The following is a 228,452-nucleotide window of genomic DNA, read 5'->3' as shown; positions in this document are numbered from 1 at the left end:
CGGCCGAGCGGGTAGGCCGCCGCCGCCTCCTGCTCCCGGCCCTCGTAGAGCGCCTGCGCGAACTTCGTCTTGACCACCGCGGGGGCGATCGCGTTGACCCGGACTCCGGGCGCCATCTCGTGCGCGAGCTGGAGGGTGAGGTTGACCATGGCGGCCTTGCTCATCCCGTAGGCGCCGATGAAGGGCGAGGCGGAGATGCCGGCGATCGAGGCGATGTTCACGATCGCACCGCCGTTGTCCTTCTGCCAGGCGTGCCAGGTCCGCTGGGCGAAGCCGAGCGCCGAGATCACATTGGTCTCGAACACCTTCCGCGCGACCCCGAGGTCCAGGTCCGCGATGGGCCCGAAGACCGGATTCGTGCCGGCGTTGTTCACCAGGAAGTCGACGCGGCCGAAGGCCTCCATCGTGCGCTCGACGGCGACGGCCTGGTGGGCCTCGTCGTGCGCCTTGCCGGCGACACCGATGACCCGGTCCGCGCCGAGCCGCTCGACGGCCTCCTTGAGGGCTTCCTCGCTGCGCCCGGTGATGCAGAGCCGGTCGCCCCGGGCGACCAGCGCCTCCGCCACGCCGTAGCCGATGCCCCGGCTCGCCCCGGTGATCAGAGCGACCTTGCCGCTGTCGATACCGCTGTACGTCATGTCGTACGCCCTGTCTCTGGTGGACTCGTCAGTTGAGCGGGCCGCCGGCCACGTACATGACCTGGCCGGAGACGAAGCCCGCGGCGTCGCCCGTGAAGAAGGCGATGGCGTTGGCGATGTCGTCCGGGCGGCCGACGCGCTGGACGGGGATCTGGGTGGCGGCGGCGGCCTGGAAGTCCTCGAAGCCCATGCCGACACGGGCGGCCGTCTGGGCGGTCATCTCGGTGACGATGAACCCGGGGGCGACGGCGTTGGCGGTGACGCCGAACTTGCCGAGCTCGATGGCCAGCGTCTTGGTGAAGCCCTGCAGACCGGCCTTGGCCGCGGAGTAGTTGACCTGGCCGCGGTTGCCGAGCGCCGAGCTGCTGGAGAGGTTCACGATGCGGCCGAACTGGGCCTCCACCATGTACTTCTGACAGGCCTTGGACATCAGGAAGGCACCGCGCAGGTGCACGTTCATGACCGTGTCCCAGTCGGTCTCGCTCATCTTGAAGAGCAGGTTGTCGCGGAGCACGCCCGCGTTGTTGACCAGGATGGTCGGGGCGCCCAGCTCGCTCGCGACGCGCGCGACGGCCGCCTCCACCTGCGCGCCGTCGGAGACGTCGCAGCCGACCGCCAGGGCCTTGCCGCCGGCCGCCGTGATGGCCTCGACGGCGTCCTTGCAGGCCGCCTCGTCGAGGTCGAGTACGGCGACGGCCCGACCCTCGGCGGCCAGGCGTACGGCGGTGGCCGCGCCGATGCCCCGGGCCGCCCCGGTCACGATCGCGACGCGCTGCTCGGTGGTGGACATGCTGGATCTCCTCGCCCTTGAGAGGCGGCCGCCCAGAGGTGAGCAACCGCTTAGTAGCTTCAGCTGAGGAGACGCTAGGAGCCCTGGCACCCGGTGTCAACGCCGCTCGACCGGCCCCGTCGGCGTTTGTGGCGCGGGGGGTTCGGGGGCGGGGCCCCCGAACCCCCTCAGCGGACCAGCAGGTCCAGGAGCCGCTCCACCTCCGCGGCCGGGTCGGCCGTGAGGCCGGTGTGCACCGGCCCCGGCTGCACCACGGTGCTGCGCGGCGCGATCAGCCAGCGGAACCGCCGCCCCGCGTCGTCCCCCGCCGCCTGCCCCGCCTCGGCCCCGCCGCTGCACACGCCCTCGACCCCGCGCAGGGCGGCCCGTACCCCGGCCACGTCGGCCCCGGGATCCAGCGCGAGGAGCTTCGCCTCGTCGAGGTGGATGCGCGCGGCGACGTACGTGTGCGCCCGGCAGTAGACGATCACGCCGGCGTTGAAGCACTCGCCCCGTTCCATCCGGGGCACCACGCGCACCAGCGCGTACTCGAACACGTCCCGCTTGGTCACTCGCTGTCGCTCTTCTTCTGGTGGGTCTTGTGGGGCCATTCCGGCAGGTGGTCGGTGAGCCAGCCGGGAGGTCCGGCGGGTGCCTTCACCTCGGCCTCCATGGAGATCCTCTCGTGGATCGTGGCCGCACGCGGGAGCAACGCCTCCACATAGGCGCGGCGCAGCGCGTCGGTGGAGTCGAAGCCGGGCTCGTCGACCAGCCACTCGTCGGGGACGTCGGCCGCGACCTCCATGAGCAGTTCCTCGGTCACCAGCGGCGCGAGCGCGGCGGCCGCGGCGGCGATGTCCGGGCCCACGGGGGCCAGTACGTGGTCGGAGGCGTTGTAGGGCTTGGCGGCAGCGGCCGCGGCGGTGGGCCAGTTGTGGTGCCAGATCATGGTGGCACCGTGGTCGATGAGCCAGACGTCCCCGTGCCAGACGAGCATGTTCGGGTTGCGCCAGGACCGGTCGACGTTGTTGATGAGGGCGTCGAACCAGACCACGCGCCCCGCCTCGACCGGGTCCACCTGGTACGCCAGCGGGTCGAAGCCGATCGAGCCGGGCAGGTAGTCCATACCGAGGTTGAGCCCGCCGCTGGCCTTGAGCAGCTCCTGGACCTCCTGGTCGGGCTCGCCGAGCCCGATGACGGGGTCGAGCTGCATCTGCACCAACCGCGGGACCCTCAGCCCCAGCCGCTGGGCCAGGCGGCCGCAGATGACCTCGGCGACCAGGGTCTTGCGGCCCTGGCCGGCTCCGGTGAATTTCATGACGTAGGTACCGAGGTCGTCGGCCTCGACGATTCCCGGGAGCGAGCCGCCCTCACGCAGGGGCGTGACATAACGGGTCGCGATCACTTCGGACAGCATCCGCCCAGGTTACGGGGGTCAGGTCGCGGGAGCCCACTGCATAAGCAGTTCCTCGGCGGTGGTGACGGACGCCACCAGCGCGAGGGAGTTGCGGATCACCTCGGCGGCGCAGGAGGCGGGCACCCCGGCGATGGCATCGGCGGGGACCACCACCCGGTAGCCGAGGTTGACGGCGTCGAAGACGGTGTTCGGGATGGCGATGTTCGAGGAGACCCCGGTGACGACGAGGGTGCGGATGCCGAGATTGCGCAGCAGGGCGTCCAGGTCGGTGCCGGCCATCGGGGAGAGGCCGTGCAGCCGGCGCACCACCAGGTCCTGCTCGGCCACCGTGATGGGGGCGGCGACCTCCACCGCGGGGCTCCCGGTCAGCTGGCGCACCGGCAGCCTGCCGGCGGCCCGGAACAGCCGTGCGTTGGCGTTCGCCCCGCGTCCGTCCGGCCGCCGTTCGGCGACGGCGTGCAGCACCTGTACGCCGGCCCCGCGTGCGGCGTCGACCAGCGCGGCCACCCGCGCCAGCATCCCGGAGTCCCGGGCCTCCTTGGCGAGCTCGGGCAGCGCGCTCTCCTCGCCCACCACACCGTTCTGGCACTCGACGGTGAGCAGCGCGGTGGTGGCGGGATCGAGATCCGGCATGGCTCCCCCTGGCGTGGCGACGGAAGAGCCCTCATGATTCCTGACACACAGTCAGATGTGAAGGGGCGCGGGACGGATGGACGAGACTCAGCGGCGGGGCCGCCGCATCATGATGAGCGACACGGAAGTGGACGCGTTCCTGCGCGAGCAGCGGACCTGCCGGGTGGCGACGGTCTCCCCCGACGGGCGCCCGCACGTGGGCGCCCTGTGGTTCGCATGGGACGGCAGCTCGCTGTGGCTGTACTCGATCACGCGCAGCCGGCGCTGGTCCGACCTGCGGGGGGACCCGCGGATCTCGGTGGTCGTGGACGCGGGCGAGTCCTACGACGAGCTGCGCGGCGTGGAGCTGTCCGGCAGCGCCGTCTTCGTGGGCGAGGCCCCGCGCACGGGCGAGCCGTGCCCCGAACTGGCCGAGGCCGAACGGATCTTCCCGGTCAAGAACTTCGGGATCGAGGAGATGCCGCACGACGGTCGGCACGCCTGGATCCGCCTCACGCCCGAGTCGGTGGTCTCCTGGGACTTCCGCAAGCTGTAGGGCGCGAGAGCCCGACGGGGAGGGGTACAGGTACGGGGACGGAGGGGTACGGGAACGGGGGGGTACGGGCCGTCAGCGGAGCCCTGCGGCCGCCTGCTGCAGGCTGTCGACGGCGGCCCGGATGGAGGGCCGCCGGTCGGCGTCCGCGCGCCAGACCGCGTACACGTGGCGGCGCACGCTGTCGCAGACGGGCAGCAGCCGCACCCCCGACGGCACCGGGCCGCGGCCCAGCTTCGGCGCCACGCACACGCCGAGTCCGGCCTCCACGAAGGCCAGCTGGGTGTGGTGCTCCTCGGCGATGTGGGCGATGCGCGGCTCGATGCCCGTGCCGCGCAGGGTGAAGACCAGCCACTCGTGGCAGAACTGCCCCTCGTTCCAGGAGATCCAGTCGTCCTCGCCGAACTCGGCGAGGGAGATTCCGGAGGGAGCGGCGCTCCCCGTCCGGTCGGCCAGCCGATGGCCGGCCGGGACCGCGATGTCGACGGTGTCGTCCAGCAGATGGGTCCGGGTGAGCTCGGCGGGTACCGGCATCCGCTTGTTGTGCCAGTCGATCGCCAGCGCCAGGTCGAGGTCCCCGCGCACGACGGCCGCCATGCTCTCCTCGGGCTCCTGCTCGCGCACCCGGACCCGCAGCTCCGGATGTGCGGTGCGGAGCGCCGCCAGGGCCTGCGGCAGCAGGCCGCGCATGGCGGTCGGGAAGGCGCCGATCCGCAACTCGCCCACGGCGCAGCCCCGCTGGGCCTCGACGTCGGCCTGGGCGAGCTCCACCTGGGAGATGATCCGGGCGGCGTGATCGGCGAGCAGCCGCCCGGCGTCGGTGAGCCTGACCCCGCGCCCGTTCCTGGCCAGCAGCGGCTGGCCGACCTCGCGCTCCAGCTTGGCCATCTGCTGGGACACGGCGGAGGTGGTGACGTGGAGACCGTCGGCCGCGCCGCTGACCGAGCCGTGCCGTGCGAGGGCGTCGAGGGTGCGCAGGCGCTCCAGGTTCAACATGTAAGCAATGCTACGGCTTCACCGAGAGAAACTCTCGCTTGTCCTACGAAGTTGATACGAGCACAGTAAGGGGCATGAGCGTACCGACCACCCCCGGGCCGGCCCTCCCGGGCTCCGCCCCGACCACACCCCCGACCGCCACCGCCACGACGGCGACCGCCACCGCCGCCCCGACCCGGCCCCGCCGGGGCGGCCTCCTCGACTGGCGGGTCCGGTTCGCGATCCTCTCCGTCATCTGGGGCTTCAGCTTCCTCCTGATCAAGGTCGGCACGGAGGCCTACGCGCCCTTCCAGGTGGCACTGGGCCGGGTCCTGTTCGGCGCGCTCGCCCTGCTCACCGTGCTGCTGGTCCGCCGCGAGCCGCTCCCCCGGGGGCTGCACACCTGGGGCCACCTGAGCGTGGCGGCGCTCCTGCTCAACACCGCCCCCTTCTCGCTCTTCGCGTACGCGGAGCTGAGCATCCCCTCCAGCCTGGCCGGCATCTGCAACGCCACCTCGCCTCTGTGGGGCATGGCGCTGTCGCTGGTCGCCCTGTCCGAGGACCGCCCCACCCGTCGCCGCTTCGCCGGACTGGGCCTGGGCTTCCTCGGCGTGCTCACCGTGCTCGGCGCCTGGCAGGGCTTCTCCGGTGTCGACGCCAAGGGCACCGCCTTCGCCCTGCTGGCCTCGCTCTGCTACCCCATCGGCTGGATCTACGTCCGCCGCACGCTGGCCGGGACCCCGGGCTCGCCGGTGGCCCTGACCGGCGGCCAGCTCATGATCTCCACGCTCCAGCTCGCGCTCGTCAGCGCCCTGTTCACCTCGGCGCCGAGCTCCTTCCCGCTCTGGCCGACCCTGTCGGTGATCGCGCTGGGCGCCCTCGGCACGGGCATGGCGCTGCAGATGCAGTACGGGCTGGTGACGGAGGTCGGACCGACCACCGCCCAGATGGTCACCTACTTCATCCCGGTGATCGCCACCACGGCGGGCGTCCTGGTCCTCGGCGAGCAGCTCCACTGGAACACCCCCGTCGGCGCCGCGATCGTGCTGGCGGGCGCGGCCCTCACCCAGACCCGCCCCGGGGCCCGCAGACCCGCCTGAACCGTCCTGACGACCTCCGGGCGATCACCCTGCCGGATCCCGCGGCCCGGCCGACCCGACCCGCCCCGGATCGGCCCCCAGGTCCTGTCGCCAGGACGGGACCGGGCCGCACGAGCCGGGTCGGCCCTGCCGAGCCGCGTGGGCCGACCCGGCCCCCGCGCCCGGCCCGGCCCCGAGGTCCGGCTCAGTCGTAGCGCACGCCCGCCGCCCCCACACTGGCCGCCGCGGCCACCGCGTCCGCCAGGCCGGGCACCTCGGCGACCGACAGCTGCGAGACCGTCAGCCGTACCCCCGGCCCCGCCTCGACCCGGAAGACGGCCCCGGGGGACACCGCCCATCCGGCGGCGAGCAGCCGGGTCACCACCACCGTCTCGTCGACCACCGGCACCCAGACGTTCAGGCCGCTGCGCCCGTGCGCCGCGACCCCCCGCTCCCGCAGCGCCTCGACCAGCGCGTCGCGCCGCTGTGCGTACGAGCGGGCCACCGCCGTCCGGTCCACCGCGCCCGAGGTCCACAGCTCCACCACCGCGTATTGGATGATCCGGCTCACCCAGCCCGGCCCCAGCCGCTGACGGCCCCGCAGCCGGTCCAGCGTGACCGCGTCGCCGGTCAGCACCGCGAGCCGCAGGTCCGGCCCGTACGCCTTCGCGGTGGACCGCACCAGCACCCAGTGCCGGGTGACCCCGCCCAGCGGGTGCAACGGCAGGTCGACGATCCCGTGGCCGTGGTCGTCCTCGATCAGCAGGACCTCGGGGTGCTGCGCCAGCAGGGCCCGCAGCTCCCGCGCCCGCTCGGCACCGACCGCGGCCCCGGTCGGGTTCTGCGCCCGCGCGGTCACGATCAGGGCCCGCGCACCGGCGGCCAGCGCCCGGGCCACGGCGTCGACCCGCGGCCCGTCGTCGTCCACGGCCACCGGCAGCACGCGCAGCCCGAGCGCCGGGACCAGGTCCAGCGCCCCGCCCCACCCCGGGTCCTCCACGGCCACCGCGTCGCCCGCCCGCAGGTGGGCGGCGAGTACCCGTTCGATCCCGTCCAACGCACCCGAGGTGACCGCCACCGGCCCCGGCGGCACCCCGTCGGAGTCGAAGTCGGCCCGGGCCAGCCCGGCGAGCTCAGGGGCGACCGGGCCGGCTCCGTAGAGGGTCGGCGCCTGCGCGTACCGCCGTGCGGCCGCCGCCAGCGGTCCGTCGAGCGCGGGAAGCAGCGACACGTCCGGATTGCCCTCGGCGAGGTCCCGTACGCCCTCCGGAACCACCATCCGCAGCGCGTCGCGCGGCGTGCTCGACGGGCGGGACCGCACCCTGCTGCCGCGTCGCCCGTCGGTTTCGATGACCCCGCGCTCGCGCAGGGTCCGGTAGGCGGCGGCCACGGTGTTGGGGTTCACCCCCAGATCGCCCGCCAGCTCCCGCATGGGCGGCAGCAATGAACCGGGCGGGAGCGCGCCCGAAGCCACGCCCGCCTCCACTCCGGCGGCGATATCCGCTGCGCGGCGCCCCGTGATCCGATAGTCTCCTAGCACAAACAACAGTATGCACTAGTGCAATGGAGTCGGCACTATGACCGCCACGCCTGCCACGGAAACGCCCGGGACGACGGAAGGGACCGAGAGGCCCGAGTCCACCGGAAGCTACGAGCCCACCGCCCTCACCGTCCCCAGCCGCTCCCGCGACCGGGCGCGCTACGACCGCGAGACGGTGCACTCGATACTCGACGAGGCCTACATCTGCCACCTCGGCTTCGTCCGCGACGGCGCACCCGTGGTCCTGCCCACGCTGTTCGCCCGGGTCGGTGAATCGCTCTACATGCACGGCTCCACCGGCTCCCGCCCGCTGCTCGCGGCCGGCCGTACGGACCCGGGGCTCCCCGTCTGCGTGACCGTGACCCACGTCGACGGACTGGTTCTGGCCCGCTCGGCCTTCCACCACTCGCTCAACTACCGCTCGGTGGTCGTGCACGGCACCGCCCACCAGGTCACCGACGAGGCCGAGTGCCGGACGGCGCTGGACGCCATGGTCGACTCCGTCGCCCCGGGCCGCTCCGGGGACATCCGGCCCGCCAACGCCAAGGAGCTCGCCGCCACCGCGGTGATCCGGGTGGACCTGACCGAGGTGTCCGCGAAGCTCCGCACCGGCCCGACCAACGACGACGCCGAGGACCTGGGCCTGCCGCACTGGGCGGGTGTGATCCCGGTGGCCCCGGTGTACGGAACCCCGGTGCCCGCCGCGGACCTGGACCCCGGCATCGCCCTCCCGGACTACCTCGCCGCGCTCTGAGGGGTCCGCCGCACGGAGGTGGGCGCCGCGCTGACCGGCTGCCGGGACTCCGCCGCGATGAGCGCGCCCACCGCCGTCAGCAGCAGTACGGTGCCCAGCACCACGGCGCCGGTCAGCCGCTCCCCGAGGACCAGGACGGCGATGACCGCCGCACTCACCGGCTCGATCAGCATGATCACCGACACGGTCGCGGCCCGCACGGCGGCGGCTCCGGTGAAGTAGAGGGCGTACGCCAGCGCCGTCGGCACGGTGGCCACGTACACCAGCAGCCACAGCACCCGGCCGAGATCGGCGGTGTGCGGCAGCAGCCCCTCCACCGCGGCGAGCGGCAGCAGGCACACCGCGCCCACCGCGACCGACCAGGCGGTGGTCACCAGCGGGTCACCGCCGGCTCCGCGCTGCCCGAGCCACCGGGCCCGCAGGGTCATCCCCGCGTACCCCGCGGCCGACAGCAGCGCCCAGCCGACACCGAGCGGGCGCACCTCACCGCCGCCGCTGCCCAGCACGAGTACCGCCAGGCCCGCCAGCGCGCCGACGACGGCGAGCCCGCCGCCGAGGCCGAGCCGCTCGCCCATCCAGGAGCGGGCGCCCAGCGCGATGATCACGGGCCCGGCGCCGAGGGTGACCACGGTGCCCACGGCGAGACCGGTGTCCCGCACGGCGGCGAAGTACGCGGCCTGGAAGACGGTGAACAGCAGCCCGGTCACGATCAGCGAACCCGTCGAGGGCCGCACCCGGGACGGGCCGGGGCGGGACCGCAAGCGGGACCGCGACCGCGACCCGCGTACGGCGAGCACGGCGAGCAGCACCGCGAGCCCGCCCGCGCACCGCCAGAAGGACAGGGCGAGCGGGCCGAGGTCACTGGCCAGGAAGAGCAGGGAGGCGGCCGCCCCGGCGGTGCCCCAGGCGGCTCCGGCGACGACGAGGTACAGCAGACTGCGCCCGGCAGCGGGCGAATGGTTCGACACGAGATGTCTCCGCGCATGCGTGAAGGATGAAAGAAGCAGGTCATCGCTTCGCGGGCAGCACGGACCCGCCGGGGGCTCCCCGGCCGGGTACCTGACGTGGTGGCGCCGCCCGCGCTAGGCGGCGGGAGGCGGAAGCACGGTCGAATGCATGATCGCCACCCTAGGCCGTGGTCGTCTCGCGGTCCAGCACGGCCGGCTGGAGCTCGGCCGGCGGGGCCGGCCGGGAGGACTGGGCGATGAAGGCGCCGCCGAGCACCAGACCGCCGCCGACGATCTGCCAGGTCGAGAGGTGCTCGCCGAGCAGGATCCAGGCGAACACGGTGGCGACGACCGCCTCCAGGAAGGCCACCACTCCCGCGACCTGGGGCGAGAGCCTGCGCACCGAGACCACACCGGTCAGGTAGGCGAAGACGGTCGCGACCAGCACCACCCACGCGAGCAGGAAGGGCGCGGGCACCGAGGTGGCGCCCACCAGGGCCTGACCGCCCAGCACCTGCCAGTCCATCTCCCACGGCCGGGCGATCACCGTCATCACCAGGGCGCCGACGAGCATGCCGTACGCGATGACCCCCAGCGGGTCGGGGGCGTCGTCCCCGTCGGCGCCCTGGTCGGCGAAGACGAAGTAGAAGGCCTGGCAGCAGGCGGCGGCGAGGCCGAAGAGCACACCGAGCAGGTCCAGGCTCAGCCCGGCCCAGATCTCGACCACGCAGGCCAGGCCGACGACGGCGACGGCCGCGCCCGCGGCGGCGCCGCGCGTCACGGGCTTGCGCTGCACGAAGCGGATGTAGCCGAGCAGCAGCGCCGGGCCCAGGTACTCCAGGAGCAGGGCCACGCCGACCGGGATCCGGGACAGGGAGGCGAAGTAGAAGGCCTGTACACCCGCGACGGCGATCAGCCCGAAGCCGGCGAGCAGTGCGGGCCTGCGCAGGACGAGGTCGCGGTGGCGCCAGGCCAGCGGTGACAGCACGAGCGCTGCCCCGGCCACCCTGAGCCAGACCATGTGGAGGGGGTCCAGACCCGCCTCGATCAGCGGCTTCGCCGCTACACCGGAACCACCGAACGCGAACGCCGAGACGAGGGCGAGGCCCAGTCCGGCATTTCTCCCTGACGCTTGCATCCGGCCATCATGACAGGGCCGGTCAGCACCGTCACGGGGATGACACCTGTTGAGACGGAGTCGAGATCACGCCCCGCCGGCCCCCATCATTTCTGACAGGTCGTCAGTATTGAATGTTCCGCCCGCCGGGGCTACCTTCCGCCGCACGTACCCGACGAGAAGGGGTGGTCGCATGGCAGAAGTCACCGCGGAATCACGCATCGAGGCGTCCGCCGCGCAGCTCTGGTCCCAGCTGACGGACTGGGACGCGTACGGGCAGTGGAGCATGACCCACACGAACTTCCCCGCGGGCGGACCCGAGACCCTCGCGGTCGGGGCCACCTTCGCGGAGAACATGAAGATGATGGGCTTCCCGGCCGAGGTCCTCTGGACGGTCTCGGAGCTGGAGGCCGAGCGGCTCTTCGCCATCACCGGCAAGGGGCCGATGGGCGTGGCCGTCCTGACCCGGTACACCCTGGTCCCGGACGGCGAGGCCACCACGGTCCGCATCGACGGCGAGTTCACCGGGGCCGCCGTCTCCCTGATGGCGGGCAAGCTCAAGGACTCGGCCACCGCCGCGCTCAACGAGTCGCTGCGCAAACTGGCCGGCCTGGTCATCTGACCCTCCCGCCACCCGGTACGCGCGCCACCCACGCCGTACGCGAGGACGCGCCCCGCGAGAGGAACTCGCGGGGCGCGTCGCCGCCCGTCGGGCCGACCGGGCTCAGTGCTCGTCGGCCAGGATCAGGTAGAGCTTCTTGCGGGCGTCATTGATGACGACGAGCGCCTTCTCGCGCTGCTCGGGCGAGCCGGTCTTGAAGACCTGCCCGAAGGCCTCCATCAGGCCGACGCCGGCCGTCCGGACCTCCTGCATCGCCTCGAAGTCGAAGCCGCGCCCGGCATCCGCCCAGGGGGCGTCCGGACCCGACTCGGCCTCGGCGCGGCCCGTGTCGGTCAGCGTGAACAGCTTCTTGCCGCCCTCGCTCGCGTTGGTGATGAGCCCCTCGTCCTCGAGCAGCTGCAGGGTCGGGTACACCGACCCCGGGCTGGGCTTCCAGGCCCCGCCGCTGCGCTCGCCGATCTCCTGGATCATCTCGTAGCCGTGCATCGGCCGGTCGGCGAGCAGCGCCAGGATCGAGGCGCGCACATCGCCGCGCCGGGCCCGGCCGCGCGGTCCGCCGCGTCCGCCGCGGCCACCGAAGGGGCCTCCGCCGAAGGGCGGCCCGAACGGGCCGAAGGCGGCGCGCCGCCCCTTGAAACCCTCCCGACGATCGGGCCCGCAGTGGTCGTGGCCCCGTCCGTGGTCATGTCCGTGGTCGTGTCCGTGCTGTCCGTGTGAACGCATGACTGCGCTCCTTTCGTCACGTTGTGGTTGCTTCATCGGTTGTCCGATGACTCCACTATCGGCGACTGCTCGCGACCTGTCAACGATATATCGGAACGCATCGCCGACAGTCGAATGATCCGAGCTCGACCCGTCCCCGGCCCGACCGGCGGCACACCGAACCGACCGGGCCAGTCATCCCGGATTGGCCTTTGTCGATGATCAAGAAACCGCCCTACGGTCGTGCCATGCGCATCCGAATCGTCGACGCCTTCACCGACCGCCCGTTCCACGGGAACCCCGCGGCAGTCCTGCTCCTCGACGCCGCGTTCCCCCCGGACGCCTGGCTCCAGCAGGTCGCCTGCGAGATGAACCTCTCCGAGACCGCCTTCGCCCATCCCCTGCCGCCCGGCGGGGACGCCGACTGGGCGCTGCGCTGGTTCACCCCGGCCGCCGAGGTCGACATGTGCGGACACGCCACCCTGGCCACCGCCCACGTACTGGCCACCGGCGGACTCGCCACCGGACTCATCCGCTTCTCCGCGCGCTGCGGCATCCTCACCGCCGAGGCGGCCGAGGACGGCACGATCACGATGGACTTCCCGACGTCCTCACTGAACCCGGTGCCGGCACCGGCCGCCGTGGACCACGCCCTCGGTGGGCCGCCGATCCTCTCCGTGCACGACACCGCCGACCACATCGGCGACCTCGTCGTCGAGCTCGCCGACGAGAAGACCGTCCGCGAGCTGGAGCCGGACCACGCCGCCCTGCGCGCCTTCGCCCGGCGCGGGGTGATCGTCACCGCACCGGCCGAGGATCCCTCGCTCGGGTACGACTTCGTCTCCCGCGGCTTCTTCCCGGCCTTCGGGATCGACGAGGACCCGGTCACCGGGAGCGCCCACACCGCGCTCGCCCCGTTCTGGGCGCAGCGCCTGGGACGCACCGAGCTGACCGGCCTCCAGGGCGGCGCGCGGCGCGGTCTCGTACGGGTGACCCTGGCGGGCGACCGGACCCTGCTGACGGGCCGGGCCGTCACCGTCGTCGACGGTGAGCTCCTCGCACCGGCGCCCACGGCCGCCCCCGGACAGTGAGCACGGACGGACGGGCCGACGAGGTCGCGCCCGGTCAGCCCGTATCCGGGCCCTCGCGTTCCTCCTCGTCGTGCCGCCGCTGCCGCTCCGTGGCCGCCCACGCGGCCGAGTCGATCCGCGAGGGGCGACCCGCCTCGGGTTCGGACACGTCCAGGTAGACCGCCCACGCCCACAGGCCGACCGCCAGCACGAGGAAACTGAACGTCACGCCGAGCAGGGCCTCGACGTCATCGGGCTGGGCCGTCTCGTCCTCCGCCCCGAAGAATTCCGGAGGACCGCCGACGAGGATGCTCACCCACCACGCGAAGGCCGCGTTGAAGGCGAGGAAGGAGATCCAGTACAGAACGCGTACGGCCTTGGCCGGGCGACCGCGGAGCGTGCGCAGCAGGAGCAGGCGCCGCAGCGTCCCCGGCCGCCCCTCGCCCCGCGCGGCCGCCTCCGCCTCGTAGCTGCGTACCGACGCGTAGCACTCGTCCAGCCAGCGTCCCGGCTCCGGGTCGGGGGTGACGTCGGTCGGTGCCAGCTTCTTGGCCTCGATCCAGCCGGTGATGAACTGGACCTCCATCTGGGCCTTCTCCAGGCGCCGACGGAAGTGGTGGTCGGCGCTCCGCTTCTCGCGGCGGTCCTTGACGATGAGGGTGGCCCCGCCCACCAGGCCGGAGACCACGGGCACGAGCAGCGGCGCGAAGGACACCAGCGACTCCGCACCAGCCACCCTGAACGCCTCCTCGCCCGATTCCGACGAAGCCTTCCCTCCAGCGTCGCACCACCCGTGGCGGCCGCCACCGCTCCGCGCGGCCGATCGGGTGACCCCGCGCCGGATCACGGCGTGGGCAGCCAGCCCACCTTGCCCGCGAGCAGGGCGTACCCGCCGAAGGCCACGAGGTCGAGCAGCGCATGCGCGGCGACGAGCGGTCCCACCCGGCCCCAGCGCCGGTAGGCGAGGACGAAGACGACGCCCATCACCATGTTGCCGATGAAGCCGCCGATCCCCTGGTAGAGGTGATAGGAGCCGCGCAGCACCGAGCTGGCCAGCAGGGCGGACGTCGGCGACCAGCCCAGCCGGCCGAGCCGGCGCAGCAGGTAGGCCAGCACGATGACCTCCTCCACCACGGCGTTCTGCAGCGCGGAGAGGATCAGTACGGGGAACTTCCACCACACGTCGGGCAGCGCCTCGGGCACCACCGTGAGGTTGAATCCGGCAGCGCGTGCCCCCAGGTAGAAGGCCAGCCCGGCGCTGCCGATCCCGGCCGCGACGAGAGCGCCCCGGCCCAGGTCCCACCAGGGCCGGGTGCGGTCGAAGCCCAGCACCCGCAGGCCGGGGGCGCCCTCACGGGTCAGCAGGTGCGCCACCAGGAGTACGGGCACCAGGGCGCTCGCGATGCCGAACAGCTGCCAGGCCAGGTCCAGCCAGGGCCGGCCCGGCGCGTACGAGCCGTTGAGCGTGGCCGCCTGGTCCTTGAGGCCGCCCGGCTTGGTGAGCGAGCCGAGGAAGCTGATCAGCGCCGAGACCCCGCTCGCCCCCAGCGACAGCGCGAGGACGAGCAGTGTCTCGGTGCGCAGGAGCCCCCGCCGCCCGTCCTCGCTCAGCCCCACGAACACCGGCTCCGGCTCCGCCCGCACGCCCGACTCCGTCCTGCCATCCCATTGCGACCACCCCCATACTGCCCCCTCGGGGGACCGGGGGGATCACTGCGGGGGCGTCACCGGGACGACCGGTCGTCGCCGGGCACGCGGCGGACGGGTTCCGGAGCGGATCAGCGCACGACCGGCACCGAGGCGGCCACCTCCTCCGTCGGCCCGACCGGCCAGGTGTGCACGGGATCGCCCTTGTGCATCAGCTCGGTGTACCTGCGGGTCGTCGCGGCCAGTGCCTCGTCCCGCTCCAGCCCGCCCGCGAGCGCCCGGTGGTAGGTGTCCACCTGCCAGGTCGCCCCGTTCACCCGGCGCCGGCAGCGCTCCTCGATGATGCCGAGGTAGTGGTCCCGGTCCGCGGGCTCGATGCCCCAGGCATCCAGCCCGGCCGCCGCCATCGGCAGCAGCTCGTCCAGGACCAGCCGCACGGCGGGCACACTGGCCAGCCCCCCGGCCCGGCCCCGGCGCGGCCACCGCAGCCGCGCGTCGATCCCGTACCGGCAGGCGGCGTCGAAGTTCGCCTCCGCCTCGGCGAAGGGCAGCCGGGTCCACACCGGGCGCGGTTCGTCCGCGAGGGTGCGTACCAGCCCGTAGTAGAAGGCGGCGTTGGCGACGACGTCGGCGACCGTCGGCCCGGCCGGCAGCACCCGGTTCTCCACCCGCAGGTGCGGCACCCCGTCAGCGACCCCGTAGACGGGCCGGTTCCACCGGTAGACGGTGCCGTTGTGCAGGACCAGCTCCTGCAGCCGCGGGACCCCGCCCTCGGCGAGCACCCGCAGCGGTTCCTCCTCGTCGCATATCGGCAACAGGGCGGGGAAGTAGCGGACGTTCTCGGCGAAGAGCTCGTACGCCGAGTCCACCCACCGCTCCCCGAACCAGGTGCGCGGCCGTACGCCCTGCGCCTGGAGCTCGGGCGGCCGGGTGTCGGTGGCCTGCGTGAACAGCGGCGGGCGCGACTCCCGCCACAGCTCACGCCCGAACAGGAAGGGCGAGTTGGCGCCGACGGCTATCTGTGCGGCGGCCACCACCTGCGCCGCGTTCCACACTGCCGGGAACCGGGCCGGGGTCACCTGCAGATGCAGTTGTACGGAGGTGCAGGCGGCCTCCGGAACGATCGACCCGGAGGTCCAGATGAGCCGTTCGACGCCGTCGATGTCGAGCGTGAAGTCCTCCCCGCGCATCATCAGGATCTGCTCGTTGAGCAGGGAGTAGCGGTCCACCGCCGAGAGGTTGGCGGTGACCAGGTCCGCGCGGGAGATCGTCGGCAGGATGCCGATCATCACCACTCCGGCGTCGATCTCCGCGGCCTGCCGGTGGGCATAGCCCAGTCCGGCGCTGAGTTCCTCGGCGAGCTGGTCGAATACCCGTCCGCCGAGCCGGTGCGGAAGGACGTTCACCTCCAGATTGAACATTCCCAGTTCGGTCTGAAAATCCGGGCTCGCAATCCGCTCCAGCACCTGGGCATTCACCATTCTCGGCAACCCGTCGGCACCCGCGAGATTCAGCTCGATCTCCAGTCCCATCATGTTCTTCGGGCGATCGAACCTCTTCTCCGCCAAGAGCCGCTCCAGTCCCTCCAGACACTCGTGGAGCTTCCTTCGATACCGCTGCCGATCGGACAGGTCGAATCCGCCTGCCACGACCTTCTCCCCCATCGAAGCGTCCCTCCTCGAGTGGGCCTGGCCCGTGACACCCAGGCGCGCGTTACGGTCGATGATGCCCCGGCAGCGTGATCCATAACGCGCGGGGGGCGTGCGTGGCGAGGAGCGCGCGCCGGTTTGGCCGAAGGGCGCTTCGGCACATTCACCTGGCAAGTCGCGTGATGCAAATTCCGCTCCGACTTTGCCTTGTTCGGATAACCGATGCTTTCCAGCCGAGCCCCCGTCCGGTAACCTCCGAGGTCAGCGCGACATGTTCGCGCGCATCCGGCATGAATGCCATGTCAGCGGGTCCGGTAGTCGCCTTGTCGGCAATAGGCGGGACAGCTAGCCGAAACACTGCGTGAACACATGTCGTATAAACTCCGCAAACGAGGCAGAGAGTTGGCGCGCGGCCATTGCCCCTCGGCCCCCCTCTGGCCCCAGAATGCGAGTCCGCACCTGCCCCCGTTCCACCGGTCTCCCAAGTGAGAGGCGACCCACCATGCCGCTGCATGTCCCTCCGGCTCCCGCGCCCGCCCTGCGCAGCGTCCTCGCGGCACTCGGTTCCCCCACCGCCGTCCACGAGGCGCACACCCCGGCCCTGCGCGCGATCCAGGGGCCGCTGACCGCCGAACTCCCCCTCCCGGTCCACGTCCTCGACCGGCTGGGCATGTCCAACCTCGCGGCCGGCGGCAGGCCGCCCCGCACGCGGCTCACCGGCTGGCGGTTCCTGATCCGCAGCGGGGACCGCTACGTCGCGGCGGCCGACACCCGGCTGACCGCCGACGGCTGGGTCTTCTCCCACTTCTTCGAGGGACCCTACGTCACCGCCACCGAACGCGCCCTGCGCCAGGCGGAGTCCCTCACCACCGGCTACCAGCCGCGCCTGCTGTCGGTCCCGGAGCTCTACATGCTGACCCTGTGGCTGCACGGGGCGGTGGGTGCCGACGCCGCCGCCGGGCTGCCGGCCGGCGAGGACCTGCTGGTGCCGCTCGCCCCGGCCCCGCCCGGCATCGCCCCGTACCGGCCGCACCCGGTCTCCGAGCTGCTGCCCGTACTGACCCGCCGGCTGACCCCGGCGCCGGCACCCACCCCTCCCACACTGGCCGCACCCGCCGCCTGACCCGAATCACCCATCCGGCCTAGTCCACCCGGGTCACTTGCGAACCATCCGAAATGACAGGGGAGTTGGCCTGAACCGCCCGCACGAGTGATGCGTCATCAATCTGTGAGGACAGCTGCCGGGAAATCCCTGCGAAGCGGCTGTCATGGGGGAACACTGATGACACGCTCCCCGCGGGTGCGGGGATGACCCAGGGGGACGGCCATGAACCACGCTTCGAGCCGTAGCACACAGACCACGACGCAGCGAAAGAACGCATCCATGTGCCAGCACCAGCCAGCCTGCCCGTCAGCCGAATCCGCCGACCGGGAGGCCGCGCGCCCGGTGGCCAACCACCCGGAGCAGGGCTGGAGCCTGCTGTGCAATGGCGTCCTGCTCTTCGAGGACACCGGTGAACTTCTGCCGGACGGCCAGATCATCGCCCCGCACCGACCGCTCGCGGCGGCGTAGGCGATCAGGCGGCCGGTGCGGCCGACCGACGCGGCAACGACGAAGGGGCCGGTCCGGGAGAGACTCCCGGACCGGCCCCTTGTTCATGTCAGGCGTCCTTCATGTCAGGCGTCGTACTCGTCCAGCGGCGGGCAGGAGCACACCAGGTTCCGGTCGCCGAACGCACCGTCGATGCGGCGCACCGGCGGCCAGTACTTCTCGGCGGCCGTGACCCCGCCCGGGAAGACGGCCTCGTCCCGGGTGTAGGCGTGGTTCCACTCGCCGCCCAGCGCCGCCGCGGTGTGCGGGGCGTTGGCGAGCGGGTTGTCGTCCGCCGGCCACTCACCGCCCGCGACCCGCTCGATCTCGCCGCGAATGGCGATCATCGCATCGCAGAAGCGGTCGATCTCGGCGAGGTCCTCGGACTCCGTCGGCTCGATCATCAGCGTGCCGGCGACCGGGAAGGACATGGTCGGCGCGTGGAAGCCGTAGTCGATCAGACGCTTGGCGATGTCGTCCACGCTCACGCCCGTGGCCTTCGACAGCGGGCGCAGGTCGATGATGCACTCGTGCGCGACCAGGTTGCCCGGGCCGGTGTAGAGCACCGGGTAGTGCGGCTCCAGGCGCTTGGCGATGTAGTTGGCGCCGAGCACCGCCACCTGGGTGGCGCGCTTGAGGCCCTCGCCGCCCATGAGGCGCACGTACGACCACGAGATCGGCAGGATGCCCGCCGAACCCCACGGAGCGGCCGAGATCGGACCGACGCCCGTCTCCGGGCCCGCGGTCGGCTGGAGCGGGTGGTTCGGCAGGTACGGGGCCAGGTGGGCCCGGACACCGACCGGGCCCACGCCCGGACCGCCGCCGCCGTGCGGGATGCAGAAGGTCTTGTGCAGGTTCAGGTGCGAGACGTCGCCGCCGAAGTGACCCGGCTTGGCGAGGCCCACCAGGGCGTTGAGGTTGGCGCCGTCGACGTAGACCTGGCCGCCGGCCTCGTGCACCTGGGCGCAGATGTCGGCGACGTGCTCCTCGAACACACCGTGCGTGGAGGGGTACGTGATCATCAGCACGGCGAGCTCGTCACGGTGCTGCTCGATCTTGGCGCGCAGGTCGGCCGCGTCCACCTCGCCGTCGTCGGCGGTCTTGACGACGACGACCTTCATGCCGGCCATCACGGCGCTGGCGGCGTTGGTGCCGTGCGCGGAGGACGGGATCAGGCAGACGGTGCGCTGCTCGTCGCCGTTGGCCCGGTGGTAGGCGCGCACGGCCAGCAGGCCGGCGAGCTCACCCTGGGAGCCGGCGTTCGGCTGGATGGAGACCTTGTCGTAGCCGGTCACCTCGCAGAGACGTTCCTCCAGCTCGTTGATGAGCGTGAGGTAGCCCTCGGCCTGCTCCACCGGGGCGAAGGGGTGCAGCTGACCGAATTCGGGCCAGGTCACCGGCTCCATCTCGGTGGTCGCGTTGAGCTTCATGGTGCAGGAGCCGAGCGGGATCATGCCGCGGTCCAGCGCGTAGTCCTTGTCCGAGAGCTTGCGCAGGTAGCGCAGCATCGCGGTCTCGGAGCGGTGCTGGTGGAAGACCGGGTGCGTCAGGTACGCGTCCGAGCGCAGCAGGCCCTCGGGCAGCGTGTCCGCCGTGGTCGCGTCGAGCGCCTCGATGTCGGCGGTGACACCGAAGGCGGCCCAGACGGCCTCGATGTCGGCGCGCAGGGTGGTCTCGTCACAGGCGACGGAGACGAGGTCGGCGTCCACCTGGAACAGGTTGACCCCGCCCTCGCGGGCGGCGGCGGCGACCTGGGCCGCACGGCCCGGGACGCGGGCGGTGATCGTGTCGAAGTACGAGCCGTGCACGATCTCGACCCCGCCGGCCGTCAGACCCGCGGCGAGCAGGGCGGCGTAGCGGTGGGTGCGGTTCGCGATCGTGCGCAGGCCGTCCGGGCCGTGGTAGACGGCGTACATGCCGGCCATGACGGCGAGCAGCACCTGCGCGGTACAGATGTTGCTGGTGGCCTTCTCACGGCGGATGTGCTGCTCACGGGTCTGCAGCGCCAGGCGGTACGCCTTGTTGCCGTCCGCGTCCACGGAGACGCCGACGAGGCGGCCGGGCAGCGAGCGGGCGTGCTTGTCCTGGACGGCCATGTAGCCGGCGTGCGGTCCGCCGAAGCCCATCGGGACGCCGAAGCGCTGGGTGGTGCCGACGGCGATGTCCGCGCCCAGGGCGCCCGGGGAGGTCAGCAGGGTCAGCGCGAGCAGGTCCGCGGACACGGCGACGATCGCGCCGAGGGCGTGCGCCTGGTCGATGACCGGCTTGATGTCCCGTACGGCACCGGAGGCGCCCGGGTACTGGACCAGCACGCCGTAGACGCCGCGCTCGGCGATCTCGGCCGGGAGGCCCTCGGACAGGTCGGCGACGACGACCTCGATGCCGATCGGCTCGGCGCGGGTCTCGATGACGGCGATGGTCTGCGGCAGGGCGTCGGCGTCGACCAGGAAGACGTTGCCCTTGGCCTTGCCCACGCGGCGGGCCAGCGTCATGGCCTCGGCGGCCGCGGTGCCCTCGTCGAGCAGCGAGGCGCCCGAGGTCGGCAGCCCGGTCAGGTCGGCGACGACCGTCTGGAAGTTCAGGAGGGCCTCGAGGCGGCCCTGGGAGATCTCCGGCTGGTACGGCGTGTACGCCGTGTACCAGGCCGGGTTCTCCATGACGTTGCGGAGGATCACCGGCGGCGTGAAGGTCCCGTAGTAGCCGAGACCGATCATCGGGGAGAGGACCTGGTTGCGGTCGGCGAGCGAGCGCAGCTCGGCCAGCACCTCGGCCTCGGTACGCGCCTCGGGCAGGTCGAGCGCCTCGGCGGTCTTGATCACATCCGGTACCGCGGCAGCGGTCAGTTCGTCCAGGGAGCCGTAGCCCACCTGGGCGAGCATCTTCGCCTGCGCCTCGGCATCCGGGCCGATGTGGCGCTGTTCGAAGGGGATGCCTCGCTCCAGCTGGGAGAGCGGAATGCGGTTGGCGGTCATGTACGGAGGCCTCCTGGTCGTATGACCTGCGAGGGGCACCACGGCGCTGGCACCCGGACGGCCTCCCCCTCTGTCATCTGCACCTGAGAGTTTCACCGGAGTCACGGGGGTCGCCCGATACGTCCGGCTTTCACCGTCGGTGAGGAGTGGGACCGGCACTGCGTACCCGGTACCCGCTCCTGCTTTCCAGAGTGGCCTCGTCCGTGCGGTACGTATGCCTGAGAGATTCCGGGGAGGATTTGCTCCTTCGGCGCCTCCGTCTCGTTCACTCGGAGGACTCTCCCGCACAGGGTCGACAGCCACTCACCAGCGTACCAGCGAGGTTCTGGCCCCTCCCCGAGTGGCCTCCGCTGCGGATATGCACTTCTGTAGTCATTACGGACCAGTTGCGACCTTTTGGAGGGACCGTGCAGACCGACATCGATCCGCGCAGCCTGATCGGCCGCAAGGCGTTCGACCGCAATGGCACCAAGATCGGCACGATCGACGAGGTCTACCTCGACGATGCCACAGGTGTGCCGGAATGGGCCGCGGTCCGGACCGGGCTCTTCAGCCGGGACGCCTTCGTCCCGCTGGAGCCGAGCGAGCTGGTGGGCGACACCCTCCGGGTGCCCTTCGAACGTGCCCTCATCAGGGACGCCCCGGACTTCGGCGTCGGGCGCCACCTCTCCCCCGAACAGGAGCTGCAGCTCTACCACCACTACGGCCTGGACACGACCCTCCCGTCCGACTTCCACCGCGACTTCGGCCACCTGGCGGGCGACGAGACCTAGGCCGTCTCTTTCGGATCTTGTCGGCCGAGCCCGCGGCGTCCGGTGCCGTGCATCGCAAGGCGGAGGGTCGTCCTTGTACTGGACGTACCGGGGCGGGCCCGACAACGCGGCGAGGTGCGGTGCCGGGCGTCGCGGGCCCGGCAAGATCCGAAAGAGACGGCCTAGGCCGTCTCCCCCACCAGCGGGAGCGGATCGGACGGCTCCAGTTCGGGGTCGTCCACCCGGAAGGTCCGCACCCGGCCGGGCTCCGATCCGGGCTGCTCGAACCGTACGGTCACCCGCCCGACCCCGCTGCCCTGCACCCATCCGGGCCCGTACACGGCATGCCGTACGTCGCTCCCGGCCGCCCAGCGCCGCTCGGGGGACGGCTCCGGCTCCCCGGGCGTCTCCGCGGCCTCCCGGGCCCCGGTGGCGCCCCCGGCCTCCGCCTCGGCGCCACCGGCCTCCGCGGCCGCCCCCTCCGCCCCCTCCGCCCCCTCCACCCGCTCCGCCCCGTCCGGCTCAGCGGCGAGCGACTGCGCGAACAGATCCTCCTGGGTGTAGTCCGCCAGCCCGGTCACCCCCACCCCCAGCAGTCGCACGCCGCCCGTGGTGTCCACGCCCTCCAGCAGCCGCGCCGCGGCCTCCCGCACCACCGCCGGGTCGTCCGTGGGCCCCCGCAGCGTCTCGGACCGCGTCAGCGTGGAGAAGTCGTACCGCCGCACCTTGAGCACGATCGTGCGCCCCGAGTGCCCCGAGCCCCGCAGCCGCTGCACGCACCGGTCGGCGAGCCGCTGCACCTCGCCGCGGATCCGGACCCGGTCGTGCAGGTCCACGTCGAAGGTGTCCTCGACCGACACCGACTTCGCGTCCCGCTCCGCGACGACCGGCCGGTCGTCCAGCCCCAGCGCCATCCGGTGCAGCCCGGCCCCGGCGGAGCGGCCGACCATCCGGACCAGCTCGTCCTCCCCCGCCTCCGCCAGCTCCCCCACGGTGGTGATCCCGGCCCGGCGCAGGTGCTCGCCCGTGGCCGGCCCCACGCCGGGCAGGGTACGTACCGACATCGGCGCGAGCAGCTCGCGCTCCGTCCCCGGCTCGATCAGCAGCAGTCCGGCCGGCTTGGCCTCCTCGGAGGCCACCTTGGCCAGCATCTTCGACCCGGCCAGCCCCACCGACCCGCTGAGCCCCGTGGCGGCCCGGATGTCGGCCCGCAGCCGCTCCCCCGTCTCCCGGGCGGTCCGCGAGTCGAAGGCGACCCCGCCCGCCTCCAGGTCCACGAAGGCCTCGTCCAGGCTCAACGGCTCCACCAGCGGCGACAGCTCCCGCAGCATGGCCATCACCACGTCGCTGACCTGCCGGTAGAGGCTGAAGCGGGGGATCAGGTACGCGCCGTTCGGGCACAGCCGTCTCGCCTGCCCCATCGGCATCGCCGAGTGCACGCCGAACCGCCTGGCCTCGTACGAGGCGGTGGCGACGACCCCGCGAGGCCCGAGCCCGCCGACAATGACGGCCTTCCCCTGCAGGCTGGGCTTCGACGCCTGCTCGACGGAGGCGTAGAAGGCATCCATGTCCAGATGCAGAATGGTCGGCGCGGCTCTCACAGCCCGATGCTGCCCTACGCCACTGACAACGCCCGGACCGGTTTCAGACGGCCCGGTTGCGGCGGGCGGCCAGCTCGTCCGTCGGGTTGTGCCGCACCAGGGTCTCGCCGGTGTCCACGCGCTCGCCGTGCAGCTGCGACAGGGCGCTCTCGACGTCGCGCCAGACCACGCCCACGGCGATGCCGAAGACGCCCTGCCCACCCTGGAGCAGGCTCACGACCTGGTCCGGCGAGGTGCACTCGTAGACGGTGGCGCCGTCACTCATCAGCGTCATCCGTTCGAGGTCCGCGATCGCGCGGTCCTGCAGGTGCTGCACCGCCGTGCGGATGTTCTGCAGCGCCACACCGGTGTCCAGGAAACGCTTGACGATCTTGAGGACCACGACGTCGCGGAAGCTGTAGAGCCGCTGGGTGCCCGACCCGTAGGCGGCCCGCACGCTGGGCTCCACCAGCCCGGTCCGGGCCCAGTAGTCGAGCTGCCGGTACGTGATGCCGGCGGCGGCACACGCCGTCGGCCCGCGGTATCCGACCTGCTCGGGCTCCGGGTCACCGCTCACCGGTTGGACCGGCGTCGACTCCGGCTGACGGCGCGCGGTGCCGACCGCACCACCGTGCAGCGGGTACGCCCCGGCCTCACTCCGTGCGGGGGTGCCCCCGGTCGTACCGTCGCCCGTGATCCTCACGCCGACCCTCCGTCCTTGACCTGCCCACCTTGAAGGTAGGCAGTCACCAGGGGTGCGTCAACGATCGCCACACTCGGCACGCCGAGTGATAATCACCCTGAGAGTGGTTTCCCGTATCCCTTTGCGGGGAAAGGCTAATCGAATGGGCTCAGGTTCCCCGAGGACGACGCGGCCGATACCTCACTGCGGGCCGGTACCGAAGTCCTCCGGCGAGATCTGGTCGAGGAACTCGCGGAACTTCTCCACCTCGTCCTCCTGCTCGTCCGGAATGGCGATTCCGGCGTCGTCCAGCACGCCGTCACTGCCGTAGATCGGCGTCCCCGTCCGCAGGGCGAGGGCTATGGCGTCGGAAGGCCGCGCACTCACCTCGACCCCGCTGGCGAAGACAAGCTCCGCGTAGAAGACGCCCTCCCGCAGATCCGTGATCCGGACCTCGGTGAGCTCCTCGCCGATCGCCTCCAGCACGTCCTTGAACAGGTCGTGCGTCAGCGGTCGGGCAGGGGCCATTCCCTGCTGCGCGAAGGCAATGGCGGTCGCCTCCCCTGGACCGATCCAGATGGGGAGGTACCGATCGCCTCCCACTTCACGCAGGAGCACGATCGGTTGGTTGGAGGGCATTTCCACCCGGACACCCACAACGTCGAGCTCGTTCACACAGCAACCCTAGGACCTGCTCGGCAGGTTTGGGTAGTCGGGCCCCCCGGCTCGGGGCAGCCGGACCCCCAGAGCGGTCTGTACGAGCGCCTCGTGGAGCCGTACGGAAAGCCCCGCGAGCTCCTTCAGGGTGGCCTCCGCATGCGCTCTGGTCTGCGGGTTGCGGTGCCGGCGCAGCGGTGCCACGACCTGCTCCACCAGCCCCGCCTCGCGGTCCGCGGCGGCCTTCATGGCGCGCAGGTGCCGTGGCTCCAGGCCGAAACGCCCCAGATCGGCCACGAGCCGGGCCACGGTGACGGCCTCGGCGTCGAATCCGCCGTCCGGGCCCTCGGCGAGCAGCCCGTACGACTCCCACTCGACCAGCTGCACCTCGTCCACCCCGGCGGCCGCGAGCAGCTCGGCGCGGCCCACCCGGGCCACGGTGGGCCGCTCCCGCCCCACTTCGCCGTAGACGGCCGCGGGCCCGGTGGGATCGGTGGAATCCCCGTGCGCCGTGGGCCCCGGGATGCGGATCTGCTCACCGCGGGCGAGTGCGTCGAGCTGCTCGCGGATGACCTTCAGCGGCAGGTAGTGATCACGCTGGAGGCGCAGGATGCGAGCGAGGCGCTCCACGTCGTCGGTGCTGAACTTGCGGTACCCCGAAGGTGTGCGCCGCGGCTCGACGAGTCCCTCCGCCTCCAGGAAACGGATCTTCGAGATGGTGACTTCGGGGAACTCGTCACGCAGCGTGGTGAGCACCGTGCCGATGCTCACCAGCCGCCCTGCCTGGCCGGCGGTGCCGGCGGCGCCGTTTCTCGGAGCGCCGCCGGTCGGGGTACGCAGCATGGAACCTTCCCTCTGGGGGTACCCCCGGACGGAGTCCGGAGGAGGGTCAGATGCCCCGCAGGCTCGCGTAGAAGACCAGCCGGTACTTGCCGATCTGCACCTCGTCCCCGTTGTGCAGGGCGACGGAGTCGATCGGTTCACGGTTCACGTACGTGCCGTTGAGGCTGCCGACATCGCCGACGGTGAATCCGCCGTCCTGGTTCCTGCGGAATTCGACGTGCCGCCGGGAGACGGTGACGTCGTCCAGGAAGATGTCGCTCTGCGGGTGGCGGCCGGCCGTGGTCAGCTCGCCGTCCAGCAGGAAGCGGCTACCGGAGTTGGGGCCGCGCCGCACGATGAGCAGAGCGGAACCGGGAGGCAGTGCTTCCACCGCGGCCTGGGCCTCGGGGGACAGCGACGAGGCCGACACGTGCGGCTGTCCCGACACCTCGGCCTCATAGGCCTCGAGGCCCGAGATCGAGATCGTGGACGTGGTCTCCGAGGCGCGCTCCGGCGTCAGACCCGCCCGCAGCGGCGCACCGCAGTTCGAGCAGAACCGGCTGGCCGCATCGCTGCGGTGTCCGCACCTGCTGCAAATCTGCTCGGCCGACATGGACGGCTCCTCGTGCCGCGGCTGCCCCGCGGATGCATTGGTGGCATACGGGTCGGGGGCAAACCCTCCACCCGCACTTGAGGTTGATGGTTCACCGAAACCTATGCGTCCGGTACCAGCAGGGTCAACAGCCGACGCGCCGGGGGCACCCGGAACTTCGCCCGGACCGGCGACCTCGTCCCGGAAGAGCGGCCGGTCACCCTGTGCCTCCGCGTCCCCGTGCCCGGCGCGGTGCCGTGCCGCGCCGCCTTCCTCGCGGTTCTTCTTGCCGAACAACTTCTCAAACAACTTCACGGGCGATTCCCCTTGACCGAAACAGACCCGCCCGTGGGGCAGGACGAACTCCGAATGCAGACACCTGCCGACCCGGACATTCTCACAACGTCCGTAACCACCAGACAGTTTCCACCACGCACCGCGACTTCGGTGCGTCGACCCCCCGCAGGCATCCACCCGCGTGGGCCGCTCCACTCTCCACTCCGCATCATCACGATGACGACCGAGCGTAGTCAGGCTGCTTCGCAGCCCGCAAGGCATCCACAACGATCTTCGCCGACCGTGTGACGGCGACGGTGGCCTGCTCCTTCTCCAGCGTCTGGACGACACCGCCGGGAATGTTCAGCGCGGGCTCCAGATCCTGCGGCTTACCGATCACCTTGAACTCATACGGCTGTGTGATCTTCTTACCGTCGATGGCGACCCCGCCGTTCTCGTCCGAGAAGTACGAGCCCGCCACGACGCGCACCCCGTTGATCTGGATCGCCTCGGCGCCGGCCGCCCGCAGCTCCTGGAGCGTGTCCAGCAGCTGGTCGGACTCCACCTGACCCGTGGGATCGGTGATCTTCAGCGTGATCCCCGGCCCCTGGGCTGCCACGGTACCGGCCAGGATGCCGAGTTGGCGCTCCTTCTCCACGGTCTGCTTGCGGGCCTCCTCGGCCTGGTTGGAGCTGCTCTCCAGCTCCCTGCGCTGGTCCTCCAGCCGCTGCTTCTCGTCCTCCAGCCGCTTGGTCCGCCCGTCGAGCTCGTCGAGGATCCGTACGAGGTCCTCCTGGCGGGCCCCGCGCAGCGCGCTGGAGTCGCTGTTGGAGCGGACCTGGATCGCCAGACCCAGGCCCAGGACGAACAGCAGCAACGCCACGATCAGTTGGGCCCGGCTCACGCGCGGCGGCCACAGCCCGGCCGCGAGCCGCTGCCTACCGGTCTCCTCGGGCTGCGCGGGCGCCTCGTCCGCCGGCGGTTCCACGGGCTCCGGCGCCCGCGGGGGCTCGGGGGACTGCGGCGGCCCCGCCGGCCGAGAGGGCTTCGAAGGCTCTGAGGGCTGCGAGGGCTGGGGCGGCCGGCCCGCGCCGCCCGGCTCCTCGGGGCTGTCGTTCGTACTCATCGGCCTCACGCCCGGAAAACGTGCCGGCGGATGGCCGCGGCGTTGGAGAAGATGCGGATGCCGAGCACGACGACCACACCCGTCGACAGCTGCGCGCCGACCCCGAGCTTGTCACCGAGGAAGACGATCAGCGCGGCCACGACCACGTTCGACAGGAACGACACCACGAAGACCTTGTCCACGAAGATGCCGTCCAGCATCGCGCGGAGACCGCCGAACACCGCGTCCAGCGCCGCCACCACGGCGATCGGCAGATAAGGCTCCACCACGGCCGGTACCTCGGGCCGGACCAGAAGTCCGACCACCACTCCGGCCAAGAGGCCCAGTACCGCGATCACGATGCACCCTTCTGCTGCTCTGCTGGTGTGGCTGTACGTACGGTCAGGCTCGACGCGGCCGGCAACCGCAGGTCGTCAGCCTGGGACAGGCTGTAACGGATCCCGTAGCTCTCCTGCAGCACGTGCAGGTACTGTCCGTCCGCCGAGTCCTGGAAGGCCGTACCGAGCCGCTTCTTGTCCCCCACCGCCAGCACCTCGTACGGCGGCACCAGCGGCCTGTTGTCGACCAGTATCGCGTCACCCGCGGCTCTGATCGCCGACAGTTCCGTCAGCCGCTGTCCATTGATGGAGATCGCTTCCGCCCCGGACTGCCACAGCCCGTTGACGATCTTCTGCATGTCACGGTCGCGGAGGCGTCCGGTGTCCGAGAAACCCGAGCTCTCACGCGGCTTTCCGCCACCGCCCGAGGACGCGCCCTTCGCGTCGTCCACCACCAGCTTGACCCCGGGCCCGTGGACCTCCGTGGCCCCGGCCAGCAGCGCCACGAGCTCGCCCTGGCCACCGCCGGGCTGCTTCAGCGCCGCGCGCTGGCGCGCCGCCACATCGGTCCTGAGCCGGTCGATGTCGCGCTCCAGGCCGTGCGTCCGGTCGTCGGCCCGCTCCACCCGGTCGATCAGTTCCTGACGTTCCTTGGCCAGCACCGGCGCGGCTATCCGCGCCTCGGCCGCGCCGAGCGTGACGACCATGGCGGTGACGACGAGCCCGGCCGCGAGCCCCAGCTTGGCCTTGAGGGTGCGGGGCAGACCCGCCGTACCCTCCGCCTCGCGCCGGGCCGCGGCCTCCGCGTAGCCCTCGTCGAGGCTGTGGTCCATCACGTGCGTCAGCAGCGACATGGAAGCGTCCGGGCGCGCGGGCACAGGAGACGCCGAAGTCCGGTTGTGGGGCGGCTGCGACATGCCGCACATCGTCGCATGTCGGCACGGCACACACCCAATGCGTCCATCCGGTGGGCCGGGCCCGCACTCCCCGCACCGGCCCACCGGACGTCCGCCCTACGTCACCGCCCGCCCGGCATCACCGCCCGCCCGGCATCACTGCCCGGCGCCGTCCACCACGGCCGCCCACTCGTCGAGCAGGGCCTGCGCGGAGGCGTCGTCGGGCCCCTCAGCCCACAGGTGCGTGACCGCTTCCGCCGGGTCCGGCAGGACCAGCGCCCACCGTCCGTCGGTCTCGACCACCCGCACCCCGTCGGTGGTGTCCACCTGCCGGTCGCCGGCCACCTCGACGACCCGCCGCATGACGAGCCCCTTCACCGCCCACGGCGTCGGAACGTCCCGCCGCAGGACATGGGCCCGCGGAATCCGGGCGTCGATCTGGCTCAGCGTGAGCTGCGTGCGCGCCACCAGTCCGAGCAGCTGCACGAAGGCGGCCGAGCCGTCGAAGACGCTGCTGAACTCCGGAACGATGAAACCGCCCCGGCCGTCGCCGCCGAAGATGGTGTTCTCCGCACGCCCCACCCGCGTCAGATCGTCGGGCGAGGTCGTCGTCCACTCCACCTGCGTACCGTGGTAGGCGGCGACCTGCTCGGCCACCCGCGTCGTGGTCACCGGCAGCGCGACCTTGCCGCTGCGCTTCTCCGCGGCCACCAGGTCGAGCATCACGAGCAGAGCCCGGTCGTCCTCAATGATCCGCCCGCGCTCGTCCACGAGGGAGATGCGCTCGCCCACCGGGTCGAAGCGCACTCCGAAGGCCGCCCGCGCCGAGGCCACGATCTCGCCCAGCCGCACCAGCCCGGCCCGCCGGGACTCCCTGGTCTCCGTCGGCCGGGACTCGTCGAGCCCGGGATTGATCGTCAGGGCATCCACGCCGAGCCGGCCCAGCAGGCTGGGCAGGACGAGCCCGGCACTTCCGTTGGAGGCGTCCACGACCACCTTGAGTCCGGCATCGCCGATCCCGGTGGTGTCCACCCGGCGCAGCAGTGAGCCGGTGTAGGCGTCGAAGACACTGCCCGGGAACTGCAGGTCGCCGATCTCACCGGGGAAGGCCCGCCGGTACTCCTGGCGCGCGTACACCCGGTCCAGCTTGCGCTGCCCCTGGAGCGAGAGGTCCGCCCCCCGCTCGTCGAGGAACATGATGTCCACGGAGTCCGGTACGCCCGGCGAGGTCCGCAGGACGATCCCGCCGGCGCTGCCGCGCGCGGTCTGCTGCCGCGCCACCGGCAGCGGTACGTTCTCCAGGTCCCGTACGTTGATGGCGCTGGCCTGGAGCGCGGAGATCACGGCCCGCTTGAGCGCTCTCGCACCACGGGAGTGGTCACGGGCCGTGGTGACGATCGCCCCCTTCTTCAGGGTGGTGGCGTACGCGCCGGCGAGCCGGACCACCACCTCGGGCGTGATCTCGACGTTCAGGATCCCGGAGACTCCCCGCGCACCGAACAGATGCGCCTGTCCGCGGGACTCCCAGATCACCGATTCGTTGACGAAGGCGCCGGCCTCGATCGTCTTGAAGGGGTAGACGCGCACGTTCCCCTGAACGATCGATTCCTCACCGATGAGGCACTCGTCACCGATGACGGCGCCGTCCTCGATCCGCGCGGCCCGCATGATGTCGGTGTTCTTGCCGATGACGCAGCCGCGGAGATTGCTGTGGGGCCCGATGTACACGTTGTCGTGGATGACGGCCCGGTGCAGGAAGGCCCCGCCCTTGACGACGACGTTCGACCCGATGACGGTGTGCTCACGGATCTCGGCGCCGGCCTCGACCTTGGCGTAGTCGCCGATGTACAGCGGGCCGCGCAGCACCGCGTCGGGGCTCACCTCGGCCCCTTCGGCGATCCACACGCCGGGCGAGATCTCGAAGCCGTCCATCTCGACCTGGACCTTGCCCTCGAGCACGTCGGCCTGCGCCTTGACGTAGCTCTCGTGCGTGCCGACGTCCTCCCAGTAGCCCTCGGCCACGTAGCCGTAGATGGGCTTGCCTTCCTTCATCAGCTGGGGGAAGACGTCGCCGGACCAGTCGACGGAGACATCCGGATCGACGTAGTCGAAGACCTCGGGCTCCATGACGTAGATGCCGGTGTTGACGGTGTCCGAGAACACCTGTCCCCACGTCGGCTTCTCCAGGAAGCGCTCGACTTTGCCTTCCTCGTCCACGATCGTGATGCCGAATTCCAGCGGGTTCGGCACCCGGGTCAGGCACACCGTGACAAGGGCGCCCTTCTCCTTGTGGAAGCGGATCAGATCGGTGAGGTCGAAGTCGGTGAGCGCATCGCCGGAAATGACGACGAAGGCGTCGTCCTTCAGTGCTTCCTCGGCATTCTTCACGCTGCCGGCTGTGCCGAGTGGCTTCTCCTCGTGGGCATAGGTGAGCTCCATTCCGAGCTCTTCGCCATCCCCGAAATAGTTCTTGACGAGTGACGCCAGGAACTGCACGGTGACCACGGTCTCAGTGAGCCCATGCCGCTTGAGCAGCCTGAGCACATGCTCCATGATCGGCCGGTTGGCCACCGGCAGGAGCGGCTTGGGCATGCTCGAGGTCATAGGGCGAAGACGCGTGCCCTCGCCACCGGCCATCACGACGGCCTTCATGTCGGAAGAGTCCTCCTTGGGAGACGACAGTCGTACCGACCCTCGCCCGTCTCGGTCGGTGACTCCGCAACTCCTCCGCGTCATCCGGCGCCGGGCGGGCTCAATCGGCCGTGGTGTCCGCCTTCACCAGACGGCGGACTTGAACCACGTAAAGGATTCCTGCCCACCAGTAGAGGGTTGTACCCCATACAGCGAACGCCCATCCGAAAACTGCCGCCAACCAGGCCAACCAGCCGCTTCCGTCGCTGAGCAGCAGCAAGGGAAACGCATACATCAGGTTGAAGGTGGCGGCCTTGCCGAGGAAGTTGACCTGAGGCGGCGGATATCCGTGGCGGCGCAGGATCCACACCATCACCAGCAACATCAGCTCGCGCGCGATGAGGGCGCCGGTGAGCCACAGCGGCAGGATCTCGCGATAAGTCAGACCGAAGAGCGTCGACAGGATGTAGAGGCGGTCCGCGGCCGGGTCCAGCAGCCTGCCGAGCTTGCTGATCTGATTCCAGCGCCGCGCCAGCTTGCCGTCGAGGTAGTCGCTGATCCCGCTGAGCATGAGGACGGCAAGGGCCCACCCGTCGTACTCCGCCAGGATCAGCCACAAGAACAGGGGCACGCCGGCCAGGCGAGCCATGCTCAGGATGTTCGGAATGGTGAAAATTCGGTCGGTCTGAACCCGAGTCTCCTGGACCTCCACCCGGGGGCCTCCACTGTGACTGTAGAAATGGTCGTTCGATGCCCCCTGACCCTACAGGAGACCGCACACGTGCCCCGAACGCAGAAAAAGCCCCGCACCGAACCCGTAAGGGCTGGTGCGGGGCTTTCCCACAATGATTGTTCGGCGGCGTCCTACTCTCCCACAGGGTCCCCCCTGCAGTACCATCGGCGCTGAAAGGCTTAGCTTCCGGGTTCGGAATGTAACCGGGCGTTTCCCTAACGCTATGACCACCGAAACACTATGAAATTTGAACGCTGGCATGGACACAGCTGTTCGTTATTTCAGAACTAACACAGTGGACGCGAGCAACTGAGGACAAGCCCTCGGCCTATTAGTACCAGTCAGCTTCACCCGTTACCGGGCTTCCACATCTGGCCTATCAACCCAGTCGTCTACTGGGAGCCTTACCCTCTCAAGGAGGTGGGAATACTCATCTTGAAGCAGGCTTCCCGCTTAGATGCTTTCAGCGGTTATCCCTCCCGAACGTAGCCAACCAGCCATGCCCTTGGCAGGACAACTGGCACACCAGAGGTTCGTCCGTCCCGGTCCTCTCGTACTAGGGACAGCCCTTCTCAATATTCCTACGCGCACAGCGGATAGGGACCGAACTGTCTCACGACGTTCTAAACCCAGCTCGCGTACCGCTTTAATGGGCGAACAGCCCAACCCTTGGGACCGACTCCAGCCCCAGGATGCGACGAGCCGACATCGAGGTGCCAAACCATCCCGTCGATATGGACTCTTGGGGAAGATCAGCCTGTTATCCCCGGGGTACCTTTTATCCGTTGAGCGACGGCGCTTCCACAAGCCACCGCCGGATCACTAGTCCCGACTTTCGTCCCTGCTCGACCCGTCGGTCTCACAGTCAAGCTCCCTTGTGCACTTACACTCAACACCTGATTGCCAACCAGGCTGAGGGAACCTTTGGGCGCCTCCGTTACCCTTTGGGAGGCAACCGCCCCAGTTAAACTACCCATCAGACACTGTCCCTGATCCGGATCACGGACCGAGGTTAGACATCCAGCACGACCAGAGTGGTATTTCAACGGCGACTCCACAACCACTGGCGTGGCTGCTTCAAAGTCTCCCACCTATCCTACACAAGCCGAACCGAACACCAATATCAAACTATAGTAAAGGTCCCGGGGTCTTTCCGTCCTGCTGCGCGAAACGAGCATCTTTACTCGTAGTGCAATTTCACCGGGCCTATGGTTGAGACAGTCGAGAAGTCGTTACGCCATTCGTGCAGGTCGGAACTTACCCGACAAGGAATTTCGCTACCTTAGGATGGTTATAGTTACCACCGCCGTTTACTGGCGCTTAAGTTCTCAGCTTCGCAACCCCGAAAGGTCACTAACCGGTCCCCTTAACGTTCCAGCACCGGGCAGGCGTCAGTCCGTATACATCGCCTTACGGCTTCGCACGGACCTGTGTTTTTAGTAAACAGTCGCTTCTCGCTGGTCTCTGCGGCCACCCCCAGCTCAAGCAGCAAGTGCTATCACCAGTGATGGCCCCCCTTCTCCCGAAGTTACGGGGGCATTTTGCCGAGTTCCTTAACCATAGTTCACCCGAACGCCTCGGTATTCTCTACCTGACCACCTGAGTCGGTTTAGGGTACGGGCCGCCATGAAACTCGCTAGAGGCTTTTCTCGACAGCATAGGATCATCCACTTCACCACAATCGGCTCGGCATCAGGTCTCAGCCTTAATGAGGGACGGATTTGCCTACCCCTCGGCCTACACCCTTACCCCGGGACTACCACCGCCCGGGCTGGACTACCTTCCTGCGTCACCCCATCGCTTACCTACTACAAGTCTGGTTCGTCGGCTCCACCACTTTCCTTTCCCCGAAGGGTCCGGAACGGCTTCACGGACTTAGCATCGCCTGATTCGATATTGGGTGTTTCAAAGCGGGTACCGGAATATCAACCGGTTGTCCATCGACTACGCCTGTCGGCCTCGCCTTAGGTCCCGACTTACCCTGGGCAGATCAGCTTGACCCAGGAACCCTTAGTCAATCGGCGCACACGTTTCTCACGTGTGTATCGCTACTCATGCCTGCATTCTCACTCGTGAACCGTCCACAACTAGCTTCCGCTGCTGCTTCACCCGGCACACGACGCTCCCCTACCCATCACAGCGGGCGTTGGCCCTATTGCTGCAATGACACGACTTCGGCGGTACGCTTGAGCCCCGCTACATTGTCGGCGCGGAATCACTTGACCAGTGAGCTATTACGCACTCTTTCAAGGGTGGCTGCTTCTAAGCCAACCTCCTGGTTGTCTCTGCGACTCCACATCCTTTCCCACTTAGCGTACGCTTAGGGGCCTTAGTCGATGCTCTGGGCTGTTTCCCTCTCGACCATGGAGCTTATCCCCCACAGTCTCACTGCCGTGCTCTCACTTACCGGCATTCGGAGTTTGGCTAAGGTCAGTAACCCGGTAGGGCCCATCGCCTATCCAGTGCTCTACCTCCGGCAAGAAACACACGACGCTGCACCTAAATGCATTTCGGGGAGAACCAGCTATCACGGAGTTTGATTGGCCTTTCACCCCTAACCACAGGTCATCCCCCAGGTTTTCAACCCTGGTGGGTTCGGTCCTCCACGAAGTCTTACCTCCGCTTCAACCTGCCCATGGCTAGATCACTCCGCTTCGGGTCTAGAGCGTGCAACTCAATCGCCCTATTCGGACTCGCTTTCGCTACGGCTTCCCCACACGGGTTAACCTCGCTACACACCGCTAACTCGCAGGCTCATTCTTCAAAAGGCACGCAGTCACGACCGTTGTTCCGAAGAACAACGGCGACGCTCCCACGGCTTGTAGGCACACGGTTTCAGGTACTATTTCACTCCGCTCCCGCGGTACTTTTCACCATTCCCTCACGGTACTATCCGCTATCGGTCACCAGGGAATATTTAGGCTTAGCGGGTGGTCCCGCCAGATTCACACGGGATTTCTCGGGCCCCGTGCTACTTGGGAGATTCTTAAGCAAGCCGCTGATGTTTCGTCTACGGGGGTCTTACCCTCTACGCCGGACCTTTCGCATGTCCTTCGACTACATCAACGGTTTCTGACTCGCCGACCGGCCGGCAGACCGATCAAAAGAATTCCCACAACCCCGCATGCGCAACCCCTGCCGGGTATCACACGCATACGGTTTGGCCTCATCCGGTTTCGCTCGCCACTACTCCCGGAATCACGGTTGTTTTCTCTTCCTGAGGGTACTGAGATGTTTCACTTCCCCTCGTTCCCTCCACACTGCCTATGTGTTCAGCAGTGGGTGACAGCCCATGACGACTGCCGGGTTTCCCCATTCGGACACCCCCGGATCAAAGCTCAGTTGGCAGCTCCCCGGGGCCTATCGCGGCCTCTCACGTCCTTCATCGGTTCCTGGTGCCAAGGCATCCACCGTGCGCCCTTAAAAACTTGGCCACAGATGCTCGCGTCCACTGTGTAGTTCTCAAACAACGACCAGCCACCCATCACCCTGACCCATACGGATCAAGTTCACTGGGGCCGGCACTGAAGACATGACCTCACGGCCGTACCTTCAGGACCCAACAACGTGCCAAGCACGATCCCTCATCAGTGAGTCACTTTCCACGCCGAAGCAGTACTTGTGATCCATCAGAAGAACCGTGCCAACTAATCAACGTTCCACCCATGAGCTGACCGTGCAGAACATTTGTCTGCAATCGGTACTGTGCTCCTTAGAAAGGAGGTGATCCAGCCGCACCTTCCGGTACGGCTACCTTGTTACGACTTCGTCCCAATCGCCAGTCCCACCTTCGACAGCTCCCTCCCTTACGGGTTGGGCCACCGGCTTCGGGTGTTACCGACTTTCGTGACGTGACGGGCGGTGTGTACAAGGCCCGGGAACGTATTCACCGCAGCAATGCTGATCTGCGATTACTAGCAACTCCGACTTCATGGGGTCGAGTTGCAGACCCCAATCCGAACTGAGACCGGCTTTTTGAGATTCGCTCCACCTTGCGGTATCGCAGCTCATTGTACCGGCCATTGTAGCACGTGTGCAGCCCAAGACATAAGGGGCATGATGACTTGACGTCGTCCCCACCTTCCTCCGAGTTGACCCCGGCGGTCTCCTGTGAGTCCCCATCACCCCGAAGGGCATGCTGGCAACACAGGACAAGGGTTGCGCTCGTTGCGGGACTTAACCCAACATCTCACGACACGAGCTGACGACAGCCATGCACCACCTGTATACCGACCACAAGGGGGGCACTATCTCTAATGCTTTCCGGTATATGTCAAGCCTTGGTAAGGTTCTTCGCGTTGCGTCGAATTAAGCCACATGCTCCGCTGCTTGTGCGGGCCCCCGTCAATTCCTTTGAGTTTTAGCCTTGCGGCCGTACTCCCCAGGCGGGGAACTTAATGCGTTAGCTGCGGCACCGACGACGTGGAATGTCGCCAACACCTAGTTCCCAACGTTTACGGCGTGGACTACCAGGGTATCTAATCCTGTTCGCTCCCCACGCTTTCGCTCCTCAGCGTCAGTAATGGCCCAGAGATCCGCCTTCGCCACCGGTGTTCCTCCTGATATCTGCGCATTTCACCGCTACACCAGGAATTCCGATCTCCCCTACCACACTCTAGCTAGCCCGTATCGAATGCAGACCCGAGGTTAAGCCTCGGGCTTTCACATCCGACGTGACAAGCCGCCTACGAGCTCTTTACGCCCAATAATTCCGGACAACGCTTGCGCCCTACGTATTACCGCGGCTGCTGGCACGTAGTTAGCCGGCGCTTCTTCTGCAGGTACCGTCACTTTCGCTTCTTCCCTGCTGAAAGAGGTTTACAACCCGAAGGCCGTCATCCCTCACGCGGCGTCGCTGCATCAGGCTTTCGCCCATTGTGCAATATTCCCCACTGCTGCCTCCCGTAGGAGTCTGGGCCGTGTCTCAGTCCCAGTGTGGCCGGTCGCCCTCTCAGGCCGGCTACCCGTCGTCGCCTTGGTGGGCCATTACCCCACCAACAAGCTGATAGGCCGCGGGCTCATCCTTCACCGCCGGAGCTTTCAACCCCCGCCCATGCAGGCAGGAGTGGTATCCGGTATTAGACCCCGTTTCCAGGGCTTGTCCCAGAGTGAAGGGCAGATTGCCCACGTGTTACTCACCCGTTCGCCACTAATCCACCCCGAAGGGCTTCATCGTTCGACTTGCATGTGTTAAGCACGCCGCCAGCGTTCGTCCTGAGCCAGGATCAAACTCTCCATGAATGTTTACCCGTAATCGGGTGCACACATCACTTAGAGCGGGCACGTCATGTCGGAATAAGACCGACGCGCCACAACGTCCTCGCTGTGTTGTTGCCTGCCAGTGCCCGAAGGCCCGACAGGTCTTTTTCAAAGGAACCTCATCCACCGAAGTGGACGGGGTATCAACTTCTGGCGTTGATTTTTGGCACGCTGTTGAGTTCTCAAGGAACGGACGCTTCCTTTGTACTCACCCGCAGCAACTTCGGCTGGGGCTTTCCTCCGGGCTTTCGTTCTGTTCTTGCGTTTCCGACTCTATCAGACTCTTTCGTGTCCGACTTCCTCGGCGCTTTCCAGGTTTCCGCTTTCGCGTTTCCCTTTCCGGCGGTCCCGACTCTATCAGCGGTTTTCCTTCTCCCTGACCACTCGCCGTATTACCGAAAAGGCGTACGAAAAGAGGGGTGGGTTCAAGATCGATACTGAAGAGGAGGGTTCCCGTCCTTCGGCCGTTCGCGAAAAGTTCACACGAGGCGTCCTGGCGGGAGTCACGACAGTACAGCTCTGGGGGTGCCCAAGCAAATCGATTCAGGCGTATGGTCTAGTCCACCGGTCTAGTCCACTAGTCTCCGTGCCGAAGGGCCAGCCCGGATCGGGATCAACATCGGGCGAACCCGAACATCTTGTGCCATATCCTTCTGAAGAGTACGCCGTTCGCGACAGGTAGTGACGGCGACACGAAGAGCCCCACCCCTGGGAGGCCCCCATGACCAGCGTGACGTCCCCACTTGCCGGGCGCGCCATCGGACTCGCGGCAGTGCCCGATCCGGTGTTCTCCGGCGCAATGGTGGGACCGGGCACCGCCATCGATCCCGTGCGTGAGCCTTCGGAGGCGGTGTCCCCCGTCGACGGTGTGATCGTCTCCCTGCACCCGCACGCGTACGTCGTCGTGGACAGCGAGGGCCACGGTGTACTCACGCACCTCGGGATCGACACGGTTCAGCTCAACGGCGAGGGCTTCGAGCTCCTCGTGAACAAGGGCGACACCGTGACCCGCGGCCAGGCCGTCATCCGCTGGAACCCCGCTGCGGTCGAGGAGGCCGGTAAGTCGCCGGTCTGCCCCGTCGTGGCGCTCGAGGCGACGGCCGACTCCCTCTCCGACGTCGTCGAGTCCGGCGACGTAAAGGCTGACGACGCTCTCTTCAGCTGGCAGTGACGCGTCCGCCTGTACTGGCGAGTCGGACATCCACCGCGGCGGGCTCGGCCCGCCGCTCAATCGGAGACGGGTGAAATGGAGACAACGCTGCGAGGCGTCGGCGTGAGCCACGGGGTGGCGATCGGCGAGGTGCGGCACATGGGCACGGCGGTTCTGGAACCGCCGGCCAGGCAGATCACCGCGGACGAGGCGGCGCGCGAACAGGGGCGCGCCCGTCAGGCCGTGAGTGCCGTGGCGGCCGATCTGATCGCTCGTGGCCAGCTGGCCGGTGGCGAGGCCCAGCACGTGCTCGAGGCCCAGGCGATGATCGCCGAGGACCCCGAGCTGATGGCGGATGTCGACCGGCGGATCGCCGTCGGCAGCACCGCCGAGCGCGGTGTGTACGACGCGTTCGCCGCGTACCGCGACCTGCTCGCGGGGGCCGGCGAGTACATGGCCGGCCGCGTGGCCGACCTGGACGATGTGCGCAACCGCATCGTGGCGCGGCTGCTGGGTGTGCCGATGCCGGGTGTGCCCGACAGTGACGAGCCGTACGTACTGATCGCGCGGGACCTGGCTCCCGCCGATACGGCTCTGCTCGACCCCGCGCTCGTCCTCGGCTTCGTGACCGAGGAGGGCGGGCCGACCAGCCACAGCGCGATTCTCGCGCGGGCGCTGGGCGTGCCGGCGATCGTGGCGCTGCCGGGTGCCGGTGAGATCGCCGAGGGCACGATGATCGCGGTGGACGGCAGCACGGGTGACCTGTTCGTGGACCCCTCGCCGGAGAAGCGGGCCGAGCTGGAGGCCGCGGCCGCCGAGCGCAGGGCGGCTCTGGCCGCCTCGTCCGGTCCGGGTGCGACGTCCGACGGTCACAAGGTGCCGCTGCTGGCCAATGTGGGCGGTCCTGCGGACGTGCCGGCCGCCGTCGAGGCCGGGGCGGAGGGTGTGGGTCTGTTCCGCACCGAGTTCCTCTTCCTGGACGACAGCAAGAAGGCGCCGTCCGAGGAGAAGCAGGTCGACTCGTACCGCAAGGTGCTCGAAGCCTTCCCCGAGGGCCGGGTGGTCGTGCGGGTGCTGGATGCCGGCGCGGACAAGCCGCTGGACTTCCTGACCCCGGGCGACGAGCCCAACCCGGCACTGGGTGTGCGCGGGCTGCGCTCGCTGCTGGACCACCCGGAGGTGCTGCGTACGCAGCTCACCGCCCTGGCCAAGGCTGCCGAGGGGCTGCCGGTCCACCTCGAGGTCATGGCTCCGATGGTCGCCGACCGCATCGACGCCAAGGCGTTCGCGGACGCCTGCCGGGAGGCGGGGCTGAAGGCGAAGTTCGGCGCGATGGTGGAGATCCCCTCCGCCGCGCTGCGGGCACGTTCGATCCTCCAGGAAGTCGAGTTCCTGTCGCTGGGCACGAATGATCTGGCCCAGTACGCCTTCGCCGCCGACCGCCAGGTCGGCGCCGTGTCCCGGCTCCAGGACCCGTGGCAGCCGGCGCTGCTCGACCTGGTCGCCCTGTCGGCGGATGCCGCCAGGGCGGAGGGCAAGAGCTGTGGTGTCTGTGGCGAGGCTGCCTCCGACCCGCTGCTGGCCTGTGTGCTGACCGGTCTGGGTGTCACCTCTCTTTCGATGGGTGCCGCTTCGATTCCTTATGTGCGGGCGACGCTCGCCAAGTACACGCTGGCCCAGTGCGAGCGGGCGGCCGCGGCCGCCCGTGCGGCGGACACGGCCGAAGAGGCCCGTGTGGCCGCGCAGGCGGTGCTGTCCGGCGAGTAGCCGGAGGGCGTGGTGTTGTTCCGAGGGGCCTTCGCCGGTGGCGAGGGCCCCTCGGTCCGTCCCGGACCGGTCAGTGGTGGGGTCCTGGTGCGTCGACCTCGTACCCCGGGCAGTACTCGACGCCCGATTCGGGGGCGACGGGGTCCCCGGTGTCGGCGTCGGTGCAGTAGGCGTTGAAGACGGCCGCGGCCGAGAGGGCGGTGAGCCGGCCGCGGTCCAGGCGCCAGCCGTGGACCCGGTCCCCCCGGCCCTCGGCGCTACTGCGCACCACCAGTCCCCCGGGGCCGCCGAGGGCGAGCCCGGCGGCGAGGACCGTCACGAAGTCGAGGCCCTCCCGGCCCTCGACCCGCGGCGGGGTGTCCGGGTCGTCGGTGGTGTCGGCGTGCAGGACGGCGACGAGCTGCTGTGCCTCGGTCGGGACGCTGCAGACGAAGTGGTGGTGGCCCGGTCCGGCGCCGGCCACGAGCCGTTTGAGCGCGTCGGTGGCGCGCTCGAAAGAGGCCCGGCCGATGTCCTCGCCGCAGTCCGCGCAGCGGCCGACCTCGGCGAGGAGGCCGGTGGCGTATTCCCAGGTGGCCTGGCGGACGGCCTCGTCGACGAGAAGCGGGACGAGCTCGTCGATGGGCTGGCCGCTGTACGGGAGGACAGCGCCGCTGCCGGCCAGCTCGGCGGTGAAGCGGGCGCGGGTTTCGGCGGTGTCCGGGTCGAGGCCGTTCTCCCCGCAGTACTCGGCGTACTCGTCCGGGTCGAAGAGGGCCACAGTGGTGTGAATGCCCTGGGCCGCGAGGGACCGGAGCAGGCCGTCCACGTGGTGAAGGTAGTCCCGGTGGTCGTCGAAGGTGAAGCTGCGGTAGCCGCGCATGGCCGCGAAGTCTCCGGCGTCGGCCAGCAGGCCGACGGTGCCGGGGACCTCGCGGCGCAGCGTGCGGCGCCGGTCGGTGGTGCGGGTCCGGTGCGTACCGGTGTCGTTCGTCCTGCGTGGCATGGCTCCCCCTGAGTGCCGCAATCACTTGCTCACTCAGAGTAATCAACGCCACTGACAATGACCTCAGCCGCGGGTGCGGGCCAGCTCCTCGTAGAAGTGGAGGAGCTCGATGTTGTCGACGGAGCCCGCGTTGACCGCCTTGGCCAGGGGGGCACCCTGCAGGAGGCGCTTGACCGGGACCTCGATGCGCTTGCCGGTGAGGGTGTGCGGGATGGCCGGGACCTCGATGATCTCGTCTGGGACATGGCGCGGGGAGAGTTCCTCGCGGATCGTCGCCTTGATCCGGGCGCGCAGGTCGTCGTCGAGGGCCGCGCCGGGGGCGAGGTGGACGAAGAGCGGCATCCAGTAGCCGCCGTTCGGCTCCTCCAGGCCGATGACGAGGGATTCCTTGATCTCGGGGAGCCGTTCGACGGCCTCGTAGATGTCGGCGGAGCCCATCCGGACGCCCTGCCGGTTGAGCGTGGAGTCGGATCGGCCGTGGATGATCACCGAGCCGTGGTCGGTGAGGGTGATCCAGTCCCCGTGGCGCCAGACGCCGGGGAACATCTCGAAGTAGCTGTCGCGGTAGCGGCTGCCGTCGGGGTCGTTCCAGAAGTGGATCGGCATCGACGGCATGGGGTTGGCGACGACGAGCTCGCCGACCTCGCCGGTGACCGGCTTGCCGGAGGGGTCCCAGGCCTGGAGGTCGGTACCGAGGCAGGCGGCCTGGAGTTCGCCGATGTGCACGGGGAGGGTGGGGACGGCGCCGGCGAAGCAGCTGCACACGTCGGTGCCGCCGCTGACGGAGGCGATCCAGAGGTCCTCGGCCACCTCGTCGTGGAGCCAGCGGAAGCCGTCGGGCGGGAGCGGGGAGCCGGTGGTGGCCACGCACTTCACGGCGGAGAGGTCGAAGTCTCGGCCCGGGTGGACCTCGGCCTTGCGGCAGGCCATGACGTAGGCGGCGGAGGTGCCGTAGAGGGTGGCGCCGGTGCGCTCGGCGATGCGCCACTGGGCGCCCGTGTCGGGGTAGCCGGGGCTGCCGTCGTAGAGCACGACGGTCGTGCCCGTGAGCAGTCCGGAGACGAGGAAGTTCCACATCATCCAGCCCGTGGAGGTGTACCAGAAGAACCGGTCCTCCGGGCCGAGGTCGCAGTGCAGGCCGAGCTGCTTGAGGTGTTCGAGGAGGATGCCGCCCTGCGACTGGACGATGGCCTTGGGGAGACCGGTGGTACCGGAGGAGTACAGCACCCAGAGCGGGTGGTCGAAGGGGACCGCCTCGAAGACGGGCTCGTTGTCGCCCGAGGTCAGGGCGGACCAGTCGAGGGCGCCTTCGGGGGCGGGGGTGCCGAGGAGCGGGATGTGGACGACGGCGCGCAGGGAGGGGAGCTCCGCACGGAGCTCGGCGACGGTGTCGCGGCGGTCGTGCTCCTTGCCGCCGTACCGGTAGCCGTCGACGGTGAACAGGACGACGGGCTCGACCTGCTGGAAGCGGTCGAGGACGCTGCGGGCTCCGAAGTCGGGGGCGCAGGAGGTCCAGACACCGCCGACGGCGGCGGTGGCGAGGAGCGCGACGGCGGCCTCTGGGATGTTGGGGAGGTAGCCGCTGATCCGGTCGCCCGGGCGCACGCCCAGGGCGCGCAGCTCGGCCGCGAGCGACCCGACCTGGCGGCGGAGCTCGGCCCAGGTGACGGGGACGGGCTCGTGGGTCTCGTCCACGTACAGCAGGGCGGGGTCACCGGCGCGCGCCGGGTCCTCGGCGGCGCGCAGCGCGTGCTCGGCGTAGTTGAGGGTGGCTCCGGTGAACCACTGGGCCCCGGGCATGGAGCGGTCGGCGAGGACGGCCTCGTACGGGGTGGTGAAGCGGACGTCGAACCATTCGGCGACGGCCTGCCAGAAGGTGTCGAGCTCGTCGACGGACCAGCGGTGCAGGGCGGGGTAGCCGCCCTCGGCGGGGGCCCCGAAGCGCGTTGCGGCCCATGCCTGGAAGGCGGTGATACGGGCCGCGGCGATCCGGTCGGGGCCCGGCGCCCAGAGGGGTTCCGGCTGCGTGGCTGAGGTCATGGGTCGGCTCCCGGTCAAGTCTGCGGCTCGCGCTTCGTGTGCGTACGGTGCCACCGCGCGGGGGTGGTGGGCGCGGCGGCTCACAGGGACCATGCCATGTGATCGCCCCCTGCACCAGGGTCGACCTGGCGGGTCGGGTGATCGGCACGGGGTGCCGCTGCCGGGTGAACGGAAGTTGAACGCCGTCCCCTCGGCCGGGGGCCGGTGGCAGGGTGAGCGGCATGGACGGTCGTGATCTGGTACGTGCGGTGAAGGACTTGGGTACGGAGCGCGGTCGGCGCGCCTGGCGCGCGGCCTGGCGCCATCGGCGCGCGGATGCGGTGGGGCTCCCGCGCCGGGGCGCGGAGCGGGCGCGCGTGCCGGGTCTGCTGACCGGCACGGAGGCCCGGCCGGGCGGGGGCGTGCTGCGGTTCGCGCGTTCGGAGCTGCTGGTACGCGTCATGGTGGGCGGCGCGGTGTTCTGGAGCTGGGACGGGGCCGGGCCGACGCCCTCGTACGCGGTGGTGGGCGACGGCCCCGAGCCGGATCCGCGGGCGGTGCTGGAGGCGGACACCGAGGGCGGCTGGCGGGTGGTGTCGGAGCGGGTGACGGTGGCGGTGTCCCGGCACGGGGCGGTGGAGGTGCGCACGCCGGGCGGGGCGGTGCTGCGGCGCGAGTCGCCGCCGCGGTGGTGGGAGCCGGTGGATCCGCGGATGGGCGGGGCGCGGTGGCTGCAACGCAGCGAGGTGCCGGCGGACGCGCGGTTCTTCGGGCTGGGCGGGCGGGCCTCGGGGCCGCGGCTGCGGGACGGCGCGTACCGGCTGTGGAACACGGATCCGAAGGGGGGCTTCGGCCCGGGGGTCGATCCGCTGTACCTGACGATGCCGGTGCAGATGGTGGTCTCGGACGCGGGGACGCATCTGGCGTTCCACGACAATCCGTGGGACGGCCGGGTGGTGCTGCGCGAGGGCGAGGAGGGCGCCGGCTCGGGGGTGGACCGGCCGGGGGCGAGTGAGCTGCGGATGGAGGGCGGGCCGCTGCGGTGCTGGGTGCTGGTGGGGACGCCGGCGCGGGTGCTGCAGGGGTGGTCGGGGCTGACGGGGGCGGCCGCGGTGCCGCCGGAGTGGGCGCTCGGGTACCAGCACGCGCGGTGGGGGTTCGGGAGCGCGGAGGAGGTACGGCGGGTGGTCGCGGGGTACGCGTCGCGCGGGCTCGCGCTGTCGGCCGTGCACCTGGACATCGACCACTACGACGGGCACCGGGTGTTCACGGTGGACGAGGAGCGGTTCCCCGATCTGCCCGGACTGGCGCGGGAGTTGCGGGAGCTCGGGGTGCGGCTGGTGTCGATCGTGGACCCGGCGGTGAAGGTGGGCGACGGGGTGCACGCGTCGGGGCTGGCGGTGGGGACGGGCGGCGCCTTCGTGCGGGACGCGCGGGGCGAGGAGGTGCGCGGCGAGGTGTGGCCGGGTGAGTGCGCGTACCCGGACTTCACGGATCCGGCGGTGCGCGCGTGGTGGGGCGGGCTGTACGAGGAGCGGCTCGCGCAGGGCTTCGCCGGTTTCTGGCACGACATGAACGAGCCGGTGTCCTTCGCACCGTTCGGGGACAACACCTTGCCGAGGTCGGCGCGGCACGCATTGGACGGGGCGGGCGGTGACCACCGTGAGGGGCACAACGTGTACGCGCTGGGGATGGCGCGGGCGGGGTGGGAGGGACTGGTGCGACTGCGGCCGGCCGAGCGGCCGTTCCTGTTCTCCCGGTCGGGGTGGGCGGGGATGCAGCGGTACGGGGGCACGTGGTCGGGGGACGTGGAGTCCAGCTGGGAGGGGCTGCGGGCCTCGCTGGCGCTGGTGTTGGGGCTCGGGCTGTGCGGGGTGCCGTACTCGGGCCCGGACGTCGGCGGGTTCGGGGGTTCCCCGTCGCCGGAGTTGTACGTGCGGTGGCTGCAATTGGGGGCCTACCTGCCGCTGTTCCGGACCCACTCGGCGATCTGGGCGGGGCGGCGGGAGCCGTGGGAGTTCGGGCCGGAGGTGGCGGAGCAGGCCGCGGCGGTGATGGCGGAACGGGAGCGGCTGCGGCCCTACTTCGTGACGCTGGCCCATCTGGCGCGGCGGACGGGCGCCCCGTACGTGCGGCCGGTGTGGTGGGGGACGCCGGAGGAGCGGAAGCTGCGGGACTGCGAGGACGCGTTTCTGCTGGGCGACGCGCTGCTGGTGGCGCCGGTGCTGGAGTGCGGGGCGGACCGGCGGGCGGTGCGGCTGCCGCGGGGCCGGTGGTACGACACCGCGACCGGGGTGGCGTACGAGGGTCCGGGCCAGATCCTGCTGGACGCTCCGCAGGGCCGGATCCCGGTGCTGGCACGGGCGGGGTCCGTGCTGCCGGTGCGCTCCGCCTCCGGCGACGGCCCTGAGCTGGAGGTGTGGGCGCCGGCGCGGGGGCGTACGGGGGGCGGGGTGGTGATCCGGGATCCGGGGCCGGGCTTCGCGGCGGGCGAGGTGGAGCGGTACACGGTGCGGTGGGCGGGGGACGCGGTGGTGGTGGAGGACGAGGCGGGAAGGCCGGTGGAGGGGATCACCGTACGGGGGATGTAGCCCCGACCCATTAATGCAACCATCGGTTGCACATGAGCCGGAGGTGGGCTAGCGTTATACGCAACCAAAGGTTGCGAAAGATGGAGACGGCCATGGAGTACGGGAGCATCGAGCGCGAGCTGCACATCGACGCATCGCCCGAGGTGGTGTTCGAGGTACTCAGCAGCCCCGAGCACATCCGGGACTGGTGGAGCGCCGAGACCGCCTTCGAGCCGACCGCCGGTGCGACGGGCCGCCTCACGTGGACGGACGAAGACACCGGCCGGCACGACTCCGCCCCGTTCACGGTGGTGGCGGCCGACCCGCCACGGCTGTTCTCGTTCCGCTGGACCTACGACGAGAAGGAAACGGATCCGGAGGCGGCGGGTCCGGGCAACTCGCTCCTGGTGACCTTCGAACTCGTTCCCGAGGGCGCGGGAACCACGGTCCGCTTCGTCGAGAGCGGCTACCGCGAGCGGGGCTGGGAGGCCGCCGTGCTCGAAGCCCACTACAACGACCACCGGCAGGGCTGGGACTTCTACCTGCCGCGCCTGGTCGCGACCGCCGACCGGCTGGCGGCAACGCGATGAACACCGCCGTCGACGACGACCTCTGGTCCGCGATGGGCGACCCGACCCGGCGCCGCATGATCGACCTGCTGCTGGCCGACGGCCAGGGGACCGCGACGACGCTCAGTGCGCACCTGCCGGTGACCCGGCAGGCCGTGACCAAGCACCTGGCCGTGCTCGACCGGGTGGGACTCGTACGGTCGGCACCGTCGGGGCGGGAGAAGCACTACCGGGTGGACGAGGCGCAGCTGGCCCGCGCCGTGGCCCAGCTGAACTCCGTCGGCGAGATGTGGGATGCCCGCCTGCGGCGCATCAAGAGCCTCGCCGAGGCGATCCAACGAGACAGGAACACGGACAAGCGACCCGAGAAGCAAACCGGGAAGCAACCGGAGAAGTAGGGAGAGCGAGATGGTGGACATCCTGCACCGGGTGGGAATCAGGACAACCCCGGAGAAGGTCTACGAGGCGCTCACCACGGTCGAGGGTCTGGCCGCGTGGTGGACGACCGACACGAGCGGGAGCGGCGACGACGTCCTCGAGTTCCGCTTCGGCGACGTCGGCGGCTTCGACATGAAGGTTCTCGACCTGCGGCCGAACGCGCGGGTGCGGTGGGAGGTGATCGACGGTCCGGCCGAGTGGATCGGGACCACGGTGGACTTCGAACTGTCCCAGGACGGCGAGTGGGCGATCCTCCTGTTCACGCACGCGGGCTGGCGCGAACCGGTCGAGTTCATGAACCACTGCAGCACCAAGTGGGCGATCTTCCTGATGAGCCTGAAGTCCCTGGTCGAGACGGGTGCCGGTGCTCCGCACCCGCACGACGTACAGATCAGCAACTGGCACTGAGCACCCGGGAGGCCGGACGCCGCGAGTCCGGCACACCGCGCCCGGGCCGGCACCAGCCGGCCCGGGCATGCGGCGACGGGCTCACGCGTACGCGCCCGCGAACCAGGACGCCGCCGCCCGGGTGTGGAGGGGGAAGGCCAGGTCCGACGGGGTGCGCAGGATGTGCCAGCCCGTGGTCTCGTCCGTCGGCTTCGACGCGGGCAGGTCGGCGGCCGGGCGGGCCGGGAGGAGGCCGAAGAGGAGGAGGTGGCCCGCCGGGGAGCTGAGGGCGTCGGCCAGCGTGACCTCCGAGGCCGGGGCGTCGATGCCGGTCTCCTCGCGGAGTTCGCGCACGACGGCGTCGTGCCAGTCCTCGCCGAAGTCGATGAACCCGCCCGGCAGGGCGATGCCGCCGAGGGCCGGTTCGATGGTGCGGGTGATGACGACGAGGCCGGTGCCGTCCGCGTCCTCGACGGGGAGGAGGGTGACGGCCACCGGCAGCGGATTGCGGTAGGCGGTCGCTCCGCAGGCCGCGCAGGTGCGGGGCCAGGCGGGGGTGGAGTACGGCGCTCCGCAGGTGGAGCAGTGCGAGTCCTTCAGGTGTGCCGGCATCCGGCGATGGTATGCCAAGGGGTGTGCGGGTGACGGCTGTTGCCGGACCACCCCGGGGCCGCCGCGGGACGGCCCCGGACGGCCCGGGGCTGCCCCGCGGCTCTGTCGTCTCCGTGCGGCCGTGAGTACCGTGCCCGCATGACATTCAGCTCGTACGAGGAGTTCTGGCCGTACTACGTCGCGATGCATTCGCGCGCCGCCACCCGCTGGATCCATCTCACCGGCACGCTCACCGGTCTGGCCCTGACGGTGTACGGGGTGGCGCGCGGCCGCAGGCGCTACCTCGCCGCCCTTCCCCTGATCGGGTACGGGACCGCCTGGCCGGCGCACTTCCTGATCGAGGGGAACAACCCGGCCACCTTCGGACATCCGGCGTGGTCGCTGCGCGGGGACGCGCAGATGATCGGGATGATGCTGGCCGGGCGCGACGCGGAGTTGGCGGAGATCGCGCAGAAGTGGCTTGCCGAGAACCCGTGCCAGGGCTGCCCGCCCGTGGGAGACTCCTGAGGTCCAGATACCTGACGATCCGTCAGGTCACTGACCAGGGAGGGGCATCGTGGCACGCACACGCACACCCGTCGTGAGCGGGTGGTTCACCGAGGACGGGCCGGACGGCGGTGGATTCCGGCTGCTCGGCACCCGGTGCTCGGCCTGCACCGCCGTGTTCTTCCCGCGCGCGGACGCCTACTGCCGCAATCCGCACTGCCCCGGTGGCGGCGAACTCGCCGAGGTTCCCCTCTCCCCCCGCGGCCGGGTCTGGTCCTACACCGACGGGCGCTACCGGCCGCCGGCTCCGTACGTGTCCGACCCGGCCGCGCCCTGGGATCCGTACACGCTGGTCGCGGTGGAGCTGGAGGCCGAGGGGATGGTGGTGCTGGGGCAGGCCGCACCCGGGGTGCGGGTGGCCGATCTCGCGGTCGGGATGGAGGTCGAGGTGGTCGGGGGCGTGCTGAACGAGGACGCCGGGACCGCCTGGACCACCTGGCACTTCCGGCCGGTGGGGGGCGCGGAGTGAGCGCCTCCAGCGCGGACATCGCCGTCCTCGGGGCCGGCATGCACCCCTGGGGCAAATGGGGCCGCAGCTTCGTCGAGTACGGACGGACCGCCGCGCGCGCGGCGCTGGCCGACGCCGGCCTGGACTGGACGGACGTGCAGTCGATCGTCGGCGCCGACACCGTCCGCTCCGGGTACCCGGGTTACGTGGCCGGTGCCACCTTCGCCCAGGCCCTCGGCTGGCAGGGCGCGCGGGTGACCAGCGTGTACGCCGCCTGTGCGTCCGGCGCCCAGGCCATCGGGGCGGCCCGCGCGCAGATCCTTGCGGGCCTGGCCGACGTGGTCCTCGTGGTCGGGGCGGACGCCGCGCCCAAGGGGTTCTTCGCACCGGCGGGCGGGGACCGGCCCGACGATCCGGACTGGCTGCGGTTCCGCGTGCTGGGCGCCACCAACCCGGCGTACTTCGCGCTCTACGCCCGGCGCCGGATGGCCCTGCACGGGGACACCCTGGAGGACTTCGCCCGGGTCAAGGTGAAGAACGCGGCGGCCGGGCTGCTAAATCCGCACGCCCGCTACCGCAAGGAGGTCACGGCGGAAGAGGTCGCGGCCTCGGCGGTGGTCGCCGATCCGCTCCGGCTGCTCGACATCTGCGCCACCTCCGACGGGGGCGCGGCCCTGGTGCTCACCAGCATGGACTTCGCGCGGGCGCGCGGGGTGGCCGATCCGGTGCGGATCCGGGCCGTCTCGACGGTGACGCCCACGTATCCGCGGACGGTGCTGGACCTGCCCGACATCGCCACCGACTCGTCGGCGGCCGTCGCGCCGGCGGCCGGGTCCTTCCGGTCCTCGATCGCCCGCGCCGCCTACGAGGAGGCGGGGCTCGGCCCGGACGACCTCTCGCTCGCCGAGGTGTACGACCTGTCCACCGCGCTCGAACTGGAGTGGTACGAGGACATCGGGCTGTGCGGGGAGGGCGAGGGCGCGAAACTCCTCCGGGAGGGAGCGACGGCTCTGGGCGGCCGCATCCCGGTCAACACCAGTGGCGGGCTGGCCTCCTTCGGGGAGGCGGTGCCGGCGCAGGCCATCGCGCAGGTGTGTGAGCTGACCTGGCAGTTGCGCGGTACGGCCGGGGACCGGCAGGTGGCCGGCGCGCGCGCCGGGATCACCGCCAATCAGGGGCTGTTCGGCCATGGCTCGGCCGTCGTCGCCGTGCGCTGAACAGCTCGTGTTGTCCGAACGCTTGACGGCCCCCGGCAGCAGGTTCACACTCGCTCCACAGTCCCGCGCCGCGACCGGGACCCGAGACCCCCCGTGAGAGCTGCGGCCCGTACCCCAGTCGGCGGGGGTACGGGCCGCCTCCATGCCGGCGGCCGCTGACGGGCCCCGTATCGGCGGCCCGGTGGCGACGGCCGGTCTGTCAGGGCCCGGCGGCAGGAACCCGGTGTCGGGCGCCCGGTGTCAGGCGCCCGCCGAGAGGCTCCGGCGCCGCTCGCGCGCCAGGGACATCGCGTGCTCCACGACCCCCACCAGCACGTCCTTCACGGACTCCCGGTCCCGGGCGTCGCACAGCAGCACCGGGACCCCGGGATCGAGGTCGAGCGCCGTCCGTACGGTCACCACGGGGTGCCGGTCGGCTCCGTCGAAGCAGTTGACCGCGACCACGAAGGGAATCGCGCGCCGTTCGAAGTAGTCGATGGCGGCGAAGCAGTCCGCGAGCCGGCGGGTGTCCGCGAGGACGACCGCGCCGAGCGAACCCTGCGCCAGCTCGTCCCACAGGAACCAGAACCGGTCCTGCCCGGGCGTGCCGAACAGGTACAGGACCAGGTCCTCGCGGAGCGTGATGCGCCCGAAGTCCATGGCCACGGTGGTGGTGCTCTTGCCCTCCACTCCCCCGGTGTCGTCGACACCGACGCCCGGCTCGGAGAGCCGTTCCTCGGTGCGCAGGGGTCTGATTTCGCTCACCGCGCTGACCAGGGTGGTTTTGCCCACCCCGAAGCCGCCCGCGACCAGGATCTTCAAGGTCAGCGGCTCGACCGGCGACACCGCGTGCATGGCACCGGTGCGGCTAAAGCGCCCGAAGGCCATCGATCACCTCACGCAGAATGGATTCATCGGGCAGTTCGGCCGGCGGTACCGGCCTGGTCACGTGGACCAGTTCCTCGTCGACCAGGTCACCGATCAGGACGCGGACGACCCCGACCGCGAGGTCGAGATCGGCTGCCAGTTCGGCGACCGACTGCGGTCGGCCCCGGCACAGCCCGAGGATGTGGGCGTGTTCCGGGGAGAGGGTCATGTCCCAGACCGGATCGTCGGCCGCCGGTTCGGCGACGACGAGCGCGATCAGGTCGAGGCGGTGCTGGCCCGCGTGGCTGGTCCGGCCGCGGGTCATGGCGTACGGACGGACGACGGGACCCGCGTCGTCGTCGAACCAGTGCGCGTGGTCGGGGTCCGGGTAGGACGCGTCGTCGTAGGACGGGTCGTCCGAGAAGCCGGCGGTAAGGTCGGCGGGGTGGTCCTGGCCTGAATCGCTCATGCCCTACGACTCACCCTCCGGCTGGCAGCCCGGTGCGCGGGGCGGTCGCCAGGTGGTCGCCGACGCGCTTGACCATCAGCGTCATCTCGTACGCCACCTGCCCGACGTCGGAGTCCGCGTCGGCCAGCACGGCCAGGCAGCTGCCGTCGCCCGCGGCCATGACGAAGAGGAACGCCTCGTCGAGCTCGACCACGGTCTGGCGGACCCGGCCGGAGTCGAAGTGCCGGCCGACGCCTTTGGCCAGGCTGTGGAAGCCGGAGGCGACCGCCGCCAGGTGCTCGCTGTCCTCGCGGGTCAGGTCCTTGGAGCTGCCCGTGGGCAGGCCGTCGCCGGAGAGGACCACCGCCTTGCGGATGGAGCCGACCCGGTCGACGAGCTCGTCGAGGAGCCAGTTGAGCGGGCCGGAGCCGCGGCCCCTGGTGTCGTTGCCGGTCTGCGGTGCGGTCATCGACCGTCCCCTTCGTTCTCGTTCGCGGGACCGCCGGCGGCGGATGTGCCTGCCTCGGTCTCGGACTTCTGCTGTGCGTGCTGGTTGCGGCCCGCCGTCCAGCCACGCTGGAGTGCGGACATGCGCGTACGTACGTCATCCGCGTCGCGGTCGGCCACCTGGTCGGGTGCGGCTTCGGCGGGTGCGGCGGACGTGGACTTCTTGAGCTGGGGCGCCAGGCTGGCCTGACGGACCCGGCGGGGCAGCCCGCCGATGCCGGGGGCGGGTGCGGCGGCCCCGGCATCGGAGCCGGCGGTGGAGGCCGGGTCGGGCTGCGGGACCACGGACGACGGGCGGGGCTCCACCCGGCGGCCGTGTTCGGCGACCAGAGTCGGGGTCGGGCGGCGGCGCGGCAGCGGTACGGCGCCCTGGGTGCGGGAACCGTCCGGACGCGAGGCCTCCACGCGCTGGGTGTCGAGCCGGACCGGGCCGGTGGGGCCGAGCGGCTCCCGGTCGCGGTCGCCCTTGCGGGAGCCTCCTCGCTCCGCGTGCCGGTCGGTGTGCGGCCGGTCGGCCGGGCGCAGGCCCAGGAGGGCGCTGCGCGGAGTGCCGTTCGGCGGGGTCTCGTCGTCGAGGGTCGCCATGACCGGGCGGCCGGCGGTGCCGGTGCGGCTCGTGATCGCCGTGGGGGCGTCGTCGAGCACCGCGGGGTCGTCCAGGCCGTCGAGGCGGTCCAGGCCGTTCAGACCGCCGCCCACGAGCGGGGCCTCCAGCTCGACCGGGCCGCGCAGTTCGGCCGGGGGCAGCGGGCGGCCCGAGGGCGCGCGCTCCATGACGGCGGGTGCGGACCGCTCGGCGGCGCCCCTGCCGAGGTGGCCGGCCTTCTCGGACCTGCCGGGCTTGGCGGCGGCCCGGGCGCCGTCGAACCGCGCGCCGGCGCCGTTGGTCTCGGGGGCCTCGGTCAGCAGGCCCACGGGCAGGAAGACCACCGCGGTGGTGCCTCCGTACGGGCTGGGCTGGAGGACGACCTTGACGTTGTGGCGCTGCGCGAGGCGGCTGACGACGAAGAGGCCGAGGCGGTCGGTGTCGGAGAGTTCGAACTCGGGGGTCTCGGCGAGCCGGAGGTTCGCGTCGAGCAGCGCCTCCGGGGTCATGCCGAGGCCGCGGTCGTGGATCTCCAGGGTGAAGCCGTTGGCGACGCGCTCGCCGTGCACCTGGACCGCCGTGTGCGGCGGCGAGAACACGGTTGCGTTCTCCAGGAGTTCGGCGATGAGGTGGGTGATGTCGGCGACGGCCGGGCCGACGATGCCCAGGCGGGTGAGCCTGCGGACCTCGATGCGCTCGTAGTCCTCGACCTCGGCGACGGCGGCCCGTACGACGTCCATCAGCTGGACGGGCTTGCGCCACTGGCGGGAGGGTGCGGCGCCGGAGAGGATCACCAGGCCCTCGGCGTGGCGGCGCATGCGGGTGGTCATGTGGTCGAGGCGGAAGAGGTCGGCGAGCTCCTCGGTGTCCTCGGTACGGCGTTCCATGGTGTCGAGGAGGGTCAACTGGCGGTGCAGCAGCACCTGGTTGCGGCGGGCCAGGTTGACGAACACCTCGGAGACGCCGCGGCGCAGGTCGGCCTGCTTGACGGCGGCCTCGACGGCGGCGCGCTGGAGGGTGTTGAGGGCCTGGCCGACCTGGCCGACCTCGTCCTTCTCGTACTCGAGGTGGGGCGACTCGGTCTCCACGTCCACCTGCTCACCGGCGGCGAGGCGGCGCATCACGCTGGGCAGCCGGACGCCGGAGGCCTCGTGGGCCTCCTTGCGGAGCCGGGAGAGGTCGCGGACCAGGTCGCGGCCGATGCGCACGGAGAGGATCAGGGACACGATCAGGGCGAGGAAGCCGAGGATGCCGGCCGCGGCGGCCTGGACCATGACGTCCCTGGCGACGGGCTCGATGCGCTGCTGGTAGCGGTCGCCGGCGGCGGTGTTCATGGCCGCCAGGTCGTCCAGGACCTTGGCCGCGGCCTCGTCCCACTGGGCGGCGGTGATGTTGCGCGGCTTGTTGACCGCGCCGCCGGCTATGAAGCGCTCCTCGGCATCGCGCAGGGGCTTGGTCGCGGGGTCCTTCCAGTACTGCTCGAAGTGCTCACGGTCGTCGGCGGTGAGGGTCACGAGGTTGAACTCGTAGAGCAGGGTGCGATTGGCTACGAAGTCGGTGACGTGGCGCACGTCGGGGGCGGTCACGTTGCGCGCGGCGAGGGCGGAGGCGATGACGGCGTCCTCGCGGGAGAGCAGTTCGCGGGCGCGGCTGATGCCGACGAGGGCGCGGCCTTCCTTGTCCACCTCCACGTTGTCCAGACCGTGGAGGTTCATGAGGAAGTCGTAGCAGGGGTCGACCAGCCGGTTGTAGAGCTCCAGGGCCTGGGTGGGGTCCAGGGCGTTCTGGTCGACGGAGCGGCGCATGGAGCCGATGCCCTGGAAGGCGGAGACGATCGAGCGCAGGCGCTGGGCGCTCTGCGAGCTCAGCTCGTCGATGACCTTGGGGTCGCGGGCGCTGACGCTGATCGCCTCGACGGCTTCGTCGGTCTCGGCGCGGCGCTTGGTGAGTTCGGCCGTGGCGGTGGCGGCCCGGGGGTCGCCGAGGACGACGAGGGTCTGGCGCCGTTCCTTCTGGATGACGCGGGCGACGTCCTCGATCGGGTAGCCGACCTTGTCGATGACGTAGGCCACGTCGAAGAGTTGAATGGCTTCACGGCCGGTGATGACCGTGGCAAAGCCCCAGAGCGCGGTCAGGGAGACGAGCGGCACAAGGAGCAACGCCACGATCTTCCGGCGGATGGACTTCCCGCGAAAGCGCATGGCCTCCCCAGCCTCCCCCAGGTCAACCCCGTTACCGGGGGTCGGTGTTCCGTCATTTAAACGGCGTGAGCCTACTACTGCTGCGGGGCAGCTTCGAAGGCGTGTCCGGACGTTTTCGGCCTGCCTCCGGTACGAAGATCACCAGTTGTCCGACACTTCCGGTCAAGTGCGGCCCGATATGTGGCAGATGACACTTGGTGAGGCGTCCCTTCCCGCAACCCGATGGATGGCTGGAATTGTTCGTTCCGCGATCATTCCGGCCCGTGAAGGCATCCGCGATGCGGGAATCTCTCGGCAGCGCCGAACGTCTCTCTGTTCGAGGGGGCACGTCGGATCCGAGGTTGTGGGTAGACGTGATGGGTGGACGTGGTGAGCGGACGCGGCGAGTCGGCCGCGGCGAGTGGATGTGACGCAAGGGCATGGCGGACCGCGCGGTGGGGAGTGAGCGGACCATGAGCAGGTACGAAGGCGGCGGCGAGGGTGCGGGAGCGGGGGCAGGCACGGGGGCGGGCGCGACCGGGCGGGGCCTGTGGGTCGAGGAGCCGGCCCTGCGGCACCGGATGCCGGATCCGGTACGGACCTCGGCGGTGCGGGCGGTGCTGATCGTGGCCGTGACGCTGACCGAGGCAACGATCACGTTCTTCCTGACCCTGACCGGGTCGTGGCTGGCCCTCCCGATGGCGCTCGGCGCGATAGCGGGGACGATCGTGGCCACCTGGGGGGTGCTGGACGTGTGGATCACCCGGCAGATGTGGAACCAGCGGTACGGAGTCCTCTCGGAGCCGAGCAGCACGGCGCGCCGGCTCCGCCGTGAGGCCCGCCGGGCCTCACGGGCGACCCGGAAGGCCGGGAAGGCCCGGGAGGCCCGGGAGGCCCGGGAGGCCCGGGAGGCCGCCGCGGGCCGAATACCCCGCGAGGACGGCCCCCTGGCGGCCTCCGGGCGCTAGTCCGCGCGCTGGCGCCCCGGCGGCGGTGCCCGCGGGCGCCGGCGTCAGGAAACGCCGCTGCGGCGGAACATCCGGGTGGCCGTGATCTCGCCGTGGATGGTCTCCTCCTCGGGGGACTGCTGCGGCAGACCCGGGCGCAGGTGTTCCTCGACGCTGATGTACTTCAGCCCTGCCCGCAGGTCCGCGTCATTGCGCAGCCGGATCACCAGCGGGAACTCGGCGAGCGCCGTGGTGTCGAACAGTCCGGTCGTGTAGAGCAGCTGGACGCCGAGCGCGTCGGAGACCGCCCGCTGGAGCTCCAGCAGGTACGTGGCGTTCGCGCGGCCGATCGGGTTGTCCAGGAACAGCGTGCCCGCGTGCCGGTGCTTGTCGCGGCCGCGGTCGTTGCTGCGCAGGGCCGCCATCGTGCAGTACAGCGCGATCGCGGCGGTCAGCAGCTGCCCGCCGGAGAACACGTCGCCCATCTGGCCGACCGGCACCCGCTCGGCGCGCAGCACCGCGTCCGGCTTGAGGATCTCCACCGAGATGCCCTTGGGCTCCAGGGCCGCCTGGACGCCGCGCAGCAGCAGGGACATGCCGTCACGGCGGCCCTCCCCGAAGGAGGCGGTGCTGTTCTTCTTCACGGCCGCGCGGGTCGCCTCGTCGATGACCTCGCCGAGCCGCTCGGTGAGGGTGGCCTGGTCGGGCTCCTCGAAGCGGATCCGCAGGAACTCCTGGCCCGACCATTCGCCGAGCCCCTCCGGCAGCTGCGAGAGCCGCTGCGCGGAGCGGAGCGTGGCCAGCGCCGACTCGACGAGGCCGCGCAGCCGGTCGACGATGCTGTCGCGGTTGCGCTCCAGCTGCGCCAGCTCGTCGGTCAGGACGCGCAGCCGGGGCGCGAAGGCCGCCGCCCAGGCCGCCGCGTGCTCGGGCAGCGCGGAGGCGGGCAGTTCGCGGATCTGCTGGCGCGCGGGGGTGCGTACCTGCTCGTAGCGGGTGGCGTTGGCGTGCCGGACCAGGATGTCGCTCGCCTCGCGCACCGCGGAGTCGGCGGCGGAGAGATCGGCCGAGCAGCCGCGCAGGGAGCGGCGGGCCTCGGTGGCCGACTGGCGGGCCTCCTCCAGGGTGCCCTGGTGGGGCACCGGCTCCTGCTCGTCGTCCTGGTGCGTGTGGTCGCGCAGCAGGTCCCGCAGCAGCGCCGCGGTCTCGTCGAAGCCGCCGGCGCCGTCCTCGGCGGTGCGGTGGGAGCGCAGCAGGTCCGCGTGGGCGGCCCGGGCGCTCTCCACGGCCGCGGTGTGGGCGGCGAGCTGGGCGGTGGCCGTACGCAGCAGGGCCTGGGCCTGTTCGACGTCCTCGGGGACGAGTTCCTCGGGGAGTTCGGTGTGCGCCTCCCCCTCGGCGGGGGCGTGCCGTTCGGCCTCGCCGCGCAGTCGGCCGAGCTGCTCGCTCGCGGTGGAGGCGCGGGTCTCCAGCATCTGCACGAGTGCCTCGGCGCGGGCGGCCGCGGCCTGCCGGGAGGGGCCGTCGGCGCCGTCGGTGCTTTCGAGGAGCTGGGCGGCCCGGGTGCGGACCTTGTTGGTGAGGCGGTCGAGTTCGGCCAGGGCGGCGCTCTCGTCGCTCTCGGCGCGGGCCTGTTCGGCGCGCAGGTCGGCGCCGACGCCGACCTTCTCGTAGAGCTGGGAGGCGGCGCGGTAGGCCTCGCGCAGGTCGGGCAGCGGGGCGCGCGGGCCGTCGCCGTCGGGCAGCCGGTCGGGGGCGCCGGCGATCTCGGCGCGTTCGGCGCGCAGGGCGCGGGCGGTGCGGCGGGCGTCGTCGGCGGCGCGCTGGGCGGCCCGGCGGTCCTCGTCGGCCGCGCGGGCCCGGTCCAGGCACACCTCGGCGCGGGCCTCGAACTCGGCTGCGTCGTCGGCGAGTTCGCGGAGCTTGGCCTGCCAGCCCGCGCGCTCGCGCAGCCGGAAGGCGAGACCCGCGAGGGCGTCGGCGACGCGGCGTGCGCGCTGGGCGGTGTCCTGGCGCTCCTCGCGGACGCGGGCCGCGTCGGCGGCGGCTTCGTCGGCCTCGGCGCGTACGGTACGGGCCTCCGCGAGCTCGGCGTCGGTCTCCTCGGCGAACATCCGGGCGGCGGCGGCCGCCTCCGCGAGCTCGGTGAGGCGGCCGGGCGGGCAGCCGGTGCGCCAGGAGGCGAGGCGGGCGGCGAGCTCGCGGTCACCGCCGAGGCGGGCGGCCAGGTCGCGGATCTCGGTGTCGCGGGCAGCGGCGCGGGCACGCAGCGCCTGGCGCTCCTCGTCGGCGGCGTGCTCGTCGTGCATGGCCGGGTTCGGCGGTACGAGAAACACACCGGAGTCGGCGTCGTCGCCGGCCGGCGGCAGCGGGGCCAGCAGCGCGGCGGCCGTACCGACGGCGACGGTGGAGCGGGGCAGCAGGGCGGCGCCGGAGAGGACCTCGCGGGCCCGGCCGTGCGTGTCGGGGTCGGTGATGACGACGCCGTCGACGAGTTCGGGACGGGCGGCGAGGACAGCGGCGTGGTCGGCGGGGTCCACGGACTGGGCGAGGTAGCGCCAGCCGGGCAGGGCGGGAATGCCGTGCTCGCCGAGGTACTCGACGGTGGCGAGGACGTCAGGGCCGGGCGGCAGCAGGCCGCCGTCACCGAGCGCGCCGAGGATGCGGGCGTCGTCGGCGGCGGCGGTGCGGAGCTCGAAGAGCTGGCGTTCGGCCGAGGCGACCCGGTCGGTGAGCAGGGTGCGCAGGTCGTCGGCGTTCCGGTCGAGGTCGGCGACCGTGAGACCGCCGCCTCCGGCGGCTTCGGGTCGCCCGCCGGGCCCGGCCTGGGCCGGACCGTGCCCGCCGGAGCCGTGCGCGGCCCCGGCCGACGCGGCCTGGCCGGCCTGGGCGGCCTGGGCGCCGGATCCCGCGTAGGGCCCGGAGGCGCCGCTCTGCGTGCGCGGGTGGGGAAGGAAGGAGGCCGGCACCGAGGGGAGGCCCAGCAGCTCCGCCAGGCGCGGGGCGGCGGCGAGGGAAGCCGCGGCCCGGTGCTCGGCGTCGTGGGCGGCCTCGGCCGCGTCGGCGGCGTCCGCCGCACGGGCGGCGGTGAGTTCTGCGCGGGATTCCGCGGCGGCGGCCTCGCGGGCGGCCTCGGCCGCGGCACGGGCGGCTTCCCGGGACTCGTCCCAGGCGGCCACGGCGGTCTTCTCGGCGTCGGTGGCGGCGAGGGCCGCGCGGGCCGGGTCGGCGTCGGGGGCGGTGTCGTCGAGCCAGCCGGCGCGCACGGCCTCGGCGGTCTCCTGCTGGACCTCGGCGAGCCGCGAGCGCAGGTGCTCGGCCTCGCTGCGGGCCCGCTGGGCGGCCGTGGCGGCGGCGGTGGCGTCGCGGTGGGCGTCCTCGCCGGTGACCTGGAGGGCGGCGGAACGCTCCTCCTCCTCGTTGGCGAGCCGCTCGCCGTGCTCGGCAGCGGTGTGCAGGGCGCGGACGAGCTCGCCGGCGGCGGTGGCGCGGGCCGCCAGGGCCGGGGCGGCGTCGCGCTCGGCCTCCAGGATCGCGGCGGCCACGCGGGCGGAGCGGTCGGCGGCGGCGCGGTGGCGCAGCACGTTCTCGGCGGCCTGCCAGGCCGAGTGCAGCGTGCGGGCTTCGAGGAGCTCGCGGCGCTGCGCGGTGGCGGCCTTGTCGGCGACGGTCAGGGCCAGCGAGGCGTGCCGGTAGGCGAGTTCGGCGGAGACGGCGGCGCTGCGGGTGCGGGCTGACTCGGCGGCGGTGACCTGGTGGGCGGCGCCGGTGACCTGCTGGGCGAGGTCGGCGGCCCGGCCGCGCTCCTCGGCGGCGCGGGCGGACAGCCGCCGGGCGAGGGTGCGCGTACGGCGTTCCGCGCCCGCGTGGACGTCGCGCAGCCGGGAGCGGGCCTGGGCGGCCTCGACGATGCGGGTGAGCAGGTCCACCGAGCCGGCGGTGAAGTCCCGTTCGGCCATCAGCTCGGCGCGGCGGCCGAGCTTGTTTCCGAAACCGTGGACGAGGTCGGCGAGGCCGTCCGTGTCGCGGGTGTCGGTGACGGCGCGCAGCAGGAGGTCGGTGAAGTCGGAGTCCTTCTTGACCGCGAAGAGGCCGGCGGCCTCGCCCTCGTCGGCGTTCATCTCGCGCTGGTAGCGGAAGAGTTCGGGGTCGAGGCCGACTTCGGTGAGGTGCTCGTTCCAGCGGTCGTGGATCTCCTCGAAGTACACCTCCAGGTGCGGGTACACCTTGCCGGCCTCGGTGAGGGCGTCGCGGAAGCCCTTCATCGTGCGGCGGCGGCCCTGGGCACCGGAGGCGCCTTCGACGGGCGGGCGTACGGAGGTGGCCTCGGCGACGGGCAGGCTGTCGAGGCTCAGGCCGGGGCCGGGGCGGAAGGAGTACCAGGCCTCGGCGAACTTGCGCGGGTCGTTCGAGACCTGGCGGCCGCGCCATTCGCTGACCTTGCCGACGACCACGCACTCGCCGGTCTGGGTGTGCTGCCACTCCAGGGCGACGTGGCCGCAGTCGTCGGCGAGCAGGAACTTGCGCAGGACGCCGGAGCTGGCGCCGCCGAGGGTGTTGCGGTGGCCCGGGAGCATCACCGAGAAGATCAGCTTGAGGAGGACGGACTTGCCGCCGCCGTTCTCCAGGAAGAGCACGCCGGCGGGCGCGGGGCGGCGCGGCGGTCCGGCGGGCTCGTCCTCGAAGAACTCCGCCTGCGTCGGCGCCGGGTGGGGCACCGGCTCGCCGACTCCGCGCAGGTCGAGCACGGTGTCGGCGTAGCGCGCACCGGCGGGCCCGATGGAGTAGAGGCGGATCCGGGACAGCTCGTACATGGCGGCGGACTCTCGTGGTGTCTGGGTGAGGCAGGGCGTACGGGGATCGGAGCGCGGGGCGCGGCCGGGGGGGCTCAGGCGTGGAACGGGAGCCCGGCGTCGGCGGCCAGGTCCAGGTCGTCGCCCTCGGGCGGCGGCAGCAGGGTGGCGGAGCCGTCGCTGACGGGGACCACGCCGAGCTCCAGGAGCTCGGCCATCGCCGCGCTGCCCGCCATGTCACGGACCTGGAGCTGGTAGCGGGGGGTGGTGCGGTAGGTGCCGCCGGCCTCGTCGCCGGTGCGCTGGAGGAAACCGGAGTCGGTGAGGAAGGCGGCCGCCTTGCCGACGATGCCGGTGGTGGAGCCCGCGAGGCGGCGGGCGTCCTTGGTGGCGCCGGTCGCGCTGCGGCGGGCGTAGACGCGCCAGGCGGCCTCCAGGCCGGGGGCGTCGGAGGCCGGGTCGGTGTTCTCGCCGAGCTCCTCGGCGCGCTCCTCCAGGCGACGGCAGGTCTGCCGGACGAAGGCGTCGACGCCGTTGACGGTGATGCGGCCGATGTAGCCGTCGTCGGCGAGGTCCTCGGGGCGCGGGAAGGCGAGGGCGGCGACGGCGAGATGGGCGAGGCCGTGCAGGAAGCGGTCGGCGGAGTCGGCGGCGGTGCGGCGGGCGTAGTCGCCCATCCGGACGGCGAAGACGGAGTCCTCGTCGGCGGCCACGGCCATGCCGGCGCGTGCGGACACCTCCAGGACGACCAGGCCGAGGCCGGTGGCGACGGCGTCGGCGAGGCGGCCGAAGGCGGGGTCCTCGCGGTAGCGGCGGAGCAGCTCCGCGTACTCGGCGTCACGGGCGGGGAGCAGCTTGGGCTGCAGCCCGAAGGCGACGAGCCGGGCCGCGTCGGCGGCGTCGGCGGGGGTCACCGCGGCGACGGTGGAGGGCACGGCGGGAGCCGACGGCGCGTCGGGCTCGCTCCACGCGGGGTGCTCGGCGTGGTGGTCGCTCACGGGTACGTCTCCTCGGCGGTGCGGGTCGTTCGGGCGGTACGGGTGCACGGTGGTGCGGCGGCTCCGGCGGTGGTCGGGTTCTGTCCGGCGGGGACAGGACCCGGCGGCGCCCATTTCAGCCTCGCCGGCGTTCGAGGCGCGGGGTCTGGGGCGGAGTCCCAGGAATCCCGGCTCCGCCGGGCACCGGGCTCCGCCCGGACCCTCCCCCAGCTACCGCTGGGAGGTGCCCCCTGCTCGAACGCCGGCGGGGCCGGATGTGGCGCCTTTGGGGCCGGATGTGCGAGGCCGGTCATGGCGAGGGCCGTCATGCCGCCTCCGCGCGGTCCGCCGCCATGCCGGCGGCGTCGAGCAGCGCGGTGCCGACGATGAGGTCGGCTCCGCCGAACTCGGGGTCGTCGAGCTGCGTGCCGTCGTCGACGGCGAACAGCAGCCGCTCCTCCCCCTGCCGGTAGGCCGTGCCGACGGCCGGGCTCGCCGCGTGGACGGCCAGCAGCGCCACCAGGTACGGCAGGTCCGGATCGCTGCGGCGGGCCTCCGCGAGCAGGCCGGACAGCCGGCGCGGCGCGTCGTGCGGAAGGTCCAGGAGCTCCATCGCGACGGCGAGCTGCTCCTCGCTGAAGCGGCTGTCGTCCGGGGTGGCGATGAGGTCCGGCTCGGGCATCTCCGCGCCGAGGTGCTCGCGCTCCACCGGCGGGGTCAGCAGGATCTCGACCAGGTCCGCCACCCGCACCGAGACGGGCGTGCGCAGCCCCGCGCCGGAGGCGAAGAACGCGGCGGTCACCCGGCCCGCCTGTTCCAGTGGGAGCGGCAGCAGCGGCGCGACGAGCTGCCCGTAGAGGTCGATGCCGGAGCGCGGCGCCGGGGCGGCGAAGGCCTGGCGGTCCTGTTCGGCGCGGAACAGCGGGCCGGCGTCCAGCAGTCGGGACTGCAGCTGGGTGTGCCGGCGGATGCAGTCCTTGACGATGTCGACGAGCTCGGCGGCGCGGCGCTTGTTCTCCGGCTCCTCCGCCTCGTCGCGCGCCTTGCGGATGTTGGTCAGGATCGCGTTCTCGTGGCGGTACCGGTCGGCGACGTGGTCCAGGGCCTCGGCGATCATGTCGGGCACGGCCTGGAGCCAGTCCACCGCCCGGACGTTGCGGCGCGTGGCGTCCAGCGTCCGGCGCAGGGTCTCGGCGTACTGGACGGTCCGGTAGCGGGCCTGCTCGGCGGCGAGCTGGGCGTCCGCCAGCCGGCCGCGGCTGATCAGGACCTCCAGCTTGACCTCGGCGGCGATCTGGGCGCTGGTGACGTCGGTGTCGAGGGCGCCGACCAGTACGTTGACGGCCTCGTCGGTGGTGCGCAGGTAGACGACGCCGCCGTAGCCGGGGACCTCTTCGATCAGCTTGAAGTCGTAGTCCCGGCGCACGTACACGCCGTCGGGGCCGAACGTGCCGTAGATCGCGCGGAAACCGCGGTCCACGCTGCCGACGTTGATCAGGTTCTCCAGCACCCAGCGGGCCACCCGCTCGTGCTCCGCCGCCGGGCGGGACGGTGCCTGGGCCGCGACGCGCGGCAGCAGCCTGGCCACTATCTGCTCGTGGTCGGCGCCCGTGTCGAAGTCCATGTTGAGCGTGACCAGGTCGATCGCGGCCAGCGCGACCTCCGCCATCGCGTAGACCCCGTACTCGCCGGCCAGATTGGCCTTGCGGACGTCGAGGTCGTGCAGCGGGGCGGTGCAGGCGAGGGCGCGCAGCCGACGGGCCAGGCCCTCGTCGGCGGCCGGGCCCGGCGCCGGGGACGGAAGGGTCTTCGCCGGGGCAGGGAGAGTCACGGACAAAGACTAGGTCCTGTTACTGACAACATCCCAAACGGCATGGTTCGGCCGGATCGTCCCCGGCATCCGTTCCGGCCGCCTGCTCTACGCTCGGCGCATGGCTTCCATGATCGCATCCGCTCCCGTGATCGACCTCAACGCCGACCTCGGCGAAGGCTTCGGACGCTGGACCCTCACCGACGACGAGGCTCTGCTCTCCGTGGTGACGAGCGCCAATGTGGCGTGCGGCTTCCATGCCGGGGACCCGTCGATCATGCGCCGCGTCTGCGAGCTGGCCGCGGAGCGGGGGGTACGGATCGGCGCGCAGGTGTCCTACCGCGACCTGGCCGGCTTCGGGCGGCGCTCCATGGATGTGCCGCCCGGCGAACTCGCCGACGAGGTGGCCTACCAGATCGGGGCGCTGGAGGTGTTCGCCCGGGCGGCCGGCTCCCGGGTGTCGTACGTCAAACCGCACGGCGCGCTCTACAACCGCACGGTGCACGACGCCGACCAGGCCGCCGCCGTGGTCGCGGGCGTCCGGCTGGCGGCCGGGGCCGGTGCCACCGGGGGCCTGCCCGTGCTCGGACTGCCCGGGTCGCTGTTGCTCGCCGCCGCCGGGGAGGCCGGGCTGGCACCCGTACCGGAGGCCTTCGCCGACCGTGCCTACACGCCCGCCGCGACGCTGGTGCCGCGCGGCGAGCCGGGCGCCGTGCTGCACGACCCGGACGCGGTCGTCGCGCGGGCCGTCCGGATGGCCGCCGAGGGCACGGTGACGGCCGCCGACGGCTCCCCGGTGAGCGTGGCCGCGCGCTCGCTGTGCCTGCACGGGGACACCCCGGGGGCGGCCGGGCTGGCCCGCCGCGTCCGCGAGGCACTGGGCGCGGCCGGGGTCCGGGTGGAGGCCTTCGCATGAGGACCCTGGTGGTGGGCGGCGAGGCGCTGCTGATCGAGCTGGACTCGGCGCAGGAGGTCGCCGCGCTCCACGCCGAGCTGCTGCGCCGCCGGGACGCGGGCGAGCTGGGGCCCGTACGGGACCTCGTGCCGGCCGCGCGGACCGTACTGCTGGACGGCGTACGGGACCCGGCCGCGCTCGGTGCCCGGATCGCGCGGTGGGAGGTGCCGCCGCTCGCGCCGACGCAGGGGCCGCAGGTCACCGTCCCGGTGCGCTACGACGGGCCGGACCTGGCGGAGGTGGCCCGGCTGTGGGGGGTGGCCCCCGGGGAGGTGCCGGGCATCGTCGGCGCCACCGAGTTCCGGGTGGCGTTCTGCGGGTTCGCTCCGGGCTTCGGCTATCTGACGGGGCTGCCGGAGCGCCTCCACGTGCCGCGCCGGGACACTCCGCGCACGGCCGTCCCGGCGGGCTCGCTGGCGCTGGCCGGGGAGTACGCCGGGGTGTACCCCCGCTCCTCGCCCGGAGGCTGGCAGCTGATCGGCTCCACGGACGCGGTGCTCTGGGACGCGGATCGGGAACCGGCGGCGCTCTTCGCGCCCGGGGTCCGGGTCCGGTTCACGGAGGGCGACGGCCGTGACTGAGGGGCTGCTGGTGGTACGGCCGGGGGCGCTGACCACGGTCCAGGACCGGGGCCGCCCGGGGTACGCGCACCTGGGGGTCCCGCGCTCGGGAGCGCTCGACACGGCGGCGTACGCGCTGGCCAACCGACTGGTCGGCAACGCGCCGGACACGGCGGCGCTGGAGACGACCCTGGACGGGGTCGGGCTACGGGCCCTGGCTGCGACGGTCGTGGCGGTCACGGGCGCGCCCTGTCCGGTACGGATCTCCGGGCGCCCGGTGGCCTGGGGAGCGCCGGTCCGGCTCCCGGCCGGGGCGGAGCTGGAGGTGGGCCGGGCGGAGTCGGGAGTGCGCAGCTACGTCGCGGTGCGGGGAGGCCTGCCCGTCCCGCCGGTCCTGGGCAGTCGCTCGACGGACCTGCTGTCGGGGCTGGGGCCGCCGGTCCTGTCGGCCGGGATGACACTGCCGGTGGGCCCCGCGGGACCGGACCCGGTGCCCGGGGCGGACGCGTACGGGCTGCCCGCGGCGCCGTCGGAACTGCTGCTCCCGCTCCGGCTCGGGCCGCGGGCGCACTGGTTCACCGGGGCGTCCCTCGCCGGGTTGTGGCGCTCGGAGTTCCGCGTCTCGCCGGCGTCCAACCGGATCGGGCTGCGCACGGAGGGGGGCTCCGCGCTGGTCCGCGCCCGGCCGGGCGAGCTGCCGAGCGAGGGCATGGTGCTGGGCGCGGTCCAGGTACCGCCGGACGGGCTGCCGGTGGTGTTCCTGGCCGACCACCCCGTGACGGGCGGCTACCCGGTGGTGGGCGTGGTCCCGCCGGGCCCGGCCCTGGACGCGGCGGCCCAGGCCAGGCCGGGCGTCCCGGTCCGGTTCGTACAGGCCCGATGAAACGCTTTCGGGGGCTGCGGCCAAGAACGGGGTGAGGGGGCCGACCGGGCCCCCGAGGCAGGGGAGGAACCGGGTGCGCAGCCCACGACAGGAAACCGGGCCGCCGGATCTCACCACGCACGAGGGGTTCGGTGCGTTCTACGAGGAGCACATCGACGCGGTCCTCGGCTTCGTCACCCGCCGGGTCGCCGACCCGCACTTGGCGGCGGACCTGACCGCGGACATCTTCCTGGCGGCGATGGGATCGGCCAAGGGCTACCGGAACGACAGGGGGGTGCCGGTCGCCTGGCTGTTCGGAATCGCCCGCAACATCCTGGCGGGCCACGCCCGCGGGCAGGCCCGGGAGAGCGGGGCAATGGCCCGCCTCAGCGGCCGCCGACTGCTGGAGGACGAGGACGTGGCGGCGCTGGAGGAGCGGATCGACGCCCAGCGCGCGTTCAGGGAGCTCGCGGAGCGCCACGCCGCCCTGTCCGAGCCGCTGCGCGCCGCCCTCGATCTGGTCGTGCTCGACCAGCTCACCCCGGCCGAAGCCGCCCAAGCCCTCGGCGTCACCCAGGCGACGGTCCGGGTCCGCCTGCACCGGGCCCGGCGCGCCCTGGGTGCCCCGGGCTCCATGACCGCGCGCCAGATGGAGGCAGCCCGATGAACAGCAGGCCCAGTGGCTTCGAGGAGCGGCTGAAGGCCGCGCTCCTGGCCCGTCTCCCGGAGGCCGTGCCCACGCCCCCCGCCCGGTCCTTCGCCCGGCGGTACGGCATTCCGCTCGCGGTGGGCGCCGCCACGGCCACCGTGGTCGCCGTCATGACCCTCACGGGCGGCAACCGCACCGGGTCCCTGCCGGCCGGCACGCCGAGCCGTTCGGCCTCGGACGCGCCCGAGATCAGGAGGGAGCCGGACGGGTCGCTGCGGTTCGATCCGCCCCAGCAGGCTCAGCTCCCGGCTCTGGCCGACCGGCTGAAGGAACTGGGGGTCCAGGCCGTCGCGGTCCCGCCGCTGCCGGAACTCGAGTGCAAGGCGATCAGGGGCTGGGAGCGCGGCCCGAAGGCCGATCCCGCGGCCGGTGTGTCGCGCGGCGATGACGGACGCACCCTCAAGGTCAACCCGAAGGCGGTCCCCCCAGGACACACGCTCGTCCTCGCGTGGGCGTACTTCCAGCCGTGGTGGGAGGGGAAGCAAGGACTCGCCTTCGGAGTCCTGCCGAACGACTGGGTCCCGCACTGCTCGGCCGACTACCGGGAGGACTTCCTGGAGGCGCTGCGGTCGGGGCCCCCCACCCCACCCCCCGGCGTACCGGCCACCATTTCGCCCTGATTGCGCTCCGCGACCGCACGCCGTCACAGCACTCGGCCCGGCCCCCTCTTGTCAGGGGGCCGGGCCGAGTGGTGTCGGTGGGGCTGCCGGGGGCGCTACACGGCCGACTCCGGGGTGATGCGGCTGCGGACGGCCGACTGGACGTCCTCCTCCTCGGCCGGGTCGGTGGCCAGGCGGCGCAGTCGGGGTGCCACGCGGGCGTCGGCCGTTTCGGCGTGGCGGGCCGCCACCTCTCGGGTGGTCTCCTCGCAGTCCCAGAGGCATTCGACGGCGAAGCCCGCCGCGAAGGTGGGGTCGGTGCTGGCCAGGGCCCGGGCGGCCCGGCCGCGCAGGTGGGACGAGGCCGTCTCGCGGTAGATGTGGCGCAGCACGGGGGCCGCGCAGCTGATGGCGAGCCGGCCGGCTCCGTCCACCAGGGCGAACAGCCGCCGGGTGTCCGGGCCCGCGCCGCGAACCGTGGAGCGCAGGGCGCCCAGGACCAGGACGGCGTCCTCGGCTCCGCCGCGCGCGGCGAGGGTGGCCGCGGCGGCCTCTCCGAGGGCGTCGGGTCGGTGGACCCAGCGTCGGGCCCGATCGACGGCCCCGGGGCCGCACATCCGCTCGTAGGCGGCCACGGCGGGCTCGTCGGCGGCGGCTTCGATGAGGTCCAGTACGGCCGGGTTGTCCGGTTCGGCGAGGACCAGGTGGTGCAGGGCGGTGGCCCGGGCGGCCTCGCCGTCGGCGCCGGCGGCGGCCGCGAGGATCGCGGAGCGGTCCTCCGGCTGGGCCACGGCGGCCAGGCAGCGGGCTGCGGGGACGTGCAGCGGGGTACCGCGGCGCAGGCCGTCGGCGGCCCAGTCGAAGACGGCCTGGACGCCCCAGCCGGGCCGGGGCCCGCTCGGGCTCATCTGCCGCTGCCAGCGGTCGAAGGAGCCCTGCTGACGGGCGGCGCGCAGGCGCTCCCCGTACTGGGGGGTCGCCTCCCACAGGCACCACGGGCGGGGCTCGTAGGCATCGCGGACGGCGGCGGCCAGCCGCGCCTCGCCCTCCGCCGTGGCGGGGAAGCGGGCGAGGACGGCCGCGGCCAGGGACCGCAGGCCTTCGTCGTCGTCGCGCAGGGCCAGCTCGTCGAGCGCCCAGGCCCAATTCGCCCCGGAGGCCGCGTACCGGCGCAGCACAATGAGCGCGTCGTCGCGGCCGTACGAGGCCAGGTGGCCCAGGACGGACAGGGCGAGGCCCGTGCGGTGGTCCTCCTCGTCGACGAGGTCGTCGGCGCTGAAGAGGTGGGCCTCGATCTCACCCAGCGGACCGGCGAGGTCCAGGTAGAGCCGGGCGTAGTACAAGGAGCGGTTCTCGACCTGCCAGTCCTGGCGCGGGTCGCGGAGCACGCAGTGGTTGAGGGCCTCGAGGGCCTCCGCCCTGGGTGCCGCGAGTGCGTGCAGCGTGCCGTCGCCGCGGCCCCGCTGGAGGAGCCCGAGCAGGGTACCGCTCGGCGCTATGACTGGTTCGAACATGGGAATGGCCTCAAATCAAGCTGGGGACGCAACCGGGAATCGGGATTCACAGGGCCGCGTAACAGCATGTGAGGACGTCCGCCGTCATGTTCCGCTCGATGTAGACCATTGCCTTCTCACTCTCGTCGGTGCTTCGTGACCATGGAGGCCGGGCCGGCCGGCACACCCTTCGTGTCTCGCCCGCTTCTGCCCGTCCCCCGTGCTCGCGAATCGAATCCGACGCCATGATGACCCAGCCGGTTTGTGCGCCGCGACCACATTTATGGCCGCCGTGACCAACCTGTGAGGTCGGGCTGTGCCCGGGCCGGGCCAGATCCCCGGCAAAACCGGACTACTTGGCTCCGAAAAGTTCCAGCAGGTCGGCCTTGGCGAACATGCGCGCCGTGTCCACGGCGGAGGGGGTTCCGGCGTTCGGGTCGGCCCCTCCGGCGAGCAGGGCCCGGATGACGGCCTCCTCGCCCTTGAAGACCGCACCGGCGAGCGGGGTCTGACCTCGGTCGTTGGCACGGTCGGCCTCGGCGCCGCGGGCCAGCAGGGCCGACACGGCGTCGGCGTGGCCGTGGTAGGCGGCGAGCATGACCAGGGTGTCCCCGCGGTCGTTGGTGAGGTTCGCCGGGACGCCGGCGTCCAGGTACGCGGTGAGCGTCTCGGTCTCACCCTGGCGGGCGAGGTCGAAGATCTTGGTGGCCAGCTCGATGACGTCCTCGTCGGGGACGCCCTGGGAGCCGGGGCCCTCCGCGGCGTGCTCGCTCATGGTTCGTACCGCCTTTCACTCGTTGCTGACATGGTCCACCCGCCCGTCGCGGCAGCGAGGACCCGGCCGGGCCGGGCGGGCAGGGGGGTGCACGGCACTGCGTCCGTACGGGTGAATCGCCAGAGTAGCGCCCTGGCCTGCACATGTCCGGGTCGGGCCGAGGCAATGATCAGCCTCGACCCACCCCGGGCCGGGCACGCCAGCCGGGCTGAGCCGGTCAAGTGAAAAACCCGGAGATTCACCCGTATGCACCTTTTGTCGCATTGATACTTCCTGTGAGCCTGGAAGAACTGATGGTGACTGTCCCCACCCACCAGGAGAAGACCTCATGGTTCTGTCCATCTCAGGCGTGGTCCTGCTCGGCATCATCTGCTTCCTCTTCTTCAAGAAGGACGGGATGAAGCTGACGCACGCGTTCGTCTGCTCGCTCTTCGGCTTCTTCCTCGCCGGCTCCGCCATCGCCCCGAGCATCACGGCGAGCACCGCGAGCCTCGCGAGCCTGCTCGGCGGGATCAAGCTCTAGCCCGGCCATCACGCGGCTCCGCCAGCGACACCCGAATCACCGTCACACCCACAACTCCAGGAGACGCCCGTGGCCCGGCGCCCACTTCCCCGCATCCTCAGCAGCGGCACCGTGTCGCTGTCCCGGGGCCGCGACCTCGCTCGCACGGCCGCCGACAGCGCCACGGACGTCCTCCATCCGCTCCTCGTCATCGGACGCGGCCTGCGCATCCTGGCCGCGGCCGGGCGGCGCCGGTGGTCCGAGACCCCCAAGGACAAGCGTGGTCCCGCGCTCTTCCTGGGGGCCGCCTGCGTCCTCGTGGTCGCGCTCGTCCCCTACGGCCCGCTCCTCGCCATGATCACCCTCATGGCGGCGGCGGCCTGGCACGGACGCGACCGCACCCCGGCGAAGACCGGGCCCAGCGATGCCGAGACCGAACGGCTCGGCTCCCTCTACGAAGCCCTCGTGCCGTACTTCTCCATCCCGGAGGACCCGAGCCCGCTCTTCGCCCACGGCGGGGACTGGGACCAGGCCTTCAGCGGCTACGAGTTCGACGAGGCGGGCCGCATCACCCGGCTCCACATCCGCTACCCGGCCTACTTCACCGACGGCGAGGCCACCTCACGGGCCCGGATCGAGGCACTGCTGCACGCCAAGTCCGGGCGCGGACGGGAGTATCTCTTCGACTGGGACGAGGAGGGCAACCAGCTCGACCTGAGGGTGCTGGCGGCGCTGCCGACGGGCATCGCCGCCCAGCCGTTCGTCACCTCGCCCGGCGAGACCGTACTGGGCTTCACCGACGCCGGCAGCGTGCAGCGCACCCTGCCCGTCCTGGAGGGCGACGAGCCCCGCGACGTGCCGCCGGTGATCTGGCGCACCGGGCCCCGCTCCACCGAGCCCCACCTGCTGGCCGTCGGCCAGCCCGGCAGCGGCACCTCCACCCTGCTGCGCTCCGTCGCCCTGCAGGCCCTGCGGCACGGGGGCGACGTACTGATCGTCGACGGCGGGGGCAGCGGCGAGTACGCGTGCCTGGCCGGCCGCAGCGGCGTCCTCGCCGTGGAGTGCGGGCCGACCGGAGCGCAGGCCACGCTCGAATGGGCCGCGCAGGAGACCGAGCGGCGGCTGATCGCCACCCACCGGGCCCGTGAGGTCGGTCGGCCGGCGCCCGAGAACACCCGGCGGCCCCTGTGGATCCTGCTGGACCAGCCGACCGTGCTGGCCCACCTCGCCGTCGCCGAGGGCGGACCCGATCCACTGGCCCAGTTGCAGGTGCCGCTGCGGCACGGACGGCCCGCGCACGTGACCGTGGTGGTGGCCGAGCAGTTCGGGCACCTGGAGCTGCTGAACGACTCCGTCTGGCAGCACACCCGCGCCCGCGTCGTCCTCGGGCCCGCCGCCGTCCAGCAGATCGCGGACGTTCTGGGACTGCCGCCGCACACCACCCCGACGGCTCAGGTGCCGCCGGGACGCGGGTACGCCCGGCTCGGCACCGGGCCCGTGCACCGCCTGCAGGTGCCCGCCACCCCGGACCCGTACGACGAGGGCACCCAGCCGGCGTACCGCCAGGCCGTGCTGGAGCTGCTGCCGGACCGGCTCGTGAAGCCGGTGCAGCCGCCCGCCCAGGGTTCGGCGGTCGACGCGTCGGAGATGCCCGAGGTGCCGGCCGAGACTCCGTAGCCCGGCGGGGCGCGGTGTCCCTGCGGCCCGGACGGCGCCGCGCCCCGCCCCGGGCCGGGCTACGCCACGAAGGTGCGGGGCGGTTCCGCCCCGCTGCCGCCGGCGCCCGTCCCGACCAGCCGGGCCGCCGCCGCCAGGCGGGAGGCGGCCTCCTCGGCCACCGGCCCGCCCACGGTGAACGGCAGCCGGACGTACCCCTCGAAGGCGCCGTCCACGCCGAACCGCGGCCCCGAGGGGACCCGTACGCCGACCCGCTCCCCCACCTCGGCCAGCCGGGAGCCGGAGAGCCCGCCCGCGCGGGCCCACAGCGTCAGCCCGCCCTGCGGGACCTCGAACTCCCAGTCGGGCAGTTCCCGGCGCACCGCCGCGACCAGCGCGTCGCGGTTCTCCCGGGCCTGCCGGCGGCGGATCCGGACGGCCTCCTGCCAGCCCCCGGTCCGCATCAGCCAGTTCACCGCGAGCTGTTCCAGCACCGGGGTGCCCAGGTCCGCGTAGGCGCGGGCGGCGACCAGGCTGCGGATGACGTCGGGGGCGGCGCGGACCCAGCCGATCCGCATGCCCGCCCAGAAGGCCTTGCTGGCGGAGCCGACGGTGATGACGGTGCTGCCGGCCGGGTCGAAGGAGCACACCGGGCGGGGCATCTCCAGGTCCGGGTCCAGCTGGAGCTCCAGCATGGTCTCGTCGGCCACCAGGACGGTGCCGGCCGACCGGGCGGCCTCCACCATGGCGCGGCGCTGGTCCTCGGAGGCCAGGGCCCCGGTCGGGTTGTGGAAATCGGCGACCACGTAGGCGAGGCGCGGTGCCGAATCGCGCAGCACCTGCCGCCAGACGTCCATGTCCCAGCCGCTGAGGCCGTCGGCCATGGCGACGGGGACGAGGCGGACCCCGGCGGCGCGCATGAGCTGGAGGATGTTGGCGTAGGAGGGGGACTCGACGGCGATCCGCTCCCCGCGCCCGGCGAACAGACTGCAGATCGCGTCGATGGCGCCCATCGCGCCGGTGGTGACCATGATCTGCTCGGGCATGGTGGGAATGCCCTGCTCGGTGTAGCGGTCGGCGAGCATCCGGCGCAGCGCGGGCAGGCCCGCCGGGTAGTCCCCGTGGGTGTGCGCGTACGGCGGCAGCTCCTCCAGGGCGCCCTGGACGGCCTTGGTGAGCCAGGGTTCGGGAGCCGGGAGCGCGGCGCAGCCGAGGTCGATCATCGAACCGAGGGACTCGGGCGGCAGCGGCTCCAGACCGCGGGCGGGAAGCGGGTTCCCGGCCGGGACGGAGGTCCAGCTGCCGGCGCCCCGGCGGGACTCCAGGAACCCCTCGCCTCGCAGGGCCTCGTACGCGGCGGCGACGGTGGTGCGGCTGAGCGAGAGGGCGACGGCCAGCTCGCGCTCGGCGGGCAGCCGGGCGGCAACCGGAATGCGGCCTTCGAGGACGAGGAGCCGGATGCCGTCGGCGAGGGTCCGGTAGGCGGGCAGCTTGCGCGCGCCGGGAGCGCTGGGCCGCTCCTGCTGGGAGGTGATGAGACGGGCGAGCTGTGCGGCACCGACCGCTGAGGTCCATTCGGCCATGCTGTCCGGTCCACCTTCGTCGAATTGGCCTCGCCCGACCGGGGGCGGCGCCGGTATTGGATTCCTTCCGCGCCCACAGCCTGTCACGCCGGGGGCCACCCGGGCCAGAGCGGGGTGGCACGTGGGCCCGGCGGCGCGGGCCGCACGGCCGCGGAGACGCGCCGTTCACCACGCAGCCATGCGGCCGCACCCGTCCCACGGGTAACAAGAGGCATACTGCCGCCGTGACGCACGTACGCCTTCGCCATCCCTATCTGGACCACCCGGCTCCGATCCCCTTCGCACACCGGGGAGGCGCCGCGGACGGTCTGGAGAACACCGCCGCCGCCTTCCGCCGGGCCGCCGAGGCGGGCTATCGGTACTTCGAGACCGATGTGCACGCCACGGTCGACGGGAAACTGGTCGCCTTCCACGACTCCACGCTGGACCGGGTCACCGACGGCCGGGGCCGGATCGCCGAGCTGACCTGGAAGCAGGTAAGCGAGGCCAAGGTGGCGGGCTCCGAGCCGCTGCCGCTCTTCGAGGAGCTGCTGGAGGAGTTCCCGGACGCCCGCTGGAACATCGACATCAAGGCCGAGTCGGCGCTCCACCCGCTGGTCAACCTGATCGCACGGGCCGGGATCTGGGACCGGGTCTGCGTCGGCTCGTTCTCGGAGAGCCGGGTGGCCCGAGCCCAGAGGATCGCCGGCCCGCGGCTGGCGACTTCCTACGGTGTACGCGGGGTGGTCGGTCTGCGGCTGCGCTCGTACGCCATTCCCGCGGCGCTGCGCGTGGGCGCCGTGGCGGCGCAGGTTCCGGAGACGCAGGCCGGCATCCGCGTGGTCGACCGCCGCTTCGTACGCACCGCGCACGAGCGGGGACTCCAGGTGCACGTCTGGACCGTGAACGAACCGGAACGTATGGAGGCTCTCCTCGACCTGGGTGTCGATGGCATCATGACCGACCGGATCGACATCTTGCGCACGGTGCTGGACCGACGCGGGGCCTGGGCCTGACTCGCCCTTCGTCCCCCGCGCGGACCAGGCGGCCGCTGCGGTACGGGACGAGCGAGGGGGACACCGCATGAGTGCGGAAGACAGCAGCAGGAGCGAAGAAGCGGAACCCGGGGCGGAGGACGGCAGAGCAGCGGCCGCCGCGACGGCGAAGCCCCCGCCCGCAACCGAGGCGGCGACGGCGACAGCGACTGCGACGGCCCAGCGCAAGCGCGAGCAGCGGGGCTGGTACTTCTACGACTTCGCCGTCTCCGTCTACTCGGCGAGCGTGCTGACCGTCTTCCTCGGCCCCTACCTGACCGCGGTGGCCAAGGCCGCCGCGGACTCCGAGGGGTTCGTGCACCCGCTGGGCATCCCGGTGCGGGCCGGGTCCTTCTTCGCCTACTCGGTCTCGGCCTCGGTGATCCTGGCCGTCCTGCTGATGCCGCTGGTGGGCGCCGTCGCCGACCGGACCGGACGCAAGAAGCCGCTGCTGGCGGCGGCCGCGTACACGGGCGCCGTGGCGACCGGCGGAATGTTCTTCCTGGGCGGTGAGCGCTACCTCCTGGGCGGCCTGCTGCTGGTCGTGGCCAACGCCTCCCTGTCCGTCTCGATGGTGCTCTACAACGCCTACCTGCCGCAGATCTCCACCCCCGACGAGCGGGACACCGTCTCCTCGCGGGGCTGGGCCTTCGGCTACACCGCGGGCTCCCTGATGCTGGTGGTGAACCTGGTCCTCTTCCAGGGGCACGACTCCTTCGGCCTCACGGAGGGCGAGGCGGTACGGATCTGCCTGGCCTCCGCGGGCCTGTGGTGGGGAGCCTTCGCGCTGATCCCGCTGCGCCGGCTGCGCGACCGCGCCGTGGTCCGGGAACCGGGGGCGGCTCCGGCCGTCAGCGGCTGGAAGCAGCTCATCGCCACTCTGAAGGACATGCGGCGCTACCCGCTGACCCTGTCCTTCCTGCTGGCGTACCTGATCTACAACGACGGCGTGCAGACGGTGATCTCCCAGGCCTCCATCTACGGCTCGGAGGAGCTGGAGCTGGAGCAGTCCACCCTGATCGGGGCGGTACTGCTGGTGCAGGTCCTGGCGGTGGCCGGCGCGCTGGGCATGGGCCGCCTCGCCCGCGTATACGGAGCCAAGCGGACGATCCTGGGCTCGCTGGCGGCCTGGGCGGTGACGCTGGCGATGGGCTACTTCCTGCCGGCCCGGACCCCGGTGTGGTTCTTCGCGCTCGCCGCGATGATCGGACTGGTGCTGGGAGGCAGCCAGGCGCTGTCGCGCTCGCTGTTCTCGCACCTGGTTCCGGCGGGCAAGGAGGCCGAGTACTTCTCGGCGTACGAGATGAGCGACCGCGGCCTGAGCTGGGTGGGGCCGCTGGTGTTCGGCCTGACGTACCAGCTCACGGGGAGCTACCGGGACGCGATCATCTCGCTGGTGGTCTTCTTCGCACTGGGATTCGTGCTCCTGGCGCGAGTGCCGGTGCGGCGCGCGGTGGAGGCGGCAGGCAATCCTGTACCGGAGCGGATCTGAACGAGGGTCCGCGAGTGCGCACCACCCGGATCCACGAACGAATTCCGAACGAATTTAGACGTTCAAGCAAAGGGCCGGTAGTGTACGCCTTTGGCCTGCCAGGCGGACCGTTACTGCGCGCTCGAGAAGCGTGGACGTTGGGTGACATCTGCTGCCAGATGTGACAAAACGGGCATTGGTGGGTACAACAAGGGGCGGCACGACGGGCGACGCACGACCCGGAGCGGGAATCTATACCGCCGACCGGACGTTGACCGGATGACGACGACAGCGACACCTGTCCTGTGGGCGACAAGCCCGGGAGGCACGATTCATGAGTGAGCGAGCTCTCCGCGGTACGCGCCTCGTGGTTACCAGCTACGAGACGGACCGCGGCATCGATCTGGCCCCGCGCCAGGCGGTGGAGTACGCATGCCAGAACGGACATCGATTTGAGATGCCGTTCTCGGTTGAGGCAGAAATTCCGCCGGAGTGGGAGTGCAAGGCGTGCGGCGCCATGGCACTCCTGGTGGACGGGGATGGGCCCGAAGAGAAGAAGGGCAAGCCTGCGCGAACGCACTGGGACATGCTCATGGAGCGACGCACCCGCGAGGAGCTGGAGGAAGTGCTGGCCGAAAGGCTTGCAGTCCTGCGTTCCGGCGCCATGAACATTGCCGTGCATCCGCGGGACAGCCGCAAGTCCGCCTGACAGCCGGACGGATACACAAGCCGAGGGGCCCCGCCACACACTGTGTGGCGGGGCCCCTCGGTTTTCTGCGGCTTTCCGCGGGCCTTGTGCGTCCGCAGGCCTTGTGCGTCCCGGCCCTACGGGGCCAGCGGCGGGCGGTACCCCGCGTCCGGGCCGTCCTGCTGCCCCGGCCCGTCCTCGCGGATGACCTCACCCTGGACGATCTTGCCGTCGGGGTAGTGGATCCGGGCCTGCTGGAAGGCGTCACCGAAGCTGCCGGCCTGGGCCGAGGCCATCTTGCGCTCCAGCGAGCGTGCGGCCCTGCGGCCGATCCAGGCCCGGACGGGAGGCAGCAGCAGAACCAGGCCCGCCGCGTCGGAGATCAGGCCTGGCATCATCAGCAGCAGCCCCGCCAGCATCGTGAGGCCGTTGCCCTGGCCGGACTGCTGCGCGGTGGGCTGCTGGCCCTGCTGGGCCTGCTGGAAGGTGCTCGCCAGGTTCTTGAAGGCACGCCGCCCCGCCCGCTTGATGACCACCGCGCCCAGGACGATGCCGCCCACGAGCAGCGCGGCCACGGCGAGCCCGCCGGCCACGTCCGCGACCACGGTGAGCAGCCAGATCTCGAGGATCAGCCAGGCAGCGATGGCCAGGGGGAGGAAGGCACGGGCGGGCGAGCGCCGCCGGGGGGCCGTGGAAATGCCGGTCGTCATACCACCCAGTGTGCATGGGGCCGGGTAAAAGCGACCTCAGCCGGAGGTACCGGGCACCCCCTAGGGGGTGCCCGACGACCGGACCGGAACAGGACCTGCCTTCCGGCTGCCCCTGCCGGCCTGCCCTACGACTTGCCCTCCGGCCTGCCGGTCGCCTTGCCCAGCAGCTTCGACGCCTGGGCCTTGAGGCCCCACTGGGTGACCCGCCACAGGGCCTCCACCACGATGTCCTTGCTCATCTTGCTGTCGCCGAACTCGCGCTCGACGAAGGTGATGGGCACCTCCACCACGCGGAAACCCTTCTGCACGGCCCTGCGGGCCAGGTCGACCTGGAAGCAGTAGCCCGCGGAGGCCACCTCGTCCAGGCCCAGGCCCTCCAGGGTCTCGCGGCGGAAGGCGCGGTAGCCGCCCGTCACGTCCCGGATCGGGACGTCCAGCATCAGCCGCGAGTAGGTCGAACCGCCGCGCGAGAGGAACTCCCGGCTCTTGGGCCAGTTGACGACGCGGCCGCCCGGCACCCACCGGGAGCCCAGCACCAGGTCGGCGCCGGCCAGCGCGGTGAGCAGCCGGGGCAGCTCCTCGGGCTGGTGGGAACCGTCGGCGTCCATCTCGACGATCACGCCGTAGCCCGCCTCCAGGCCCCAGACGAAGCCCGCCAGGTAGGCGGCGCCGAGCCCTTCCTTGCCCTTGCGGTGCAGCACGTGGACGTGGTCGTCGCCGACCGCGAGCTCGTCGGCGAGCTTGCCGGTGCCGTCGGGGCTGTTGTCGTCCGCGACCAGGATGTGGGCCTCGGGCACCGCCGCGCGGACGCGCCCGACGATCAGCCCGATGTTCTCCGCCTCGTTGTAGGTCGGAATGATCACCAAGGCTGTACCGAGCGGCCCGTAGGTCCGCTGTCCGCCGTCGCTCACTGAGTCCCCTTTTGTGCGCTTGCACGTCCTGTACGTCTGGTCGCAGAGGATGACTTTAGAACAGGGAGTACAGGGATCGGGGCCCGCGGTCCTTCGGGCCGGTCGGACTCCCGCTGGCTGCGGGCCGCCGTGACCGTTGTCTACTGGACCGCCGGACCCCGATCCGGGGCCACCCGCCGCCCGGCGAAACCTTCCCTCGCCCCCGAGGCGCGGGCGCGCTGCGCAGACGGAGTCGTCCGGCACGGACTTCCTGTGGTGGACCCGGCCGAACTTATCCGGGTCCGACCGCCCGTACCGAACCGAGGCCCACCGGATCACCCCTGTGGGCGTACGAATACCTCCCGCCCGCCGACGACGGTGGCGAGGCACACCGGCAGTTCGGAACCGGGGGTCAGGTCGGGCAGTCCGGGCGTGCCCGAGCGGGGGTCGGTCGACCAGCGCGCGACGCGGTCGTCGGGGGCCTGGACGATCAGGTCGCCCGTCTGCCAGACCGCGTAGTCGGCGGGTGCGCCGGGGACGAGGACGCCCGCGTCGTCGCGGCCCAGCGCCCGCCAGCCGCCCCGCGTGTGGGCGGTGAAGGCCGCCCGTACGGAGATCCGGTGCTCGGGGGTCCGGTGGAAGGCGGCCGCGCGGACGGTGCCCCACGGGTCGAGCGGGGTGACCGGGGCGTCCGAGCCGAAGGCCAGCGGGACACCGGCCTTCAGCATGGCCGCGTACGGGTTGAGGGTGCGGGCGCGCTCGGCGCCGAGCCGGTCGGCGTACATGCCGTCCTCGCCGCCCCAGGCCGCGTCGAAGGCGGGCTGAACGGAGGCGGTGAGCCCCAGCTCCGCGAACGCGGCGATGGTGGCGGGGGTCATCATCTCGGCGTGCTCCACCCGGTGCCGGGCGGCGCGGACGCGGGCCAGGCCGACCTTCTCGGCGGCCGCCCGGACCCCCTCCACCACCGCGGTGACCGCGGCGTCCCCGATGGCGTGGAAACCGGCCTGGAGCCCCTCCTCGGTGCAGGCGGCCACGTGCTCGGTGACGGCGTGCACGTCGAGGTACTCGGTGCCGGTGTGCGCGGCGTCGGCGTACGGGGCGTGCAGGCAGGCGGTGTGCGAACCGAGGGCTCCGTCGACGAACAGGTCGCCGGCCGCTCCGACGGCTCCGAGCTCCCTGGCCAGTTCGAGATCCCGGTCGGCCCAGTACCCGAACACGCGCGGCCCGGGCCGCTCGGCGGCCAGGGCGAGCAGGCCGGTGAAGTCCTCGGCGGAGGAGATCTCGGGCCCGCCGCACTCGTGGACGGAGCCGATCCCGAGGGAGGCTGCACGGTCGAGGGCGGCCCGCTGGGCCTCGGCACGCTGGGCAGGGGTGACGGCGGCCAGCGCGGCCCTCCGTACGGCGTGGTGGTCGTCGGCGGTCAGCGGCCGGTCGCCGTCGGCCCGTACGCCCGGGACGAGGGCGAGCAGGGCCGTGGTGACCACCGCCGAGTGCACGTCGACGCGGCTGAGGTAGAGCGGGCGGCCGCCGGTGGCCTCGTCGAGCTCGGCGCGGTACGGGGCCCGGCGCTCGGGCCAGCGGGCGGCGTCCCAGCCGTGCCCGAGGAGCACCCGGTCGGCCGGACGGCTCGCGGCGTACGCGCGTACGAGGTCCAGCGCGGCGGACAGGGAGCGCGCGCCGGTGAGGTCCAGGCCGGTCAGGGCCAGGCCCGCGGAGGTGGTGTGGACGTGGGCGTCGGTGAAGGCGGGCGTGACGAGCGCGCCGCCCAGGTCGACGACCTCGTCCACGCCCTGCGCGAAGGCGTCGGCCGCGCCCTCGGAACCGACCCAGGCGATACGGCCGCGCTCGACGACCATCGCGGTGGCGAAGGGGTCGGCGGGGCTGTGGACCTCGCCCCCGCGGAGGAGGACGGTCCTGGTCGGTGCTCCGGCGGCATCGGCGGAGTGGGCGGTGCGGTCAGTCATGCCGACCAGTGTCCCGCGTCGCCCACCCCGGCCCGACCACCGGGTCCCCACCGGGACACGGGCCGGACGCAGGTCGGGCGTGGGGCCGGAGGGAGGTCGGAGGTGGGCCGGGCGCGGGCCCGAGGCGGATCAGACGCGGGGCGGGCGGGCCTCGTAGGGGGTGGAGAGGACGACCGTCGTGCGCGTCGCGACGTGGGCGAGCGCGCGCAGCCGGCCCAGGAGGTCCTCCAGCTCCAGGGGGGTGGCGACGCGCACCTTCAGGATGTAGTTCTCGTCGCCCGCGACGCTGTGGCAGGCCTCGATCTCGGGGACCCCGGACAGCCGGTCGGCGATGTCGTCCGGGGCGCTCGGGTCGAAGGGCTTGACCGAGATGAACGCGGTCAGCGGCAGGCCGACGGCCTCCGGATCGACCACGGCCGCATAGCCGCGGATCACTCCGCGCTGCTCCAGACGTCGTACTCGCTGATGGACTGCCGACGTGGACAGTCCCGTGGCCTTGCCCAGATCCGTGTAGCTCATCCGCCCGTCCCGCACGAGCAGATCAACGATCTGGCGGTCCAGCTCCTCCATTGCGCTCATAGCCGCTCAACTTACGGCCCAAGGGCGCTCCAGGCCCAGTGCTGTCCGCCCACTGGAGGCATCTGCGGCAGGCATGTGACGAAGGCCACAGGGGTATGCAGGTGGAGGCCTGTCTGTTGTGGTTACTCGTGACGCTCGACGGGAATTGGTTGCTGTGGCCGAGGCCGAAGAACCTGCCCGCCCGGCCCACCCAAGGGGGAGTACATCCATGCTGAATACCAAGCGCGCCGGTCGCACCGAACCGGAGCCCCTGGAACTGCTCGATTCCGCGGACGGCACCTACCCGGACGACGGCGCGGAGGGCGAGTACCTCGACGAGATCGAGGGGTTCGAGATCCACCACGCCATCTGCCCCGACTGCGGCCAGTCGATCGCCCTCGTCGCGGACGAGGAGTACCTGCCCCAGCACGCCCTCTGCCTGTCCCCCTGGAACCCCTTCGGCCTCACCGTGTGCGCGGGCACCGGGCGGCCCGCGAGCGACGCGCTGCCCACCGTGGGCATGATCCAGCCGGTGGAGGCGCCGGAACTCGAATCCGTCGTCCTGTCGGCCCTGCCCCAGGGGCTGGACTGGCGGACGCAGCCCTTCTCGCACGTCGGCGGTCCGGGCTCGCGTCCGGTCCGTGTCGTGAGCCCCGTACTGCCGCGCCAGCAGGCACAGACGCGGCAGCAGCACGCCCAGGCGGCCTGAGGCGGCCCGGGCGGCCTGACGGCCGCCGGGCACCCTTCCCCCACCCTGCTCCCCCACGCGCCGGCTCCCCTGCTCCGCGCGCCTGTCTACCAGTAGGTTCCCTGCACCATGGCGGCCAGGCTTGCGTGGTGCAGGATCAGACTGTCGGGATCCGTCGGGACCTCGACCTCGCCGAAGTGGGCCTGCCGGTAGGCGATGCGGAGCATCACGATCCCGTGCCGCAGGGCCGCGTACAGCGTGTGGAACTCCATGTCCCGCGGCGTGTGCCCGGTGAGCTCGGCGTACCTGCGCTCCAGGTCCTCGCGGCGCAGGAAGTCCGGCAGGCCGGGCTGGCCGAAGCCGACGGTGAGGTCCTGGAAGAACCGGTGCAGGTAGACCGTCCAGCCGAGGTCCACCTCGCGCGGGGCATAGGCGGCCATCTCCCAGTCCAGGACGGCCACCGGCGCGAATCCGTCGTAGATGACGTTGCCGATGCGGGCGTCGCCCCAGTTGAGGACTGCGGGGCCCTCGTCCTGCGGCCACAGCTCCTCCAGTCGTGCGAACGCCCGCTCGATGAGCGGCGACGGGGCGAGTCCGCCCACCACCCAGGAGTAGTAGGCGCGTTGGGCGTCCACGTGCCGGCGCAGGGGCGTGCCCTCGCCCTCGGGGAGGAGGAACTCGGCCTCCTTGGACGGAAACTGGTCGTGCAGACGGGCCAGCAGCCCGATGCTCGCCTCCTGGAGGGCGGCGCGCTGGGCATCGGTGGCGGCGTGCAGCCAGTTGCCCTCGTAGGTGTACGGCATCACATCGGGCGGTACCCGCCCCTCCGCACGGGCCATCACGAAGAACGGCGCCCCCAGCGGCCCCGGATCCTCCTCCAGCCACTGCACCCGAGGGACGGGCAGGTCCGTGTGCCGGGCGACCAGGCTCATCACGCGGTGCTGGCGCGGCATGTCGTAGGTCGGGAACACCGTGTAGGCGGCCGGGTCGGCGGCGAGCCGCAGCGCGCAGGCGCGCAGCGGTGTGTCCGGGTGCTCTATGTCGAAGAGCAGGGTCTCGCTGGACATCCCGTTCGACCCGGGGACGGAGACGTTGGTGACCTTCGCGCCGGGGAGCCGGGTGTCCAGCCAGGCGGCGAGACGGCGGCCGAGCTCCTCGGGCTCCCGGGTCGAGGTACGCGGACGTGGTGCGGTGGCCATGGTCGATCCCCTTTTCCTGCTGCTCGTACCGGACCTACTGGGCGACGGAGGAGTAGTCGGCGAATCCGCTCGGGTCGTGGCGCCCGAAGCTGCCGTGCTCGAAGATGCCGTGCCCGATCCGGCCGTCGAGGGTGAACCGGGCCGAGTGGTCGGTCACCCCGAAGGCGGCCATCGGGTGTGCCGCGGGGTCGGAGAGGTCGTAGACGCGGCGGTCGCTCCAGCCGCGGCCCTGCCAGGTGCCGTGCTGCCAGTCACCGGCGGGGGGGTAACCGGCACCGACGGCGAGCGGGGAGGAGTTCAGGATCTCCACGCCCAGCTCCAGGGGCTTGCGGGAGGGGTCGGTGAGGTGGATGACGGCCCGCTCGGGGTGCCGGCTGCCGGGCCGGTAGCGGATCTCGGTGTGCGGCCAGCCGAGTTGGACGTCGCGGCGCCCACTGCTCTCGGGGAAGACCTGCACGGCTTCGTTCAGGGTGCGGTGGCCGTCGGCGTCCTCCTGGGCGACGACCATGACGAAGCGGTCCTCGAAGCGGACCGGGATCCACAGCCAGTGGAAGCCCTCGGGCCGGTACTCCTCAGCCGCGCGGCCTCCCTCCTCCCCGGGAATCGGCCGCACGCCCCAACTCCGGTCCCGGGTACCGGTCCACTCCCCGGGCGTCAGGACGAACTCCTCGCCCTTGGCCCGGATCGAGCCGGTGACCTGGCCGGCCTGGACGAAGCGGCGACCCTCCAGCATGAGGCGGTCACCGCGCCGCTGGACGTGGTGCGGCTCCCAGACGGCAGGGAACTCGGCGGTCCAGGTGATGTCGTACGAAAGCCCGTGCGGGTCTGCCGGATCGGGAGCGCAGCGCAGCGTGAGCTGCCTGAGCGGCACGTCGACGGTGATGGACAGGGGTCCCACCGAGAGGCTCATCCGGTCGTCGGTGAGGGCGTCGGAGGCCCGGACGGCGAGGAGCTCGTCGCCGATGCGGAGGGTGGCGTAGGCATCGATGACCCCGGCGTTGGGGTAGACGCCGAGGCCGAGTATCAGGACGGCGCGGCCGGCGTGGTCGAAGACGTGGAAGATGCAGCGGTCGTAGGCGTTCCGGTCACCGCTGACAACGTGCTTCATCGACAAGGGAGCCTGGTGGATGGGGTATTCGTCGAGCGCGACGGGCCGGTCGGCGGGCATGGCGAACCTCCTGGACGGGCAGCTTCAGGGCGCGATGGGACGGCTTCGGGACGGCTTCGAGGGGCGGTTCAAGCGGATATGACGGTACGTCAGAAACCAGCCCCGGGGCCACCCTTCTGGCACGGTGTGACAGAACGGCGCGCTACGCCGGGGTCCGCCGGGCGGGGGCGGGGCGGGGAGGGCGCGGCGGCTGGAGGGGCGCGGGGCGACTCCGGCAGCGGGGGCCGGGCAGACCGGACCGGGGGGATGCGGGGGGACTTCGGTATGCGGGTCCACTCGGGCGGCAGTCAGAGACGTGTATGGGGGTTTCCCGCCAGTCTTCGACTTTCCGGGGCGGGACGGTCGGTCAAGGGTGGAGCGCAGCGACACGACGACGAAGGAGGAGCGCCCTTGAGGGACCGGCACGACACGGAGAGACGAAGAGACTGGCGGGAAACCCCCATACACGTCTCTGACCACCGCCCTAGTGGACCCCGCCCACCGAAGCCGCCCCGAACGTCACCGCCCCCGCCCGACCGCACCCCGCCCCCGAAGCCCCGCCGCACCCCCGCCCCCGGCGACACCTCGAACGGATAGGCGCACCCCGGCGGCGATTACCCGGGCCTTCGGTTCCGCGTTGGCCGGGTATGACCATGCTTCAGTCTTCAACGGGCCGAAGGCGTCGCCCGGTGCCACCGGGTTTCGAAGAATCGGTTCAGCGTCCGCGCGAGCAACCGCAGCAGGCTCCGGATCCGCCGATCTACCGGGATCTGCTGGCGCGGTGGGCCGACGCCGGCCGGACTCTGCCCGGCCGGCGTGATCCGGAGTGGTCGCGGCTCACGTCCTCCCCGGTCTGGCCCACCACGAGCAGCGGGCTGTACTGACCGCGGTCAGCGCGTCTCCGGGCCCGCCAGGTGGCGGGCGATGACCATGCGCTGGATCTGGTTGGTGCCCTCCACGATCTGGAGCACCTTCGCCTCCCGCATCAGCCGCTCGACGGGGAAGTCCGCCGTGTAGCCGTATCCGCCGAGGACCTGCACCGCGTCCGTGGTGACGGACATCGCGGCGTCCGTGCAGAACAGCTTGGCCATGGCCGCCTGGCGGGAGAACGGCTTGCCCGCGTCGCGCAGCCGCGCCGCCGCGAGGTACAGCGCCCGGCCCGCCTCGATCTTGGTGGCCATGTCCGCCAGCATGAAGCGCAGCCCCTGGAAGTCCGCGATCGGGTGCCCGAACTGCTTGCGGTCCAGTGCGTACGCCAGTGCCTCGTCCAGTGCGGCCTGGGCCACGCCGATGGCGCAGGCGGCGATGCCCAGGCGCCCCGCGTCGAGCGCGGCCAGGGCGATGGTGAAGCCCTGCCCCTCCTCGCCGATGCGGCGGGCGTCGGGGATCCGTACGCCGTCGAAGTGCAGCTGGGCGGTGGGCGAGCCCTTCATGCCCATCTTCTTCTCGGGCACGGCCGCGGTCAGGCCCTCGGCGTCCCCGGGGACGAGGAAGGCCGTGATGCCCTTGGGGCCCTGGGCGCCGGTGCGCGCGAGGACGGTGTAGAAGTCGGCGACCCCGCCGTGGGTGATCCAGGCCTTGGTGCCGGTGATGATCCAGTCGTCGCCGTCGCGCACCGCCTTGGTGGTGAGGGAGGCGGCGTCGGAGCCGGCGGCCGGCTCGGAGAGGCAGTAGGCGCCCAGCAGGCCGCCGCCGAGCATCTCGGGCAGGTGGGCGCTCTGCTGCTCCTTGGTGCCGTAGCCGGCGAGTCCGTGGCAGGCCAGGGAGTGCACGCTGACGCCGAGCCCGACGGTGAGGCGGGCCGCGGCCAGCTCCTCGAGGACCTGGAGGTAGACCTCGTACGGCTGCTCGCCGCCGCCGAATTCCCCGGGGTACGGAAGGCCGAGCAGGCCGGCCTCGGAGAGCAGGGTGAAGACCTCGCGCGGGAACCGGCCGGAGTCCTCCTCCTCGGCTGCCCTGGGGCGGATCTCGCGCTGCGCGATCTCGCGTACGAGGGCGAGGAGGTCCCGGGACTCCTCGGTGGGCAGCTGTCGGTCCACCGGCTGCGGGGCGCGGTCTGTCATGGCGGCGCTCTCCTCCCTGGTCGGGCACGGCGGCGTCGCGTGAGGTGTGGGACGCGGCGCCGGGTCTCGGTATTCCCACAGCCGATGTTGCCCTCCCGGATCACGGAAGGGGCTGTTCAGTGGCTGCGGCGGGTTGAGTATGCCCGATCAGGGGCTTCCCGTCACCGGTGCAAGATCACTGCGCTGATCGGAGGGCTCCTCGAGAGCGGGAGGTGCCGGACACTCCGGGACGAACTCCTCGATCACCGTCAGTGTCGCGCGCAGCTGGCGTACCAGCAGGGCTCCGAGCTCGGCGCGGTCGGGCTGGTCCGGGGCGCCCAGTGCACCGATCCAGGCCAGGGTGGTTCCCTCGACCCCGGAGAGCCAGCCCACGAGGGCGAGCCGGGCGATCGGGGGGAGGGTGCGGCGTCCGTACGCGCCTTCGGCGATGGTGGCGACGAGCTCCTCGCGGACGGAGTCGCGGATGGCGAGCACCTCGGCGTCGGATCCGACGCCGCCGGTGACGATGGTGCGGTAGGCGGCGCGGTGGTGCTCGGCGTAGTACAGGTAGCCGTCGATGGTGCGGCGGACGCGCTCCACGCCCGGGAGGTCGGTGTCGCCGCCGGCGCGGGCGACGAGTTCGGCGACGGAGTCCTCGACGATGGCGAGGTAGTAGCCGCGCTTGCTGGTGAAGTAGTAGTAGATCAAGCCCTTGGCGACGCCCGCCTGTTTGGCGATGTCGTCCATGGAGAGCGCGTCGTACGAGGTGTCGGCGAACAACTTGCGCCCGGTCGCTATGAGTTCGGCCCTGCGCACCTGGGATCGCCCGGTCGTTCCGCGCTGTTGACTATTATTCAAATTCAGCCCTGGTCTCGAACTGCCACAGAATGCCCGCAGTATGGCAGACCCGGCTTCGCCCTCACGGGGCGAGCGCGAAGCAGGTGCTCGCGACCCCGGATGCGGTCGTCACCGAAGGGCCGCGGCCGGCGGCGTCGTGATCCCGGGCGTCCGGGAGGGGCTCAGAGCCAGCCGATCTGGGTGACGAACATGGCGACGACGACCACGAGGGTCCAGCCGAGCACGTGCTCCAGCCAGGAGGAGTCGTCCTTGGGACCTCCGGTACGGACGAGGTTCCGGGGGGCGGCGGTGGGGGCGGCGCTGTCGGCAGTCATGGCGTCCAATGTGCCAGCGTTCGCGGCTTTCACGGTAGATACGCCCTGGGTGGCATGCGTCACGCGAAATCCGACAGATCCGGACAGGGCGAACAGGGGCGGACAGCCGGCCATGCGGCCCGGACGGCAGACGGCCGGGCCCCGGCCTGCTCGGTCGGGACCCGGCACGCTCACACATCCGGCTTCCGGCGCCTTGCTCCGGCGCCCCGGTCAGACGCGGGACTCGCGGTTGCGGCCGGCCATGGCCGCCATCGCGAGGCCGAGGCACAGCGCGACACCTCCGGCGATCACATTGCTGACCACCGTTCGCGTCGTGTCCATCTCGCCGGCGATGGCCCACGGGGCGATGATCGTCCACGCGCCGAGGGCGACCGCCGTCCACGCCATCGCGTGGGTGCGCTCGTAGGCGGAACCCAGACCGCCCATGCACAGGCAGAAGGCCAGGCCGGCGATCAGGTTGTTGATGGCCAGCGGGGTGAGGCCGCTGAATCCTGCGATCCACGGCGAGGCGGCCAGGTACAGGCCCGTGATCAGGGCCAGCGCTTCGACGGCCTGCGCGCGGGGGGTGCTGGTCACCCGCTCGAACCGGGTACGCATCTCGGCGAGGTCGGGGTGGTGCTCGATGCTGGGATGGGTGGTCATGGCGGGCCGCCTCCTACTGAGAAGCCTTTATGTGCCATTTACCCCACTATGTTCCGCTTACCCGTGCCGCTTGGTCAACGGGGAAATTCGTGGCCCCTCACAGCACCCCCACCGCCCGCAGCGCGCGGATCTGTGCCCGGTTCGGGAGGGCCGGGGCGTAGAGGTAACAGATGCCACCGGAACCCGAGGTGACCTTGCCGGAGACGCCCGTGCGCTTGGTGCGCAGCCAGATGTTCTCCCACTCGGCGCGGCGGTAGACGCGGCGCACCGCGGGGTTGTCGGGCGAGTTGGGGTCGTTGGCGATCACGTCCCCGGCGGCGGTGAAGCCGATGACGGTCATCAGGTGGCCGGCGGTCCCGTAGCCCGCGCCCGTGAGCTCCTCCGGGCGGAACGACTGGGAGGTGATGGCCGGGATGCCGGCCCGGACCAGGGTCTCCAGGTCGGTCAGGGAGGTGAGGCGGGTGACGACTCCGGCGAGCCCGTGGTAGGTGGCGGCGTAGGCGGCGTTGAAGGGCCAGTTCCCGCAGCCCTTGTAGGCGGCGTCGTAGGTGGAGCGGGCCGCGTGGCAGATCTGCGGGTCGGCGTACCCCGGATTGACCCAGGTCAGGGCGGAGGGGGCGGGCTTGCCGCCCCAGTACTCGATGATCATCTGGGAGGAGGTGGGGCTGCACCAGGCCTCGCCGCCGTTGTCGTACTCGGGGTACTGGCCGGCGTGGACCTCCTGCGAGTAGCGCGGGACCTTCAGCTCGTGGGCGCTGCGGGCGGCGGGCGCGGAGGCGGCGACGGTGAAGCGGTCCGGCACGTCGGAGACCATGGCGCCGGCGAGCCGTACGGTGGGGCCGCGCTCGGCGCCCGGCTGCCGGTGGAGGGTGAGCCGGAGCTGCCAGGCCGCGATCCGCAGGCCGGCGGTCGCGGCCGGGGTGTCGAGGGCCAGGGTGTCGGTCCAGACGGTGGACCTTCCGTCGGTCTGGCCGTCCACCGAGGTGCGGCGGATGTCGCCGTCGCCCGAGGCCCAGCGGCCCATCACGTACCAGGGGGTGGGGGTGCCGTCGGTGTAGGTGCCGCGCAGTTCGATCTGGATCCAGGTACCGGCCGGGGTCCGGGCGTTCCAGGAGGCGATGGCCTCGGTGGCGGGCACCGTGGAGCGGTGCACCGGAGAGGTCCAGGTGGCGTACTCCCAGGTGGTCTTGCGCCCGGTGTGCGGGTCGGCGTACTCGGTGCGGCCGACGGCCGCCGCGATCTCCAGGCCGGGGCGGGAGCCGCCGACGGCGGTGGTGCCCCGGTGGGTGCCGGCGAGCCAGTGGGCGTAGGAGTACCAGAAGCGGTTGTCGACGGTGGGGCCCGGCAGCCGCGGGGCCGCGGGGGTGGCCGCCGAGGCGCTGCCCCCGGGGACGGTGGCGGCGGTGGCCGCGGCGGCCACCGCCAGTGCGGCGACGAGTACGGCCCTGCGCGGCGTGGGTTCGGTCATCGCGGGTTCCCCCAGGGTGGGTCGGCGTTCCGGCGGCACTTCGGCGGCTCGTGGCTGGCGCGTGGCTGGCACGTGGGTGGCATCACCCTTCCAGTTCCCGGCCTCGGCGGCCCGAAGCCACGGCTCGTGTCGGGCTTGTCTACGCTGGTCGGGTGGAGCCACAGCAGTCACTTGAGTCACTCGCACGGGAGCTCGCGGCCTCGGCGCCCTCGCTCGGCCCGGTGCGCCTGATCGGCATCGACGGGCACGCGGGATCGGGGAAGAGCACCTTCGCGCGGCGGCTCGCCGAGCTGCTGGGGGCGCCCGTGCTGCACCTGGACGACGTGGCCACCCATGCGGAGCTGTTCGGCTGGGAGGAGCGGCTGCGCGCGCAGGTGCTGGAGCCGCTCGCCGCCGGACGGCCCGCGCGCTGGGCCCCGTACGACTGGGTGGAGCGCCGCTTCGGGCCGGAGCGGGTGCTGGAGCCCGTTCCGGTACTGCTGGTCGAGGGGGTCGGAGCCGGGCGGCGGGCGTTGCGCCCGCGTCTGGCGCGGCTCCTGTGGATGGAGACGCCCCGCGAGGAGTCCTGGCAGCGGGGGCGAAACCGGGACGGGCGTGAACTTTCCGACTTCTGGGACGGATGGGAGCGCGCGGAGCGCGCGCACTTCTCCAACGACCCTTCGCGCTCCTTCGCCGACACCCTGGTACGCCAGAGCGGTACGGGATACGAGTGGTCTTCCGGGACCCGAGCGACGGCGGGAACCGCCACTTCCGTCACCGGGCGTGACGACCTCCCCCGGGCCTGAACGGACCCGGAATTCAACGCCGCCGGGCCCGGGCCGACCCGCTTGACCCGGGGCCCGCACCGGCCTTACGTTCTCAATGCGAGGCCTTCACAGGCCGGCGCGGACACGAAGCCCCCGATTGTTCCCCCGTGATCGGGGGCTTCGTTCTGCCCGCGGACCCCTCGCCGGCGGTGCCGCACCGGCCGATCCCGCCCCGATCATTCACCCTGAGTCACCGGACGCCCGAGGGGGCGCACGCCGGAACCGGGCCCGTCGCGCCCTACGTAAGGTGCGTGACCGCGGGTACGATGCAGCCCTGATTTCATCGGCGCAGTGGGCAACTCATGTGCTCGTCACAGGGGTTGCCGCGCACCACGGGGGCAGGCTTGTGGGGGACGTGATGGATTTCGGCACGCCGGGCAGCATGCACGCCCCGGCCGAACTGGCCTGGCTGCGCGGGGTCGACGCCTGCACGATGGGCGCCTATCCGCAGGCCGAGGAGGAGTTCCGGGCGGCCGTACGACTCGATCCCTCCATGGCCGACGCATGGCTGGGCCTGCACGCGCTCCGGGTCGACACCGGCAACGCGTTACTTCGCATGTACGCCCACCGGGACCGGTTCGGCGAGCAGCGCGCCCGGCACCGGCGGACGCTGAACTCCTGGTACTGGCTGGGCTGGTGGGTACAGCCGGTGCTGGAGAGCCGGCGGGACCTGCTCCTCGCGCATGCCTCGCACTGGCTGGACGGCCGCCACGTGCCGGAGCTGGACCAGGCGCTGGCCGCGCTGCCGCCGGTGGACACCGACGCGCAGGTGCGGTTCCTGCACGCCTGTCGCGCCTATCTGGTCAAGGACTGGGAGCAGCTGGTCCGGCACACCGAGCCGCTGGTGCACGATCCGCTGCTGGGCATCGAGGCCGGGCTGTTCGGCGGGATGGCGCGGGTCCGGCTCGAGATGTACGGGCAGGCGGAGCCGATGCTGGCGGCGGCGCTGATGCGTTGCCGCAGCGAGCAACCCCAGCGCAAGGAACTGCGGTACTGGCTGGCGCGGGCGCGGGAGGGCACCGGGCGCACGGCGGCGGCACTGCCGCTGTACCGGGCGGTGCACCGGGTGGATCCCTCGTTCATGGACACCGCGGCCCGACTGACGGCCATCGAGGACGGCGACGACACGGACGGTGTGGCCGATCTGGCGGGACTTGCGGGATACGCCGGGTACGGGGGATACGCCGGGCACGGCCCGTCCCCGGCCGGCGGGGACCTCGCGGCGGTCGCGCTGGGCGGCGGGCCCGTCCAGGACATCGCGGCGGACGGCCAGGTGGAACCGGATCCGCTGGCTCCGCCCACTCCCCCGACGGGTCGGGTGGAGGGGGCGCGGCGCAAGGCGCCCGTCCCGCCGCAGGGCACGCCCGAGGGGCTGCCGGCCGGGCCGGCGGACCCGGCGGCGCTCGCCGAGGCTCTGGCGGAGCTGGAGCGGATGGTGGGCCTGGAGCCGGTCAAACGGCAGGTGAAGGCGCTCTCCGCCCAGCTGCACATGGCGCGGCTGAGGGCGGGGCAGGGGCTGCCGGTGCAGCCGCCGAAGCGGCATTTCGTGTTCTCCGGCCCCTCCGGTACGGGCAAGACGACGGTCGCCAGGATCCTGGGCCGGGTGTTCTACGCACTGGGCCTGCTCGGCGGTGATCATCTGGTGGAGGCGCAGCGGGCAGATCTGGTGGGCGAGTTCCTCGGGCAGACCGCGGTGAAGGCGAACGAGCTGATCGATTCGGCGATCGGCGGGGTGCTGTTCGTCGACGAGGCGTACTCGCTGTCGAACTCGGGCTACAGCAAGGGCGACGCATACGGCGACGAGGCCCTGCAGGTGCTCCTGAAACGGGCCGAGGACAACCGCGACCACCTGGTGGTGATCCTGGCGGGCTACCCGGCCGGGATGGACCGGCTGCTCGCCGCCAATCCGGGGCTGTCCTCGCGCTTCACCACCCGGGTGGACTTCCCCAGCTACCGGCCGCTGGAACTGACCGCGATCGGCGGGGTGCTGGCGGACGCGAACGGAGACCACTGGGACGAGGAGGCGCTGGAGGAGCTGCGCAGCATCAGCGGGCACGTGGTGGAGCAGGGCTGGATCGACGAGCTCGGCAACGGCCGGTTCCTGCGGACCCTGTACGAGAAGAGCTGCGCGTACCGGGACCTGCGGCTGGCGGGCTTCGCGGGTGAGCCGTCGCGGGACGACCTGGCCACGCTCCGGCTGCCGGACCTGATGCAGGCGTACGGGGAGGTCCTGTCGGGCCGCGGCCCTCAGGAGCGGCCCGATCCCCCGGCGTTGTAGGGGCCGCGGGCGTGCTGCACGGGCGGTTCCGGGGGCTCGGCCCCGGACCCCGCGCTCGAACGCCGAAGGGGCCGCAATGGCCGCTGCGCGGCGACTCCGGCCCCTTCGTACTCGCGTACTCGCGTACTCGCGTACTGGACTACATGCGGCCCGCCGGGACCCGGTGGGACGGGTCGCGGACCTCGCCGACCAGCATTTCCAGGACGTCCTCCAGGGCGACCAGGCCCAGGACCCGGCCGGTCTGGTCCGCGACCTGCGCGAGGTGGGTGGCGTCCCGGCGCATGACGCCGAGGGCGTCGTCCAGCGGGACGGTGGCGCACAGCGTGGTCATCCGGCGCCAGACCCGCTGGGGCACGGCCTGCTCCCGGTCCTCCAGGTCCAGTACGTCCTTGACGTGCAGGTAGCCCATGAAGGCGCCGCTCTCCGCGCGGACGGGGAAACGGGAGTACCCGGTGCGCACGGTGAGCTGCTCGATCTGGCGCGGGGTCACCGCCGGGCCGACCGTGACCAGCCGGTCCGGGCCGAGGAGGACGTCGGTGACGGGGCGGCTGCCCAGTTCCAGTGCGTCCTCCAACCGCTCCTGCTCGACCGGCTCCAGGAGCCCGGCCTGCCGGGAGTCCTTGAGGAGCCGGCCCAGCTGGGCGGAGGTGTAGACGGCCTCGACCTCGTCCTTGGGCTCCACCTTGAAGAGCTTCAGGACCAGCTTGGCGCAGGCGCCGAGCGCGGTGGTGACCGGCCCGCACAGGCGGGCGAAGGCGACCAGGCCGGGGCTGAACCACAGGGCGGTCTTCTCGGGGGCGGCCATGGCCAGGTTCTTCGGCACCATCTCGCCGATCACCAGGTGCAGGAAGACCACGGCGCTGAGCGCGAACGCGTAGCCGAGGGGGTGGATCAGGCCCTGCGGTACGTGGACGGCGTGGAAGACGGGCTCCAGCAGCCGGGCCACGGTCGGCTCGGCGACCGCGCCGAGGGTGAGCGAGCAGATGGTGATGCCGAACTGCGCCGCAGCCATCATGCGGGGCAGGTTCTCCAGGCCGTGGAGCACCTGGCGGGCCCGCTTGGACTCGGCCGCGAGGGGCTCGATCTGGCTGCGCCGTACGGAGACGAGTGCGAACTCGGCGCCGACGAAGAAGCCGTTGGCGAGGACCAGCAGCAGGGCGAACAGGAGCTGGAGCGCGTTCATCGGGCGGCGCCTTCCAGCTCGGCCCGCTCGGGTTCGAACGCGGCCGCGCCGTCGGCCGCGGAGGCCGGGCGGTACGTACCGGCCGCGGGTACCGCCGCCAGCCGGACCAGCCGGACGCGCTCGGCGCGGTTGCGGCCGACGCGGCGGACGGACAGCTTCCAGCCGGGGAGCTCGGCACGGTCCCCGGGGGCGGGGATCCGGCCGAGGAGGTCGGCGACGAGCCCGGCGACGGTCTCGTACGGTCCCTCGGGCACTTCGAGGCCTATCCGGCGCAGGGTCTGCACCCGGCAGCTGCCGTCGGCCTCCCAGGAGGGGCGGCCGTCCTCCGCCGGTACGGCGGCCAGTTCGGGGCCGTCGTCCTCGGCGGAGTCGTGCTCGTCGCGGACCTCGCCGACGAGTTCCTCCACGATGTCCTCCAGCGTGACGACTCCGGCGGTGCCGCCGTACTCGTCGACGACGACGGCCATCGGCTGCTCGCTGCGCAGCCGCTCCAGCAGCGGCTGCACCGGCAGGGAGCCGGGCACCAGCAGCGGGGCGACGCAGATCCGGCTCACGCTCGTGCGGTCGCGCTCCGACTCGGGCACGGCGAGGGCGTCCTTGAGGTGGACCACGCCGGTGACCTCGTCGATGCGGTCGCGGTAGACCGGGAACCGGGACAGGCCCGTGGCACGGGTCAGGTTGAGCACGTCGGCCGCGGTGGCCGTGTGCATCAGGGCGCTGACCTTCACCCGGGGGGTCATGACGTGCTGGGCCGTGAGCTCGCCCAGCGAGAGGGTCCGTACGAAGAGGTCGGCGGTGTCCTGTTCCAGGGCGCCGGCCTGGGCCGAATGGCGGACCAGGGAGAGCAGTTCGCCGGGGGTCCGCGCGGAGGCCATCTCCTCGGTCGGTTCCACGCCGAGCAGGCGCACGAGGCGGTTGGCCACGGCGTTGAGACCGGCGATCACGGGCCGGAAGGCCCGGGAGAAGGCGTGCTGGGGGCCGGCGACGAAGCGGGCCACCTGGAGCGGCCGGGAGACCGCCCAGTTCTTCGGGACGAGCTCGCCGACGACCATCTGGACGGCGGAGGCGAGCAGCATGCCGATGACGACGGCGACGCCGGAGACGGCTCCCCCGGTGAGGCCGGTCGCGGCGAGCGGCCCGGCCAGCAGTGCGGCGAGGGCGGGCTCGGCGAGCATGCCGACCACGAGGGAGGTGATGGTGATGCCGAGCTGGGTGCCGGAGAGCTGGAAGGACAGCTCCCGAAGGGCTTTGACCACCGTACGGGCACGGCGGTCACCGTCGGCTGCGGCGCGTTCGGCCTCGGCCCGCTCCACGGTGACGAGGCCGAATTCGGCGGCCACGAAGAAACCGTTGGCGAGGATGAGGGCGAAGGCCGCCGCGAGCAGAAGTAGCGGGATGGTCATGCCGCCGCCTCCGGGGGGAGGGCGGCGCGGGTACTACCGGACGATCCGTCCATTGCTGGAGGGAGTCACTCCTCGAGTCGCAGGTGCCCACGGGCCACGAGGTCCCGGGGCCGGTGGGAGGGCGCACAGCTGCGCCCCGCCACCAGGGTAGTCATTGAGCTCCCGGCCGCAACGGTACGCAGCCACGAGGATGGTCCGACTCAGTGGTCGTTCGGGCCCGTTCCGCGCGCCTCGGCCAGTGTGCGCAGGGCGCGTGCGTCGCCGATCGCCTGCTGCTTGGCGACCCCGGGCTGGATGCCGAGGGCGGGCAGGCTGGTGCCGTCGCTGAGGTCGAGGAAGACCCACGGGTCGCCGGGGCGGAGGTTGACCCGCAGGATCTGGGCCCACTCCAGGCGCCGGGTGGTGGTGAGGTTGACGACGGTGACGCCGGCCTCGTCCGCGACCACCTTGGGGCGGCTGAGCAGGACGAGTACGGAGCTCAGCAGGACGGCGGTGAAGACGAAGCTGATCCGCTCGCCGGGGCTGAGGTTCTCCAGCAGCACGGCGATCGCCGTGATGGTGGTGAACATGGCGAGGCCGACGCCCAGCAGGACGACCCGGGTGCGGGTCGGCCGGAAGGTGACCGGCAGGGCGGGCGTGACGGGCTGGGCGGCGGACTCGGCCATTGGTGCGTTGCCTTCTGGAGGTGACGTGCGGGTCGGGCGGTCGGCGGCCCGGCGTGCGGCACGCCGCCGGGCTCCCGCCTGGGGTGCCGGGCTAGAGGCGGCAGGCGTGGATCGAGGTGGTGAGGATCGCGCGCGCGCCGAGCTCGTACAGGTCGTCCATGATCCGCTGGGCTTCCTTGGCGGGGACCATCGCGCGGACGGCGACCCAGCCCTCGTTGTGCAGCGGGGAGACGGTCGGCGACTCCAGGCCGGGGGTGAGGGCGACCGCGCGCTCCAGGTGCTCGGCGCGGCAGTCGTAGTCCATCATCACGTAGCTGCGGGCCACCAGGACGCCCTGCAGGCGGCGCAGGAACTGCTGGACCTGCGGGTCGTCGGCGTCGGCGCCGTTGCCGCGGATGACGACGGCCTCGGAGGTGAGGATCGGCTCGCCGATGACCTCCAGGCCGGCGTTGCGCAGGCTGGTGCCGGTCTCGACGACGTCCGCGATGATCTGGGCGACGCCGAGCTGGATGGCGGTCTCGACGGCTCCGTCGAGGTGGACGACGGAGGCGTCGATGCCCTGCTCGGCGAGGTGCTTGGCGACGATTCCCTCGTACGAGGTCGCGATCGTCATCCCGTTGAAGTCCTCGGGGCCCTTCGCCGTGCCGGGGGTGGTGGCGTAGCGGAAGGTGGAGCGGCCGAAGTTCAGCGGCAGGATCTCCTCGGCGCTGGCGCCGGAGTCGAGCAGCAGGTCGCGGCCGGTGATGCCGATGTCGAGGCGGCCCGAGGAGACGTAGATCGCGATGTCCTTGGGGCGGAGGTAGAAGAACTCCACCTCGTTCTCGGGGTCGACGACCACGAGCTCCTTGGACTCCTTGCGCATCCGGTAGCCGGCCTCATGGAGCATCGCCGACGCCGGTCCGGAGAGTGAACCCTTGTTGGGGACGGCGATGCGCAGCATGGGGCTTCCTTTGGGGCGTGGATGTACGGATTGCGTGCGGGGTGTGCGTGCCTGGCTCAGAGGTGCGCGTAGACGTCGTCGAGGGAGATCCCGCGCGCCACCATCATCACCTGGACGTGGTAGAGCAGCTGGGAGATCTCCTCGGCGGCGGCTTCCTTGCCCTCGTACTCGGCGGCCATCCAGACCTCGGCGGCCTCCTCGACGACCTTCTTGCCGATGGCATGGACGCCCTTGCCCACGAGCTCGGCGGTGCGGGAGGTGCTGGGGTCGCCGTTGGCCTTGGCCTGGAGCTCGGTGAAGAGCTCTTCGAAGGTCTTGGAGGATTCGTTCGCCATGATGGTCCTCAGAATACGGGGTTCCCCTACGCCACTCAGCGCCAGGGTTCGCTGACGGTCCGCAGGGTCATGGCGGTGGAGACGGCGGCGGTGACCGCTTCGTGCCCCTTGTCCTCATTCGACCCTTCGAGCCCGGCGCGGTCCAGCGCCTGCTCGTCGTTGTCGCAGGTCAGTACACCGAAGCCGACGGGGACTCCGGTGTCGATCGACACCTGTACCAGGCCCTGGGTGACGCCCTGGCAGACGTAGTCGAAGTGCGGGGTGCCGCCGCGGATGACCACTCCGAGGGCGACGATGGCATCGTAACCGCGACCGGCCAGTACCTTCGCCACGACCGGGAGCTCGAAGCTGCCGGGGACCCGGAGCAGGGTGGGCTCGTCGATGCCCAGCTCGTGCAGGGCCCGCAGGGCTCCGTCGACCAGTCCGTCCATGACCTTCTCGTGCCACTGGGCCGCGATCACGGCGACTCGGAGGTCTCCGCAGTTCTTCACGCTCAGTTCGGGTGCGCCCTTGCCGCTCACAGCTCTGCTCCTCGGTGGTTCGTGTCGGTGGTTGGCCGGTGGTGAAACCGGTGGTGGACATGCGTACGGGTGGTGGTGCGTGCCTACTGGTTGCCGCAGGCGGAGGTGGTGACGGGTCCGTCCAGCCAGGGCAGGTCGTGGCCCATCCGGTCCCGCTTGGTGCGCAGGTACCGCAGGTTGTGCTCGCCGGCCTCGATCGGCATCGGCTCCCGGCTGGTGACCGTGATGCCGTGCCGGACGAGGGCGTCGGACTTCTCGGGGTTGTTGGTCATCAGGCGGACGCCGTGCACGCCGAGGTCGGCGAGGATCTGGGCGCCTGCGCCGTAGTCGCGGGCGTCGGCGGGCAGGCCGAGTTCCAGGTTGGCGTCGAGGGTGTCGCGGCCGCGCTCCTGGAGCTCGTACGCGCGCAGCTTGGACAGGAGTCCGATGCCGCGGCCCTCGTGGCCTCGCAGGTAGACGACGATGCCGCGGCCCTCGGCCTTGATGCGTTCCATGGAGGCATGCAGCTGGGGGCCGCAGTCGCAGCGCTGGGAGGCGAAGATGTCGCCGGTCAGGCATTCGGAGTGCATCCGGACGAGGATGTCGGAACCGTCGCCGATCTCGCCGTGGACGAGGGCGACGTGCTCGACGCCGTCGACGGTGGAGCGGTAGCCGTACGCCGTGAACTCGCCGAAGGCGGTCGGCAGGCTGACCTCGGCCTCGCGGCGCACGGTCGGCTCGGCGGAGCGGCGGTAGGCGATCAGGTCCTCGATGGAGATGATCGTCAGGCCGTGCTTGCGGGCGAAGGGGATCAGCTCGGGCAGGCGCAGCATGACGCCGTCCTCGCCGGCGATCTCCACGATGGCACCGGCCGGGCGCAGGCCCGCGAGGCGGGCCAGGTCGACGGCGGCCTCGGTGTGGCCGTTGCGGACCAGGACGCCGCCGGGCTTGGCGCGCAGCGGGAAGACGTGGCCGGGGCGGACGAAGTCGCCGGGCTCGGAGACTCCGTCGGCGAGGAGGCGCAGGGTGGTGGCGCGGTCGGCGGCCGAGATGCCGGTGGAGACGCCGTGGGCGGCGCTCGCGTCGACGGAGACGGTGAAGGCGGTCTTCATCGACTCGGTGTTGTTCTGGACCATCTGGGGGAGTTCGAGCCGGTCCAGCTCGGCGCCCTCCATGGGGGCGCAGATCAGGCCGCGGCACTCGCTCATCATGAACGCGATGATCTCGGGGGTGGCCTTCTCGGCGGCGATGACGAGGTCACCCTCGTTCTCGCGGTCCTCGTCGTCGACGACGACGACGGGGCGGCCCGCCGCGATGTCGCGGATGGCCTGCTCGACGGGGTCGAGGCGGAAGGTCTCTTCGGGGATGTCGGGCACGGGCTTGAGGCTGGTCATGCCGTTGCTCCTTCCAGGGCCGGGGCGGGGGTGGTGCGGGAGCGCTGGTACCAGTCGTAGGCGCCCCACAGCACGAGGGCGAAGTAGACGACGTAGACGAGGCCCGAGAAGGCCAGTCCGTTGTTGAAGGCGAGGGGTACGCCGACCAGGTCGACGAGGAGCCAGGCGAACCAGAACTCGACGAGGCCGCGGGCCTGGGCGACCATCGCGACGATGGTGCCGACGAAGATGTACGCGTCGGCCCACGGGCTCCACGAGAGGTTCGGGAAGAGCGTGAAGAGGCCGCCGACGGCGAGGGTGCCGAGCGCCGCACCGGCCAGGAGCAGACCGCGCTCCTTCCAGGTGGCGGTGCGCACGGCGATCGAGCCGTCCTGGGCCTTCTGGCGCCCGAGCTGCCAGGCGCGCCAGCCCCACACGGCCACACCGATGACGAGGAGCTGCTTGCCGACGCCGCCGGCGAGGTGCGCGGAGGCGTAGGCGGCGATGAGGATCAGGCCGGAGAGGAGCTGGGCGGGCCAGGTCCATATGGAGCGGCGCCAGCCGAGGGCGAGTGCGGCGAGGCCCATCAGGTTGCCGATCATGTCGGACCAGATGACCTTCTGCCCGAAGACGGTGAAGGCCTCCGCGTTGAGCCAGGTCAGGGCGCTCACCGGGTTTCTCCCGTCGCGTGCAGCGGGTTCACGCCGGCGGCCAGGAGGCGCTCGACGTACTTCGCGAGGACGTCGACCTCCAGGTTGACGGGGTCGCCGCTCTGCTTGTGGCCGAGGGTGGTCAGCGCCAGGGTGGTGGGGATGAGGCTGATGGTGAACCAGTCGGCGGCGGCCTCGACGACGGTGAGGCTGACGCCGTCGACCGTGATGGAGCCCTTCTCGACCACGTAGCGGGAGAGGTTCGCGGGGAGGGCGACCTTGACGATCTCCCAGTGCTCCGAGGGGGTCCGGGAGAGGATCTCGCCGGTGCCGTCCACGTGTCCCTGGACCAGGTGGCCGCCGAGCCGTCCGCCGAGGGCCATGGGACGCTCCAGGTTGACCCGGGAGCCCTTGGTCAGGGCGCCGAGGCTGGAGCGGTTCAGGGTCTCCTGCATGACGTCGGCGGTGAACTCGCCGTCCGCGGTCTCCACGACGGTCAGGCAGACGCCGTTGACCGCGATGGAGTCGCCGTGCTTGGCGCCCTCGGTGACGAGTGGGCCGCGGAGCCGGAAGCGGGAGGCTTCCTGGAGCTGCTCGACAGCGGTGACCTCGCCCAGTTCTTCGACGATTCCGGTGAACACTCAGTGCTCCTTGGTGGCGGGGGTGGCGGGGACGGGGACTGCGGTGATGCGGAGATCGGGGCCGATGCGGACGGCCTCGGTGATGTCGAGGCGCAACGCACCGGAGATGTTCTTGATTCCGGCGTCGGCGAGGGCCGCGGGGCCCGCACCGAGCAGGGCCGGCGCGAGGTAGCCGATGACGCGGTCGACGGCGCCGCACTCCAGGAAGGCGCCGGCCAGCGTGGGGCCGCCTTCCAGCAGGACGGAGCGCACACCGCGCAGGAACAGGCGGGTGAGGAGGTCATGAACGCCGATGCGGCCGTCGTGCAGGGGCAGCCGGAGCAGTTCGACGCCGGTCAGGTGCCGGGTGTCGGCGTCCTCGCCGACGACGAGCAGGGTGGGCGCGGCGTCGTCGAGGATGCGGGCGGTCGCCGCGATCGTGGCGCGGGTGTCGAGGGCGATCCGCAGGGGTTGCGTGGCGCCTTCGACGCCGCGCACCGCGAGGTGCGGGTCGTCGGCGCGCAGGGTGCCGCCGCCCACGAGGACGGCGTCGCTGCCGGCCCGCAGCCGGTGGACGTCGGCGCGGGATTCGGCGGAGGTGATCCAGCGGCTGCTGCCGTCGGCTGCGGCGCTGCGGCCGTCGAGGGTGGCGGCGTACTTCCAGGTGACGTGCGGCCGGCCGAGGCGTACGGAGGTCAGCCAGGCGGCGTTGCCCGCCTCGGCCTCGTCCGCGAGGAGTCCGGCCGCGGTGTCGATCCCGGCTGCGCGCAGGGTGGTGGCGCCGCCGCTGGCCTGCGGGTTCGGGTCGGAGACGGCGTAGACCACGCGGGTGATGCCGGCGTCGGCGAGGGCCTGGGCGCAGGGCCCCGTACGGCCGGTGTGGTTGCAGGGTTCGAGGGTGACGTAGGCGGTGCCGCCGCGGGCGGCCGTGCCTGCCGTGCGCAGGGCGTGGACCTCGGCGTGCGGGCCGCCGGCCCGCTCGTGCCAGCCCTCGCCGACGACGGCGCCCGCGGCGTCGGTGATGACGCAGCCGACGACGGGGTTGGGGCTGGTGGAGCCGAGTCCGCGGGCGGCGAGCTCGATGGCCCGTCGCATGGCACGGGTGTCCGCGTCGGGTGCTGCGTGCGCGGCGTGTGTCGCCACCGGGTCCTCCTGCCTCATCGGGCACGGACTCCGGGGCCTGTCGGGATACGACAGATGAAGCGGTACAGCACACGGGGGACGCCGAGGCCGGAAAAACGGCTCGACCCGGCATATCCACAGGGATATGCCGACGAACCGCCGACGGCGGCGTACCGGTGACTGGCCCGCCGCGCACTGCCTCCCATCCGGACTTTAACCGTCGGTCCAGGAATCTCACCTGGTCAACCGGCCGCTGGCTGCGGACGGGTCGCGGACTATAACCGCCGGTTCGGAATTACACCGACCCCGGAGTGCGCTGCTACTGGTACTGGTACTCCAGCCAGTCTGCCACGCGCGATCGCCTGCCATGCAGGCGATGCGGTGTGGCCTGGCTCACAGCGAGTCGCCGCCCATGCGGACTTTGCCAACTGGGACAGGGTTGGTCCAGACCTATTGACTGGGTGGTCTAGTCCTCTTAACGTTCCCTTCATCTTCCCGGGAACGGCCCGTCAGATGTGCGCACGTCACGGGCCAACACGCTTGCGCACCACCCCTGTTGCTTCATGTTGTGTCCACTTGTGTCCTGCATCCTCCCCTCCCCAGGAGGCACAATGCTGTCCCCCACACGTACGAGAGCGATGCTCCTGGCATCCGGCGCAGCAATCGCCGGACTCCTGGTGGGCGGGCTCTCGGCGGGCGTCTCGCACGCGGCCGACAACGAGACCTGTCGCCCCGACGGGCTCTACAGAACCGCCGGCGTCGACGTCCCGTACTGCTCGGTCTACGACTCCGAAGGCCGCGAGAAGATGGGCGCCGACCACCAGCGTCGCGTCATCGGCTACTTCACCGGCTGGCGCACCGGCAAGGACGGCACCCCCGCCTACCTCGCCAACAACATCCCGTGGTCCAAGGTCACCCACCTGAATTACGCCTTCGCCCACGTGGGCGCCGACAACAAGATCTCCGTCGGCTCGGACAGCGTGAACAACGCCGCCACCGGAATGACCTGGCCCGGCGTCGCGGGCGCCGAGATGGACCCGGCCCTCCCCTACAAGGGCCACTTCAACCAGCTGACGAAGTTCAAGAAGCAGTACCCGAACGTCAAGACGCTGATTTCGGTCGGCGGCTGGGCCGAGACCGGCGGCTACTTCGGCGACGACGGCAACCGGGTCGCCTCCGGCGGCTTCTACTCGATGGCCACGAACGCCGACGGCTCGGTCAACCAGGCCGGCATCGACACCTTCGCCGACTCCTCCGTCGAGTTCATCCGCACGTACGGGTTCAACGGCGTCGACATCGACTACGAGTACCCGACCACCATGAAGGACGCCGGCAACCCGCTGGACTGGCAGCTGGCCAACGCCCGCCGCGCCGGTCTGGTCCAGGGCTACGCGGCCCTGATGAAGTCGCTGCGCGAGAAGCTCGACCGTGCGGGCGCCGCCGACGGCAAGCACTACCTGCTCTCCGTCGCCGCCCCCTCCTCCGGCTACCTGCTGCGCGGCATGGAGACCTTCCAGGTCCAGAAGTACCTGGACTACGTCAACATCATGTCCTACGACCTGCACGGCGCCTGGAACGAGTACGTCGGGCCCAACGCCTCACTCTTCGACGACGGCAAGGACGGCGAACTCGCCGCCGCCGGCGTCTACTCCACCTCCCAGTACGGCGGCATCGGCTACCTCAACACCGACTGGGCCTACCACTACTTCCGCGGCTCGATGCCGGGCGGCCGCATCAACATCGGTCTGCCGTACTACACCCGCGGCTTCAAGAACGTGCAGGGCGGCACCGACGGCCTGTGGGGCAAGGCTCCCGCGACCACCTGCCCGGCCGGAGCGGGCCTGACCAAGTGCGGCGACGGCGCGGTCGGCATCGACAACCTGTGGCACGACAAGGACACCAACGGGGTCGAGTCCCCGGCGGGCTCCAACCCGATGTGGCACGCCAAGAACCTGGAGAAGGGCGTCGTCGGCGACTACGTCACCAAGTACGGCTTCCCGGCGAACACCGCGCTGAGCGGCACCTACGCCCGCAAGTACGACTCCACCCTGGTGGCGCCGTGGCTGTGGAACGCGCAGAAGAAGGTCTTCCTCTCGACGGAGGACGAGCAGTCGGTGGCCGCCAAGGCCGACTACGTGGTCAACAAGGGCATCGGCGGCACGATGGTCTGGGAGCTCGCGGGCGACTACGCGTACAACGCGGCCAAGGGCCAGTACGAGATGGGTGACACGCTCACCGACACGATGTACCAGAAGTTCAAGTCGGCCTCCCCCTACGGGGCGAAGAAGGCGGGCGCCACCGCCCTGCCGACCCAGGCCGTGGACATCAAGACGGAGTTCACCGAGTTCAAGCTGGGCGACTCCAACTACCCGCTCACCCCGAAGCTGAAGATCACCAACAACACGAACGCCACGCTGCCCGGCGGCACCGAGTTCCGGTTCGACTACGGCACCTCGGCCCCGAACAACGCCTCCGACCAGTCCGGCTTCGGCACCACGGTGATCAGCAGTGGCCACACCGGCAACAACGTCGGCGGCCTGAAGGGCGACTTCCAGCGGGTCTCCCTGAAGCTCCCGGCCTGGCAGACCCTGGCCCCGGGCGCCTCCGTCGACCTGGCGTTCAACTACTACCTGCCGGTGTCCACCCCGTCGAACTGGACGGTGACCGTCTCCGGCACCACCTACGCCCTCGCGGGGGACCTGGCGCGCGGTACGACGCCGGTGCAGCCCGGCTCCACCCAGCCGCCCACCAATCCCCCGACCACTCCTCCCACCACCCCGCCGACCACTCCCCCCACGACTCCGCCGACCACGCCTCCGGGCGGGACCTGCACCAACCCGGCGTACGTGGCGGGCACGGTCTACAACAGCGGCAACCTCGTCTCCCACAAGGGCCGCAACTGGAAGGCCCAGTGGTGGACGCAGAACGAGGAGCCCGGTACCACCGGTGAGTGGGGCGTCTGGAAGGACCAGGGCGCCTGCTGACCCCCTGCGCCGATCCTCCGCTCCCGTGATCCGGTGATCCCGTGATCCCGTGATCCCGGATCCCTGAGTGAACGTGAGGACCCGGTGGCCCGGCGGCCACCGGGTCCTCGCACGTTCCGCCGGACCCGGCCTCGTACGCTGCTCGGGTGATCACACACGTCACCGCGTCCGACGCGGACTTCGAGGAAAACCGTCCCCGGATGTTCGGCATCGCCTACCGCATGCTCGGCTCCGCCGCGGAGGCCGAGGACGCCGTGCAGGACGCGTACCTGCGCTGGGCGTCCGCGGACCGCGAGGCCATCGAGCACCCGGGCGCCTGGCTCGCCAAGGTCGTCACGAACCTCTGCCTCAACACCCTCACCTCGGCACGGGTCCGGCGCGAGGAGTACGTCGGCCCCTGGCTGCCGGAGCCCGTCCTCACCGACGACGGCACCCTCGGCCCGCTGGACTCCGCGGAGCAGCGGGACAGCGTGTCCATGGCCCTGCTGGTGCTGCTGGAGCAGCTCACCCCGGTCGAGCGGGCCGTCTACGTCCTGCGCGAGGGCTTCGCCTACAGCCACCGGGAGATCGCCGCCGTCCTGGACCTCACCGAGGCCAACTGCCGGCAGCTCTACCGGCGGGCCGCGGGCCGGGTGGCCACGGACCGGGCTGCCACTGCGGAGGCCCGCTTCACGCCGGACCCCGAACGGTGGCAGAGCCTCGTGGAGACCTTCATGACGGCGGCGCGCGGCGGGGACCTGGCCCGGCTGGAGGGGCTGCTCACGGCCGACGTCCGGTTCGTCTCGGACGGCGGAGGCGTGGTCAGCGCGGCGCTGCGGCCGATCCTGGGCCGGGAGAAGGTGGCCCGGTTCGCGGTCGGGGTGCTCAAGAAGTACGCCGGGGGCCTGCCGGTCAGCGTTGCGGAGATCAACGGATCGCCGGCGCTGCTCTTCGGCGAGAGTGCCGTTCTTCTGGTGGAATTCGAGAACGGGCTGGTCAGCGGTCTCAGCACGGTGCTCAACCCGGAGAAGCTGGAATTCCTCCGGCGGCAGCTGTCACGTTCCTGAGGGCTGTCCGGTCTCCGCTGGTGAAGGCACCGCATCGGCGAAAGGCGAACGCATGAGCACCATCCTCGTCACCGGAGGCACCGGCACCCTGGGCGCACCGGTCGTCGCGCGGCTCCGGGACGCGGGCCACGAGGTCCGCGTCCTGAGCCGGCGCTCCCCCGAATACCCGGTCGACCTGATGGACGGCAGCGGGCTGGACGCGGCGACGGCCGGAGCGGAGGTGATCGTCCACTGCGCGAGCAACACGCGTGGCGGGGGCAAGAACGACGAGGTCGCCACCCGGCACCTCATCGACGCGGCCCGGCGGGCGGGAAGCGTCACCAACATCGTCTACATCTCGATCGTCGGGGTGGACGTGGTGCCGTTCGGCTACTACCGCACGAAGCTGAAGGTGGAGCAGCTGCTGGAGCGTTCCGGGCTCGGTGTGACCATCCTGCGCACGACGCAGTTCCACGACCTGGTGGCGCAGGTGGTGGACATGGCGGCGAAGCTGCCGCTCGTGCCGGTGCCGGTGCCCGGCGGGGTGCGGGTGCAGCCGATCGCCGTCGGGGAGGTCGCGGAGCGCCTGGCCGGGCTGGCGGTCCCGACCCCGGCGGGCCGGGTCACGGACATGGGAGGCCCGGAGATCCACACCCTGCCGGAGCTGGCCCGCACCTACCTGGCGGCGACGGGTCGTCGCCGCCGGGTGCTCCCGATCCCCCTGGCGGGCAAGGCCTACGCCGCCTTCAGGCGGGGCGGCAACCTGGCCCCGTCGCACGCGGTGGGCCGGGGCACCTTCGCGCAGTTCGCGGCAGCGGCGGGGGCTGCGGCGGGGCGGGACTGACGGGTGCGGGGTGGCTCCGGGGCCGGGGCCACCCCGCACCGGGCGATCCCCTATCCGCCGAACAGCACGGCCTGCGCGGCCTCCCGCGCCGCCAGTTCGGCTCCCGCCAGGACCGCCGGGTCGCCCAGCGTCGTCGCGCGGACCTCCGTCGGCACCGGGGTCAGTTTCGCCAGGCTGTGGGCGACCCTCGCGGCCAGGGCGGGGCCGCCCGCCCGGCCCAGTTCGCCCGCCAGGACCACGCAGCCCGGGTCCAGGATCGCCGCGGCCGCCGCCGCGCCCAGTGCGAGGCGTTCGGCCAGGGCTTCGAGGAACGCCTCCCCCGCCGCCCCGGCCACGGCCTCCTCCGCGGTCCCTGCGAATCCGTGCGTGCGCGCCAGCGCGGTCACCGCTTCGCGGCCCACCAGGGCGTGGAACCCGCCCCCGCAGTCCGCGGCGGAGGGCAGGCCGCCGGTGCCGGGCACCGGGAGGAAGCCGATCTCGCCCGCCCCGCCGGAGGCGCCCCGGCGCAGCCGGCCGTCCAGGACCACGGCTGCGCCGACGCCCGCACCGAGCCACAGCAGGACGAAGGAGTCCAGGTCGCGGGCGACGCCCAGGCGCTGCTCGGCGAGGGCGGCCAGGTTGGTCTCGTTCTCGACGACGACCACGGCGGGCAGGCTCCGCTGCAGGGCAGTGACCAGGTCCCGGTGCCAGGCCGGCAGGCCGGAGGTGTCGCGGAGTTCGCCGGTGGCCGGGGCGACCAGGCCCGGGGCGCCTACGACCACGGTGTGCAGTTCGGCGGCCCCGGCCTCGCGCGCGGTGCGCAGCAGGGCCGCCACCGCGTCCTCGGGGGCGCCGACGGGCAGGGCGGCCTGGGCGAGGGGGCGGCCGAGGAGGTCGGTGACGACGGCGGTGACGCGGTCGGTGCGCACGTCGAGGGCGGCGAGGTGGGCGCGGTCGGCGACGATCCCGTACAGCTTGGCGTTGGGGCCGCGGCGCTGTGCGCCGGATTCGCCGGCGACCTCGATGAGTCCGGCTTCGGTGAGCCGGTCGACCAGGTCGGCGACGGAGGGGCGGGAGAGGCCGGTCATGGTCTTGAGCTGGGTGGCCGTCAGTGGCCCGGACTCCTGGAGGAGTTGCAGGGCGAGGCGGTCGTTGATGGCCCGGGCCGTGCTGGGCGAGGCGGGGGCCGGTACCTGGGTGCTGGCGGGGGCAGGAATCACGGCGCCCATCCTAGGGAGTCGGGCCCGTTATCTATCAGGCAGGGTCCCTGATAGTTTAATCCTCATGACCGGGGACACCGACCTCAGCCCGGCGCGCCTGCGCCATGCCCGCTACGCCATCGCCGCCGTCTTCTGCATCCACGGCGCCGTCACCGGCTCCTTCGCCACCCGTATCCCCTGGATCCAGGAGCACGCCCAGCTCAGCGCGGGCACCCTGGGTCTGGCCCTCGCCGCGCCCGCGGTGGGCGCGGCCCTCGCGATGCCGCTGGCGGGCCGGATCAACCACCGGCTCGGCGCGCGTACCGCGCTGCGGGTGCTGCTCTCGCTGTGGACCCTCTCGCTGATCCTGCCGAGCCTCGCCCCGAACCTGCCGACCCTGTGTCTCGTGCTCTTCGTCTACGGAGCCACCGCCGGAATGTCGGACGTGGCGATGAACGCGCTGGGCGTGGAGACGGAGAACCGGCTGGGCCGCTCGATCATGTCCTCGCTGCACGGCATGTGGAGCGTGGGCGCCCTGCTCGGCTCGGCCGCGGGTACGGTCGCCGCGCACACCGGGGCGGACGCCCGGCTGCACCACCTGGTCGCCGCGCTGGCCCTCACGGCGGCCGGCCTGTTCGCCGCAGGGGGCGTGCTGGACCTGAGGAGCGACCAGGAGGCGCCGGCGCCGCCGCACTTCGCACTGCCTCCCAAGTCGGCGTTCCTGATCGGGGCCGTCGGCTTCTGCGCGGTGTTCGCCGAGGGCGCGAGCCTGGACTGGTCTGCGGTCTACCTGCGGGACGTCCTGCACACGGACGCCGGCCTGGCCGCCGCCTCCACCACCGCCTTCGCGCTGACCATGGCCGTGGCCCGGCTGGTCGGCGACCGTGTGGTGGACCGGTTCGGGGCGGTGCGCACGGTCCGGGCCGGCGGTGTGCTGGCCACCCTGGGCGGGCTGCTCGTGGTCGGGGTCCGGCATCCTGCCGGCGCGCTGGCCGGGTTCGGGCTGATCGGGCTCGGCATCGCGGTGGTGGTCCCGCTGGCCTTCGCGGCGGCGGGGCGCAGCGGGCCGGCGCCGGCCCAGGCCATCGCGGGTGTGGCGACGATCACCTACACCTCGGGGCTGATCGCGCCGTCGGCGATCGGCGCGGTGGCGGACGCGACCTCGCTGGTGGTGTCCTTCGGGCTGGTCACCCTGCTGGCGTTCGCGCTGATCGCGGGCGCGACGGTACTGCGCCAGGGGCCGCCGGTCGGGCAGGCTGGGGGCGGTCCCGGCGGGGCCACGGCAGGGTCCGGGGCCACCGACCTCGACGAACCTGCCCAAACCCGGCCGTAATATGTCGACCGGCCGCAGCGGCACGCACTCCGTGCGCTGCGGCCTCGATGTGTGAGCAGCAGCCGGAGAAACGGAGTGGAACATGGGCCTCGGCGTGGGCTGGACCCTGCACGGAGACGGGCGGACTCCCGCCCCCGGCGCGGTGGTCCGGCCGGAGGAGCGGCTGTCGTGGCCGCGGACCGCCGGGCTGGGTGCCCAGCACGTCGTGGCGATGTTCGGAGCGAGTTTCGTCGCTCCGGTCCTGATGGGCCTGGACCCGAACCTGGCCATCATGATGTCCGGCGTGGCGACGGTGATCTTCCTCCTCGCCACGCGCGGCCGGGTCCCGTCGTACCTGGGCTGTTCGCTGTCGTTCGTCGGTGTCGCGGCGGCGATCCGGGCCTCGGGCGGCGACAGCGCGGTGGTCACGGGCGCCGTCTTCACCGTCGGTGTGGCGCTGTTCCTGGCGGGTCTGGCGGTCCAGCGGTTCGGTGCCCGGATCATCCACGTGGCGATGCCGCCGGTGGTGACGGGCGCGGTGGTGATGCTGATCGGCTTCAACCTGGCGCCGGTGACGGCGAGTACGTACTGGCCGCAGGACCAGTGGACGGCGCTGTTGACCATGCTGTTCACCGGGGCGGCCGTGGTCTGCCTGCGCGGGTTCTGGTCGCGCATCGCGATCTTCCTCGGTCTGCTCTTCGGGTACGGCATCTCCTGGATCTTCGACCTGCTCTTCGGCAGGATCCACTCGACGGTGGGCGGGGAAGCGGCCGTCGACCACTGGCGGCTCGACCTCTCCGCGGTCGGCAAGGCCGACTGGATCGGGCTGCCGTCCTTCCACGCGCCCGCCTTCGAGTGGTCGGCGATCCTGATCGCCCTGCCCGTGGTCATCGCGCTGATCGCCGAGAACGCCGGGCACATCAAGGCCGTCGGGGAGATGACCGGCGACCCGCTCGACGACAAGCTGGGCACGGCCATCGCGGCGGACGGTGCCGCGTCGATGCTGTCCACGGCGGTCGGCGGCCCGCCGAACACCACCTACTCCGAGAACATCGGCGTCATGGCGGCCACCCGGGTCTACTCCACGGCGGCCTACTGGGCGGCCGCCGGCTTCGCGCTGCTCTTCGGCCTGTGCCCCAAGTTCGGTGCGATCGTCGCCGCGATCCCGGGCGGGGTGCTCGGCGGCATCACCGTCATCCTCTACGGAATGATCGGCCTGCTCGGCGCCCAGATCTGGATCACCGGCCGGGTGGACCTGCGCAACCCGCTGAACCTGGTGCCGGCCGCGGCGGGCATCATCATCGGCATCGGCGGAGTGAAGCTCCAGATCACCGACACCTTCGAGCTGGGCGGCATCGCCCTGGGCACGATCGTGGTCATCACCGGCTACCACGCACTGCGATACCTCGCGCCCGCGCACCTCAAGCACGAGCCCCTGCTCGACGAGGGCACCTCCGCCTACGACGACGACTCCGGGGACGGCCAGGACAAGCCCCGTTGACGGTGTTTCGCCCGAACCGGGGAAGCGTACGGCCAAGTTCCCCGGATCCGCGTCGGCGCCTGCGACTCTGCCCCCATGGATGCGGTGCTGGCGCGGATGCGCGCCCTGGAGGAGCGGCTCCCGCCGCAGGACGGCGTCGCCGTCTTCAACCGGGTCTACCTGACGGTGACGGAGACCCTGCACCGGCGGATCGAGCACGGCGGGTTCCCGGCGCCCCGGCGGGCGCAGACCCTCAGCGTGCGGTTCGCGGAGCGGTACCTGACGGCGGTGGAGGCGGAGCGGGCCCCGGCCTGCTGGCGCCCGCTGCTCCAGTACCGCCGCCATCCCGGGATCCGGCCGCTCCAGCACGCGTTGGCCGGGATCAACGCGCACATCGGCCACGACCTGGCCCTCGCCGTGGTGGCCACCTGCGGTGAGCTGGGCTGCGAACCACGGGCCCTGGAGGCGGACTTCGACCGGGTCGGCGACACCCTGGTCTCCCTGGAGGAGCACATCCGGGAGGACCTGATGCCGGGCCCGGACCTCCTGCAGGTCGCCGACCCCCTGACCCACCTGGTCGGCTCGTGGAGCCTGGAGCGCGCCCGCACCGGCGCCTGGTCGGCGGCCCGGCTCCTGTGGACGCTGCGCCGGGTACCGGAACTGGCCGAGGAGTTCACGGACTCCCTCGACGCGGGCGTGGGGCTGGTCGGCCGCTGCCTGCTGACCCCGCGGGGCTGACACGCCGTCGGTGGGCAGGGAAACACGACGGGGCCGTCTCCCCCACCTGTCGTGGGAGGGACGGCCCCGCTGTTCGAAACGCCCGGTCCGGCGGTGCCGTTACGGCTGGTAGATGTCCTTCCAGCCGTTCCAGTGGCCGTTGGCCGTGCGGGTGGTCTGGCTGATGGTGCCGTTGGCGATGGCGGTCAGCCGGAAACCGTCCCCCACGGGGGTGGCGAGGAGCTTGCGGGTGTAGCCGGGATCGCCCACGAGCGCGGTCACGTCTCCCCACGCGGTCCAGCTGCCGTCGGCCCTGCGGGTGGTGTGGTGGATGCGGCCCTCGGAGGCCGCGCCGAGCTGGAACTCCCCACCGGTGCCGGCGGCTGCCGATGCGTCGATCGAGGTCAGCGGCTTCGTGAGGGGAAGCTGCGTGAAAGCGGACCAGTTTCCGGGGCTCCCCTGACCCCCGTGGTAGGCCAGGCCGGCCGAGAGGATAGCCAGCTGCGGCTGGCCGTTCACCGAGGCGAGGGCGATCTGGTCGAGCTGTGCGGGGGTACCCGGGACGAGCCGCCAGGGGTCCCAGCGGTCGGGATAGCGCGTCGTCAGGTAGACCTTGCCGTCCGCAACGGCTGCGACGACCATGTTCCAGCCGTCCTGGGCCGCCGCGATCTGTGTCACCCTCGGCAGCCCGCCGGCAGCGGCGGTGGCATCACCCCAGGCCTGCCAGGAACCAGGGAGCCGCACGGCGTGGTGGATCTTGCCGTCGGCCAGTGCCAGCACGTGGAGCTGGCTGTCGGCGCCGATGGTGGCCACCTGTTCGACGTTCGGGAGCGCGCCCGCGACAGGTGTCGTGTCTTCGACACTGCCTCCGGTGAACCCGTGCCACACGCGGCCCTCGACGACCGCGACCATGTGGCCGCCCTGGGTGGTGGTGGCATCGGCGAGGGAGGTGGCCGTGTTGTTGTCGTCCCACTGGAGGCCGCTGTTGAGAGTGGCCTCGGAGTCGTTGCCCGCCTTGTCGGTGGCATAGGCCTTGATCTCGTAGCGCCCCTCACCCATCTTGGGCAGCAGTACCGCGGCCTTCCCGTGCCAGGCCTCCACCCGTCGGGTGGGCTGATCCGTGTTGATGCCGAACCGGTAGGTCTGGACGTGCTCCCCGCCCGTGGCGCCTTCCGCGGTGAGGGTGGCGATGCCCTTGACGGGATCGATCTCGATCTTCGGGGCAGGCGGAGTGGTCCGCTTCACGGTGAACCGGCCGCCGCCCTGCCACGCGGACGCGCTCGTACCGTCGTCGGCCTGCACTTCCCAGGCGTACGACTCGTCCCAGGGCAACCACGTGTCGGGGATGCGGAAGTCGGCGATACCACCACTGGGAACATTGACCGTGGCTTCGTTGAACCAGCCGCCGCGGTCGACGTAGTGCACGCGGAAGCGGGCGGTGACGTTCCCGCTGTCGGGGTCGGAGACCCGTGCCCGCAGGTGTACACCGGTTGCGAGGTTGGTCTTGCCGATGTAGCCCTGGGCGGTGGGCTGCGGAGTCATCTGCAGCTCGCCGGGGGCATTCGGCGTCTGGTTGTACTCGACGGAGAGGGTGGCGCTGTTGAGGAACTTCTTCCAGCCGAAGGTGTCGGACTCGTTCTCCGCCTTCAGCCCCAGGGTGACGTCGGACCAGCCTGCCGCGGCCACTTCCTTCATCTTGTTGGTGACGTCGAACTCCACACCGCCGGCCGGGCAGTTGGGCCCCCAGCCCTTGGCCGTGTTCACCGTGGCAAGGTGCTGGGTCCAGCCCGGCTGGTTCCGCCACGTGGTGCTGGAGCTGATCGCTCCGGTGAACCAGAGCTGTACCGGTCGGGCCTCGCAGGACCAGGACCATTCGAGCTGGGTGGAGAACGTGCCCCGGATGACGTTCTTACCGGCCATCCCGGCCGTGTCCATCCGGTACAGCGACCGGGAGAGACCGTTGGACTCGTTCTCGTAGCCGACGCGGGCCAGTTCGTTCTTGTTCCAGTACGCGGTGTCCTGGAACTTCTTGTACACCCGGGTCCAGGCGATCCGGCCGCCGCTCATCCACGGGTCGATGAAGACCGGGTAGACGGTGTCCTTGCCCTTGAGGATCTTCTGGTCCGGAACCACCTTCAGGGTGGTGCCGTCCACCTTGGTGGCCATCGGGGCCTGCTTGGCGTTCAGACCCGGCTCCCAGGCGGTGGAGGCGCTGCCGTCCTTCGCCGCGGGGGCGCTGCCGTCCTGCGCAGCGGGGGCGCTCCGGGCCAGCAAGGCGACCTTCTGCTGCCCGGCGGTCGGCGTCGACTCCCACATGGTCGGGGTCGGCCCACCGAAGACGATTCTCCCGGCGGCGTCCTTGGCGGTCAGGTTGCCATGGCCGTCGGCGGCCACGGCGAGGTTCTTGGCCTTGAGGCCGAAACCGATCTCGGTGAGCTTCGGATTCGCGGCCGCCTCGGCCGACTTGACCTCGAGGACCTGGGAGAAGCCCTCGATACCGGCGCGGACCTTCAGGTCCACTCCCGGGAGCACCTCGGGGTAGGTGGCAGTGTCTCCGCTGATCCGCGGCTTCGGCAGAGCCTGGGGCCAGGTCAGGGATATCTCCTTGTCCCCGTCGGTGAGGCTGACCAGTGGTCCCGTCCCGCCACCGGACAGCGAGAGGGGAAGGAGCGAGGCCTTCGGGGTCAGGACTCCCTTGGCAGAGACCTGGAGGGAGGCGTCGAGGTCCACCCACTTACCGGCCTTCTTGACCCACTTGGGGCTGGTGTGGCGCTCCAGGGTGAAGGTTCCGGAAGGGTTCGCGAGGGTACGGGTGTCCTCCGTCCGCTGCTCCAGGATCTCCACCGGCTTCCCGCTGGAGCGAGCGCTGTTCTGCGCCTTCTGCTCCGGCGTCATGCCCTTCACGTCCACGGTCGGCAAAGCCGTGGGGGCGGAAGTCGCGTGGGCGGGCGTCAGGCTGACGCACAGACCGGTGAGCGCGAGCACGGCCAGGGCGTTCGGCCAGGCCTGTGGTCGTCGTGGGCTCCTCGAGGGAGGGGCGGAGTGCATGGCGAAACCATCCAAGGGTGACGGCGATCGGATTGGCGACCGCCTCGTCGGCGGCACGCGTGAAGAGTTCAGGGGCTCCGCGTCCTAGCGGGTGGATGACCGAGGGCGAGCCGAAGATCACACGCACCCAGAACCTTACGGAACTAGATCATACTTATACTCATTCTTGACCTTCCCCTGGGTTTACAGACCCATCGGAAGGGGTTCGTCCGGTTCCACTTTGGGACTACCTTGACTTATACATGACCGTGACGGGATTGATCGTTTACTGTGTGCGTGATAGGAGCGTTGATCGTCAACGCGCCTCAATCTGCATAGAGGAACTGCGTGAGTCCGTCGCAAATACCCCGGAGAACCGAGCCCCATTGGAGCTCCGACAACGTATGGAACTGGCCCAAATACATTCGCCGTTCCGCCCAGGCCATTGCCATTACGGTCAGCTCCGCCCTGCTGGTCTCGGCAGGCGTGAGCACCGCGGCCGCGGCCACCGAGAAGTTCAAGGTCCGCGCCACCCAGAGCGAACCGGTACTCGCCGGCGCCTCGGTCCCGCTGAAGTCCGCGCCGAAGAACGAAGCGGCGCAGAACGCCCAGAAGAAGGCTCCCAAGGTCACCTGGCCCAAGGGCGGCGATGCACTCCTGGAGCCCGGCTCCACCGTGGCTGCGCGAGCGCAGACCGCTGCTCCCGCCCGCAGTGACGTCGGCGGCCTTCCCGTCGGAATCCGTTCCACGGCAGTCCCGTTCACCCGAGCGGGAACGGCGGCCGCTCCGGCCGCCCCGGCCAATGTGAAGGTCTCGGTCAAGAACCAGGCCCACGCCGAGAAGGCCGGCATCAACGGTGTGCTGATGGCCGTGGAAGCGGGCGCGGGTGCACCTTCGCCCGGCAAGGTCGAACTCGCCCTCGACTACTCCGCGTTCGCGGGAGCGTTCGGCGCGAATTTCGCGGGCCGCATGCGCGTCGTGCAGTACCCGGCCTGTGTGCTGACCACGCCGGAGAAGGCCGAGTGCAAAACCGCGGCCCCGGTCGACAGCGGAAATGACGTCAAGAACAAGACGCTGACCGCCCGGATCGCCCTGCCGGGTACCGGTACCGGTTCTGGCACCAAATCACCTCAGCAGCTCTCCGCGATGAGCGCCGCCGCCGCGGCTCCTATGGTCCTGGCCGCCGAGGGAGGTGCCTCCGGCACCGGCGGGGACTTCAAGGCGACACCCCTCGCCCCCACATCGAGCTGGCAGTCCGGCGGGGCCTCCGGTGACTTCAACTGGACCTACCCCATGTCCACCCCGGAGGCTCCCGGAGATCTCTCTCCCGAGCTCGGGCTGAACTACTCCGCGCAGAGCGTGGACGGCCGCATGGCCGCCGGCAACACCCAGCCCTCGCAGGCGGGCGACGGGTTCGAGCTCACCTCCGGCGGCTTCATCGAGCGGCGCTTCCAGCCCTGCTCGGACGTCCCCGGCTCCGGAGTGGCCTACAAGGACGGCAAGGGCGACCTGTGCTTCGCCTCCGAGAACGCCATGCTCTCCCTCAACGGCTCGGGCACCGAGCTGGTCAGGGATGATGCCACCGGCACCTGGAAGGGCGTCAAGGACGACGGCTCCAGGATCGAGTACCTCACCGGTGCCAGCAACGGGGACGCCGAAGGCGGCTACTTCCGGCTGACCACCGTCTCCGGCACGGTCTTCACCTTCGGTCTCAACCGGCCGGGCAACTGGAAGGCCGGTGACCAGGAGACCAACTCCGCGTTCACCGTCCCGCTGTACGGCAAGGACGGCGGCAAGCAGCGCGCCTGGCGGTACAACCTCGACCACGTCTCCGACGTGAGCGGGAACGCCATGGTCTACTACTACGCCAAGGAGACCAACCGGTACGGCGCGGACAAGAAGCTCCAGGGCGTCGAGTACACCCGCGGCGGCCACCTCAGCCGTGTCGAGTACGGCCTGCGGACCGGCGCCGAGTACGGCACCAAGGCCCCGGCCAAGGTACTGATCGAGACCGGCGAGCGCTGCCTGCCCGGCGCGGACTGCTCGGACGCCAAGTTCACCAAGGAGAACGCCAAGAACTGGCCCGACGTACCCGTCGACCAGTACTGCGCGCCCGGCAAGGAGTGCAAGAACCAGCACTCCCCGACCTTCTGGACCCGCAAGCGGTTCTCGGCCATCAGCACCCAGGTGCTCACCCGGGGTGCGTACAAGGACGTCGACCGCTGGGACCTGACCCACTCCTTCCCCCAGACCGGCGACGGCACGAGCAACGGCCTGTGGCTGGCCTCGGTCAAGCACACCGGCAAGACCAACGGTGACCTCAGCACCCCGGAGATCACCTTCTCCGGCCAGCAGCTGGCCAACCGCGTGGACGGCCTGGAGGGCCTGCCGCCCTTCATCCGCTACCGGATCAACGCCATCAGCACCGAATCCGGTGGTCTGATCGGCGTCACCTACTCCGCGCCCGAGTGCAACCGCGACGGCACCCTGCCGGCTTCGGACGCCGACAACACCCTGCGCTGCTATCCGGTCAACTGGTCCGCTCCGGGGCAGCCCATCGGCCCGGACGGGCGGCCCAAGCCGTACAAGGACTACTTCCACAAGTACGTCGCCACCCAGATCATCGAGAACGACCTCGTCGGCGGATCCCCGTCGACCGTCACCCGGTACGAGTACTCCGGTGCCCCGGCCTGGGCGTACGACACCTCCGAGTTCCTCCGCGACACCGAGCGCACCTGGAACCAGTGGCGCGGCTACGGCAAGGTCATCACCCGCACGGGCGACGGCGCCGACCAGCGCACGCGTTCGGAGAACGTCTACTTCCGGGGCCTGGACGGCGACCGCACCGCTTCCGGCGGCACGCGCACCGTCAAGGTCGCCGACTCCGAGGGCAACCAGACCACCGACCACCTCTCGCAGGCCGGTGGTACCCGGGAGACCCTCAGCTACAACGGTGACGGCGGCCCGCTGATCGCGGCGACCTCGTACGAGCCGTTCATCAGCGCCGCGACCGCGACGCGCAACCGCACCGGCACGACTCCGCTGACCGCGCACCGGTTCAACAACGGCGCGCAGCGCACCCGCACCGCCGTCGAGGGCGGCTTCCGGCGCACCGCCGTGGAGAAGACCTACGACGAGCACGGCCTGATCACCAAGGTCAACGACCTCGGCGACACCTCCACCGCCGGCGACGACCGCTGCGTCCGCTCCGAGTACGCCCGCAACGCGGGCAAGCACCTGCTCGACCTGGTCTCCCGTCAGGAGACCGTCTCGGTCGCCTGCGGCGCCACCGTCCAGCGGCCCGCGCACGTCATCTCCGACGAGCGCACCCACTACGACGGCAAGGGCTTCGGCGGAACTCCGGAGCGGGGCGACGCCACGGCTGCGGAGGAGCTGGCCGAGTACGTCGGCGGGCAGCCGCGCTACGTGGTCACCGGAACGGAGAAGTTCGACCAGTACGGCCGCTCCGTGGAGACCACGGACGTCCTGGGCAACACGTCCGGCACCGCGTACACCCCGGCCACCGGCGAGATGCCGCACCAGGTGGTCACGACCAACGCGCTCGGGCACACCGAGACCGAGATCATCGACCCCACCCGGGGCCGGACCCTGACCGAGATCGACGCTGACGGCCGCCGCGAGGAGTCCGAGTACGACGCCCTCGGCCGCCTGGCCAAGGGCTGGTCGGCGGGACGGACCCGGGACCAGAAGCCCGACGTCGAGGTCTCGTACCTGACGCGCAAGGACGGCCCCTCCGCCGTCACCACCCGCACCCGCCTCGCGGACGACACGTACACCGTCAGCCACGAGCTGTACGACGGTCTGATGCGCCCGCGTCAGACCCAGGCCACGCGCGCCGATCTCAACCAGAACGACGAGGCGCGCTCCGGCCGCGTCGTCACCGACACGGTGTACGACTCCCGTGGCCTGCAGGTCAAGGCATCGGGTCCCTACCTGGAGAAGAGCAACCCCGCCACCACCCTGGTCTCCGTCCCGGACAACCAGATCATCCGCCAGACCGGATACCTGTACGACGGTGCCGGGCGCAAGACCGCCGAGCTGTTCTACAGCCTCGGCACGGAGAAGTGGCGCAGCACGACCGTCTACGGCGGTGACCGTCAGCACGTCGTCCCGCCCCAGGGCGCGACCGTCACCACCACCATCGGCGATGCCCGCGGCAACACCGTCGAACTGCGCCAGTACAAGGGCCGCGAGGCCGGCGGCGCGTACGACAGCACCCGTTACGAGCACGGCCCCGGTGGTGAGCTGCTCAAGGTCGTCGACCCGGTCGGCAACACCTGGACGCACGAGTACGACCTGCGCGGTCGCAAGACCAAGGACACCGACCCCGATCGCGGCGTCACCACGTACACCTTCGACGACGGTGACCAGCCCGTCTCGACGACCGACGCCCGCGGCAACACCGTGCACGCCTCCTACGACAAACTCGGCCGCCGCCTCGCGGTGCGCGACGGGGGACCTTCGGGACAGAAGCTCTCCGAGTGGACCTACGACACCCTGTCCAAGGGCCGACCGACGTCCTCGACCCGCCACGTCGACGGCAAGGCGTACACCACTTCGGTCCTCGGCTACGACGACAGCGGAACTGCAACCGGATCCAGGACCACGGTTCCGGAGGGGCTGGGCAAGCTCTCCGGAAGCTACGAGTCCAAGGTCGACTACGACAGCGTCGGCAAGCCTGTCTCCGCGCACCTGCCCGCCGTGGGCGGACTCGCCGCTGAGAAGGTGGACTTCGGCTACAACGCCGCAGGGGTGCCCAGCACCCTCAAGGGCGCGGCCGAGTACGTCAGCAGCAGCCGCTACACCCCCTTCGGCGAGCTCATGCAGTACATGCAGGGCGCCAAGGGCAAGCGCATGATCCATACCAACTACCTGGACGACTCGACCCGCCGGGTCACCAAGTCGTTCGCGGACCGTGAGGTCGCACCGTCCGCTCTGTCCGAGGTCGACTACGCCTACGACCCCGCGGGCAACATCACTTCTCTCAGCGAACTGCGCGAGGGGACCACCCGCGACACGCAGTGCTTCTCCTACGACTACCTGCGTCGTATGACCGAGGGTTGGACCGCGAAGACGACCTGCGCGGGCGGACCGTCCGCGGCCACCGTCGGCGGTGTGTCGCCGTACTGGCACTCGTACACGTTCGACCCGACGGGCAACCGCACCAGCGAGACCAAGCACGACGTCGGCAACGGCGAGACCCGCCGCACCTACACCTACCCGGCCGCCAAGGGCAACCAGCCGCACGCCCTGAGCGGCGTCGACGTCGTCGAGCCCACCGGGACCCGCAAGGACTCCTACGCCTACGACGCCACCGGCAACACCACCCTCCGCAAGGTCGGAAACTCCGAGCAGAAGCTGGAGTGGGACACCGAGGGGCAGCTCACCAAGGTCACCGAGGGCACCAAGGTCACCGAGTACGTCTACGACGCCGAGGGCAACCGCCTGCTGCGCAAGGACCCTTCGGGCACCACGCTCTACCTGGGCACCACCGAGGTGGCCTTGGCTCCGGACGGCAGCACGAAGGCCACCCGCGGGTACGGGTTCAGCGGCTCGACAGTTGCCGTCCGCTCCTCGGACGGGAAGGTCTCCTACCTTTCCGCCGACCACCACAACACCGCGACCATCTCGGTGGACGCCGCGGGTTCGATGACCGCCACCCGGCGGGACATGACCCCCTACGGTGAGACACGGGGCGCCGCGCCGCAGGCGTGGCCGGACCAGAAGGGCTTCGTCGGCGGCACAGTCGACGCCTCCACCGGTCTGACCCAGCTGGGCGTCCGCTCCTACGAGCCGGCCACCGGGCGCTTCCTGTCGGTCGACCCCTTGATCGACATCGACGACCCGCAGCAGATGAACGGGTACGCGTACGCGAACAACAACCCGGTGTCCATCTCGGACCCCGACGGCAAGATCATCCCCATCCTCGTCGGCATAGCCATCCGCATCGCCGCCCAGCGCATCGCGATGGAGATCGCCCGCCGCGCCGCTATCGAGGCCGCCAAGAGGGCAGCAGCCGAGCTCGCGAAGCGTCTCGCTGTAGAAGCCGCCAAGAAGGCTGCTGCCGAAGCCGCCAAGAAGGCAGCGGAGGAAGCGGCGAAGAAGGCAGCGATCGAGGCTGCGAAGAAGGTGGCACTGGAAGCCGCCAAGAAGCAGGCGGCGAAGGAAGCCGCCAAGCAGGCGGCCAAGAAGCAGGCGGCGAAGCAGGTCGCCAAGAAGCCGCAGGCAAAGGCGGCGCCGAAGCAGCAGGCGGCCGCGAAGAAGGCCCCGAAGGCCAATCAGAAACCGCCGAAGCAGCAGCAGAACGCCCCGAAGAAGGGACCGAACGACGAACTCAAGAAAGAGCTGATGGACATTGGAAAGGATCACATCACTGAGATGCTGGCCGAGCATGCCAGAGGGGAGCGAAGTCACGCGCCCGGTGCATTCAGCGTTGGTCGGGACTCCACCACCGGCAAGACGTATCTCGGCGCAAGCGGCTCTCCGGACAACCTTCACCCGACCGTGCGGAACCTTCTCCCGAGGACTTCCCAGCACCCCAAGGGGCGACCGCCACAGGTTTGCGCGGAGGCACGCATGTGCACCAATGCCCTCAACGACGGAGCGAAACTGAAGAACCTGGACATAGTCACCGTAAACACCAAGGGAAAAAAGTTCGGCGCATGTGAAAATTGCTCGACATGGATCTTCTCAGTAGTGAGGAACGTACTGACCGGATGAACATCGAGAACGAGCGTCCGAACCTGGACGAGGTCGTAGAAGCCCTTCCCGGGGCGACGGCCGTGGAGTACGGGGACCTGGACGTCGAGACGATCTGCGACCAGTACCGGGAAGAGGGATACGAGGTCACTCCCCGCCTGCTCGACTTCCTGGAACAGTATCGAGAGATCACCATCTCGTGGCTGCACCAGGGTAGATCCGAGACTGAACTGGAGATCAGTATCGAGGGTGCCCTGAACGAGCACATCATCCGCATCGGGTACTACGTGAAGATCGCCGGCAAGGGATTGCTCCCTGTCGGAACGGCTTTCGGTGACAGCACGGTCCTCCTGTCGGATGACGGCGACATCTACTTCGGCGACGTCGCGGGCGTCCAGCGGGTCGGCCACGGGTTCCTCCCGTCGATGACCGCACTGATCTCGGACAACTGGGACAAGGCGTACCTCATAGAACCCTGACGGATCTCCGTCCACGGAAGCCCTGCCGGATTCTCCGGCAGGGCTTCTGCCGTTCCGGGCCGTGGAGTCCGGCAGCGGATATGGAAAACGGGCCGTCCCCGCGCTGCTCGCGCGGGGACGGCCCGTGGCCCTTGGACCCGGAGGGGTCAGTCCTCGGGGAGTTCGACCGGGGCGATGTCGTCGTAGACGTCGCCCGGGCCCGGGTTGGTGGAGTCCGTGGAGCCGCCGAGGTGGTGCATGACGCCCCAGACGGCGTTGAGGGCGGTCTGGACCGCGCCCTCGGCCCAGCCGGCCGTCCAGGAGATGTCGTCGCCCGCGAGGAAGATGCCGCGCTTGTCCTCGGGGAGGCGGTCCTGCATGAAGTGGGTGAAGAGGCGGCGCTGGTAGCGGTAGTGGCCCGGGAGGTTGGCCTTGAACGCGCCCATGAAGTAGGGCTCGTCCTCCCAGGAGACGGTGACCGGGTTGCCGATGATGTGGCGGCGGATGTCGACCTTCGGGTAGATCTCGCCGAGGGACTTCAGCATGACCTCCATCCGCTCGTTCGCGGACAGCGGCAGCCACTTGAGGCTGTCGTCGCACCAGGTGTACGAGAGGCAGATGACGGCGGGCTTGTCAGGGCCGTTGTCCAGCAGGTACGTGCCGCGGGTCATCCGGTCCGTCAGGGTCATCGACATGACGTCGCGGCCGGTCTCCTCGTCCTTGTCCAGCCAGAACGGCCGGTCGACGGGGACGAACAGCTTGGACGACTCCATGTAGTGGGTGCGCTCGATCGCCGTCCAGTGGTCGATCGGGAACAGCGTGTCGTCGCACTCGATCTTCGACAGGAGCATCCAGGACTGGGCCGTGAAGATCGCGGCGCGGTACGTGCGGATGTCGCCGGAGGAGTCGGTGACCGTGATGCGGTTGCCGGCCGTGCGGTGCAGGCGGGTGACCGCCGGGCGCGGCGTGCCGCCGTGCAGGGAGGACAGCGAGGTGCCCCGGTCCCAGTGCACGATCTTCTCCGGCTCGCGCTCCCACAGGCGCAGCGGCAGCTGCTGGGAGCCGCCCACGATGCCGCGGTGGTGGTCGTCGGCCTCGGTGTAGACGACGCGCAGGATCTCCAGGATGGAGTTCGGGAAGTCGGTGTCCCAGCCGCCCGTGCCGAAGCCGACCTGGCCGAAGATCTCGCGCTTGCGGAAGGACTTGAAGGCCTCGGACTTGCAGAGGAAGCCGTAGAAGGTCTCGTCGTCGAGCTTCTCGACGAGCTTGGCCCAGATCTCGCGGATGCGCGGGACGTCCCGCTCGCGCATCGCGGTGTTCATGTCGGAGAAGTCGGCGCCCTCGTCGAGGCAGGCGTTCCAGGCGGCGGACACGTCGCGGTAGATCTGCGGGAGGTCCGCGATCGTCTCGGCGTAGTGCGACTCGCCCTTGAGGTCGACGACCGTGGAGGGGGTGGACTCGGCGAGCGGGTTCGGGAAGGGCTCGGTGACCAGGCCGACGAGGTCGATGTAGTGCTGCAGGGCCGTGGAGGACGGCGGGAAGCGCATGGCGCCCATCTCCGCGGTGAGGCCCTCGGTCTCGGCGCCCTCGAAGCCGACGGTGCGCAGGCGGCCGCCGATCTGGTCGGCCTCGTAGACGACGGGCTTGAGGCCCATCTTCATCAGCTCGTACGCCGAGATGATGCCGGACAGCCCGCCGCCGATGACGGCGACCTCGGTGCCGAGCTCGGTCGCCGGTATCTGGCCGAGGCCCGCCGGGTGGGCGAGGAAGTCGTCGTACGCGTACGGGAAGTCCGGGCCGAACATGGTGATCGGCGGCTGTCCGTCGCTGTGCGGGACGGCGGTGGTGGGCACCGTGGACGTCATGGGGGTACGTCTCCTTGCGGCAGGGCTGGGGGAAGAGAGGTCTTAGACGAGGGAGGCGTAGAGCCCGGGTCGGCGGTCGCGCAGGTACGGGTTGTTCTCGCGCGAGGCCGACAGCAGCTCGGGATCGGCCTCGCCGAACACCAGCTCCTCGCCACGGCCGGCCCGGGTCCGGGTGACCCCGTCGGGGCTCGCCAGGCAGCTGAGTCCGACGAACTCGAACTCGCCTTCCGGGCCGGTGCGGTTGACGTACGCGATGTACATCTGGTTCTCGAAGGCCCTTACGGGCACCAGCTGTTCGGCGACGAACTGGAACGGGTGCATCTGCGCCGTCGGCACCAGGAGGAGGTCGGTGCCGGCGAGCGCGTGCGCCCGGACGTTCTCGGGGAACTCCACGTCGTAGCAGATCATGATGCCGATGCGGAGACCGTTCAGGTCCGCCTGGACGACGGGGGTGTCGCCGGGGGTGAAGGCGTCCTGTTCGAAGCAGCCGAAGAGGTGGGTCTTGCGGTAGTTCGCCAGCGCCGCGCCGTCGGGGCCGATGAGCTGGGCGGCGTTGTGGACGACGCCGTCCGCGCTCTCCGGGTAGCCGTAGAGGACGGCGACCTTGTGGCGGCGGGCGATCTCGCCGATGGCCCGTGCGGAGGCACCGTCGGCCGGTTCGGCGAGGCCGGGGATGTCCTGGAGGTCCAGCGCGTAGCCGGTCAGGAACATCTCCGAGGTCACGAGCAGCCCGGCCCCGCTCTGTGCGGCGCGCGCCGCTGCCTCGTCGAGCGCCTTGAGGTTCTCGGCGGTGTCGCCGAGAACGCCGGAGCTCTGGAGGAGGGCGGTGCGCAGCGGGGGCATGGGCTACCTCTGTGACAGGCGGGGTGGGGGTCATAAAACGGTACGTTCGCGCGTTCGACCCCGGCAAGCCGTGAGCGTTGCGCTCCGCGCATCGATTCGTTGCGTGTTCTACGGCTGCCGCGGCGATTCGTTGCGCGGGCGCCTCGCGCGCCCCGTCATGGCCCCCGAGCGACCCCGGAGCGGCCCCCGCTACGCGCCCGCGCGGAAGGCCGGGTGGCGGGCCAGGAAGCGCAGGTCGTCGAGGATATCGGGGGTGTGGTCGGAGACGACGCGGCCGCTCCAGGTGTCGACGAGGGCGGGGACGGTGAGGGCACCGTCGAAGTGGTGGCCGGTGGCCTCGTAGGCCAGGCGCAGCGCGGTGTACTCGGCCCTGCGGGGGTCCGTACCGAGGACGGTGGCGGTGATCGAGTCCGCCAGGCCCAGCGCCGCGAGGGCGGCGGTGACCTGCTGCGAGCGGGGACAGTCGGCGCAGAGGTAGAGGTGGTAGCGGTGCGGGACGGGTGAGAAGCCGGCTCCGATGCGGCCGCGCGGGGCGGGGGCCGGGCCGGTGCGGGGCAGGACGGTGCGGGTGCGGGGCAGGACGGTGTGCGACATGGCTCTCCCGGGGTGGAGGACTGCACGGCTGGGCTCCGGGCGGCGCGGTGCGCGCACCCGGTCCGGGTCACTCGTCTTGGAGGGGTCAGCCGCGCGGGCCGAATGCGCTGCACACCCGCAGGAGGTCGATGTGCAGGCGCCGGGTGAGCCACCGGCTCCGCAGGGCCCGGGGGTGCGTGTGCGTGTGCGGATGCGGGTGCCTGTGCGGGTCCGCCGTTCCGGCCGTGTCCACGTCCGCCCACCCCCGTCCTGTCCTCGGCCGCCCCCGACCGGTGCTGGTTAGGCTTCCGGTGGCGGGCCTGTCCGTCGTGGCCGTCCCCCGCAGTCTCGTGGCGGCGCCCGGGGCCGTCAAGAAGGCGGCCGTGACCGGTCGCCGTCGCCTTCCGGAAGGAGTCCCGCGCCCATGTCCCCCGAGACCGGCACGCTGTGCGGCAGTGAAGTACTCGACAATCCGGTCTGGGCCGCGCTGACGGGCACGCACCGCGGATTCGCCGAGTTCGGGCCCGCGGGTCTGGCGGCCCGCTACGCGCCGGACGCGGCCCCTTTCTCGGCCCTCGCCGATCCGGAGGACCCGCGGGCGTGGGCGGACCTGGCCGCGCTGGCCGGCCCCGGGGAGGAGGTCTGGCTGACCGGGCTGCCGACCCCGCCGCCGGGGTGGCAGACGCTGGTGACGCTTGCGGGTGTGCAGCTGGACGGCCGGGCGGTACGGGGCGGTGCCGCGCCGGAGGCGGTGCCGCTGGGGCGCGGTGACGTACCGGAGATGCTGGAGCTGGTGGGGCTGACCAGGCCGGGCCCGTTCCTGGACCGGACGGTCGAGCTGGGCACCTACCTCGGGATCCGTCACGAGGGCCGGCTGGTCGCGATGGCCGGGGAACGGATGCGGCCGGCGGGCTGGTCGGAGATCAGCGCGGTGTGCACCCACCCGGACCACCGGGGCCGGGGTCTGGCGAGCCGCCTGATCCGCACGGTCGCGGCGGCGGCCCGCGAGCGCGGGGACCACCCGTTCCTGCACGCGGCTGCGTCGAACACGGGGGCGGTCCGGCTCTACGAGTCGATGGGCTTCACCCTGCGCCGCAGCCCGCTCTTCCTGGGCCTGCGCACCCCACGGGCGTGACCGCCCCGACCCGCCCCCGCCCCGCCCCGCCCCGCCCCGCCGGGAGGCGTTACGCGGGTGCGCCCGAGGTGAAGCGGCGCAGGAGCGGGGAGAGGACGAGCACCGACTTGGTGCGTTCCACGAAGGGTTCGCCCGCGATGCGTTCCAGGACCCGCTCGAAGTGGCGCATGTCGGAGGCGAAGACCTGGACGAGGGCGTCCGCGTCACCGGTGACGGTCGACGCGGCCACTACCTCGGGATACCGCTCCAACCCTCGCCGGATGTCGTCCGGCGAGGTGTTGTGGCGGCAGTAGATCTCGATGAAGCCCTCGGTCTCCCAGCCCATGGCGGCCGGGTCCACCCGGACGGTGAAGCCGGTGATGGCGCCTTCGGCGCGCAGCCGGTCCACGCGCCGCTTGACGGCGGGGGCGGAGAGCCCGACCTCGGAGCCGATGTCCGCGTAGGAGCGGCGGGCGTCCTCGGCGAGGGCGTGCACGATGCGTTCGTCAAGATCGTTCAGTCGCACGGGGGGTGAATCACTTCTGTTCAGCGACCTCCTCGGCCGTGGCGGCCAGGGCGGCCACAGTGGCCAGGCTGGAGCGGCGCATGCCGTAGAAGAAGTAGATCACGAGCCCGACGGCCATCCAGCCACCGAAGACCAGCCAGGTGATTCCCGGCAGCTCGGTCATCAGGTAGCCGCAGAGCAGGAAGCCCACGATCGGGGTGACCGGGAAGAGCGCGACCCGGAAGGTGCGGTTCATCTCCGGGCGGGTGTAGCGCAGGATGACGACGGCCACGTTGACCAGGGCGAAGGCGAAGAGCGTGCCGATGCTGGTGGCGTTCGCCAGCTCGCCCAGCGGGATGAAGGCGGCGAGCAGTCCGCAGAAGAGGCAGACGATGATCGTGTTGACGCGGGGCGTGCCGGACTTCGGGTCGACCTTGGCGAAGGCCTTCGGCATCAGACCGTCGCGGGACATCGCGAAGAGGATGCGGGTCTGGCCGTAGAGGACGGCGAAGACGACGCTGGCGATGGCGACGACGGCGCCCGCGGCGAGGATGACGCTCCAGAAGGAGTGTCCGGTGACGTTCTCCATGATCTGGGCCAGGGCGGCCTCGCTGCCCTCGAACTCCTGCCACGGCATGGCGCCGACGGCGACCAGGGCGACGAGGCAGTAGATCGCGGTGACGATGGCGAGCGACAGCATGATCGCGCGCGGCAGGTCCTTCTTCGGGTTCTTGGCTTCCTCACCGGCGGTGGAGGCGGCGTCGAAGCCGATGTACGAGAAGAAGAGCATGGAGGCGGCGGTGCTGATGGCGGTGACGCCGAGCGGGGCCAGCGGGGTGTAGTTGCCGGCCTTGATGCCCATGAAGCCGATGACGCAGAAGAGGACCAGCGTCACGATCTTGACGGCAACCATGATCGAGTTGATCCGGGCGCTCTCCTTGGCCCCGCGGAGCAGGAAGACCATGCAGAGCAGGACCACGACCAGGGCGGGCATGTTGATGTAGCCGCCCTCGCCCAGCGGGGCGGAGAAGCCCTCGGGGATGGTGATGCCGAGGGTCCCGTCGAGCAGCTCGTTGAGGTACTGGCCCCAGCCGACGGCGACGGCCGCGACCGAGACGCCGTACTCAAGGATCAGGCACCAGCCGCAGACCCAGGCTATGAGCTCGCCCATGGTGGCGTAGGCGTAGGAGTACGAGGAGCCCGAGACGGGGATGGAGCCCGCGAGCTCGGCGTAGGAGAGCGCCGAGAACAGCGCGGTCAGGCCCGCGACGATGAAGGCGATGAAGACGGCCGGGCCGGCGATCGGGGTGGCTTCGCCGAGGACGACGAAGATGCCGGTGCCCAGGGTCGCGCCGATGCTGATCATGGTCAGCTGCCACATGGTGAGCGACCGCTTGAGCGCGCCGCCCTCACCCTGGCCGCCTTCGGAGACCAGCTGCTCCACCGGCTTGCGGCGGAGCAGCGGGTTGACGGGCCTGCGGGCCTCGGAGGCGAGCGGTGGCGCCTGGCCGTGGTCGAGCACGAGGGGACTCCTTGTCACTGCGGATCGGGGAGGTCAGGGGAGGCGTCGACCGCGACGATCCGGAGCAGGGCAGGGCCCGTCGAAAGAAGGGTCTGCGCCAAGGGGGACCGCCGAGCAGGCGATCCGCGCCACTCCACGTACAGCGAGTGAGCCTACGAGCTGAGTGATACCGCCCGTAATGCACCATCCTTGCACATTGGCGCACGATCGTTGCGCGGATCCGTCACTGACAGTCGTTTGTTGCGTAGGGATGATCGATCGCTGCGCAGGTCGTCCCGGACCCCATTTATTGACACTTCGTCAGATCTGCCGCAGCGTGCCGCCATGGATGTGGACGGCATCGGACGCCAGAGCGCCCACGCGCTCGCCGCCGGCGGCGCCCGCGTGCTGTGCGTGGACCTCGACGGGTACCGGGCCGCGGCCGTCGCCGCCGAGACCGGGGGCCTCCCGTACCGCTGCGACGTGACCCGCCGCGACGCCGTGCGCGACCTCTTCCGGGAGGCTCCGGGGCTGCTGGGCGGCCCGGTGGGCGGGGTGGTCGACATCGTCGGCATGGCCCGGTACGCGGGGCTGCCCGAACTGGACGACGCCGGCTGGGACTGGCACTTCGACGTCGTCCTGCGGCACGCCTGGCTCGCCGCCCAGTACGGCGGCGAGGCCGTCGCGGCCGGCGGGGGCGGCCCGCTGGTCTTCGTGGCCTCCCTCTCCGGGCTGACCGCCGCCCCCCGGCACGCGGCGTACGGGGCGGCGAAGGCCGCCCTGATGGCATTGGTGCGCTCCGCGGCGGTGGAACTGGGTCCGCACGGGGTACGGGTGAACGCGGTGGCACCGGGGGTGGTGTGGACCCCGCGGGTCGCCGCGCTGCTGGGTACCGAAGGGCGGCGGCGCAACGCGGAGAACGCCCCGCTGGGCCGGGTCGCCGAGACCGCGGACATCGCGGCCGCCCTGTACTTCCTGGCCTCGCCGCTGTCCTCGTACGTGACGGGGCAGACGCTCGTGGTGGACGGTGGGGTCGGCGTGAAGTTCCCGTACCCGACGATCGGAGGCGACCTGTGAGACCACCGGGACCCGTGGGCGGCCCTGACGAGCCATCGCCGTGGCAGGACGCGCGGCCCTTCCTGCGCGGGGTCGCCTGGCTGGACCGGGGCCGCCCGGTGCGCGCCGACCCGGCCGACACCATGCGGCTGCCCTGGGACACCGGCGAGCGCTCCACCCTGCCCATCGGGGTCCGGCTGGAGTTCACCACCGAGACCGCGCGGGCCGTGGAGATCCGCTACCGGGCGACCCTGCCCGGCCCCACCGACGCGCTGCGCGACCTGGCGCACGGCTTCGCGCTGTGGGACCGGCACGGGGTGGTCACCGAGGTGTTCACCGAACCGGCCGCGGAGGCCGTCGTACGGATCGACCTGGGCGGCGGAAGCGGCCCGTTCACCGTCCACCCGCCCGAGACCCAGTCCCCGCTGATCCTCGGCCTGCGCGGGATCGGCGGCCCGCTCGCCCCGGCGCCGCCCGCCCCGCGCTGGGTGGTGCACGGCGACTCCATCACCGAGGGCTGGTGGTCCACCCGCCCCGCGCACGGCTGGCCCGCGGTCACCGGCCGGGCGCTCGGCTGGGACACCGTCAACCTCGGCTACGCGGGCGCCGCGCGCGGTGAACTGACCACCGCAGAGCAGCTCGCGGGCCTGCCCGCGGACGTCCTCACCCTCGCCTTCGGCACCAACTGCTGGTCCCGGGTGCCCTTTTCGGCGCCCCTGCTGTACGAGACCACGCGCGCCTTCCTCGAACTGGTCCGCCAGGGCCACCCGCGGACCCCGATCCTGCTGGTCTCCCCCGTCCTGCGACCGGACGCCGAGCGCACCCCCAACAAACTCGGCGCCACCCTGGGCGCCCTGCGCGATGCGATGGAGCGCGCCACCCGGGACCGGATGGCCGCCGGGGACGACCGGCTGGCCGTTCTCCCGGGCCGTGACCTGCTCGGTCCCGAGCATCTGGCGGACGGGCTGCACCCCAACGACAGCGGACACCAGGTGCTCGGCCTCGCTGTGGCCACGGCCCTGCGGCGCACCGGGTTCGGCGTGGGGTGAGTGAAACAGCCCACACCGAACGGGTTGAACAGATCTCGCCCACCGCGGCGTGTCCTGGGCAGAGTTGACGCCACCTGGGTGGCGGACACGAAGGACACCGAAGTGGGAGAGATCAAGATGGGCATCAAGCGCGGAACCACCCTGGCCACGGCCGCGATCGTCGTCGTCCTGGCGGCGACGGCCTGCGGCCCGACGGACGACAAGGCCGCAGACACGACGAAGCCGGTCGGGGCGGCCGCCGCCGCCCAGGACTACGGGCAGGCCCCGGCCGCCGCCGACGGCGCCGCGGGCGCCAAGCCGGCCGGGCAGCTGACCGCCGCCCCCAACGACCAGCTCGGCCAGGTCCTCACCGACAGCGCCGGTCTCACCCTCTACCGCTTCGACAAGGACACGGCCAAGCCGCCGAAGTCGAACTGCGACGGGGACTGCGCGAAGACCTGGCCGGTCGTCGCCGCCGGCGATGTCACCGCCGCCGCCGGCATGGACCCGGCGCTGCTGGGCGAGGTCGTGCGCACCGACGGCAGCAAGCAGCTGACGGTGGCCGGCTGGCCCGCGTACCGCTACAACAAGGACGCCAAGGCCGGTGACGTCAACGGCCAGGGCGTCGGCGGGGTGTGGTTCGCGTTCGGGCCCGACGGGAAGAAGGCCGCGAAGGCGGAGGCCCCGGCTCCGGCCGCGGGCGGCGCCGCCGAGGCCGACGGGAAGCTGTCGGTGGCCAAGGACCCCAAGCTGGGCGACCACATCGTCGACGGCAAGGGCATGACCGTCTACCGGTTCAAGCCGGACACCCAGTGGCCGATGACCTCCAAGTGCGTGGGCGACTGCCTGACCAAGTGGCCGGTCGTCGCGCCGGTGGAGAAGGCCAACGACAAGGGGATCGTCGAGAAGAACTACACGGTGCTCAACCGCCCGGACGGCCAGAAGCAGCAGAGCGTCGACTGCTGGCCCGTCTACACCTTCAGCGGTGACAAGAAGCCCGGTGACGTCAACGGCCAGGGCGTGGGCGGCACCTGGTACGCCGTGTCCCCCGACGGCAAGCTCATCACCGTCCAGTAGTCCCGGCCACTCCCTCCCCCCACCCCGTTCGCGCGGCCCCCGCCCACATCCCCCCTGGGCGGGGGCCGCGCCCTTTCCCCGTTCCGCCCGGACGGAGTCCTCTCTAGACTCGGCCGCATGCTGCGCGTACTGGCCGTCGACGACGAGAAGCCGCTCCTGGAGGAACTCCTCTACCTGCTGCGCTCGGACCCCCGGGTGCGCAGCGCGGAGGGCGCCTCGGACGCCACCGAGGCGCTGCGCCGGGTCACCCGGGCGCTGGAGTCCGGCCCCGACGGGGCCGACGGCATCGACGTGGTCTTCCTGGACATCCACATGGCCGGGCTGACCGGGCTGGACATCGCCCGGCTGCTGGCCGGGTTCGCGCGGCCGCCGCTGATCGTGTTCGTCACCGCCCACGAGGGTTTCGCCGTACAGGCCTTCGACCTCAAGGCCGTGGACTACGTACTGAAGCCCGTGCGCCCGGAGCGGCTGGCCGAGGCCGTCCGGCGGGCCTGTGAGCAGCTGGGCCGCTCCGAGGAGGCCGCGCCGGCTCCGGCGGCGGCCGCCGAGGTCCCGGTGGCGGGCGCGGCGGCGGTGCCGCGCCGCCCGGTCACCGAGGTCACGGTCGCCGACCGGGGCGGCGACCAGATCGCCGTCGAACTGGGCGGGGTCACCCGCTTCGTGGCCATCGCGGACATCTCCTACGTCGAGGCTCAGGGCGACTACGCGCGCCTGCACACCGACGAGGGCAGCCACCTGGTCCGGATCCCGGTGTCCACGCTGGAGGAACGCTGGGCGGCTCGCGGGTTCGTACGGATCCACCGCCGGCATCTGGTGGCGCTGGCCCGGATCGACGAGCTGCGGCTGGAGGCCGGGACCACGAGCGTCCGGGTGGGAGCGGCGGAGCTCCAGGTGAGCCGCCGGCACGCGCGGGAGCTGCGGGACCTTCTGCTGCGGCAGGCGACCGGCTGAAACCGGCCGCCGCGCGGGCACCGCGAGCGCCTCGTGCCCTTCGCCCGTGACCGTCCGGCGCTCGGCGGCGCCGTTCGTCGCGCCGGGAGGGGCGTACGGCGATCCGCCGGAGCCGTCGGCCGCACCGCTCGTCCGATCGGCCCTCCGGGGTCGTGGCTCCTGCGTATCGTGGATCTTCCGGCGCGGGAGGAGCGAAATGTCCGAGATCCAGGCGCTGGTCGACGCCCTGAGCGGGCTGCCCCGCGCCCGGCCCGCGGGGCCCGCCGAGGCCGAGGTGCTGCTGGCCCGGCTGCGCAGTGCCGCCGCCCGCTGGGCCGACGTCCTGTACGAGGCCCGCGAGGAGGTCCGCGAGCAGGTGCCGCCGCGCGCGGAGGCCGCCCTGACGCTGGCGTTCCGGCGCGCGGAGGAGTCGTACGTGGAGTTGGAGATCGCCCTGCGCGACTGCGCGGAGCACCGCGACCCGGCTCTGTGACCCGCTCTCCGGCGGGCCCGGCGGGCGGTCCGAATCGGACCTGTCGCCCGGTCAGGGGGCGTGCGTAGACTCCGGGCACCCCTCCCCCTGCCGAAGGACCGACCGGTGAACCAGACGTACGCGCTGACCGCGGTCGCCGTCGTCGTCCTGGTCACGGTCCTGGTGGGCGCGCTGGGCCTGCGGATATCCCGGACCACCTCCGACTTCTACGTCGCCTCGCGCACGGTGGGGCCCCGTCTGAACGCGGCGGCCATCAGCGGCGAATACCTGTCCGCGGCGTCCTTCCTCGGGGTGGCGGGGCTGGTGCTGCTCCAGGGGCCCGAGATGCTCTGGTATCCGGTGGGCTACACCGCCGGGTACGTGGTGCTGCTCGTGCTGGTGGCGGCCCCGCTGCGCCGCTCCGGCGCGTACACGCTGCCCGACTTCGCCGAGGCGCGGCTGGAGTCGCTGGTGGTGCGCCGGATCGCGGTGCTGTTCGTGGTGGGGGTCGGCTGGCTGTACCTGCTGCCGCAGTTGCAGGGGGCCGGGCTGACCCTGGAGATCCTGACCGGGGCACCGCACTGGGTCGGGGGGCTGGTCGTCGCGTGCGTGGTGACGGTGGCGGTGGCGGCCGGCGGGATGCGTTCGGTCACCTTCGTCCAGGCCTTTCAGTACTGGCTGAAGCTCACGGCGCTGCTGGTGCCGGCCTTCTTCCTGCTCGCGGCGTGGGCCGGGGACGGTGCGCCGCGGGCCACCTTCGACGCCCCGGCCGTCTTCCGGGAGCACACCTCGGTGACGGTCGCGGAGGACGTGCGGCTGTCCGTGGCGCAGCCGCTGACGGTGACGGTGACCGGGCAGGTGGACGGGCGCGGCTATGTGTCGGCCCCGCTGACCCTGGCCGCCGGCGAGCATGCCGTACGGGCTCACGCGCGGCTGGAGTTCGCCGCGGACACGCCCGTTCCGGACACCCGGACGCAGGCCCGGCCCGGGGTGTCCACCTGGTCGGTGCCGATGTCCGGCGGGCTGCGCGAGTACCGGCTGTACGCCACCTACGGGCTGATCCTGGCGACGTTCCTCGGCACGATGGGCCTGCCGCACGTGGCGGTGCGGTTCTACACGAGCCCCGACGGGCGGACCGCGCGCCGCACCACGCTGGTCGTGCTCGCGCTGGTCGGGGTCTTCTACCTGCTGCCGCCGGTGTACGGGGCGCTGGGCCGGATCTACGCCCCCGAGCTCGCCCTCACCGGCGACGCGGACGCGGCGGTGCTGGTGCTGCCCGAGCGGATGCTGGGCGGGCTGCTCGGTGATCTGCTGGGCGCGCTGCTGGCCGGGGGCGCCTTCGCGGCGTTCCTGTCGACGGCATCGGGGCTGACCATGGCGGTGGCCGGGGTGCTGCACCAGGACGTGCTGCCGGCGCGGGGGGTGCGCAGCTTCCGTTCGGCGGCGGTCGTGGCGATCGCGGTGCCGCTGGCCGGGAGCGTGGCGGCGACGCAGGTGCCGGTGGCGGACGCGGTGGGCCTGGCCTTCGCCGTGTCGGCTTCCTCGTTCTGCCCGCTGCTGGTGCTGGGCATCTGGTGGCGCGGGCTGACCCCGCCGGGTGCGGTGGCCGGGCTGGTCACCGGCGGCGGGGCGGCGCTGAGCGCGGTGCTGGCGACCCGGGCCGATCTGGCCCCGCCGGGCTGGCTGCACACGCTGCTGGCCTGGCCCGCGGCGTGGTCGGTGCCGCTCGGGTTCCTGACGATGGTGGCGGTGTCGCTGGCCACCCGGTCGCGGATCCCGGCCGGGACGGCGGCCACCCTGGCCCGGCTGCACCTGCCGGAGGTCGTGGCCGGGGAGCGGGCGGGGGGGCCGCGGTGACCGGGGTGGAGCCGGCCCTCCTGGCGCTGCCGGCGGCGGGTGCGGTCCTGCTGCTGGGTGCGGGCTGGGCGGCGGGCCGCCGGCACGCCCGCCACGGCGAGCGGGCGGCCGGTACGGACCTGGGTACCCCGGTGGAGCGGGCCACCTTCCACACCCTGCACACGGCTTCGCTGGCCGCTCCCCCGCTGCGGGCCGGGCTCACGGAGGACGCGGCCCGCAAGGCGGCCCGGCGGCTGCGGTCGCTGCTGGGCACGGAGGCGCTGTGCCTCACCGACCGGGAGTCGGTGCTGGCCTGGGACGGTCCGGGCGCCGACCACCATGAGCGGCGGGCGATGGCCCGGGTGGCGTTGATGCTGGCGTCGGGGCGAAGTCAGAGCGTGCGCACGGAGTGTCAGCGGCCCGACTGTCCGCTGAAGTGGGCGGTGGTGGCCCCGCTGACGGGCGAGGACGGGGTGCTGGGCGCGCTGGTGGCGTACGGGTCGCGTGAGTCGGCGGTGCTGGTGCGGGCCGCGACGGAGGTCGCGCGGTGGGTGTCCGTACAGCTGGAGCTGTCGGAGCTGGACCGGTCACGGACGCGGTTGATGGAGGCGGAGATCAAGGCGCTGCGGGCGCAGATCTCCCCGCACTTCATCTTCAACTCCCTGGCTGCGATCGCCTCGTTCGTCCGGACCGATCCGGAGCGGGCGCGGGAGCTGCTGCTGGAGTTCGCGGACTTCACCCGGTACTCCTTCCGGCGGCACGGCGACTTCACCACGCTGGCCGACGAGTTGCGCTCCGTCCAGCAGTATCTGGCCCTGGCCGGTGCCCGGTTCGGTGACCGGCTGAAGGTGACTCTGCAGGTGGCGCCGGAGGTGCTGCCGGTGGCGCTGCCGTTCCTGTGCCTGCAGCCCCTGGTGGAGAACGCCGTCAAGCACGGGCTGGAGGACTCCACCGAGGAGTGCCGGATCACCATCACGGCGCAGGACGCGGGCTCGGAGGCGGTGATCACGGTGGAGGACAACGGGGTCGGGATGGATCCGGCGCTGCTGCGGAGGATCCTGGCCGGGGAGCGCGGTGGCTCCTCCGGGATCGGGCTGCCCAATGTCGACGAGCGGATCCGGCAGGTGTACGGGGACGAGTACGGTCCGGTGATGGAGACGGGCGTCGGGGCGGGCATGAAGGTCACGCTGCGCATTCCCAAGTACCGTGCGGGCGTGCACAGTGCGCCCCCGGTCCACCGGCCTCCCCGCCCCTGACGGACGGCCCCGGTGGCCGGGTCCGGGCAGCGCCCGGACCCGGAGGGGGGCCATGAGGGGAGCTAGCTCCAGCTGGCGTGCAGCGGCTTGCCCTCGGCGTAGCCGGCGGCGGACTGGATGCCGACCACGGCCTTCTCCTCGAACTCGGCGAGGGAGCCGGCACCGGCGTAGGTGCACGAGGAGCGGACGCCCGCGATGATCGAGTCGATCAGGTCCTCGACACCCGGGCGGCCCGGGTCGAGGAACATCCGCGAGGTGGAGATGCCCTCCTCGAAGAGACCCTTGCGGGCACGGTCGTACGCCGACTCCTCGCTCGTGCGGTTCTGCACCGCGCGGGCGGAGGCCATGCCGAAGGACTCCTTGTAGAGGCGGCCTTCGGCGGACTGCTGGAGGTCGCCCGGGGACTCGTAGGTACCGGCGAACCAGGAGCCGATCATCACGTTGGACGCACCGGCGGCCAGCGCCATCGCCACGTCGCGCGGGTGACGGACGCCGCCGTCGGCCCACACGTGCTTGCCGTACTTCTTCGCCTCGGCCGCGCACTCCAGCACCGCGGAGAACTGCGGGCGGCCCACGCCGGTCATCATGCGGGTGGTGCACATGGCGCCGGGGCCCACACCGACCTTGATGATGTCCGCGCCGGCCTCGATGAGGTCCTTGACGCCCTCGGCGGCGACGATGTTGCCCGCCACGATCGGGACCTGCGGGTCCAGGGCGCGGATGGCCCTGATCGCGTTGATCATCGACTCCTGGTGGCCGTGCGCCGTGTCGATGACGAGCGTGTCCACGCCCGCGTCGAGCAGCTGCTTGGCCTTGGCCACGAAGTCGCCGTTGATGCCGACGGCGGCCGCGATGCGCAGCTTGCCGTCGGCGTCGGTGGCCGGGGTGTAGAGCGTCGCGCGCAGTGCGCCCTTGCGGGTGAGGATGCCGACGAGCCGTCCGTCCTTGTCGACGGCCGGGGCCAGCTTGCGGTGGCCCGCGTCGAGCTGGTTGAAGGCCTCGCGGGGGTCCATGTCGGCGTCGATGAGCAGCAGCTCCTTCGACATGACCTCGGAGAGCTGGGTGAAGCGGTCGACGCCGGTCAGGTCGTGGTCGGTGACGACGCCGACCGGGCGGCCCTCGGCGTCGACGACGACGCCGGCGCCGTGGGCGCGCTTGGGCAGCAGGGACAGCGCGTCCGCGACGGTCTGGGAGGGCGCCAGCGTGATCGGGGTGTCGAGCACGAGGTGGCGGGTCTTCACCCAGGAGATGACGTCGGTGACGACCTCGATCGGGATGTCCTGCGGGATGACGACGATGCCGCCGCGGCGGGCGACCGTCTCGGCCATCCGGCGGCCCGCGATGGCGGTCATGTTGGCCACGACGAGGGGAATGGTGGTGCCGGTTCCGTCGGGCGAGGACAGGTCGACACCCTGACGGGAACCGACCGCGGAGCGGCTCGGCACCATGAACACATCGTCGTACGTCAGGTCGTACGGCGGCTTCAGGTCATTGAGGAAACGCACGTGCTGAACATCCCAGTCGATCGAAGGATCCGTCTACGCCCCGGCAGGACAGCCGAGGAAACGCACGTACTTCATTCTCCCACGACCTGGAGTTCACGCCGCCCGGGCTGATCGTCCAGGACGGGCCGGGCCGGATGGTCGTTTCCTACGGGACCTTGGTCCCGGCGGGCCGGGGCCGGCGGTGGACCGGGCCCCGGCGGCGGGCCAGCGGGAGCACCGAGCCGCCGTGCCGGACCGCCGTGAACTCGGCGGCGATGGCCAGGGCCGTCTCCTCCGGGGTGGCGCCGCCGAGGTCGAGGCCGATGGGTGAGCGCAGCCGGGCCAGCGCGGAGTCGGTGACGCCCTCGGCCCGCAGGCGTCGGACGCGTTCGGTGTGGGTGCGCCGTGATCCCATGGCCCCCACGTAGCCCAGGGGCAGCCGCAGCGCGAGTTCCAGCAGCGGTACGTCGAATTTGGCGTCGTGGGTGAGGACGCAGATGGCGGTACGGGAGTCCAGGCGGCCCGCCGCGCTCTCCGCGGCCAGGTGCCGGTGCGGCCAGTCGACGATCACCTCGTCGGCGTCGGGGAAGCGGGCCGGGGTGGCGAAGACGGGCCGGGCGTCGCAGACGGTGACCCGGTGGCCGAGGAAGGCGCCGATCCGCGCGAGGGCCGCGGCGAAGTCGATGGCGCCGTAGACGAGGAGCCGGGGCGGCTCGGCGGCGGATTCGACCAGCAGGGTGAGCGGCTGCCCGCAGAGTCCGCCGGCCGAGCCCAGCTCGGCGGTGCCGGTGCGCCCGGCCAGGAGCAGGGCCCGTACCTGCCGGGCGGCGGTCCGGTCCAGGTCGGGTCCGCCCGCCAGCCCGCCCTCGTAGGAGCCGTCGGCGTGGACGGCGAGCGCGCGGCCGAGCTGGGGCGGCGGTCCGGAGACCACCCGGGCGAGCGCGGCCCGGGTTCCCCCGGCGGCGGCGTCGAGCACCGAGCCGAGTACGGGCCGGACCGGGTCGAGCCCGCGGACCGGGGTGACCAGGACGTCGAGGACTCCGCCGCAGGTCAGGCCCACGGCGAAGGCGTCTTCGTCGCTGTAGCCGAAGCGGTGCAGGCCGCCTTCGCCGGAGGCGAGGGCGTCGAGGCACAGCTCGTGCACGGCGGATTCCACGCAGCCTCCGGAGATGGAGCCGAGCGCGGTGCCCCGGTCGTCGACGGCGAGGGAGGCGCCGGGTCCGCGGGGAGCGCTCCCGTCGACGGCGACGACGGTGGCCAGGGCGAACTCGCGCTGCGCGGCGCACCACGCGCGTAGCTCGTCGGCTATGTCGAGCATCAGCGGATGTATTCGCGGCGCGGGGTCTGCCCGGGCACGTGCGGGCGCGGCGGCAGTACGGCCGGGGTGGCCGGGCCGGTCGCGGGTGGCCGGGCCGTGGCGGCGGCGGACCGGGTGGGTCCGGGGTATCCGTCGGGCAGCCGGGGGCGCGCACCGAGCAGTTTCGCGGCGTGGGCCACGCTGGCGAGGGTGGCGTGGTGGTGCCAGCCGCGGAAGGAGCGGCCCTCGAAGTCCCGGATGCCGACGGGTTCGCAGGTCTCGGCGAAGTCGAGGGAGACGCGGTCGGTGAGTTTGGCGAGCAGGAAGAGCTGGGCGAGCGGCCGGTCGCCGATGTTGGTGATCCAGAACTCGGAGGGCAGCAGGGCGGCTTCGGTCCAGGCTCCGACCAGCATCAGCGGGGTGGGCGGCGCGGGTACGGGGCGGTCCTCGCAGGGGGTGGCGAGGATCGAGGCCGAGGTCAGCAGGGTGACTGCGCCCTCGGCACGGCCGTGCCGGGTCCATTCGACGACGCGGCGCTGGGATCGCAGGGAGTCGATGAGTTCGCGGGCGGGGGCGGTGTGCGGACCGGGTTTGTGCCGGCCGGCGCCGCCGAAGGAGACGGGGAGGGAACCGTCGACCTTGAAGACGAAGGGGATGTCCTGGAGGGTGAAGGACTCGATGCTCTGCGACAGGTCGGCGCCCGCGACCTCCATCACCACGGGCCGGCGCTGGAGTTGCCAGGTGGCGGCCATCCGCTGGACGGCGTGGACGGCGTCCTGGGCGGGGGTGAGGGAGCGGGCGGTGTCGGGGATGCCGGCCCGTCGCCGGCGCAGGAGTTCGCTGGTCCAGGGCCCGGGGAGGGTGAGGGTCCATTCGACCGGGAAGCTGGCTTCGCTGGAGGCGAGCCAGATGCCGCTCGCCTGCTGGCAGTTGGCGGTGCGGCCGAGCTGGGGGACGAACTGCCGGCCGACGCCGACGGACCGGTCTCCGGCCTTCTCGATGACCATGGGCTGGAGCACCCAGGCCAGGGGGCGCTGTGCGGTGCGTTCGAGGTGCTGGGCGAGGGAGCGGCGGACCGGGGTCCAGTCCCAGGGGGACTTGCTGATGAACTGCTGGAGGCTCTGCTCGACGGAACTGGCTCCTGTTCCGGCGATGTTACGAATTGTTTTCTTTCCGGCGGTCCGCACCAGACCGTTCAGATAAACGCGGGCCCAGTTTCGCTGGTCCCGCCGGGGTAAGGATTCGAAGAGCAGAGAGATCAGGACGTCGATCATTTCGGAGATTTCCGCCGTGGAATCCTCCGGCAGGACTACGCGAGCCATCTGGGCCTCCCCCGCGACCAGCTAGATCCAATACCCTACTTGACCGCGCAGAACGGCCGTAGGCCCCGGCGGCTACTTCCTGAGGTCGCTGGCAGATTCGAGCCGCTCTTCCTCTACCACGAGAGGAATCGGGATCTGGTTCGCCGCATAGTAGATCGCGACCAGGAAGTGGGCGACAAGTGTGAGTGTTGCGGAGTAGAAGGCGAGCAGCACGGTCAGGGGGTAGGCGATGGCACCGAGGCCGAAGCGCACCCGAGTGGCTCGGGCGCCCTCCTTGTCCACCCGTTCGTGGAAGAGGTGGCCGACCCGGGTGACGTACCACCAGAAGGCCAGGAAGGCCATGGCGTAGGCCACCGTGACGCCGCTGTAGAGGACCGCGGCGGCGTTGGCGGAGCCGCCTTCCTCCATGAGGTGCTCGGCGAGCACATTGGTGGTGTAGGGAACCACCGATACCACCATCAGTACCAGGAGATTCAGGAACAACAAGGGGCGGTCGACCCTCTTGAGGTGGCTGAAGATGGTGTGGTGATTCACCCACATCACGCCGATGATGAGGAAACTCACGACGTAAGCGGCGTAATGGGGCCACTGTTCCCGGACTCCGTGCCAGAAGTCCGATCCGGTTTCTTCCGGAACCTTTAATTCCAGAACGAGGATCGTGATGATGACGGCGAATACGCCGTCACTGAATGCCTCGACCCGCCCGGTTTCGTTTTCCATTGCCTCCCCTTTGCCACTTCTTGCATATAAGCGGCTTGCCCGCACGGCGTGCCACACATACGGGGAGGGCGTTGCGGCGCCCTCCCCGCACACGCTACCCAGATTTCGGCCGTCAGCCGCCGAATCCGGCTGTCTGGCGCCAGATCCGGCCATCGCGGACGACGAGCGTCCCGAACGCGTGCTCCGGTTCACCGTTCAGGTTCATGATCGCCCGGTAGAAGATGGTGTCGTCGGTCTCGATGTACTCCTGGAGTTCCACGAGCGTGGGCTTCACGGTGAGATAGCCGGTGAACGTCTCGCGAACGGCTTCGATCCCGACCGACGCCCCCTCGAAGCGCAGCAGCACCGCGTCCTCGGTGTAGTTCTTCATGACGGCCTCGATGTCCAGGGCGGCGAGCGCCTCCATCTGGCGGACGAACACCGGGTGCAGTGTGGAGATGTCGTACTTGGCCATGTCGACTCCGTTTCAACTGGGAGAGGTGCCCACGGCGGGTGCCGTTTCGGGTGTTGCCGCAGGTGAGACGCAGGACCGGGCGCTGCCGGCGAAGGGCAGCCGGACCACCATCCGGGTCTCGCCGGGACGCGAACGGGCGGTGATCGACCCGTGGTGGCGCTGGGTCACGATGCGGTAGCTGAGGTGCAGCCCCAGGCCCGTGCCCTTGCCCACGTCCTTGGTGGTGTAGAACGGTTCGAAGATCCGCGGCAGGGAAGCCGCCGGGATGCCGCGGCCGGTGTCGAGGACCTCCACGACCATGCAGACGCCCTCGGCACGGGCCCGCAGGGTCAGGACGCCGGCGCCCTCCATGGCCTCGGCAGCGTTGTCGACCAGGTTGGTCCACACCTGGTTCAACTCACTGGGATAGCCCGTCAGTTCGGGCAGTCCGGGCTCGTACTCACGCACGATGCTGATACCGGCGAGCTTCGCACGCAGAACGACCAGCGTGTTCTCCAGGCCCTCCGTCACCCGGAAGCTCTGTTCGGGCGCGCGGTCCAGGTTGGCGTAATCCCGGGTGGCGGAGACGAGTTGGGAGATCCGGGGGCCGGCGGCCCGGAGCTCCGCGGCGAGCGAGCGGATCTCCAGCAGCGCCGCCAGATGGTCCAGGGCGCGGGCGAGGGCCGGCGCCCCCACCCCCTCCAGCCGCTGCACCAGCCAGCCCAGCTCCAGCCCGAGGTCGGCGACCCCCGAGCCGAGCAGGCCGGGCCGTTCGGTGCCCGCCTCCTCGGCCCAGTCGGCGATCTCCTCCTCCGCGTCGGCCTGGGCGAACGGGTCGGTGGTCACCGGCGGCGGCAGCTTGTCCAGTTCCTCGGCGATCCGGTCGAGGACGGCACGCTCGGCGCCCGAGGCGGCCGCGCCCCAGGCCTGGGCGGTACGGGTGAGGCGCTCCAGGGCGGGGGCCAGTTCCTGCGCGGCCCGGGCCACCGCCGCCGCCGGGTTGTTCAGCTCGTGGGCGAGCCCGGCGGCCAGGGTGCCGAGCGCCTCCACGGTGGCCCGCTTGCGGGCCTGCACCTCGGAGGACTTGATGCGCCAGGCCAGTACGGGGATCAGTACGGCGGCCACCCCGTGGCAGCGGGTCAGCATCTCGAAGAAGACGGGCTTCGGGTAGGCCACGACGGTGGTCGACGGGCCGCTGGCGGCCGCGGTGGCCACGTAGGAGCCGTCGGTCAGCAGCGGCAGTTCGCCGGTGAAGCGGTGGGCGGCGGAGGGCTTGCCGTCGTGGTCGTCGGCGGCCGCGCTCTCCTCCTCGGTGGAGTGCCGGGTGAGCACCTCCTCCCGGCCGTCGACGACCTTGGTGACGACCAGCCCGCCGGACAGCAGGATGTGGAAGCCGGTGGCCTCCTCGCCGTCCCGGAAGAGCACGTCGCCGTCGGCGAGGACCCGGGGCTGCGACACGGAGACCAGCCAGTCCAGCTGTTCCTCGGTGATCCGGGCGAAGATCTCCAGCCCGCGCAGGGCGGACCTCAGCCCGGGGCCCTCCGTGTCCGCCGTGTTCACGTCGTACTCCCCTCGGCCCGGGTACGGGCGGCCAGTCGCAGGGTGGCCAGCAGGGCCAGCACGCACACGCCGGCCACTGCGGCCATGAAGCCGACCGAGGTGCGGTGCAGTCCGTGGATGTTGGTGAGCATCCCGGCCAGGACCGCCGGCACGCTCATCGCGAGGTACGCGAAAACGTATACGGCGGCGGTCAGTTCACCGCGGTGCGCCGGGTCCGCCAGCGCGCTCAGCGCGCGGAAGGAACCGAGGAAGGCGGCGCCCCAGCCGCTGCCGAGGACGGCCGTGGCCACGAGGAACACGGCGGCCGAGCCGAGACCCAGGGCGAGCAGCACCAGGCCGAGTCCGGCGAGGAGGCCGGACAGCCCGAGCACGGCGGTGCGCAGCGCCCCGGTGCGGCCGAGCATCAGCTGGGCGACGGTGGCGGCGCCCGCGAGCAGGGCGACCGTGGCCCCGCCGACGAGGTAGTTGGTGGATTCCAGCAGGGACAGTGCCAGGTGCGGGCCGAGCGACAGGTAGAACCCGCCCACCGACCAGACGGCGACGATCGTCAGGACGAGGACGGTGAAGCGGCCCCGGGCACCGGCCGGTACGTGGATCCGGTGCGGGACCACCCGGAACCGGCCGCCGGCGCCCGGCGCGCTCTCCCGCATCCGGACCACCCCCACCAGGGTCACGGCGAAGGCCCCGACCAGCAGCAGGTAGCTCAGGGCGGTCGGCGCGGGCGCGAACTGGACGAGGAGGCCGGCTCCGATCCCGCCGAGCCCGATGCCCACGGTGGGGCCCGCGCTGTTGACCTGGGCGCCGAGCGCGGGTCTCGACGCCGGGCTCAGTTCCAGCAGGGCCGCGCCCATCGCCCCGGTGGCGAGGCCCACGGCGAGTCCCTGGACGGCGCGGGCGGCCAGCAGCAGCCCGAGTCCCCCGGCTCCGGCGAACAGGGCCATCGAGACCATCGCCAGGACCAGTGCGGCGCCGAGGACCGGGCGCCGGCCCAGGGTGTCGGAGAGTGACCCGAACAGCAGGAGTCCGGCCAGCACGGTGACGGCGTACAGGGCGAAGACCACCGTGATCGTGCCGGAGGAGAGCCCCCACTTCTGCTGGTAGAGCACGTAGAGGGCGGAGGGCACGGAGGAGGAGAGCATCAGCAGGACGAGGACCGCGCCCACCACCCAGAAGCCGGAACCTCTGGGCGCACTGGCCGCGTGTGCGGCTCGGTGCACGGTCACCCCCGTGATCGTCTCGGATGTTTCGGCCACTGCGTCACTCAACTCCCCCGTGATGAGCTCGTGGTGGGCCCGTGATGGACCCCGTGACGGGTAGTGCTGTGGCCGGAAAGGTTGGCCGGGTCGCGGCGTCCGGTGCATGGGGTCTCCCCAGGCCCGCAGGGCCTGGGGGAAGCATCGCAAGGCGGAGGGCCGCGGGCCGTACTGGACGTACTTCCATGGTCCGACAACGCGGCGAGGTGCCGTGCCGGGCGTCGCGACCCGGTGGACCTTTCCGGTCACCGCACTAGCGGGCGAGGGCCTGCTCGGCCCTCTGCAGGGCGCGGGCCGTGAGGACCCCGACGAGATGGCCGAGGTACTCGGCCGAGGTGCCGCGCCCGGGCACGAAGACCTCCCGGGGCTCGGCGCGGAAGGCCGCGAGCACGGCGTCCGTGCCGTACGGTCCCCCGCGCAGCCGGTCCTCGACCCCGCGCAGCCGCAGCGCGCGGGAGGTGGCTCCGGTGACGGCGATGCGCAGCCCGCCGGGGGTGATCCGTACGGCGGTGGCGCACACCGGGTAGCGGGTGGCCCGGTCGGCGGTCTTCTCGAAGGCGGCGGCCGGGCCGGCGGCGGGCACCAGCAGCGCGGTGAGGACCGAACCGGCGGGTGCCGGGCCGGCGGCGAGCTCCTCGGCCGGCACGGTGGACCGCCCGTCGGGGCCGGCCAGTTCGGCCACGGCGTCGGCGGCCATGGCGGCGACCGGCAGGTCGGTGGCGCGCCCGGCGGCGAGGAGGTTGCCGCCGACGGTGCCGAGGTTGCGGACCTGGGGGTCGCCGTTGGCGCGGGCCGCGGCGGCCAGCTCCGGGGCCTCGGCGCGCACCAGCGGGTCGGTGGCGAGCTCGGCGAGCGTGGTGAGGGCCCCGATCCGCAGCCGCGTGCCGTCGGGGGTGCGCCCGATGCCGCGCAGCTCCGCCAGGCGCCTGATGTCGACCAGCAGCCCGGCCCGGTCGGCCCCGGAGCGCAGGTCGGGGAGCAGGCTCTGGCCACCGGCCAGGACCTTGGCGCCGCGCGTCCCGGACAGCAGGGCCAGCGCCTCGTCGAGGCCCGCGGGCCGGACGTAGTCGAACTCGGTGAGGATCACTGGGCTTCCCCTCTCAGGCGGCGCCAGACCTTCTCGGGGGTGACGGGCATGTCGATGTGCTGGACGCCCAGGTCGGAGAGGGCGTCGACGACGGCGTTGACGACGGCCGCGGCGGGCGGGACGGTGGCGATCTCGCCGGCGCCCTTGGCGCCGAGCGGGTTGTGCGGGCTGGGCGTGACGGTCTTGTCGAGCGTGAAGAACGGCACGTCGGCGGCGCGCGGCAGGGCGTAGCGGGTGAGGTCGGAGCTGACGAGCAGGCCCTGTTCGTCGTAGACCGCGGCCTCCATCAGGGCCTGGCCGAGGCCGTGGGTGATGCTGCCCTCGATCTGGCCGAGGACGATCTTGGGGTTGCCGATGTGGCCGGCGTCGTCGACGGCGGTGTAGGACACCACTTCGGTCTCGCCGGTCAGTTCGTCGATCTCGACGACCGCGACGTGCGTTCCGAAGGGGTAGTTGAAGTCCGGCGGGTCGAAGTGGGTGGTCTCGTCGAGGGCGGGCTCGATGTCCGCGGGCAGCCCCCAGCCGTACCACATGGCCATCGCCAGCTCGGCGAAGGTCTTGCCGTTCTCCTCGTTGCCCTCCTCGTGGACCCGGCCGCCCTCGTAGACGACCTTGTCCTCGGGGACCCCCAGGAAGACGGCCCCGGCCCGGATCAGCTTGCTCTTGATCTTCCGGGCGGTGAGGGCGACGGCGGGCGCCGCCATGCTGTAGGAGCGGGAACCGTAGGTGCCCTGCCCGTACGGCGCCTTCTGCGTGTCGCCCTCCAGGACCTGGACGGTGTCCGGGTCGATGCCCAGCTCGTCGGCGGCGACCTGCGCGAAGACCGTGCCGTGGCTCTGGCCGGTGGAGGCGGAGCCCACGATCACGGTGACCTCGCCGGTCGGGTGGACGCGGATGTTCGCGCTCTCCCAGGTGCCGCCGAGCATGCCCTCCTGGGACATCCGGGTGGAGGGGCCGACTCCGCAGATCGCGACGTAGGTGGCGAGGCCGACGCCGAGCCGCTTGCCGCGGGTGCGGGCCTCGGCCTTGCGGGCGGGCATGTCGGCATAGCCGGACAGCTCGATGGCCCGGTCGAAGTTCAGCCGGTAGTTCCCCGAGTCGTAGGTCCAGCCGAGGCCGTTGTCGTACGGGAACTTCTCCTTCGGCACCAGGTTCCTGCGGCGGACGGCCGCCGGGTCCATGCCGATCTCGGAGGCGTACCGGTCGACCAGCCGCTCCATGAGGAAGGCTGCCTCGGCGCGTCCGCTGCCTCGCTGGGCGCCGAGGGAGACGGTGTTGGTGAAGGCGGCGTACACCTCGCAGAAGGCGGCGTCGATGTCGTACATGCCGCTGATGGAGCGGCCCATCAGCGCGGTGGCGACACCGGGGCCGATGGTGGAGGGGTACGCGCCGAGGTTGGCGTAGCTGGTGCAGCGCACGGCGGTGATCCGGCCGTCACGGGTGCCGGCGAGGGTGACGTGCTGGCGGTGGTCGCGGCCCTGGACGGTGGAGTTCATCAGTCCGGTGCGGGTGTCCACCCACTTCACGGGGCGGCCGAGCGCCTTGGAGAGCAGCAGGACGAGGGCCATGTCCGGGTACAGGTACCCCTTGGTGCCGAAGCTGCCGCCGACGGTCGGGGCGATGACCCGGAGCTTGTTGAAAGGGATGCCGAGGACCAGCGCGGAGAGCAGGAAGCGGTGGTTGTGCGGGCCCTGGGTGGAGGCGTAGAGGGTGTACTCGCCGGTGGCCGCGTTGTGGTCGCCGATCGCGCCGCGCGGCTCGATGGGGCTGTTGATGGTGCGCTGGTTGACCAGGTCGAGCTCGACGGTGACCTCGGCGGCGGCGATGGCCGCGTCGGTACGGTCCTTGTCGCCGCAGGTCCAGTACGCGTTGAGGTTGCCCGGGACGGCCTCGTGGAGCTGTGGCGCGCCGTCGGCGAGGGCCTCGTCGGCGCGGGTGACGACGGGCAGCGGCTCGTACTCGACGGCGATGGCGGCCAGCGCGGCGGCGGCCTGCCGGGGGGTCTCGGCGACGACCACGGCGATGGGGTCGCCGACGTGCCGGACGGTGTCGCCGGTGAGCACGGGGCGGGCGCCGGGAAGTCCGTAGGGGTGGGGCGGGAAGTGGCTCTCGACGCCGCCGGGGATCCAGATGCAGGGCAGCGGCATGACGTCGGTGAAGTCGGCGGCGGTGGCCACCTTGAGCACGCCGGGCAGTTGCTCGGCGGCCTTGGTCTCGATGGAGAGGATCTTCGCGTGCGCCACCGGGCTGCCCAGGATGGCCATGTGGGCGGTGCCCGGCAGGTCGATGTCCGCCACGTACGTGGCCTCGCCGCGCAGCAGCTGCGGATCCTCGCGGCTGTCCAGCGGCTGCCCGAGGACACCGCCCCCCACGGCCGGGGCCTCCCCCGTCACTGCGGTCATGTCCCTCACACCTCCTGTGCGGCAGCGCCGGATGCGGCGACGGCGGCGGACTCGGCGGAGCCGGCGGGCACCTCGGCGCGGGCGGCCGCGCAGGCGCGCTGCACGCCCCGTACGACGCTGTGGTAGCCGGTGCAGCGGCACAGGTTGCCGGTGAGCCACTCGCGGATCTCGGGTTCGGTGGGGGCCTCGGCGCCGGCGGTGGAGTCGACGAGTTCGCCGAGGGCCATCACCATACCCGGGGTGCAGAAGCCGCACTGGGTGCCGTGCTCCTGGCGCAGTGCCTCCTGGAGGCCGGTCAGCTCACCGCCGCGGGTGGTCTCGCCCTCGATGGTGGCCACCTCGCTGCCGTCGGCGGAGGCGGTGAGGACCAGGCAGCTCTTGACGGACCTGCCGTCGAGGCGGACGACGCAGGTGCCGCACTGGCCGGTGTCGCAGCCGACCTTGGTGCCGGTCAGCCCGAGGCCGTCGCGGAGCCTCTCCACGAGCAGCTCGTTCGGCTGCGCCGAGAATTGCTCGGGTCTTCCGTTCACTTTCAGTGTGATATCCATGCCAGCGCCTGCGCTTCCGTGAGCGTCCGGTTGAAAAGGGGCCCGCCGGGCTGCTGGAGAATTCCTCCGGAGTACAACGGGCCGGTGTCCACGGGCGCGAATCCCAGATCCGTGATGATTCCCGCGACGATTTCCTTCGCTTTCACGTCGTCGCCCGCGGTGAAATGTGCCAGGCGGTCTCCGGATGCGGTGCCGGCGACGGCGAGGGTTTCGTAATGCATGGTGTTCAGGGATTTCACGACCTGGGCGCCGGGATACCACTCGGCGACCAGATCGCTGGAGCCGCGCCCGCCGAGGTCGGCGGGCGCTCCGGGGCCGCCGAGGTCGGCGGGCGCTCCGGGGCCGCCGAACGCGTTCGTCGCGTCGACCAGCACCTTGTCCTGCACGGCGTGCGGCGGGAGCAGTCCGCGGACGCTCCCGAAGGGCACCATCAGCACCAGGAGTTCGGCGCGGGCCGCGGCCTCGGCGGGGTGCGCCGCCGCGGCCGCCGGCCCCAGCTCGGCCACGAGCGGGCCGAGCGCCTGCGGGCCCCGGGCGCCCGCGAGGACGACCTGGTGCCCCGCCGCCACGAGGATCCTGGCGAGGGTCGAGCCGATCCGCCCGGTGCCGATGATGCCTGTCCGCATTGCCGCTCCTCGGGAAGGGGGTCTCGGTCGCAGTGCGGGGCGAGGCCCCGGTCGCGCTCTCAGTCCATGCCGATCCAGACCGATTTGGTCTGGGTGTAGCTCTCCAGCGACTCGGGGCCGCATTCGCGGCCGTAGCCGGAGGCCTTGTAGCCGCCGTAGGGCACGGCGGGGTCGTACTGGTTGTAGCAATTGACCCAGACCGTGCCGGCCTTGATCTGCGAGGCGACCCGGTGGGCGCGCCGCAGGTCCTTGGTGTGGACGCCGGCGGCGAGGCCGTACGCGCTGTCGTTGGCGATGCGTACGGCGTCCTCCTCGGTGTCGAAGGGGATGATCGACAGGACCGGTCCGAAGATCTCCTCCTGGGCGATCCGCATGCCGTTGTCGACGCCGGTGAAGATCGTCGGCAGGAAGTACAGGCCGGCCGAGAGGTCGTTGGAGGCGCCCTCGGGGGTCCAGCCGCTGCCGCCGGTGCGCAGGATCGCGCCTTCCTTCTCGCCGACCTCGATGTACGAGCTGACCTTGTCGAACTGTCCGCGGTGGGCCAGCGGTCCGAAAAGGGTGGCGGGGTCGCGCGGGTCGCCCGGCTTGAGGGCGGCGGCCCGGCGGACCAGCCGTTCGACCATCTCGTCGTGGACGGGGCGCTGCAGCAGCAGCCGGGAGCCGGCGGTGCAGATCTCGCCCTTGTTGTAGTAGATGCCGAAGAAGGCGAGTTCCTCGGCGGCGTCGAGGTCGGCGTCGGCGAAGACGATGTTGGCGGACTTGCCGCCGAGCTCCATCGTCACCTTCTTCAGGGTGCCCGCCGCCTTGCGGATGATCGTCTGGCCGACCGAGGTGGAGCCGGTGAAGGCGATCTTGTCGATGTCGGGGTGGCCGGTGAGGGTCTCCCCCAGTTCCACGCCCGGGCCGGTGATGACGTTCAGCACCCCGTCGGGGATCTCCGCCTCCTGGAAGAGCTCGGCGATCTTCAGGGCGGTGAGCGGGGTGGCCGGGGAGGGCTTGTGGACCACCGTGTTGCCCGCGGCGAGGGCCGGCGCGATCTTCGTCATCGACAGCAGCAGCGGGAAGTTGAACGGGGTGATGGCGCAGACCACGCCCAGCGGTTCGCGCAGGGTGTAGGCGAGCTGGCCGCCGGCCGGGGCGCGCGAGGAGCCGTCGACGCGGGTCACCGCCCCGGCGTAGTAGTGCATGAGCTGGGCGGCCATGGGGGCGTCGACCGTGCTGGAGAACGCGAACGGTTTGCCCATGTCCACGGTCTCCAGCAGGGCGATCTCCTCCAGGTCGCGCTCGATGAGCTCACCGACCCGGTTCAGCCGCAGCGCGCGCTCCTGGGCGGAGAGTCTGCTCCAGGGGCCTTCCTCGTACGCCGTGCGGGCGGCGGCGACGGCCGCGTCCGCGTCGGCGGCGGCGGCCTGGGCCACCGGCACGATCTCCTGCCCGTCCACGGGGCTGATGTCCGGTTCGGTACGGCCGTCCCGGGCCGGAACCCAGGCGCCTCCGATGAACAGTTTCCCGGGGTTGGCGAGGGGCTGGCCGCTCAGCTCACGCTTGGTCATGGCTGCCTTCCGGTTTCGGTTGCGGGGGTACTAGCCCTTCGCGAGCTGCCGTAAGAAGGTCTCGGCGAGGGCCTTGGAGGAGTAGGGGTTCTGGCCGGTCGTCAGCCTGCGGTCCACGACCACGTGCGAGTCCCAGATCGCATCGGCCTTCTCGTAGCGGGCGCCGAGCCGGGTGAGTTCGACCTCCAGGATCAGCGGGAGCCGGCCGGCCATGTTCGTGACCAGCTCCTCGCTGTGCGAGAAGGCGGTCATCCGGTAGCCCTCGAAGGGCCAGCGGCCTTCGCCGTCGCGCAGGGCGAGCAGCGAGGTGTGGCCGTGGCAGACGGTGGCGAGCGGCTTGTCCTGGGCGATGACCCAGCGCAGGATCTGGGCGAGTTCGTCGGACTTGGGCAGGTCGCCGATGGCGCCGTGGCCGCCGCTGACGTACACGCCGTCGTAGTCGGCGATGTCCTTCTCGGTGAGGGTCTCCAGGGCGAGGGGAGCCCTCAGCTGGGGGGTGCTCCCGATGACGCGGACGTACTCGGCGGCGTTGGCCGCGTCCTCGTCGGGCGAGCCCTGGGGGCGGACCCACTGGAGGAACTGCGGGTCGATGCTCGTCTGGTCGACCGTCGGAGTCCTGCCCGCGATCGTCGCCACGTCCACGTCGTGTCCGGCCGCTTTGAAGAGCGAGAAGGGCACGACGAATTCCTCGGCCCAGAATCCCGAGGGGTGCTGTTCGCCGTCGAGCAGATGCAGTGTTGCTTTGGCCGTCATGACGACGAGAATCTTCATGATTCTCTCCTTGTTCTGGATTCGCTGCCGATTCAACACGCCACCCGCGGGGGGCGTAAGGGGGGTGACGTCAGGCCCGCGATACTTCGTCACGTGCGTCCAACGCCGAGATGATGGTGCGAAATTCACCGACCATGGGATGGTCGGGGTGGGCTTCCGCAAATATGCGCTCCCCGTACAGGGCCGCCATTTCCGGGGAGTACGGAAGGATTCCGGCCAGCGGCGCCCCGTAGACCGCCTCGGTGCGCCGCCGGGCCTCTTCCCGGTCGATGCCTTCGGGGGCCATGCTCAGCACCAGGGCCCGGCGGCAGGTCAGGCGTCCGGCGAGGGCAATGGTCTCCTCGACCCCGGAGAGGTCGATCCGGTCGGCCCGAGCCATGATCATCAGTACGTCGGCGCTGGCCATGGCGATCACCGACTCGTTGTTCAGTCCGGCGTGGGTGTCGAGCAGCAGTACGTCGAGGGCGTGGTGGGCGGCCAGCCGGTCGAAGCCCTCCGGCAGCATCCCCACGTCGTAGCCCACGGCCATGATCTCGCGCAGGGCGGCCGTCCCGGTCCGGGCCGGCACGACGTACAGCCCGCCCCGGCGCAGTCCGAAACTGTCGCCCACCTGCTGGGCGGTGGCCTCGATCTCGCAGCGGCCGAGCAGGTAGTCGGTCAGGGAGGCGCCGGGTCCCAGGCGGAACAGCAGGTCAAGGGTGGGTGACTGGATATCGGTGTCCACCACCCCCACCCGGCGTCCCTCGCCCGCGATGAGCAGCGCGAGGTTCGCCAGTACCGAGGACTTGCCCGTCCCACCGCGGTGCGAGTGCACGACGATGGTGCGGGTCATCTAGGCCACCACCCTGGTGCCGGCGCCGTCCACGTGCGGCCCCCGCGCCGCGCGTGGCCGGTGCAGGGCCAGCATGGTGACGTCGTCGTGCTGTTCGGCGGTGCCGGTGTGCTCGCGCACCGCCAGGTCCATCAGGTCGACCAGGACCTTGCCGTTCGACGGCGGTCCGGCGAGCAGTTCCAGCATCCGGTCGTCCCCGAGGAAGCGGCCGTCCGGGCAGCGGGCCTCGGGGACTCCGTCGGTGAACACGAACAGGGTGTCGCCCGGGTCGAGCTGGGCGTAGCCGAGGGTGTAGACGCAGTCGGGCAGGACGCCGACGGCGGGTCCCGTGACGTCGAGGGCGACGGGCGGGCTGCCGTCGGCGGGCAGCAGCAGGGGCGGGTTGTGGCCGCCGTTGATGTAGACGAGGCTGCCGGTGAGCGGGTCGAGCACCCCGAAGAACAGGGTGGCGAAGTAGCCCTGCCGCAGGTGGTTGCGGGTGAGGTAGCTGTTCGTGGCGGTGACCGCGTTGAGCAGCGGTGTGGCGCCGACGACCGGGATCCGCCGGCTGCCTCCGGCCCGTCCGGCGGCGACCAGGTGCTGCAGGCCGCTGTTCTGCGCGGTGTGCCGCAGCAGGGAGCGGATGAGCGCCATGAACAGCGCCGCTCCGACCCCCTTGTCGCAGACGTCGGCGACGACGACGGCGAGACGGCGGCCGCGGGAGATCTCGAAGACGTCGTAGAAGTCCCCGGCTACCTGCCGGGCGGGACGGAACCGCACGTCGATCTCCCAGCCGTCGGGCACGGGCATCGATTCGGGCAGGAAGCCCGCCTGGATCTCCCGGCCGATCTCCAGCTCCTTCTCGTATCCCATGAGTTCGGCGCGGGCATCGGCCTCCCGCAGGGTGCGGCCGAGTCCGGCGCGCTCCGAGCAGCTGTGCAGCCGGGCCCCGACGAGGGCGGGCAGGAAGGGGGGTACGAGGTAGTCGTGCCCGATCCGGACGTGTTCCTCCAGGGCGGCGAACTCCGTCACGGTCCAGACGACCACGATGGGGGCTCCCGCCCAGCGGCGCAGCCGGCGTACGGCCATCCGTACGGCCGCCCCGTCGGACTCGGCCGGGGCGAGCAGCACGTCCGCGACGGGCAGCAGTTCCAGCGGGCCTTCGCGCAGTTCCCTCAGGGTGCGGGTGACGAGCGACGCGTCCATCGCCCGCAGGGCGTCGAGCAGCTCCGGCGGTGGTGGCGGGTGCGCGTCGAGGATGATCACGGTCGTGGAGGGCATCGGTCCGTCCCCTCAGCCTTCACAGTCAGCGTGCTGATGTTGCGGCCGTCCCTGTGCGCGTAGCCGAACTCGTCCACGCTGGTCAGTGCCAGGTGGATGCCGAGGCCGCCGATCCGCCGGTCCTGCGGGGGAACCCCGGGGGCGGGCGGCAGGCGGCCTTCGACGGGGTCGAAGGGGGGCGCGGAGTCCTCGATGACGATCTGCACCCCGCCCGGGCCGGAGCGGCCGCGGACGGTGATCCGTCCGTCGCCGCCCCGGTACCCGTGCATCACGACGTTCGTGGCCAGTTCGTCCACGGCCAGCCGGAGCCGGTAGGTGGCGCCCTTGTCCAGGCCCGCCGCTCCGGCCAGCCGCAGGACGAACGAGGCGATGGATCCCAGTGCCGCCACCGTCGCGGGCACGTCCAGCACGCGGGAGGTCATCGCCCGTTCGACCATGTCAGTCACGGTGGTCACTCATCGGAGAGAACGATGCTGCGGTCGAGCCCTGCGGTCCGGATGGTCCGGGACACGGGCTCGATGGCACCGACCACCTTGATGGTGACGTCGTTCGCGACCTTCTGCTGGGCGAAGACCAGGGAGCGCAGTCCGGCGCTGGCCATGTAGCCGACGCCGGCCATCCTGATCTCGACGGTGTGGGTGCCGTGGCCGGCGGCCTTCTCGATGGTCCGGTGGAAGTCCGGCGCGGTCTTGGCGTCCAGCTCGCCCGTCAGCTCGATCACGGTGGTGTCGCCCTCGATGCTCAGGGACACGGAAAGCGGCATGTCAGGTCTCCTTCGGTCAGGGCGTGTCGAGGTCGTCGCGATCGTCGGGGTCGTCGGTGCGGCCCACCAGGATCACGACCGAGCGCGGGCCGATCAGGTACTTCCCGGCGTTGTCCAGTTCCTGCTCGCCGCCCGGGGTGCGGATGTCGTGCGGCGCCGCCGCCCCGGTGTCGGCGAACAGGTGCCAGCTCCGGCCTCCCGGCAGGGCGGGCAGTTCCAGGTCGTGCGACTCCCAGTGCGCGTTCATGGCCACGTACACCACGTCGTCGTCCCCGGTGCCGCAGCGGGCCACGGCCAGCAGCCTGCTCTCGTCGGACCAGTCGGGCTGCCAGGCCCGCTCCCCGTGCCAGCTGATGTCCGGCAGGCCGAGGTGCTCCCGGACCTGCCCGGTGGGGTGGGCGGTGGAGCGCAGTTCGCGGTGGTGCCCCCGGAAGGCGATCATCTCCCGCGTGAACCGCAGCAGTTCGGCGCTTTCTTCGACCTGGTCCCAGTCGAACCAGGAGAGCTCGTTGTCCTGGCAGTACGTGTTGTTGTTGCCCTGCTGGCTCCGCGCGACCTCGTCCCCCGCCAGCAGCATCGGGATGCCCTGGCTGGTGAAGAGGATGGCGAGGGCGTTCTTCATCTGCCGGGTGCGCAGCGCGTTGATCCCGGGGTCCTCGGTCGGCCCCTCGGCTCCGCAGTTCCAGCTGTTGTTGTCGTTGGCACCGTCGTTGTTGTGCTCGCCGTTGGCCTCGTTGTGCTTGTCGTTGTAGGAGACCAGGTCGGCGAGGGTGAAACCGTCGTGCGCGGTCAGGAAGTTGACCGAGGCCGCGGTGCCGCGGCTGGAGTAGAGGTCGGGCGAGCCGGCGATGCGGGTGGCCAGCTCGCCGACGACCCCGGAGTCGCCCTTGAGCCAGCGGCGCACGGTGTCGCGGTACTTGCCGTTCCACTCGGCCCAGCGGCCGTACGCCGGGAAGTTGCCGACCTCGTAGAGGCCGCCGGCGTCCCAGGCCTCGGCGATGAGCTTGGTGTGCCGCAGCACCGGGTCGTAGGCGAGCAGTTCCAGCAGCGGCGGGTTGGGCAGCGGGGTGCCGTCCAGGGCCCGGCCGAGGATGGCGGCGAGGTCGAAGCGGAAGCCGTCGATGTGGTAGTCGGCGACCCAGTGGCGCAGGCAGTCGAGCACGAAGTTGCGCACGACGGGGTGGTTGCAGTTGACGGTGTTGCCCGTGCCGCTGAAGTTGAAGTAGTACCCCTCGGGCGTGAGCATGTAGTACGTGGCGTTGTCGAGCCCCTTGAAGGAGATCGTCGGGCCCTGCTCGTTGCCCTCGGCAGTGTGGTTGAAGACGACGTCGAGGATGACCTCGATGCCGGCGGCGTGCAGGTCCTTGATCAGGGTGCGGAACTCGTCGCCCTGCATGCCGTAGCGTCCGGTGGCCGCGTAGCCGGCCTTGGGCGCGAAGAACGAGACGGTGTTGTAGCCCCAGTAGTCGAAGAGCTGCTCGCCCGTCTCCGGGTTGGTGCGCGGGTTGTCGCTCTCGTCGAACTCGAACACCGGGAGCAGCTCGATGCAGTTGACCCCGAGTTCCTTCAGGTACGGGATCTTCTCGCGCAGCCCCGCGAAGGTGCCGGGTGCGGTGACCTGCGAGGAGGGGTGCCGGGTGAAGCCGCGCACGTGGGTCTCGTACACGACGAGGTCCTCGGCGGGGATGCCCAGCGGGGTGTCGTCGCCCCAGTCGAAGTCCTGGAGGCAGACGCGGGAGCGGTACTGGTAGCCGCGGCTGCGGTCGGGCTCCACGCCCCACACGTCACGGCCGGCGATCAGCCGGGCGTACGGGTCGGAGAGCACCTGGCGGGCGTCGAAGCGGTGGCCGGTGACGGGGTCGTAGGGGCCGTCGGCCCGGTACCCGTACTCGATGTTCTCGTGGTCGAGGCCGAAGACGGTCATGGCGAAGACGCTGCCGGTGCGGAATTCCTCGGGGAACTCCAGTTCGGCCATCGGATCGGCTTCTCCGCGCTTGTAGATGACCAGCGTCATGCTGGTCGCCTGGTCGGAGAAGACGGAGAAGCTGACCCCGCCGGGGACCACGTTGGCCCCGAAGGGGAACGGTTTGCCCGCCCGGACGCGGTACCCGCCCACCTCGTGGGTCGGGTACGCGTCGACGCGCAGCACCTGCTCGGACCGGGTCTCGGTCATCGCGCTGCCTTGGCCTTGGCTTTGGCCTTGGCGGCCGCGGCGGCGGCCTCACCGGTCTCGAAGAAGTCGAGGAATCCGGTGGCCGACATGACGAACCGGACTTCCTCGCTCACCCCGTACAGGGTGACCGCGACGCCGGCGTGCTGCGCCTCTCGGTAGACGACGAGCAGGGTGCGCAGGCCCGCGCTGGAGACGTAGGTGACAGCCGTGAGGTCGATGCGCAGCGGCTTGCCCTCGCGGACCAGCGGCAGCAGGGCCTGGAGCAGTGCTCCGGATGTCTCGCTGTTGATCTCACCGGTGGCGACGAGCACGGTGCCCGTCTTGTTCCGGCGTTCCTTGACGTTGAGAGTCATTGCGTTCCCCTCTGGTTGGGGCGCCCCCCGTTGAGCGCTACTTCTTGGCGACCGGACGCAGCCGGACCTTGACCTTCACCCGCCCCTGGACGTCGGGCAGCCGCACGGTGAGGGCATCGGCGTCGAAGTCGGTGTACGGCTTCTCGTCGATGTCCACGGACGCGATCCGCACCGAACCGGCGGGAAGCAGGTCGGGCGAGACGCGCAGGACGCGGTCCGGCAGGTCGGTCGGGGCGGGCTGGAAGTGGAAGTCCATCTCCCGGCCGTTGATGAGCAGGTTGTTGTAGACGGCGGAGAGGTAGCAGAGCTCCGCCGAGTGGTACATGGACATCGAGTGGCTGCCCTTGAGCCGCTCGGTGCCGAGCAGGTACGGCGTACCGCTGGCGAGGACGTTGAAGTAGACGGCTCCCTCGTCGTGGTCGAGGAAGAAGGTGTTGTAGAAGGCCTGGGCCTGCCGGGCCTCGCGCAGGTTCGCCTCGCCGCCGACGGTGCCGTTCAGGATGAGGTAGGCGAGGATCGCCTGCTCCTGCTGCCACCAGGCCTTGCGGTCGTGCCAGGCGAATCGGTACGCCTCCTGGTCGCCCTCCTTGAGCCGCTCGACGACGTCGTACCAGCCGCCGCGCTGCACGTCGCTGCCGACCGCCGGCATGATCTCGCCGATCTTCCTGGCGAGCTGCTCGTACTCCGGCTTGGCCTTCAGCGAGTTCATCCGCATCAGGTTCCAGGCGATCTTCAGGTTGTGGCCGACCACCGCGCGGTTCTGCTGCCAGCTGTGCGCGGTGTCGTGCGACCAGTCGCGGAAGAAACGCTCCTGGACGAAGGGGCTGTTCTTGTAGTCCGGGAACTTGTCCGCGATGGTGTCGAAGGTGTACTCGAGGAAATCGGCGTACTTCCGGTCGCCGGTCGCCAGGTACAGGTTGATCAGGTACGCCGGAGCGTGGTCGCCCACCGAGTTCCAGTTCTTGCGCTCGGCGTTCTCGCCGAGGGACTCGTGGTCGGCGCTGAAGAGGATCGGGTCGATGTGCGAGTAGTAGCCGCCCTGCTCCGGGTCGAAGAAGAACTTGTCGAACAGCCGGATGGTGGCGTCCGCGTCGTTCTTGATCCGGATGTCGCCGGTGACCCGGTAGGTCTGGATGGGGCCGGCCAGCGCGTAGATCTGCTCGTACATCGGGATCGCGTCGTAGTCGTCGGAGAACTCCGAGGTGAAGAGCTTGCGCTCGCTGTCCCCGTCGACGCTGATGCCGTGGTACCAGAAGACCACGTCCTCCTCGCTGTCCACGACCCGCATGTGCTTGCGCAGGTACTCGGTACCGCGCTCGGCGACCTCCAGGTACTCGTCCTTGCCGGTCAGCAGGTAGGCCGAGGCCATGCCGTAGACCAGCCGGGAGATCGTGTCGGTCTCCTGGACGTGGCTGGCGGTCTTGTCACCACCGAGCCGGATCTCGGTGCGGTACTCGGTGAAGTCCACCGGCCCGTCGCCGAACTGGGCCCGCTTGTAGAAGTCGGCCAGGGACTCGATCTGCTTGATCCACCAGCTCGGCTCCTCGAAGCGGTAGTCCTCCGCCCCGCGGCCCAGGAAGACCAGGCGCTTGGCGTCGAAGCTGCCGCCGCGCTCCGGGTAGTGGACCCCGTAGACGAAGAGGAAGCGTCCCGGTGAGAGCATCTCGTCGATGTGCCCGGAGGCGTCGATGTAGGGCTCGTCCAGGTTGCGCACCAGCTCGGCGCTGGGGCCTCCGGTGAGCGAGACGTCGAACTCGCGCCCGTCCGAGGTCTTCAGCCTCAGCAGCCGGGTCCCGGAGTCGAAGCGGGTGACGTACCCCGCGATCGTGTCGGAGAAGGAGAAGGTCACGGCGTCAGCCATGGGTCACGCACCGTCCTTGTCGTGAGAGCCGTCGTCCACGTACCCCTGGCTGACCTCGACGACGACCCCGTCGGGATCGCGGACCCACACGGTCCGCCAGCCGCAGATGAAGTCGTCGAAGTCCAGTGGCCCCAGGGTCACTTCCGCCGCGTCGCCGAGCGATGCCAGGAACGCGTCCACGCTGTCGGTCTGGAAGGCCAGGTGGCGCATCCGGCCGGGGGCCTGCGGACCGTCGTCGTGCGCCGTGCGGGCCGGTTCGGTGCCGCCTGCCGCGAAGAGCTCCAGGTACGCGTCCCCCTTGCGCAGGAACACGATCTGCGCCTCCCCGAGGTCGACCACCCGGGCCCGGGCGAAGCCGAAGTACCGGGTGTAGAACTCCTCGGTGGTCTTCTGGTCCGTGCAGTTCAGTCCTACGTGGGACCAGCGCAGCCCGGCCATCAGCCGGCCCCCCGGCCCCGGCCGGCCGCGATCAGTTCGATGATCCGGCGGGCGAAGAGGTGGTGGTGGGCCCCGGTGCGGCCGGTGACCAGGTCACCGTCGACCACCACGTCCTCGTCGACGTACTCGCCGCCCATGTTCCGCACGTCACCGATGAGGTTGTTGTGGCAGACCACCTTGCGGCCGCGGATCCGGTCCGGGATCGAGGAGGCCAGCCACATGCCGTGACAGATGATCCCCTTGAGGACCGTCGGTTCCGCGAAGGCCCGGCGCAGCAGCTCGGTCGCCGGGGCGAGGACGTCCACGTCCTCGGTGTAGCGCAGCCGGTCGGCCACCATGCCGGAGGGCACGATGATCGCCGCGTACCGGCGCAGCTCCTCGTCGCTCAGCCCCTCCAGGGACTGCGTGGCGGTGAAGGGCGCCCGGTACTCGTGCCCGGTGAAGGTGATGGAGTCGTTGCCCCACAGCCGGGTCAGGAAGTCGACCTCGGCGCCCTCCTCCGCGAAGCGGCGCTGGTAGTAGAAGATCTCCGGCTCGTAGTAGTCGCTCTCGACCAGGACCGCGATCCGGGTCCCGGACAGTGCGCCGTCGCGCAGGACTGCGTCAGACACGGGAGGCCCCCTTCAGGAAGTCCGCCGCGCGCTCGGCGATCATCGCGATGGCGGTGTGGCAGTTGCCCGACGGGACCGCGGGCATCACGCTCGCGTCGACCACGCGCAGGTTCCGTACGCCGTGCACCCGCAGCTCGGGGTCGACGACCGAGAGGTCGTCGATGCCCATGCGGCAGGAGCCGGCCTGGTGGTGGTAGCTCTCCGACTTCTGCTTCACGAAGGTCCGCAGGTCGTCGTCGCTCGCGTAGCCCGGGCCGGGCTGGAGCTCCTGCTTGTACCAGGGCGAGAAGGCGGAGGTCGCGAAGATCTCCCGGGCGATCCTGACGCCCTGCACCATCCGTTCCAGGTCCCACCGGTCGCCCAGGTAGTTCGGGTTGATCAGCGGGTGGGCCAGCGGGTCGGCGCTCGCCAGCCTGATCCAGCCGCGGGACACCGGCCGTACGACACCGGGCAGGATGGACACCGTGTTGGGGTGGTCCTGGCCGACGATCACGTCGAAGGGCACGTGGACGAAGGCGATCTGCAGGTCGGGGGCGGGCAGGCCGGGCTGCGAGGACAGGAATAGAGCGCTCTCCGACAGGTTCTGCGCCGGCGGCGGGAGCTCCTGGGTGACCTCGGCCATCAGCCCGGTCAGTACGTGGTTGTGGAAGTTCTCGCCGACCCCGGGCAGGGCCGCGGTGACCTCGATGCCGTGCTCGCGCAGCTGCTCGGGACGGCCGATGCCGGACAGCAGCAGCAGCTTCGGGGACTCGATCGCCCCGGCCGCCACGATCACCTCGCGGCGGGCCCGTACGGTGTGGGGCCCCGGTTCCGCGGGAGCGCTGTGGCCGTCCCGGACGGTCCGCCCCGGGATCTCGGCGGGGGCCCGGAGCTGGGTGTACTCGACCCCCGTGCAGGTGTCCCCGTCGAAGAGCAGCCGGGTGCTCTGCGCGCTGGTGCGCAGGGTCAGGTTGGGGCGCCGCAGCGCGGGCTCCAGATAGGCGGCGAGGACGCCCTGGCGGCGGCCGTCGGCCACGTCGATGTGGTGCCAGCCGGTGCCGAAGAGGCCGCGCCGGGGTCCGTCGGTGTTGAAGTCGGCGATCTCCTGGTGGCCCAGCTCGACGGCGGCGTCGATGAAGGCGCGGGAGACCGGGTTGGGCCCGTGCAGGGCGGCGTTGATGATCCGCTGCGGGCCGCGGGTGCCCGTGGTGGTGGCGGTGGCGTCCTCCTGGCCCTCCAGCAGGGCGAAGTAGGGGAGCACGTCCTCGTACGACCAGCCGGCGGCGCCCTGATAGGCCCAGTTGTCGAAGTCCGAGGCGTGGCCCCGGATGTGCATCATGATGTAGAGGTTGCTGCTGCCGCCGGGGGCCTTGCCGCGCGGTTCGTAGGTACGGCGGCCGTCGAGTCCGGGCTGCGGGGTGCTGGTGTAGCCCCAGTCCACCGGACCGCCGAGGAGCTTGTACCAGGAGGACGGGTCGTCCACCTCGGGCGGGATGCGGGAGCCGCCCGCCTCCAGGACGAGGACGGAGACGTCCGGGTCCTCGGAGAGCCGGTCCGCCAGCACGCTGCCGGCGGTGCCGGAGCCCACGATCACGTAGTCGTATTCCTCTGCCTGTTCTGCGGCCATGACCGTGCTCCTCTCAGTCCTGGCCGAGCACCTGGAAGGGGACCGTGTCGTGGTGGTTCGCCATGTAGGCGATCTTTCCGTCGACGATCCGGAAGAAGTTCATGACCTCGGCCTCGATGGGCTCACCGGAGGCGCTGACCGCCGTCAGGTGCGAGACGGCGGCGGCCTTCTCGCCGTCGACGACGAAGTGCACGGGCTCGTTCCGGAAGACCCGGTACATCGTCCCCATGCCCTTCATCATCGAGCGCAGGACGTCCAGGCCCTCGATGTGGCCGGCCAGCTGCTCGTCCATCACCTGGTCGTCGGCGAACAGGTCGCACCAGCGTTCCCAGTCCCCGGCGTTGGCGTACTCGTAGTACTTGCGCAGGATCTCGGTATGGCTCTCGTGTCGGTCCATCGTGATCGTCCCCCTATCGGTCCCTGCGGGTTCCGTCCGGAGCGAACGGTGCCCAGAACTGGCTGAAGGCGGTCGCCGAGTCCCCGAAGAGCCCGTCGCGGCCCTCGACGATCCGGCCGCCCCGCCACCGCATGAAGTGGAAGACCGGGTAGTCCATCCGCTCGTACGGGGACCCGCTCGCCGCGTCCGCGCCGTCCCTGACGGCCACGTTGCGGCACACGTCGGCGCTGCAGTCCTCGCCGACGAGGACCGCCTGGATGTCCATCCGGAAGGTGCCGCCCGTGAGCTTGTGGGTCTGCCCCATCAGCTCCAGGAAGGCGTCCAGGCTCTCGTACCAGCCGGCCAGCGGGTGGTTGCCCGGCACCAGCCAGCGCAGGTCCTCGGAGTAGTACTCCAGGATGCGCGCCCGGTCGCCCGAGCCGAGGGCCGCGTAGGCGGCCCGGACCCGCTCGCGTGTCACTTCGGTCATCGTCTCTTCTCCCGCTCTCTCCTTCGCCGGCGCTCAGAGCGAGGCGGAACCGGGCATCGGGGCCAGGTCGTTGACGGTGTACTGCTTGATCAGCGGTCCCTCGGGACCGGCGACGACGGTCCAGGTCTGGTCGGCGTCGAAGCCGAGCCACACGCTGCGGGCCGCCGGCGGATCCCAGACCTTGGCCTGCCAGTTGACGAGGACCCGGACGACCGCCCGGTCGCCCTCGATGACGGGCTCCACCTTCGTGACGGTGTGGACCTCGTCGAAGAAGCGGTGGGTGACGGCCTCGTACCAGCGGCCGAAGCCCTCGTGCCCGAGGAAGGTGTCCTCGGGGACCTTGAACTCCAGGTCCTCGGTGATCAGGGCGAGCACGTCGGCAGGGCTCACGTGCTGGTCCAGTGCCACGTACCAGTTCTCGGCGAAACTGCGGATCGCGTCCTCGGTCAACTGCCGCTCGGCGGGCATGCGGTCTCCTCCTGTCCGTGCTGGCGTGAGTGCTCCGGTCAGATCTGGATGTCCACGAGGAAGGGTCCGGGGTGGGACAGCATCCGGCCCACGGCGGCGACCGCCTCGTCCGGCTTCTCCACGCGCATCCCGCCGGCGCCGAGCGACCGGGCCAGTCCGGCGAAGTCGATCTCGGGGTGGGAGAGGTCGAAGGAGCCCGGGAAGCCGTGCTCCGGGATGTCCCGCTCCCGCCAGTACTGCGCGATGTTGTCGTCCAGCAGCCGGTACTTGCGGTTGTTGCACACCACGAACTTGGCGTCGATGCCGTGCCGGGCCGCGGTCCACAGCGCCTGGTAGGTGTACATGGACCCGCCGTCGCCCGCGAAGCCCACCACGAGCCGCTCCGGCCGGGCCAGCTTGGCGCCGACCGCGCCCGGGAAGCCCACGCCGAGCGAACCGCCACGGGTGAGGTGGTAGTCGCCGGGACGCTCCGCCGGCAGGTACCGGGTGACCAGCGGCGAGGTGGTCAGCGCCTCGTCGAAGACGATCAGGTCCCCACCGGTACGCTCGGCCAGGGTCCTCAGGAAGACGGCCATCGGCGTGCCGTCGTCCGTGGCCGCGCGCGCCTCCCGCACCTCCCGGACCCGCTCCCGGGTCCGTACGTCGAGCCGGGCGGCCGCCGCGGCCCGCTGCTGCGGACCCAGCCGCTGGTCCAGTACGCCGGCCAGCGCGCGCAGTGCCTGTTCGGGATCCGCGGCCAGGCCCAGGTCCACCGGGTGGTTCTTGGCGATCTCGTAGGCGTTGAGGTCGATGTGGACGACCTTCGCGCCCGCCCGGAAGGGGCTCTCCAGCTCGGGGAAGACCTCCGGGAAGACATAGGTCCCGACGATCAGGACCCCGTCGGCGTCCCCGACCAGCTCCCTGCTGTGCGGGCCGAACATGTGCCCGGTCTGGCCGCGCCGCAGCGGGTGCGAGGCCGCGATGTTCACCTCGGAGGAGTCGACCTCGTACACGTCGGCGCCCAGCAGTTCGGCGACGGCGGCGAGCTCGTTCTGCGCCCCGGAGAGCGCGACCCCGTCCCCGACGAGGACGATCGGCCGCTCGGCCGCGGCGAGCAGCTCGGCCGCCCGCCCCACCGAGGCCGGCGAGGGCGCCACATCGGTGAGCACCCGCGTGGCGGGCAGTACGGGCTCGGAGTTGAGCTCGTCCAGCACGTCCATGGGCAGGGCCACGAACACCGGTCCCCGGGGCGGGGTGAGCGCGATCTTCACGGCCCGCCGGACGGTGCGGAGCACGGACCGGGGGTCGGTGACCCGGGTCGCGTACTTGGTCACCGGCTTCGCCATCGCCACCAGATCGCACGCCATCTGCGCGTCCATGGCGTCGTAGCGCACCCCGGCGTCACCGGCGACCACGACGAGCGGGGTGTGACCGCGCAGCGACTGGTAGAGCATGCCGATGCCGTTGCCCAGGCCGACCCCGGAGTGCAGTTGGAGCAGGGCTGCGCCGCCGGTCGCCCGGGCGTACCCGTCGGCGATGCCGGCGGCCACGGTCTCCTGGAGGGCGAGGACGTAGGTGAAGTCCTCCGCCGCGTCCACCGCGTCGAGGAATCCCTGCTCCACCGTCCCCGGATTTCCGAACATCACATTCAGGCCGTCGGCCTTGAACTGCTCGATCAGCCTTTCCCGTCCGGGAGTGGCTTCCATGAATTCCCCCTCGACTCTCCGATTTCCCGGCGACTTCCGGGACTACCAGCCGTATCGGGTGAGGCCGTCCTCCAGGACTTCCACGATCTTCTGTCCCGTGAGATAGGAGTCGGGGGTGGAGCGTCCGGTGACGAAGGGGAAGTCGACAATGACCGAGACCGGCTTGCCGAAATTCCCGTGGTACGCGCCGCGCGGGCCCGTCGCGTCGCGCAGGATGTACTCCAGCGGATACGGCGGCGGCCCCATGTTGAAATCGGTACCGAGGAAACCGGTGCCGTCCTTGTAGTCGTACTCCTTGCAGTGGCCGGTCACGTGCTTGCCCCAGATGATGCTCCGGCGGTCGCCCCAGTCGCGGGCGAAGGCCAGGCAGGCGACGCCGTAGCACTCGGCGGCGACGACCTTGCCGGCCTTCCGGAAGGCCAGGATCAGGGCGTGCACGCGCTCGTTGTTGGCGAGGTCGGCGATCGGTCCGCTGCCGCCGACGATGAGGATCGCGTCGTACCCGGCGATGTCCGCGTCGAGTTTGTCGAGATCACGGTGGTACTGCTCCAGCTTGGGCAGGTAGCCCTCGTCGCTCGTGTACGGCCGCTCGGGGACCCACGCCTCGATGTCGAGCGGCGAGTCCAGCCGGCTCGACTGCTCGAACTCCCGCCCCAGCCGGGCGTTCTCCTCGGTGGTGACGGAGCGTCCCAGCGGCGGATCGATGTAGTTCGCGTCGAGGCTCGGCGGAAGAGCGTGTGCACGCTTTCCGGTCGGCGTGGCGAATATGACCTCGTAGCCCCGCTCGTCGAACTTCGAGACCGGGCCTATCAGTTCCTCGGCCCAGTAACCGTGTTCGGAGACAATGACCAGAATCTTTCTGCTCACGTATTCCTCCAGGCGCCGCCTGTTGTCGTTGGCGTCCCCCACACTGGCCGCGCCCAGGGGCTTCGTCAAAGCGCTGGTGTGCGACTTCGTGAGGTAGCGGCCCAGGTCGTGGCGGCACCTCAGGAAGTCGTCCGCGGAGGTCAGGAAGTAGCTTCAGGACTACCTGACTTCGGCCGATTCGATGAACCATTCCGGCGACCCCGCCCTATGGTCTGGACGCGCCGTGAATCGCGGGCGCGCGGGCCGTGTTGATGCATTGCCGAACGTGCAGGAGCACGAGGAGAGGGACGGGGACGATGACGATGGACCTGTTGTGCACACACATCGATCAGATACGTCCGGTGAAACCCACGGCGGTGGGCTGCGAGGAGTGCCTCGCCGCCGGCGACACCTGGGTGCACCTGCGGATGTGCCTCAGCTGCGGGCACGTCGGATGCTGCGACTCGTCGAAGAACCGTCATGCCACCCGGCACTACCGGACCACCGAACACGCCGTCGCGGCCTCCCACGAGCCCGGTGAGGACTGGGCCTGGTGCTACGCCGACCAGCTGATGCTGGACCCGGCATGAGCGCGGCCCCGGAGAGTTCCGCCACCGCCTCGGCGGCCGCCGCCACCACGGCGGCCGCGGCCGCCGAACGCGCCGAGCACCGCAAGCCCGTCATCCTCGCCGTGGACGACGACCCGCAGGTACTGCGCGCCGTCCGCCGCGACCTGCGCAGCGCCTACGGCGACCGCTACCGGGTGCTCGGCGCCTCCTCGGCGGCCGACGCCCTGAAGATCCTGGACTCCCTCGACGAACGCGGCCACGACCCGGCGCTGTTCCTCGTGGACCAGCGCATGCCGGACGTGACCGGCGTCGAGTTCCTGCTGGAGGCGGTCAGCCGCTTCCCGGACGCCCGGCGCGTCCTGCTGACGGCCTACGCGGAGACCGACGCGGCGATCACCGCCATCAACCGGGTCCGGCTGGACTACTACCTGCTCAAGCCGTGGGACCCGCCGCACGAGCGGCTCTTCCCGGTCCTCGACGACCTGCTCTCGGACTGGCTGGCCACCTACCGGCCGGCGTACGACGGGATCATCGTCGCCGGGCACCTGGTCTCCCCCGGCACCCACGCCGTCCGGGACTTCTTCACCCGCAACGGCCAGCCGTTCCGCTTCCTCAACGTCGAGCGGGACCCCGAGGCACTGACCCTGATCGCCGCCCAGCCCGAAGGGGCACTCCCCCTCGTCCGCTTCCCCGACGGGTCGGTGCTCTCGGCCCCGACCGACACCCAGCTCGCCCAGCGCCTGGGCCTGGCCACCACCGCCTCCCGCCCGCACTACGAGTGCGTCATCGTCGGCGCGGGCCCGGCGGGCCTGGCGGCGGGCGTCTACTCGGCCTCGGAGGGCCTCTCGACCCTGATGCTGGACTCCCGCGCCCCGGGCGGCCAGGCCGGCACCTCCAGCCTGATCGAGAACTACCTGGGCTTCCCCTCGGGCCTCTCGGGCGGCGACCTGACCCGCCGGGCCACCATCCAGGCCTCCCGGTTCGGCGCCGAGATCCTGCACCCGGTGGAGGTGGTCTCGCTGACCCGGGACGACCCGGCGAAGATCCTCACCCTGGCGGACGGTACGGAGATCTCCGCCGAGACGGTGCTGCTGGCCACCGGGGTCTCGTACAACCGTCTCGACGCCCCCGGCGCGGACCGCTTCGAGGGGGCGGGCCTCTACTACGGCGCGGCGACCACGGAGAGCTCGGCCTGCATCTCGCAGCACGTGTTCATCGTCGGCGGGGCCAACTCCGCGGGCCAGGCGGCGGTGCACTTCGCCAAGTACGCCGCCCGCGTGACGATCCTGGTGCGCGCGGCCTCCCTGGACGCGAGCATGTCCCGCTACCTGATCGACGAGATCGACCGCACGCCGAACATCGAGGTGAAGGTGCGCACGACGGTGGTCGGGCTGGACGGCGAGGAGCACCTGGAACGCCTCACCCTCCACGACGCGGACACCGGCACCGACACCGAGGTCCCGGCCCGCTTCATGTTCACCTTCATCGGCGCCCGCCCGCACACCGACTGGCTCGCGGGCGTGGTCGAGCGCGACGAGCACGGCTTCGTCCTCACCGGCTCGGACCTGATCTCGAACGGCGGCGAGCTCCCGGCCGAGTGGAGCCTGGAGCGTGCCCCGTACCCCCTGGAGACGAGCGTCCCGGGCGTCTTCGCGGCGGGCGACGTCCGCGCCCACTCGGTGAAGCGGGTGGCCTCGGGCGTGGGCGAGGGCGCGATGGCCGTCTCCCTGATCCACCGCTACCGCTCGATGGGCTGAGAGCGAACGCCGCGAGCCTTGCGATCAAGGGCGCAACGGATGCAACGTTGATTACATGATTACAGCCGAGCAGAACGAACAGCTCCGCGCATGGTTCGCCGAGCGCCTGCCGGTCGACGTCTACGAGTCCCTCGACTCGGTCGTCGTCGACCGCGAGGAGATCACGGTCGTCGGTGTCATACCGGCGACCGAGTCGGTCAAGGAGTTCCGCGAACGCACCCGCGAACAGCGCATCGAGGTGGCCCGCGAGGCCGAGTCCCTCTACCGCCGGAAGGTCGCCTGGGGCGTGCGGGCGGGCGAGGAGACGACGCTCTTCACCCACCTCGCCGTCCCGGTGATGACCCGCCTGCGCCAGTCCGAACGCCAGGTCCTCGACACCCTGGTCGCCGGCGGCGTGGCCCGCAGCCGGGCCGACGCCCTCGCCTGGTGCGTCCGGCTCGTCGGGCGCAACACGGACGAGTGGCTGACGGAGCTCCGCGACTCCCTGGACAAGGTCCACAAGGTCCGCGCCCAGGGCCCCGACGCCTCCGGGGACACCGACTCCATGAAGTCCGAGTCCGAATGACGAATCCGGCCCACGGCGGCGCATGATCGCGTAAGGCTGGCGACGACCTACACCCAGGGAGAGGCACGCACCCATGACCACGACCGTCGAATACATCCGCTACCGGATCGCATTGGACGACCAGCCGGCCTTCGAGGACGCCTACGCCCGGGCCGCCGAGTCCCTGGCCGCCTCGCCCGAGTGCATCGACTACGAACTGGCCCGCTGCGAGGAGGAGAAGGAGCGCTACATCCTCCGCATCCGCTGGACCTCCATCGAGGATCACCTGGGCGGCTTCCGCAAGGGCGCACAGTTCCCCGCCTTCTTCAACGCGATCCGTCCGTACGTGACCGCCATCGAGGAGATGCAGCACTACCTCGTGACGGGCGTCGTCGGCACGGGAAAGGCCGCCGCAGAACGATGAGCACCACACCCACCATCTACGAGTGGATGGGCGGAGCGGAGGCGATGAACCGCCTCACGGACGCCTTCTACACGCACGCCCTGCAGGACGAGATCCTGGCCCCGGTCTTCGCCGGCATGGACTCCGAGCACCCGCAGCACGTCGCGGTCTGGCTGTCGGAGGTCTTCGGCGGCCCCTCGGACTACACCGCCCACCACGGCGGCCACCGGCACATGGCCACCAAGCACCTGGGGCGGGCGATCACCGAGAAGCAGCGCCGCCGCTGGGTGGACCTGCTGATGGACACGGCCGACGAGGTCGGCCTCCCGACGGACCCCGAATTCCGCGGAGTGTTCGCCTACTACATCGAGTGGGGCACCCGCATGGCCCTGATCTACTCGGGCCCCAACCCACCCCCGGTCGACGCGGCCAAGATCCCCGTCTGGTCCTGGGGGCAAACCCCACCCTGGATCCCCCCCACCCCACCCACCTGACCCACCGGGGGCGGGCCCCACCCCCGCCCCCACCGGCACATCCAGCCCGACGCCCAATCAGCCTCGCCGCACATCCAGCCTCGCCGGCGTTCGAGGCGCGGGGTCCGGGGGCGGAGCCCCGATCCTTCAGCCCGCCGCACATCCAGCCTCGCCGCGCTCGAGGCACAGGGCCGGGGGCGGAGACCCGATCCTTCAGCCCCGCCGGCGTTTGAGGCGCGGGGCCGGGGGCGGAGCCCCGGCGACCGGCCCGGGCCCGGCCTCGGCCTCGGCCAGCACCACCAGCAACGGCCCGCCGTCCCCCCGCGCCCGCCAGAAGTCCACGCCCTCCTCCAGCACCTCGACGAACGTCTCCCACTCACCCGGCCGCGCACCGGCGAACCCGCGCCACGACGTCACCGCCACCAGCCACCCCCCACCCCCCGGCAGCCAGGACAGGTCCCGCAGCGCATCGGCCAGCGCGTCCCAGTTCCCGCCGACCCACTCCGGCAGCCGCAAGGCACCCCCGCACCGCCGCATCAGCTCGGCCTTGCCGCGTACCCCGTCCAGGTCCAGCCGTACGGTCGTGCGGCCCGCGGCTTCGGCGGCTTCGAGCGCCGGGGTGAGCGGCTGCGGGTCCAGGCTCATCGGAGAACCGCCTTGAAGGTCTCGTAGTGGTCGTCCGTGTAGAAGAACTCCCCACCCTCGCCCGTCACGATCCGCCGGGCCCCACGGTCCCGCTCTCCCGGCGTCCGCACGGTGTACTCGTGGTAGTAGCCACGTTTCTGCCGGGGCAGGGCCTTCTCGAAGTTCCCGAAGACCGTGCCGTCCTGGCGGTAGGAGTACGGCCCGCCCCTGTCGATGAGCGCGAGCACGTCACGGGCCTGCTGCGGCAGCCCGTCGACCCGTACGGTGGCCATCCCCTTCGCCCACCCGGGGACGTCAGTGGCGAGGGCACCAACACGTGCACTGGCGCTGGCGGCGGTAGGCGCGGGCGCGGTCTCCTGCCCGGCACAACCCACCGCACCGACCAACGCGGCACAGAGGAACAGCGCCCCCAGCAAACGCAGCAACGATCGGGGCACGTTCCGAAAGATCATGCACCGATCGTGCCAAATATCCGATTCGCTCGCGAATCGCCCGGTCGCCTCAGAGGGCGGCCATCTTGGTGTAGGGACTCAGGATTCGCTTCTGGACCGAACCGAAGTCGACGAGAACAGCGATCCCCTCCTCGATTCCGACGACACGGCCGAGGCCGTGCTCATCGTGAGTAACCCGGTCGCCGACGTTGAACTGCCGGATGGGCTGTTCCACGGGGGCCTTGAACGGGCTGGACGGCAAATGGCGGCGAGGTACTGCTGACTTTGTCATTGGAACCAGTATGCGCCCCGCAGGCCGCCGCGCGGTCCGCCGTTCCGATCTCAATTCCAGCACCATCCGCACCGGCGGCGACATCGGAAGGGCCGCCGGGGGCCGTCATGGCCGGTCAGGCCGTTTCAGTCGTCCGGGTCGGCCCGGTCCAGGGCCGGACGCAGCCCCGGGGCCGACTCGGTGAGCAGGTAGTCGGCGACCGCCGTGTCCGTGACGAGGCTGGTCACCAGACCCGACCTCAGCACGGCCCCGATCGCGGAGGCCTTCCGCAGCCCGCCCGCGATCGCCACGACCTCGGGGATCCGCCGCAGCCGGTCCGCCTCGACGGTGATGCACCGTTCGCCGAGGTCCCGGCCGACCCGCCGGCCCTCGGCATCGAAGAGGTGGGCCGACATCTCGGCGGCGACGCCCAGCGAGGCGTAGTGGGCCCGCTCCTCGTCGGTCAGCATGTCGTGGACCGTGGAGATGCCCGGCTCCCAGGAGCCGATGGAGACGGCCGCGACCGTCACCTTGTCGAAGTATTCGAACGCGCGCGCGATCCCGGTCTGGCTGCGCAGCGCGGCCGCGGTGGCCGGATCGGGCAGCAGCATCGGCGCGTAGATCGGGTGCGCGTCGCCTCCGGAGACCTGCGCGGCCCGGCGGACGGCCTCGACGGAGCCGCGCTCGGCGGTGCCCGCGTCGTACACGCCGGTCAGCTGCACCACGGTGCACTGGGGCAGCCTGTGCAGGGAGGCGGCCATGTGAATGGTCGACCGTCCCCACGCCAGGCCCAGTACGTCGCCCTCGTTGACGAGTTCGCCCAGCAGGTCGGCGGCGACCGCGCCCAGGTTCTCCGGGTCGGGCGCGTCCTCGGTGGCGTCGGCCGGCGACTCCACGACGACGGCGTGCCGGAGCCCGTAGCGGGCCCTGAGCGCGTCCGACCGCTCGGCGTCGAGTTCCGCCGGCACCCGGATCTCGATGCGTACGAGGTCACGCTCCAGGGCGGTCTCCAGGACCCGGGCCACCTTGAAGCGGCTCACGCCGAACTCCTCGGCAATCTGGATCTTGGACTTGCCCTCGAGGTAGAAGCGGCGCGCCATGGCCGCCGCCTGCACCAGCTCCGCGGGTCCCATCCGCAGGGCTGACCGTCCCGCCGACATTGCAGACACCGCGTTCTCCTCACTGCTGTTCACACTCTCGACTCGCCGTTCATCCTGTCAGATCCGACGGCCGTTGATCAGCCTGGACAGCTCCCGTTCACCGAGCTGTTCATCAACCCTTGGTTCAGTGGTCGCAAGCCCAGGGCGCGGCTGCGATCGCCGCACCCGCCTGCTCACGCAGCGTGCGCACGGCGGCGGCCGGATCGACCGCCCCGTAGACGGCGCTGCCCGCCACGAAGACGTCTGCCCCGGCCTCGGCGCAGCGCTCGATCGTCGAGGCCGAGACCCCGCCGTCCACCTGGAGCCACAGCTCCAGGCCGTGCTTGGAGATCAGCTCCCGGGTGCGGCGGATCTTCGGCAGCATGATGTCGAGAAAGGGCTGGCCGCCGAAGCCGGGCTCGACCGTCATGATCAGCAGCATGTCGAGCTCGGGGAGGAGGTCCTCGTACTGCTCGATCGGCGTCGCGGGCTTGAGCGCCATGGAGGCGCGCGCCCCCTTGGCCCGGATCTCCCGCGCGAGCCGCACGGGCGCGGCGGCGGCCTCGGCGTGGAAGGTGACCGAGCCCGCACCGGCCTCCACATACTGCGGGGCCCAGCGGTCCGGGTTCTCGATCATGAGGTGGAGGTCCAGCGGAATGTCGGTGGCCCTGCTCAGGGATTCCACGATCGGCATACCGAGGGTGAGATTCGGGACGAAATGGTTGTCCATGACGTCGACATGCAGCCAGTCGGCTCCCTCGACGGCCTTCGCCTCCTCGGCGAGTCGGGAGAAGTCGGCGGACAGGATGCTGGGATAAATCTGCGCGGCCATGCCCCAAGCCTGCCATGCCCCCACCGAGTTCCGGCCACGCCCCTGCAAGTCGGGACGGGCGCAGCAACCCCTGACAGATCACGGAGAACGCTTCACCCGTCCTTCGGGATCACCTCCGGCGGCCGCGGCCGCCCCCCTGGTGCCGTTCCCGGCGCGCGGGGGTGCGGCGCGAGGGGCCGGCCGTCACACGCCGGCGGACGCCGGACCGGTGGCGGGCGTCGTCACCGCGACGCGCACCGCCCCGGTGGTCGAGGTCGCGACCTGCGCGACCGCGTGCTCTCCGGGGTGGCCGGCGACGACGGCCGGGGGTCCCTCAGCCGTCGGTACACGGCGCACGGTCCAGGTCGACCAGGTGTGATGGACCGAGGCGCCCGACTCGTCCCGGACCGTGCTGAGGCCCTCTCCGGGCTGCGTGGGCGCCGATCCGACCTGCAGCGCGTCGTAGATCCGGCTGGAGTGGGCGAGAGCCCGGCGCGTGGCGGGATCGTCGGCCGACGGGGCCTCGAACGCGGCGGGACCGACCGGGGTCGCCCCCGAGGCCTTGCTCTTGCCCGGCGGGAGGAAGCAGGGCGATGACACCTTGAGGGAAGCGAGACCCTCACCCTTGGCGCGGTCCATGGCACCGGTCACGGCGTCCATCCAGAAGTCGTCGGGACCGGTGCGCATGTAGACCGACGGAAAGGAGCTGGACCAGTCGACCTCGCCCGACGAGTTGTACTTGTGGCCCTGCTTCAACCAGGCGTCGCGTGCCTGCCGCACGAGGTTCTGGGCCTCGGCCCCCGGCACACCCGTCAGTTTGTAGATGAGCGTGACCTGCACACGATCGTCGGGGCCGTGATCGTCCCTGGCGATGCAGGCGCCGACGGGCGCGTGGCCCATGCGCTCCAGCGTCGGCCGGGGGGACATGCCGTCCACCGCCTGGTGGATGATCTCCTCTGCCCGGTCGATCGCCTGCTGCTCGTTCATCGTGCGCTGCTTCGGTGCCGTTCCGCCGGTTTTCTGTCGGTCCCCCTGCGCCCCGCACGCGGTCGCCATAAGCATCATGGCCAGCAGTGCGGCAGCCGGGACTGCTTTGCGTGGATTCACGGCCGTCCTCCCGTAACGATCTTCCCCAGGCCACCGAGGGGCTTCTCGTCCCAGTACTGGGAGTGCGCGGGCATCATTTCCCAGTCGTCGAGCGGCAACTTCCCGTCGGGGACCTCGAAGACCTGGCCCCCGAAGTCGTCGCTGGTCGGGTCGGTTCCGTGGACGATCGAATGGTCGTCGAAGAGCTCCAGGTAAGCCTTCGGGTCGAGGGGGGCCAAGGGTCCGGCCGGCGGCGGGGCGATGTTGATGAGGTCCCAGTCCGCCGTGGCCGCGAAGACCCGGTCCGGTGGGATGTTCAGGTCCTTCGCGTGGTCCACTCCCACGCCCGGACTGCCCACCATGATCGCGTTGTCGACCGGCAGGTCCACGTGCATGCTGCCGAGCGGCTCCCTGGCGCACAATAGGCCGCCATCAATCGCTACGCGCTTCTCCGAGACCGCGTCCGCCCCTTGTTCGGGGCTGGGAGGGGCGGATTCAAGGGGCGGAAGCGCGATCCATCGGCTCGGCCGATGCCAACCCCCATCAAGACCGCGTGACACCCCAGCCGCCCGCCCGAACAGGGGCAATTGAGGCAATCTGGTGGCCCTCTGAGGTGCGCACCCACCCACACCTGGATGGGCATCGCCTCAGCCGTCATCTGACGCCTTCCTCCCCCAGACCGCCCCCAGACGCCCTCCATGAGAAGCAATCAGCACGCCTGCGGCTTATGACCAGCCCCAGACGGATCACAGTCGCGTGACCGAGAAGCGCGTAGCGATCGATGGCGGCTTATGTCCAGCCCAAGAGGCTCACAGACGCCACCAGGACAGGAGCGCGTAGCGATTGGACGCGCTCCCCGACCGCCCCGCGCATCACTGGTGTGGCCGTCTCTCTATTGAAGGCCCGGCCCGTTCCTTTGGGGGCTTCCCGGCAGTCTTTCGTAGGTCCGGGGCGGGACGGGCGGTCAAGGGTGGCCGAAGGCCATCGCGAAGCGACGCGAGGAACGAGCGCCCTTGAGGGACCGGCCCGACACGGAGAGACGATGGGACTGCCGGGAAGCCCCCAAACCATCTCCGATGCCGCCCCGCACAGACACCGCCCTCCCCGAAGCCACCTCGTACCTCCTCCCTCCCCCGCTCACCCCGGCGGCATCGGCTGCTGCGGAGCGCCCTCGAACAGGTAGGCATACATCGCTCGAAGGCCGCCGCCGTCGGTCATGCGGGCGGCGCGCCGCGCAGGTGGCGCAGCAGCCCCTCCAGGGCGGCCCAGCTCTCGGCGGTCTCGGCGTCGCCGAGTGCGTAGTAGTAGCCCGGCCGGGCTCTGGGGCCCAGTCGCACCGGGCGTTCCTTGAGCGGCGTCCTGCTCGCGGTGTCGCGCCCCGCCTCCTGGACCTCCGCCGGGCCGAGCACGAACGCGTACGGCAGTGGCGGGTTCTCGTAGTGGGGCGGGGCGCTCAGGTCCCGGCGGGCTTCGCGCAGCCGGCACAGCATGGTCTTGAGCCCGTACCGGGTCACCAGCTCCTCGGCCAGCCCCGGAAGGGCCTCCAGGGGGAGCTCCTCACCGGGGCCGTAGCCCACGGTGAGGGTGACGTCCTCCTCCACCCCCTCCGGGGTGCGGATCACGCGCAGGGTGGCGACGGCGGGCCGTTCCGGAGTGCCGACGACAACGGTCCATGTGGAGCGCGGGGCCCGTTCGTACGCCAGCTCCGTCAGCCGGCGCCGCGACCACGTCTGGCCGGCGGGCTCCGAGGTCCCCCAGCCGGCCGGCCGACCGCCCGTCAGCGCCTGCCAGGCGGCTTCGAGCGCACCGCCGAGGACGAGGTCCGCCGTGGGGCGGTGCAGGGTGCGGAAGGAGACGCTGAGCTGGCGCTCACCGGTGGGCCCGGCCTCGGTGAAGGCGTCCGCCACCGGGGTCTCGCCGTTCTCGTCCCGGGCCGGGGAGAAGGCGTCGTCCTGCCATGTGAGTACGGCGCCCGTGAGGCCGTCGTAGTAGCCGCACCGCTCGTCCTGCACCACCCAGCGCGAGGGCATGGACTGCAGCAGCAGGCGGGTGGGCGTGGAGAGGCGGCAGTGCGGCGGGGTGACGATCTGCAGGGACCGGTCGCTCTCCACGGTGGCCCGCAGCACCTCGGAGAGCCAGCTCGTCATGGGGATGACGGGGCGGTCCTGGAGGACCACGGCGGCCTTGTCGGTGAGCATGTCCACGGCCGGCTGGGCGGCAGCGGGCGCCGGTACGGCGGTGATGCCCGAGACGTCGACCGGGCGGGCCGCGCCGACGGTGCCCGGGGCGTCCGGCGGCCAGACCCGGCCGCCCAGGAGCATGGTCAGACGGGCCGCGAAGGCTCCGGCGAGCTGCTCGGCCTGCGGTACGCCCGCGGCGGCGCGGGCCTCGACCCACCACGCCGGGCCGTCGCCCGACGGCTCGGCGCCGGGCCCCAGCAACCGGGCCGCCTCGCCCGGCACCTGGAGCAGAAGCGGGACCTCGATCGAGACGAGCGGCCGGCCCTCTGCGTCGCACAGCTGGACCACGGCGCCCTCTCCGGCGGACCCGACCAGCAGGTCCGGGCCGCCCGCGAGCAGGCCCGCCAGGACGCTCAGCGCGTCCGGCATGCGCTCGGTGAGCGCGATCACGTCCTTGGTCATGCCGTGTTCCTTGTCGTCATGTCTCTCAGTGCCTCGCGGACCTCCGCGCACACTCGTTCGTTTCCGAAGGTCAGCAAGTACTCGCCGAACCGCCGGCCTTCCGGGCCCCGCGCACGGGCGACGATGGGGACGGCATGGATCAGCGCCCGCGGGGAGCAGCTGACGTTCAGCACGCTCACGGCCGACTCCACGCCCAGGCACCCGTCGACGGTGGAAACACCGGACGCCAGGTCCACCAGCTGCGTGGGCAGGTCGAACGAGCACTTCTCACCCGCCTCCAGGGACCGCACGCCCCGGCCGATGACGTCCCTCACGTCGTCCATCAGTACCTGGAGCGTGTCCCTGTCGAACAACTCGCCCAGCTTGTCCTCGAAGTACTCGCTGTCGGCGAGCCGTACCAGTGCACGGGCGGCGTCCAGCCGAAGGGCCTCGGTTCCCTTCTCCCGCGTCAGGTCCCGCTCGGCGACCGCATCCGCGAGCTGCGCGAACGTGCTGTCCACGGAGAACTTCCGGTCGATCGAGAAGTCGTACCAGGGGGCCTTCTTGGGATCCGCTGCGGCACGGATCACCGCCTCGTAGCCCGCCGCCTCGCCCCAGGTGGTCAGCACCACGCACGCCAGGAGCCGCTCGATCTCGGGCATGCCGGGATCGTTCATCAATGCGACGAGGCCGGGGACGCGGGTCAGGTGGCGGGGACTCTCGAACGCGTCGTGGATGACGTCGTCGATGTCGTCCGTCGGCCGCCCGTCGAAATCCGTACCGAGCAGCTGGCCATATCCCTGCATGGGCCGGCCCCTGATCTCACTGAGCTCGTCGCCCACTAGCCGAGCGCCGCATCGGTGACGTCCGGTCCCAGCCCGTCGATGATGTCGGGATCCCCGAGTCCGTAACCCTCGGCCCGTCCGTAGTACGTCGGCTCGCCGGACTCCGCCGCGACGCCGAGCACCTGCTCGATCTCCCGCAGGGCGGCGGCGAGCCGGGGCGCGTTGTGGGCGTGGATGAGCGGCTGCGGCCGACCCCGGAAATCACAACGCCCCCAGACGTCGTGGTGCACAGACAGCTCGACCCAGACGTCCATCTCGTCAGGCACCAGAAGGAGTTCCACCAGCCGGTACTGCTGGTGCCGCGCACCAGCTGCGTCGAACCAGGCGCCTGTTCCCAACAACGTGATTCCACCGATCTCCGCCTGCGGATGGCCGATCGGCCGACAGGCGCGGAGCCGATCGGGCAACGCCGGATCGTCGAGCGAGCATGTGCCGACCCTCAGCCTGCCGTGCACACCGAGGCCGCCCCTGCCGGTCTGGAACCATGGCCACTCGAGTGAATGCAGCTCCATCAGGTCATGCTTCGCGAGCACCGCGCTCATACGCGCCGCGGTCGTGAGCGCGAACTCCAGACCGGGACCCGGCATGTCGTCCAGGATCCAGGTCCACGAGCCGCTCTCTTTGGGCGCGCGCATCAGCATGGTCGGCAAACTCTCCTACGTCGGGGCAGCGTCGCTGCGGAAAGGTGGGGTGGCCCACCGCGGGTGTCGTGTTGTCGGCTCAGGAGGCGAGTAGGGCCTTGGCGCGCTGGAAGAGGCTGTCGTCCTCCAACTCCACGCGCTCGGTCTCGATGTCGGTGACGATCCGCCGCAGAACCTTCGCCCACTCGCCGATGAACTCCACCACAGAAACAACGACATCGCCCCGCTCGGCCAGCAGCGACTCGTAGTTGCCGAGCGTGCTGTGCCAGCGTGCCCGGACCCTCAGGGATTCGCCCTCACGGACGATTCCCCACTCGGCCGAGAACGTGTCCGACCCCCAGAAGACATCGGCTTCCGAGAATCCCGGCTGTCGGATCTCCTCGAGAAGGGGCACCAGGTCGTCGAGAAGGGCGGCCAGGTCATGGCCGTACGACAGCCGGACCGGTACCAGATTCCAGACGAGAATGGCGTCCTCGCCCTCGGAGGGGTACATCTCACCGACCGCGTCAGCCATGTCGGTGGCCGAGCCGCACCTCCGAACGGCCGGGCAGCCCGCCTGCATCGAAAAAATCATCGCCGTTCCAAACATTCCATTGCCCTACGGTCGGGCCATCCACGGCGGCGTAGCGGGCGACTACACGATTTCCCGCACGGCCGACTGGAGCCGCCACGAGCTCTTCGCCGCCATCGCCCACCGGCGTTCGCGCAATCAAGCATCCGGCTCCGCCCCGTCCCCTTCCGGATCCTCCGCACTCACGCTGATGGTCTTCCCCTGTGGGGCCACCATCTTTCGGATCCACGGCAGCGTTCCACAGGAAATCAGCACCGGGGTATCCAACTTTCATGGCAGAATCCGGGCGACTTCCTCCTCGGAGGGCTGCGAAGTCACCTTTTCGGCACCGCACACCGTCAACAGGCAAGCGATGTCACCGCTGGTGACCTCGTAGGCGCACGTGACGATCGCATCCCAGTTGCGGTGCTCCATCTCGCTCTCCGGGGAAACACCGACCAGGCGCAGGGAAGGGCGAACGCCTCGCAGAGCGCCCCCGCAATGACATCCGGCGCCACTGCTCCGGCGGTGGGCGCAGGGAGGCCTCCCCCTCTTTCCCCGTCACCAATCCACCGATGATGTCAGGAGCCTTCCGGATCCCGGGCGGCAGCCAGCCCGTCGCGACCGGTCAGCGAATCCGCGAATCGGCGAATCGGCGAATCGGCGAATCGGCGAATCGGCGAATCGGCCGAGCCTTATCCGGCAGGGCGCTTCCAGATCCTCGTCTGCAGCCCGACCTCGTCCCACTGCTCCTCTTCCAATAGGTCGCAGCCCGCCTCATCGAATACCTGGCGCGACTTCGGCATTCCATTCTGATGCCATTCCCTGTATTCACCCACCGGACGACCACCCTGCAGAGTTCCCTCGGATTTCAGCATCCCGTCCTGGTACCACGAACGCGAAAGACCGTAAGGGCGACCTTCGACGTAGGTATCCAGATTGACCAAGGCTTCGCCCTGATATTCGGCCACTTCACCCGTGTACAGCTCTCCTCCGTAGAACAGGCGCTGCGCATCGTCCATGTCCACGTCCGGATCGTCCACGTCGATCTTCTTCAAAGCATCCATCAGGGAATCAGGTTCTCCTCGCTCGGCGGATATCCAGTGAACCGCTTATTGCCGCTTTCGACCCCCAACAGCATACGGTGACAGTGCGCACAGAAGGGGGCGGGGCGGCCTCGTAGTCCGGTCGCCTGATTCTTCAGGAAGGGAAACTCGACCGAGGCCCTGATCTGCGCGAGAGCCTCGGGACCATCGGGCAGCCCTTGCCGGGTTCGCATCCACAACAGCTCATTCGTGGCCTTGACCTCCGCGTGGCCCAGCGGGTGATCCATGTCTGGGTGCACAGGCTTGACTCGGAGCTCCTCGTACCGAGGCTGGAGCGTCGGGTGGAGATTCTCGACCGGAATGAGGACGTTGCTCTTGCCGTTGATCCCCTCAATGATCGTTCCGGTGCGCAGGTCCATCACAGCTCCGACGCACGCACCCGTGTCCGCGCGCGTGAAGGTGCGCGCCTCCTTGGCTTCCAGGTACAGGGCGGATCGCTGACGGCCGATGTCGGCAAGGTAGTCCGCCACCGGCGTTCCGTCGACGTGAGTGATTACTCCGTTACTCTTCGTCACGCGCGGTCCAGCGGCGTCGATCTGCTCCAGCAGCTTCTCGCCGTGCCCCGGCGCGGGCGCGATTCCGTTCTCTCCGACGTGCACGTCGGGCGAGAGAGCCTCGTGCGGGTCGGCCGCCGAACCGGGCGCGTTGTGATCGGCTGGGGAGCCGGGGGTTTGCGGATCGGCATCGGGGCTCGGCGTGTGCGCGTCGCCGCCGTGGTCACCCTGGTGCGGGATTCCTGCCCCGTCGCCGGAACCGTGGCCGCTGCCGTGGCCACCCTGGTGTGCGAACCCCGTCCCGTCACCGGAACCGTGGCCGCCCGCCAGGGGGCCATCTCCATGCCCACCGCCCCCGGGGGACGGTGTGTGGGAGCCGCTACCCGCCGGATCGTGACCGGCGTGTGGTGCCGCGGGGCCACCGTTGTGCCGACTGCTACCTGTCGGGTGGCCCGTGGAGTTCTCCACGTGGCTGGGGCCGCCCGCGCCTTCGAGGACGCGTTCCTTGGCCGGGGCGGGCTCGTGCGTGTTGGGCAGGTCGTCCTTGTGCGGCTCCCTGACGGGCTCGGTGTCGGGGACGGCGTTGCCGTGCTCGTCGCGGATGGTGCCGTCGCGGCCGATGACGCGCTTGTTGCCCTGCGGGTCGACGTACTCATGGCCGGGCGGCGTCCGGTCGCCGGCGCCGGCGGGGGGTGCGGTGGTGTCGGCCGGATGCGGGGAGGTTCCGTCGGGCATGGTGCGGGCCATGTCGTCCACGCCCGCCCTGCTCGCCTTCAGGCCCTCCATGAAGTCGCCGACCTTGATCTTGGTGACGTTCGCGGCCTTGCCGAGGTAGCTCATCGGGTCGACGAGCACGCCCGCCTTGCCCACCGCGGTGGCGATCTCCGAGCCCACGCCCAGCTTTCCTGCCCTGCCGAGCTTGAGGAACGAACCCGCGCCGATGGTCAGGACGTTGAACACCACCGTCCCGCCCGCCCTCGCCGGATCCTTGCCCCACTCGTCCCACGCGACCAGCGACTTGCCGAAGTTGCGCAGGGCGGCCTTGTTCTTCTCCCGGTCGCTGTGGTCGACCGGGCCGAACATCTTGTCCATCGCCCAGTCGTAGGGCGTGATGATGTAGCCGCTGACACCGGCGACGACGTGGCCGATGCCCGACCAGGTCTTCTTGAGGGTGTCCATGTCGAACACGTTGATCATGTTGCCGAGGCCCTTGAGGGTGCCCCAGACGCCGTCGACGAAGAAGCCCTTCAGGCCGCTGCCGACGTTGTCCTTCGTCCACTCCCACGCGGCCCGCAGGCCCGTGTACTCGCGCTCGTCGGCCGTCCCCCAAGGAGTCTCCTTGGCGTCCTTGACGTCGCTCTCCTTGAAGCCGTACATGCCGGCCTTGTGCGAACCGTCGTCGACGACGAAGTGCGTGCCGCCCACCAGGGTGGTGATCTTGTTGGCCGCGTCGCGCTCGACGCCCTGGAACGCCACCCACGTCACGCCGACCTCGCGGACGAGGCGCGCGTTCTCGTCGATCTTGCCCTGGTCCTGCTGCCAGTCCTCGTCATCCTTGTTGTCCGCGACGAACTTCTCCGCGTCCACGCGGAGTTGCTTCATCCTGGCCACCAATGGACGGGCGGTCGACGCGAAACTCGTCAGCGCCCCGCTGACGGACTCCAGCTTCGTCGCGAACGCGTCCGCGTTGTCCCGTACGGGAAGCGTCGAGTTGAGCAGCTCCTCCTGTTCGGGGGCGTCGTAGACCGGATCCAGCGCCTGGAAGGCGTTGTGGACGTCCCGGCCCGTACCGCGGATGCTGGAGGCGGTCGTCCTGAGCGCGGCCGCGTGCGTCTCCAGGGTGTCCAGGTTGCCGGTGAAGGTCGGTATCTTCCCGACGTCGATCACTTCTTGGGACCCTTCAGCTCTTCCGCGGTCGGAGCCTTGGAGTACTCCTCCTGCTTGTTCTTCGCCATCTGCAGATCGCCCTTGACGTACTCCTCAGTGGCAAGGCGCGCACCGGTGATGGACTTTCCCGTCCGGACGGGAAGGAACTTCAGGTCGTTTTCCGTTCGCTGCTGAAACTCAAGCAATGCCTGGGCCACAGGGCCGAACGCGCCCTCCTTGGGCAGCTCGGTCCCGCCCAGCACCATCGTGCCCGCCCACGTCGCGGCGCCGACCACGCCGTCGCTGTACGACGTGAACTCTTCCTCGAACTTGCTGCCCGCTTCAGCGGTCTTGTTCAGGACGCCTTGGACGCCGCCCGGCTTGATGTCCCACGTAGACACGTTGCCCCCCGTTCCTCACAACGCTTCACTCCAGTGCCCCGACGCCGGCGGACGGCGCCGCCACCCACCCGCACAGGTGATCCATTTCTATCAACCTGGCATTACTGTCTGCAAAGTGAATGAGGGTCATTCCGACCTGTCGGCCGTCCCTGTCACGGAGTTGTGACAAACCGCGGAACGGTCCCCCGCCGATTCAGGAGTCGGCCGACAGAAGCCGGACCAGGCCGACCCGGTTCTCCTCGTCCGCCTCGGTGTGGACGGCTCGGACCCTCCAGCGGCCGGCGGGCGGAGGAACCGGAGCCTGGGCGGGCAATCCGCCGCCGCCGGGGTACTCGACGTTCAACTCGGCCCCCGCTTCGGCGGAATGGGCGCCGGCCCCGCCCACGGCGATCACGCCCGCCAGGACGTCCACCACCGCGCAGGCCCGGTCGTAGTCGGCGGCGGCGGTGGCGTCTCCCGCGATGAGCCCGGAATCCGTGCATCCGTGCCATGCGGCCCATGCGGACACGGGGACGACGGACGTGAGTCTGCCGCCGCCCACTGACAGGCCCACGACAGCCCCCGGATACGGGACACCCCCCGCGACAGAGATCCTCGCGAGGGGTGTCGGGCCGTGGGCCAGGTCGTCGGCTACGCCGTGCGCCTCAGCAGGGCCAGGTACATCGCGTCCGTGCCGTGCAGGTGGGGCCACAGCTGGATGTCCGGGCCGTCGCCCAGGGCCGGGACGCCCGACATGAAGGGCCGTGCGTCGATCAGTTCCGCGGACACCGGGGAGTGGCTCGCGCCGCGGCCCTTCAGGACGTCGTCCACGACGACCCGGGTCTCCGCCAGGTGCGGCGAGCACGTCGCGTAGCCGACGATGCCGCCCACCCGCACCGCCGACAGCGCCTCGCGCAGCAGCCCGCGCTGGAGCGGCGCGAGGCCCTCCAGGTCCTCCGGGCGGCGGCGCCAGCGGGCCTCAGGGCGGCGGCGCAGCGCGCCCAGGCCCGAGCACGGGACGTCCATCAGGACGCGGTCGAAGGAGCCCGGCAGCCAGGCCGGGCGGGTGCCGTCCGCCGCGATGACCTGGTACGGGCCCGGGTTGCCCGCGAGCGAGCGCTCCACGAGCCGGGCCCGGTGCGGCTGCTTCTCCGAGGCCAGCAGGAACGCCCCGCGCTGCGCCGCGAGCGCCGCGAGCAGCGCCGCCTTGCCGCCCGGGCCCGCGCAGCCGTCGAGCCACCGCTCGTCGCGGCCCTCGACCGGTACGGCCGCGAGTGCCATGGCCACCAGCTGGCTTCCCTCGTCCTGTACACCCGCGCGGCCCTCGCGGACCGCCTCCAGCGCGCCCGGTTCGCCGCCCTCGGCCATCCGGACGGCGTACGGCGACCAGCGGCCCGGCAGTGCCGAGTCCTCGCCGACGGCCTCCAGCAGTTCCTCCGGCGTGGACCGGCCCGGGCGAGCCACCAGGGTCACCTCGGGCCGTTCGTTGTCGGCTTCCAGCAGGTCCTCGATGCCCGCGCGCCCGCCGCCCAGCGAGTCCCACAGGGCGCTGACGACCCACCTGGGGTGCGAGTGGTACACCGCGAGGTGTTCCTCGGCGTCGTCCTCGTAGGGCGGGGCGACGCGCTCCAGCCAGCCGTCGAGGTCGTGCGCGGCGATCTTCCGCAGAACGGCGTTCACGAACTTGGCGCGCCCGTCCCCGAGCACCACACGGGCCAGTTCCACGCTCGCCGAGACGGCGGCGTGGGTGGGGATGCGGGTGCCGAGCAGCTGGTGGGCTCCGAGCGAGAGCACGTCCAGCACCGGCGGGTCCACCTCCCGCAGCGGGCGGTCGATGCACGCCTTGATGACGGCGTCGTAGGTGCCCTGGCGGCGCAGTGTCCCGTAGACCAGCTCGGTGGCCAGTGCCGCGTCGCGCGCCTGGAAGGTCTCGTCCTGGCGGGCCTTCTTGAGCAGCGGCGGCAGCACGAGGTTGGCGTAGGCGTCGCGCTCGCCCACCGCCCGGAGCACCTCGAAGGCCAGCATCCGGACGGGGTCCTTCTGGGGCCGGCGGTAGGGCTTGGCCTGCTTGCCGCCCGCGCCTGCGGGGGCAGGCTTGCGTCGGGGCTGACGGGGCTGTTCGCTCACGTGAAAGGTGCTCCGGGGTTACGAGTGCTACGAGTGCTACGGGTGGTGCCGGTTCTGCGGGTCCTGCGTGTGGTGCGGGGGCGCGTGGGGACGTCCGCGCTCGGGCGCCGTCCCCACCGATCAGCCTACGTCGGCTCCGCCGAGCCGCTCGCCGGGAGCGATCCGCACCCCGCGCGCCCAGTCCGCGGCCCGCATCGGCTTCTTGCCCTGCGGCTGCACCCACAGCAGCTCCACGGCGTGCGAGCCGGTGCCGACGTACACGTTGTTCTTGGCGGGGGCCAGCGCGCCCGGCTCCAGGTCCGTACGGTCGGGCACCAGGCCCAGGGAGATCAGCTTGAGCCGCTCCCCGCGGAAGACGGTCCACGCGCCCGGCGCCGGCGTGCAGCCGCGCACCACACGGTCGGCGCGCATCGCGGGGGCGGTCCAGTCGATCCGGGCGTCCTCGACGGTGATCTTGGGTGCGTGGGAGACCCCGTCGTGGGGCTGTGCCACGGCTCGCAGGGTGCCGTCCTCGATGCCGTCCATGGTGGCGGCGAGCAGTCCGGAACCGGCGAAGGCGAGCCGGGTGAGCAGGTCACCGCTGGTGTCGGTCGGCCGGATCTCCTCGGTCAGGATGCCGTAGATCGGGCCGGTGTCCAGGCCCTCCTCGATCCGGAAGGTGGAGGCGCCGGTGACCTGGTCCCCCGCGATGATCGACTGCTGGACGGGCGCGGCTCCGCGCCAGGCCGGCAGCAGCGAGAAGTGCAGGTTGACCCAGCCGTGCTCGGGGATGTCGAGGGCGCTCTTCGGGATCAGGGCGCCGTAGGCGACGACCGGACAGCAGTCGGGCGCGATCTCGCGCAGCCGGGCCTGGAAGTCGGGGTCGCGGGGCCGGACGGGCTTGAGCACCTCGATGCCCGCCTCCTCGGCGCGCTCGGCGACGGGGCTGGCGACGAGCCGACGGCCGCGGCCGGCCGGTGCGTCGGGCCGGGTGATGACGGCGGCGACCTCGTGCCGCCCGGAGGCGATCAGGGCGTCCAGGGCGGGTACGGCGACCTCGGGGGTGCCTGCGAAGACGAGCTTCACTGGGGGACTACCTCGCTAATCTCGGCTGTCAGCAGCGCACCAGTCTATGGGGCGTCGGTCGGGCCGCCCACCTGTGGCGTTGAGGGGGCGTACGCACATGCGCGCGCCCCTCGCATATGCCGACACGCCCCCACAGCGTGACCTGGGCGACGGGTGGCGCGTTGGTCAAGAGAGATTGACCAAAACGGGCCGCGTGTGAACGGTGTCTGCGGCCCGATCCGCCCTTCAGCACCGGTTCGAGAGGCTTCTTCATGGCCGACCACGCCACCCACGACGCCCAAGCCCGGGCCAGCCTGCACCTCCTGGTACGGGACATCGAGCGGGTTCGCCGGCAGGTGGATGCCCTGCGTACGCTCACCGCCCAGCTCGGCAACGTGTACCGCCCGCGCCGATCGGGTCCCTCCACGGGCTTCGTCGTCTACGGACGGGCGCCCGCGCCGACCGTCCGCCTCGCGCAGGAGCTGCGGGACAGCGTCGAGACGCTGGTGACCGCCGCGGTGGATTTCGACCGCTCGCTCGGTTTCTCGTGGGACGCGGTCGGCTCGGCGCTCGGTGTCACCAAGCAGGCGGTGCACCGCCGCTACGGGGCCCGGCGGGCGCAGTCCGCGGAATCCGCGGAGCCGCCGGCCGAGGGCACGACCACCCGGACCCTGGGGCCGCTGCCGACCGTCCCGGCCGCGCGTTCGATGCCGCCGCAGCCGGTGCGCGAGGAGGCCCAGGCCGCTGCCGGGGGTGCTCCCGGGCGGGCCCTGGGCGAGGTCTCCCGCTCCCCCGCCTTCCCGGGTCCGCGCAACGGCTGAGGGCTGTCCTGCCGCCGGGACGCCGACACCCGACGGCCGCCGGACCGGCTCACAGCCTCCGACCGACCCCTGGTGGGGCGACCGTACCGGTCGCCCCACCAGGGGTTTCGACGTCATTCGACGTCAGCCGATGTCCAGCGGGTCGATGCGCACGCGGACGGCCTCCGCCACCGGGGCCCCGCGCGCCAGCCGGGCCGCCTGCGCCGCCTTCAGAGCGGCCGCGAGGGCGGCTCCGCTGCCCGGCGGGACCCGGACCAGGGCCCGCTCCCCGGGGGACGGCTCCCCGCGCCGCCCCGGCAGCGGCACCGGTCCCAGGATCTCCGCGTCGGGCGGCAGCCCGGCGCCGGCCAGGAAGGCCTCCACCGCTTCGCCCCGCCCGGCCACCGCCGCCATCCGGGACACCGGCGGGAAGCCGAGCTGGGCCCGCTCCGCCAGTTCCCGTACGGCATGGCCCACCGGGTCCCACCGCACCAGCGCCTGGACGGGCCGCAGCGTCGGCTCGGCGACCACCACGACCTGGCCGTCCCCCCGGACCAGTGAGGCGGCCGCGATCCAGCGCCGCAGCGCGTCCTCGCCGGCCCGCAGATCGGGGCGGGTCAGCATGGCCCAGCCGTCGAGCAGCAGCGCGGCCGCGTACCCGGCTCCCGCGGCCACCGGTTCGGCGCCGGGGGTGCTCACCACCAGCGCCGGCCGGTCCGGTACCTCGTCCAGGACGTGGTCGCGCCCGGAGGTCCGTACGGGCACGGCCGGGAAGGCCCGCCCCAGTTCCTCGGCGGTGCGCCGGGCGCCGACCACCTGGGCTCTCAGCCGGAACGAGCCGCACTCCTCGCAGTGCCAGGACGGCTCGTCCCTCCCGCACCACCCGCACCGCAGGTCCCGCTCGTCGGGGGCCTCCAGAGGTCCCGCGCAGACCGTGCAGCGGGCGGGGGTGCGGCACCGCTCGCACGCCAGGCGGGGCGCGTAGCCCCGCCGCGGTACCTGCACGAGTACGGGCCCGGTCTTCAGCCCTTCCCGTACGGTCTCCCACGCCAGGCTCGGCAGGCGGGCGGCCCGGGCCGCCTCGTCGCGGGCCAGCAGTTCGTCCCCGACGGTCCGGATCCGGGGCGCGCAGGTCCGTACCGTCTCGCGGTCGGCGACCAGGGGCCGCGCCCAGCCGGACTCGACCAGCTGGGCGGCCTCGACGGTGCAGCTCGTACTGCCCGCGAGGAAGCCGCAGCCGTCATTGACGGCGCGCAGTTCCAGTACCTCCCGCACGTGCGGGAAGGGGGCGCGCTCGTCGCTGTGGCTGGAGTCGCCGTCGTCCCAGACGGCCACCAGCCCGAGGTCCCGTACGGGGGCGAACATCGCGGCGCGGGTTCCGATGACGGCGCGCACCGAGCCCCGGTGCACGGCGAGCCACTGGCGGTAGCGCTTCTCGGGTCCCGAGTCGGCGGTGAGCACGGCGTGCCGGCCCTCACCGAGCAGGGCGGTCAGGGCCGCGTCGACGCGGGCGGCGGTCCGCCCGTCGGGGAGCACGGCGAGGGCCCCGCGGCCGGAGGCCAGGGTGGCGGCCATGGCGCGGGCCAGTTCGTCGGCCCAGCCGGGGCCGGGCAGTGCGGTCCACACGGCGCGCGGGGCGCCGCCGGTGGCGAGAGCGCGCAGGAAGCCGGGGCCGGCGCCGTACCGCTCCCAGCCGCCGGGCTCGGGGGCGGCGGGCGGGGGCAGCGGCTCCGGCGAGGGCTTGGCCTCGGCGCGGGCGCTCCGTGCGGGCAGGGCGAGCTGGAGCACGTCGGCCAGGCTGCCCGCGTACCGGTCGGCGACGGCCCGGGCGAGGGCCAGCATGCGGGGGCTGAGAACCACCTCGGGCGAGACCACCTGGGCGAGGGCGGCCAGTGCTCCGTTGTAGTCGGATTCGGCGCGGCGCTCGACGATGAACCCGTCGATGAGGCCGCCGCCCTCGCGGCGGCCGCCGTGCACCTGGTGGGAGCCGGCGCCGAAGCGGACGCGCACGCGGACGCCGGGCTGGGCGGCCTCGGAGAGCTCGGCGGGCACGGCGTAGTCGAAGGTCCGGTCGAGGTGCAGCACGCCCTTGTTCACGAGGACCCGGGCCACGGGCAGTTCCTCGGCCAGGGCGGCCCCCCGCCAGGTGCGCGGCTTCGCCTTGGGCGCCTTGGCCTTCGCCTCGGCGACCATCTCCCGGATCAGTGCGAGCTGCTCCGGCGGGGACTCGTTCGCGCTGCTCACATCAGCATTCTTACCAAATGGCACCGACAGCGGCGGGCGCGGTGCATGCGCCCTCCCGAGATCGGGCCGGGCGGCGGCGGGTCCTGCGCTCCTTCGACACGGGGTTCGCACCCCGCTCCAGATGAAGCCGTCACCCCTCGCACCGGGAGGGCGACGCCAGCGTATCCGCGCGGAACGGGGCGCAGCAACGCAATACGGCCCCGGACCTGGGGGTCCGGGGCCGTCTCGCTACGGGTGCTTACAGACCGGCGGCCGCGCGCAGGGCGTCCACGCGGTCGGTGCGCTCCCAGGTGAAGTCCGGCAGCTCACGGCCGAAGTGGCCGTAGGCGGCGGTCTGGGCGTAGATCGGGCGCAGCAGGTCGAGGTCGCGGATGATCGCGGCCGGGCGCAGGTCGAAGACCTCGCCGATCGCGTCCTCGATCTTCTGGACCTCCACCTTGGCGGTGCCGAAGGTCTCGACGAAGAGACCGACGGGCTCGGCCTTGCCGATGGCGTACGCGACCTGGACCTCGCAGCGCGAGGCGAGACCGGCGGCGACCACGTTCTTGGCGACCCAGCGCATGGCGTAGGCGGCGGAACGGTCGACCTTGGAGGGGTCCTTGCCGGAGAAGGCGCCGCCACCGTGGCGGGCCATGCCGCCGTAGGTGTCGATGATGATCTTGCGGCCCGTGAGGCCGGCGTCGCCCATCGGGCCGCCGATCTCGAAGCGGCCGGTCGGGTTCACCAGGAGGCGGTAACCCTCGGTGTCGAGCTTGATGCCGTCCTCGACGAGCTGGGCCAGGACGTGCTCGACGACGAACTCGCGGATGTCGGGAGCGAGCAGCGAGTCGAGGTCGATGTCCGAGGCGTGCTGCGAGGAGACCACGACGGTGTCCAGGCGCACGGCCTTGTCGCCGTCGTACTCGATGGTGACCTGGGTCTTGCCGTCGGGGCGCAGGTACGGGATGGTCCCGTTCTTGCGGACCTCGGAGAGCCGCTTGGAGAGCCGGTGCGCGATGTGGATCGGCAGCGGCATGAGCTCGGGGGTCTCGTCGCAGGCGTAGCCGAACATCAGGCCCTGGTCGCCGGCGCCCTGCTTGTCGAGCTCGTCCTCGTCACCCTCGACGCGCTTCTCGTAGGCGGTGTCGACGCCCTGCGCGATGTCCGGGGACTGCGCACCGATGGACACCGACACGCCGCAGGAGGCGCCGTCGAAGCCCTTCTTCGAGGAGTCGTAGCCGATCTCGAGGATCTTCTCGCGCACGAGCTGGGCGATCGGCGCGTAGGCCTTCGTCGTCACCTCGCCCGCGATGTGCACGAGACCGGTGGTGATGAGGGTCTCCACGGCGACGCGCGAGGTCGGGTCCTCGGTGAGGAGCGCATCGAGGATCGTGTCGCTGATCTGGTCAGCGATCTTGTCGGGGTGGCCCTCGGTGACGGACTCCGAGGTGAAGAGACGACGGGACACAACGCTCCCTGGGGGTTGCAGCGGCTGCTGGCTGATCATTTGTCGGAACCACATCGGGGGCTGCGCCCGATCACGTTCCGGATGCAGTTTATCGGTCGCCACCGTTCCCGGGACCACCCGTCTCGCCTTATGGGAGCCGTGTGACCTGCGGCACTCCCATTCTTACGTACGGATGTGACCAGGAGAAGGGGAATCGGCCCAGGCGCGTCGCACTACAGCCGGGCCGCCACCTGGTCCCAGATCACCTCGGCCAGCGCTTCCTTCGGACCGTAGGGCACTGGCGTTTCCGACCCGTCGGAGGCCAGGACGACCGCCTCGTTCTCCTCGGAACCAAAGGTGCGGGACTCCCCGACCTCGTTCACGACGAGAAGGTCACACCCCTTGCGCGCGAGCTTGGCCCGGCCGTTCGCGAGGACGTCGTCGGTCTCCGCCGCGAACCCCACCACGACCTGCCCGGCCCGGGCCCGGTCGGCCGAGATTTCCGCGAGAACGTCCGGATTACGCACGAGCGCGACCGGCGCCGGGTCCTGGCCGTCCTTCTTCTTGATCTTCCCGCCCGCGTACTCGGCGGGCCGGAAGTCGGCCACGGCCGCGGCCATCACCACGGCGTCGGCGTTTGCCGCCGCCTTGAGCACGGCCTCCCGCAGCTGTACGGCGGTCCCCACGCGTACGACGTCCACCCCGGCCGGGTCGGCCAGCGCCGTGTTGGCCGCGACCAGGGTGACCCGGGCGCCGCGGGCGACGGCGGTGCGGGCGAGGGCGTAGCCCTGCTTGCCGGAGGAGCGGTTGCCGAGGAACCGGACCGGGTCCAGGGGCTCCCGCGTGCCGCCCGCGCTGATCACCACGTGCCGCCCGGCGAGGTCCGGCCCGGTCGCTCCGCGGGCCGGACCCTGCCTCCTCAAGACGTGGCGGCAGACCTCGAAGATCTCCTCGGGGTCGGGCAGCCGCCCCTTGCCGGTGTCCTTGCCGGTGAGCCTGCCGACGGCGGGCTCGATGACGAGGGCGCCGCGCCGGCGCAGGGTGGCCACGTTCTCCTGGGTGGCGGGGTGCTCCCACATCTCGGTGTGCATCGCGGGTGCGAAGACCACCGGGCAGCGGGCGGTGAGCAGGGTGTTCGTGAGCAGGTCGTCGGCCAGCCCGTGGGCGGCCCTGGCCAGCAGGTCGGCGGTGGCCGGAGCGACGACGACGAGGTCGGCGGACTGTCCGATGCGCACGTGCGGCACCTCGTGGACGGACTCCCACACCTCGGTGGAGGCCGGGTTCCCGGAGAGGGCGGACCAGGTGGCCTCCCCCACGAAGTTCAGGGAGGCCGCGGTGGGCACCACCCGCACGTCGTGGCCGGACTCGGTCAGCCGGCGGAGCAGCTCGCACGCCTTGTAGGCGGCGATCCCGCCACTGACTCCCAGTACGACCTTCGGCTTATCCATCCACGCACTCTCCCTCTGGCTGCGCGCCGTGTCCGACGCGTTCGGCTCTGATCGACGTCGTACCCACCCATGACACACCACAGGCCCGGCAGATGTTCTGCCGGGCCTGTGGTGAAAGGACTTCTGGTGCCTTACTGGGCCGGGGCCTCGATGGCCTCGGAGGTCAGCAGACCCGCGTTGATCTCGCGCAGCGCGATCGAAAGCGGCTTCTCGTGGACGTGGGTGTCCACCAGCGGGCCGACGTACTCGAGCAGGCCCTCACCGAGCTGCGAGTAGTACGCGTTGATCTGACGCGCACGCTTGGCCGCGTAGATCACGAGGCTGTACTTCGAGTCCGTGGCCTCGAGCAGCTCGTCGATCGGCGGGTTGATGATGCCCTCGGGCGCAGTGATGGAAGAGGACACGCTCTACCTTCCGAAGATGGGTGAAAGATGGGGCCGCCCTGGAATCGATCGACGGAAAAGCATCGATCAACGATCAGACAACTGCCATCAAGGCTAGCAGCTCACGCGCCACGTCCTCGACGGAGGTGTTGACCAGGGTGGTGTCGAACTCGGACTCGGCAGCGAGCTCGATCTTGGCGGCGGCGAGCCGGCGCTCGATGACCTCCGCCGATTCGGTGCCCCGACCGGTCAGCCGGCGGACCAGCTCGTCCCAGCTCGGTGGTGCCAGGAAGACCAGCTGGGCGTCGGGCTTGGACTCGCGGACGAGCCGTGCGCCCTGGAGATCGATCTCCAGCAGCACCGGCTCGCCGTTGTCCAGGCGTTCCAGCACCGCGCCGCGGGGAGTGCCGTAGCGGTTGCCCGCGAACTCGGCCCACTCCAGCAGCTCGCCGTTGGCGATCAGCTTGTCGAACTCGTCGTCATTGACGAAGAAGTAGTGGACTCCGTGTCGCTCACCGGGCCGCGGCTTGCGGGTGGTGGCCGACACCGAGAGCCATACCTCGGGGTGAACCTTGCGCATATGCGCGACGACCGTGCTCTTGCCGACCCCTGAAGGGCCGGAGAGCACGGTCAGCCGCGGACGAACCTCTGCTGCCATAGAGCGATTATCCAGGTTCTCGGGACTGCCTGAGAACGCCGGGAGAACTTCAGTCGACGCCTCAGGCGCCGGTGCTGCCGAACTCGCGCTCCAGAGAGGCGATCTGGTTGGAACCGAGACCTCGGACACGCCGGGACTCGGAGATGCCGAGACGCTCCATGATCTGCTTGGCGCGCACCTTGCCCACGCCAGGCAGAGACTCCAGCAGGGCGGAGACCTTCATCTTGCCGATGACGTCGTTCTCCTGGCCCGTCTTGATGACCTCTTGGAGCGAGGCGCCGGAGTGCTTGAGTCGATTCTTCACCTCGGCCCGCTCCCGGCGAGCCGCGGCGGCCTTTTCGAGCGCGGCTGCGCGCTGTTCAGGGGTAAGGGGCGGAAGAGCCACGCCTACGTCACCTCGGATGTCGAACTGTCGGATACGGACCGGTGGGTAACCCAAAGGGCACCCCACCAGGCGAGCTCCCGAACAGCGATGGAACTCGTTCGCTGCGCGTTCACTCTGGTCGGAGACTAGCGGCCAACAACGCTCCAGTCAGCGAGAACGGACGAAAAGTCCTGGTCAGCCTCCACTGAACCGTACATCACGGACAAAATACCCCGGTTTTGTCCGATGAAGAGCGTTCGAGTTTCGCCAGAAAATGCGAGAGGCCCTGCCGCGGAGGTGCGGCAGGGCTTCCCGGGTGAGCGAATTACGCGGAGACGGCCTCGTGGATCTCGTCGGCGAACCGCCGCGCCGAGTCGCGCAGGGCGCTCACGTCCGGACCGTGCTTCAGGACGCCCCGGGACACGTTCGGGACGACGTTGCGCACGGCCTTGCCGAAGACGCCCGGCAGATCCGCCGCCGTCGCGCCCTGCGCACCGATGCCGGGTGCCAGCAGCGGACCGTTGATGTCCAGGTCGAAGGTGGACAGGTCGCCCAGCGTGGCACCGACCACCGCGCCGAAGGAGCCCATGGGGGCGGCGTCCGCGTTCTCCGCCGCCAGGTGCGCCAGCATCGTCGCGCCGATCGTGCGGCCGTCCTCCCGGACCGCCCGCTGGACCTCCGCGCCCTCCGGGTTCGAGGTCAGCGCCAGGACGAACAGACCCGCACCCGACTCCCGGGCCAGGTCCACGGCCGGCTTCAGCGAGCCGTAGCCCAGGTACGGCGAGACCGTCAGCGCGTCCGAGAACAGCGGCGAGGCCGGGTCCAGGAAGGCCGAGGCGTACGCCGCCATGGTGGAGCCGATGTCGCCGCGCTTCGCGTCCATGACCACCAGCGTCCCGGCCGCCCGGGCGTCCGCGACGGTCTTCTCCAGGACGGCCACGCCCTTCGAGCCGAACCGCTCGAAGAAGGCCGACTGCGGCTTGAAGACCGCCACCGACTCGGCGAGCGCCTCGACGACCGTACGGGAGAACCGCTCCAGGCCCGCGATGTCGTCCTGCAGGCCCCACTGCGCCAGCAGGGCGGCGTGCGGGTCGATGCCCACGCACAGCGGGCCCCGGGAGTCCATCGCCGCGCGCAGGCGGGTGCCGAACGGGGTCACAGTCACTTGGTGGCCTTTCGGGTCTCGGCGCCCACCGCTTCGGCGAGCGTCGCGTACGGGCTGTTGGCCAGGCGCGCGGCAAGGCCCTTGTGGATGGCGCGGGCGTAGAACGGGCCCTCGTAGATGAAGGCGCTGTAGCCCTGGATCAGCGTGGCACCGGCCAGGATGCGCTGCCAGGCGTCCTCGGCGTTCTCGATGCCGCCGACCCCGACCAGGACCAGGCGGTCCCCCACCCGTGCGTACAGGCGGCGCAGGACCTCCAGGGAGCGCGCCTTGACGGGGGCGCCGGAGAGTCCGCCGGTCTCCTTCACGAGGGAGGGGGAGGACTTCAGTCCCAGGCCCTCGCGGGCGATGGTGGTGTTCGTCGCGATGATGCCGTCGAGGCCGAGCTCCAGGGCCAGGTCGGCGACCGCGTCGACGTCCTCGTCCGCCAGGTCGGGGGCGATCTTGACCAGCAGCGGTACCCGGCGGTCGGTCACCGTGCGGTCCGCGGCCTCGCGTACGGCCGTCAGCAGCGGGCGCAGCGACTCGGTGGCCTGGAGGTTGCGCAGGCCGGGGGTGTTCGGCGAGGAGACGTTCACGACGAGGTAGTCGGCGTGCCGGGCGAGGCGCTCGGTGGAGGCGACGTAGTCCCCCACGGCCTCCTCCTCGGGCACGACCTTCGTCTTGCCGATGTTGACGCCGACCACGGTCCTGAAGATGGCCTCACGGGCCGCCAGGCGGGCCGCCACGGCCGCCGAGCCCTCGTTGTTGAAGCCCATCCGGTTGATCAGCGCGCGGTCCGGCACGAGGCGGAAGAGCCGCTTCTTGGGGTTGCCGGGCTGCGGCTCGGCCGTGACCGTGCCGATCTCGATGTGGTCGAAGCCGAGCATCGACATGCCGTCGATGGCGACGGCGTTCTTGTCGAAGCCGGCGGCGAGGCCGAAGGGGCCGTGCATGCGCAGGCCGAGGGCCTCGGTGCGGAGCTCCTCGTAGCGCGGGGCCAGGGCGGCCGCGACGAAGGTGCGCAGCACGGGGGTGCGGGCGGCGAGGCGGATCCATCGGAAGGCCAGGTAGTGGGCCTGCTCCGGGTCCATCCGCTTGAAGACCAGGTTGAAGAAGTTTTTGTACATCGTCGGAAAATCCCTCTGCGCTCGTGAAGAGGGGGACACCCGTCGTGAAACCGGTGTCCCCCTCCCCGTGTCCGGGCTGTACGGCCTGCGTCAGTCGCGGGCTGCGGTCAGGTGCTCCGCGTGCTCCTGGAGGGAGCGCACGCCCACGTCGCCGCGGTTGAGCGCGTCGATGCCCTGGACGGCGGCGGCGAGCGCCTGGACCGTGGTCAGGCAGGGCACGCTGCGGGCCACGGCCGCCGTGCGGATCTCGTAGCCGTCGAGGCGGCCGCCGGTGCCGTACGGGGTGTTGACGATCAGGTCGACCTGGCCGTCGTGGATCAGCTGGACGATGGTCTTCTCGCCGTTCGGGCCCTCGCCCTCGCTGAGCTTGCGCACCACGGTGGCGTTGATGCCGTTGCGGCGCAGGACCTCGGCGGTGCCGGAGGTGGCCATCAGCTCGAAGCCGTGGGCGACGAGCTCGCGCGCCGGGAAGATCATCGAGCGCTTGTCGCGGTTGGCGACCGAGATGAAGGCGCGGCCCTTGGTGGGCAGCGGGCCGTAGGCGCCGGCCTGCGACTTGGCGTAGGCGGTGCCGAAGACGGCGTCAATGCCCATGACCTCGCCGGTGGAGCGCATCTCCGGGCCGAGGACGGTGTCCACGCCGCGGCCGTGGATGTCCCGGAAGCGCGACCACGGCATGACGGCCTCCTTGACGGAGATCGGCGCGTCGATCGGCAGGGTGCCGCCGTCGCCGGTCTTCGGCAGCAGGCCCTCGGCGCGCAGCTCGGCGATGGTGGTGCCGAGCGAGATGCGGGCGGCGGCCTTCGCGAGCGGAACGGCGGTGGCCTTCGAGGTGAAGGGGACGGTCCGGGAGGCGCGCGGGTTGGCCTCCAGGACGTAGAGGATGTCCCCCGCCATCGCGAACTGGATGTTGATCAGGCCGCGGACGCCGACGCCCTTGGCGATGGCCTCGGTGGAGGCGCGCAGGCGCTTGATGTCGTAGCCGCCGAGGGTGATCGGGGGCAGGGCGCAGGCGGAGTCGCCGGAGTGGATGCCGGCTTCCTCGATGTGCTCCATGACGCCGCCGAGGTAGAGCTCGTGGCCGTCGTAGAGGGCGTCGACGTCGATCTCGATCGCGTCGTCGAGGAAGCGGTCGACCAGCACGGGGCGGGTCGGCGAGATCTCGGTGGACTCGGCGATGTACGACTCGAGGCGGGTCTCGTCGTAGACGATCTCCATGCCGCGGCCGCCGAGCACGTAGGACGGGCGCACCAGGACCGGGTAGCCGATCTCGTCGGCGATCGCCTTCGCGCCCGCGAAGGTGGTGGCGGTGCCGTGCTTGGGGGCCGGCAGTCCGGCGTCGGCGAGGACCTGGCCGAAGGCGCCGCGGTCCTCGGCGGCGTGGATGGCCTCCGGGGAGGTGCCGACGACGGGGACGCCGTTGTCCTTGAGGGCCTGGGCGAGGCCCAGCGGGGTCTGGCCGCCCAGCTGGACGATGACACCGGCGATGGGGCCGGCCAGCGACTCGGCGTGGACGATCTCCAGCACGTCCTCGAGCGTGAGCGGCTCGAAGTACAGGCGGTCGGAGGTGTCGTAGTCGGTGGAGACGGTCTCCGGGTTGCAGTTGACCATCACGGTCTCGTAGCCGGCGTCGCTGAGGGCGAAGGAGGCGTGGACGCAGGAGTAGTCGAACTCGATGCCCTGGCCGATGCGGTTCGGGCCGGAGCCCAGGATGATCACCGCGGGCTTGGTGCGGGGCGCGACCTCGGACTCCTCGTCGTACGAGGAGTAGAAGTACGGGGTCTTCGCGGCGAACTCGGCGGCGCAGGTGTCGACCGTCTTGTAGACCGGGCGGACGCCGAGGGCGTGCCGGACCTCGCGGACGACGTCCTCGCGCAGACCGCGGATCTCGGCGATCTGGGCGTCGGAGAAGCCGTGGCGCTTGGCCTCGGCGAGCAGCTCGGGCTGCAGCTTCTCGGCGGCGGCGAGCTCGTCCGCGATCTCCTTGATGAGGAAGAGCTGGTCGACGAACCAGGGGTCGATCTTCGTGAACTCGAAGACCTCCTCCTGGGTGGCGCCGGCGCGGATGGCCTGCATGACGGTGTTGATGCGGCCGTCGGTCGGGCGGACCGCGGTGCGCAGCAGCTCGTCCTTGTCGCCGGTGGGGCCGACGAAGGTGAACTGCGAGCCCTTCTTCTCCAGGGAGCGCAGGGCCTTCTGGAGGGCCTCGGTGAAGTTGCGGCCGATGGCCATGGCCTCGCCGACCGACTTCATGGTGGTGGTGAGGGTGGCGTCGGCCAGCGGGAACTTCTCGAAGGCGAAGCGCGGGGCCTTGACGACGACGTAGTCGAGGGACGGCTCGAAGGAGGCCGGGGTCTTCTCGGTGATGTCGTTGGGGACCTCGTCGAGCGTGTAGCCGATGGCCAGCTTGGCGGCGATCTTGGCGATCGGGAAGCCGGTGGCCTTCGACGCGAGCGCCGAGGATCGGGAGACGCGCGGGTTCATCTCGATGACGATGACGCGGCCGTCGGCCGGGTCGATCGCGAACTGGATGTTGCAGCCGCCGGTGTCGACGCCGACCTCGCGGATGATCGCGATGCCGATGTCGCGCAGCCGCTGGTACTCGCGGTCGGTGAGGGTCATCGCCGGGGCGACGGTGATCGAGTCACCGGTGTGGACGCCCATCGGGTCGAAGTTCTCGATGGAGCAGACGACGACCACGTTGTCCTTGGTGTCGCGCATCAGCTCCAGCTCGTACTCCTTCCAGCCGAGGATGGACTCCTCCAGGAGCACCTCGGTGGTCGGGGAGAGCGTGAGGCCCTGGCCGGCGATGCGGCGCAGCTCGTCCTCGTCGTGGGCGAAGCCGGAGCCGGCGCCGCCCATGGTGAAGGAGGGGCGCACGACGACGGGGTAACCGCCGAGGGTGTCGACGCCCTTGATGACGTCGTCCATCGAGTGGCAGATGACCGAGCGGGCGGACTCGCCGTATCCGATCTTGGCCTTGACGGCCTCGACGACGCCCTTGAAGAGCTCGCGGTCCTCGCCCTTGTTGATGGCCTCGACGTTGGCGCCGATGAGCTCGACGCCGTACTTCTCCAGCACACCCTGCTCGTGCATGGAGATGGCGGTGTTGAGCGCGGTCTGGCCGCCGAGGGTCGGGAGCAGCGCGTCGGGGCGCTCCTTCGCGATGATCTTCTCGACGAACTCGGGGGTGATCGGCTCGACGTACGTGGCGTCGGCGATCTCCGGGTCGGTCATGATCGTCGCGGGGTTGGAGTTGACCAGGATGACCCGCAGGCCCTCGGCCTTGAGGATGCGGCAGGCCTGGGTGCCGGAGTAGTCGAACTCGGCGGCCTGTCCGATGACGATCGGGCCGGAGCCGATGACCAGGACGGACTGGATATCGGTGCGCTTAGGCACGCTCGGCCTCCATCTGGGCGGTGCTCATCAAAGACGTGAATCGGTCGAAGAGGTACGCGGCGTCGTGCGGGCCGGCGGCCGCCTCGGGGTGGTACTGGACGCTGAAGGCCGGCTGGTCGAGCAGCTGGAGGCCTTCGACGACGTTGTCGTTCAGGCAGACGTGGGAGACCTCGGCGCGGCCGTAGGCGGTCTCGGAGACCTTGTCGAGGGGCGCGTCGACGGCGAAGCCGTGGTTGTGCGCGGTGACCTCGACCTTGCCGGTGGTGCGGTCCTGGACCGGCTGGTTGATGCCGCGGTGGCCGTACTTCAGCTTGTAGGTGCCGAAGCCGAGCGCGCGGCCCAGGATCTGGTTGCCGAAGCAGATGCCGAAGAGCGGCGTCCTGCGCTCCAGCACGCCCTGCATGACGGCGACGGGGCCGTCGGCGGTCGCCGGGTCGCCCGGGCCGTTGGAGAAGAACACGCCGTCGGGGTTGACCGCGTACACGTCCTCGATGGTGGCGGTGGCGGGCAGCACGTGGACCTCGATGCCGCGCTCGGCCATCCGGTGCGGGGTCATGCCCTTGATGCCGAGGTCGACGGCGGCGACGGTGAAGCGCTTCTCGCCGATCGCGGGGACGACGTACGCCTCCTTGGTGGCGACCTCGGCGGAGAGGTTCGCGCCCTTCATCTGCGGCTGCGACTTGACCTTGGCCAGCAGGGCCTCGTCGCGGATGCCGACCCAGGCCTCGCCGGAGAAGATGCCGACGCGCATGGCGCCGCGCTCGCGCAGGTGGCGGGTCAGGGCGCGGGTGTCGATGCCGGAGATCCCGACGACGCCCTGCTTGACGAGTTCCTCGTCGAGCGAGCGCTGCGAGCGCCAGTTGGAGGGGACGCGGGCGGGGTCGCGTACGACGTAGCCGGCGACCCAGATGCGGGAGGACTCGGGGTCCTCGTCGTTGACGCCGGTGTTGCCCACGTGCGGGGCGGTCATCACGACGACCTGCCGGTGGTACGACGGGTCGGTGAGGGTCTCCTGGTAGCCGGTCATGCCGGTGGAGAACACGGCCTCGCCGAAGGTCTCCCCCACAGCGCCGTAGGCGCGGCCGCGGAAGATCCGACCGTCCTCCAGGACGAGTACGGCGGGAGCTTTGGCTGCTCCCCTGGTGGAGGTCGTCATCGTTCGGCGCCTTCCGTCGTGATGGATGAGTTCTGTGTTGTCAGCGTGCTGATGCCCTCGACCCAGGCGGCGTGTTCGGCCGCGCGGTCGGAGCGGAATCCGGAGTCGATCAGCTTGTCGCCGTGCGCCCAGGTGACGATGAGCAGACCGCCCTCGGTGAGTACCTTGCCCGCGATTCCCTTGTCGAGGCGGGCGCCGCGCAGCTGCGCGGCCGGTACGAAGAAGTCGCCCGCCCCCGGTCGGACCACGTCGAGGCCCGCGTCGGTGAGCGTGAGCTCGACCCGGCTGCGCAGGCCCAGACCGTGGGCGACGATCCGGTCGAGCCACTGTCCGGCGGTGGTGGAGCCGTGGTACCGGCCGGTCAGGGCCAGCCGGTGCTCGGGGAGACCGTCGGGTGCGGCGGGCAGCTCCGGCAGATCGTTCTGCAGAGCGCCGCGCCATTTCCAGCCCTGCCGCATCAGCCAGTACACGAACACGATGAAGACGACCAGGCCGATCACCCACGCGATGCGGGCGCCGACGCTGGTCACCTCCGCCGACTGTCGTTCGGCGGCCTCGGCGGCCAGTTGGATTACTGCAGGTGTCACGCCAGTTTCCCGTCCACGACCGTTGCCCGGCCCCGCAGGAAGGTGTGAGTGACGCGCCCCGGCAGCTCACGGCCCTCGTAAGGCGTGTTGCGGCTGCGGGAGGCGAAATGTGCGGGGTCCACGACACCACGGTACGAGGTATCGACCAAGGTCAGGTTCGCGGGTTCACCTGCCGAGACGGGGCGGCCGTGGTTCTCCAGGCTGCCGATGCGCGCCGGAGCGAAGGACATCCGCTCGGCGACGCCCGCCCAGTCGAGCAGTCCGGTCTCCACCATCGTCTGCTGGACGACGGAGAGCGCGGTCTCCAGGCCGACCATGCCCATGGCGGCGGCGGCCCACTCGCAGTCCTTGTCCTCGTGCGGGTGCGGGGCGTGGTCGGTGGCGACGATGTCGATCGTGCCGTCGGCGAGCGCCTCGCGCAGGGCCAGCACGTCGCGCTCGGTGCGCAGCGGCGGGTTGACCTTGTAGACCGCGTTGTACGAGCGCACGAGCTCCTCGGTGAGGAGGAGGTGGTGCGGGGTGACCTCGGCGGTGACGTCGATGCCGCGGGACTTGGCCCAGCGGACGATCTCGACGGAGCCGGCCGTGGAGAGGTGGCAGATGTGGACGCGGGAGCCGACGTGCTCGGCGAGCAGGACGTCGCGGGCGATGATCGACTCCTCGGCGACAGCCGGCCAGCCGCCGAGACCGAGTTCGGCGGAGACGATGCCCTCGTTCATCTGGGCACCCTCGGTGAGGCGGGGCTCCTGGGCGTGCTGGGCGACGACGCCGCCGAACGCCTTCACGTACTCCAGGGCGCGGCGCATGATCACGGCGTCGTCCACGCACTTGCCGTCGTCGGAGAAGACGGTGACGCGGGCGGCGGACTCGTGCATGGCGCCGAGCTCGGAGAGCTGCTTGCCCTCCAGGCCGACGGTGACGGCGCCGATGGGCTGCACGTCGCAGTAGCCGGACTCCTTGCCCAGGCGCCAGACCTGCTCGACGACGCCGGCGGTGTCGGCGACCGGGAAGGTGTTCGCCATGGCGAACACCGCGGTGTAGCCGCCGGAGGCGGCGGCACGGGTGCCGGTGAGGACCGTCTCGGAGTCCTCGCGGCCGGGCTCGCGCAGGTGGGTGTGCAGGTCGACGAGGCCGGGAAGGAGCACCTGGCCCTCGGCCTCGATGACGGTCGCGCCCTCGGCGGAGAGGTTCGGGCCGACCTGGGCGATGGTCTCGCCGTCGATCAGGACGTCCTGCGCCTCGCCGCCGAGTACCTTCGCGCCACGGATAAGGATCTTGCTCATGGTTACTTGCTCTCCTCGGTACGCGTGGCTGCGGGGGTGGTGGTGACGGCGGGCTCGGAGCCGCCGAGCAGCAGGTACAGGACGGCCATCCGGGTGGAGACGCCGTTGGCGACCTGCTCGACGGCGGTGCAGCGGTCGGAGTCGGCGACCTGGGCGGTGATCTCCATGCCGCGGTTCATCGGGCCGGGGTGCATCACGATGGCGTGCTCGGGCATCTTCGCCATGCGGTCGCCGTCGAGCCCGTACCGGCGGGAGTACTCGCGCTCGGTCGGGAAGAAGGCGGCGTTCATGCGTTCGCGCTGCACACGCAGCATCATCACCGCATCGGACTTCGGCAGCACGTCGTCGAGGCTGTACGAGACCTCGCACGGCCAGGTCTCGACGCCGATCGGGACGAGCGTGGGCGGGGCCACCAGGGTGACCTCGGCGCCGAGGGTGTGCAGCAGGTGGACGTTGGAGCGGGCCACGCGGCTGTGCAGGATGTCGCCGACGATGGTGATCCGGCGGCCGTTCAGGTCCTTGCCGAGGCCGGCGTCGCGGCCGACCAGGCGGCGGCGCATGGTGAAGGCGTCCAGCAGGGCCTGGGTGGGGTGCTCGTGGGTGCCGTCGCCGGCGTTGACGACGGCGGAGTCGATCCAGCCGGAGGTCGCGAGCCGGTAGGGGGCGCCGGAGGCGTGGTGGCGGATGACGACCGCGTCGGCTCCCATGGCCTCCAGGGTGAGCGCGGTGTCCTTCAGGGATTCGCCCTTGGAAACGGACGAACCCTTGGCGGAGAAGTTGATGACATCGGCAGAGAGCCGCTTGGCGGCCGCCTCGAAGGAGATCCGGGTACGGGTCGAGTCCTCGAAGAAGAGGTTGACGACGGTGAGGCCGCGCAGGGTGGGCAGCTTCTTGATCGGCCGGTCCGCGACGCGGGCCATCTCCTCGGCGGTGTCGAGGATCAGGACGGCGTCGTCGCGCGTGAGATCGGCGGCCGAGATGAGGTGGCGCTTCATCTGGATGGCTCCGTAGGTCGGGAGGGCAGGCGGACTGACGGGCGGAGGTGCGTGCGGGCAGGGCAGGCCGCGGCGCGGGCCCGGTCGGGGCCCGTCACTCGGACGGTCTACTGCCCTGCGGCCGGGGCGGTCCGCTGGCCGAGCAGCACGGCGTCACGGCCGTCCTCCTCCTGGAGCTGGACCTTGACGGTCTCCCGCAGCGACGTGGGGAGGTTCTTGCCGACGTAGTCGGCGCGGATCGGCAGTTCGCGGTGGCCTCTGTCGACGAGGACCGCGAGCTGCACGGCGCGGGGGCGGCCGAGGTCGCCCAGGGCGTCGAGGGCGGCACGGATGGTGCGGCCGGAGAAGAGCACGTCGTCGACGAGGACGACCAGGCGGCCGTCGAGGTCGTCGCCGGGGATCTCGGTGCGACCGATCGCGCGGGCGGGCTTCATCCGCAGGTCGTCGCGGTACATGGTGATGTCGAGGGAGCCGACCGGGATCTTCGTACCGGTGATCTCTTCGAGCTTGGCGGCCAGCCGGCGGGCGAGGTAGACACCGCGGGTGGGAATGCCGAGGAGCACCACGTCGTCGGCGCCCTTGGCGCGTTCGACGATCTCGTGGGCGATGCGGGTCAGGACCCGCGCGATGTCCTGCGCGTCCAGCACGGGGCGCATGGAATCGGTGTGCTGCTGAGTGTCCATGAAAAGGACCTCCTTCTCCGCCTCACGGGACGGACCTTAAAGGACGTCTGATGTACGTCTCACACGGTACCAGGGAGAGTCCGGTGACTCGGACCGGGCCGGAACGGAACGGCTCTCACACGGCTGCCGGGAGTGACCCCCCGAGGGGCGACCAAGACCATTCGGCTTGACGCATCCAAGTAACGCTGCGTAACCTCACAGTGAGTTACCAGCCGCGCGGCGGAGCCGCACGTAGTTACGTAGTCGCAGTGTCCATCAGTCACAGCGTCACAGCGTCCGGGAGCGTTATGTCCAGCGAATACGCCAAACAGCTCGGGGCCAAGCTCCGCGCCATCCGCACCCAGCAGGGCCTTTCCCTCCACGGTGTCGAGGAGAAGTCCCAGGGCCGGTGGAAGGCCGTCGTGGTCGGTTCGTACGAGCGCGGGGACCGCGCCGTGACCGTCCAGCGTCTTGCCGAGCTGGCGGACTTCTACGGGGTTCCGGTTCAGGAACTGCTGCCGGGCACGACTCCCGGCGGGGCGGCCGAGCCGCCGCCGAAGCTGCGTCTCGACCTGGAGCGCCTGGCGGGCGTCCCCGCCGAGAAGGCCGGCCCGCTGCAGCGCTACGCCGCGACGATCCAGAGCCAGCGCGGCGACTACAACGGCAAGGTGCTGTCGATCCGCCAGGACGACCTGCGCACCCTCGCCGTGATCTACGACCAGTCCCCGTCGGTCCTGACCGAGCAGCTGATCAGCTGGGGCGTCCTGGACGCGGACGCCCGTCGTGCGGTGGCGCACGAGGAACTCTGAGTTCCGGGCCCCAGACCAGCAGAAACGTTTACCGGTGGGCGCCGAACCCTTGCGGGGGTCCGGCGCCCGCCGGTTTTTCGTTCGCTCGCGCCCCCATACGGAAGGGCCCGCAACGATGCCGTTGCGGGCCCTTCCGTATGGCGGTGCCGGCGCCGGGCCGTGCGGTCAGCTCTCGCTGCGCCGCAGGTTCGGCTTCAGGTCCTTGAAGCGGGCCAGCAGGCCGTTCACGAACGAGGGGGACTCGTCCGTCGAGAACTCCTTGGCCAGCTGGACGGCCTCGTCGATGGCCACGGCGTCCGGGGTGTCGTCCACCCAGATCAGCTCGTAGGCACCGAGCCGCAGGATGTTCCGGTCGGCGACCGGCATGCGGTCGATGTCCCAGTCCACGGCGTAGGTGACGATCAGGTCGTCGATGCGGTTCACCTTGTCGGCGTAACCCTCGACGAGATCCATCGTGAAGGCGCTGACCGGCGGCTGCCGGTCGTCCGACCGCGCGTGACGGATCCAGTCCGCGAGCACCTCGCGTACGGGCACCCCGCGCTGGTCGGCCTCGAAAAGGATCTGGAAGGCGCGCTTGCGCGCATTGCTCCGAGCAGCCACGGGTTAGTTGCTCTTCCGGCCGAGGTAGTCGCTGGTGCGGGTGTCGACCTTGACCGTCTCGCCGGTGGTGACGAAGAGCGGGACCTGGATCTCGTAGCCCGTCTCCAGCGTGGCGGGCTTGGTGCCACCGGTGGAGCGGTCGCCCTGGACGCCCGGGTCGGTGTGCTCGATCTTGAGCTCGACCGCGGCCGGGAGCTCGACGTAGAGCACCTCGCCCTCGTGCTGGGCGACGGAGGCGGTGAAGCCCTCGATCAGGAAGTTGGCGGCGTCGCCGACAGCCTTCTTGTCGACCATCAGCTGGTCGAAGGTGCTCATGTCCATGAAGACGAAGTACTCGCCGTCCATGTAAGAGAACTGCATGTCACGGCGGTCGATGGTGGCCGTCTCGACCTTGGTGCCGGCGTTGAACGTCTTGTCGACGACCTTGCCGGACATCACGCTCTTCAGCTTGGTACGCACGAAGGCCGGGCCCTTGCCGGGCTTGACGTGCTGGAACTCGACGACGGACCAGAGCTGGCCCCCGTCGAGCTTCAGCACCATGCCGTTCTTGAGGTCGTTCGTGGAAGCCACGGTTGCGGAATCTCCTGCACTGGAAGACCACGGGTGCGCGCACGGACCGGCAGAGCCGGCTAGAGCGCGAGCAGCTCCTTGGTCGTAATGGTGAGTAGCTCGGGACCGCCGTCCGCCTCGGGGCGTACGACGAGCGTGTCATCGATCCGGACACCTCCCCGGCCCGGGAGGTGAACCCCCGGTTCGACGGTGACCGGCACGCAAGCGTCCAGTTTACCCATTGCCGTAGGTGCAAGCTGCGGGTCCTCGTCGATTTCGAGGCCCACGCCGTGTCCGGTCGACGGAGCCAGGGCTTCCGCGTGCCCTGCCGAGTCCAGGACGGAGCGTGCGGCATGGTCCACGTCCCGGTACGCGGCCCCCGGCAACAGGGCCTCGCGCCCGGCCCGCTGGGCGGTGAAGACGAGGTCGTACAGCTCGATCTGCCAGTCGGCCGGGCTGGTGCCGATCACGAAGGTCCGCCCGATCTCGCACCGGTAGCCGCGGTAGTTGGCGCCCAGGCAGACCGTGAGGAAGTCGCTCTCCTCCACCCTGCGGTCGGAGGGCCGGTGCCGGGAGCGGCCCGAGTGCGGGCCGGTGCCGACGGAGGTGGGGAAGGCGGGGCCGTCCGCCCCGTGGTCGACGAGCCTGCGTTCCAGCTCCAGGGCGAGGTGCCGTTCGGTACGTCCCACGAGGATGGACTCCAGCAGCTCGCCGAGGGCCTGGTCGGCGATCTCCGCGGCGATCCGCAGGCAGGCGATCTCCTCCTCGTCCTTGACGAGGCGCTGCTGCTCGACGGCGGTGCCGAGGTCCGCGAGGCGCAGCTTGGGCGCCACGGAGCGCAGGGCCCGGTGCCGGCCGACGGTGAGGTGGTGTTCCTCCACGGCGAGCGACTCGGCGCGCAGGGCGGCGGCCAGGTCGGCGGCGGCGACGGCCGGATCACCGCCGGGGCTGTCGAGGACGGAGACGTCCAGGCGTTCGTCGAGGCGGCCCTCGTCGGCCTCGCCGGTGGGCGCACCGGCGCAGAAGAGCATGTCCTCGGCGGGGCCGACGAGCAGCACCGCGCCGAGCGGGGACGCCCCGGAGAGGTAGCGGACGTTCGCCGGACGCGTGATCAGTGCGGCGGCGTTCCCCGCGGCGGCGCATCGGTCGCGAAGCAGGCTCCGGCGGGCGGCGTACACGTCTGACATGTCTTCGAGCGTACGAGCGCCCGCGGGATCCGGCCCGGCGAGCGCGTCCGGACGGGCCCCGGGGCATCCGGCGGTGTCCGGCGGGGTGCCCGAAGGAGCGTGCGGCCGGGCGTCCGACGGCGTGTGCGGCGGGGCGTCCGGCGGGATGAGGTCCTACCAGCCGCCGGGAGCCGCCAGGGCGCGGGCCAGTGCCTCGTCGAGGGCGCGGGCGGTGCCTTCGACGTCGAGGTGGGAGTTGTCGATGATCGGCAGGCCGGAGCCGTACCAGCCGGCCATCCGGCCGTGGATCCGCGCGACCTCCTCGTCGGAGAGCCGGCGGTTGCCGGAGCGGGCCGCGTTGCGCTCCAGGACGATCTCCAGGCCGGGCAGGAGCACCACGGGCAGCAGGGTCGGACCCACGTGCCGCTTCCAGCCGCCGAGCCCGACGACGGGCCGGTCGGGGAAGACGGCGTCGTCCAGGATGCAGGAGATGCCGTTCGCCAGGTAGTTGCGGGCGGCGAAGCCGCAGGTGCGGCGTGCGAGCCGGTACTGGGCCTCGGAGTGCTCGTTCCAGCCCGCCTGCGGGTCCGCGAAGCCGGAGCAGACCCACTCGCGGACGTCGTCCAGGCTCACGTGGGCGGTCGGTACCGGCCGGGTGCCGGCCCAGTGCCGGGCGACGGTGGTCTTCCCGGCGCCGGCCGGACCGATCAGCAGCACGGCGAGGACGGCCCCGCCGGTACCCGCCACGGCGGGCGGCAGCGGGATGTGCCCGGTGGGCTCCGGCACGGGAGGCACGGGTTGCGACGGATACGACGGCTGCTGCTGATGGGGCTGGTGGGGCGGCTGGTGCGGAGACTGCGGCGGGGGCGACCCCGGCCAGCCCTGCGCCGGGGGTATCGGCGGCTGCGGGGGCGCCGACGGGTGCGGTCCCGGCTGCCACCGGCCCGCTCCCCCGCCCCCCACTCCGTGCTGCATCCGCTGCCACTCCATCTCGTTCCGGCGACTGATGCGAGAACGTTATATGACTGCCGGGGCCCGGCCGTCCACCAGCACCGTCAGGCAGCGTGTCAGGCGGAGATCTCGTCCGCCAGTGCGCGAAGCGCCAGTCGGTACGAACCGATACCGAAGCCCGCCACCGTTCCGGTCGCCACGGCGGCGATGACCGAGGTGTGCCGGAACTCCTCGCGGGCGTACGGGTTCGAGATGTGCACCTCGATCAGCGGCGCCGTGCGCTGCGCGGCCGCGTCCCGCATGCCGTACGAGTAGTGGGTGAAGGCCCCCGGGTTGATGACCACGGGGATCTTCCCGTCCGCCGCCTCGTGCAGCCAGCGGATCAGCTCGCCCTCGTCGTTGGTCTCGCGGACCTCGACGTCGAAGCCGAGCTCCTCGCCCAGCGAACGGCAGCTCTCCACCAGCCCGGCGTACGAGGTGGCCCCGTACACGTCGGGCTCGCGCGAGCCGAGCCGGCCCAGGTTGGGACCGTTCAGCACGAGCACGGGGCGGCTCACGCCGATACCTCGCCGTAGGCGGCGATCAGGTGCGCCGGGTCGGGACCCTCCAGGACGGTCGGCTTGCCCAGTCCGTCGAGGACGATGAAGCGCAGCAGGTTGCCGCGGGACTTCTTGTCGACCTGCATGGTCTGGAGCAGCTTGGGCCACTGGTCGCCGCGGTAGGTCAGCGGCAGGCCCACGGCGGCCAGGATCTCCCGGTGCCGGTCGGCCGTCGCGTCGTCCAGGCGGCCCGCGAGCCGGCCGAGTTCGGCGGCGAAGACCATGCCGACGGACACGGCCGCGCCGTGCCGCCACTTGTAGCGCTCGTTCTTCTCGATGGCGTGCGCGAGGGTGTGGCCGTAGTTCAGGACCTCGCGGAGCCCCGACTCCTTGAGGTCGCTGGAGACCACGTCGGCCTTGACCTGGATGGAGCGCACGATGAGCTCGGCGGTGTGCGGGCCCTCGGGCGTACGGGCCGCCGCCGGGTCCGCCTCGATCAGGTCGAGGATCACCGGGTCGGAGATGAATCCGGCCTTGATGATCTCGGCGAGGCCGCTGACGTAGTCGTTGACCGGCAGCGAGTCCAGCGCCGCCAGGTCGCACAGCACGCCGGCCGGCGGGTGGAAGGCGCCCACGAGGTTCTTGCCCTCGGCGGTGTTGATGCCCGTCTTGCCGCCGACCGCCGCGTCCACCATCGCGAGGACGGTGGTCGGTACGGCGATCCAGCGGACCCCGCGCAGCCAACTGGCCGCGACGAAGCCCGCGAGGTCGGTGGTGGCTCCCCCACCGACACCGACGATCACGTCGGTGCGGGTGAAGCCGGACTGGCCGAGGGCCTTCCAGCAGTAGGCGGCCACCTCGATCGTCTTGGCCTCCTCGGCGTTCGGCACCTGGATGGCGACCGCCTCGTAGCCCTGCTCGGCCAGGTCGTCGCGCAGCGCCTCACCGGTCGAGGCCAGCGCCTCGGGGTGGATCACGGCGACCCGCTGGGCCTTCGTACCGATCAGGGAGCCGAGCTCGCCGAGCAGCTGCCGCCCGACGAGCACGTCGTACGCGTCGTGTCCGGCGCTCGCGCCGACCTGGATCCGCGTCACCTGGTCTGTCATACGTCCTTCAACTCCAGAGCGTCGAGGACCGCCTGGGCGACCTCTTCGGGGGTGCGGTCGTCGGTGGCCACCACGACGCGCGCGACTTCGGTGTACAGGGGGCGCCGGGCGTCCATCAGCTCGCGCCACTGGCGGCGCGGGTTGACGGCCAGCAGCGGGCGGGCGGCGCCGAGGCCCACCCGGCGTACGGCTTCCTCGACGTCCATCGACAGGTAGGCGACGGGCAGACCGGCGAGCAGCTCGCGGGTGCCCCCGTCGAGGACGGCGCCGCCGCCGAGGGCGAGGACTCCGGTGTGCCCGGCGACGGCGGCGGCGACCGCCTGCCGCTCCAGCTCACGGAAGTACGGCTCGCCCTCGTCGACGAAGATGTCGGAGATCTCCCGGCCCTGGGCCGAGACGATGTCGGCGTCGGTGTCCCGGTAGGGGACGCCGAGCCGCTCGGCGAGCAGCGCCCCCACCGTGGACTTGCCGGACCCCATGGGTCCGACGAGGACGACCAGTGGTCCGGCGGTCACCGGATCTGCAGGTTGTCGAGGTACGACCGGACGTTGCGGCGGGTCTCCGGGACGGAGTCACCGCCGAACTTCTCTACGACCGCGTCGGCCAGCACGAGGGCGACCATGGCCTCGGCGACGATGCCGGCGGCCGGCACGGCGCACACGTCGGAGCGCTGGTGGTGGGCCGCCGTCGCCTCTCCGGTGGCCACGTCGACGGTCGCCAGTGCGCGCGGGACGGTCGCGATGGGCTTCATCGCGGCCCGTACGCGCAGCAGTTCGCCGGTGGTCAGACCGCCCTCGGTGCCGCCGGAGCGACCGGAGGTGCGCCGCAGACCCTCGGGGGTGGAGACGATCTCGTCGTGCGCCTTGGAGCCGGGGACGCGGGCGAGCTCGAAGCCGTCGCCGACCTCGACGCCCTTGATGGCCTGGATGCCCATGAGGGCGGCGGCGAGACGGGCGTCGAGCCGGCGGTCCCAGTGGACGTGCGAGCCGAGGCCGACGGGGACCCCGTACGCGAGCACCTCGACGACGCCGCCGAGGGTGTCGCCGTCCTTGTGGGCCTGGTCGATCTCGGCGACCATCGCCTTGCTGGCGTCGGCGTCGAGGCAGCGCACCGGGTCGGCGTCGAGCTTCTCGACGTCGGCGGGGGTCGGGTAGACGCCGTACGGGGCCTTGGCCGCGGCCAGCTCCACCACGTGCGAGACGATCTCGATGCCGGCGACCTCCTTGAGGAAGGAGCGGGCGATCGCGCCGAGGGCTACGCGGGCCGCGGTCTCCCGGGCGCTGGCGCGCTCCAGGATCGGCCGGGCCTCGTCGAAGCCGTACTTCTGCATGCCGGCGAGGTCCGCGTGGCCGGGCCGGGGACGGGTCAGCGGCGCGTTGCGGCCGGTGTCCTTGAGCAGGGAGGGGTCGACCGGGTCGGCCGACATGACCGTCTCCCACTTGGGCCACTCACTGTTGCCGACCATGACGGCCACGGGGGAACCCAGCGACAGACCGTGCCGGACGCCGCCCAGGAAGGTGATCTCGTCCTGCTCGAACTTCATCCGGGCACCGCGGCCGTAGCCGAGCCGGCGCCGGGCCAAGTGGTCGGCCACCAGCTCGGTGGTGACCGGGACGCCGGCGGGAAGGCCCTCCAGCGTCGCCACCAGTGCCGGTCCGTGGGACTCCCCGGCGGTCAGCCAACGCAACCTGCTCAACGATGCTCCTCATGCTCGCGCCTGGTACAGCGACGGCGCGATCGGGTGCGCGGCCCGGACCCGCCTCACCCGATCCTCCCATGTCCGCAGGGGTTTCTCGGGCCCCGGTCCAGCCCTCGGACGCCCGAATGGTCAGCGGACCCGTCGGCCGCGCTCGCGGTGCCAGGTGATCGCTGACCACAGGATGACGGAACCGAGGAGTCCGATCGTGATCGCCTTGGTCCACAGAGGCAGGCCGCCGAAGGCCACCCTGGCCATGTGGAAGAGCACGAAGGGGAGATCCCACTTCGACGCCAGTACCTGGTCCGTGTCATTCCCGTCCATGCCGCCCCCCGTGAATGTGCAGGTGGAAAGCCTAACGGGAGGTGAGCGCCCGTTCTCCGGCGGCCCTCATGGCGGCGAGCGGACCCGGGGTCCGGCCCGTCATCCGCTCGACCTGGAGCACGGCCTGGTGCACGAGCAGGTCCAGGCCGCCGACGACCCGGCCGCCCTGTCCCGACCAGGCCGCGGCCAGTGCGGTCGGCCAGGGGTCGTAGAGGACGTCGAAGAGGGTGCCCGCACCTTCCGGTACGGAGCCGGCCAGCGCGTCGGTCGTGCCGGCCGGGGTGGTGGCGATCACCAGGGGCGCGGACAGGGCCGTGGCCGCCTCGGACCAGTCGGCCGTGCGGACGGGTACGCCGAGCCGCTCGCCCCACTGCCGCATCTCGTCGGCGCGGGCCTGCGAGCGGACGTACGCGGTGACCTCGCCGGAGCAGATCCGCGCGAGGGCGGCGAGCGCCGAGGAGGCGGTGGCCCCGGCGCCGAGGATCGCGGCGGAGGGCACCTTCTCGACGCCGCGCTCGTGGAGCGCGGCGACGATGCCGGGGATGTCGGTGTTGTCGCCGAGGCGCCGGCCGTCCTCGGTGAAGACGACCGTGTTGACCGTCTCGACGGAGGCGGCCGTGTCGCTGATGCCGTCCAGCAGCGGGATGATCGCCCGCTTGAGCGGCATGGTCAGGGACAGTCCGGCCCACTCGGGGCCGAGGTCTGCCACGAACTCCGGGAGCGCGGCCTCGTCGATCTCGAAGCGGTCGTACGACCAGTCGTCGAGGCCGAGCTCCTGATAAGCGGCGCGGTGCAGCACCGGTGAGAGGGAGTGCTCAATGGGCGAACCCAACACCGCGGCCCTTATGCGTGCCATGTCCTGCTATCCGCCGTTCTTCTGCTTCTGCCGTTCCTGGAACTCGTTGGCCAGCTTCGTGTGCTCTTCGTAGGTCTTGGTGAAGGTCGTCGTGTTTCCGTCGACCGACACGAAGAACATCCAGCCACCGTGGTCCGGGCTGAGCGTAGCGGTCAGGGCGTCCAGGCCCGGGTTCCCGATCGGGCCGGTGGGCAGTCCCCTGACGAAGTGCGTGTTGTAGGGGTGATCGAAGGCCTGGGCTTCCTTCAGGTTGAAGTTGATCTCGCTCTGGTTCCTGACGTAGTTGTACGTCGAGTCGAACTGGAGCTTCTGGTTCGTGACGTCGTTGGTCTTCTTGAGGCGGTTGTAGACCACCTCGGCCATCTTGCGGAAGTCGTCGTGGTTCTTGCCCTCGGCGTTGACGAGGCTGGCGACCGTGACCACCTGGAGGGGATTCTCCAGGCCCAGCTCCTTGGCCTTGCCCTCGATGCCCAGCTCCGCGTACTTGTCGCTCGCGTTCTTGACCATCTGCTTGAGCAGGGTATCGGGGGTGCTGTCCTTGCTGAGGTCGTAGCGGGTCGGGTACAGGAAGCCTTCGAGCGGGTCGATGAGCTTCGGGTTGTTGTTCGCCCAGGCCGGCAGGCCGAGGTTCTTGACCTCGCGCTTGGCGATCTCGGCGGTGGTGCCCTCCTGCTGGCCCAGCTTCTTGTCGATCGCCGCGTACACCGTGGTGTTGCGCATGCCCTCGGTGACCGTGATGACGTTCAGCTTCGTCGGGTCGCTCATGACCTCGACGGCGGACGCCGCCGACATCTTCTTCCTGAGCGGGTAGACGCCGGCCTGGATGGCCTTGCCCGGCGGGAGCTTGGCCGCGGCGTCGGCGAAGGCCTGACCGCTGGCGACGACGCCCGCCTTCTTGAGGATCAGGCCCATCTGCATGAGGCCGGAGCCCTTGGGGATCTCGACCTCGACGATCTCGCCGGTTCCCTCGCCCGCGAAGTCCTCGGCCGAGCTGAACCTGGCCTTGATGTAGTTGTAGCCGTAGTAGCCGCCACCGCCGACCACGCCGAGGATGACGGTCGCGGCGACCAGGCAGGCCATGCCGCTGCGCTTCTTGGGGCTGCCGCCCTTGCGGCCGCCCCGGCGCCCGTCACCGGGCTCGTCGCCGTCACCGTCGTCGTCGCCGTCACGGCCGCCGCCCGCGGCGAGGAGGCCGCTCTCCGGCTCTTCCTCCTCCTCGACCGGTTCCGGTGCCGGGTGACGCCTGCCCGGGGGCTGCGGCGGCGCGTAGGCGTCCTCGGTGCTGTAGTGGTCGGGAGCCTCACCGGGGTAGCCCGTCACGGGCTGCTGGGTGTAGGGGTCCACGCCCGCGTACGGACCGGTCTGCACCGCGGAGGCGTACTGGACCTGGCCGGTGTCCCAGCCCTGGCTGTCGTACACCGGCTGGGGCTGGGGCTGCGCCTGCTGCTGGGCATAGGCCCGCTGCTGGGCCTGCTGCTGGGCGTAGGCCTGCTGCTGCGCATACTGCTGCTGCGCCTGCTGCGGGTACTGGCCCTGGGGGCCCTGGGGGCCGCCCTGGGGGTACTGCCCCTGCTCGTACTGCTGCTGCGCGTACTGCCCCTGCTGGTACTGGGGCTCCTGCGGGTACTGCTGCTGGTGCTCCGGGTACTGCTGGTACTGCTGCTGCGGGGGGTACTGCTGCTGGTACTGAGGCTCCTGCGGGAACTCCTGCTGCGGGGCACCGCTGTAAGGCACCTGGCCCTGCTGGGTCTGGTGCCCGGTCCACCCCTGGTCCCCGTAAAGGGGATCCTCGGGGTGCCAGGGTTCGGGGCCACGGCCCCGGCCATACTCAGTCATCGGTCCCCTAGAGCCGCGAGACGGAGGCCACGGACTCCGTCGTCCGTGGCACCCGGTTCCGCCTCTTTGACGGTGGGCGACGGCTGTTCGAATGCCGTCTCATCGCGCGGAACGTTACCGTATCGCGATCAGACAACCACTTCGACGCACTCACCGGGCGGATTACCTGATACCCGTTCGGTCTCAAGAGCGTTCTGAAGGATCACCACAGCGGCCGCCTGGTCGATGACCGACCGGCCCTTCTTGGCGTTCTTTCCGGAGGCCCGCAGTCCTTGTGCGGCGGTGACCGTGGTCATCCGCTCGTCCACCAGACGGACCGTCACCGGCTTGATGCCCTTGGCGAGTTCGTTCGCGAAGACGCGGACCTTGGCCGCCGCCGGCCCCTCCCGCCCGCTGAGCGAACGGGGGAGGCCGACCACGACTTCGAGGGGCTCGTACTCCTCGACGAGCTGCCGCAGCCGCCGGTGGGCGAAGGGGATGTCCCGGCCCGGAACGGTCTCCACCGGTGTGGCCAACACCCCGTCGGGGTCGCACGAGGCGACCCCGATGCGGGCATCACCGACATCGATGGCGAGCCGGCGGCCGCGGCGCAGAGTCATCGTCAGGCCGTCTCGACGACGAGGCGCTCGACGGCGCTGATGGCTTCCGGAACGGCGTCCGGGTTCTGACCGCCGCCCTGGGCCACGTCGGGCTTGCCGCCACCGCCGCCACCGAGGGTCTTGGCAGCCGTACGGACCAGGTCGCCGGCCTTGAGGCCACGCTCGCGGGCGGCCTCGTTGGTGGCGATGACGGTCAGCGGGCGGCCGCCGGACACGGCGAACAGGGCCACGACGGCCGGGCGGTCGCCCTGGATGCGGCCACGGACGTCGAGGACCAGCTTGCGCAGGTCGTCGGCACCGGTGCCGTCCGGCACCTGGCCCACGACCAGGGCGACACCGTGGATGTCCTGGGCGTTCGCGGCGAGACCGGCGGCGGCCTGGAGAACCTTCTCCGCGCGGAACTTCTCGATCTCCTTCTCGGCGTCCTTCAGCTTGCCGAGCATGGAGGCGATCTTCTCCGGCAGCTCCTCCGGGCGGCCCTTCACGAGCTCCTGGAGCTGGGCGACGACCGTGTGCTCCTTGGCGAGGAAGTTGTACGCGTCCACGCCCACCAGGGCCTCGACGCGGCGCACGCCGGAGCCGATGGAGGACTCGCCGAGCAGCTTCACCAGACCCAGCTGGGCGGTGTTGCCGACGTGCGTGCCGCCGCACAGCTCCTTGGAGAAGTCGCCGATGGTGACCACGCGGACGCGCTCGCCGTACTTCTCGCCGAACTCGGCGATGGCGCCCTGCTTCTTCGCCTCGTCGATGCTCATGATCTCGGCGGTGACGTCGAGCTCGCGCGACAGCACGTCGTTGATCTTCTGCTCGACGTCGGTGAGGACCGAGCCGGGGACGGCGTTCGGGGAACCGAAGTCGAAGCGGAAGCGGCCGGGGCTGTTCTCGGAACCGGCCTGGGCGGCCGTCGGGCCGAGGGCGTCGCGCAGCGCCTGGTGGGTGAGGTGCGTGGCCGAGTGGGCACGGGCGATGGCCCGGCGGCGGTTCACGTCGATGGCGGCGTACGCGGAGGCGCCCACGGTCACCTCGCCGACCTGGACGGAGCCCTTGTGCACGGAGACGCCCGGAACCGGCTGCTGCACGTCGCGGACGACGATGACGGCGCCCGAGTCGAGCTTGATGCGGCCCTGGTCGGCGAGCTGGCCACCGCCCTCGGCGTAGAAGGGGGTGCGGTCGAGGACGACCTCGACCTCGTCGCCCTCGGAGGCGGCGGGCGCGGAGACGCCGTTGACCAGGAGGCCGACGATGGTCGACTCGCCCTGGTTGGTGGCGTAGCCGGTGAACTCGGTGGCGCCGGAGCCGTCGGCGATCTCCCGGTAGGCGGACATGTCCGCGTGGCCGGTCTTCTTCGCCTTGGCGTCGGCCTTGGCGCGGTCGCGCTGCTCCTGCATCAGACGGCGGAAGCCGGGCTCGTCCACGGAGAGGCCCTGCTCGGCGGCCATCTCCAGGGTGAGGTCGATCGGGAAGCCCCAGGTGTCGTGGAGCAGGAACGCCTTGTCGCCGGAGAGGACCGTGCCGCCGGCGGCCTTGGTCTCGGTCACGGCGGTGTCGAGGATGTTGGTGCCACCCTTGACGGCCTTGAGGAAGGCGGCCTCCTCGGCGAGCGCGACGGTCTCGATGCGCTTGCGGTCGGTGACGAGCTCCGGGTACTGCTGGCCCATCGTGTTGATCACGACGTCCACCAGGTCCTGGACGACGGGACCGGTGGCGCCCATGAGGCGCATGTTGCGGATGGCGCGGCGCATGATGCGGCGCAGCACATAGCCGCGGCCCTCGTTGCCGGGGGTGACGCCGTCGCCGATGAGCATGGTCGAGGTGCGGATGTGGTCGGCGACCACGCGCAGCGAGACGTCCGTGCCCTGCTCGGCGCCGTACCGCACGCCGGTCAGCTCGGTGGCCTTGTCCATGACCACGCGCAGGGTGTCGGTCTCGTACATGTTCTGCACGCCCTGCAGGATCATCGCGAGGCGTTCCAGGCCCAGGCCCGTGTCGATGTTCTTCGACGGCAGGTCGCCGAGGATCGGGAAGTCTTCCTTCCCGTCGCCCGCGCCGCGCTCGTACTGCATGAAGACCAGGTTCCAGATCTCCACGTAGCGCTCGTCGTTGACGGCCGGGCCGCCCTCGACGCCGAACTCGGGGCCGCGGTCGTAGTTGATCTCGGAGCACGGACCGCAGGGGCCGGGGACGCCCATGGACCAGAAGTTGTCCTTCTTGCCCAGGCGCTGGATCCGCTCGGCGGGCACGCCGATCACGTCGCGCCAGATCGTCTCGGCCTCGTCGTCGTCGAGGTAGACGGTGATCCAGAGCTTCTCCGGCTCGAGGCCGTAGCCGCCGTCCGCCACGGAGCTGGTGAGCAGCTCCCAGGCGTACTTGATGGCGCCTTCCTTGAAGTAGTCCCCGAAGGAGAAGTTGCCGCACATCTGGAAGAACGTGCCGTGGCGGGTGGTCTTGCCGACCTCTTCGATGTCCGGCGTACGGACGCACTTCTGCACGCTCGTGAGCGTCGGCGCCGGAGGCTTGACCTCGCCCAGGAAGTAGGGCTTGAACGGCACCATGCCCGCGGGCACCAGCAGCAGAGTCGGGTCGTCCGCGATGAGCGACGCCGAAGGGACAACGGCGTGACCGCGCTCCTCGAAGAAGCTCAGCCAGCGGCGGCGAATTTCAGCCGACTCCATCAGTGGTCCTCATTCCGGTCGTACGAAAGGTTGGGGCGGTAGGTGGTCTTGGTGTGCTCGATGGCCCGCAGCCGCCGCGGCCCGGGGAGGGCCGTGACGTTGTCGGGCCGGTCGGGGTCCTGGTGGAGCCCCAGTGCGTCGTTCAGCTCGTCCTCGCGCTGCGTCATTCCCGCCTTGACGTCGAGGGCGAAGTCCTTGAGGCGGTGACCCGCTTCCACGGCCTTGTCGGCCGCCTGGGCCGCGAGACTCTCCGGCGTCAGCTTCTTCAGCTGGCGGTTGACCTTGGTGGTGGCCCACACGCCGGCGGCTGCGCCTGCGGTGAACCAGAAGGCTCGGCGGAACATCGGCGGTCTCAGCCCTTCTGCCTGCGGCGCCGGGCGGCGGGCACCGTACGGCCAACGATCACGGTTCGTCGGGATGTCTTCGGCGGCGTGCCGCCCGACGTCGCGGCATCCCCCTTGCCCAGCGCCTTGCGGACCCCGTAGCCGAAGGCCGCGACCTTCACCAGCGGCCCGCCGAAGGCGGTGGCAACGGTGGAGGACAGGGCGGAGGCGTTGGAGGTGACCTCCTGGACATCGCTCGCGATGGCGTCGACGCGGTCCAGCTGGGTGCGCGCGGAGCGGACGGTGTTGGAGGCGTCGGCCAGCAGCGGGACGGCCTGGTCGGTCACGTCGGCCACCAGCTTGGTGGTCGCCCTCAGTACCTGGGCCAACCTCACGAGGGCCACGGCCAGGAAGGAGATCAGGATGGCCCAGAAGACGGCCACGATGATCCCGGCCACCTCTACACCGGACACGTCACACCGCTCTCTGTCTATTCCTGAAGTGCAGGACTATTCGCCCTCCGACCCTATCGCGCCGGAGATCCCCGGCCTTACCCGAATTCGGGGAGGACGGGACCCGCCTTGAACGCAGCGCATCCGGACCAGTACCCTCCGTGTCCCATGGGACAGAGACCCCTTCGAAGTACCGCCGGGGGCAATCTTCCCTCGGAGCTCGGCCGGTTCATCGGGCGGGGTGGCGAACTCGCCGAGCTGGGGCGGCTCCTGGAGTGCTCCCGGCTCGTGACGGTGACCGGCGTGGGCGGGGTGGGCAAGTCCCGGCTCGCGCTCGCGGCGGCCCAGGGCGCCGCCGAGGGAGCGAAGGAACGCTACTGCGACGGGGTGTGGTTGGCCGAGCTGGCCACCGTGCGGGATCCCGCGCTGCTGGAGCTGGCCCTCGCCGAGGCGCTGGAGCTGACCGACCACACCACCCGCCCGCCCCGGACCGTCCTGGCCGAGCACCTGTCCGGGCGCCGGCTGCTGCTGGTCCTGGACGGCTACGAGCAGCTGGTCGACGAGTGCGCCGACCTGGTACGGGACCTGCTGCGCCGCTGCCCCGGCCTGCGCGTCCTCGCGGCGGGCCGGCGCCCGCTGGCCCTGGAGGGGGAGCTGACCCTCCCCCTGGCCCCGCCGGTCCCGGAGGAGGCGCTGGCCCTGCTGACGGCCCGGGCCCGCGCGGCCGACCCGGCCTTCGCCGTGACCGCGGACAACCGGGCCGCGCTGGTCGAACTGTGTGCCCGGCTCGACGGGATCCCGCTGGCCCTGGAACTGGCGGCGGGCCGGCTGCGGACGCTGTCCCCCGCCCAGGTGCTCGCCCGGCTGGAGGACCGCTTCGCGCTGCTGACGGGCGGTGCGCGCGGCGGGCTCGCCCGGCACCGGGCGCTGCGTACGGCCATCGGCTGGAGCCACGAGCTGTGCACGCCGGCGGAGCGGCTGCTGTGGGCGCGGTTGTCGGTGTTCGCGGGGCAGTTCGACCTCGACGCCGTCGAATACGTGTGCGCGGGCCCGGATCTGCCGGTGGAGGAGGTGCTGGACCTGGTCGGGGAGCTGCAGGCCCAGTCCCTGCTGGTCAGGGAGGAGACACCCGCCGGGGTACGCCTGCGCATGCTGGAGACCGTACGGGTGTACGGGGCGGCCTGGCTGGAGTCGCTGGGCGACGCCGGACGTCTGCGGCGGCGCCACCGGGACTGGTACGTGGGGCTGGCCACGTGGTGCGAGCTGGACTGGTTCAGCCCGCGCCAGCAGGAGGTGGCCGCGCTGGTGGAGGCGGAGCTGCCGAACCTCCGGCTCGCCCTTGAGTGCTGCCTGGACGAGCCGGACGAGGCGCATCTGGGCCAGTACCTGGCGGGGACGCTGTGGTTCTACTGGGCCGGCTGCGGGCGCCTGACCGAGGGCCGGCACTGGCTGGAGCGGACCCTGGAGCCGGTGGACCAGGCCGGGTCGGAGTACGAGAGCTCGCGGCTGAAGGCCCTGTGGGTACTGGGCTACGTCGCGGCGCTGCAGGGCGACGCGGCGGCCTCGATGAGCGCCCTGTACGAGTGCCGGGACGGGGCGGCGCAGAGCGGGAACCCGGTGGCGGCGGCCTATGCCGTGCACCGGATGGGGTGTCTGGCGCTGGTCTCGGACGACATGGGGCGGGCCCGGGAGCTGCTGGGCACGGCGCTGGAGCAGTACCGGGCGGCCGGCGAGCTGAACAGCAACGTGCTGATGTGCCAGGTGGAGCTGGGGATGGCCCTGGCCTTCCTCGGCGACCTGCCGGGCGCGCTCGCGCTGTGCGGGGAGGTCCGGGAGATCTGCGAGGAGCGCGGGGAGCGCTGGACGAAGGCGTACGCCCTGTACGTCCTCGCGTACGCGGCCCTCGACGCGGGGCGCACCCGGAAGGCGCGGCTGCTGCTGACCGAGTGCGTGGCGATCAACCACGTCTTCCACGATCTGGTCGGGCTGGTGCTCGCGCTGGAGCTGCTGGCGCTGGTCACGGTCGCGGAGGGGGACGCGGCCGAGGCCGCGGTGCTCCAGGGCGCGGCGGAGCCGATGTGGGGCGGGGTGGGGCTCCAGCTGTTCGGCTCGGGCTACTTCAACGCCCCGCGGCTGATGTGCCGGGAGCAGGCGGGCGAGCTGCTGGGCGCCGAGCGCTACGCGGCGTACGAGGCCGAGGGGCGGGAGCTGAGCCGAGAGGCGCTGGTGGGGCGGGCGCTGCGCGATCCGGAGGAAAGCGGCGGGGGCCCCGGCGGGGTGCCGCGGCAGGCGGGGCGGCCGCGCGGCTCCCGGGTGCCGCGGGGCGCGGCGGCGGAGCAGCCGCAGCCCTGAGGCCGGGCCGGTGGCGGAAACGGAAAACCCGCCGCCCCCCGGAGGGGACGGCGGGCCGACCAGCCAGTGAGACTAGGCCTGCATCAGCGGGCGTAGTACTCGACGACGAGCTGCTCGTCGCAGATGACCGGGATTTCCTTGCGGTTCGGGTCGCGGTCCAGGCGGAAGGCCAGGGCCTTCAGGTTGACCTGCAGGTAGCGCGGGGTCTCGCCCTCGCCTGCGTAGCCACCCTCGCGGGCAACCTGGAACGGAACCTTCTCGCGGCTGCGCTCGCGCACGGTGATGACGTCGTCCGGACGGACACGGAACGACGGCTTGTCGACCTTGTCGCCGTTGACCTCGATGTGGCCGTGAACGACCATCTGGCGGGCCTGGTAGATGGTGCGGGCGATGCCCGAACGCAGAACCAGGGCGTCGAGGCGACGCTCGAGCTCGACGACAAGCGCCTCGCCCGTCTTGCCTTCGGCCTTCTTGGCGCGGTCGTACGCGCGGGCCATCTGACGCTCAGAGATGTCGTACTGAGCGCGCAGACGCTGCTTCTCCAGCAGACGAACCTTGTAGTCCGAGTTCTGCTTGCGGCCACGGCCGTGCTCGCCCGGCGGGTAGGGGCGGGCCTCGAAGTACTTGACGGCCTTCGGGGTCAGCGCAATGCCGAGGGCACGCGACTTCTTGACCTTGGGTCGCTTCTGGTTCACGTGGAACCTACCTCCATGTAAGTTAGGTGAGGCTTACCTTAGCGAGGAGGACGTAATGTCTCGACCACATGGGATCCCCCTGCCCAGTGCGCAACGCAGTTCGGATTCAGACGAAACAGAATCCGCTTGCGCCGACGATAAGCAAGGTCAGCCGCGTCCCAGGGAAGGCGTTCGGCAGCTCACCGGAGCCGAACGCGTACGAACCCTCGTAGAGTCCAACGCCTCAGTATCCCTCACTCTGATCGGTGCTCGTGACACGCACGGTTCCGAAGAGTTCGGGACAGGGATGCCGGTCGCACGGACCGTCACCCCGGACGGGGACGTGATTCTCCTTGTATCAGGGGAATCCGCGGCTGCCAGGGCAGCCGCTCACGCCCAGGACGACGACCTCACCGCCGTGATCGAGATCACGGATGTGGCGCCGGTGTCCGTGCCACATCGTATCCGAGGTCGCGCCTGGCTCGCCGGTTGGCTGACGCCGGTGCGCGGGGACGACCGCGCGGCCTGCGCGGCGCTGCTCGCGGAGCGGCATCCGGTCGGCGAGCTGCTCGGCATGCGGGAGTCCCTCGACCCCCCGCACACCGGCCGCCCGGCCTGGATGATGCTGCGCCTGGAGGTCGGCGAGATCTCGGTGGACGACCTGTGGGGCGCCGAACACGTGGAACCGGAGGACCTGGCCGCGGCGGAGCCGGACCCGATGGTCGCGCACGAGACGGAGCTGCTGCAGCACCTGCACTCCGCCCACGGCGACCGGCTCGGCGAGCTGTGCGGGCTGCTGGGCGCCCGCGAGGCCCGCGGCATGAGCGCCGTCCCGCTCTCCCTGGACCGCCTCGGCCTGCGCGTCCGCTTCACCGGGGGCGCCGTCGGCTCCTTCGACGCCCGCTTCGACTTCCCGGAGCCGGTCGCGGACATCTGCGGCCTGCGCCGGGCGATGCACTCCCTGTTCTCGGCGGCCTCGCACTAGTCGCACCAGGGGGCGGGGTCACGGGGCGCAGGTCGCCAGCATCTCCTGGAGGGCGAGCTTCTCCGGCGCCGTCACGGAGAGCCCGTACTCGGCCTTGATGCCGGTGTAGCGGCGCGCGTACTCGCACCACTACGCCTGCCGGGGCGGCCGCCACTTGTCGGCCGTCCTGCTGCCCTTGTCGTAGTTGGTCCGCTTGTCCACGGCGAGCAGGACGTCGAGGTCGTTGGCGTACTCCAGCCTGCGCTGCGGGGTCCACGCGTACGCGCCACCCCGCCAGGCGGCGCCGAGCGCCACCACGTGGTCGGTCTGGATCTGCGAGGCGCGCCGGTAGGTGTAGGGCAGCTCCTTGCCGGTGTACGGGTCGTGCAGCACCCCGGAGAGCACGACGCACCGGTTCCGGTCCCCCTCGCGGAGTTCCCTGAGGTCCCGGCGCAGCACGTCGTCACGGGTGTCGCAGCCGTTGCGCCCGCCGACGGCATCGGTCTCGTCGGTCCAGTACCTGCCGAAGTTCTCGCGCTTGTACGTCTGCCGGTTGCGGCCCCACTCGACCTTCAGTCCGGCCAGCTGCGTCTGCGCGGTGCGCGCGTCCGGCGGGAATCCGGCCCCCGTGAGCGGCACCTGCGCGACCAGCGCCGCCGCGCCGGCGCGTGCCGTCCCGGCGTCCTCGTGATGGCATCCGGCCGCCGCGGGCCCGGCGAGGACGAGCGCGAGGACGACGGCGAACGGCCGGGACGGACCCATGCCCGGAGCCTAGGCTCCGCCGCCGCGGCCCAGGCGGGGCCACGCCGGGGCTACGGGGCGTCGACCGCGCGGTCGAGCGAGCGCCAGATCCGCCGGGCCCACTCCAGGTCGGCGGGGTCCTCGTAGGTGCAGAAGATCCCGGCGGCGGTTCCGGGGGCGACGGACATGCCGTAGAACTCGTGGCGCGGCCGGCCGTGGTCCTGCGGGGTGAGCCAGAACGCGTACCGCAGCCCCTCGCCCAGCGGCTCCCGTACACGCTGGTCGGGCCGTGTGTCGGGAGCCCCGGACAGCAGGGCGGTCAGGAAGTCCGCGGGGGCGCGGCCCGCGACGTCATCGGTCAGCAGGCTGACGGCGGCGCTGCGGTCCGGGGCGGTGAAGTGGTCCGTGCCGTCGGCGAAGGACGCGGTGAGCCCGGCGGTGCGCAGCACCGACCAGTGGTCGCCGAGGTCGGTGCGCACGTCCACGGGCATCGGGTACGGGAAGCGGCTGAGGACGTGGTCGCGGTCCCAGGTCTGCGTCAGGACGCCGGCGGCCTGCGGGCGGTGGACCTCGACGACGCAGGGCAGTTCTTCCGGATCGGCGACCTTCGCGGTGACCTCGGCGCCCAGCAGGGTGTCGCCCCAGGGCTGGATCCGGTTGGCGAAGGTGCCCCGGACGACGAGGTCCGCGTATCCGGGCCGCTCCCACAGGTCGTGCGCGCGCCCGAGGGTCGCTTCGTCCACCTGTACCCAGGCGCCGAGGACCAGCTCGGTGTCGTGCGTCAGCCGGACGCCCAGCAGGCAGCGGACGAAGCAGCCGACCCCGTCCACGCGGAGCAGGGCGCGCACACCGAGCCGGTGGAGCGCCTCCTCGGGCAGGCCGAGGGCGGCGTCGGGCAGGTTGAAGCCGAAGTCGATGCGACGCTCGTCGGCGAGCGCGTCACCGCAACATGCGCAGGTGGGAAGGTGCGTGGTCACCCGGGCAGCTTAGACGCCGCCCTGGCCGCGGTCGGCGCCGCGCAGCCGCTCGCGGACCTTCTCCACCACGTCCGCGTAGCGGGCCTCCGCGCCGTAGCGCGTCGGCTCGTAGTACCGCTTCCCCTGGATCTCGTCCGGCGCGTACTGCTGCGCGGCGATCGCGCCCGGCACGTCGTGCGGGTACACGTACCCCTGCGCGTGCCCCAGCTTCGCCGCACCCTTGTAGTGCCCGTCCCGCAGGTGCGCCGGAACGGCGCCCGCCAGCCCCGCCCGTACGTCGGCCAGCGCCGCGCCGATCGCGGTCGTCGCGGTGTTCGACTTCGGGGCCAGCGCCAGCGCGATCGTGGCGTGCGACAGGGTCAGCGCCGCCTCCGGGAAGCCGATCATCGCCACCGCCTGGGCCGCGGCCACCGCGATCGGCAGAGCCGTCGGGTCCGCCAGCCCGATGTCCTCGCTCGCCGAGATCATCAGGCGGCGCGCGATGAACCGGGGGTCCTCACCGGCCTCGATCATGCGCGCCAGGTAGTGCAGCGCGGCGTCCACGTCCGAGCCGCGGATCGACTTGATCAGCGCGCTGGCCACGTCGTAGTGCTGGTCGCCGTCCTTGTCGTACCGGACCGCCGCCCGGTCGACCGCCTCCTCCAGCGTCTGGAGGGTGATCTCGTCCTCGTTCTTGGCGATGGCCGATCCGGCGCCTGCCTCCAGTGCGGTCAGGGCCCGCCGGGCGTCGCCGCCGGCGATCCGCAGCAGGTGCGCCTCCGCGTCCGCCGGGAGGGAGACGGCCCCGCCCAGTCCCCGCTCCTCGGTGAGCGCGCGCCGCATCAGCGCGCTCAGGTCCTCGTCCGTCAGCGGTTCCAGCGTCAGCAGCAGCGAGCGCGAGAGCAGCGGGGAGATGATCGAGAAGTACGGGTTCTCGGTGGTGGCCGCGATCAGCGTCACCCAGCGGTTCTCGACGGCGGGGAGCAGCGAGTCCTGCTGCGCCTTGCTGAAGCGGTGGATCTCGTCGAGGAAGAGGACGGTCTCCTTGCCGTAGCCACCGGCAGCGCGCTTGGCGCCCTCGATGACGGCCCGTACCTCTTTGACGCCCGCCGTGATGGCGGAGAGCTCCACGAAACGCTTCTGGGTGGCCTGGCTGACCACGTACGCCAGCGTGGTCTTTCCGATGCCCGGCGGGCCCCAGAGGATCACCGAGGAGGCACCGGCCGGGCCGCCGGCCCCTTCCTCGACCAGCCGCCGCAGCGGTGATCCGGGTTTCAGCAGGTGCTGCTGGCCGACGACCTCGTCCAGGGTGCGCGGGCGCATCCGGACGGCGAGCGGGGAGCTCGCGGGGTCCTTCTCCCTGCGGTCTTCGGCAGCGGCGGTGAACAGGTCTGGTTCCACACAGGAAGCCTAAGCGAGCCCACCGACAGGGCCGCCCGCCGTCAGGAGGTCCAGAAGTCCCACCAGCGGGTCAGGATCAGCATCCCGATGATCCCGACGTGCAGCACGGGCAGGACCCAGGTGAACTCGTCGAGGAAGGACTTGACCCAGCCCGGGGCGGGCAGCAACCCCTCGCGGACGTTGTGCGAGGTGACGTACCAGAACATGAAGATCGTGGCGACCCAAGCCAGGCAGCACCACAGGCACAGCGAGTTGATGTTGTACAGCGACTGGTACATCAGCCAGGCGCAGAAGACGACGCCGAAAAGGGTGCCGGCGTTGAACGTCAGCCAGTACCAGCGGCGGAACGAGGCCCCGGCCAGCAGGCTCATGCCGACGCAGATCACGATGCCGTAGGCGACGAGTCCGAGCATCGGGTTCGGGAAGCCGAAGGCCGACGCCTGGTCGCTCGTCATGATGTTGCCGCAGGAGACGATCGGGTTCAGGCTGCAGGCCGGCTTGAAGTCCGGGTCCTCCAGCAGCTTGAACTTGTCGATCGTGATCACCCAGGCGGCGAACAGCCCCGCGACCCCGGTGATCACCAGCAGCAGGGCCAGGGCCCGGCTTCCTCCGACGGTCCTGCTCCGGGCGGTGTCCGCGTCCGCACTTCGTGTCGTCATACCGCCCGCTCCACATCTGCAAGGTGATCAAGCACGGGCCATTGTGCCGCATGAGCCTGTGAACGGACGGGGCCGGGGAAAGATCCCCGGCCCCGTCCTGTGCTCTCCCCTGCCGCTGCCGTCAGGCGAGGCGGGCCCGGACCGTGTCGACCAGCTCGGCGACGGGCACGGAGGTCTGCTCGCCGGACTCCATGTCCTTCAGCTGGACGACGCCCTCGGCGAGGTCCCGCTCGCCCACCACGAGCGCGAAGCGCGCACCGCTGCGGTTCGCGTCCTTCATGGCTCCCTTGAGGCCCTTGCCGCCGTACGACATGTCCGCGGCGACACCGGCCTTGCGCAGCTGCGTCACCAGCCCGAACACGGTCGGCTTGGCCTCGCCCAGCGCCACCGCGAAGACCGACGTCGACGCCGGGATGTCGAGCTCCACGCCCTCGGCCTGGAGCGCGAGGACCGTACGGTCGACGCCCAGCGCCCAGCCCACCGACGGCAGGGCCGGTCCGCCGATCATCTCGGACAGACCGTCGTAGCGGCCGCCGCCGCCGACGGCGGACTGGGAGCCCAGGCCGTCGTGGACGAACTCGAAGGTGGTGCGGGTGTAGTAGTCCAGCCCGCGCACCAGCTTCTCGTCGTCCTCGAACTGCACGCCGGCTGCCGTCACCAGGGCACGGACCTGCTCGTGGTACGCCTTGCACGCGTCGCACAGGTAGTCACGCAGCACCGGGGCGCCGACGAGCTGCTTCTGCACCTCGGCCCGCTTGTCGTCGAGCACGCGCAGCGGGTTGATCCCGGCCCGGCGCACGGTCTCCTCGTCGAGGTCGAGGCCGCTCAGGAAGGACTGCAGCGCCTCGCGGTACACGGGGCGGCACTCCTTGTCGCCCAGCGAGTTCAACAGGATCCGGAAGTTGCGCAGGCCCAGCGAGCGGTACGCCTGGTCGGCCAGGATGATCAGCTCGGCGTCCAGGGCCGGGTCCTCGGCCCCGATGGCCTCGGCGCCGACCTGGGAGAAGTGGCGGTAGCGGCCCGCCTGCGGCTTCTCGTAGCGGTAGTACGAGCCCGAGTACCAGAGCTTGACCGGCAGGTTGCCCTTCTTGTGCAGGCTCGCCTCCAGCGCCGCGCGCAGCACGGAGGCCGTGCCCTCGGGGCGCAGGGCCAGCTGGTCGCCGCCCTTGGTCTCGAAGGCGTACATCTCCTTGGAGACGATGTCGGTGGACTCGCCGACGCCGCGGGCGAAGAGGCCCACATCCTCGAAACCGGGGGTCTCGATGTAGCCGTAGCCGGAGTTGCGCAGGGGAGCCGCGATGGCCTCGCGCACGGCGAGGTACTTCACGGAAACCGGCGGGATCAGGTCGTACGTGCCCTTGGGGGCCTGGAAAGTAGCCACGAAGCTTTTGTCACATTCCTCGTCGTGGAGCGGCGGTGCCGTCTCCGAGCCCGGCGGCGACCTCCCGCAGGTACGGGTTGGTCGCGCGCTCGCGGCCGATGGTGGTCTGGGGACCGTGGCCGGACAGCACCACGGTCGAGTCGTCGAGCGGCAGGCACACACGGCCCAGCGACTCGAGCATCTCGGCGTGGGAGCCGCCGGGCAGGTCGGTGCGTCCGATGGAGCCGGCGAAGAGCAGGTCGCCCGAGAAGAAGACCGGCGGAACGTCGGCCAGCTCGGGCATCCGGAAGGTCACCGACCCCTTGGTATGCCCCGGCGCGTGCGCCACGGAGAAGTCCATTCCGGCCAGTTTCAGCGCGGCGCCGTCGGCCAGCTCACGGACGTCGTCCGGCTCCCCCACGGTCAGCTCGCCCATGAGCGGCATCCCGATGGAGCGGCCGAGGGCCTTCTCCGGGTCGCTCATCATGTAGCGGTCCTCGGGGTGGATCCACGCCGGTACGTCGTGTGCTCCGCACACCGGGACCACCGAGGCCACATGATCGATGTGGCCATGGGTCAGAACGACCGCGACGGGCTTGAGCCGATGCTTCTTCAGCGTCTCCTCGACACCCTGGGCGGCCTGATGGCCCGGGTCGATGATGACGCACTCCTCACCGGCGGCGGGGGCGACCACGTAGCAGTTGGTGCCCCAAGCGCCTGCGGGGAACCCGGCAATCAGCACGTTCGTCCTCAATCGTCGTCCGGCGGGAGGCTGCAGACAGGAATCCTGCTGCTCAGAGCCTACCGGCGCCGCTCATTACACAGCGAACCCATATACGGTACGGCCTATCCCAGCCCGGACAGCAGTAGCAGACACGTACAAGGAGACGACCCGGTGGTCACGAGCGATCAGCGACGGCGACAGCTCGCCAAGGAGAAGTACGAGCGCCAGCAGAAGCGCCGGGCCGAGGCCCGGAAGAAGTCGCGCCAGCGCGCGGCTGTGATCGGCGCGGCGGTGGCCGTGGTGATCGCGACGCTGGTGGGCCTGATCGTCGGCGGGGTCTTCGACAAGGACAAGAAGGACCAGGCCGCGGACCCGTCCGCGAGCCCGTCGGCCTCGGCGAGCGAGCCGGCGCCCAAGCAGTCCCCCTCGCCGGAGATGGCGATCGACCAGAAGGCGAAGTACACCTTCGCGCTGAAGACCAGCGCGGGTGACATCAACTTCACGATGGACGCGGCGAAGACCCCGCAGACCGTGAACTCCTTCAAGTCGCTCGCCGACAAGGGTTACTTCGACAACACCAAGTGCCACCGGCTGACGGCCGGCGGGATCTTCGTGCTCCAGTGCGGCGACCCCGAGGGCACCGGCCAGGGCGGCCCGGGCTACAACATCCCGGACGAGAACCTGGACTCCCTGGGCAAGGCCAACGAGCAGGGCCAGGTCGTGTACCCGGCCGGCACGGTGGCGATGGCCAACACCGGCCAGCCCGGCTCGGGCGGCAGCCAGTTCTTCCTGGTCTACAAGGACAGCCCGCTGACGCCGACCTACACGCCGTTCGGCCAGATCGACGCGGCCGGCCTGAAGGTCCTTGAGGAGATCGCGAAGGCCGGTACGGTCGACGGCGGCCAGGACGGCGCGCCGAAGACCGAGGTAAAGATCGAGAAGGGCTCGGTCACGCAGAACTGACGTGATGCGGCGACCCCGGGCCCGGCCGGCCCGCCGCCCCGTACGCCGATATTCCGTCGTGCGGGATGCGGACAGCCGGCCCGGCGGTCGCCTATGTTGGCGTTGTGCAGGGCGGGCGCTGCCCGCCCCAGGAAACTGTGGACGATGCCCAGGGGGTGAACCCCTCGCAAGGCATCAGGTGGAGGAGGCGCTGTGAGCAGCGACCCGTGGGGCCGAGTCGACGAGACGGGCACCGTGTACGTGCGTACTTCCGATGGCGAGCAGGTCGTCGGATCGTGGCAGGCCGGCACCCCTGAGGAGGCCCTGGCCTATTTCGAGCGCAAGTACGAGGGCCTGGTGGTCGAGATCGGTCTCCTCGAAAAGCGGGTGCGGACCACTGATCTGTCCGCCAAGGACGCCCAGACGGCGATCGACCACCTGCGCACGCAGGTCGACGAGCACCACGCCGTGGGTGACCTGGACGCCCTGCGGGTGCGGCTGGACAAGCTGGTCACGACCGTGGAGTCCCGGCGCGAGGAGCGCAAGGCGGCGAAGGCCAAGCAGACGGACGAGGCCCGTGCGGCCAAGGACGCGCTGGTCGTCGAGGCCGAGCAGCTGGCCCAGAGCGACCAGTGGCGCAGCGCCGGTGAGCGGCTGCGCGCCCTGGTGGACATCTGGAAGGGGCTGCCGCGCCTGGACCGCAAGTCGGACGACGAGCTGTGGCACCGGTTCTCCCACGCCCGTTCGGCCTTCTCCAAGCGCCGCAAGGCGCACTTCGCCTCGCTGGACGCGCAGCGCGAGGACGCCCGCAAGGTGAAGGAGCGGCTGGTCGCGGAGGCCGAGTCGCTGTCGAAGTCGACCGACTGGGGTCCGACGGCCGCCCGCTACCGCGAGCTGATGGCGGACTGGAAGGCGGCGGGCCGGGCGCAGCGCGAGTCCGAGGACGACCTGTGGAACCGGTTCCGCGGTGCGCAGGACGTGTTCTTCGCGGCCCGCAGCGAGGTCTTCGCCGAGCGTGACGCCGAGCAGATCGAGAACCTGAAGCTCAAGGAGGACCTGGCCGACGAGGCCGAGAAGCTCGTCCCGATCACGGACCTGAAGGCGGCCCGTGCCGCGTTCCGCTCGCTCAACGAGCGCTGGGAGGCCATCGGCCACGTGCCGCGGGACGCCCGGCCGAAGGTCGAGGGCCGCATGCACTCGGTCGAGCGGGCGATCCAGGAGGCCGAGGAGGGCGAGTGGCGTCGTACGAACCCGGAGGCGCGGGCCCGTGCGGCCGGTCTGACGGGTCAGCTCCAGGCGGCGGTCGACAAGCTGCGTGAGCAGGTCGACGCGGCGCGCGCGGCGGGCAACAACGCCAAGGCCGACAAGCTGTCGCGCGAGCTGGAGGGCCGCCAGGCCCTGCTGGACCAGGCTCTGAAGGGCCTGGAGGAGTTCGGCGGCTGACAGCCCGCCCCGCACGAAGGAGGCGGCCCCGGTACGCGAGTACCGGGGCCGCCTTTTCGCTGCCGTGGGCCGCCGTGGGCTACGGGCGCCGCGCCGAGGTCACGCGGTAGACGTCGTAGACGCCCTCGACGCCGCGGACGGCCTTCAGGACGTGTCCCAGGTGCTTGGGGTCGCCCATCTCGAAGGTGAACCGCGAGGTGGCCACCCGGTCGCGGGAGGTCTGGACGGCCGCCGACAGGATGTTGACGTGCTGGTCCGAGAGCACCCGGGTGACGTCCGACAGCAGCCGGGACCGGTCCAGCGCCTCGACCTGGATGGCGACCAGGAAGACCGAGGACTGGGTGGGGGCCCACTCGACCTCCAGCATCCGCTCGGGCTGCTGGGAGAGGGAGTCGACGTTGACGCAGTCCGCGCGGTGAACCGATACGCCACTGCCGCGCGTGACGAAGCCGATGATCGGGTCGCCCGGCACCGGGGTGCAGCAGCGGGCCAGCTTGACCCACACGTCGTCGACGCCCTTGACGACGACACCCGGGTCGGCGTTGCTGCGCCGCTTGCGGCCGCGCGCGGGCGGGATCGACTCCTCGATGTCCTCGTTGGCCGCCTCCTCGCCGCCGAGGGCCGCCACCAGCTTCTGCACGACGCCCTGCGCGGCCACGTGGCCCTCGCCGATCGCCGCGTACAGGGAGGAGATGTCGGGGTAGCGCATCTCGTGGGCGAGGGTGACGAGCGAGTCGCCGGTCAGGATGCGCTGGATCGGCAGGTTCTGCTTGCGCATCGCCCGCGCGATGGCGTCCTTGCCGTGCTCGATGGCCTCGTCGCGGCGCTCCTTGGAGAACCAGGCGCGGATCTTGTTGCGGGCCCGCGGGGACTTGACGAAGCCGAGCCAGTCGCGGGACGGGCCCGCGCCCTCGGCCTTGGAGGTGAAGACCTCGACCAGGTCGCCGTTGTCGAGCGTGGACTCCAGCGGGACGAGCCGGCCGTTGACCCGGGCCCCTATGGTGCGGTGGCCGACCTCGGTGTGGACCGCGTACGCGAAGTCCACGGGGGTGGCACCGGCGGGCAGCGCGATGACGTCGCCCTTGGGGGTGAAGACGAAGACCTCGTTGCGGGAGAGGTCGAAGCGCAGGGAGTCGAGGAACTCGCCCGGGTCCTCGGTCTCCTTCTGCCAGTCCAGCAGCTGGCGCAGCCATGCCATGTCGTTGACCGTGTCCTGGCCGGCGCTGCCCTTGGCGGCCTGCGGGACGTCGGTGCGGACCTTGGAGGTGCCCGCGACGGTCTGCTGCTTGTACTTCCAGTGCGCGGCGATGCCGTACTCGGCGCGGCGGTGCATGTCGAAGGTGCGGATCTGGAGCTCGACCGGCTTGCCGCTGGGTCCGATGACCGTCGTGTGGAGCGACTGGTACATGTTGAACTTGGGCATCGCGATGTAGTCCTTGAACCGGCCGGGGACCGGGTTCCACCGCGCGTGCACGGTGCCCAGGGCCGCGTAGCAGTCCCGGACGGTGTCGACGAGGACACGGATGCCCACCAGGTCGTAGATCTCCGCGAAGTCACGGCCGCGGACGATCATCTTCTGGTAGACGCTGTAGTAGTGCTTCGGGCGGCCGGTCACGGTCGCCTTGATGCGGGCGGCCCTGAGGTCGACCTGCACCTCATC

206 protein-coding genes, 3 rRNA genes and 2 riboswitches (2 of these 211 only partly in view) are annotated in these 228,452 nt (G+C 71.3%); of the genes, 59 read left to right on the top strand and 150 right to left on the bottom strand.

Features of this window, described 5'->3' with window-relative positions:
* The 5 genes from OG373_RS32140 to OG373_RS32120 form a co-directional block, all read right to left on the bottom strand.
* A protein-coding gene (locus OG373_RS32140) for an SDR family oxidoreductase (RefSeq protein ID WP_405441878.1) crosses the window boundary here: on the bottom strand, positions 1-638 show its 5' portion. The gene continues 124 nt to the left of window position 1, outside the view; 638 of the gene's 762 nt are visible here — the first part of the coding sequence; its start codon is at positions 636-638; its stop codon lies beyond the left edge, outside the window.
* A 28-nt stretch (positions 639-666) separates the two neighbouring features.
* Positions 667-1,428 (bottom strand): 3-oxoacyl-ACP reductase FabG, encoded by a 762-nt coding sequence (fabG, locus tag OG373_RS32135; RefSeq protein ID WP_405441877.1) that lies wholly within the window; start codon positions 1,426-1,428, stop codon positions 667-669.
* Between the two features lie 167 nt (positions 1,429-1,595).
* Positions 1,596-1,979 carry a DUF3037 domain-containing protein gene (locus OG373_RS32130; RefSeq protein WP_405441875.1) on the bottom strand — a complete coding sequence of 128 codons (384 nt, stop codon included), beginning with the start codon at positions 1,977-1,979 and terminating at the stop codon, positions 1,596-1,598.
* A complete protein-coding gene (locus tag OG373_RS32125) occupies positions 1,976-2,824 on the bottom strand; it encodes a HipA family kinase (RefSeq protein ID WP_405441873.1) in 849 nt (282 codons plus the stop codon). The genes OG373_RS32130 and OG373_RS32125 overlap by 4 nt, the downstream gene beginning before the upstream one ends.
* An 18-nt stretch (positions 2,825-2,842) precedes the next feature.
* Positions 2,843-3,457 (bottom strand): cysteine hydrolase, encoded by a 615-nt coding sequence (locus OG373_RS32120; protein WP_405441872.1) that lies wholly within the window; start codon positions 3,455-3,457, stop codon positions 2,843-2,845.
* Between the two features lie 76 nt (positions 3,458-3,533).
* On the opposite strand from OG373_RS32120, the gene OG373_RS32115 reads away from it, so the two are divergent.
* Positions 3,534-3,992 carry a pyridoxamine 5'-phosphate oxidase family protein gene (locus tag OG373_RS32115; RefSeq protein WP_052873049.1) on the top strand — a complete coding sequence of 153 codons (459 nt, stop codon included), beginning with the start codon at positions 3,534-3,536 and terminating at the stop codon, positions 3,990-3,992.
* Between the two features lie 72 nt (positions 3,993-4,064).
* Here OG373_RS32115 and OG373_RS32110 read toward each other — a convergent pair whose 3' ends face one another.
* Positions 4,065-4,985 (bottom strand): LysR substrate-binding domain-containing protein, encoded by a 921-nt coding sequence (locus OG373_RS32110; RefSeq protein WP_405441870.1) that lies wholly within the window; start codon positions 4,983-4,985, stop codon positions 4,065-4,067.
* Between the two features lie 74 nt (positions 4,986-5,059).
* Here OG373_RS32110 and OG373_RS32105 point away from each other — a divergent pair, with 74 nt between their 5' ends.
* Positions 5,060-6,064 carry a DMT family transporter gene (locus OG373_RS32105; protein WP_405441868.1) on the top strand — a complete coding sequence of 335 codons (1,005 nt, stop codon included), beginning with the start codon at positions 5,060-5,062 and terminating at the stop codon, positions 6,062-6,064.
* 184 nt (positions 6,065-6,248) lie between these two features.
* On the opposite strand, the gene OG373_RS32100 is transcribed toward OG373_RS32105, so the two are convergent.
* A complete protein-coding gene (locus OG373_RS32100; protein WP_405441867.1) occupies positions 6,249-7,583 on the bottom strand; it encodes an aminotransferase class I/II-fold pyridoxal phosphate-dependent enzyme in 1,335 nt (444 codons plus the stop codon).
* Between the two features lie 37 nt (positions 7,584-7,620).
* Between OG373_RS32100 and OG373_RS32095 the strand changes: the two genes are divergently transcribed.
* Complete coding sequence (locus OG373_RS32095; RefSeq protein WP_405441866.1) at positions 7,621-8,337, top strand: pyridoxamine 5'-phosphate oxidase family protein; 717 nt, start codon at positions 7,621-7,623, stop codon at positions 8,335-8,337.
* Here the strand turns inward: OG373_RS32095 and OG373_RS32090 are convergent.
* Positions 8,319-9,305 carry a DMT family transporter gene (locus OG373_RS32090; RefSeq protein WP_405441864.1) on the bottom strand — a complete coding sequence of 329 codons (987 nt, stop codon included), beginning with the start codon at positions 9,303-9,305 and terminating at the stop codon, positions 8,319-8,321. The genes OG373_RS32095 and OG373_RS32090 overlap by 19 nt on opposite strands.
* Before the next feature lie 160 nt (positions 9,306-9,465).
* Positions 9,466-10,422, bottom strand: a complete 957-nt coding sequence (locus OG373_RS32085) for an EamA family transporter (protein WP_405441862.1) — start codon at positions 10,420-10,422, stop codon at positions 9,466-9,468.
* A gap of 172 nt (positions 10,423-10,594) precedes the next feature.
* Between OG373_RS32085 and OG373_RS32080 the strand changes: the two genes are divergently transcribed.
* Entirely contained in the window at positions 10,595-11,023 is a 429-nt protein-coding gene (locus OG373_RS32080; protein ID WP_405441861.1) for an SRPBCC family protein, read from the top strand.
* Between the two features lie 102 nt (positions 11,024-11,125).
* Here OG373_RS32080 and OG373_RS32075 read toward each other — a convergent pair whose 3' ends face one another.
* Positions 11,126-11,746, bottom strand: a complete 621-nt coding sequence (locus OG373_RS32075; protein ID WP_405441859.1) for a PadR family transcriptional regulator — start codon at positions 11,744-11,746, stop codon at positions 11,126-11,128.
* 227 nt (positions 11,747-11,973) lie between these two features.
* On the opposite strand from OG373_RS32075, the gene OG373_RS32070 reads away from it, so the two are divergent.
* Positions 11,974-12,816 carry a PhzF family phenazine biosynthesis protein gene (locus OG373_RS32070; protein WP_405441857.1) on the top strand — a complete coding sequence of 281 codons (843 nt, stop codon included), beginning with the start codon at positions 11,974-11,976 and terminating at the stop codon, positions 12,814-12,816.
* A 34-nt stretch (positions 12,817-12,850) separates the two neighbouring features.
* Here OG373_RS32070 and OG373_RS32065 read toward each other — a convergent pair whose 3' ends face one another.
* From OG373_RS32065 to OG373_RS32055, 3 genes are all read right to left on the bottom strand, one after another.
* A complete protein-coding gene (locus OG373_RS32065; RefSeq protein ID WP_405441855.1) occupies positions 12,851-13,531 on the bottom strand; it encodes a hypothetical protein in 681 nt (226 codons plus the stop codon).
* A 107-nt stretch (positions 13,532-13,638) separates the two neighbouring features.
* Positions 13,639-14,439: a CPBP family intramembrane glutamic endopeptidase gene (locus tag OG373_RS32060; protein WP_405441854.1), complete on the bottom strand. Its 801-nt coding sequence runs from the start codon at positions 14,437-14,439 to the stop codon at positions 13,639-13,641.
* A 134-nt stretch (positions 14,440-14,573) separates the two neighbouring features.
* Positions 14,574-16,106, bottom strand: coding sequence for a glutamate-cysteine ligase family protein (locus OG373_RS32055; RefSeq protein ID WP_405441852.1), 1,533 nt, complete (start codon positions 16,104-16,106; stop codon positions 14,574-14,576).
* A 487-nt stretch (positions 16,107-16,593) separates the two neighbouring features.
* Here OG373_RS32055 and OG373_RS32050 point away from each other — a divergent pair, with 487 nt between their 5' ends.
* A complete protein-coding gene (locus OG373_RS32050) occupies positions 16,594-17,214 on the top strand; it encodes a hypothetical protein (protein ID WP_030388120.1) in 621 nt (206 codons plus the stop codon).
* A 261-nt stretch (positions 17,215-17,475) separates the two neighbouring features.
* The gene (locus tag OG373_RS32045; protein WP_030009772.1) at positions 17,476-17,664 is read left to right on the top strand and encodes a DUF5999 family protein; all 189 of its coding nucleotides are present in this window, start codon (positions 17,476-17,478) and stop codon (positions 17,662-17,664) included.
* Between the two features lie 104 nt (positions 17,665-17,768).
* On the opposite strand, the gene gcvP is transcribed toward OG373_RS32045, so the two are convergent.
* A complete protein-coding gene (gene gcvP, locus OG373_RS32040) occupies positions 17,769-20,654 on the bottom strand; it encodes an aminomethyl-transferring glycine dehydrogenase (protein WP_405441850.1) in 2,886 nt (961 codons plus the stop codon).
* Positions 20,655-20,850: 196 nt separating this feature from the next.
* Positions 20,851-20,949: riboswitch (glycine riboswitch) on the bottom strand.
* Between the two features lie 112 nt (positions 20,950-21,061).
* On the opposite strand from gcvP, the gene OG373_RS32035 reads away from it, so the two are divergent.
* On the top strand, positions 21,062-21,427 hold the full coding sequence (locus OG373_RS32035; RefSeq protein WP_397734144.1) for a PRC-barrel domain-containing protein: 366 nt from the start codon (positions 21,062-21,064) through the stop codon (positions 21,425-21,427).
* 161 nt (positions 21,428-21,588) lie between these two features.
* On the opposite strand, the gene OG373_RS32030 is transcribed toward OG373_RS32035, so the two are convergent.
* From OG373_RS32030 to OG373_RS31970, 13 genes are all read right to left on the bottom strand, one after another.
* Positions 21,589-23,007, bottom strand: coding sequence for a DNA polymerase IV (locus tag OG373_RS32030; protein ID WP_405441848.1), 1,419 nt, complete (start codon positions 23,005-23,007; stop codon positions 21,589-21,591).
* Between the two features lie 43 nt (positions 23,008-23,050).
* Positions 23,051-23,689, bottom strand: a complete 639-nt coding sequence (locus tag OG373_RS32025; RefSeq protein ID WP_397734140.1) for a MerR family transcriptional regulator — start codon at positions 23,687-23,689, stop codon at positions 23,051-23,053.
* A gap of 180 nt (positions 23,690-23,869) precedes the next feature.
* Positions 23,870-24,343 carry a bifunctional nuclease family protein gene (locus OG373_RS32020; RefSeq protein ID WP_030009777.1) on the bottom strand — a complete coding sequence of 158 codons (474 nt, stop codon included), beginning with the start codon at positions 24,341-24,343 and terminating at the stop codon, positions 23,870-23,872.
* Positions 24,344-24,352: 9 nt separating this feature from the next.
* Positions 24,353-25,168: a MerR family transcriptional regulator gene (locus OG373_RS32015; RefSeq protein WP_405441846.1), complete on the bottom strand. Its 816-nt coding sequence runs from the start codon at positions 25,166-25,168 to the stop codon at positions 24,353-24,355.
* A gap of 46 nt (positions 25,169-25,214) precedes the next feature.
* Positions 25,215-26,162, bottom strand: a complete 948-nt coding sequence (locus OG373_RS32010; protein WP_397734413.1) for an FHA domain-containing protein — start codon at positions 26,160-26,162, stop codon at positions 25,215-25,217.
* A gap of 85 nt (positions 26,163-26,247) precedes the next feature.
* Positions 26,248-27,141 (bottom strand): DUF881 domain-containing protein, encoded by an 894-nt coding sequence (locus OG373_RS32005; protein ID WP_405441845.1) that lies wholly within the window; start codon positions 27,139-27,141, stop codon positions 26,248-26,250.
* A 5-nt stretch (positions 27,142-27,146) separates the two neighbouring features.
* Entirely contained in the window at positions 27,147-27,479 is a 333-nt protein-coding gene (locus OG373_RS32000) for a small basic family protein (protein WP_189973628.1), read from the bottom strand.
* A complete protein-coding gene (locus tag OG373_RS31995; protein ID WP_397734135.1) occupies positions 27,476-28,384 on the bottom strand; it encodes a DUF881 domain-containing protein in 909 nt (302 codons plus the stop codon). The genes OG373_RS32000 and OG373_RS31995 overlap by 4 nt, the downstream gene beginning before the upstream one ends.
* 126 nt (positions 28,385-28,510) lie before the next feature.
* Positions 28,511-31,006, bottom strand: coding sequence for a sugar phosphate nucleotidyltransferase (locus tag OG373_RS31990; RefSeq protein ID WP_405441843.1), 2,496 nt, complete (start codon positions 31,004-31,006; stop codon positions 28,511-28,513).
* A gap of 100 nt (positions 31,007-31,106) precedes the next feature.
* Positions 31,107-31,697, bottom strand: coding sequence for a CDP-alcohol phosphatidyltransferase family protein (locus OG373_RS31985; RefSeq protein ID WP_030388110.1), 591 nt, complete (start codon positions 31,695-31,697; stop codon positions 31,107-31,109).
* A gap of 139 nt (positions 31,698-31,836) precedes the next feature.
* Positions 31,837-31,953 (bottom strand): 5S ribosomal RNA (rrf, locus tag OG373_RS31980).
* 76 nt (positions 31,954-32,029) lie between these two features.
* A 23S ribosomal RNA gene (locus OG373_RS31975) occupies positions 32,030-35,152 on the bottom strand.
* 282 nt (positions 35,153-35,434) lie between these two features.
* Positions 35,435-36,959 (bottom strand): 16S ribosomal RNA (locus OG373_RS31970).
* The 16S, 23S and 5S rRNA genes sit together here, the layout of an rRNA operon.
* A gap of 739 nt (positions 36,960-37,698) precedes the next feature.
* On the opposite strand from OG373_RS31970, the gene OG373_RS31965 reads away from it, so the two are divergent.
* Together OG373_RS31965 and ptsP are read left to right on the top strand one after the other, a co-directional pair.
* On the top strand, positions 37,699-38,148 hold the full coding sequence (locus OG373_RS31965) for a PTS glucose transporter subunit IIA (RefSeq protein ID WP_398679661.1): 450 nt from the start codon (positions 37,699-37,701) through the stop codon (positions 38,146-38,148).
* A 75-nt stretch (positions 38,149-38,223) separates the two neighbouring features.
* Positions 38,224-39,894, top strand: coding sequence for a phosphoenolpyruvate--protein phosphotransferase (ptsP, locus tag OG373_RS31960; RefSeq protein WP_405441842.1), 1,671 nt, complete (start codon positions 38,224-38,226; stop codon positions 39,892-39,894).
* A 70-nt stretch (positions 39,895-39,964) separates the two neighbouring features.
* Here the strand turns inward: ptsP and OG373_RS31955 are convergent, their stop codons facing one another.
* A complete protein-coding gene (locus tag OG373_RS31955) occupies positions 39,965-40,879 on the bottom strand; it encodes a hypothetical protein (protein ID WP_405441841.1) in 915 nt (304 codons plus the stop codon).
* Between the two features lie 63 nt (positions 40,880-40,942).
* Positions 40,943-42,919 (bottom strand): acetoacetate--CoA ligase, encoded by a 1,977-nt coding sequence (locus OG373_RS31950; protein ID WP_405441840.1) that lies wholly within the window; start codon positions 42,917-42,919, stop codon positions 40,943-40,945.
* A 221-nt stretch (positions 42,920-43,140) separates the two neighbouring features.
* On the opposite strand from OG373_RS31950, the gene OG373_RS31945 reads away from it, so the two are divergent.
* The 4 genes from OG373_RS31945 (at position 43,141) to OG373_RS31930 (ending at position 46,883) form a co-directional block, all read left to right on the top strand.
* Positions 43,141-45,489: a TIM-barrel domain-containing protein gene (locus OG373_RS31945; protein ID WP_405441839.1), complete on the top strand. Its 2,349-nt coding sequence runs from the start codon at positions 43,141-43,143 to the stop codon at positions 45,487-45,489.
* Positions 45,490-45,569: 80 nt separating this feature from the next.
* Positions 45,570-46,058, top strand: a complete 489-nt coding sequence (locus OG373_RS31940) for an SRPBCC domain-containing protein (protein WP_405441838.1) — start codon at positions 45,570-45,572, stop codon at positions 46,056-46,058.
* Complete coding sequence (locus OG373_RS31935; RefSeq protein ID WP_405441837.1) at positions 46,055-46,435, top strand: ArsR/SmtB family transcription factor; 381 nt, start codon at positions 46,055-46,057, stop codon at positions 46,433-46,435. Before OG373_RS31940 ends, OG373_RS31935 begins: the two co-directional genes overlap by 4 nt.
* A 10-nt stretch (positions 46,436-46,445) precedes the next feature.
* Positions 46,446-46,883 (top strand): SRPBCC domain-containing protein, encoded by a 438-nt coding sequence (locus tag OG373_RS31930; protein ID WP_405441835.1) that lies wholly within the window; start codon positions 46,446-46,448, stop codon positions 46,881-46,883.
* 81 nt (positions 46,884-46,964) lie between these two features.
* On the opposite strand, the gene OG373_RS31925 is transcribed toward OG373_RS31930, so the two are convergent.
* A complete protein-coding gene (locus tag OG373_RS31925; RefSeq protein ID WP_405441834.1) occupies positions 46,965-47,474 on the bottom strand; it encodes an NUDIX domain-containing protein in 510 nt (169 codons plus the stop codon).
* A gap of 138 nt (positions 47,475-47,612) precedes the next feature.
* Here OG373_RS31925 and OG373_RS31920 point away from each other — a divergent pair, with 138 nt between their 5' ends.
* Genes OG373_RS31920 through OG373_RS31910 form a run of 3 tightly spaced genes read left to right on the top strand, consistent with a single transcriptional unit; the run spans position 47,613 to position 49,685 of the window.
* Complete coding sequence (locus OG373_RS31920; RefSeq protein WP_405441833.1) at positions 47,613-47,981, top strand: Mpo1-like protein; 369 nt, start codon at positions 47,613-47,615, stop codon at positions 47,979-47,981.
* A 49-nt stretch (positions 47,982-48,030) separates the two neighbouring features.
* Positions 48,031-48,489, top strand: a complete 459-nt coding sequence (locus tag OG373_RS31915; protein ID WP_405441832.1) for a Zn-ribbon domain-containing OB-fold protein — start codon at positions 48,031-48,033, stop codon at positions 48,487-48,489.
* Entirely contained in the window at positions 48,486-49,685 is a 1,200-nt protein-coding gene (locus tag OG373_RS31910; RefSeq protein ID WP_405441831.1) for a lipid-transfer protein, read from the top strand. The genes OG373_RS31915 and OG373_RS31910 overlap by 4 nt, the downstream gene beginning before the upstream one ends.
* A gap of 240 nt (positions 49,686-49,925) precedes the next feature.
* On the opposite strand, the gene OG373_RS31905 is transcribed toward OG373_RS31910, so the two are convergent.
* Genes OG373_RS31905 through OG373_RS31890 form a run of 4 tightly spaced genes read right to left on the bottom strand, consistent with a single transcriptional unit; the run spans position 49,926 to position 54,273 of the window.
* A complete protein-coding gene (locus tag OG373_RS31905; RefSeq protein ID WP_030016310.1) occupies positions 49,926-50,552 on the bottom strand; it encodes an ATP/GTP-binding protein in 627 nt (208 codons plus the stop codon).
* The gene (locus tag OG373_RS31900; protein ID WP_405441829.1) at positions 50,533-51,000 is read right to left on the bottom strand and encodes a DUF742 domain-containing protein; all 468 of its coding nucleotides are present in this window, start codon (positions 50,998-51,000) and stop codon (positions 50,533-50,535) included. Before OG373_RS31900 ends, OG373_RS31905 begins: the two co-directional genes overlap by 20 nt.
* A gap of 10 nt (positions 51,001-51,010) precedes the next feature.
* Positions 51,011-51,448, bottom strand: a complete 438-nt coding sequence (locus OG373_RS31895; RefSeq protein ID WP_030016314.1) for a roadblock/LC7 domain-containing protein — start codon at positions 51,446-51,448, stop codon at positions 51,011-51,013.
* Positions 51,445-54,273, bottom strand: a complete 2,829-nt coding sequence (locus tag OG373_RS31890) for a nitrate- and nitrite sensing domain-containing protein (RefSeq protein WP_405441828.1) — start codon at positions 54,271-54,273, stop codon at positions 51,445-51,447. Before OG373_RS31890 ends, OG373_RS31895 begins: the two co-directional genes overlap by 4 nt.
* Before the next feature lie 452 nt (positions 54,274-54,725).
* Between OG373_RS31890 and OG373_RS31885 the strand changes: the two genes are divergently transcribed.
* Entirely contained in the window at positions 54,726-55,220 is a 495-nt protein-coding gene (locus OG373_RS31885; RefSeq protein WP_405441827.1) for a hypothetical protein, read from the top strand.
* Between the two features lie 44 nt (positions 55,221-55,264).
* On the opposite strand, the gene OG373_RS31880 is transcribed toward OG373_RS31885, so the two are convergent.
* The 3 genes from OG373_RS31880 to OG373_RS31870 all read right to left on the bottom strand — a co-directional run bounded on the left by OG373_RS31880 (position 55,265) and on the right by OG373_RS31870 (position 62,800).
* A complete protein-coding gene (locus OG373_RS31880; RefSeq protein ID WP_405441826.1) occupies positions 55,265-60,013 on the bottom strand; it encodes a hypothetical protein in 4,749 nt (1,582 codons plus the stop codon).
* Between the two features lie 74 nt (positions 60,014-60,087).
* Positions 60,088-60,990: a hypothetical protein gene (locus tag OG373_RS31875; RefSeq protein WP_405441825.1), complete on the bottom strand. Its 903-nt coding sequence runs from the start codon at positions 60,988-60,990 to the stop codon at positions 60,088-60,090.
* A gap of 304 nt (positions 60,991-61,294) precedes the next feature.
* Positions 61,295-62,800: a hypothetical protein gene (locus tag OG373_RS31870; RefSeq protein WP_405441824.1), complete on the bottom strand. Its 1,506-nt coding sequence runs from the start codon at positions 62,798-62,800 to the stop codon at positions 61,295-61,297.
* Between the two features lie 100 nt (positions 62,801-62,900).
* On the opposite strand from OG373_RS31870, the gene OG373_RS31865 reads away from it, so the two are divergent.
* The 5 genes from OG373_RS31865 to OG373_RS31845 all read left to right on the top strand — a co-directional run bounded on the left by OG373_RS31865 (position 62,901) and on the right by OG373_RS31845 (position 66,485).
* Entirely contained in the window at positions 62,901-63,695 is a 795-nt protein-coding gene (locus tag OG373_RS31865; protein WP_405441823.1) for a LamB/YcsF family protein, read from the top strand.
* Positions 63,692-64,315 (top strand): allophanate hydrolase subunit 1, encoded by a 624-nt coding sequence (locus OG373_RS31860; RefSeq protein ID WP_405441821.1) that lies wholly within the window; start codon positions 63,692-63,694, stop codon positions 64,313-64,315. Before OG373_RS31865 ends, OG373_RS31860 begins: the two co-directional genes overlap by 4 nt.
* On the top strand, positions 64,308-65,177 hold the full coding sequence (locus OG373_RS31855; RefSeq protein ID WP_405441819.1) for a biotin-dependent carboxyltransferase family protein: 870 nt from the start codon (positions 64,308-64,310) through the stop codon (positions 65,175-65,177). Before OG373_RS31860 ends, OG373_RS31855 begins: the two co-directional genes overlap by 8 nt.
* Positions 65,178-65,250: 73 nt before the next feature.
* Positions 65,251-65,823 carry an RNA polymerase sigma factor gene (locus OG373_RS31850; RefSeq protein WP_405441818.1) on the top strand — a complete coding sequence of 191 codons (573 nt, stop codon included), beginning with the start codon at positions 65,251-65,253 and terminating at the stop codon, positions 65,821-65,823.
* The gene (locus OG373_RS31845; RefSeq protein WP_405441816.1) at positions 65,820-66,485 is read left to right on the top strand and encodes a hypothetical protein; all 666 of its coding nucleotides are present in this window, start codon (positions 65,820-65,822) and stop codon (positions 66,483-66,485) included. Before OG373_RS31850 ends, OG373_RS31845 begins: the two co-directional genes overlap by 4 nt.
* A gap of 95 nt (positions 66,486-66,580) precedes the next feature.
* Here the strand turns inward: OG373_RS31845 and OG373_RS31840 are convergent, their stop codons facing one another.
* Both OG373_RS31840 and OG373_RS31835 read right to left on the bottom strand, forming a co-directional pair.
* The gene (locus tag OG373_RS31840) at positions 66,581-67,978 is read right to left on the bottom strand and encodes a HEAT repeat domain-containing protein (protein WP_405441815.1); all 1,398 of its coding nucleotides are present in this window, start codon (positions 67,976-67,978) and stop codon (positions 66,581-66,583) included.
* A gap of 331 nt (positions 67,979-68,309) precedes the next feature.
* Positions 68,310-68,732 (bottom strand): ankyrin repeat domain-containing protein, encoded by a 423-nt coding sequence (locus OG373_RS31835; RefSeq protein WP_397733513.1) that lies wholly within the window; start codon positions 68,730-68,732, stop codon positions 68,310-68,312.
* A 328-nt stretch (positions 68,733-69,060) separates the two neighbouring features.
* Here OG373_RS31835 and OG373_RS31830 point away from each other — a divergent pair, with 328 nt between their 5' ends.
* Positions 69,061-69,255 (top strand): hypothetical protein, encoded by a 195-nt coding sequence (locus tag OG373_RS31830; RefSeq protein WP_030031218.1) that lies wholly within the window; start codon positions 69,061-69,063, stop codon positions 69,253-69,255.
* A 69-nt stretch (positions 69,256-69,324) separates the two neighbouring features.
* Entirely contained in the window at positions 69,325-70,911 is a 1,587-nt protein-coding gene (locus OG373_RS31825) for a hypothetical protein (RefSeq protein WP_405441813.1), read from the top strand.
* A 59-nt stretch (positions 70,912-70,970) separates the two neighbouring features.
* Here the strand turns inward: OG373_RS31825 and OG373_RS31820 are convergent, their stop codons facing one another.
* Positions 70,971-72,473: a PLP-dependent aminotransferase family protein gene (locus OG373_RS31820; protein ID WP_405441812.1), complete on the bottom strand. Its 1,503-nt coding sequence runs from the start codon at positions 72,471-72,473 to the stop codon at positions 70,971-70,973.
* A gap of 224 nt (positions 72,474-72,697) precedes the next feature.
* Here OG373_RS31820 and OG373_RS31815 point away from each other — a divergent pair, with 224 nt between their 5' ends.
* The 3 genes from OG373_RS31815 (at position 72,698) to OG373_RS31805 (ending at position 75,666) form a co-directional block, all read left to right on the top strand.
* Positions 72,698-73,468 carry a glycerophosphodiester phosphodiesterase family protein gene (locus OG373_RS31815; protein WP_405441810.1) on the top strand — a complete coding sequence of 257 codons (771 nt, stop codon included), beginning with the start codon at positions 72,698-72,700 and terminating at the stop codon, positions 73,466-73,468.
* A gap of 67 nt (positions 73,469-73,535) precedes the next feature.
* Positions 73,536-74,978, top strand: coding sequence for an MFS transporter (locus OG373_RS31810; protein WP_405441809.1), 1,443 nt, complete (start codon positions 73,536-73,538; stop codon positions 74,976-74,978).
* 313 nt (positions 74,979-75,291) lie between these two features.
* Positions 75,292-75,666 carry an RNA polymerase-binding protein RbpA gene (locus tag OG373_RS31805; RefSeq protein ID WP_007262928.1) on the top strand — a complete coding sequence of 125 codons (375 nt, stop codon included), beginning with the start codon at positions 75,292-75,294 and terminating at the stop codon, positions 75,664-75,666.
* Between the two features lie 116 nt (positions 75,667-75,782).
* On the opposite strand, the gene fxsA is transcribed toward OG373_RS31805, so the two are convergent.
* From fxsA to OG373_RS31785, 4 genes are all read right to left on the bottom strand, one after another.
* Positions 75,783-76,355 carry an FxsA family membrane protein gene (gene fxsA / locus OG373_RS31800; RefSeq protein WP_405441807.1) on the bottom strand — a complete coding sequence of 191 codons (573 nt, stop codon included), beginning with the start codon at positions 76,353-76,355 and terminating at the stop codon, positions 75,783-75,785.
* A gap of 125 nt (positions 76,356-76,480) precedes the next feature.
* A complete protein-coding gene (locus OG373_RS31795; RefSeq protein ID WP_405441806.1) occupies positions 76,481-77,266 on the bottom strand; it encodes a polyprenol monophosphomannose synthase in 786 nt (261 codons plus the stop codon).
* 314 nt (positions 77,267-77,580) lie between these two features.
* Positions 77,581-79,209, bottom strand: coding sequence for an amidohydrolase (locus tag OG373_RS31790; protein WP_189974150.1), 1,629 nt, complete (start codon positions 79,207-79,209; stop codon positions 77,581-77,583).
* Positions 79,210-79,338: 129 nt separating this feature from the next.
* The gene (locus tag OG373_RS31785; RefSeq protein ID WP_030663734.1) at positions 79,339-79,779 is read right to left on the bottom strand and encodes an Lrp/AsnC family transcriptional regulator; all 441 of its coding nucleotides are present in this window, start codon (positions 79,777-79,779) and stop codon (positions 79,339-79,341) included.
* Positions 79,780-79,996: 217 nt separating this feature from the next.
* Between OG373_RS31785 and OG373_RS31780 the strand changes: the two genes are divergently transcribed.
* Entirely contained in the window at positions 79,997-80,476 is a 480-nt protein-coding gene (locus OG373_RS31780; RefSeq protein WP_405441805.1) for a hypothetical protein, read from the top strand.
* Between the two features lie 86 nt (positions 80,477-80,562).
* Here the strand turns inward: OG373_RS31780 and OG373_RS31775 are convergent, their stop codons facing one another.
* From OG373_RS31775 to OG373_RS31745, 7 genes are all read right to left on the bottom strand, one after another.
* Positions 80,563-81,654 carry a phosphotransferase family protein gene (locus OG373_RS31775; RefSeq protein ID WP_405441804.1) on the bottom strand — a complete coding sequence of 364 codons (1,092 nt, stop codon included), beginning with the start codon at positions 81,652-81,654 and terminating at the stop codon, positions 80,563-80,565.
* A 34-nt stretch (positions 81,655-81,688) separates the two neighbouring features.
* On the bottom strand, positions 81,689-82,822 hold the full coding sequence (locus tag OG373_RS31770; protein ID WP_405441803.1) for a hypothetical protein: 1,134 nt from the start codon (positions 82,820-82,822) through the stop codon (positions 81,689-81,691).
* Positions 82,823-83,691: 869 nt separating this feature from the next.
* Positions 83,692-84,864: an acyl-CoA dehydrogenase gene (locus OG373_RS31765; protein ID WP_397733491.1), complete on the bottom strand. Its 1,173-nt coding sequence runs from the start codon at positions 84,862-84,864 to the stop codon at positions 83,692-83,694.
* A gap of 147 nt (positions 84,865-85,011) precedes the next feature.
* Entirely contained in the window at positions 85,012-85,701 is a 690-nt protein-coding gene (locus OG373_RS31760) for a TetR/AcrR family transcriptional regulator (protein WP_405441801.1), read from the bottom strand.
* Between the two features lie 161 nt (positions 85,702-85,862).
* A complete protein-coding gene (locus tag OG373_RS31755; protein WP_106977581.1) occupies positions 85,863-86,015 on the bottom strand; it encodes an SCO1431 family membrane protein in 153 nt (50 codons plus the stop codon).
* Between the two features lie 210 nt (positions 86,016-86,225).
* Positions 86,226-86,657 carry an SPW repeat protein gene (locus OG373_RS31750; protein ID WP_398675894.1) on the bottom strand — a complete coding sequence of 144 codons (432 nt, stop codon included), beginning with the start codon at positions 86,655-86,657 and terminating at the stop codon, positions 86,226-86,228.
* Positions 86,658-86,754: 97 nt separating this feature from the next.
* On the bottom strand, positions 86,755-88,125 hold the full coding sequence (locus OG373_RS31745) for a peptidase C39 family protein (RefSeq protein ID WP_405441799.1): 1,371 nt from the start codon (positions 88,123-88,125) through the stop codon (positions 86,755-86,757).
* Between the two features lie 152 nt (positions 88,126-88,277).
* Between OG373_RS31745 and OG373_RS31740 the strand changes: the two genes are divergently transcribed.
* On the top strand, positions 88,278-88,910 hold the full coding sequence (locus OG373_RS31740; protein ID WP_405441797.1) for a uridine kinase: 633 nt from the start codon (positions 88,278-88,280) through the stop codon (positions 88,908-88,910).
* A gap of 379 nt (positions 88,911-89,289) precedes the next feature.
* Entirely contained in the window at positions 89,290-91,209 is a 1,920-nt protein-coding gene (locus OG373_RS31735) for an AAA family ATPase (RefSeq protein WP_397733481.1), read from the top strand.
* Positions 91,210-91,348: 139 nt separating this feature from the next.
* Here the strand turns inward: OG373_RS31735 and OG373_RS31730 are convergent, their stop codons facing one another.
* The 10 genes from OG373_RS31730 to ribD all read right to left on the bottom strand — a co-directional run bounded on the left by OG373_RS31730 (position 91,349) and on the right by ribD (position 100,039).
* A complete protein-coding gene (locus OG373_RS31730; RefSeq protein WP_405441796.1) occupies positions 91,349-92,392 on the bottom strand; it encodes a hemolysin family protein in 1,044 nt (347 codons plus the stop codon).
* Complete coding sequence (locus OG373_RS31725) at positions 92,389-93,795, bottom strand: hemolysin family protein (RefSeq protein ID WP_405441795.1); 1,407 nt, start codon at positions 93,793-93,795, stop codon at positions 92,389-92,391. The genes OG373_RS31730 and OG373_RS31725 overlap by 4 nt, the downstream gene beginning before the upstream one ends.
* A gap of 200 nt (positions 93,796-93,995) precedes the next feature.
* Positions 93,996-94,460, bottom strand: a complete 465-nt coding sequence (locus tag OG373_RS31720; RefSeq protein ID WP_405441794.1) for a PH domain-containing protein — start codon at positions 94,458-94,460, stop codon at positions 93,996-93,998.
* 91 nt (positions 94,461-94,551) lie between these two features.
* Positions 94,552-95,400, bottom strand: coding sequence for an ATP phosphoribosyltransferase (hisG, locus tag OG373_RS31715; protein WP_397733474.1), 849 nt, complete (start codon positions 95,398-95,400; stop codon positions 94,552-94,554).
* Between the two features lie 56 nt (positions 95,401-95,456).
* A complete protein-coding gene (locus OG373_RS31710) occupies positions 95,457-95,735 on the bottom strand; it encodes a phosphoribosyl-ATP diphosphatase (RefSeq protein WP_052875834.1) in 279 nt (92 codons plus the stop codon).
* A gap of 35 nt (positions 95,736-95,770) precedes the next feature.
* Positions 95,771-96,256 (bottom strand): 6,7-dimethyl-8-ribityllumazine synthase, encoded by a 486-nt coding sequence (gene ribH, locus OG373_RS31705; RefSeq protein WP_007262951.1) that lies wholly within the window; start codon positions 96,254-96,256, stop codon positions 95,771-95,773.
* A gap of 83 nt (positions 96,257-96,339) precedes the next feature.
* Positions 96,340-97,629, bottom strand: coding sequence for a bifunctional 3,4-dihydroxy-2-butanone-4-phosphate synthase/GTP cyclohydrolase II (locus OG373_RS31700; protein WP_405441793.1), 1,290 nt, complete (start codon positions 97,627-97,629; stop codon positions 96,340-96,342).
* Positions 97,626-98,279, bottom strand: a complete 654-nt coding sequence (locus OG373_RS31695) for a nicotinamide riboside transporter PnuC (protein ID WP_405441792.1) — start codon at positions 98,277-98,279, stop codon at positions 97,626-97,628. The genes OG373_RS31700 and OG373_RS31695 overlap by 4 nt, the downstream gene beginning before the upstream one ends.
* Positions 98,276-98,899 carry a riboflavin synthase gene (locus OG373_RS31690; RefSeq protein WP_405441791.1) on the bottom strand — a complete coding sequence of 208 codons (624 nt, stop codon included), beginning with the start codon at positions 98,897-98,899 and terminating at the stop codon, positions 98,276-98,278. The genes OG373_RS31695 and OG373_RS31690 overlap by 4 nt, the downstream gene beginning before the upstream one ends.
* Complete coding sequence (ribD, locus tag OG373_RS31685) at positions 98,900-100,039, bottom strand: bifunctional diaminohydroxyphosphoribosylaminopyrimidine deaminase/5-amino-6-(5-phosphoribosylamino)uracil reductase RibD (protein ID WP_405441789.1); 1,140 nt, start codon at positions 100,037-100,039, stop codon at positions 98,900-98,902.
* Between the two features lie 149 nt (positions 100,040-100,188).
* Positions 100,189-100,319: riboswitch (FMN riboswitch) on the bottom strand.
* 292 nt (positions 100,320-100,611) lie between these two features.
* Between ribD and OG373_RS31680 the strand changes: the two genes are divergently transcribed.
* The 3 genes from OG373_RS31680 to OG373_RS31670 all read left to right on the top strand — a co-directional run bounded on the left by OG373_RS31680 (position 100,612) and on the right by OG373_RS31670 (position 104,853).
* Positions 100,612-102,984 (top strand): chitinase C-terminal domain-containing protein, encoded by a 2,373-nt coding sequence (locus OG373_RS31680; RefSeq protein ID WP_405441788.1) that lies wholly within the window; start codon positions 100,612-100,614, stop codon positions 102,982-102,984.
* Positions 102,985-103,130: 146 nt separating this feature from the next.
* A complete protein-coding gene (locus OG373_RS31675; RefSeq protein ID WP_405441787.1) occupies positions 103,131-104,030 on the top strand; it encodes an RNA polymerase sigma-70 factor in 900 nt (299 codons plus the stop codon).
* A gap of 52 nt (positions 104,031-104,082) precedes the next feature.
* Entirely contained in the window at positions 104,083-104,853 is a 771-nt protein-coding gene (locus tag OG373_RS31670) for an SDR family oxidoreductase (RefSeq protein ID WP_405441785.1), read from the top strand.
* A 50-nt stretch (positions 104,854-104,903) separates the two neighbouring features.
* Here OG373_RS31670 and OG373_RS31665 read toward each other — a convergent pair whose 3' ends face one another.
* A complete protein-coding gene (locus OG373_RS31665; protein ID WP_405441784.1) occupies positions 104,904-106,061 on the bottom strand; it encodes an ROK family protein in 1,158 nt (385 codons plus the stop codon).
* A gap of 55 nt (positions 106,062-106,116) precedes the next feature.
* Between OG373_RS31665 and OG373_RS31660 the strand changes: the two genes are divergently transcribed.
* The 3 genes from OG373_RS31660 (at position 106,117) to OG373_RS31650 (ending at position 109,561) form a co-directional block, all read left to right on the top strand.
* A complete protein-coding gene (locus tag OG373_RS31660; protein WP_405441782.1) occupies positions 106,117-107,364 on the top strand; it encodes an MFS transporter in 1,248 nt (415 codons plus the stop codon).
* A gap of 82 nt (positions 107,365-107,446) precedes the next feature.
* Positions 107,447-108,844: a uracil-xanthine permease family protein gene (locus OG373_RS31655; RefSeq protein ID WP_405441781.1), complete on the top strand. Its 1,398-nt coding sequence runs from the start codon at positions 107,447-107,449 to the stop codon at positions 108,842-108,844.
* A gap of 75 nt (positions 108,845-108,919) precedes the next feature.
* Positions 108,920-109,561, top strand: coding sequence for a DUF5995 family protein (locus tag OG373_RS31650; protein WP_405441780.1), 642 nt, complete (start codon positions 108,920-108,922; stop codon positions 109,559-109,561).
* 99 nt (positions 109,562-109,660) lie between these two features.
* Here OG373_RS31650 and OG373_RS31645 read toward each other — a convergent pair whose 3' ends face one another.
* A complete protein-coding gene (locus tag OG373_RS31645; RefSeq protein WP_405441778.1) occupies positions 109,661-112,588 on the bottom strand; it encodes a DNRLRE domain-containing protein in 2,928 nt (975 codons plus the stop codon).
* 465 nt (positions 112,589-113,053) lie between these two features.
* Here OG373_RS31645 and OG373_RS31640 point away from each other — a divergent pair, with 465 nt between their 5' ends.
* The gene (locus OG373_RS31640; RefSeq protein WP_405441776.1) at positions 113,054-119,308 is read left to right on the top strand and encodes an RHS repeat domain-containing protein; all 6,255 of its coding nucleotides are present in this window, start codon (positions 113,054-113,056) and stop codon (positions 119,306-119,308) included.
* Positions 119,305-119,766 (top strand): SUKH-3 domain-containing protein, encoded by a 462-nt coding sequence (locus OG373_RS31635; RefSeq protein WP_405441774.1) that lies wholly within the window; start codon positions 119,305-119,307, stop codon positions 119,764-119,766. Before OG373_RS31640 ends, OG373_RS31635 begins: the two co-directional genes overlap by 4 nt.
* A 146-nt stretch (positions 119,767-119,912) precedes the next feature.
* On the opposite strand, the gene OG373_RS31630 is transcribed toward OG373_RS31635, so the two are convergent.
* The 3 genes from OG373_RS31630 to OG373_RS31620 all read right to left on the bottom strand — a co-directional run bounded on the left by OG373_RS31630 (position 119,913) and on the right by OG373_RS31620 (position 123,047).
* Positions 119,913-121,610: a flavin monoamine oxidase family protein gene (locus OG373_RS31630; protein ID WP_405441773.1), complete on the bottom strand. Its 1,698-nt coding sequence runs from the start codon at positions 121,608-121,610 to the stop codon at positions 119,913-119,915.
* A gap of 42 nt (positions 121,611-121,652) precedes the next feature.
* Positions 121,653-122,453, bottom strand: coding sequence for a carbon-nitrogen hydrolase family protein (locus tag OG373_RS31625; RefSeq protein WP_405441772.1), 801 nt, complete (start codon positions 122,451-122,453; stop codon positions 121,653-121,655).
* Between the two features lie 189 nt (positions 122,454-122,642).
* A complete protein-coding gene (locus OG373_RS31620; RefSeq protein WP_405441770.1) occupies positions 122,643-123,047 on the bottom strand; it encodes a hypothetical protein in 405 nt (134 codons plus the stop codon).
* A gap of 403 nt (positions 123,048-123,450) precedes the next feature.
* On the opposite strand from OG373_RS31620, the gene OG373_RS31615 reads away from it, so the two are divergent.
* The gene (locus tag OG373_RS31615; protein WP_405441769.1) at positions 123,451-124,161 is read left to right on the top strand and encodes a GNAT family N-acetyltransferase; all 711 of its coding nucleotides are present in this window, start codon (positions 123,451-123,453) and stop codon (positions 124,159-124,161) included.
* A 49-nt stretch (positions 124,162-124,210) separates the two neighbouring features.
* On the opposite strand, the gene OG373_RS31610 is transcribed toward OG373_RS31615, so the two are convergent.
* Positions 124,211-124,666 (bottom strand): Lrp/AsnC family transcriptional regulator, encoded by a 456-nt coding sequence (locus tag OG373_RS31610; protein ID WP_030388502.1) that lies wholly within the window; start codon positions 124,664-124,666, stop codon positions 124,211-124,213.
* A 10-nt stretch (positions 124,667-124,676) separates the two neighbouring features.
* Positions 124,677-126,167 (bottom strand): amino acid permease, encoded by a 1,491-nt coding sequence (locus tag OG373_RS31605; RefSeq protein ID WP_405441767.1) that lies wholly within the window; start codon positions 126,165-126,167, stop codon positions 124,677-124,679.
* Between the two features lie 324 nt (positions 126,168-126,491).
* On the opposite strand from OG373_RS31605, the gene OG373_RS31600 reads away from it, so the two are divergent.
* The 7 genes from OG373_RS31600 to OG373_RS31570 all read left to right on the top strand — a co-directional run bounded on the left by OG373_RS31600 (position 126,492) and on the right by OG373_RS31570 (position 133,801).
* Complete coding sequence (locus tag OG373_RS31600) at positions 126,492-127,223, top strand: SDR family NAD(P)-dependent oxidoreductase (RefSeq protein WP_405441766.1); 732 nt, start codon at positions 126,492-126,494, stop codon at positions 127,221-127,223.
* 14 nt (positions 127,224-127,237) lie between these two features.
* The gene (locus OG373_RS31595; RefSeq protein WP_405441764.1) at positions 127,238-128,251 is read left to right on the top strand and encodes a GDSL-type esterase/lipase family protein; all 1,014 of its coding nucleotides are present in this window, start codon (positions 127,238-127,240) and stop codon (positions 128,249-128,251) included.
* Between the two features lie 117 nt (positions 128,252-128,368).
* Complete coding sequence (locus OG373_RS31590) at positions 128,369-129,307, top strand: SCO0930 family lipoprotein (RefSeq protein ID WP_405444275.1); 939 nt, start codon at positions 128,369-128,371, stop codon at positions 129,305-129,307.
* A 117-nt stretch (positions 129,308-129,424) separates the two neighbouring features.
* Entirely contained in the window at positions 129,425-130,258 is an 834-nt protein-coding gene (locus OG373_RS31585) for a LytR/AlgR family response regulator transcription factor (protein ID WP_405441763.1), read from the top strand.
* 196 nt (positions 130,259-130,454) lie between these two features.
* On the top strand, positions 130,455-130,730 hold the full coding sequence (locus OG373_RS31580) for a hypothetical protein (RefSeq protein ID WP_397733428.1): 276 nt from the start codon (positions 130,455-130,457) through the stop codon (positions 130,728-130,730).
* 105 nt (positions 130,731-130,835) lie between these two features.
* Complete coding sequence (locus OG373_RS31575) at positions 130,836-132,566, top strand: cation acetate symporter (RefSeq protein ID WP_405441762.1); 1,731 nt, start codon at positions 130,836-130,838, stop codon at positions 132,564-132,566.
* Entirely contained in the window at positions 132,563-133,801 is a 1,239-nt protein-coding gene (locus OG373_RS31570) for a histidine kinase (protein ID WP_405441760.1), read from the top strand. Before OG373_RS31575 ends, OG373_RS31570 begins: the two co-directional genes overlap by 4 nt.
* 62 nt (positions 133,802-133,863) lie before the next feature.
* Here OG373_RS31570 and OG373_RS31565 read toward each other — a convergent pair whose 3' ends face one another.
* From OG373_RS31565 to OG373_RS31430, 28 genes are all read right to left on the bottom strand, one after another.
* Positions 133,864-135,306, bottom strand: coding sequence for a GuaB1 family IMP dehydrogenase-related protein (locus OG373_RS31565; RefSeq protein WP_405441759.1), 1,443 nt, complete (start codon positions 135,304-135,306; stop codon positions 133,864-133,866).
* 145 nt (positions 135,307-135,451) lie between these two features.
* The gene (locus OG373_RS31560) at positions 135,452-136,603 is read right to left on the bottom strand and encodes an XdhC family protein (RefSeq protein ID WP_405441758.1); all 1,152 of its coding nucleotides are present in this window, start codon (positions 136,601-136,603) and stop codon (positions 135,452-135,454) included.
* Complete coding sequence (locus OG373_RS31555; RefSeq protein ID WP_405441757.1) at positions 136,603-137,904, bottom strand: IS701 family transposase; 1,302 nt, start codon at positions 137,902-137,904, stop codon at positions 136,603-136,605. The genes OG373_RS31560 and OG373_RS31555 overlap by 1 nt, the downstream gene beginning before the upstream one ends.
* Before the next feature lie 72 nt (positions 137,905-137,976).
* Complete coding sequence (locus OG373_RS31550; protein WP_405441756.1) at positions 137,977-138,624, bottom strand: TMEM175 family protein; 648 nt, start codon at positions 138,622-138,624, stop codon at positions 137,977-137,979.
* Between the two features lie 112 nt (positions 138,625-138,736).
* The gene (locus tag OG373_RS31545; protein WP_405441755.1) at positions 138,737-139,078 is read right to left on the bottom strand and encodes a nuclear transport factor 2 family protein; all 342 of its coding nucleotides are present in this window, start codon (positions 139,076-139,078) and stop codon (positions 138,737-138,739) included.
* Between the two features lie 12 nt (positions 139,079-139,090).
* Positions 139,091-140,617, bottom strand: a complete 1,527-nt coding sequence (locus tag OG373_RS31540) for an ATP-binding protein (RefSeq protein ID WP_405441754.1) — start codon at positions 140,615-140,617, stop codon at positions 139,091-139,093.
* A complete protein-coding gene (locus tag OG373_RS31535) occupies positions 140,614-141,840 on the bottom strand; it encodes an MFS transporter (RefSeq protein ID WP_405441753.1) in 1,227 nt (408 codons plus the stop codon). Before OG373_RS31535 ends, OG373_RS31540 begins: the two co-directional genes overlap by 4 nt.
* Positions 141,841-142,123: 283 nt before the next feature.
* A complete protein-coding gene (locus tag OG373_RS31530) occupies positions 142,124-142,957 on the bottom strand; it encodes an FAD binding domain-containing protein (protein ID WP_405441751.1) in 834 nt (277 codons plus the stop codon).
* Entirely contained in the window at positions 142,954-145,359 is a 2,406-nt protein-coding gene (locus OG373_RS31525) for a xanthine dehydrogenase family protein molybdopterin-binding subunit (protein WP_405441749.1), read from the bottom strand. The genes OG373_RS31530 and OG373_RS31525 overlap by 4 nt, the downstream gene beginning before the upstream one ends.
* A gap of 5 nt (positions 145,360-145,364) precedes the next feature.
* A complete protein-coding gene (locus tag OG373_RS31520) occupies positions 145,365-145,895 on the bottom strand; it encodes a (2Fe-2S)-binding protein (protein ID WP_405444273.1) in 531 nt (176 codons plus the stop codon).
* On the bottom strand, positions 145,892-146,533 hold the full coding sequence (locus OG373_RS31515) for an NADPH-dependent F420 reductase (RefSeq protein ID WP_405441747.1): 642 nt from the start codon (positions 146,531-146,533) through the stop codon (positions 145,892-145,894). The genes OG373_RS31520 and OG373_RS31515 overlap by 4 nt, the downstream gene beginning before the upstream one ends.
* Positions 146,534-146,592: 59 nt before the next feature.
* Positions 146,593-148,086 carry an aldehyde dehydrogenase family protein gene (locus OG373_RS31510; RefSeq protein ID WP_405441746.1) on the bottom strand — a complete coding sequence of 498 codons (1,494 nt, stop codon included), beginning with the start codon at positions 148,084-148,086 and terminating at the stop codon, positions 146,593-146,595.
* Positions 148,087-148,116: 30 nt separating this feature from the next.
* Positions 148,117-148,857 carry a type 1 glutamine amidotransferase domain-containing protein gene (locus OG373_RS31505; RefSeq protein WP_405441744.1) on the bottom strand — a complete coding sequence of 247 codons (741 nt, stop codon included), beginning with the start codon at positions 148,855-148,857 and terminating at the stop codon, positions 148,117-148,119.
* 70 nt (positions 148,858-148,927) lie between these two features.
* Positions 148,928-149,689: a MinD/ParA family protein gene (locus OG373_RS31500; protein ID WP_405441743.1), complete on the bottom strand. Its 762-nt coding sequence runs from the start codon at positions 149,687-149,689 to the stop codon at positions 148,928-148,930.
* The gene (locus OG373_RS31495) at positions 149,690-150,949 is read right to left on the bottom strand and encodes a PP2C family protein-serine/threonine phosphatase (protein WP_397733396.1); all 1,260 of its coding nucleotides are present in this window, start codon (positions 150,947-150,949) and stop codon (positions 149,690-149,692) included.
* Entirely contained in the window at positions 150,931-151,386 is a 456-nt protein-coding gene (locus tag OG373_RS31490; protein WP_405444272.1) for an ATP-binding protein, read from the bottom strand. The genes OG373_RS31495 and OG373_RS31490 overlap by 19 nt, the downstream gene beginning before the upstream one ends.
* A gap of 14 nt (positions 151,387-151,400) precedes the next feature.
* Positions 151,401-151,712, bottom strand: a complete 312-nt coding sequence (locus tag OG373_RS31485) for an STAS domain-containing protein (protein ID WP_030388476.1) — start codon at positions 151,710-151,712, stop codon at positions 151,401-151,403.
* A gap of 16 nt (positions 151,713-151,728) precedes the next feature.
* On the bottom strand, positions 151,729-153,885 hold the full coding sequence (glgX, locus tag OG373_RS31480) for a glycogen debranching protein GlgX (RefSeq protein ID WP_405441741.1): 2,157 nt from the start codon (positions 153,883-153,885) through the stop codon (positions 151,729-151,731).
* Entirely contained in the window at positions 153,882-154,238 is a 357-nt protein-coding gene (locus OG373_RS31475; RefSeq protein ID WP_405441739.1) for an STAS domain-containing protein, read from the bottom strand. The genes glgX and OG373_RS31475 overlap by 4 nt, the downstream gene beginning before the upstream one ends.
* A 37-nt stretch (positions 154,239-154,275) precedes the next feature.
* Complete coding sequence (locus OG373_RS31470; protein WP_405441737.1) at positions 154,276-156,099, bottom strand: AGE family epimerase/isomerase; 1,824 nt, start codon at positions 156,097-156,099, stop codon at positions 154,276-154,278.
* A gap of 3 nt (positions 156,100-156,102) precedes the next feature.
* Positions 156,103-156,537, bottom strand: coding sequence for a VOC family protein (locus OG373_RS31465; protein WP_405441736.1), 435 nt, complete (start codon positions 156,535-156,537; stop codon positions 156,103-156,105).
* Positions 156,537-157,148, bottom strand: coding sequence for a DJ-1/PfpI family protein (locus OG373_RS31460; protein WP_030388471.1), 612 nt, complete (start codon positions 157,146-157,148; stop codon positions 156,537-156,539). Before OG373_RS31460 ends, OG373_RS31465 begins: the two co-directional genes overlap by 1 nt.
* Positions 157,141-158,754 carry a GMC family oxidoreductase gene (locus tag OG373_RS31455; RefSeq protein ID WP_405441734.1) on the bottom strand — a complete coding sequence of 538 codons (1,614 nt, stop codon included), beginning with the start codon at positions 158,752-158,754 and terminating at the stop codon, positions 157,141-157,143. Before OG373_RS31455 ends, OG373_RS31460 begins: the two co-directional genes overlap by 8 nt.
* A 13-nt stretch (positions 158,755-158,767) precedes the next feature.
* On the bottom strand, positions 158,768-159,151 hold the full coding sequence (locus tag OG373_RS31450; protein ID WP_405441733.1) for a nuclear transport factor 2 family protein: 384 nt from the start codon (positions 159,149-159,151) through the stop codon (positions 158,768-158,770).
* 13 nt (positions 159,152-159,164) lie between these two features.
* A complete protein-coding gene (locus OG373_RS31445) occupies positions 159,165-159,620 on the bottom strand; it encodes a nuclear transport factor 2 family protein (protein ID WP_397733380.1) in 456 nt (151 codons plus the stop codon).
* A gap of 33 nt (positions 159,621-159,653) precedes the next feature.
* Complete coding sequence (locus OG373_RS31440; protein ID WP_405441731.1) at positions 159,654-160,088, bottom strand: nuclear transport factor 2 family protein; 435 nt, start codon at positions 160,086-160,088, stop codon at positions 159,654-159,656.
* A gap of 38 nt (positions 160,089-160,126) precedes the next feature.
* On the bottom strand, positions 160,127-161,773 hold the full coding sequence (locus OG373_RS31435) for a thiamine pyrophosphate-binding protein (RefSeq protein ID WP_405441729.1): 1,647 nt from the start codon (positions 161,771-161,773) through the stop codon (positions 160,127-160,129).
* Between the two features lie 42 nt (positions 161,774-161,815).
* Positions 161,816-162,640: a type 1 glutamine amidotransferase domain-containing protein gene (locus tag OG373_RS31430; RefSeq protein WP_053169639.1), complete on the bottom strand. Its 825-nt coding sequence runs from the start codon at positions 162,638-162,640 to the stop codon at positions 161,816-161,818.
* A gap of 302 nt (positions 162,641-162,942) precedes the next feature.
* On the opposite strand from OG373_RS31430, the gene OG373_RS31425 reads away from it, so the two are divergent.
* From OG373_RS31425 to OG373_RS31405, 5 genes are all read left to right on the top strand, one after another.
* Positions 162,943-163,209: a UBP-type zinc finger domain-containing protein gene (locus OG373_RS31425; protein WP_405444271.1), complete on the top strand. Its 267-nt coding sequence runs from the start codon at positions 162,943-162,945 to the stop codon at positions 163,207-163,209.
* A complete protein-coding gene (locus OG373_RS31420; protein WP_405441727.1) occupies positions 163,206-164,945 on the top strand; it encodes an FAD-dependent oxidoreductase in 1,740 nt (579 codons plus the stop codon). The genes OG373_RS31425 and OG373_RS31420 overlap by 4 nt, the downstream gene beginning before the upstream one ends.
* A gap of 55 nt (positions 164,946-165,000) precedes the next feature.
* Entirely contained in the window at positions 165,001-165,510 is a 510-nt protein-coding gene (locus OG373_RS31415) for a hypothetical protein (protein ID WP_405441726.1), read from the top strand.
* A 73-nt stretch (positions 165,511-165,583) separates the two neighbouring features.
* Positions 165,584-165,913, top strand: coding sequence for an antibiotic biosynthesis monooxygenase (locus OG373_RS31410; RefSeq protein ID WP_030388461.1), 330 nt, complete (start codon positions 165,584-165,586; stop codon positions 165,911-165,913).
* Positions 165,910-166,386, top strand: coding sequence for a group II truncated hemoglobin (locus tag OG373_RS31405; protein ID WP_405441724.1), 477 nt, complete (start codon positions 165,910-165,912; stop codon positions 166,384-166,386). Before OG373_RS31410 ends, OG373_RS31405 begins: the two co-directional genes overlap by 4 nt.
* A gap of 192 nt (positions 166,387-166,578) precedes the next feature.
* Here the strand turns inward: OG373_RS31405 and OG373_RS31400 are convergent, their stop codons facing one another.
* The 11 genes from OG373_RS31400 to OG373_RS31350 form a co-directional block, all read right to left on the bottom strand.
* The gene (locus OG373_RS31400) at positions 166,579-167,010 is read right to left on the bottom strand and encodes a barstar family protein (protein ID WP_405441722.1); all 432 of its coding nucleotides are present in this window, start codon (positions 167,008-167,010) and stop codon (positions 166,579-166,581) included.
* Positions 167,007-167,462 (bottom strand): ribonuclease domain-containing protein, encoded by a 456-nt coding sequence (locus OG373_RS31395; RefSeq protein WP_405441721.1) that lies wholly within the window; start codon positions 167,460-167,462, stop codon positions 167,007-167,009. The genes OG373_RS31400 and OG373_RS31395 overlap by 4 nt, the downstream gene beginning before the upstream one ends.
* A 49-nt stretch (positions 167,463-167,511) precedes the next feature.
* A complete protein-coding gene (locus OG373_RS31390) occupies positions 167,512-167,733 on the bottom strand; it encodes a CarD family transcriptional regulator (protein ID WP_030012151.1) in 222 nt (73 codons plus the stop codon).
* 125 nt (positions 167,734-167,858) lie between these two features.
* A complete protein-coding gene (locus tag OG373_RS31385; RefSeq protein ID WP_030388458.1) occupies positions 167,859-168,872 on the bottom strand; it encodes a sugar-binding transcriptional regulator in 1,014 nt (337 codons plus the stop codon).
* A gap of 124 nt (positions 168,873-168,996) precedes the next feature.
* Positions 168,997-169,683 carry a ribulose-phosphate 3-epimerase gene (rpe, locus tag OG373_RS31380; protein ID WP_405441719.1) on the bottom strand — a complete coding sequence of 229 codons (687 nt, stop codon included), beginning with the start codon at positions 169,681-169,683 and terminating at the stop codon, positions 168,997-168,999.
* A 183-nt stretch (positions 169,684-169,866) separates the two neighbouring features.
* A complete protein-coding gene (locus OG373_RS31375; protein ID WP_405441717.1) occupies positions 169,867-170,649 on the bottom strand; it encodes a hypothetical protein in 783 nt (260 codons plus the stop codon).
* A 116-nt stretch (positions 170,650-170,765) separates the two neighbouring features.
* On the bottom strand, positions 170,766-171,143 hold the full coding sequence (locus tag OG373_RS31370; RefSeq protein ID WP_405441716.1) for an alpha/beta hydrolase: 378 nt from the start codon (positions 171,141-171,143) through the stop codon (positions 170,766-170,768).
* An 819-nt stretch (positions 171,144-171,962) separates the two neighbouring features.
* Complete coding sequence (locus OG373_RS31365; RefSeq protein WP_405441714.1) at positions 171,963-173,390, bottom strand: DUF6177 family protein; 1,428 nt, start codon at positions 173,388-173,390, stop codon at positions 171,963-171,965.
* Positions 173,387-174,175, bottom strand: a complete 789-nt coding sequence (locus tag OG373_RS31360) for a hypothetical protein (protein WP_405441712.1) — start codon at positions 174,173-174,175, stop codon at positions 173,387-173,389. Before OG373_RS31360 ends, OG373_RS31365 begins: the two co-directional genes overlap by 4 nt.
* A 35-nt stretch (positions 174,176-174,210) precedes the next feature.
* A complete protein-coding gene (locus OG373_RS31355; protein WP_405441710.1) occupies positions 174,211-174,855 on the bottom strand; it encodes a hypothetical protein in 645 nt (214 codons plus the stop codon).
* Between the two features lie 79 nt (positions 174,856-174,934).
* Positions 174,935-175,369 carry a hypothetical protein gene (locus OG373_RS31350; protein ID WP_405441708.1) on the bottom strand — a complete coding sequence of 145 codons (435 nt, stop codon included), beginning with the start codon at positions 175,367-175,369 and terminating at the stop codon, positions 174,935-174,937.
* On the opposite strand from OG373_RS31350, the gene OG373_RS31345 reads away from it, so the two are divergent.
* Positions 175,368-175,802, top strand: coding sequence for a hypothetical protein (locus tag OG373_RS31345; protein WP_405441707.1), 435 nt, complete (start codon positions 175,368-175,370; stop codon positions 175,800-175,802). The genes OG373_RS31350 and OG373_RS31345 overlap by 2 nt on opposite strands.
* 298 nt (positions 175,803-176,100) lie before the next feature.
* On the opposite strand, the gene OG373_RS31340 is transcribed toward OG373_RS31345, so the two are convergent.
* From OG373_RS31340 to fmt, 6 genes are all read right to left on the bottom strand, one after another.
* Positions 176,101-176,472: a toxin-antitoxin system YwqK family antitoxin gene (locus OG373_RS31340; protein ID WP_405441705.1), complete on the bottom strand. Its 372-nt coding sequence runs from the start codon at positions 176,470-176,472 to the stop codon at positions 176,101-176,103.
* A complete protein-coding gene (locus OG373_RS31335; RefSeq protein ID WP_405441703.1) occupies positions 176,472-178,892 on the bottom strand; it encodes a hypothetical protein in 2,421 nt (806 codons plus the stop codon). The genes OG373_RS31340 and OG373_RS31335 overlap by 1 nt, the downstream gene beginning before the upstream one ends.
* Positions 178,889-179,272 (bottom strand): DUF6507 family protein, encoded by a 384-nt coding sequence (locus OG373_RS31330; protein ID WP_405441701.1) that lies wholly within the window; start codon positions 179,270-179,272, stop codon positions 178,889-178,891. The genes OG373_RS31335 and OG373_RS31330 overlap by 4 nt, the downstream gene beginning before the upstream one ends.
* 193 nt (positions 179,273-179,465) lie before the next feature.
* Positions 179,466-179,825, bottom strand: a complete 360-nt coding sequence (locus OG373_RS31325; protein ID WP_405441699.1) for an Imm21 family immunity protein — start codon at positions 179,823-179,825, stop codon at positions 179,466-179,468.
* A gap of 77 nt (positions 179,826-179,902) precedes the next feature.
* The gene (locus tag OG373_RS31320; RefSeq protein ID WP_397733349.1) at positions 179,903-181,378 is read right to left on the bottom strand and encodes an RsmB/NOP family class I SAM-dependent RNA methyltransferase; all 1,476 of its coding nucleotides are present in this window, start codon (positions 181,376-181,378) and stop codon (positions 179,903-179,905) included.
* A 120-nt stretch (positions 181,379-181,498) separates the two neighbouring features.
* The gene (gene fmt, locus OG373_RS31315) at positions 181,499-182,443 is read right to left on the bottom strand and encodes a methionyl-tRNA formyltransferase (RefSeq protein ID WP_397733347.1); all 945 of its coding nucleotides are present in this window, start codon (positions 182,441-182,443) and stop codon (positions 181,499-181,501) included.
* A gap of 251 nt (positions 182,444-182,694) precedes the next feature.
* Here fmt and OG373_RS31310 point away from each other — a divergent pair, with 251 nt between their 5' ends.
* Positions 182,695-183,243, top strand: coding sequence for a hypothetical protein (locus OG373_RS31310; protein WP_405441697.1), 549 nt, complete (start codon positions 182,695-182,697; stop codon positions 183,241-183,243).
* Positions 183,244-183,366: 123 nt separating this feature from the next.
* On the opposite strand, the gene OG373_RS31305 is transcribed toward OG373_RS31310, so the two are convergent.
* From OG373_RS31305 to pyrR, 14 genes are all read right to left on the bottom strand, one after another.
* The gene (locus OG373_RS31305; protein ID WP_405444270.1) at positions 183,367-185,415 is read right to left on the bottom strand and encodes a primosomal protein N'; all 2,049 of its coding nucleotides are present in this window, start codon (positions 185,413-185,415) and stop codon (positions 183,367-183,369) included.
* A 289-nt stretch (positions 185,416-185,704) separates the two neighbouring features.
* Positions 185,705-186,913 carry a methionine adenosyltransferase gene (gene metK, locus OG373_RS31300; protein WP_189972632.1) on the bottom strand — a complete coding sequence of 403 codons (1,209 nt, stop codon included), beginning with the start codon at positions 186,911-186,913 and terminating at the stop codon, positions 185,705-185,707.
* Positions 186,914-187,125: 212 nt separating this feature from the next.
* Complete coding sequence (gene coaBC / locus OG373_RS31295) at positions 187,126-188,340, bottom strand: bifunctional phosphopantothenoylcysteine decarboxylase/phosphopantothenate--cysteine ligase CoaBC (protein ID WP_405441695.1); 1,215 nt, start codon at positions 188,338-188,340, stop codon at positions 187,126-187,128.
* 131 nt (positions 188,341-188,471) lie between these two features.
* Complete coding sequence (gene rpoZ, locus OG373_RS31290) at positions 188,472-188,744, bottom strand: DNA-directed RNA polymerase subunit omega (protein WP_004948662.1); 273 nt, start codon at positions 188,742-188,744, stop codon at positions 188,472-188,474.
* Positions 188,745-188,817: 73 nt separating this feature from the next.
* On the bottom strand, positions 188,818-189,381 hold the full coding sequence (gene gmk, locus OG373_RS31285; protein WP_030008745.1) for a guanylate kinase: 564 nt from the start codon (positions 189,379-189,381) through the stop codon (positions 188,818-188,820).
* A 61-nt stretch (positions 189,382-189,442) separates the two neighbouring features.
* Positions 189,443-189,766, bottom strand: coding sequence for an integration host factor (locus OG373_RS31280; protein WP_030008746.1), 324 nt, complete (start codon positions 189,764-189,766; stop codon positions 189,443-189,445).
* A 304-nt stretch (positions 189,767-190,070) separates the two neighbouring features.
* A complete protein-coding gene (pyrF, locus tag OG373_RS31275; protein ID WP_405441692.1) occupies positions 190,071-190,910 on the bottom strand; it encodes an orotidine-5'-phosphate decarboxylase in 840 nt (279 codons plus the stop codon).
* A complete protein-coding gene (locus OG373_RS31270; protein WP_405441690.1) occupies positions 190,907-192,016 on the bottom strand; it encodes a quinone-dependent dihydroorotate dehydrogenase in 1,110 nt (369 codons plus the stop codon). Before OG373_RS31270 ends, pyrF begins: the two co-directional genes overlap by 4 nt.
* A gap of 90 nt (positions 192,017-192,106) precedes the next feature.
* Complete coding sequence (carB, locus tag OG373_RS31265; protein ID WP_405441688.1) at positions 192,107-195,415, bottom strand: carbamoyl-phosphate synthase large subunit; 3,309 nt, start codon at positions 195,413-195,415, stop codon at positions 192,107-192,109.
* On the bottom strand, positions 195,408-196,571 hold the full coding sequence (gene carA / locus OG373_RS31260) for a glutamine-hydrolyzing carbamoyl-phosphate synthase small subunit (protein WP_405441686.1): 1,164 nt from the start codon (positions 196,569-196,571) through the stop codon (positions 195,408-195,410). The genes carB and carA overlap by 8 nt, the downstream gene beginning before the upstream one ends.
* On the bottom strand, positions 196,568-197,158 hold the full coding sequence (locus tag OG373_RS31255; protein ID WP_405441684.1) for a hypothetical protein: 591 nt from the start codon (positions 197,156-197,158) through the stop codon (positions 196,568-196,570). Before OG373_RS31255 ends, carA begins: the two co-directional genes overlap by 4 nt.
* Complete coding sequence (locus tag OG373_RS31250) at positions 197,155-198,441, bottom strand: dihydroorotase (protein ID WP_397733329.1); 1,287 nt, start codon at positions 198,439-198,441, stop codon at positions 197,155-197,157. The genes OG373_RS31255 and OG373_RS31250 overlap by 4 nt, the downstream gene beginning before the upstream one ends.
* A gap of 2 nt (positions 198,442-198,443) precedes the next feature.
* The gene (locus tag OG373_RS31245) at positions 198,444-199,436 is read right to left on the bottom strand and encodes an aspartate carbamoyltransferase catalytic subunit (RefSeq protein ID WP_397733327.1); all 993 of its coding nucleotides are present in this window, start codon (positions 199,434-199,436) and stop codon (positions 198,444-198,446) included.
* A 107-nt stretch (positions 199,437-199,543) separates the two neighbouring features.
* On the bottom strand, positions 199,544-200,119 hold the full coding sequence (pyrR, locus tag OG373_RS31240; protein WP_397733325.1) for a bifunctional pyr operon transcriptional regulator/uracil phosphoribosyltransferase PyrR: 576 nt from the start codon (positions 200,117-200,119) through the stop codon (positions 199,544-199,546).
* 287 nt (positions 200,120-200,406) lie between these two features.
* On the opposite strand from pyrR, the gene bldD reads away from it, so the two are divergent.
* Positions 200,407-200,907: a transcriptional regulator BldD gene (gene bldD / locus OG373_RS31235; protein WP_030008755.1), complete on the top strand. Its 501-nt coding sequence runs from the start codon at positions 200,407-200,409 to the stop codon at positions 200,905-200,907.
* Between the two features lie 165 nt (positions 200,908-201,072).
* Here bldD and nusB read toward each other — a convergent pair whose 3' ends face one another.
* From nusB to OG373_RS31160, 15 genes are all read right to left on the bottom strand, one after another.
* Positions 201,073-201,507, bottom strand: a complete 435-nt coding sequence (gene nusB / locus OG373_RS31230; protein ID WP_405441681.1) for a transcription antitermination factor NusB — start codon at positions 201,505-201,507, stop codon at positions 201,073-201,075.
* A gap of 3 nt (positions 201,508-201,510) precedes the next feature.
* Positions 201,511-202,077 carry an elongation factor P gene (gene efp / locus OG373_RS31225; RefSeq protein WP_189972641.1) on the bottom strand — a complete coding sequence of 189 codons (567 nt, stop codon included), beginning with the start codon at positions 202,075-202,077 and terminating at the stop codon, positions 201,511-201,513.
* Positions 202,078-202,136: 59 nt separating this feature from the next.
* Complete coding sequence (locus OG373_RS31220) at positions 202,137-203,243, bottom strand: aminopeptidase P family protein (protein WP_405441680.1); 1,107 nt, start codon at positions 203,241-203,243, stop codon at positions 202,137-202,139.
* Positions 203,244-203,396: 153 nt separating this feature from the next.
* Entirely contained in the window at positions 203,397-204,197 is an 801-nt protein-coding gene (locus OG373_RS31215) for an AAA family ATPase (RefSeq protein WP_405441678.1), read from the bottom strand.
* Between the two features lie 92 nt (positions 204,198-204,289).
* Positions 204,290-204,730 (bottom strand): type II 3-dehydroquinate dehydratase, encoded by a 441-nt coding sequence (aroQ, locus tag OG373_RS31210; RefSeq protein ID WP_030387213.1) that lies wholly within the window; start codon positions 204,728-204,730, stop codon positions 204,290-204,292.
* The gene (gene aroB, locus OG373_RS31205; protein WP_189972643.1) at positions 204,727-205,818 is read right to left on the bottom strand and encodes a 3-dehydroquinate synthase; all 1,092 of its coding nucleotides are present in this window, start codon (positions 205,816-205,818) and stop codon (positions 204,727-204,729) included. The genes aroQ and aroB overlap by 4 nt, the downstream gene beginning before the upstream one ends.
* A complete protein-coding gene (locus OG373_RS31200) occupies positions 205,815-206,333 on the bottom strand; it encodes a shikimate kinase (protein WP_405441675.1) in 519 nt (172 codons plus the stop codon). The genes aroB and OG373_RS31200 overlap by 4 nt, the downstream gene beginning before the upstream one ends.
* Entirely contained in the window at positions 206,330-207,514 is a 1,185-nt protein-coding gene (aroC, locus tag OG373_RS31195) for a chorismate synthase (RefSeq protein ID WP_405441673.1), read from the bottom strand. The genes OG373_RS31200 and aroC overlap by 4 nt, the downstream gene beginning before the upstream one ends.
* A gap of 132 nt (positions 207,515-207,646) precedes the next feature.
* Positions 207,647-207,838 carry a hypothetical protein gene (locus tag OG373_RS31190; RefSeq protein WP_397733311.1) on the bottom strand — a complete coding sequence of 64 codons (192 nt, stop codon included), beginning with the start codon at positions 207,836-207,838 and terminating at the stop codon, positions 207,647-207,649.
* A 31-nt stretch (positions 207,839-207,869) separates the two neighbouring features.
* Positions 207,870-208,694 (bottom strand): shikimate dehydrogenase, encoded by an 825-nt coding sequence (locus OG373_RS31185; RefSeq protein ID WP_405441671.1) that lies wholly within the window; start codon positions 208,692-208,694, stop codon positions 207,870-207,872.
* Between the two features lie 6 nt (positions 208,695-208,700).
* On the bottom strand, positions 208,701-210,530 hold the full coding sequence (mltG, locus tag OG373_RS31180; protein ID WP_405441669.1) for an endolytic transglycosylase MltG: 1,830 nt from the start codon (positions 210,528-210,530) through the stop codon (positions 208,701-208,703).
* 128 nt (positions 210,531-210,658) lie between these two features.
* Positions 210,659-211,129, bottom strand: a complete 471-nt coding sequence (gene ruvX / locus OG373_RS31175) for a Holliday junction resolvase RuvX (protein WP_030387206.1) — start codon at positions 211,127-211,129, stop codon at positions 210,659-210,661.
* A 2-nt stretch (positions 211,130-211,131) separates the two neighbouring features.
* Positions 211,132-213,801 (bottom strand): alanine--tRNA ligase, encoded by a 2,670-nt coding sequence (gene alaS, locus OG373_RS31170; protein ID WP_405441667.1) that lies wholly within the window; start codon positions 213,799-213,801, stop codon positions 211,132-211,134.
* Positions 213,801-214,145, bottom strand: coding sequence for a DUF6167 family protein (locus OG373_RS31165; RefSeq protein ID WP_397733303.1), 345 nt, complete (start codon positions 214,143-214,145; stop codon positions 213,801-213,803). The genes alaS and OG373_RS31165 overlap by 1 nt, the downstream gene beginning before the upstream one ends.
* A gap of 8 nt (positions 214,146-214,153) precedes the next feature.
* Entirely contained in the window at positions 214,154-214,597 is a 444-nt protein-coding gene (locus OG373_RS31160; RefSeq protein WP_405441666.1) for a DUF948 domain-containing protein, read from the bottom strand.
* Positions 214,598-214,744: 147 nt separating this feature from the next.
* Between OG373_RS31160 and OG373_RS31155 the strand changes: the two genes are divergently transcribed.
* Complete coding sequence (locus OG373_RS31155) at positions 214,745-216,928, top strand: ATP-binding protein (protein WP_405441665.1); 2,184 nt, start codon at positions 214,745-214,747, stop codon at positions 216,926-216,928.
* An 83-nt stretch (positions 216,929-217,011) separates the two neighbouring features.
* Here the strand turns inward: OG373_RS31155 and rpsD are convergent, their stop codons facing one another.
* Positions 217,012-217,623, bottom strand: coding sequence for a 30S ribosomal protein S4 (gene rpsD, locus OG373_RS31150; protein ID WP_008740451.1), 612 nt, complete (start codon positions 217,621-217,623; stop codon positions 217,012-217,014).
* A gap of 55 nt (positions 217,624-217,678) precedes the next feature.
* On the opposite strand from rpsD, the gene OG373_RS31145 reads away from it, so the two are divergent.
* The gene (locus OG373_RS31145) at positions 217,679-218,587 is read left to right on the top strand and encodes a DUF2470 domain-containing protein (protein WP_405441664.1); all 909 of its coding nucleotides are present in this window, start codon (positions 217,679-217,681) and stop codon (positions 218,585-218,587) included.
* A gap of 129 nt (positions 218,588-218,716) precedes the next feature.
* Here the strand turns inward: OG373_RS31145 and OG373_RS31140 are convergent, their stop codons facing one another.
* From OG373_RS31140 to OG373_RS31115, 6 genes are all read right to left on the bottom strand, one after another.
* Entirely contained in the window at positions 218,717-219,328 is a 612-nt protein-coding gene (locus tag OG373_RS31140; protein ID WP_405441663.1) for an HNH endonuclease family protein, read from the bottom strand.
* A 50-nt stretch (positions 219,329-219,378) separates the two neighbouring features.
* Complete coding sequence (locus OG373_RS31135; RefSeq protein ID WP_405441662.1) at positions 219,379-220,284, bottom strand: DUF2199 domain-containing protein; 906 nt, start codon at positions 220,282-220,284, stop codon at positions 219,379-219,381.
* A gap of 9 nt (positions 220,285-220,293) precedes the next feature.
* Positions 220,294-221,664 (bottom strand): replication-associated recombination protein A, encoded by a 1,371-nt coding sequence (locus OG373_RS31130; protein WP_405441660.1) that lies wholly within the window; start codon positions 221,662-221,664, stop codon positions 220,294-220,296.
* Between the two features lie 41 nt (positions 221,665-221,705).
* Entirely contained in the window at positions 221,706-222,323 is a 618-nt protein-coding gene (locus tag OG373_RS31125) for a vitamin K epoxide reductase family protein (protein ID WP_405441659.1), read from the bottom strand.
* Positions 222,324-222,444: 121 nt separating this feature from the next.
* Entirely contained in the window at positions 222,445-223,704 is a 1,260-nt protein-coding gene (gene hisS, locus OG373_RS31120; protein WP_405441657.1) for a histidine--tRNA ligase, read from the bottom strand.
* A 10-nt stretch (positions 223,705-223,714) separates the two neighbouring features.
* Positions 223,715-224,425, bottom strand: a complete 711-nt coding sequence (locus OG373_RS31115) for an MBL fold metallo-hydrolase (RefSeq protein WP_053702110.1) — start codon at positions 224,423-224,425, stop codon at positions 223,715-223,717.
* Positions 224,426-224,578: 153 nt separating this feature from the next.
* Here OG373_RS31115 and OG373_RS31110 point away from each other — a divergent pair, with 153 nt between their 5' ends.
* Together OG373_RS31110 and OG373_RS31105 are read left to right on the top strand one after the other, a co-directional pair.
* Positions 224,579-225,370 carry a peptidylprolyl isomerase gene (locus OG373_RS31110; protein ID WP_405441655.1) on the top strand — a complete coding sequence of 264 codons (792 nt, stop codon included), beginning with the start codon at positions 224,579-224,581 and terminating at the stop codon, positions 225,368-225,370.
* Between the two features lie 192 nt (positions 225,371-225,562).
* Entirely contained in the window at positions 225,563-226,792 is a 1,230-nt protein-coding gene (locus OG373_RS31105; protein WP_405441653.1) for a DUF349 domain-containing protein, read from the top strand.
* A 79-nt stretch (positions 226,793-226,871) separates the two neighbouring features.
* On the opposite strand, the gene OG373_RS31100 is transcribed toward OG373_RS31105, so the two are convergent.
* On the bottom strand, positions 226,872-228,452 hold the 3' portion of the coding sequence (locus OG373_RS31100) for a RelA/SpoT family protein (RefSeq protein ID WP_397733281.1). 849 nt of this gene lie beyond the right edge of the window; 1,581 of the gene's 2,430 nt are visible here — the last part of the coding sequence; its start codon lies off the right edge, out of view; it ends in the stop codon at positions 226,872-226,874.

Origin of the sequence: Streptomyces avidinii (assembly GCF_045161815.1) — a bacterium.
Classification (GTDB): domain Bacteria; phylum Actinomycetota; class Actinomycetes; order Streptomycetales; family Streptomycetaceae; genus Streptomyces; species Streptomyces avidinii.
The sequence above is the reverse complement of the archived record's forward strand: the minus strand, read 5'-3'. Positions and strand labels throughout refer to the sequence as shown.

What these genes read in the sequence shown, in the direction of transcription:
- fabG (WP_405441877.1), bottom strand. Translation starts at nt 1,428, where the DNA reads ATGTCCACCACCGAGCAGCGCGTCGCGATCGTGACCGGGGCGGCCCGG.
- OG373_RS32125 (WP_405441873.1), bottom strand. Translation starts at nt 2,824, where the DNA reads ATGCTGTCCGAAGTGATCGCGACCCGTTATGTCACGCCCCTGCGTGAG.
- OG373_RS32120 (WP_405441872.1), bottom strand. Translation starts at nt 3,457, where the DNA reads ATGCCGGATCTCGATCCCGCCACCACCGCGCTGCTCACCGTCGAGTGC.
- OG373_RS32115 (WP_052873049.1), top strand. Translation starts at nt 3,534, where the DNA reads ATGGACGAGACTCAGCGGCGGGGCCGCCGCATCATGATGAGCGACACG.
- OG373_RS32110 (WP_405441870.1), bottom strand. Translation starts at nt 4,985, where the DNA reads ATGTTGAACCTGGAGCGCCTGCGCACCCTCGACGCCCTCGCACGGCAC.
- OG373_RS32105 (WP_405441868.1), top strand. Translation starts at nt 5,060, where the DNA reads ATGAGCGTACCGACCACCCCCGGGCCGGCCCTCCCGGGCTCCGCCCCG.
- OG373_RS32095 (WP_405441866.1), top strand. Translation starts at nt 7,621, where the DNA reads ATGACCGCCACGCCTGCCACGGAAACGCCCGGGACGACGGAAGGGACC.
- OG373_RS32085 (WP_405441862.1), bottom strand. Translation starts at nt 10,422, where the DNA reads ATGCAAGCGTCAGGGAGAAATGCCGGACTGGGCCTCGCCCTCGTCTCG.
- OG373_RS32080 (WP_405441861.1), top strand. Translation starts at nt 10,595, where the DNA reads ATGGCAGAAGTCACCGCGGAATCACGCATCGAGGCGTCCGCCGCGCAG.
- OG373_RS32075 (WP_405441859.1), bottom strand. Translation starts at nt 11,746, where the DNA reads ATGCGTTCACACGGACAGCACGGACACGACCACGGACATGACCACGGA.
- OG373_RS32070 (WP_405441857.1), top strand. Translation starts at nt 11,974, where the DNA reads ATGCGCATCCGAATCGTCGACGCCTTCACCGACCGCCCGTTCCACGGG.
- OG373_RS32055 (WP_405441852.1), bottom strand. Translation starts at nt 16,106, where the DNA reads ATGGGGGAGAAGGTCGTGGCAGGCGGATTCGACCTGTCCGATCGGCAG.
- OG373_RS32050 (WP_030388120.1), top strand. Translation starts at nt 16,594, where the DNA reads ATGCCGCTGCATGTCCCTCCGGCTCCCGCGCCCGCCCTGCGCAGCGTC.
- OG373_RS32045 (WP_030009772.1), top strand. Translation starts at nt 17,476, where the DNA reads ATGTGCCAGCACCAGCCAGCCTGCCCGTCAGCCGAATCCGCCGACCGG.
- gcvP (WP_405441850.1), bottom strand. Translation starts at nt 20,654, where the DNA reads ATGACCGCCAACCGCATTCCGCTCTCCCAGCTGGAGCGAGGCATCCCC.
- OG373_RS32015 (WP_405441846.1), bottom strand. Translation starts at nt 25,168, where the DNA reads ATGCTGCGTACCCCGACCGGCGGCGCTCCGAGAAACGGCGCCGCCGGC.
- OG373_RS32005 (WP_405441845.1), bottom strand. Translation starts at nt 27,141, where the DNA reads ATGAGTACGAACGACAGCCCCGAGGAGCCGGGCGGCGCGGGCCGGCCG.
- OG373_RS31995 (WP_397734135.1), bottom strand. Translation starts at nt 28,384, where the DNA reads ATGTGCGGCATGTCGCAGCCGCCCCACAACCGGACTTCGGCGTCTCCT.
- OG373_RS31990 (WP_405441843.1), bottom strand. Translation starts at nt 31,006, where the DNA reads ATGAAGGCCGTCGTGATGGCCGGTGGCGAGGGCACGCGTCTTCGCCCT.
- OG373_RS31965 (WP_398679661.1), top strand. Translation starts at nt 37,699, where the DNA reads ATGACCAGCGTGACGTCCCCACTTGCCGGGCGCGCCATCGGACTCGCG.
- ptsP (WP_405441842.1), top strand. Translation starts at nt 38,224, where the DNA reads ATGGAGACAACGCTGCGAGGCGTCGGCGTGAGCCACGGGGTGGCGATC.
- OG373_RS31955 (WP_405441841.1), bottom strand. Translation starts at nt 40,879, where the DNA reads ATGCCACGCAGGACGAACGACACCGGTACGCACCGGACCCGCACCACC.
- OG373_RS31950 (WP_405441840.1), bottom strand. Translation starts at nt 42,919, where the DNA reads ATGACCTCAGCCACGCAGCCGGAACCCCTCTGGGCGCCGGGCCCCGAC.
- OG373_RS31945 (WP_405441839.1), top strand. Translation starts at nt 43,141, where the DNA reads ATGGACGGTCGTGATCTGGTACGTGCGGTGAAGGACTTGGGTACGGAG.
- OG373_RS31940 (WP_405441838.1), top strand. Translation starts at nt 45,570, where the DNA reads ATGGAGACGGCCATGGAGTACGGGAGCATCGAGCGCGAGCTGCACATC.
- OG373_RS31935 (WP_405441837.1), top strand. Translation starts at nt 46,055, where the DNA reads ATGAACACCGCCGTCGACGACGACCTCTGGTCCGCGATGGGCGACCCG.
- OG373_RS31930 (WP_405441835.1), top strand. Translation starts at nt 46,446, where the DNA reads ATGGTGGACATCCTGCACCGGGTGGGAATCAGGACAACCCCGGAGAAG.
- OG373_RS31925 (WP_405441834.1), bottom strand. Translation starts at nt 47,474, where the DNA reads ATGCCGGCACACCTGAAGGACTCGCACTGCTCCACCTGCGGAGCGCCG.
- OG373_RS31920 (WP_405441833.1), top strand. Translation starts at nt 47,613, where the DNA reads ATGACATTCAGCTCGTACGAGGAGTTCTGGCCGTACTACGTCGCGATG.
- OG373_RS31905 (WP_030016310.1), bottom strand. Translation starts at nt 50,552, where the DNA reads ATGGCCTTCGGGCGCTTTAGCCGCACCGGTGCCATGCACGCGGTGTCG.
- OG373_RS31900 (WP_405441829.1), bottom strand. Translation starts at nt 51,000, where the DNA reads ATGAGCGATTCAGGCCAGGACCACCCCGCCGACCTTACCGCCGGCTTC.
- OG373_RS31895 (WP_030016314.1), bottom strand. Translation starts at nt 51,448, where the DNA reads ATGACCGCACCGCAGACCGGCAACGACACCAGGGGCCGCGGCTCCGGC.
- OG373_RS31890 (WP_405441828.1), bottom strand. Translation starts at nt 54,273, where the DNA reads ATGCGCTTTCGCGGGAAGTCCATCCGCCGGAAGATCGTGGCGTTGCTC.
- OG373_RS31885 (WP_405441827.1), top strand. Translation starts at nt 54,726, where the DNA reads ATGAGCAGGTACGAAGGCGGCGGCGAGGGTGCGGGAGCGGGGGCAGGC.
- OG373_RS31880 (WP_405441826.1), bottom strand. Translation starts at nt 60,013, where the DNA reads ATGTACGAGCTGTCCCGGATCCGCCTCTACTCCATCGGGCCCGCCGGT.
- OG373_RS31865 (WP_405441823.1), top strand. Translation starts at nt 62,901, where the DNA reads ATGGCTTCCATGATCGCATCCGCTCCCGTGATCGACCTCAACGCCGAC.
- OG373_RS31860 (WP_405441821.1), top strand. Translation starts at nt 63,692, where the DNA reads ATGAGGACCCTGGTGGTGGGCGGCGAGGCGCTGCTGATCGAGCTGGAC.
- OG373_RS31845 (WP_405441816.1), top strand. Translation starts at nt 65,820, where the DNA reads ATGAACAGCAGGCCCAGTGGCTTCGAGGAGCGGCTGAAGGCCGCGCTC.
- OG373_RS31840 (WP_405441815.1), bottom strand. Translation starts at nt 67,978, where the DNA reads ATGTTCGAACCAGTCATAGCGCCGAGCGGTACCCTGCTCGGGCTCCTC.
- OG373_RS31835 (WP_397733513.1), bottom strand. Translation starts at nt 68,732, where the DNA reads ATGAGCGAGCACGCCGCGGAGGGCCCCGGCTCCCAGGGCGTCCCCGAC.
- OG373_RS31830 (WP_030031218.1), top strand. Translation starts at nt 69,061, where the DNA reads ATGGTTCTGTCCATCTCAGGCGTGGTCCTGCTCGGCATCATCTGCTTC.
- OG373_RS31820 (WP_405441812.1), bottom strand. Translation starts at nt 72,473, where the DNA reads ATGGCCGAATGGACCTCAGCGGTCGGTGCCGCACAGCTCGCCCGTCTC.
- OG373_RS31810 (WP_405441809.1), top strand. Translation starts at nt 73,536, where the DNA reads ATGAGTGCGGAAGACAGCAGCAGGAGCGAAGAAGCGGAACCCGGGGCG.
- OG373_RS31805 (WP_007262928.1), top strand. Translation starts at nt 75,292, where the DNA reads ATGAGTGAGCGAGCTCTCCGCGGTACGCGCCTCGTGGTTACCAGCTAC.
- fxsA (WP_405441807.1), bottom strand. Translation starts at nt 76,355, where the DNA reads ATGACGACCGGCATTTCCACGGCCCCCCGGCGGCGCTCGCCCGCCCGT.
- OG373_RS31790 (WP_189974150.1), bottom strand. Translation starts at nt 79,209, where the DNA reads ATGACTGACCGCACCGCCCACTCCGCCGATGCCGCCGGAGCACCGACC.
- OG373_RS31785 (WP_030663734.1), bottom strand. Translation starts at nt 79,779, where the DNA reads ATGGAGGAGCTGGACCGCCAGATCGTTGATCTGCTCGTGCGGGACGGG.
- OG373_RS31780 (WP_405441805.1), top strand. Translation starts at nt 79,997, where the DNA reads ATGCTGAATACCAAGCGCGCCGGTCGCACCGAACCGGAGCCCCTGGAA.
- OG373_RS31775 (WP_405441804.1), bottom strand. Translation starts at nt 81,654, where the DNA reads ATGGCCACCGCACCACGTCCGCGTACCTCGACCCGGGAGCCCGAGGAG.
- OG373_RS31770 (WP_405441803.1), bottom strand. Translation starts at nt 82,822, where the DNA reads ATGCCCGCCGACCGGCCCGTCGCGCTCGACGAATACCCCATCCACCAG.
- OG373_RS31765 (WP_397733491.1), bottom strand. Translation starts at nt 84,864, where the DNA reads ATGACAGACCGCGCCCCGCAGCCGGTGGACCGACAGCTGCCCACCGAG.
- OG373_RS31755 (WP_106977581.1), bottom strand. Translation starts at nt 86,015, where the DNA reads ATGACTGCCGACAGCGCCGCCCCCACCGCCGCCCCCCGGAACCTCGTC.
- OG373_RS31750 (WP_398675894.1), bottom strand. Translation starts at nt 86,657, where the DNA reads ATGACCACCCATCCCAGCATCGAGCACCACCCCGACCTCGCCGAGATG.
- OG373_RS31745 (WP_405441799.1), bottom strand. Translation starts at nt 88,125, where the DNA reads ATGACCGAACCCACGCCGCGCAGGGCCGTACTCGTCGCCGCACTGGCG.
- OG373_RS31735 (WP_397733481.1), top strand. Translation starts at nt 89,290, where the DNA reads ATGGATTTCGGCACGCCGGGCAGCATGCACGCCCCGGCCGAACTGGCC.
- OG373_RS31730 (WP_405441796.1), bottom strand. Translation starts at nt 92,392, where the DNA reads ATGAACGCGCTCCAGCTCCTGTTCGCCCTGCTGCTGGTCCTCGCCAAC.
- OG373_RS31725 (WP_405441795.1), bottom strand. Translation starts at nt 93,795, where the DNA reads ATGACCATCCCGCTACTTCTGCTCGCGGCGGCCTTCGCCCTCATCCTC.
- OG373_RS31720 (WP_405441794.1), bottom strand. Translation starts at nt 94,460, where the DNA reads ATGGCCGAGTCCGCCGCCCAGCCCGTCACGCCCGCCCTGCCGGTCACC.
- hisG (WP_397733474.1), bottom strand. Translation starts at nt 95,400, where the DNA reads ATGCTGCGCATCGCCGTCCCCAACAAGGGTTCACTCTCCGGACCGGCG.
- OG373_RS31710 (WP_052875834.1), bottom strand. Translation starts at nt 95,735, where the DNA reads ATGGCGAACGAATCCTCCAAGACCTTCGAAGAGCTCTTCACCGAGCTC.
- OG373_RS31700 (WP_405441793.1), bottom strand. Translation starts at nt 97,629, where the DNA reads ATGACCAGCCTCAAGCCCGTGCCCGACATCCCCGAAGAGACCTTCCGC.
- ribD (WP_405441789.1), bottom strand. Translation starts at nt 100,039, where the DNA reads ATGAGGCAGGAGGACCCGGTGGCGACACACGCCGCGCACGCAGCACCC.
- OG373_RS31680 (WP_405441788.1), top strand. Translation starts at nt 100,612, where the DNA reads ATGCTGTCCCCCACACGTACGAGAGCGATGCTCCTGGCATCCGGCGCA.
- OG373_RS31670 (WP_405441785.1), top strand. Translation starts at nt 104,083, where the DNA reads ATGAGCACCATCCTCGTCACCGGAGGCACCGGCACCCTGGGCGCACCG.
- OG373_RS31665 (WP_405441784.1), bottom strand. Translation starts at nt 106,061, where the DNA reads ATGGGCGCCGTGATTCCTGCCCCCGCCAGCACCCAGGTACCGGCCCCC.
- OG373_RS31660 (WP_405441782.1), top strand. Translation starts at nt 106,117, where the DNA reads ATGACCGGGGACACCGACCTCAGCCCGGCGCGCCTGCGCCATGCCCGC.
- OG373_RS31655 (WP_405441781.1), top strand. Translation starts at nt 107,447, where the DNA reads ATGGGCCTCGGCGTGGGCTGGACCCTGCACGGAGACGGGCGGACTCCC.
- OG373_RS31650 (WP_405441780.1), top strand. Translation starts at nt 108,920, where the DNA reads ATGGATGCGGTGCTGGCGCGGATGCGCGCCCTGGAGGAGCGGCTCCCG.
- OG373_RS31645 (WP_405441778.1), bottom strand. Translation starts at nt 112,588, where the DNA reads ATGCACTCCGCCCCTCCCTCGAGGAGCCCACGACGACCACAGGCCTGG.
- OG373_RS31635 (WP_405441774.1), top strand. Translation starts at nt 119,305, where the DNA reads ATGAACATCGAGAACGAGCGTCCGAACCTGGACGAGGTCGTAGAAGCC.
- OG373_RS31630 (WP_405441773.1), bottom strand. Translation starts at nt 121,610, where the DNA reads ATGACGTCCACGGTGCCCACCACCGCCGTCCCGCACAGCGACGGACAG.
- OG373_RS31625 (WP_405441772.1), bottom strand. Translation starts at nt 122,453, where the DNA reads ATGCCCCCGCTGCGCACCGCCCTCCTCCAGAGCTCCGGCGTTCTCGGC.
- OG373_RS31620 (WP_405441770.1), bottom strand. Translation starts at nt 123,047, where the DNA reads ATGTCGCACACCGTCCTGCCCCGCACCCGCACCGTCCTGCCCCGCACC.
- OG373_RS31615 (WP_405441769.1), top strand. Translation starts at nt 123,451, where the DNA reads ATGTCCCCCGAGACCGGCACGCTGTGCGGCAGTGAAGTACTCGACAAT.
- OG373_RS31600 (WP_405441766.1), top strand. Translation starts at nt 126,492, where the DNA reads ATGGATGTGGACGGCATCGGACGCCAGAGCGCCCACGCGCTCGCCGCC.
- OG373_RS31590 (WP_405444275.1), top strand. Translation starts at nt 128,369, where the DNA reads ATGGGCATCAAGCGCGGAACCACCCTGGCCACGGCCGCGATCGTCGTC.
- OG373_RS31585 (WP_405441763.1), top strand. Translation starts at nt 129,425, where the DNA reads ATGCTGCGCGTACTGGCCGTCGACGACGAGAAGCCGCTCCTGGAGGAA.
- OG373_RS31580 (WP_397733428.1), top strand. Translation starts at nt 130,455, where the DNA reads ATGTCCGAGATCCAGGCGCTGGTCGACGCCCTGAGCGGGCTGCCCCGC.
- OG373_RS31560 (WP_405441758.1), bottom strand. Translation starts at nt 136,603, where the DNA reads ATGCTCGACATAGCCGACGAGCTACGCGCGTGGTGCGCCGCGCAGCGC.
- OG373_RS31555 (WP_405441757.1), bottom strand. Translation starts at nt 137,904, where the DNA reads ATGGCTCGCGTAGTCCTGCCGGAGGATTCCACGGCGGAAATCTCCGAA.
- OG373_RS31550 (WP_405441756.1), bottom strand. Translation starts at nt 138,624, where the DNA reads ATGGAAAACGAAACCGGGCGGGTCGAGGCATTCAGTGACGGCGTATTC.
- OG373_RS31545 (WP_405441755.1), bottom strand. Translation starts at nt 139,078, where the DNA reads ATGGCCAAGTACGACATCTCCACACTGCACCCGGTGTTCGTCCGCCAG.
- OG373_RS31525 (WP_405441749.1), bottom strand. Translation starts at nt 145,359, where the DNA reads ATGACCGCAGTGACGGGGGAGGCCCCGGCCGTGGGGGGCGGTGTCCTC.
- OG373_RS31515 (WP_405441747.1), bottom strand. Translation starts at nt 146,533, where the DNA reads ATGCGGACAGGCATCATCGGCACCGGGCGGATCGGCTCGACCCTCGCC.
- OG373_RS31510 (WP_405441746.1), bottom strand. Translation starts at nt 148,086, where the DNA reads ATGACCAAGCGTGAGCTGAGCGGCCAGCCCCTCGCCAACCCCGGGAAA.
- OG373_RS31505 (WP_405441744.1), bottom strand. Translation starts at nt 148,857, where the DNA reads ATGAAGATTCTCGTCGTCATGACGGCCAAAGCAACACTGCATCTGCTC.
- OG373_RS31500 (WP_405441743.1), bottom strand. Translation starts at nt 149,689, where the DNA reads ATGACCCGCACCATCGTCGTGCACTCGCACCGCGGTGGGACGGGCAAG.
- OG373_RS31495 (WP_397733396.1), bottom strand. Translation starts at nt 150,949, where the DNA reads ATGCCCTCCACGACCGTGATCATCCTCGACGCGCACCCGCCACCACCG.
- OG373_RS31490 (WP_405444272.1), bottom strand. Translation starts at nt 151,386, where the DNA reads ATGGTCGAACGGGCGATGACCTCCCGCGTGCTGGACGTGCCCGCGACG.
- OG373_RS31485 (WP_030388476.1), bottom strand. Translation starts at nt 151,712, where the DNA reads ATGCCGCTTTCCGTGTCCCTGAGCATCGAGGGCGACACCACCGTGATC.
- glgX (WP_405441741.1), bottom strand. Translation starts at nt 153,885, where the DNA reads ATGACCGAGACCCGGTCCGAGCAGGTGCTGCGCGTCGACGCGTACCCG.
- OG373_RS31475 (WP_405441739.1), bottom strand. Translation starts at nt 154,238, where the DNA reads ATGACTCTCAACGTCAAGGAACGCCGGAACAAGACGGGCACCGTGCTC.
- OG373_RS31470 (WP_405441737.1), bottom strand. Translation starts at nt 156,099, where the DNA reads ATGGCTGACGCCGTGACCTTCTCCTTCTCCGACACGATCGCGGGGTAC.
- OG373_RS31465 (WP_405441736.1), bottom strand. Translation starts at nt 156,537, where the DNA reads ATGGCCGGGCTGCGCTGGTCCCACGTAGGACTGAACTGCACGGACCAG.
- OG373_RS31455 (WP_405441734.1), bottom strand. Translation starts at nt 158,754, where the DNA reads ATGGCCGCAGAACAGGCAGAGGAATACGACTACGTGATCGTGGGCTCC.
- OG373_RS31450 (WP_405441733.1), bottom strand. Translation starts at nt 159,151, where the DNA reads ATGGACCGACACGAGAGCCATACCGAGATCCTGCGCAAGTACTACGAG.
- OG373_RS31445 (WP_397733380.1), bottom strand. Translation starts at nt 159,620, where the DNA reads ATGACCGAAGTGACACGCGAGCGGGTCCGGGCCGCCTACGCGGCCCTC.
- OG373_RS31440 (WP_405441731.1), bottom strand. Translation starts at nt 160,088, where the DNA reads ATGCCCGCCGAGCGGCAGTTGACCGAGGACGCGATCCGCAGTTTCGCC.
- OG373_RS31435 (WP_405441729.1), bottom strand. Translation starts at nt 161,773, where the DNA reads ATGGAAGCCACTCCCGGACGGGAAAGGCTGATCGAGCAGTTCAAGGCC.
- OG373_RS31425 (WP_405444271.1), top strand. Translation starts at nt 162,943, where the DNA reads ATGGACCTGTTGTGCACACACATCGATCAGATACGTCCGGTGAAACCC.
- OG373_RS31420 (WP_405441727.1), top strand. Translation starts at nt 163,206, where the DNA reads ATGAGCGCGGCCCCGGAGAGTTCCGCCACCGCCTCGGCGGCCGCCGCC.
- OG373_RS31415 (WP_405441726.1), top strand. Translation starts at nt 165,001, where the DNA reads ATGATTACAGCCGAGCAGAACGAACAGCTCCGCGCATGGTTCGCCGAG.
- OG373_RS31410 (WP_030388461.1), top strand. Translation starts at nt 165,584, where the DNA reads ATGACCACGACCGTCGAATACATCCGCTACCGGATCGCATTGGACGAC.
- OG373_RS31405 (WP_405441724.1), top strand. Translation starts at nt 165,910, where the DNA reads ATGAGCACCACACCCACCATCTACGAGTGGATGGGCGGAGCGGAGGCG.
- OG373_RS31400 (WP_405441722.1), bottom strand. Translation starts at nt 167,010, where the DNA reads ATGAGCCTGGACCCGCAGCCGCTCACCCCGGCGCTCGAAGCCGCCGAA.
- OG373_RS31395 (WP_405441721.1), bottom strand. Translation starts at nt 167,462, where the DNA reads ATGATCTTTCGGAACGTGCCCCGATCGTTGCTGCGTTTGCTGGGGGCG.
- OG373_RS31390 (WP_030012151.1), bottom strand. Translation starts at nt 167,733, where the DNA reads ATGACAAAGTCAGCAGTACCTCGCCGCCATTTGCCGTCCAGCCCGTTC.
- OG373_RS31385 (WP_030388458.1), bottom strand. Translation starts at nt 168,872, where the DNA reads ATGTCGGCGGGACGGTCAGCCCTGCGGATGGGACCCGCGGAGCTGGTG.
- rpe (WP_405441719.1), bottom strand. Translation starts at nt 169,683, where the DNA reads ATGGCCGCGCAGATTTATCCCAGCATCCTGTCCGCCGACTTCTCCCGA.
- OG373_RS31375 (WP_405441717.1), bottom strand. Translation starts at nt 170,649, where the DNA reads ATGAACGAGCAGCAGGCGATCGACCGGGCAGAGGAGATCATCCACCAG.
- OG373_RS31370 (WP_405441716.1), bottom strand. Translation starts at nt 171,143, where the DNA reads ATGCACGTGGACCTGCCGGTCGACAACGCGATCATGGTGGGCAGTCCG.
- OG373_RS31365 (WP_405441714.1), bottom strand. Translation starts at nt 173,390, where the DNA reads ATGACCAAGGACGTGATCGCGCTCACCGAGCGCATGCCGGACGCGCTG.
- OG373_RS31360 (WP_405441712.1), bottom strand. Translation starts at nt 174,175, where the DNA reads ATGCAGGGATATGGCCAGCTGCTCGGTACGGATTTCGACGGGCGGCCG.
- OG373_RS31355 (WP_405441710.1), bottom strand. Translation starts at nt 174,855, where the DNA reads ATGCTGATGCGCGCGCCCAAAGAGAGCGGCTCGTGGACCTGGATCCTG.
- OG373_RS31345 (WP_405441707.1), top strand. Translation starts at nt 175,368, where the DNA reads ATGTCGGTGGCCGAGCCGCACCTCCGAACGGCCGGGCAGCCCGCCTGC.
- OG373_RS31350 (WP_405441708.1), bottom strand. Translation starts at nt 175,369, where the DNA reads ATGGCTGACGCGGTCGGTGAGATGTACCCCTCCGAGGGCGAGGACGCC.
- OG373_RS31340 (WP_405441705.1), bottom strand. Translation starts at nt 176,472, where the DNA reads ATGGATGCTTTGAAGAAGATCGACGTGGACGATCCGGACGTGGACATG.
- OG373_RS31310 (WP_405441697.1), top strand. Translation starts at nt 182,695, where the DNA reads ATGGCCGACCACGCCACCCACGACGCCCAAGCCCGGGCCAGCCTGCAC.
- OG373_RS31305 (WP_405444270.1), bottom strand. Translation starts at nt 185,415, where the DNA reads ATGGTCGCCGAGGCGAAGGCCAAGGCGCCCAAGGCGAAGCCGCGCACC.
- coaBC (WP_405441695.1), bottom strand. Translation starts at nt 188,340, where the DNA reads ATGGATAAGCCGAAGGTCGTACTGGGAGTCAGTGGCGGGATCGCCGCC.
- gmk (WP_030008745.1), bottom strand. Translation starts at nt 189,381, where the DNA reads ATGGCAGCAGAGGTTCGTCCGCGGCTGACCGTGCTCTCCGGCCCTTCA.
- OG373_RS31270 (WP_405441690.1), bottom strand. Translation starts at nt 192,016, where the DNA reads ATGTACAAAAACTTCTTCAACCTGGTCTTCAAGCGGATGGACCCGGAG.
- carA (WP_405441686.1), bottom strand. Translation starts at nt 196,571, where the DNA reads ATGACGACCTCCACCAGGGGAGCAGCCAAAGCTCCCGCCGTACTCGTC.
- OG373_RS31250 (WP_397733329.1), bottom strand. Translation starts at nt 198,441, where the DNA reads ATGAGCAAGATCCTTATCCGTGGCGCGAAGGTACTCGGCGGCGAGGCG.
- OG373_RS31245 (WP_397733327.1), bottom strand. Translation starts at nt 199,436, where the DNA reads ATGAAGCGCCACCTCATCTCGGCCGCCGATCTCACGCGCGACGACGCC.
- pyrR (WP_397733325.1), bottom strand. Translation starts at nt 200,119, where the DNA reads ATGGACACTCAGCAGCACACCGATTCCATGCGCCCCGTGCTGGACGCG.
- bldD (WP_030008755.1), top strand. Translation starts at nt 200,407, where the DNA reads ATGTCCAGCGAATACGCCAAACAGCTCGGGGCCAAGCTCCGCGCCATC.
- OG373_RS31220 (WP_405441680.1), bottom strand. Translation starts at nt 203,243, where the DNA reads ATGTCAGACGTGTACGCCGCCCGCCGGAGCCTGCTTCGCGACCGATGC.
- OG373_RS31215 (WP_405441678.1), bottom strand. Translation starts at nt 204,197, where the DNA reads ATGCAGCACGGAGTGGGGGGCGGGGGAGCGGGCCGGTGGCAGCCGGGA.
- aroB (WP_189972643.1), bottom strand. Translation starts at nt 205,818, where the DNA reads ATGACAGACCAGGTGACGCGGATCCAGGTCGGCGCGAGCGCCGGACAC.
- OG373_RS31190 (WP_397733311.1), bottom strand. Translation starts at nt 207,838, where the DNA reads ATGGACGGGAATGACACGGACCAGGTACTGGCGTCGAAGTGGGATCTC.
- OG373_RS31185 (WP_405441671.1), bottom strand. Translation starts at nt 208,694, where the DNA reads ATGGCACGCATAAGGGCCGCGGTGTTGGGTTCGCCCATTGAGCACTCC.
- mltG (WP_405441669.1), bottom strand. Translation starts at nt 210,530, where the DNA reads ATGACTGAGTATGGCCGGGGCCGTGGCCCCGAACCCTGGCACCCCGAG.
- ruvX (WP_030387206.1), bottom strand. Translation starts at nt 211,129, where the DNA reads ATGACTCTGCGCCGCGGCCGCCGGCTCGCCATCGATGTCGGTGATGCC.
- alaS (WP_405441667.1), bottom strand. Translation starts at nt 213,801, where the DNA reads ATGGAGTCGGCTGAAATTCGCCGCCGCTGGCTGAGCTTCTTCGAGGAG.
- OG373_RS31165 (WP_397733303.1), bottom strand. Translation starts at nt 214,145, where the DNA reads ATGTTCCGCCGAGCCTTCTGGTTCACCGCAGGCGCAGCCGCCGGCGTG.
- OG373_RS31155 (WP_405441665.1), top strand. Translation starts at nt 214,745, where the DNA reads ATGGGACAGAGACCCCTTCGAAGTACCGCCGGGGGCAATCTTCCCTCG.
- OG373_RS31145 (WP_405441664.1), top strand. Translation starts at nt 217,679, where the DNA reads ATGTCTCGACCACATGGGATCCCCCTGCCCAGTGCGCAACGCAGTTCG.
- OG373_RS31140 (WP_405441663.1), bottom strand. Translation starts at nt 219,328, where the DNA reads ATGGGTCCGTCCCGGCCGTTCGCCGTCGTCCTCGCGCTCGTCCTCGCC.
- OG373_RS31125 (WP_405441659.1), bottom strand. Translation starts at nt 222,323, where the DNA reads ATGACGACACGAAGTGCGGACGCGGACACCGCCCGGAGCAGGACCGTC.